At 66.5% G+C, this 226155-nt stretch carries 207 protein-coding genes (2 of these 207 running past the window's edge); 111 read left to right on the top strand and 96 right to left on the bottom strand.

Going from position 1 to position 226155, the window contains the following annotated elements; genetic code table 11:
* The 11 genes from QOL57_RS15480 to QOL57_RS15530 all read right to left on the bottom strand — a co-directional run.
* Window positions 1-126, bottom strand: partial view of a DUF3613 domain-containing protein gene (locus tag QOL57_RS15480; protein WP_089235923.1) — the beginning only. Its footprint begins 336 nt before the window's first position; the window shows 126 of its 462 coding nt (coding positions 1-126); the start codon lies at window positions 124-126; the stop codon falls past the left edge of the window.
* On the bottom strand, window positions 123-1007 hold the full coding sequence (locus QOL57_RS15485) for a tetratricopeptide repeat protein (protein ID WP_089237972.1): 885 nt from the start codon (window positions 1005-1007) through the stop codon (window positions 123-125). The genes QOL57_RS15480 and QOL57_RS15485 overlap by 4 nt, the downstream gene beginning before the upstream one ends.
* 5 nt (window positions 1008-1012) lie before the next feature.
* Window positions 1013-1942: a type II secretion system F family protein gene (locus QOL57_RS15490; RefSeq protein ID WP_089235922.1), complete on the bottom strand. Its 930-nt coding sequence runs from the start codon at window positions 1940-1942 to the stop codon at window positions 1013-1015.
* A 28-nt stretch (window positions 1943-1970) separates the two neighbouring features.
* Window positions 1971-2915 carry a type II secretion system F family protein gene (locus tag QOL57_RS15495; RefSeq protein ID WP_089235921.1) on the bottom strand — a complete coding sequence of 315 codons (945 nt, stop codon included), beginning with the start codon at window positions 2913-2915 and terminating at the stop codon, window positions 1971-1973.
* Between the two features lie 2 nt (window positions 2916-2917).
* Window positions 2918-4267: a CpaF family protein gene (locus QOL57_RS15500; protein ID WP_089235920.1), complete on the bottom strand. Its 1350-nt coding sequence runs from the start codon at window positions 4265-4267 to the stop codon at window positions 2918-2920.
* Entirely contained in the window at window positions 4252-5508 is a 1257-nt protein-coding gene (locus tag QOL57_RS15505) for a fimbrial protein (RefSeq protein WP_089235919.1), read from the bottom strand. Before QOL57_RS15505 ends, QOL57_RS15500 begins: the two co-directional genes overlap by 16 nt.
* Before the next feature lie 28 nt (window positions 5509-5536).
* Entirely contained in the window at window positions 5537-6895 is a 1359-nt protein-coding gene (locus QOL57_RS15510) for a type II and III secretion system protein family protein (RefSeq protein ID WP_089235918.1), read from the bottom strand.
* An 18-nt stretch (window positions 6896-6913) separates the two neighbouring features.
* Complete coding sequence (gene cpaB, locus QOL57_RS15515; RefSeq protein ID WP_089235917.1) at window positions 6914-7963, bottom strand: Flp pilus assembly protein CpaB; 1050 nt, start codon at window positions 7961-7963, stop codon at window positions 6914-6916.
* A gap of 24 nt (window positions 7964-7987) precedes the next feature.
* Window positions 7988-8461: a TadE/TadG family type IV pilus assembly protein gene (locus QOL57_RS15520; protein WP_089235916.1), complete on the bottom strand. Its 474-nt coding sequence runs from the start codon at window positions 8459-8461 to the stop codon at window positions 7988-7990.
* Complete coding sequence (locus QOL57_RS15525; protein WP_089235915.1) at window positions 8458-9003, bottom strand: prepilin peptidase; 546 nt, start codon at window positions 9001-9003, stop codon at window positions 8458-8460. The genes QOL57_RS15520 and QOL57_RS15525 overlap by 4 nt, the downstream gene beginning before the upstream one ends.
* A 101-nt stretch (window positions 9004-9104) precedes the next feature.
* Window positions 9105-9287 carry a Flp family type IVb pilin gene (locus tag QOL57_RS15530; RefSeq protein WP_025878547.1) on the bottom strand — a complete coding sequence of 61 codons (183 nt, stop codon included), beginning with the start codon at window positions 9285-9287 and terminating at the stop codon, window positions 9105-9107.
* Between the two features lie 691 nt (window positions 9288-9978).
* Here QOL57_RS15530 and QOL57_RS15535 point away from each other — a divergent pair.
* From QOL57_RS15535 to QOL57_RS15550, 4 genes are all read left to right on the top strand, one after another.
* Window positions 9979-10959, top strand: a complete 981-nt coding sequence (locus QOL57_RS15535; RefSeq protein WP_089235914.1) for a helix-turn-helix domain-containing protein — start codon at window positions 9979-9981, stop codon at window positions 10957-10959.
* An 801-nt stretch (window positions 10960-11760) separates the two neighbouring features.
* On the top strand, window positions 11761-16332 hold the full coding sequence (locus QOL57_RS15540; RefSeq protein ID WP_089235913.1) for a YadA-like family protein: 4572 nt from the start codon (window positions 11761-11763) through the stop codon (window positions 16330-16332).
* A gap of 61 nt (window positions 16333-16393) precedes the next feature.
* The gene (locus QOL57_RS15545) at window positions 16394-17230 is read left to right on the top strand and encodes an OmpA family protein (protein ID WP_089235912.1); all 837 of its coding nucleotides are present in this window, start codon (window positions 16394-16396) and stop codon (window positions 17228-17230) included.
* Window positions 17231-17350: 120 nt separating this feature from the next.
* Window positions 17351-17641, top strand: coding sequence for a hypothetical protein (locus QOL57_RS15550; RefSeq protein ID WP_170929478.1), 291 nt, complete (start codon window positions 17351-17353; stop codon window positions 17639-17641).
* Window positions 17642-17725: 84 nt separating this feature from the next.
* Here the strand turns inward: QOL57_RS15550 and QOL57_RS15555 are convergent, their stop codons facing one another.
* Window positions 17726-18553, bottom strand: coding sequence for a class I SAM-dependent methyltransferase (locus QOL57_RS15555; RefSeq protein WP_089235911.1), 828 nt, complete (start codon window positions 18551-18553; stop codon window positions 17726-17728).
* Window positions 18554-18617: 64 nt separating this feature from the next.
* Between QOL57_RS15555 and QOL57_RS15560 the strand changes: the two genes are divergently transcribed.
* The gene (locus QOL57_RS15560; RefSeq protein WP_089235910.1) at window positions 18618-19022 is read left to right on the top strand and encodes a MerR family transcriptional regulator; all 405 of its coding nucleotides are present in this window, start codon (window positions 18618-18620) and stop codon (window positions 19020-19022) included.
* Between the two features lie 42 nt (window positions 19023-19064).
* On the opposite strand, the gene QOL57_RS15565 is transcribed toward QOL57_RS15560, so the two are convergent.
* The 3 genes from QOL57_RS15565 to QOL57_RS15575 form a co-directional block, all read right to left on the bottom strand.
* Window positions 19065-19781: an MgtC/SapB family protein gene (locus QOL57_RS15565; RefSeq protein ID WP_089235909.1), complete on the bottom strand. Its 717-nt coding sequence runs from the start codon at window positions 19779-19781 to the stop codon at window positions 19065-19067.
* A 192-nt stretch (window positions 19782-19973) separates the two neighbouring features.
* On the bottom strand, window positions 19974-21740 hold the full coding sequence (locus QOL57_RS15570) for a chloride channel protein (protein ID WP_244900618.1): 1767 nt from the start codon (window positions 21738-21740) through the stop codon (window positions 19974-19976).
* A gap of 63 nt (window positions 21741-21803) precedes the next feature.
* Window positions 21804-23885 (bottom strand): TonB-dependent siderophore receptor, encoded by a 2082-nt coding sequence (locus QOL57_RS15575; RefSeq protein ID WP_089235907.1) that lies wholly within the window; start codon window positions 23883-23885, stop codon window positions 21804-21806.
* 131 nt (window positions 23886-24016) lie between these two features.
* Here QOL57_RS15575 and QOL57_RS15580 point away from each other — a divergent pair, with 131 nt between their 5' ends.
* On the top strand, window positions 24017-24937 hold the full coding sequence (locus tag QOL57_RS15580; protein ID WP_089235906.1) for a M14 family metallocarboxypeptidase: 921 nt from the start codon (window positions 24017-24019) through the stop codon (window positions 24935-24937).
* A gap of 130 nt (window positions 24938-25067) precedes the next feature.
* On the opposite strand, the gene QOL57_RS15585 is transcribed toward QOL57_RS15580, so the two are convergent.
* Window positions 25068-25919: a LysR family transcriptional regulator gene (locus tag QOL57_RS15585; protein ID WP_089235905.1), complete on the bottom strand. Its 852-nt coding sequence runs from the start codon at window positions 25917-25919 to the stop codon at window positions 25068-25070.
* 161 nt (window positions 25920-26080) lie between these two features.
* Here QOL57_RS15585 and QOL57_RS15590 point away from each other — a divergent pair, with 161 nt between their 5' ends.
* Complete coding sequence (locus QOL57_RS15590; protein WP_089235904.1) at window positions 26081-26434, top strand: SMR family transporter; 354 nt, start codon at window positions 26081-26083, stop codon at window positions 26432-26434.
* On the top strand, window positions 26434-26754 hold the full coding sequence (locus QOL57_RS15595; protein ID WP_089235903.1) for a multidrug efflux SMR transporter: 321 nt from the start codon (window positions 26434-26436) through the stop codon (window positions 26752-26754). Before QOL57_RS15590 ends, QOL57_RS15595 begins: the two co-directional genes overlap by 1 nt.
* A 67-nt stretch (window positions 26755-26821) precedes the next feature.
* On the opposite strand, the gene QOL57_RS15600 is transcribed toward QOL57_RS15595, so the two are convergent.
* Window positions 26822-28492 carry an ATP-binding protein gene (locus QOL57_RS15600; RefSeq protein ID WP_089235902.1) on the bottom strand — a complete coding sequence of 557 codons (1671 nt, stop codon included), beginning with the start codon at window positions 28490-28492 and terminating at the stop codon, window positions 26822-26824.
* 158 nt (window positions 28493-28650) lie between these two features.
* Between QOL57_RS15600 and QOL57_RS15605 the strand changes: the two genes are divergently transcribed.
* Both QOL57_RS15605 and betT read left to right on the top strand, forming a co-directional pair.
* A complete protein-coding gene (locus QOL57_RS15605; protein ID WP_089235901.1) occupies window positions 28651-29031 on the top strand; it encodes a VOC family protein in 381 nt (126 codons plus the stop codon).
* 161 nt (window positions 29032-29192) lie between these two features.
* Entirely contained in the window at window positions 29193-31172 is a 1980-nt protein-coding gene (betT, locus tag QOL57_RS15610; protein ID WP_089235900.1) for a choline BCCT transporter BetT, read from the top strand.
* A 129-nt stretch (window positions 31173-31301) separates the two neighbouring features.
* On the opposite strand, the gene QOL57_RS15615 is transcribed toward betT, so the two are convergent.
* Window positions 31302-33923, bottom strand: coding sequence for a TonB-dependent receptor (locus tag QOL57_RS15615; RefSeq protein WP_089235899.1), 2622 nt, complete (start codon window positions 33921-33923; stop codon window positions 31302-31304).
* Window positions 33924-34145: 222 nt separating this feature from the next.
* Complete coding sequence (locus tag QOL57_RS15620; protein ID WP_089235898.1) at window positions 34146-35123, bottom strand: zinc-binding dehydrogenase; 978 nt, start codon at window positions 35121-35123, stop codon at window positions 34146-34148.
* 481 nt (window positions 35124-35604) lie between these two features.
* Between QOL57_RS15620 and QOL57_RS15625 the strand changes: the two genes are divergently transcribed.
* The 4 genes from QOL57_RS15625 (at window position 35605) to QOL57_RS15640 (ending at window position 39872) form a co-directional block, all read left to right on the top strand.
* Window positions 35605-37932 (top strand): ribonucleoside-diphosphate reductase subunit alpha, encoded by a 2328-nt coding sequence (locus QOL57_RS15625; protein ID WP_244900703.1) that lies wholly within the window; start codon window positions 35605-35607, stop codon window positions 37930-37932.
* A 108-nt stretch (window positions 37933-38040) separates the two neighbouring features.
* Complete coding sequence (locus tag QOL57_RS15630) at window positions 38041-39081, top strand: ribonucleotide-diphosphate reductase subunit beta (protein WP_025878567.1); 1041 nt, start codon at window positions 38041-38043, stop codon at window positions 39079-39081.
* A gap of 13 nt (window positions 39082-39094) precedes the next feature.
* Window positions 39095-39574 (top strand): flavodoxin, encoded by a 480-nt coding sequence (locus QOL57_RS15635; RefSeq protein ID WP_244900701.1) that lies wholly within the window; start codon window positions 39095-39097, stop codon window positions 39572-39574.
* A complete protein-coding gene (locus QOL57_RS15640; protein ID WP_089235895.1) occupies window positions 39546-39872 on the top strand; it encodes a thioredoxin family protein in 327 nt (108 codons plus the stop codon). The genes QOL57_RS15635 and QOL57_RS15640 overlap by 29 nt, the downstream gene beginning before the upstream one ends.
* Before the next feature lie 59 nt (window positions 39873-39931).
* Here QOL57_RS15640 and QOL57_RS15645 read toward each other — a convergent pair whose 3' ends face one another.
* Window positions 39932-41263, bottom strand: a complete 1332-nt coding sequence (locus QOL57_RS15645; protein ID WP_089235894.1) for an Nramp family divalent metal transporter — start codon at window positions 41261-41263, stop codon at window positions 39932-39934.
* A gap of 116 nt (window positions 41264-41379) precedes the next feature.
* Between QOL57_RS15645 and mntR the strand changes: the two genes are divergently transcribed.
* Window positions 41380-41844: a manganese-binding transcriptional regulator MntR gene (gene mntR / locus QOL57_RS15650; RefSeq protein ID WP_089235893.1), complete on the top strand. Its 465-nt coding sequence runs from the start codon at window positions 41380-41382 to the stop codon at window positions 41842-41844.
* 150 nt (window positions 41845-41994) lie between these two features.
* On the opposite strand, the gene QOL57_RS15655 is transcribed toward mntR, so the two are convergent.
* From QOL57_RS15655 to fabR, 3 genes are all read right to left on the bottom strand, one after another.
* On the bottom strand, window positions 41995-42531 hold the full coding sequence (locus QOL57_RS15655; protein ID WP_089235892.1) for a thioredoxin-like domain-containing protein: 537 nt from the start codon (window positions 42529-42531) through the stop codon (window positions 41995-41997).
* Window positions 42521-44680, bottom strand: coding sequence for a TonB-dependent receptor (locus tag QOL57_RS15660; RefSeq protein ID WP_089235891.1), 2160 nt, complete (start codon window positions 44678-44680; stop codon window positions 42521-42523). Before QOL57_RS15660 ends, QOL57_RS15655 begins: the two co-directional genes overlap by 11 nt.
* 196 nt (window positions 44681-44876) lie before the next feature.
* On the bottom strand, window positions 44877-45533 hold the full coding sequence (fabR, locus tag QOL57_RS15665; protein ID WP_033831321.1) for an HTH-type transcriptional repressor FabR: 657 nt from the start codon (window positions 45531-45533) through the stop codon (window positions 44877-44879).
* Between the two features lie 53 nt (window positions 45534-45586).
* Between fabR and QOL57_RS15670 the strand changes: the two genes are divergently transcribed.
* Both QOL57_RS15670 and QOL57_RS15675 read left to right on the top strand, forming a co-directional pair.
* Complete coding sequence (locus tag QOL57_RS15670) at window positions 45587-46696, top strand: ferredoxin reductase (protein WP_089235890.1); 1110 nt, start codon at window positions 45587-45589, stop codon at window positions 46694-46696.
* Window positions 46697-46709: 13 nt separating this feature from the next.
* Window positions 46710-47858: an acyl-CoA desaturase gene (locus QOL57_RS15675; RefSeq protein WP_089235889.1), complete on the top strand. Its 1149-nt coding sequence runs from the start codon at window positions 46710-46712 to the stop codon at window positions 47856-47858.
* 4 nt (window positions 47859-47862) lie between these two features.
* On the opposite strand, the gene QOL57_RS15680 is transcribed toward QOL57_RS15675, so the two are convergent.
* The 5 genes from QOL57_RS15680 to QOL57_RS15700 all read right to left on the bottom strand — a co-directional run bounded on the left by QOL57_RS15680 (window position 47863) and on the right by QOL57_RS15700 (window position 51787).
* Window positions 47863-48201 carry a tetratricopeptide repeat protein gene (locus QOL57_RS15680; protein ID WP_089235888.1) on the bottom strand — a complete coding sequence of 113 codons (339 nt, stop codon included), beginning with the start codon at window positions 48199-48201 and terminating at the stop codon, window positions 47863-47865.
* Window positions 48201-48776, bottom strand: a complete 576-nt coding sequence (locus QOL57_RS15685; protein WP_089235887.1) for a flavin reductase family protein — start codon at window positions 48774-48776, stop codon at window positions 48201-48203. The genes QOL57_RS15680 and QOL57_RS15685 overlap by 1 nt, the downstream gene beginning before the upstream one ends.
* Entirely contained in the window at window positions 48773-49402 is a 630-nt protein-coding gene (locus tag QOL57_RS15690; RefSeq protein ID WP_089235886.1) for a superoxide dismutase, read from the bottom strand. The genes QOL57_RS15685 and QOL57_RS15690 overlap by 4 nt, the downstream gene beginning before the upstream one ends.
* Before the next feature lie 282 nt (window positions 49403-49684).
* Entirely contained in the window at window positions 49685-51208 is a 1524-nt protein-coding gene (locus QOL57_RS15695; RefSeq protein ID WP_089235885.1) for a thioredoxin family protein, read from the bottom strand.
* A gap of 99 nt (window positions 51209-51307) precedes the next feature.
* A complete protein-coding gene (locus QOL57_RS15700; protein WP_089235884.1) occupies window positions 51308-51787 on the bottom strand; it encodes a GNAT family N-acetyltransferase in 480 nt (159 codons plus the stop codon).
* A gap of 54 nt (window positions 51788-51841) precedes the next feature.
* On the opposite strand from QOL57_RS15700, the gene QOL57_RS15705 reads away from it, so the two are divergent.
* The 9 genes from QOL57_RS15705 to QOL57_RS15745 all read left to right on the top strand — a co-directional run bounded on the left by QOL57_RS15705 (window position 51842) and on the right by QOL57_RS15745 (window position 62948).
* The gene (locus QOL57_RS15705; RefSeq protein ID WP_089235883.1) at window positions 51842-52777 is read left to right on the top strand and encodes a TIGR03571 family LLM class oxidoreductase; all 936 of its coding nucleotides are present in this window, start codon (window positions 51842-51844) and stop codon (window positions 52775-52777) included.
* Between the two features lie 134 nt (window positions 52778-52911).
* The gene (locus QOL57_RS15710) at window positions 52912-53241 is read left to right on the top strand and encodes a DUF3817 domain-containing protein (protein ID WP_230109969.1); all 330 of its coding nucleotides are present in this window, start codon (window positions 52912-52914) and stop codon (window positions 53239-53241) included.
* A 152-nt stretch (window positions 53242-53393) separates the two neighbouring features.
* Window positions 53394-54590, top strand: a complete 1197-nt coding sequence (locus QOL57_RS15715; protein WP_089235882.1) for an MFS transporter — start codon at window positions 53394-53396, stop codon at window positions 54588-54590.
* Entirely contained in the window at window positions 54587-55780 is a 1194-nt protein-coding gene (locus QOL57_RS15720; protein ID WP_089235881.1) for an isochorismate synthase, read from the top strand. The genes QOL57_RS15715 and QOL57_RS15720 overlap by 4 nt, the downstream gene beginning before the upstream one ends.
* Window positions 55777-57429 (top strand): AMP-binding protein, encoded by a 1653-nt coding sequence (locus QOL57_RS15725; protein WP_089235880.1) that lies wholly within the window; start codon window positions 55777-55779, stop codon window positions 57427-57429. The genes QOL57_RS15720 and QOL57_RS15725 overlap by 4 nt, the downstream gene beginning before the upstream one ends.
* Window positions 57429-58061 carry an isochorismatase family protein gene (locus QOL57_RS15730; protein WP_089235879.1) on the top strand — a complete coding sequence of 211 codons (633 nt, stop codon included), beginning with the start codon at window positions 57429-57431 and terminating at the stop codon, window positions 58059-58061. The genes QOL57_RS15725 and QOL57_RS15730 overlap by 1 nt, the downstream gene beginning before the upstream one ends.
* Window positions 58061-58318: a phosphopantetheine-binding protein gene (locus tag QOL57_RS15735; protein WP_089235878.1), complete on the top strand. Its 258-nt coding sequence runs from the start codon at window positions 58061-58063 to the stop codon at window positions 58316-58318. The genes QOL57_RS15730 and QOL57_RS15735 overlap by 1 nt, the downstream gene beginning before the upstream one ends.
* Entirely contained in the window at window positions 58315-62193 is a 3879-nt protein-coding gene (locus tag QOL57_RS15740) for a non-ribosomal peptide synthetase (RefSeq protein WP_089235877.1), read from the top strand. The genes QOL57_RS15735 and QOL57_RS15740 overlap by 4 nt, the downstream gene beginning before the upstream one ends.
* Window positions 62184-62948, top strand: coding sequence for a 2,3-dihydro-2,3-dihydroxybenzoate dehydrogenase (locus QOL57_RS15745; RefSeq protein ID WP_089235876.1), 765 nt, complete (start codon window positions 62184-62186; stop codon window positions 62946-62948). The genes QOL57_RS15740 and QOL57_RS15745 overlap by 10 nt, the downstream gene beginning before the upstream one ends.
* Before the next feature lie 97 nt (window positions 62949-63045).
* On the opposite strand, the gene QOL57_RS15750 is transcribed toward QOL57_RS15745, so the two are convergent.
* The 8 genes from QOL57_RS15750 to QOL57_RS15785 all read right to left on the bottom strand — a co-directional run bounded on the left by QOL57_RS15750 (window position 63046) and on the right by QOL57_RS15785 (window position 71800).
* Complete coding sequence (locus QOL57_RS15750; protein WP_244900614.1) at window positions 63046-63237, bottom strand: hypothetical protein; 192 nt, start codon at window positions 63235-63237, stop codon at window positions 63046-63048.
* Window positions 63215-64516, bottom strand: coding sequence for an esterase-like activity of phytase family protein (locus QOL57_RS15755; protein ID WP_244900612.1), 1302 nt, complete (start codon window positions 64514-64516; stop codon window positions 63215-63217). Before QOL57_RS15755 ends, QOL57_RS15750 begins: the two co-directional genes overlap by 23 nt.
* A gap of 21 nt (window positions 64517-64537) precedes the next feature.
* Window positions 64538-66838 carry a TonB-dependent receptor gene (locus tag QOL57_RS15760; RefSeq protein ID WP_089235875.1) on the bottom strand — a complete coding sequence of 767 codons (2301 nt, stop codon included), beginning with the start codon at window positions 66836-66838 and terminating at the stop codon, window positions 64538-64540.
* Window positions 66839-67103: 265 nt separating this feature from the next.
* Window positions 67104-67631 carry a YrhA family protein gene (locus QOL57_RS15765; RefSeq protein WP_244900610.1) on the bottom strand — a complete coding sequence of 176 codons (528 nt, stop codon included), beginning with the start codon at window positions 67629-67631 and terminating at the stop codon, window positions 67104-67106.
* A 217-nt stretch (window positions 67632-67848) separates the two neighbouring features.
* Complete coding sequence (locus tag QOL57_RS15770) at window positions 67849-68226, bottom strand: DUF2894 domain-containing protein (RefSeq protein ID WP_089235874.1); 378 nt, start codon at window positions 68224-68226, stop codon at window positions 67849-67851.
* Complete coding sequence (locus QOL57_RS15775; protein WP_089235873.1) at window positions 68216-68875, bottom strand: OmpA family protein; 660 nt, start codon at window positions 68873-68875, stop codon at window positions 68216-68218. Before QOL57_RS15775 ends, QOL57_RS15770 begins: the two co-directional genes overlap by 11 nt.
* A complete protein-coding gene (locus tag QOL57_RS15780; RefSeq protein ID WP_089235872.1) occupies window positions 68872-71136 on the bottom strand; it encodes a DUF802 domain-containing protein in 2265 nt (754 codons plus the stop codon). Before QOL57_RS15780 ends, QOL57_RS15775 begins: the two co-directional genes overlap by 4 nt.
* Window positions 71137-71146: 10 nt before the next feature.
* Window positions 71147-71800: a DUF3348 family protein gene (locus QOL57_RS15785; protein WP_089235871.1), complete on the bottom strand. Its 654-nt coding sequence runs from the start codon at window positions 71798-71800 to the stop codon at window positions 71147-71149.
* Between the two features lie 144 nt (window positions 71801-71944).
* Between QOL57_RS15785 and QOL57_RS15790 the strand changes: the two genes are divergently transcribed.
* From QOL57_RS15790 to QOL57_RS15820, 7 genes are all read left to right on the top strand, one after another.
* Window positions 71945-72862 carry a M14 family metallocarboxypeptidase gene (locus QOL57_RS15790; protein WP_089235870.1) on the top strand — a complete coding sequence of 306 codons (918 nt, stop codon included), beginning with the start codon at window positions 71945-71947 and terminating at the stop codon, window positions 72860-72862.
* Between the two features lie 93 nt (window positions 72863-72955).
* Window positions 72956-73783, top strand: coding sequence for a hypothetical protein (locus QOL57_RS15795; RefSeq protein WP_089235869.1), 828 nt, complete (start codon window positions 72956-72958; stop codon window positions 73781-73783).
* Between the two features lie 198 nt (window positions 73784-73981).
* Window positions 73982-74233: a hypothetical protein gene (locus QOL57_RS15800; protein ID WP_198512170.1), complete on the top strand. Its 252-nt coding sequence runs from the start codon at window positions 73982-73984 to the stop codon at window positions 74231-74233.
* 169 nt (window positions 74234-74402) lie between these two features.
* Window positions 74403-74771, top strand: a complete 369-nt coding sequence (locus QOL57_RS15805; RefSeq protein WP_089235867.1) for a hypothetical protein — start codon at window positions 74403-74405, stop codon at window positions 74769-74771.
* A gap of 86 nt (window positions 74772-74857) precedes the next feature.
* Window positions 74858-75247 carry an Imm10 family immunity protein gene (locus QOL57_RS15810; RefSeq protein ID WP_089235866.1) on the top strand — a complete coding sequence of 130 codons (390 nt, stop codon included), beginning with the start codon at window positions 74858-74860 and terminating at the stop codon, window positions 75245-75247.
* A 106-nt stretch (window positions 75248-75353) separates the two neighbouring features.
* The gene (locus tag QOL57_RS15815; protein ID WP_089235865.1) at window positions 75354-75614 is read left to right on the top strand and encodes a hypothetical protein; all 261 of its coding nucleotides are present in this window, start codon (window positions 75354-75356) and stop codon (window positions 75612-75614) included.
* Window positions 75615-75704: 90 nt separating this feature from the next.
* Window positions 75705-76370 carry a hypothetical protein gene (locus tag QOL57_RS15820; protein ID WP_089235864.1) on the top strand — a complete coding sequence of 222 codons (666 nt, stop codon included), beginning with the start codon at window positions 75705-75707 and terminating at the stop codon, window positions 76368-76370.
* A gap of 82 nt (window positions 76371-76452) precedes the next feature.
* Here QOL57_RS15820 and QOL57_RS15825 read toward each other — a convergent pair whose 3' ends face one another.
* The 4 genes from QOL57_RS15825 to QOL57_RS15840 are packed head-to-tail and all read right to left on the bottom strand — an operon-like array spanning window position 76453 to window position 80945.
* Window positions 76453-77907, bottom strand: a complete 1455-nt coding sequence (locus QOL57_RS15825; RefSeq protein WP_244900608.1) for an efflux transporter outer membrane subunit — start codon at window positions 77905-77907, stop codon at window positions 76453-76455.
* Entirely contained in the window at window positions 77904-78788 is an 885-nt protein-coding gene (locus QOL57_RS15830; RefSeq protein ID WP_089235863.1) for a biotin/lipoyl-binding protein, read from the bottom strand. Before QOL57_RS15830 ends, QOL57_RS15825 begins: the two co-directional genes overlap by 4 nt.
* Window positions 78785-79000: a DUF1656 domain-containing protein gene (locus tag QOL57_RS15835; protein WP_025874327.1), complete on the bottom strand. Its 216-nt coding sequence runs from the start codon at window positions 78998-79000 to the stop codon at window positions 78785-78787. The genes QOL57_RS15830 and QOL57_RS15835 overlap by 4 nt, the downstream gene beginning before the upstream one ends.
* 4 nt (window positions 79001-79004) lie before the next feature.
* Complete coding sequence (locus tag QOL57_RS15840; RefSeq protein WP_089235862.1) at window positions 79005-80945, bottom strand: FUSC family protein; 1941 nt, start codon at window positions 80943-80945, stop codon at window positions 79005-79007.
* Between the two features lie 137 nt (window positions 80946-81082).
* On the opposite strand from QOL57_RS15840, the gene QOL57_RS15845 reads away from it, so the two are divergent.
* Window positions 81083-81838 carry a helix-turn-helix transcriptional regulator gene (locus QOL57_RS15845; protein WP_280521846.1) on the top strand — a complete coding sequence of 252 codons (756 nt, stop codon included), beginning with the start codon at window positions 81083-81085 and terminating at the stop codon, window positions 81836-81838.
* Between the two features lie 23 nt (window positions 81839-81861).
* Here the strand turns inward: QOL57_RS15845 and QOL57_RS15850 are convergent, their stop codons facing one another.
* Both QOL57_RS15850 and QOL57_RS15855 read right to left on the bottom strand, forming a co-directional pair.
* Window positions 81862-82392 (bottom strand): hypothetical protein, encoded by a 531-nt coding sequence (locus tag QOL57_RS15850; RefSeq protein WP_089235860.1) that lies wholly within the window; start codon window positions 82390-82392, stop codon window positions 81862-81864.
* Between the two features lie 38 nt (window positions 82393-82430).
* A complete protein-coding gene (locus QOL57_RS15855; RefSeq protein ID WP_244900606.1) occupies window positions 82431-82799 on the bottom strand; it encodes a hypothetical protein in 369 nt (122 codons plus the stop codon).
* Between the two features lie 391 nt (window positions 82800-83190).
* On the opposite strand from QOL57_RS15855, the gene QOL57_RS15860 reads away from it, so the two are divergent.
* Window positions 83191-83775, top strand: a complete 585-nt coding sequence (locus tag QOL57_RS15860; RefSeq protein ID WP_089235858.1) for a hypothetical protein — start codon at window positions 83191-83193, stop codon at window positions 83773-83775.
* A gap of 179 nt (window positions 83776-83954) precedes the next feature.
* A complete protein-coding gene (locus QOL57_RS15865; protein WP_089235857.1) occupies window positions 83955-84266 on the top strand; it encodes a hypothetical protein in 312 nt (103 codons plus the stop codon).
* A gap of 126 nt (window positions 84267-84392) precedes the next feature.
* On the opposite strand, the gene QOL57_RS15870 is transcribed toward QOL57_RS15865, so the two are convergent.
* Window positions 84393-84767, bottom strand: coding sequence for a hypothetical protein (locus tag QOL57_RS15870; RefSeq protein WP_089235856.1), 375 nt, complete (start codon window positions 84765-84767; stop codon window positions 84393-84395).
* A 559-nt stretch (window positions 84768-85326) separates the two neighbouring features.
* Here QOL57_RS15870 and QOL57_RS15875 point away from each other — a divergent pair.
* On the top strand, window positions 85327-85656 hold the full coding sequence (locus QOL57_RS15875; RefSeq protein WP_089235855.1) for a hypothetical protein: 330 nt from the start codon (window positions 85327-85329) through the stop codon (window positions 85654-85656).
* Here QOL57_RS15875 and QOL57_RS15880 read toward each other — a convergent pair.
* Window positions 85650-86054 (bottom strand): ribonucleotide reductase subunit alpha, encoded by a 405-nt coding sequence (locus QOL57_RS15880; RefSeq protein ID WP_089235854.1) that lies wholly within the window; start codon window positions 86052-86054, stop codon window positions 85650-85652. The two genes, QOL57_RS15875 and QOL57_RS15880, sit on opposite strands and share 7 nt — an antisense overlap.
* 194 nt (window positions 86055-86248) lie before the next feature.
* Between QOL57_RS15880 and moaA the strand changes: the two genes are divergently transcribed.
* From moaA to QOL57_RS15975, 19 genes are all read left to right on the top strand, one after another.
* The gene (moaA, locus tag QOL57_RS15885) at window positions 86249-87229 is read left to right on the top strand and encodes a GTP 3',8-cyclase MoaA (RefSeq protein WP_089235853.1); all 981 of its coding nucleotides are present in this window, start codon (window positions 86249-86251) and stop codon (window positions 87227-87229) included.
* Between the two features lie 8 nt (window positions 87230-87237).
* A complete protein-coding gene (moaCB, locus tag QOL57_RS15890; RefSeq protein WP_089235852.1) occupies window positions 87238-88236 on the top strand; it encodes a bifunctional molybdenum cofactor biosynthesis protein MoaC/MoaB in 999 nt (332 codons plus the stop codon).
* Window positions 88233-89486, top strand: coding sequence for a gephyrin-like molybdotransferase Glp (gene glp, locus QOL57_RS15895; protein WP_089235851.1), 1254 nt, complete (start codon window positions 88233-88235; stop codon window positions 89484-89486). The genes moaCB and glp overlap by 4 nt, the downstream gene beginning before the upstream one ends.
* Entirely contained in the window at window positions 89486-89746 is a 261-nt protein-coding gene (locus tag QOL57_RS15900) for a MoaD/ThiS family protein (RefSeq protein ID WP_049463966.1), read from the top strand. Before glp ends, QOL57_RS15900 begins: the two co-directional genes overlap by 1 nt.
* A 3-nt stretch (window positions 89747-89749) precedes the next feature.
* Window positions 89750-90229 carry a molybdenum cofactor biosynthesis protein MoaE gene (locus tag QOL57_RS15905; RefSeq protein WP_089235850.1) on the top strand — a complete coding sequence of 160 codons (480 nt, stop codon included), beginning with the start codon at window positions 89750-89752 and terminating at the stop codon, window positions 90227-90229.
* 39 nt (window positions 90230-90268) lie between these two features.
* The gene (locus QOL57_RS15910; RefSeq protein ID WP_089235849.1) at window positions 90269-90811 is read left to right on the top strand and encodes a molybdenum cofactor guanylyltransferase; all 543 of its coding nucleotides are present in this window, start codon (window positions 90269-90271) and stop codon (window positions 90809-90811) included.
* Window positions 90808-91173: a hypothetical protein gene (locus QOL57_RS15915; RefSeq protein ID WP_089235848.1), complete on the top strand. Its 366-nt coding sequence runs from the start codon at window positions 90808-90810 to the stop codon at window positions 91171-91173. The genes QOL57_RS15910 and QOL57_RS15915 overlap by 4 nt, the downstream gene beginning before the upstream one ends.
* Window positions 91174-91317: 144 nt before the next feature.
* Window positions 91318-92736, top strand: coding sequence for a NarK family nitrate/nitrite MFS transporter (locus QOL57_RS15920; RefSeq protein ID WP_033831277.1), 1419 nt, complete (start codon window positions 91318-91320; stop codon window positions 92734-92736).
* A gap of 69 nt (window positions 92737-92805) precedes the next feature.
* Window positions 92806-96549 carry a nitrate reductase subunit alpha gene (locus QOL57_RS15925; RefSeq protein ID WP_089235847.1) on the top strand — a complete coding sequence of 1248 codons (3744 nt, stop codon included), beginning with the start codon at window positions 92806-92808 and terminating at the stop codon, window positions 96547-96549.
* Entirely contained in the window at window positions 96549-98093 is a 1545-nt protein-coding gene (gene narH, locus QOL57_RS15930) for a nitrate reductase subunit beta (RefSeq protein ID WP_089235846.1), read from the top strand. Before QOL57_RS15925 ends, narH begins: the two co-directional genes overlap by 1 nt.
* Window positions 98093-98773 carry a nitrate reductase molybdenum cofactor assembly chaperone gene (gene narJ / locus QOL57_RS15935; RefSeq protein ID WP_089235845.1) on the top strand — a complete coding sequence of 227 codons (681 nt, stop codon included), beginning with the start codon at window positions 98093-98095 and terminating at the stop codon, window positions 98771-98773. The genes narH and narJ overlap by 1 nt, the downstream gene beginning before the upstream one ends.
* Window positions 98770-99477, top strand: coding sequence for a respiratory nitrate reductase subunit gamma (narI, locus tag QOL57_RS15940; RefSeq protein ID WP_089235844.1), 708 nt, complete (start codon window positions 98770-98772; stop codon window positions 99475-99477). The genes narJ and narI overlap by 4 nt, the downstream gene beginning before the upstream one ends.
* Before the next feature lie 3 nt (window positions 99478-99480).
* Window positions 99481-100380: a peptidylprolyl isomerase gene (locus QOL57_RS15945; protein ID WP_089235843.1), complete on the top strand. Its 900-nt coding sequence runs from the start codon at window positions 99481-99483 to the stop codon at window positions 100378-100380.
* Between the two features lie 24 nt (window positions 100381-100404).
* On the top strand, window positions 100405-101736 hold the full coding sequence (locus QOL57_RS15950) for a nitrate/nitrite transporter (RefSeq protein ID WP_089235842.1): 1332 nt from the start codon (window positions 100405-100407) through the stop codon (window positions 101734-101736).
* Window positions 101737-101833: 97 nt separating this feature from the next.
* Complete coding sequence (locus tag QOL57_RS15955) at window positions 101834-103048, top strand: coproporphyrinogen III oxidase (RefSeq protein ID WP_089237964.1); 1215 nt, start codon at window positions 101834-101836, stop codon at window positions 103046-103048.
* Window positions 103049-103059: 11 nt separating this feature from the next.
* On the top strand, window positions 103060-103836 hold the full coding sequence (locus tag QOL57_RS15960) for a helix-turn-helix domain-containing protein (protein WP_089235841.1): 777 nt from the start codon (window positions 103060-103062) through the stop codon (window positions 103834-103836).
* 20 nt (window positions 103837-103856) lie between these two features.
* Window positions 103857-104600 (top strand): molybdate ABC transporter substrate-binding protein, encoded by a 744-nt coding sequence (gene modA, locus QOL57_RS15965; protein WP_089235840.1) that lies wholly within the window; start codon window positions 103857-103859, stop codon window positions 104598-104600.
* Between the two features lie 3 nt (window positions 104601-104603).
* Entirely contained in the window at window positions 104604-105287 is a 684-nt protein-coding gene (modB, locus tag QOL57_RS15970) for a molybdate ABC transporter permease subunit (RefSeq protein WP_089235839.1), read from the top strand.
* Window positions 105277-105945, top strand: a complete 669-nt coding sequence (locus QOL57_RS15975) for an ATP-binding cassette domain-containing protein (RefSeq protein ID WP_089235838.1) — start codon at window positions 105277-105279, stop codon at window positions 105943-105945. The genes modB and QOL57_RS15975 overlap by 11 nt, the downstream gene beginning before the upstream one ends.
* 90 nt (window positions 105946-106035) lie before the next feature.
* Here QOL57_RS15975 and QOL57_RS15980 read toward each other — a convergent pair whose 3' ends face one another.
* The 4 genes from QOL57_RS15980 to QOL57_RS15995 form a co-directional block, all read right to left on the bottom strand.
* Window positions 106036-107571 (bottom strand): sulfite reductase flavoprotein subunit alpha, encoded by a 1536-nt coding sequence (locus QOL57_RS15980; protein WP_089235837.1) that lies wholly within the window; start codon window positions 107569-107571, stop codon window positions 106036-106038.
* Window positions 107568-107996, bottom strand: a complete 429-nt coding sequence (locus QOL57_RS15985) for a PAS sensor domain-containing protein (protein WP_005409905.1) — start codon at window positions 107994-107996, stop codon at window positions 107568-107570. Before QOL57_RS15985 ends, QOL57_RS15980 begins: the two co-directional genes overlap by 4 nt.
* Before the next feature lie 186 nt (window positions 107997-108182).
* Window positions 108183-108497, bottom strand: a complete 315-nt coding sequence (locus tag QOL57_RS15990; protein ID WP_089235836.1) for an AzlD family protein — start codon at window positions 108495-108497, stop codon at window positions 108183-108185.
* On the bottom strand, window positions 108494-109228 hold the full coding sequence (locus tag QOL57_RS15995) for an AzlC family ABC transporter permease (RefSeq protein WP_089235835.1): 735 nt from the start codon (window positions 109226-109228) through the stop codon (window positions 108494-108496). Before QOL57_RS15995 ends, QOL57_RS15990 begins: the two co-directional genes overlap by 4 nt.
* Before the next feature lie 124 nt (window positions 109229-109352).
* On the opposite strand from QOL57_RS15995, the gene QOL57_RS16000 reads away from it, so the two are divergent.
* From QOL57_RS16000 to QOL57_RS16070, 15 genes are all read left to right on the top strand, one after another.
* On the top strand, window positions 109353-109817 hold the full coding sequence (locus QOL57_RS16000) for an Lrp/AsnC family transcriptional regulator (protein ID WP_025874361.1): 465 nt from the start codon (window positions 109353-109355) through the stop codon (window positions 109815-109817).
* A gap of 149 nt (window positions 109818-109966) precedes the next feature.
* On the top strand, window positions 109967-110647 hold the full coding sequence (locus QOL57_RS16005) for an STN domain-containing protein (RefSeq protein WP_089237962.1): 681 nt from the start codon (window positions 109967-109969) through the stop codon (window positions 110645-110647).
* A gap of 16 nt (window positions 110648-110663) precedes the next feature.
* Complete coding sequence (locus QOL57_RS16010) at window positions 110664-111194, top strand: sigma-70 family RNA polymerase sigma factor (RefSeq protein WP_089237960.1); 531 nt, start codon at window positions 110664-110666, stop codon at window positions 111192-111194.
* Between the two features lie 69 nt (window positions 111195-111263).
* Complete coding sequence (locus QOL57_RS16015; RefSeq protein ID WP_089235834.1) at window positions 111264-112244, top strand: DUF4880 domain-containing protein; 981 nt, start codon at window positions 111264-111266, stop codon at window positions 112242-112244.
* A gap of 53 nt (window positions 112245-112297) precedes the next feature.
* Window positions 112298-112849, top strand: a complete 552-nt coding sequence (locus QOL57_RS16020) for a hypothetical protein (RefSeq protein WP_089235833.1) — start codon at window positions 112298-112300, stop codon at window positions 112847-112849.
* 119 nt (window positions 112850-112968) lie between these two features.
* The gene (locus tag QOL57_RS16025) at window positions 112969-113553 is read left to right on the top strand and encodes a hypothetical protein (protein ID WP_089235832.1); all 585 of its coding nucleotides are present in this window, start codon (window positions 112969-112971) and stop codon (window positions 113551-113553) included.
* A gap of 57 nt (window positions 113554-113610) precedes the next feature.
* Window positions 113611-114048 carry a type II secretion system major pseudopilin GspG gene (gene gspG / locus QOL57_RS16030; RefSeq protein WP_089235831.1) on the top strand — a complete coding sequence of 146 codons (438 nt, stop codon included), beginning with the start codon at window positions 113611-113613 and terminating at the stop codon, window positions 114046-114048.
* Between the two features lie 9 nt (window positions 114049-114057).
* On the top strand, window positions 114058-114963 hold the full coding sequence (gene gspK / locus QOL57_RS16035) for a type II secretion system minor pseudopilin GspK (RefSeq protein WP_244900602.1): 906 nt from the start codon (window positions 114058-114060) through the stop codon (window positions 114961-114963).
* Complete coding sequence (gene gspL / locus QOL57_RS16040; RefSeq protein ID WP_089235829.1) at window positions 114960-116126, top strand: type II secretion system protein GspL; 1167 nt, start codon at window positions 114960-114962, stop codon at window positions 116124-116126. Before gspK ends, gspL begins: the two co-directional genes overlap by 4 nt.
* Entirely contained in the window at window positions 116123-116650 is a 528-nt protein-coding gene (gene gspM, locus QOL57_RS16045) for a type II secretion system protein GspM (RefSeq protein WP_244900600.1), read from the top strand. Before gspL ends, gspM begins: the two co-directional genes overlap by 4 nt.
* A complete protein-coding gene (gene gspD, locus QOL57_RS16050) occupies window positions 116647-119022 on the top strand; it encodes a type II secretion system secretin GspD (RefSeq protein ID WP_089235828.1) in 2376 nt (791 codons plus the stop codon). The genes gspM and gspD overlap by 4 nt, the downstream gene beginning before the upstream one ends.
* A gap of 2 nt (window positions 119023-119024) precedes the next feature.
* Window positions 119025-120461 (top strand): type II secretion system ATPase GspE, encoded by a 1437-nt coding sequence (gene gspE, locus QOL57_RS16055; protein ID WP_089235827.1) that lies wholly within the window; start codon window positions 119025-119027, stop codon window positions 120459-120461.
* 7 nt (window positions 120462-120468) lie between these two features.
* Window positions 120469-121668 carry a type II secretion system inner membrane protein GspF gene (gene gspF, locus QOL57_RS16060; protein WP_089235826.1) on the top strand — a complete coding sequence of 400 codons (1200 nt, stop codon included), beginning with the start codon at window positions 120469-120471 and terminating at the stop codon, window positions 121666-121668.
* Between the two features lie 227 nt (window positions 121669-121895).
* Window positions 121896-123086: a substrate-binding domain-containing protein gene (locus QOL57_RS16065; RefSeq protein WP_089235825.1), complete on the top strand. Its 1191-nt coding sequence runs from the start codon at window positions 121896-121898 to the stop codon at window positions 123084-123086.
* 201 nt (window positions 123087-123287) lie between these two features.
* Window positions 123288-135680, top strand: a complete 12393-nt coding sequence (locus QOL57_RS16070) for a filamentous haemagglutinin family protein (protein WP_089235824.1) — start codon at window positions 123288-123290, stop codon at window positions 135678-135680.
* A 322-nt stretch (window positions 135681-136002) separates the two neighbouring features.
* Here the strand turns inward: QOL57_RS16070 and QOL57_RS16075 are convergent, their stop codons facing one another.
* From QOL57_RS16075 to gspH, 3 genes are read right to left on the bottom strand one after another with little or no spacing between them, the layout of a single operon-like run.
* Entirely contained in the window at window positions 136003-136617 is a 615-nt protein-coding gene (locus QOL57_RS16075) for a prepilin-type N-terminal cleavage/methylation domain-containing protein (protein ID WP_089237956.1), read from the bottom strand.
* A complete protein-coding gene (gene gspI / locus QOL57_RS16080) occupies window positions 136614-136976 on the bottom strand; it encodes a type II secretion system minor pseudopilin GspI (protein WP_089235823.1) in 363 nt (120 codons plus the stop codon). Before gspI ends, QOL57_RS16075 begins: the two co-directional genes overlap by 4 nt.
* On the bottom strand, window positions 136973-137419 hold the full coding sequence (gspH, locus tag QOL57_RS16085) for a type II secretion system minor pseudopilin GspH (protein ID WP_089235822.1): 447 nt from the start codon (window positions 137417-137419) through the stop codon (window positions 136973-136975). The genes gspI and gspH overlap by 4 nt, the downstream gene beginning before the upstream one ends.
* A 116-nt stretch (window positions 137420-137535) precedes the next feature.
* Between gspH and QOL57_RS16090 the strand changes: the two genes are divergently transcribed.
* Window positions 137536-137994 carry a general secretion pathway protein gene (locus tag QOL57_RS16090; RefSeq protein WP_089237954.1) on the top strand — a complete coding sequence of 153 codons (459 nt, stop codon included), beginning with the start codon at window positions 137536-137538 and terminating at the stop codon, window positions 137992-137994.
* A 7-nt stretch (window positions 137995-138001) separates the two neighbouring features.
* Here the strand turns inward: QOL57_RS16090 and QOL57_RS16095 are convergent, their stop codons facing one another.
* Window positions 138002-138343 (bottom strand): hypothetical protein, encoded by a 342-nt coding sequence (locus QOL57_RS16095; protein ID WP_089235821.1) that lies wholly within the window; start codon window positions 138341-138343, stop codon window positions 138002-138004.
* A gap of 201 nt (window positions 138344-138544) precedes the next feature.
* Here QOL57_RS16095 and QOL57_RS16100 point away from each other — a divergent pair, with 201 nt between their 5' ends.
* The 6 genes from QOL57_RS16100 (at window position 138545) to QOL57_RS16125 (ending at window position 145318) form a co-directional block, all read left to right on the top strand.
* The gene (locus QOL57_RS16100; RefSeq protein ID WP_089235820.1) at window positions 138545-140161 is read left to right on the top strand and encodes a ShlB/FhaC/HecB family hemolysin secretion/activation protein; all 1617 of its coding nucleotides are present in this window, start codon (window positions 138545-138547) and stop codon (window positions 140159-140161) included.
* A gap of 37 nt (window positions 140162-140198) precedes the next feature.
* Complete coding sequence (locus QOL57_RS16105; protein ID WP_089235819.1) at window positions 140199-141983, top strand: MotA/TolQ/ExbB proton channel family protein; 1785 nt, start codon at window positions 140199-140201, stop codon at window positions 141981-141983.
* Window positions 141984-141993: 10 nt separating this feature from the next.
* Window positions 141994-142407, top strand: coding sequence for a biopolymer transporter ExbD (locus QOL57_RS16110; RefSeq protein ID WP_089235818.1), 414 nt, complete (start codon window positions 141994-141996; stop codon window positions 142405-142407).
* Between the two features lie 3 nt (window positions 142408-142410).
* Window positions 142411-143109, top strand: a complete 699-nt coding sequence (locus tag QOL57_RS16115; RefSeq protein ID WP_089235817.1) for a TonB family protein — start codon at window positions 142411-142413, stop codon at window positions 143107-143109.
* A gap of 42 nt (window positions 143110-143151) precedes the next feature.
* Window positions 143152-144891: a putative porin gene (locus QOL57_RS16120; protein WP_089235816.1), complete on the top strand. Its 1740-nt coding sequence runs from the start codon at window positions 143152-143154 to the stop codon at window positions 144889-144891.
* A gap of 97 nt (window positions 144892-144988) precedes the next feature.
* On the top strand, window positions 144989-145318 hold the full coding sequence (locus tag QOL57_RS16125; RefSeq protein WP_089235815.1) for a hypothetical protein: 330 nt from the start codon (window positions 144989-144991) through the stop codon (window positions 145316-145318).
* A 34-nt stretch (window positions 145319-145352) separates the two neighbouring features.
* Here the strand turns inward: QOL57_RS16125 and QOL57_RS16130 are convergent, their stop codons facing one another.
* The 4 genes from QOL57_RS16130 to QOL57_RS16145 form a co-directional block, all read right to left on the bottom strand.
* Window positions 145353-145751 (bottom strand): OsmC family protein, encoded by a 399-nt coding sequence (locus QOL57_RS16130; protein WP_025874386.1) that lies wholly within the window; start codon window positions 145749-145751, stop codon window positions 145353-145355.
* A gap of 80 nt (window positions 145752-145831) precedes the next feature.
* Complete coding sequence (locus tag QOL57_RS16135; RefSeq protein WP_089235814.1) at window positions 145832-146473, bottom strand: hydrolase; 642 nt, start codon at window positions 146471-146473, stop codon at window positions 145832-145834.
* 80 nt (window positions 146474-146553) lie between these two features.
* Window positions 146554-147234 carry a hydrolase gene (locus QOL57_RS16140; protein WP_089235813.1) on the bottom strand — a complete coding sequence of 227 codons (681 nt, stop codon included), beginning with the start codon at window positions 147232-147234 and terminating at the stop codon, window positions 146554-146556.
* Window positions 147235-147303: 69 nt separating this feature from the next.
* Window positions 147304-148170 carry a pirin family protein gene (locus QOL57_RS16145; protein WP_089235812.1) on the bottom strand — a complete coding sequence of 289 codons (867 nt, stop codon included), beginning with the start codon at window positions 148168-148170 and terminating at the stop codon, window positions 147304-147306.
* Window positions 148171-148321: 151 nt separating this feature from the next.
* Here QOL57_RS16145 and QOL57_RS16150 point away from each other — a divergent pair, with 151 nt between their 5' ends.
* Window positions 148322-149248, top strand: coding sequence for a LysR family transcriptional regulator (locus QOL57_RS16150; RefSeq protein WP_089235811.1), 927 nt, complete (start codon window positions 148322-148324; stop codon window positions 149246-149248).
* A 123-nt stretch (window positions 149249-149371) separates the two neighbouring features.
* On the opposite strand, the gene QOL57_RS16155 is transcribed toward QOL57_RS16150, so the two are convergent.
* Genes QOL57_RS16155 through QOL57_RS16175 form a run of 5 tightly spaced genes read right to left on the bottom strand, consistent with a single transcriptional unit; the run spans window position 149372 to window position 156011 of the window.
* Window positions 149372-149689: a DUF2149 domain-containing protein gene (locus QOL57_RS16155; RefSeq protein ID WP_089235810.1), complete on the bottom strand. Its 318-nt coding sequence runs from the start codon at window positions 149687-149689 to the stop codon at window positions 149372-149374.
* Window positions 149689-150165, bottom strand: coding sequence for a MotA/TolQ/ExbB proton channel family protein (locus QOL57_RS16160; protein ID WP_089235809.1), 477 nt, complete (start codon window positions 150163-150165; stop codon window positions 149689-149691). The genes QOL57_RS16155 and QOL57_RS16160 overlap by 1 nt, the downstream gene beginning before the upstream one ends.
* On the bottom strand, window positions 150162-151679 hold the full coding sequence (locus QOL57_RS16165) for a cobaltochelatase subunit CobN (protein WP_280521845.1): 1518 nt from the start codon (window positions 151677-151679) through the stop codon (window positions 150162-150164). The genes QOL57_RS16160 and QOL57_RS16165 overlap by 4 nt, the downstream gene beginning before the upstream one ends.
* On the bottom strand, window positions 151573-154065 hold the full coding sequence (locus tag QOL57_RS16170) for a cobaltochelatase subunit CobN (protein WP_280521844.1): 2493 nt from the start codon (window positions 154063-154065) through the stop codon (window positions 151573-151575). Before QOL57_RS16170 ends, QOL57_RS16165 begins: the two co-directional genes overlap by 107 nt.
* 2 nt (window positions 154066-154067) lie before the next feature.
* Window positions 154068-156011 carry a TonB-dependent receptor gene (locus QOL57_RS16175; RefSeq protein WP_089235808.1) on the bottom strand — a complete coding sequence of 648 codons (1944 nt, stop codon included), beginning with the start codon at window positions 156009-156011 and terminating at the stop codon, window positions 154068-154070.
* Window positions 156012-156188: 177 nt separating this feature from the next.
* On the opposite strand from QOL57_RS16175, the gene QOL57_RS16180 reads away from it, so the two are divergent.
* The 9 genes from QOL57_RS16180 to QOL57_RS16220 all read left to right on the top strand — a co-directional run bounded on the left by QOL57_RS16180 (window position 156189) and on the right by QOL57_RS16220 (window position 165872).
* The gene (locus QOL57_RS16180) at window positions 156189-156692 is read left to right on the top strand and encodes an RNA polymerase sigma factor (RefSeq protein ID WP_089235807.1); all 504 of its coding nucleotides are present in this window, start codon (window positions 156189-156191) and stop codon (window positions 156690-156692) included.
* Window positions 156693-156774: 82 nt separating this feature from the next.
* Entirely contained in the window at window positions 156775-157728 is a 954-nt protein-coding gene (locus QOL57_RS16185; protein ID WP_089237952.1) for a FecR domain-containing protein, read from the top strand.
* 273 nt (window positions 157729-158001) lie between these two features.
* Window positions 158002-161112, top strand: coding sequence for a TonB-dependent receptor (locus QOL57_RS16190; RefSeq protein WP_089235806.1), 3111 nt, complete (start codon window positions 158002-158004; stop codon window positions 161110-161112).
* A 55-nt stretch (window positions 161113-161167) separates the two neighbouring features.
* Complete coding sequence (locus QOL57_RS16195) at window positions 161168-161932, top strand: Slam-dependent surface lipoprotein (protein ID WP_089235805.1); 765 nt, start codon at window positions 161168-161170, stop codon at window positions 161930-161932.
* Between the two features lie 90 nt (window positions 161933-162022).
* Window positions 162023-163483 carry a porin family protein gene (locus QOL57_RS16200; RefSeq protein ID WP_089235804.1) on the top strand — a complete coding sequence of 487 codons (1461 nt, stop codon included), beginning with the start codon at window positions 162023-162025 and terminating at the stop codon, window positions 163481-163483.
* 96 nt (window positions 163484-163579) lie between these two features.
* Window positions 163580-163921 carry a type II toxin-antitoxin system prevent-host-death family antitoxin gene (locus QOL57_RS16205; protein WP_089235803.1) on the top strand — a complete coding sequence of 114 codons (342 nt, stop codon included), beginning with the start codon at window positions 163580-163582 and terminating at the stop codon, window positions 163919-163921.
* Window positions 163922-163924: 3 nt separating this feature from the next.
* On the top strand, window positions 163925-164578 hold the full coding sequence (locus QOL57_RS16210) for a hypothetical protein (protein ID WP_089235802.1): 654 nt from the start codon (window positions 163925-163927) through the stop codon (window positions 164576-164578).
* A gap of 35 nt (window positions 164579-164613) precedes the next feature.
* Complete coding sequence (locus QOL57_RS16215) at window positions 164614-165234, top strand: hypothetical protein (protein WP_089235801.1); 621 nt, start codon at window positions 164614-164616, stop codon at window positions 165232-165234.
* 38 nt (window positions 165235-165272) lie between these two features.
* Window positions 165273-165872, top strand: a complete 600-nt coding sequence (locus QOL57_RS16220; RefSeq protein ID WP_089235800.1) for a hypothetical protein — start codon at window positions 165273-165275, stop codon at window positions 165870-165872.
* A 49-nt stretch (window positions 165873-165921) separates the two neighbouring features.
* Here QOL57_RS16220 and proP read toward each other — a convergent pair whose 3' ends face one another.
* A complete protein-coding gene (proP, locus tag QOL57_RS16225; RefSeq protein ID WP_089235799.1) occupies window positions 165922-167409 on the bottom strand; it encodes a glycine betaine/L-proline transporter ProP in 1488 nt (495 codons plus the stop codon).
* Window positions 167410-167993: 584 nt separating this feature from the next.
* Between proP and QOL57_RS16230 the strand changes: the two genes are divergently transcribed.
* Both QOL57_RS16230 and QOL57_RS16235 read left to right on the top strand, forming a co-directional pair.
* Window positions 167994-168410, top strand: coding sequence for a host attachment family protein (locus QOL57_RS16230; protein ID WP_089235798.1), 417 nt, complete (start codon window positions 167994-167996; stop codon window positions 168408-168410).
* 5 nt (window positions 168411-168415) lie between these two features.
* Window positions 168416-168739 carry a thioredoxin family protein gene (locus QOL57_RS16235; RefSeq protein ID WP_089235797.1) on the top strand — a complete coding sequence of 108 codons (324 nt, stop codon included), beginning with the start codon at window positions 168416-168418 and terminating at the stop codon, window positions 168737-168739.
* Window positions 168740-168837: 98 nt separating this feature from the next.
* Here the strand turns inward: QOL57_RS16235 and QOL57_RS16240 are convergent, their stop codons facing one another.
* Together QOL57_RS16240 and QOL57_RS16245 are read right to left on the bottom strand one after the other, a co-directional pair.
* Entirely contained in the window at window positions 168838-169086 is a 249-nt protein-coding gene (locus QOL57_RS16240) for a hypothetical protein (RefSeq protein WP_089235796.1), read from the bottom strand.
* A 421-nt stretch (window positions 169087-169507) separates the two neighbouring features.
* Window positions 169508-171796: an autotransporter outer membrane beta-barrel domain-containing protein gene (locus tag QOL57_RS16245; RefSeq protein ID WP_089235795.1), complete on the bottom strand. Its 2289-nt coding sequence runs from the start codon at window positions 171794-171796 to the stop codon at window positions 169508-169510.
* A gap of 343 nt (window positions 171797-172139) precedes the next feature.
* On the opposite strand from QOL57_RS16245, the gene QOL57_RS16250 reads away from it, so the two are divergent.
* Window positions 172140-174491 carry a GH92 family glycosyl hydrolase gene (locus tag QOL57_RS16250; RefSeq protein WP_089235794.1) on the top strand — a complete coding sequence of 784 codons (2352 nt, stop codon included), beginning with the start codon at window positions 172140-172142 and terminating at the stop codon, window positions 174489-174491.
* A 74-nt stretch (window positions 174492-174565) separates the two neighbouring features.
* On the opposite strand, the gene QOL57_RS16255 is transcribed toward QOL57_RS16250, so the two are convergent.
* Window positions 174566-175309: an SDR family oxidoreductase gene (locus tag QOL57_RS16255; RefSeq protein WP_089235793.1), complete on the bottom strand. Its 744-nt coding sequence runs from the start codon at window positions 175307-175309 to the stop codon at window positions 174566-174568.
* A gap of 106 nt (window positions 175310-175415) precedes the next feature.
* Here QOL57_RS16255 and QOL57_RS16260 point away from each other — a divergent pair, with 106 nt between their 5' ends.
* The gene (locus QOL57_RS16260) at window positions 175416-176306 is read left to right on the top strand and encodes a LysR family transcriptional regulator (protein ID WP_089235792.1); all 891 of its coding nucleotides are present in this window, start codon (window positions 175416-175418) and stop codon (window positions 176304-176306) included.
* Here QOL57_RS16260 and QOL57_RS16265 read toward each other — a convergent pair.
* The 5 genes from QOL57_RS16265 to QOL57_RS16285 all read right to left on the bottom strand — a co-directional run bounded on the left by QOL57_RS16265 (window position 176303) and on the right by QOL57_RS16285 (window position 180747).
* Entirely contained in the window at window positions 176303-177685 is a 1383-nt protein-coding gene (locus QOL57_RS16265; protein ID WP_089235791.1) for a heavy metal sensor histidine kinase, read from the bottom strand. The genes QOL57_RS16260 and QOL57_RS16265 overlap by 4 nt on opposite strands.
* Window positions 177682-178380, bottom strand: coding sequence for a heavy metal response regulator transcription factor (locus QOL57_RS16270; RefSeq protein WP_089235790.1), 699 nt, complete (start codon window positions 178378-178380; stop codon window positions 177682-177684). Before QOL57_RS16270 ends, QOL57_RS16265 begins: the two co-directional genes overlap by 4 nt.
* 43 nt (window positions 178381-178423) lie before the next feature.
* Window positions 178424-179308, bottom strand: a complete 885-nt coding sequence (gene copD, locus QOL57_RS16275; protein WP_089237950.1) for a copper homeostasis membrane protein CopD — start codon at window positions 179306-179308, stop codon at window positions 178424-178426.
* A gap of 8 nt (window positions 179309-179316) precedes the next feature.
* Window positions 179317-179694: a copper homeostasis periplasmic binding protein CopC gene (gene copC / locus QOL57_RS16280; protein WP_089235789.1), complete on the bottom strand. Its 378-nt coding sequence runs from the start codon at window positions 179692-179694 to the stop codon at window positions 179317-179319.
* A 135-nt stretch (window positions 179695-179829) separates the two neighbouring features.
* Window positions 179830-180747: an AraC family transcriptional regulator gene (locus QOL57_RS16285; RefSeq protein ID WP_089235788.1), complete on the bottom strand. Its 918-nt coding sequence runs from the start codon at window positions 180745-180747 to the stop codon at window positions 179830-179832.
* 123 nt (window positions 180748-180870) lie between these two features.
* Here QOL57_RS16285 and QOL57_RS16290 point away from each other — a divergent pair, with 123 nt between their 5' ends.
* Entirely contained in the window at window positions 180871-183060 is a 2190-nt protein-coding gene (locus QOL57_RS16290) for a TonB-dependent receptor (RefSeq protein WP_089235787.1), read from the top strand.
* Window positions 183061-183067: 7 nt separating this feature from the next.
* On the opposite strand, the gene QOL57_RS16295 is transcribed toward QOL57_RS16290, so the two are convergent.
* The gene (locus tag QOL57_RS16295; RefSeq protein ID WP_089235786.1) at window positions 183068-183544 is read right to left on the bottom strand and encodes a MerC domain-containing protein; all 477 of its coding nucleotides are present in this window, start codon (window positions 183542-183544) and stop codon (window positions 183068-183070) included.
* A gap of 32 nt (window positions 183545-183576) precedes the next feature.
* On the opposite strand from QOL57_RS16295, the gene QOL57_RS16300 reads away from it, so the two are divergent.
* The 8 genes from QOL57_RS16300 (at window position 183577) to QOL57_RS16335 (ending at window position 190210) form a co-directional block, all read left to right on the top strand.
* Window positions 183577-184110, top strand: coding sequence for a DUF2796 domain-containing protein (locus tag QOL57_RS16300; protein ID WP_089235785.1), 534 nt, complete (start codon window positions 183577-183579; stop codon window positions 184108-184110).
* Window positions 184107-184802, top strand: a complete 696-nt coding sequence (locus tag QOL57_RS16305) for an ATP-binding cassette domain-containing protein (RefSeq protein WP_089235784.1) — start codon at window positions 184107-184109, stop codon at window positions 184800-184802. Before QOL57_RS16300 ends, QOL57_RS16305 begins: the two co-directional genes overlap by 4 nt.
* A complete protein-coding gene (locus QOL57_RS16310; RefSeq protein WP_089235783.1) occupies window positions 184795-186048 on the top strand; it encodes an ABC transporter permease in 1254 nt (417 codons plus the stop codon). Before QOL57_RS16305 ends, QOL57_RS16310 begins: the two co-directional genes overlap by 8 nt.
* Window positions 186045-186599 (top strand): DUF3299 domain-containing protein, encoded by a 555-nt coding sequence (locus QOL57_RS16315; protein WP_089235782.1) that lies wholly within the window; start codon window positions 186045-186047, stop codon window positions 186597-186599. The genes QOL57_RS16310 and QOL57_RS16315 overlap by 4 nt, the downstream gene beginning before the upstream one ends.
* Complete coding sequence (locus QOL57_RS16320) at window positions 186589-187218, top strand: DUF3299 domain-containing protein (protein WP_089235781.1); 630 nt, start codon at window positions 186589-186591, stop codon at window positions 187216-187218. Before QOL57_RS16315 ends, QOL57_RS16320 begins: the two co-directional genes overlap by 11 nt.
* 46 nt (window positions 187219-187264) lie before the next feature.
* The gene (locus QOL57_RS16325) at window positions 187265-187987 is read left to right on the top strand and encodes a hypothetical protein (protein WP_089237948.1); all 723 of its coding nucleotides are present in this window, start codon (window positions 187265-187267) and stop codon (window positions 187985-187987) included.
* A 124-nt stretch (window positions 187988-188111) separates the two neighbouring features.
* On the top strand, window positions 188112-189644 hold the full coding sequence (locus QOL57_RS16330; RefSeq protein ID WP_089235780.1) for an MFS transporter: 1533 nt from the start codon (window positions 188112-188114) through the stop codon (window positions 189642-189644).
* A 5-nt stretch (window positions 189645-189649) separates the two neighbouring features.
* Complete coding sequence (locus QOL57_RS16335) at window positions 189650-190210, top strand: TetR family transcriptional regulator (RefSeq protein WP_089235779.1); 561 nt, start codon at window positions 189650-189652, stop codon at window positions 190208-190210.
* A 7-nt stretch (window positions 190211-190217) separates the two neighbouring features.
* Here QOL57_RS16335 and QOL57_RS16340 read toward each other — a convergent pair whose 3' ends face one another.
* The gene (locus QOL57_RS16340) at window positions 190218-191060 is read right to left on the bottom strand and encodes an AraC family transcriptional regulator (RefSeq protein ID WP_089235778.1); all 843 of its coding nucleotides are present in this window, start codon (window positions 191058-191060) and stop codon (window positions 190218-190220) included.
* A 145-nt stretch (window positions 191061-191205) separates the two neighbouring features.
* On the opposite strand from QOL57_RS16340, the gene QOL57_RS16345 reads away from it, so the two are divergent.
* Window positions 191206-191742 carry a peroxidase-related enzyme gene (locus QOL57_RS16345; protein ID WP_089235777.1) on the top strand — a complete coding sequence of 179 codons (537 nt, stop codon included), beginning with the start codon at window positions 191206-191208 and terminating at the stop codon, window positions 191740-191742.
* A 10-nt stretch (window positions 191743-191752) separates the two neighbouring features.
* Here the strand turns inward: QOL57_RS16345 and fdhD are convergent, their stop codons facing one another.
* Entirely contained in the window at window positions 191753-192610 is an 858-nt protein-coding gene (gene fdhD / locus QOL57_RS16350) for a formate dehydrogenase accessory sulfurtransferase FdhD (RefSeq protein WP_089235776.1), read from the bottom strand.
* A 212-nt stretch (window positions 192611-192822) separates the two neighbouring features.
* Here fdhD and QOL57_RS16355 point away from each other — a divergent pair, with 212 nt between their 5' ends.
* On the top strand, window positions 192823-195108 hold the full coding sequence (locus tag QOL57_RS16355; RefSeq protein WP_089235775.1) for an FdhF/YdeP family oxidoreductase: 2286 nt from the start codon (window positions 192823-192825) through the stop codon (window positions 195106-195108).
* Window positions 195109-195118: 10 nt separating this feature from the next.
* Here the strand turns inward: QOL57_RS16355 and QOL57_RS16360 are convergent, their stop codons facing one another.
* The gene (locus tag QOL57_RS16360) at window positions 195119-195553 is read right to left on the bottom strand and encodes a hypothetical protein (protein ID WP_089235774.1); all 435 of its coding nucleotides are present in this window, start codon (window positions 195551-195553) and stop codon (window positions 195119-195121) included.
* Between the two features lie 80 nt (window positions 195554-195633).
* On the opposite strand from QOL57_RS16360, the gene QOL57_RS16365 reads away from it, so the two are divergent.
* Window positions 195634-195987 (top strand): CopL family metal-binding regulatory protein, encoded by a 354-nt coding sequence (locus tag QOL57_RS16365; protein ID WP_089235773.1) that lies wholly within the window; start codon window positions 195634-195636, stop codon window positions 195985-195987.
* 120 nt (window positions 195988-196107) lie between these two features.
* The gene (locus QOL57_RS16370; protein ID WP_089235772.1) at window positions 196108-196644 is read left to right on the top strand and encodes a DUF411 domain-containing protein; all 537 of its coding nucleotides are present in this window, start codon (window positions 196108-196110) and stop codon (window positions 196642-196644) included.
* Between the two features lie 118 nt (window positions 196645-196762).
* Here QOL57_RS16370 and blaL1 read toward each other — a convergent pair whose 3' ends face one another.
* The 4 genes from blaL1 to QOL57_RS16390 all read right to left on the bottom strand — a co-directional run bounded on the left by blaL1 (window position 196763) and on the right by QOL57_RS16390 (window position 201614).
* Complete coding sequence (gene blaL1 / locus QOL57_RS16375) at window positions 196763-197632, bottom strand: L1 family subclass B3 metallo-beta-lactamase (RefSeq protein ID WP_089235771.1); 870 nt, start codon at window positions 197630-197632, stop codon at window positions 196763-196765.
* A gap of 94 nt (window positions 197633-197726) precedes the next feature.
* Window positions 197727-200153 carry a TonB-dependent receptor gene (locus QOL57_RS16380; protein ID WP_089235770.1) on the bottom strand — a complete coding sequence of 809 codons (2427 nt, stop codon included), beginning with the start codon at window positions 200151-200153 and terminating at the stop codon, window positions 197727-197729.
* Window positions 200154-200223: 70 nt separating this feature from the next.
* Window positions 200224-201084 carry a FecR domain-containing protein gene (locus QOL57_RS16385; RefSeq protein WP_089235769.1) on the bottom strand — a complete coding sequence of 287 codons (861 nt, stop codon included), beginning with the start codon at window positions 201082-201084 and terminating at the stop codon, window positions 200224-200226.
* The gene (locus QOL57_RS16390) at window positions 201081-201614 is read right to left on the bottom strand and encodes an RNA polymerase sigma factor (protein ID WP_089235768.1); all 534 of its coding nucleotides are present in this window, start codon (window positions 201612-201614) and stop codon (window positions 201081-201083) included. The genes QOL57_RS16385 and QOL57_RS16390 overlap by 4 nt, the downstream gene beginning before the upstream one ends.
* 209 nt (window positions 201615-201823) lie before the next feature.
* Between QOL57_RS16390 and QOL57_RS16395 the strand changes: the two genes are divergently transcribed.
* Window positions 201824-202090, top strand: a complete 267-nt coding sequence (locus QOL57_RS16395) for a hypothetical protein (protein WP_089235767.1) — start codon at window positions 201824-201826, stop codon at window positions 202088-202090.
* Window positions 202091-202104: 14 nt separating this feature from the next.
* Window positions 202105-203283 carry a low temperature requirement protein A gene (locus QOL57_RS16400; RefSeq protein WP_089235766.1) on the top strand — a complete coding sequence of 393 codons (1179 nt, stop codon included), beginning with the start codon at window positions 202105-202107 and terminating at the stop codon, window positions 203281-203283.
* A gap of 25 nt (window positions 203284-203308) precedes the next feature.
* On the opposite strand, the gene QOL57_RS16405 is transcribed toward QOL57_RS16400, so the two are convergent.
* From QOL57_RS16405 to pip, 7 genes are all read right to left on the bottom strand, one after another.
* The gene (locus tag QOL57_RS16405; RefSeq protein ID WP_089235765.1) at window positions 203309-203824 is read right to left on the bottom strand and encodes a DUF1697 domain-containing protein; all 516 of its coding nucleotides are present in this window, start codon (window positions 203822-203824) and stop codon (window positions 203309-203311) included.
* Window positions 203821-204462, bottom strand: coding sequence for a response regulator transcription factor (locus QOL57_RS16410; RefSeq protein ID WP_089235764.1), 642 nt, complete (start codon window positions 204460-204462; stop codon window positions 203821-203823). The genes QOL57_RS16405 and QOL57_RS16410 overlap by 4 nt, the downstream gene beginning before the upstream one ends.
* Window positions 204455-205513, bottom strand: coding sequence for an ATP-binding protein (locus QOL57_RS16415; RefSeq protein WP_089235763.1), 1059 nt, complete (start codon window positions 205511-205513; stop codon window positions 204455-204457). Before QOL57_RS16415 ends, QOL57_RS16410 begins: the two co-directional genes overlap by 8 nt.
* Before the next feature lie 189 nt (window positions 205514-205702).
* Complete coding sequence (locus QOL57_RS16420; RefSeq protein ID WP_089235762.1) at window positions 205703-206440, bottom strand: MgtC/SapB family protein; 738 nt, start codon at window positions 206438-206440, stop codon at window positions 205703-205705.
* Window positions 206441-206465: 25 nt separating this feature from the next.
* Window positions 206466-209225: a magnesium-translocating P-type ATPase gene (gene mgtA / locus QOL57_RS16425; protein WP_089235761.1), complete on the bottom strand. Its 2760-nt coding sequence runs from the start codon at window positions 209223-209225 to the stop codon at window positions 206466-206468.
* Between the two features lie 62 nt (window positions 209226-209287).
* Window positions 209288-209587, bottom strand: coding sequence for a hypothetical protein (locus QOL57_RS16430; RefSeq protein WP_025874438.1), 300 nt, complete (start codon window positions 209585-209587; stop codon window positions 209288-209290).
* Between the two features lie 265 nt (window positions 209588-209852).
* Window positions 209853-210800, bottom strand: coding sequence for a prolyl aminopeptidase (gene pip, locus QOL57_RS16435; RefSeq protein WP_089235760.1), 948 nt, complete (start codon window positions 210798-210800; stop codon window positions 209853-209855).
* Window positions 210801-210939: 139 nt separating this feature from the next.
* Here pip and QOL57_RS16440 point away from each other — a divergent pair, with 139 nt between their 5' ends.
* The 4 genes from QOL57_RS16440 to QOL57_RS16455 all read left to right on the top strand — a co-directional run bounded on the left by QOL57_RS16440 (window position 210940) and on the right by QOL57_RS16455 (window position 213963).
* The gene (locus QOL57_RS16440) at window positions 210940-211620 is read left to right on the top strand and encodes a TraX family protein (protein WP_089235759.1); all 681 of its coding nucleotides are present in this window, start codon (window positions 210940-210942) and stop codon (window positions 211618-211620) included.
* A gap of 222 nt (window positions 211621-211842) precedes the next feature.
* Window positions 211843-212343, top strand: coding sequence for a hypothetical protein (locus QOL57_RS16445; RefSeq protein WP_141134205.1), 501 nt, complete (start codon window positions 211843-211845; stop codon window positions 212341-212343).
* 1 nt (window position 212344) lies between these two features.
* Window positions 212345-212821: a hypothetical protein gene (locus tag QOL57_RS16450; protein WP_089235757.1), complete on the top strand. Its 477-nt coding sequence runs from the start codon at window positions 212345-212347 to the stop codon at window positions 212819-212821.
* Window positions 212822-212868: 47 nt separating this feature from the next.
* Window positions 212869-213963, top strand: a complete 1095-nt coding sequence (locus QOL57_RS16455) for a crosslink repair DNA glycosylase YcaQ family protein (RefSeq protein ID WP_089235756.1) — start codon at window positions 212869-212871, stop codon at window positions 213961-213963.
* A gap of 33 nt (window positions 213964-213996) precedes the next feature.
* Here QOL57_RS16455 and QOL57_RS16460 read toward each other — a convergent pair whose 3' ends face one another.
* The 11 genes from QOL57_RS16460 to QOL57_RS16510 all read right to left on the bottom strand — a co-directional run.
* Entirely contained in the window at window positions 213997-215703 is a 1707-nt protein-coding gene (locus QOL57_RS16460) for a PAS domain S-box protein (protein ID WP_089235755.1), read from the bottom strand.
* A 119-nt stretch (window positions 215704-215822) separates the two neighbouring features.
* Window positions 215823-216485 (bottom strand): DNA-3-methyladenine glycosylase, encoded by a 663-nt coding sequence (locus QOL57_RS16465; protein WP_089235754.1) that lies wholly within the window; start codon window positions 216483-216485, stop codon window positions 215823-215825.
* 46 nt (window positions 216486-216531) lie between these two features.
* The gene (locus tag QOL57_RS16470) at window positions 216532-217491 is read right to left on the bottom strand and encodes a cation diffusion facilitator family transporter (protein WP_089235753.1); all 960 of its coding nucleotides are present in this window, start codon (window positions 217489-217491) and stop codon (window positions 216532-216534) included.
* A gap of 97 nt (window positions 217492-217588) precedes the next feature.
* Window positions 217589-218821 carry a hypothetical protein gene (locus QOL57_RS16475; RefSeq protein ID WP_089235752.1) on the bottom strand — a complete coding sequence of 411 codons (1233 nt, stop codon included), beginning with the start codon at window positions 218819-218821 and terminating at the stop codon, window positions 217589-217591.
* A 179-nt stretch (window positions 218822-219000) separates the two neighbouring features.
* A complete protein-coding gene (locus QOL57_RS16480) occupies window positions 219001-220659 on the bottom strand; it encodes a tyrosinase family protein (RefSeq protein ID WP_089235751.1) in 1659 nt (552 codons plus the stop codon).
* A 220-nt stretch (window positions 220660-220879) separates the two neighbouring features.
* Entirely contained in the window at window positions 220880-221140 is a 261-nt protein-coding gene (locus tag QOL57_RS16485) for a hypothetical protein (protein ID WP_089235750.1), read from the bottom strand.
* The gene (locus tag QOL57_RS16490) at window positions 221137-222486 is read right to left on the bottom strand and encodes a hypothetical protein (protein WP_089235749.1); all 1350 of its coding nucleotides are present in this window, start codon (window positions 222484-222486) and stop codon (window positions 221137-221139) included. Before QOL57_RS16490 ends, QOL57_RS16485 begins: the two co-directional genes overlap by 4 nt.
* 24 nt (window positions 222487-222510) lie before the next feature.
* Entirely contained in the window at window positions 222511-223659 is a 1149-nt protein-coding gene (locus tag QOL57_RS16495) for an SPFH domain-containing protein (RefSeq protein WP_089235748.1), read from the bottom strand.
* A 168-nt stretch (window positions 223660-223827) separates the two neighbouring features.
* Window positions 223828-224361 carry a lipocalin family protein gene (locus QOL57_RS16500; RefSeq protein ID WP_089235747.1) on the bottom strand — a complete coding sequence of 178 codons (534 nt, stop codon included), beginning with the start codon at window positions 224359-224361 and terminating at the stop codon, window positions 223828-223830.
* Between the two features lie 14 nt (window positions 224362-224375).
* Window positions 224376-225452, bottom strand: coding sequence for a class I SAM-dependent methyltransferase (locus QOL57_RS16505; protein WP_089235746.1), 1077 nt, complete (start codon window positions 225450-225452; stop codon window positions 224376-224378).
* Window positions 225453-225457: 5 nt separating this feature from the next.
* On the bottom strand, window positions 225458-226155 hold the 3' portion of the coding sequence (locus tag QOL57_RS16510; protein ID WP_089235745.1) for a DUF1295 domain-containing protein. It continues 79 nt past the right edge of the window; the window shows 698 of its 777 coding nt (coding positions 80-777); the start codon falls outside the window, past its right edge — the gene reads right to left on this strand; it ends in the stop codon at window positions 225458-225460.

A 226155-nucleotide genomic window follows, 5' to 3' on the forward strand; every position in this document is an offset into this window, starting at 1 on the left:
GGGCGCAGCGCCGCCCAGCATCTGCCCGGTCAACGGTTGCTGCGGCGTCTGCGCCTGCACAGCCGCAGCGAAAGACAAGCCGGCAAGCATCGGCAGCAGGCAGCGGATCAGCGGCGTCGAGGTCATGGCGTGTTCCCGTTGGGATGATCGGTGGTGCCGAAGCGTTCCAGCATCGAGGGCGGCAGTCGTGACGGGTCGCGTTGGTCACGGCCATCGCGGCGGGGTTCGGCGGCCAGGCGCTGGCCTGCGTTGGCGGGGCTGGCGGTCGCCGAGGCAACCGGCCGCGTCGCTGCCGCCGCTGCAGCAGTGGCGGCTGCCTGGCGTTGCTGCAGCCGCGTACGGATCTGCTGTGCCTGCTGTTCGACGCTGCGGCGCGTCTCCTCGCTGAAGCTGGCCTGCTGGGCCAGTCGTTCGACGGTGGCCGTGTCGCCACGCAGCAGCGCCCACAAGGCCAGGTTGGCGGTGGCCTTGACGTTGCCCGGCGACAGTTCCAGCGCCTTGGCCAGTGGCTCGCGTGCCTGTTCGAAGCGACCGGCGCGCAGCCGTGCATAGCCGAGGTCGCCCAGGTAATCGGTGTTCAGGGGGTTCAGCTGGGTGGCACGTGCGAGTGCCTGTTCGCCGCCGTCGTCATCATCACGGAGGGCGGCGATCAGGCCGATGCCATGCGCGGCGGCTGCGGCCTGCGGGCCGTTGCCGAGTTCGCGGTACAACGCCAGCGCCGCATCGATCTGGCCGGTCTGGCGCAGTGCGTCGGCCTGCAGCAGGCGCAGTGCCGGGGTATCGCCGTAGCGCTGGCGGAACGCATCCACGTGCGCCAGCGAGGCGTACCAGGCGCCCTGCAGCTGCATGCGCTGGATCAGCTCCAGATAGGCGTTGCGGCTATCCTGCGGGGCCGGCGTCGGCTCGGCCAGGCTCGGCGCACGCAGGTACTTCGGCGTGGTGGAGCTGCAGCCGGCAACGGCGGCAACCAGGGCAAGCAACAGGCAGGCGGGGCGCAGGACAGGCATGAAGGTCATCCCATTTTCGACAAGGTAGTGGCCAGCGCGACCAGCGCCGGTCCGGCCAGCACCAGCATCAGTGCCGGCAGCAGGGTCAGCATCATCACCACGGTCATCTTCACCGAGAGCTTGCCGACCTTTTCCTTCAGCGCGTTGCGGCGTTGCTCGCGCAGGCGGATGCTGAACTGGCGCAGCGGCTCCTGCACGGCACCGCCATGCGCGTGCACCTGCAGGATCAACTGCACGAGGCTGGACAGGTCGTCGTCACCGTACACATCGCTCAGCCGCCGCAGCGACTGCGCGCGCGTGCGTCCGTGGGTGTAGGAGACATTTGCTTCCTGGATTTCCCCGCCCAGTACCGGCAGTGCGTCGCGCAGCTTGTCGCCCAGTGTCTGCAGGCTCTGATCCATGCTGAAGCCCACGCCCTGCAGCAGCCGCAGCAGGTCGATCAACAGCGGTAGCTCATTGTTCACGGCACGCCGCCGCCGCTTGACCCACGCACTGAGCGCGAACTTCGGCAGCAGCAGGCCGGCAGCGAGCGCGCCGATCACCACCATGATCCTGGACAACCCCGTGGCATCGCTGATCGCCAACGCAATACCCAGCACCAGCACCGCCAGCAGCAGGCGCAGGCCCAGGTAGATGGCGGTGCCGCGGCGGGTGTTCCAACCAGCCAGGTCCAACAGCAGGCGATCTTCACCGGCCAGCAGCGCCGTTTCCAGGCGGCCGCCGCTCAGTCCACGACCGAGCTGCTCCAGCCAGCCGAGTGAATCCTTTCGTGCATCGGCAGCGGCATCTTCGCTTTCGCGTGGACGCAGCGCCGTTTTCAATGTTGCCGCGCTGCGGTCCTCGCGATGGCCGCGCACCCAGCTGCCAAGCCCCAGCAGGGCCACACCGGCGGCCAGCACCAGCAGGGCGGCCACGAACCAGATGCTGGCGCTCATTGGATGCCTCCTGTGTGGACGTGAAGGTTCATAGCGATTTGGCCAGGCGATACAGCAGGAAGGCGCCGGTCAGTTCCATGCACAGAGCGATCAACAGGATCTTGTGGCCCAGCGGATCGTGCAGCACCGGCTGGAAGAACTCGGGGCTGGAGATCGCCATCAACACCGCGCTGGCCGGTGGCAGCAGGCCCAGTACCCAGGCCGACATGCGGGTTTCAGACGTGGTCGCGGCCAGCTCCTGCTGGGCCTGTTCCAGGTCACGCATGAAGTCGCCCATGCGCTGCAGGATCTGGTCGGCACGGCCACCGATGCGCACGCTCACGCCCATCACCACCGCCAGTACCTTCAGCACGTCCATGCGGTAGGGCTGTGCAGCGAGGTTGAGCGCGCGGTCCAGGTCCATGCCGCCACGGGCATAGCGCACGGTGGTGTCGAGCAGGCCACGCAGTGGTGCGTTGGTCTGCATCGAGGCGACCTGGAAGGCGGCCTGCAGGCTGTTGCCGAGTGCGGTCAGGCGTACCAGGTTGTCGAGGAAGTCCGGAAGCTGGTGCAGCAGCTGTGCCTGCAGCTTGCCGGTGCGGCGCATCAGCCACAGCCAGCAGCCCAGCAGGTACAGCAGCAGGGTAAGCGGGAACATCCAAACAGTGCCCAGGCGCAGCACCGCGAATGCGGACAGGGCGATGCCCGGCAGCAGCATCAGCAGTGGCAGCTTCCAGCCCGGCGTCAGGCCGGCACGTTGCAGCTGTCCGTCCCAGGGCAGGATACGGCGACCCGGCGCAGGCAGCGGTGCCTGCCGTGCCGCGTCGGTGGCGTTGCTGGCGCCAGGGCCGGTGCCGCGCGCCAGCTGCTGCTCGGCATGCTGCAGGGAGGCCTGGCGCTGTTCGCGGGTGCTGGCGGTGCCCCACAACCACACGGCCAGCGCCAGCAGCACCGACACGATGCTCAGCACACCCAGCAGCAGGCCGGTACTCATGCTCAGAAGTCTCCGTAGAGGGATTCGCGCAGCAACTGCCGGAACGGCTCCAGCTTGTGCGAATGCGGCTGGAAGCCCAGGCCGATCCAACGGTCGGTTTCCTTGCCGCTGCCATCGATCTGCACTTCGTGGCGGAACATCTCCTGGGTGGTGATCAGGTTGTCGCTGACACCGGTGATTTCGGTGATCGACACCAGCACGCGGCGGCCGCTGCCCAGGCGCGAGATCTGCACGATGAAGTCGATGGCACTGGCGATCTGCCGACGCAGGCTGTCCTCGCTGCCCTGGAAGCCGGCAAAACCGGCCAGCATCTCGATGCGGTACAGACAGTCGCGCGGCGAGTTGGCGTGGATGGTGGCCATCGATCCGTCATGGCCGGTGTTCATCGCCTGCAGCATTTCCAGTACTTCGGCGCCACGCACCTCGCCGACCACGATGCGGTCGGGACGCATGCGCAGGCTGTTGCGCACCAGGTCGCGGATGCTGACCGCACCCTGGCCCTCGGCGCCACCGATGCGGCTCTCCAGGCGCACCACGTGCGGGTGGTTGAGCGAGAGCTCGGCGGTGTCTTCCACGGTGATGACGCGTTCGTTGGCCGGCACATAACTGGCCAGCGCATTGAGCAGCGAGGTCTTGCCCGAGCTGGTGCCGCCGGAAACCAGGATGTTGCAGCGGCCCAGCACCATCGCCTTCAGCAGCGCCTGCATCGGTGCATCGAAGGTGCCCTTGGCCAGCAGCTCGTCAGGGGTGAAGGGGTCCTTGCGGAACTTGCGGATGGACACCATGGGCCCGTCCACCGCCAACGGCGAGATGATCGCGTTGAGGCGGCCGCCATTGGGCAGGCGCGCATCGACCATCGGATTGGAGTCATCCAGGCGGCGGCCGAGAGGCGCGATGATGCGGCGCAGGATGCGCAGCAGGTGGGTGTCGTCGGTGAAGCGCTGTGGCGCGCGTTTGAGTTGCCCGCCCTGGGAGACATGCACATCCTTGAAGCCATTGATCAGGATGTCTTCGATGGTGGGGTCATGCAGCAGGTCATCGAGCGGGCCGAACCCGGTCAGCTCCTTGACGAGGCCTTCGGCCACCACCTGCATTTCTTCTTCGTTGATGGGAATGCGCCATTCCTGGATGAAACTGACCGTCTGCACCTCCACCCAGCGGGCGATGGTGTCAGGGGCCCAGGAATCGATGTCGATGCGCTCGTCTTCGATGCTGTTGAGCAGGTGCTCGTGCGCGGCCGACAGCACCTTCTGGTACTGCTCGGTCTGTGCGAACGGCAGGCTGCCCGGTGCGTGTTCCGGCACCGAGTTGCGGGCGACAACGTGCGGGAACGGGGTCACTTTGTCTTCCATTGCGATCCACCCAGGGCAAGGGCAAGTCTTTCCCGCAGGCCATGCGCCTGGACCGGGCAGGCAGCCGGATCCAGGCGTTGCACCAGCGGGGCGAGGGCACGCAGGTACGGGTCGCGCGGCGCATCCTGCAGCAGCAGATGACCATGGCTGGCGGCCGTGCGCACCCGTGGCCGTTCGGGCAGGGTGGCCAGCAGCGGCAGCTCGAAGCGGCGCGCGATCTGTTCGGGGCTCATGCCACTGTTGTCGTCGTGGCGGTTGATCAGCAGCTGCAGCCGCTTCTCGCGATCGCGCTGGCCGGAAAGGTGCTTCAGGGCGTGGTCCAGCGACACCAGCGTGGCGATCGATGCATCGGCCACCAGCCAGATTTCATCAGCCTGGTCCAGCAGCAGCGGTGGCAACTGCCGTAGCGGACAGCCGCCGGCATCGCACAGCACGCTGGCGAACACGCTGCGCAGGCGCTGCAGCAGCGCGCCAGGGTCGGACGGCGGCAGCGCGTCGCTGCCACTGGCGCGATCAAGCAGGACCAGGCCGCTGGGATGCCGGGCCATCGCGGTGCGCGCCAGGGTGGCATCGATGCGGCTGGCATTGCGCAGCGCATCTTCGTAGTGGAAGCGGCTGTCCAGGTTGAGGTACAGGGCGAGATCGCCGGCCGGCTGCGCCAGCTCCATCAGCAGCCCGTCCTGCACGGCTGCATCGCCCTGGGCCAGGGTATGGGTCTGTTGTGCGAGCACCGACAGATGTGCTGCCAGGGTGCTGGTGCCGACGCCGGCGCGCACGCCCAGCAGCACGATCAGCCGCGCCTTGTGCGCCTGCTGTGCGCTTGCGGCGGGCCGCGGTGACAGGGCGCGACGCAGGGCGGCTTCGATGCCGGTGTTGTCACTGTCCAGATCCAGTACATCGCGCAGGCCGGCGCGCAGCGCCATCACCACGCCTTCAACCTGGCCGGCGCTGGTGGCGCCCACCGCCACCAGGGTCAGTTCCGGTTGGGTCTGCTGCAGCTGCTGCGCCAGCACCGTCGATGCCGATGCATGCTCGGGGCGGAAGTCGAGCAGCACCAGGTTCTGCGGGCCACGCTGCAGGTCCTGTGCCGAGGTCGGCTCGCCGCTGTCCTGCCAATGCAATGCCGTGGCCGGCGGCAGCTTGGCAGCCAGGCGCGGCAGCAGTTCGCGGTCGATCCCGTACAGGACCAGGTTCATCGGTGGTCCTTGCGGGTGCAGCGGCAGGGCAGTGGCGTAGGGCATGGGCGTGGTACCGGAGACGTCATGTGGGTCAGCGCGAGAAACCGGGCACCGGGTCGCGGCTGATCGGGCCAAGCAGCCACGCGCCCCATTCGGGCATGTTCGGCTTGGCTTCGCGATCGCCGGGCAGCGGCAGTTCGGTATTGCGGGCAATCGGCTGTACCAACCGCGGCGTGACGATGATCACCAGTTCCTTGTCCTGGCGCTTGTAGTCGAAGTTGCGGAAGAACGTACCGATGATCGGCAGGTCACCGAGCAGGGGAATCTTGTTGACCGTCGACGCCACGGTGGAGCTGACCAGGCCGCCGATGACGAAACTCTCGCCATCGCCAAGCTCGACGGTGGTATCGGCACGGCGGGTGGTGATCGAGGGGATCTGCACGCCGTTCAGCGCGATCGAATTGGTGTAGTCCAGGTCGCTGGCTTCCGGCGCGACCTTCAATGCAATGCGGTTGGGTGAGAGCACGGTGGGGGTGACGGTCAGGCCGATGCCGAAGGGCTTGTAGGTGACCGTGGTCGTGCCGAGCCCCTGCGGCTCCAGGATCGGCAGTTCGCCACCGGCCAGGAAGCTGGCGCTCTGCCCGGACAGCGCAACCAGGGTCGGCTCGGCCAGCACGCGCGCCATGCCGTTGGCCTGCAGCAGGTCGACGTCCGCGTTCCACAGGCCCTTGGTCGAACCAAACACCAGCCGGAACGCCGAGGAGATCGGCGATTCGCTTTCGTTGCTGGACTCGCCTTCCTTCATGCCCGGGAGGATGCCGGTGTTGCCTGGCAGCTGCCCACCCGGTCGGGCGAATCCATAGGCGAAACCACCGTTGCGGTTCTGGAAGTTGATGCCGATCTGTTTCAGCGCGGTCTTGTTGAATTCGACCACCTTAACCTCGACCTGCACCACGCCGCCGCTGCTGATGGTGGAGGCGTCGGCCAGGCTGCCGTCCTTGCCCAGCGCCATCACTGCGGTCTTCTGTTCCTGCATGTGCGCCAGCACGCTGTCGCTGCTTCCCTGCAGGAGCCCTTGATGGTCCTGTTGGGTGAACACCAGCCCGTTGGATCCGGTATCGGCAGCGCCCTGCACTGCACTCTGCACGCGCACCTGCACACGCTGCGGTTCGCCCTGCTTGCGGTGCCACAGCAGCAGGGTGGTGGTGCCCGGTGCCTTGCCGACCAGCAGTGCCTGGCGCGCGCCGCGCAGCATCACGATGTCAGCCACGCCGGGGTCGGCGATGGCAACCCGTTCCAGGTCGGCCGGCAGCGTCCACGGCCGCTGTTCGCGGGTCTGCAGCAGCAGATCGTCGGCAGCCACGCTCGCACCCGGTGCCAGCAGCACCAGCAGCAGGGCCAGCCAGCGCTGGCGGACAGTGGGGCGTAGGCAGTAGCGACGCTCAGTCATGTGTGCTCTCGGCATGGGTCAAAGGGAGCCACGGGGAGCCGCGGTGTCGCCGCGGATGATTTCGATACCCGCCGGTCGCGGTGTCGAGCGACGCTGCACCGGTGCGCGCGCTGGCGGTTCGTGGGCGTTGCGCTGCACGCTGCTGCCGCGGCCCGCCAGTGCGTCGCCATCCAGTCCAGCGTAGGCGTGGTTCTCCGGTCGCTGCAGGGCCAGCTGCTGTTCGTTGTCCAGACCGCGCACCGGGTCCAGCACGCCGCGCGCCTGCGGGAACAGTGCCAGGTCCGGCAGGCCGGTATCGGCGGGATTGCGCAGGGCGAGGAACAGCTTGCCCTGCTGCGCGCCGAGCAGCAGGCGGTTGGCGTCGGCCACCGGTACCGCCAGCACCGCGGTGCGTGCCGGCTGCGTGGCATCGCTGCCGCTTCCATTGCTGTGGGTGCTGCTGGAACCATTGGTGATATCGGCCGCGCGTGAGTCGTTGTGCGCCGTGGCCGGTGCTTCGCCCTGACTGCTCGTGGGCGCTGCCGCGATGTCCTGCTGGCCGTAGCTGAGCACGCGCAGGCGTGACAGCAGCAACCGCGTCTGTGCGATGTCCTGCTGGCCGTTGTAGCTGGTAGCGGCGCTGCGCAGGTTGAGGAACACGTCGACGAAATCGCCGGGCAGGATGCGGTTGCCTGCCGCGACCAGCTCATCGACCGGCACCGCCAGTGCCCGTTCACCCGGCCGCAGCTGCAGCGAGAAGCCCTGCGCGAGCAGGCTGGCGCCAATCGCGCTGCCCTCGCTGATGTCCTGTACCGGCACCTTGCCGACCACCGTTGCCAGGTCGGCCACCGCCCCCGGCACTTCTGCGGTGCGTTGCGTCAGCCGCACGCCATTGGCGCTGATCGGCTCGCCGGCAGGTAGCCGCGCGGTGGCTTCAACGACACTGAAGGTCTGCGCATCGGCCTTTACGACCGTGCTCGGATTGTCCGCCGAGGCCGCCGGCTTGCGGCCGATCACGAAGGCGACCACGGCGAGCAGCACCGCGAGTGCAATCAGGGCGATGGCGGCGATGCGGGTCAACTTGAGCATGAAGAACGTCTCCTGTACCGATCGTCAGTTGCTGCCAAGGTCCAGCTGGGCGACCGCGACGCTGCGAATGGGGGCGCCCATCACCCAGCCATAGAGCGTGGCGGTGCCGGGCAGGAAGGGGTGGGCGTTGTAGTCGTAGCTCACGGTCACGGTCATGCATTGCACCGTCGCCAGGCCGGCGCAGGGCGCCTGCGGCGAAACCACGATGGCACCGGCGCCGCCAGCGCTGCAGTCCGGGTTCTGCCTGGAAAACTGCAACAGCCATTGCATGGAGCGGCGGGCCGCCAGGCAGGCTGCGGTGCGCCGCTCGCCGGCGCTGCCATAGCGCAGCGAAGCCCGCGCGCCCTCGGCCGAGGCCGTGGCCAGGGTCTGCTGCGCGGCCATGATCAGCACGCCGGAAAAGGTGAACAGCAACAGCGGCACCAGGCCGAGAAGCAGCATCAGTGCGAATTCGATGCTGGCCACGCCGCGTTGGCGGCGACGTGCGAACGCTTTCATGCCACGCCTCCATAAGTGGTTGCCAATACCCAGCCAATCGCAGCGAAGGCCAGGTAGGCCGCGTAAGGAATGCCCTGGCGCCCCGCGCGCGCAGCGTGCAGTTCGCGCAGTGCAGGGTGGCCATTCCAGTGCGTGCTGGCGCGATTTACCTGCATCTGCAGGCGCAGCGGCAGGTGACCGGCCAACTGCCGTCCGACGATCACCAGCATGGCGTGGGCGCCTGCGGCCAGGCTGGCAAGCACCCATACCGGCAGCAATGCCTTCCAGCCCAGCAGCAGGCCGAGCACGGCGAAGAACTTCACATCGCCGGCGCCCATCCAGCGCACCGCGTAGAACGGCAGCAGAGCCAGCAGGCCAAGTGCCGCGCCCAGCAGGTGTGGCGCCCAGGTCGTGCGCGTTGCATTGAACTGGTTGGCGATGATCAGTGGCACGGCGATCGCGCACGCGGCCAGCAGCCAGGTGTTGGGCACGCGGCGGGCGTACAGATCGCTGATCGCGATCCGCAGGCACACTCCCATGGCCAGCAATCCCAGCAGTGTCATCGCACACCCTCTTCGTCCGTCATTGGACAGTTGCAGACCCCCTTCATCGGCCACCGCGGTCGCCATCGAAGCGACCGCAGGTGCTGCACCCCGCGCGACGGCTAGGTGGTGGTGGCGTCGGTGGCGATGGCCTGCAGGCGGGTGAACAACGTGGTGAAGAATGCGGTGATCTGGGTTCTGCCCACCACGATCAGGATGCCGGCGATCACGGCGGCCAGCAGCCCGTATTCGAGCGCGGTCACGCCATCTTCTTCTTTCAGGAACTTGCGGATCGATGCGTTCATGACGGTTGTCTCCCTCTACCTGTCAGTTGCTGCAGGAAACCTGCATGGGCGGTGGCCCGGCTCCGCCGGGACCGTCCGTAGGCCTCTGCCATCCTGGCGGAGGAGGCACGGCGGGCAATCCCGCTGTGCTCAAGCAGGGTGATCATTCCCGGGCAGGGCAGCGGCCGCGCAACCGCGACCGCGCGGCACCAGGCCGGTGGTCGAAACGGTTTGTCGTACGTGCATGGTCATGCTGTCCCCCTGGGTGTGGCCGCTATCTGCGTGCCCGATCACCGTGTATTCGACTTTGCCTGAATGGCGGTTCCCTGCAACCGGAACCTATATGCAAATTCGGCAGATTCGTTGGATTCCTGAATATTCCGATCACGATCTGTGACGTAAATCCGTTCCTGCGCAAAACGATTCATGCTCGTGCAGATAATGTGAGGTCGATCTGCGCGCATGCGAAAACCATGCCACTCGCACACACACTTTCTTCACGCAGCCGATAATCCGGAAGCCTTGAAACATCCTGTTTACGGCCGCGGATTATCGGGCATACTCGCATTCAAGGTTTTGCATTTTCATGGATGGACGCGCGTGCTGCGCAGCGACCATCACGGCAACGGACGATGCTCTTGGAAACGGCGTGCGCCCTGTCAGGCAGTGGGGGCGGGGTCGTGCAGCAGACCAAACGGGGGACGACACTGTCATGGTCGATGGTGGGGTGGAAGACAACGACGACGGCGATCTCAGGTCGATCGACCTGGCCACGCTGAGCGGCGTGCTTCGCGTGTGCGATGTGGAACTGTTGCTGCTTGATGGCAATGGTCCGCGCGCGGCATTCGCTTCGCGCGTTCACGAAGAAGCCCTGTTCTGCAGCATCAGCTGCGGTTTCCATTGCCGCGGCCGTTTCATGCTGCCCCCCGACTGGGCGATGCTCGGTTACCTGCACACCACCGATGATGCGCTGAGCTGGTGCCATGGCGTGCCGCTGACACCGGGCATGGCGCTGACCGTGATGCCTGAAGGCATCAGTGAATTCACGCTCAGCCCCGGCACGCAGATGACGCTGATGCTGGTGCCGGTCGCACGCGTGCAGCGCAAGCTGACCGAACTGAGCCTGCGCAGCACGCCGCCAGCGGGGCAGGCACTTTCGTTGTTCAACCTCGGCGATGAGGCAATGCCCCTGGTACGCCATTACCAGCAGCTGCATGCACAGCTGGGGCAGGGCGGTGCGCTGCAGCCGGAAGAAACCGAGCGCCTGCTGCATGAGCATATCCAGGCGCTGCTCGGTGCAGGCCCGGCCGACCGGCCCAGCTGCAGTCGCGCCCGCCGCACGCATTACCTGATCGCGCAGCGGGCGGAGAACTTCATGCGCCTCAACCTGCGGCGCAATATCTACATGAATGAAATCTGCGACGCCGCCGGCGTCAGCGAGCGCGGCCTGCGCTATGCGTTCGAGGATCTGTTCGGCACCTCGCCCAATCGCTACCTGTCGATGCTGCGGTTGTGCGCGGCCTGCCGCAGCCTGTCGATGGCCGATTCCAACCGGCGCTCGGTCAAGGCCATCGCCCTCAGCTGCGGGCTGTGGGATCTGTCGCGCTTCGCCGACAACTATCGGAAAGTCTTTGGCGAACTGCCGCGCGACACCCTGATGCGCGCGCCCGCTCAGCTAGGCCAACCCGCCTGAGGGTATCGGCCGGGCTGCCGCCCGGCACCCGCCAAATCCTAAAGCCAACGCCTAAAGCCAAAGCAACAGCCGGCTCTGGGTTTTCTGTGGGTTGGCGGGGCGGTGTGGGCTTGCAGGACACGCCGTAAACCCATCCATGGGGGCTCGATGGCGCCTTGCTCGCGTGCGCTGTCCTGCGCACACGGCAAGACCGGGGCAGGGCATCCTGCCCAGCCCGTCCGGCGCATGCTCCGAACCCATGGCGCCAACGGTCCTGCAAGCCCACACCGCCCCACCCCTGACAGTTTCCCGATGACGGTTGGATTGGCCATCGCGCATTCGAAAGCGTGAGTGAATCTTCGATTCTGATTGATTATTTCGATCTAAATGAAAAATGGTGATCCGACTTTCTCCTCAGCCGGGCATGGCCCGGCCCTGCTACAACGCGTGCAGGAAACTGTCGAAGGCGGGGTGGGTCCGGTTGCGGGGGCGTGAGCGCCATGGATGGCGCGACCGAGCTTACATGGACGTACTTGCAGCGTCCCCCGCAACCGGACCCACCCCGCCATCTCCCAGGAACCCAGCTTTTGCCGTTGCTGCTGTCTTTGACTTGGCCTCTGCAGGTGCCGGGCGCAGCCCGGCCAGCCCTCCCTGCCGGATTTGCATATGCGGCTGCCGAATCCGGCCGTGGATTTGCCGGAATGCGCGATTGCCCTGCCGGAATGAAGTGCTCAGCCCCCGCTGAAAGGCGCGAAATGTCAGTCACCTGCCTAACGGCAAGTCCACTGACATTCAAGTTGTCCGCCTACGGGGGAAATGCTCATGAACCGCATCTACCGGCGTGTATGGAACCGCCAGCTCAATGCTCTGGTTGTGGCCTCGGAACTGGCCACCGGCGATAGCGGTGGTACCGCACCGCGCGACCGCCGTGCCAGCCTTCTGGTGCCCAGCACCCTGGCCCTGGCACTGCTGTGCGTGCTGGCCAGCGGGCCTGCGGCGGCAACAGAGTCCAGCCAATCGCTGCGCGATCTGCAGGCATTGGCAGCCAAGTACACCCAGCCGATGCCGGTGAAGGTCGATGCCGAAGTGGCGCTGGCAGCGGCCGCACGACAGGCCCAGGCGAACCCGGCGATCAGTGCGAACGCACGCGTCGGCCTGCAGCTGAGCACGACCTCGCTGCCGGTGGTGCGCGACGTCCTGCCGGCCACAGTGCAGGTCAAGCTGGCCGCCGGCGCCACGCCGCGCCAGGTGACCGCACCGGCGCTCGGCGCCGACGTCCGCGCCAACATCGGCATCGGCAACGTCGCCGCCACCCGTGTTGATGCCGCGGTCGCCGCGAACGTCGCACCGGCCGCGCAGGCACCGTTGGGCCTGTCTGCCAATGCGGCAGCAAAGGCCAACGTCGGCATCGCCGGCACGCCGGTTGCCAGCGTCGATGCCGGTACCCACGTTGCCGCCGCAGCAAGTGCAACGCCGTCCGGATTGAAAGCGGCCGTCGATGGCAAGGTCGATTCGCAGCTGGTCGTGGCCGGCAACCACATCGAAGGGCAAGGCCAGGTCGGTGCCAGCGCCGCGGTCGCACTGCCGGCCAAGGAAGAGCTGCCGGGCGACACCGATGACCGCGCGATCACCGCCGCGTTCGATGCCGGCGTGGCGGGCAAGGTGCGCGTACAGGGCAAGGACGGCGAAGAACTCGTCGCTGATCGCAACCTCAAGCTGGCCGGCACCGCAACCGCCGCCGCACAGAACAGCGCGCTCGGCCTGGGCGGCCTGCTCAATGGTGTCGGCACTGCGCTGAATGGTGTTGGCAATGCAGTGGGCAGCCTGCTCAACGGCGATCTGTCCGGCACCGTCAACAACCTCGGCGGGGCCGTCGGCGGTCTGGTCGGCAATACCCTGGGCAGCCTCGGCCTGACCTCGCCGTCGGCCATTCCGCCAACCAGCCCGAAGGCGCCCGCAGCCGCCGACCCGAATGCGGGCCTGGTGATCGGCACTGGTGGCCTGGTGGGCGGTGTCACCGAACTGCTCGGCCCGACCACCGCCAGCCTGTTCGGCGGCACTGGCTACCTGTCCAACGGCAACCTCAAGCTCAGCACGGCCAACGTCATGCAGACCTACTCCACGGTCAACGTGCTTGGTCTGCCGGTGGTCAACGCCACGCCGGTCGGTACCACGCTCAATGGATTGGGCGGCGCGGTCACCGGTGGCAGCTCGCACCTGACCCTGATCGGCGGCGTCACCTCCGACAGCTACATCTACAACATCAACAATGGCAATCCCGGTGGCCTGCTGGGCCTGCTGTTGCCCAAGGACTCGCCGGCCTGGGCGGCCAAGTGCCTGGACATCGCCTTGGCCGACATCTCCTGCTGGGCGGTCAACGCCGCACAGGACTACCAGGTGCTGATGGGCGATGGCGCCTATGCCAACGGTTCGAAGGAAGTGGTGATCGGCGCCAATGCCCGCCATGAGCTGCCGAAGGTCGATGCCAGCGTGGCCTTCCCCGGCGCGGGCGCCAATGATCCGACCGATCCGACCGGCGTTCCCACTGCCGACTACGCTGCACGCATGGGCCACTCGGTGGTGGTCGGTGACAGCGCCAGCGGCACCGCCAACGGGCAGACCCTGCTCGGCGCGGAGAGCACCTCCAACCAGGCCAATTCGGTGGCATTGGGTTACCGCTCGGCTGCACTGCGCGGCGCCCAGGCCAGCTACAGCGCCTACGGCCTGACCACCGCACAGGTGTCCGCTGGCGAGGTGTCGGTAGGCACCGCCGGTGGCGGCGAGCGGCAGATCACCAACCTCGCGGCCGGCAGCGCCAACACCGATGCGGTCAACGTGGCCCAGCTGAAGGGCGCGATCAGCCAGATCGATGCGGTTGGGGCAGCGGCGGTCACCTATGACCTGGATGGTGCAGGCGATCCCAACTACCGCCGTGTCACCCTCGGCAATGGCACCGGCACCACCACCATCGGCAACCTGGCCGCCGGCGCGGTCAACGCCACCAGCAGCGAAGCGGTCAACGGTGCGCAGCTGTTCGCCAGCAACGACACCATGGCGAAGTTCTTTGGCGGACGTGCAGCATTCGATCCGCTCACCAGCACATTCACTGCACCGCTGTTCGAGATCAGCACCATCTCTACCGGTGGCGCCGTGGCCTCGGGGCTGTATGACAACGTAACCGACGCCTTCGATGCGGTGGACGGCTCGCTGGTCAACCTCAACACGCAGATCAACGACATCCGCAACACCGGCACCAAGTACCTGCGGGTGAATTCGACCGGAGCTGAAGCCGTGGCCAGCGGCGCCGAATCGATCGCCGTCGGTGCCGGCGCCAGCGCAACTGCAGCCAACAGCATCGCTGTCGGTGCCGGCAGCTTGGCCGATCGTGCCAACAGCGTGTCGATCGGTGCCGCAGGCGCCGAACGCCAGGTCACCAACGTCGCCGCTGGTACCGCCAGCACCGATGCAGTCAACCTGGGGCAGTTGCAGGCCTCGGAAGAGGGCGCACTGCGCTACGACGTCAACGGCGACGGCAGCGTCAACTACGGCAGCGCCACGCTCGGCCAGTCCGGCACGGCCACCACGCTGCGCAACCTCGGCCCGGGCCAGATCAGCGCGGCCAGCAGCGAAGCGATCAACGGTGCGCAGCTGTTCGCGGCCAACCAGACCGTGGCCACCCATCTCGGCGGCGGCGCTGCGGTGGATGCCAATGGCGTGGTGACCGCACCGACCTACACGCTCAACAACGTCGCCGCCAATGGTACCGTCAGCCAGGGCAGCTACAACGACGTCGGCACGGCCTTCGATGCGGTCAGCAATTCGCTGGCCAACGTTGCCGACCAGACCGATGACCTGGACAAGCGCGCCGTGAAGTACGACGTGGATGGGAGCGGCAACGTGGTCGATACCGTGACCCTCAGTGGTACCGGCGGTGCACCGGTGAAAGTCACCAACGTGGCTGCCGGCAGCATCCTGGCGGGCAGCAGCGATGCCATCACCGGCGACCAGCTGTTCAGCACCCACCAGACCGTGGCCAGCTACTTCGGTGGCAGCACCGTGTACAACGGCAGCACCGGGCTGTGGACCGCGCCGACCTTCAACATCTCCACCATCGCCACCGATGGCACCATCACCGGCAACGACTACAGCAACGTCACCGCAGCGTTCTCCGCAGTGGATGGCTCGCTGCGGGTGCTCAACCAGCGCATCAGCAACGGCGGTGGCAGCCCGTACCTGGCGGTCAACTCCACTGCCGCAGCGGCGACGGCCACCGGTGCTGAAGCACTGGCGGTCGGCCCGCAGGCCAGTGCAGCGGGCGCGGGCAGCGTAGCGGTCGGCAACGGCGCCAATGCCAGTGCAGGTAACAGTGTTGCGCTGGGTGCCGGCTCGGTGGCCAGCGTCGGCGCGCAGACCGGCTATACCGGTGCCTACGGCCAGACCGGTGCCAGCAACTCGTCCGGTGAAGTGGCGGTGGGCAGCAGCGGCAGCGAGCGCAAGGTCACCCACGTGGCCGATGGCTCCGACGACCACGACGCGACCAACGTCGGCCAGCTGAAGAATGGCGTGAACTACGCCATCGATCAGTCCAAGTCCTACACCGACCAGAAGATCCAGAACATCACCAACGTCGCCGGCAGCTTCCGGGCCAACAACAGCAACAACCTGGCCGATCCGTCTGCCAGCGGTGCCAACTCCGCCGCAGGCGGTGCCGGCTCCACCGCTGCCGGGGCGAACTCGACCGCACTGGGCAACGGTTCGCAGGCACAGGCCGACAACTCGGTGGCGCTGGGTGCAGGCTCGGTCGCCAACCGCGCCAATACGGTGTCGGTGGGGGCAGCCGGTGCCGAACGCCAGGTGGTCAACGTGGCCGATGGTTCGCAGGCAACGGATGCGGTCAACGTGCGTCAGCTGCAGGCTTCGCAGCAGGGCACGATCCGCTATGACACCACCACCAACGGCACTACCAACTACAACAGCGTCACCCTGGGCAGCACCAGCAGCGGCCCGACCACGGTGCGCAACGTCGCCGCCGGCACCGCCGGTACCGACGCGGTCAATGTCGACCAGCTGAAGTCGGGCATGGCGCAGACGCTGGACTGGTCGAAGGCCTACACCGATGAGCGCATGGGCGGCTTCGAACGCGACCTGCGCAAGACCGACAACCGCGCCTCGGCCGGTATCGCATCGGCGATGGCAACCGCGTCGCTGCCGCAGCCCAGCGAAGCCGGCCGCAACATGGCCTCGATCGCTGCCGGCAGCTACAACGGCGAATCCGGTGTGGCCCTGGGCATCTCCGGTGTTTCCGAGGGTGGCCGCTGGATCTACAAGTTCAGTGGTTCCACCAACAGCCGTGGCGAGGCCGGTGTGGCCGTCGGTGCCGGCATCCAGTGGTGATCGCCCGCGCCGGGTCGCACTTGCGGCCCGGCGCAGCGGGCAACGTCTACAGGGGAATGACATGAAACCGCATTGCATCGCTCGCAGTGGTCGCGTCGCCGCCACGCTGTGCCTGATCCTGGCTGCAGGGCTGCTGGTTGCCTGCCGCAGCCACGCACCGGCCGCCGACGGTCCCGCCGGCAGCACTGCCGTCACCTTCCCGGAGGCCAGCAAGGCCTCGCTGAAGGAAGGCATCTATCCCGATATCGCCGATCTTCGCCGCTTCGCGCCGGGTATGAGCAAGCGCCAGCTCTATTCGCTGCTGGGTACGCCGCATTTCAATGAAGGCATGTGGGGCGTGCGCGAGTGGAACTACCTGTTCAACTTCCGCACCGCACAGGGCGCCGAATACTTCACCTGCCAGTTCCAGGTGCGCTTCGACAACAAGGGCATCGCCCAAGGCGGCTACTGGAAGCCTGAATCGTGCGCTGCCGTACTGGACCCGCCGCGTCCGCCCGCACCGCCACCGCCGGCGCCCTTGCCGGAGCAGCCGCTGCGACTGGCTGCCGATGCGCTGTTCGGTTTCGACAGTGCGGTGCTCAGTGCCACCGGCCAGCAGGCAGTGCAGGGCGTGTTGGCGCAGGTGCGTGAGGCCAGCCAGGTGCAGTCGATCCAGGTGGTCGGCTACACCGACCGGATCGGCAGCGCTGCCTACAACCAGACGCTGTCGCAGCGGCGTGCCGAGGCGGTCCGCATGGCGCTGGTGCAGGGCGGCGTATCAGCGGCGAGCATCAGTGCCGAAGGTCGGGGCGCGGCGGAACCGCTGGTGCAGTGCGACCAGCGCAACCGGCGCGAACTGATCGCTTGCCTGGCGCCCAATCGCCGGGTGCAGATCGCTGGCGTGGCCCGAGCGCACTGAATCCCCGTGCCCGGGCCCGCCCCGGCATCCCGAGTCCCCCCTGTTCTGCCGGCAGGACGTGGAAACGTCTCCCCCGTTTTCCACGCCTGCCGGTGGGCAGGTTTCTCCCTGGTGCACCTGATGAATGCCCAATTCCTGCCCTTGTCCATGAAGACGGAAGCCACTCTCAGCGTGTACGGCCAGCTCGGCAACCATGCGGTGGTGCGCATTCCCGGGCGCCGGCTGCCGGGCCTGATCCTGCAGGCCGACACCGTTGCAGGCTTCCTCACCCAGCTGCAGGAAGCGCAGGCCTGCCTGCGCAGCGGCCGCGCGCAGCGGGCCGACGCCGAGCTGGACATGCTGGTCGACATGCTCGAGCAGTGGTACGCGCTGATCGAATCGCGGCTGGCCGACGCCGGCGAGGCGCTGTAGAGAAGAGGGGACGGAGGGGATCAAGTCGTTTCCCGCACAGCCGGGGCATGAACGACTTGATCCCCTCCGTCCCCTTTCCTGTTGCTAGGCGCGGGCGCGGATCATCCAGCAGGCGGCTTCCACCCGCACGCGATCACCGTCGATGAACGATGCGAACTCAGCCAGCGCGTGTTGCAGCAGCGCATCGGCGCGTACGGCCGGCAGCGCACGCAGGGCCAGGCCCACGGGCCCAAGCTGGCCGACGTAGCTGGCCAGCGCATCACGGGTGAGGAAACAGGTCAGGTCCAGCGGCGATACGTCCACGTCCTGCCATCCGGCACTCTGCAGCAGCCGACGCACCAGCTCGCCATCGGCGAAGGCGAACTGTCCTGGTGCACCCGGTGCTCGCGCTGGCAGCGCCAGCTGGTCTGCAAGGGCGCGTTCGGCGGTGGTCATGAACGGATTGTCCTGTGCGCTGCGCCAGGCGATGAAGCGCAGGCCCCCGCCGGCTCGGGCGGCACGATGCAGGTTGGCGAAGGCGGCCTGCGTGTCCTCGAAGAACATCACCCCGAACCGCGACTGGATCCAGTCGTAGCGCGCTGCTGCGAAGTCATGGCGCTGCGCATCGGCCACGATGAAGTCGATGTCGCGCCCGATCGCGGCGGCACGCTGGCGGGCGAGGGCGAGCATCGATGCGGAGATGTCGACGCCGGTGCAATGCGCACCGGGACGCGCCGTGGCGGCGGTCAGCGTACTGGCGCCGGTGCCACAGCCGATGTCCAGCAGTTCCGTGACGGCAGCCGGCAGCTCGTCGCGCAGCGCATCGGCCATCGGTTGGAACAAGCCGTCCAGCAGGGTCTGCTGCGCGACCCAGTTCTCGCCAGCAGGGCCGTTCCAGAGCGTGTTCTGATCGAGCGGGAGTGAATCGGCCATGGGCTTGCCTTGCGCGGGGAGTACGACCATGGTGGCGCTTGAAGCCCACTTGAGGTCAAGCACGATGCGGGAACTGGATATCGGTGAAGTGGTGCGCCGCAGCGGTGTACCGGCCTCGACCCTGCGCTACTACGAGCAGCTGGGCCTGTTGCAGGTGCTGGGGCGGCGCGGCCTGCGCCGGCAGTACCACGAACAGGTGCTGGAACGGCTGGCGTTGATCGGCCTGGGGCAGTCAGCCGGTCTGTCGCTGCAGCAGATCGGCACGGCGATGCCGCAGGGGGCAGGGCTTTCTTTGGACCGCAAGGCATTGCTGGCCCAGGCCGATGCCCTGCAGCGGCAGATCCGCGAGCTGCAGCGGGCGCAGGATCGGCTGCGGCGGGCTGCGGCCTGCCCGCACGCCGAGGATGCGCGGCGCTGCGCCTCGTTCCGCAGACTGCTGCGTGCGCAGCAGCGCCTGGCGCATGCATGAGCAGTAGAGCCACGCCATGCGTGATGAACTACCGACACCCGTTCAATCGCGGGTGCTGACTTCCCACGTGGCGTGCAGCACGCCCGGCACCTGCTCCATCCGCGCCAGCACCACGTCCAGTTCGTCGGCGCTGACCGCCGTGCTGACCAGGACTGCGATCACATCGGTGGGTGCATCGGCGTGCTCGACCAGCTGTACATCGCCGACGGGATACTGTGCCGCTTCCAGTGCATCGACCAGACGCTCGCGCACGCGCGGCACCGCGTCGGCATCCACGCTCAGGCGCACTTCGTAGGTCGCTTCGCTGGCGGCTTCGTTGATCGGGATGCGGTTGATTGCGTTCACCAGTGGCCGCAGCAGGGTGTTGCCAGCGATGATTAGTATGGTCAGCAGCACGCCTTCGGCCAGCATGTCCGCACCGGTACAGCTGCCCACGGCAGCCGAGCACCACAGCGTCGCGGCGGTGTTCAGGCCGCGCACGTTCATGCCTTCCTTCATGATCACGCCGGCGCCGAGGAAGCCGACACCCGAGACCACGTACGAGATCACCCGCACGGCCTCGGCGCTGCCGGCGATACGCATGCCCAGATCAACGAAGGCGGCGGCGCCAACGGCTACCAGCACGTTGGTACGCAGGCCGGCGGTGCGCTGCCGGTATTGGCGTTCGGCCCCGATCAGGGTGCCGAGCACGAACGCCGCCAGCAGGCTGACCACGGTGTCGGCGAAGGGGCCGGACTGGAAGGTTTCAATGAAGCGCATGGCCGCAGTCTACCTCCCGCAGGTGACAGTAGATCCACGCATGCGTGGATGGGTGGGGGTGCCGGGAACATCATCCACGCATGGCGTGGATCTACCAGTCGACGCGCAGCCGGGGGCCTGGCTGTGCAGTAGATCCACGCCATGCGTGGATGGGTGGGGGCTGCCGGGACATCATCCACGCATGGCGTGGATCTACTCGTCGACGCGCTCGCCCATCATTTCGCGCTGGCGCTTGTCCAGCTCCTCCGCATAGCGCTTGCGCACGAATGCTTCGGACACCACGCCCAGTACCTGGCCATCGTCGGCCACCACCGCCAGCTCGTCGGCCTGGGTCTGGTCGAACCGCTGCATCACGCTGACCACGTCCGCGCTGGCGGCAAGTGCTACGTCGCGGTTCTCGGCGAACGTACCCACCACATCCTCGGGCTTTACGCCGTCGCCGAACAGGCGCGGAATCTGCACGATGCCGGCATAGTGGCCTTCACTGTCGATCAGGATCACCCGGCTGCCCGAGCCCAGCGGGAAGCGCTGGCGGAAGGCAGCGGCATCCAGGTCGGCCGGGGCAGTGGCTACGCCCTTGCGCATCATCCGCCCGGCATTGAGGTTGTGCACCCAGCCGATGTCACGCGCGCTCTTGATGGTTTCCCCGCGCAGATGCATGCGCCAGGTCGAGAACGAGTAGCCGAACCACTGGCGCACCAGGGTGCTGGACACCAGCACGGCGCTCATCACCACGCTGGTCAGCAGGAAATCGTGGGTGCCTTCCAGCACCAGCATGGCCATGGTCATCGGCGCGCCAACCACCGCCGCGGCCAGTGCGGCCATGCCCGCCAGCGCCGCCGACGTGGCGTCGACCACCGGCACGCCGGTGGCCATCGCCAGCAACCCGGCAAACAGCGTGCCGACCAGGGTGCCCATGAACAGCGAGGCGAAGAACAAGCCGCCGCGGAAGCCGAAACCCAGCGAGATGCCCGAGGCCAGGCATTTGAGGGTCAGCAGTCCGCCGATCCAGATCAGCGGCAGATGGGTGGTCAGGTCCAGGTGCAGCGCTCCGTGGCCGGACGACAGTACCTGTGGGCTGGCCAGTGCCAGCGGAATCAGCAGCAGGCCGCCCACTACCGGGCGCCCCCACAGCGGCAACGGGCTGCGCTTGACCGTGCCCTCGATGGAGGCGATCAGGCGCATCACCGCGATGCCGACCATCGCACAGCAGCAGCCGAGCAGGCCGTAGATCGCATAGTCGGCTGCGCGCACGTCGATGGTGGATGCCGCCGGCAGCAGATAGGCTTCCACGCCGGCCTGGTCGGCAACGAAGGCGCCGGCCAGCGCCGCAACCGCCACCGGCGCCAGTGCGGCCGGGGTGTAGGCACCGATGACGATCTCAAAGGCATAGAACGCCCCCGCAAGCGGTGCGCCGAAGGCTGCGGCGATCGCACCGGCCGCGCCGGCCCCGACCAGGATGCGCACGTCGTTGCGGCGCAGGCGCATCACACGCCCTAGTTGCGAGCCGCTGCCCGCACCCATCTGCGTGTACGACGCTTCCAGTCCGACCGACGCGCCGCAGCCATTGGAGACCAGGGTCTGGGTCAGCACGATCAGGTTGTCGCGCATCGACATGCGGCCGCCGTGCAGCGCGTTGGCTTCCACGGCATCCAGCAGGGGGCGTTTGAGGCGCGTTGCAGCGAGGCTGACCAGGCCCACCACCAGGCCGCCCAGCGGCAGTACCAGCAGCGCGGTCCAGGTCAGCGCGGGCAGTGAGCTCAGGCGCATGCCCTCGTCCAGGCCATACAGCGCCGTCTGCAGGGTGCGTGCCAGCCCAGCCTGCAGCAGGGTCAGGCCACCGGCGATCAGCCCGACCAGCAGGGCCAGGGCGATGAACCACAGGTCGCTTCCGCGCAGGCGCAGACGCAGGCCCTGGAAGGCCAGATGCAGGCGCGATGGCGAAGCGGCGGACGACATGGTGGCGGCATGATACGCCGCCACCGTGAGCGCCACCGTCACCGCATCAGGCGACTTCCGCGCTTAGAAGCGGTAGCGGCCCTGCACGTAGAACGTGCGCGGTGCGGCCACCATGCGGCCGGCGTTGCCATCCACGTTGCGGGTGTACCAGCGCTTGTCGGCCAGGTTGTTCACGCCCACCGCAACCTCGCTGTCGGCCAGCCACGGCAGCTGCCAGGCGGCCTGCGCGTTCCACAGGCGTACGCCCGGCACACGGCCCACGCGGGCATCGGCGGTTTCGTTCCAGGTGTTGGCGGCATCGGAGAACTGGCCGCTCTGGTGGGTGCTGGACACGTTGAAGGTCCAGCCGGCCAGCGCATAGCGGGCGCCGATGCTGTCGGTATCGCGCGAATAGAAGGGCACATCCAGGCCACGATTGTCGCCGGACTGCTGGATGGCCTTGGTCCAGGTGTAGTTCGCGTACAGCTCCAGCCCCGCCAGCGCGCTGCTCTCGGCGAAGCGGTACTCGACCGCGCTTTCCACACCCTTGTGGTCGGTGGCGCCAATGTTCTGGAAGGTCGGGGGGGTGATGCCTGGAATCTGCAGGATCTGGTTGTCGAAGCGCATCTTGAACACGGTCACTTCCGCGCGCAGCGCACCATCCTGCCAGCGCGCACCCAGCTCGGTGGTCCTGGCGATTTCCGGGTTCAGCGGATTGGTCGCGCTCTGCGAGTTGAGCTGGATGTTCTGCACCGGCCCGAACGAGGTGGTGTAGTTGCCGAACACGGTCAGCTGCGGGGTCAGCAGGTAGGCGACGTTGAGCGAGGGCAGGGCCTTGTCGTTGCGGCTGCTGAAGGTCGCGCCGCCACCGGCCTGCTGGCGGTCCATGTCGATCCACTCCATGCGCACGCCGGGCGTGATCCGCCACTGGCCGATGGCGATGCGGTCATCAACGTAGAACGAGTGGGCATCGGTGGCGTTGTCGAAGCGGGTGGTCGCGCCGGCCGCACCGGTACGGCGGGTCACGGTGTAGCTGCGGTCATTGCCGCGCTCGCGCAGGAAGCGGTAGCCAGCGGTGATGTCGTGCACGCTGCTGCCCCAGTGCAGGCGCTGGGTGTAGCGCGGTTCGATGCCGAGCACGCGGTAGTCGCGCGGCTGCACGGTGATCTGCGTGTTGGCGGCGTTGATCAGCGAGCTGGCGCGGTTGCTTTCGTTGTAATACGCCAGCACCTCGAACTCGCTGTTCTGCGACAGCGTGTTGGTGTAGCCCAGGTCGATGCCGGTGCGATGGCCCTTCCAGAAGTCGGTCGGCCGGGTGTTCTGGAACGGATCGGTCTCGTACTGGGCGCGGGTCAGGCCACCGGGAGTCAGCGAGCGCACGTCGTAGTACGAGAGTTTGGCGCGCAGCTCTTGTTGCGCATCGATGGCATAGGCGAACTTCAGTGCCAGGTCGTCGAAACGGTCATCGCTGCCCTGGCGCCAGCCGCGGCCGTCCTGCCTGGAATACAGCAGGGCCATGCCCAGGCCGTTGTCGGCGGTGCCGCCGAGGAAGGCGTTGTACTGCGTGCTGTCGCCGCCGCCGTGGTCGTAGGCGCTGTAGCGCACGCCGGCCTCGCCGTGCAGCCCAGCCGCGGTCGGAATGGCACGGGTACTGAAGTTGATGATGCCGCCGACATTCTGCGGGCCGTAGCGCACCGCGCCGCCGCCACGCACCACGTCGATCGACTCGATGTTGGCCAGGCTGGCCGGGGCAAACGACAACTGCGGCTGGCCGTACGGCGCAACCGCCAGCGGCACGCCGTCCAGCAGGACGGTCGAGCGCGGCGAGTAGCGACCGGTCAGGCCACGCACGCCGATGTTGAGTGACACCGAGCTGCCGGCGGTGCCGGAGTTGTCGGTGACCTGCACGCCGGGAATGCGGCGCATGGCATCGCCCAGGCTGGCGGCGCCGCTGGCCTCGATGCGCTGGCGATCAACCACGGTACGTGCGCCGGCGAAGCTCTTGACGCTGTCGTGCAGGCCGGTGCCCAGCCAGCTGCCCGATACCTGGATGCTGTCGAGGGTTGTGGCACTGTCCTGCGCGAAGACGCTGGCGGCCGGGAGCAGGCACAGGGCGAGGGCGGCGGCCAGGGGCAGGCGGGCCGGTTGCAGGGCGGGGATGGGCATCGTTGCGGGCAGTGGAAGGGCGTAAATGAGAATTATTGCTGATTCCATTCGCCATTGGAATCGACGTGCGGTTCAGCGCTTTGGCCGGGTGGTAAAGTGATCGATTGCCTCCTGACCCGCTGAGATCTGCCATGTCCACTGCTGCTTTCTACCCCGTCGGTACCCCTGGCCAGCCGTGGGGCGTGGCGGAACGGGAGCAGTGGCGTGCGCGCCAGCAGCGCCTGCGCCGTTACGACGAGGAGGTGCTGCCGCGCGTCGATGCACTGGCCGAGCGCTTCGACAAGGTGGCCTACGGCCAGCTCGACTATGCAGGCGAGACCTACACCCTGTTCGCCCTGCGCAGTCGCGACTGGAACCCGGCATTGCCGGCCGCGCTGGTGACCGGCGGTGTGCACGGCTATGAGACCAGTGGCGTGCTGGGCGCGCTGGAATTCCTCGAAGAGCATGCCGCCAGCTATGCCGGCAAGGCCAACCTGCTGGTCGCGCCGTGCGTGAATCCGTGGGGCTTCGAGCGCATCAACCGTTGGAACTTCGATGCGATCGACCCGAACCGCAACTTCCGCGCAGACGGCCCGGCCCGCGAATCGACGGCGCTCATCGAACTGATTGCACCGTTGAAGGGCCAGTTCGTGCTGCACATCGACCTGCACGAGACCACCGACAGCGACGAGAGCGAGTTCCGTCCCGCACTTGCCGCGCGCGACGGCAAGCCGTTCGAACCGGGCCTGATTCCCGATGGCTTCTACCTAGTGGACGACAGCGAGAATCCGCAGCCGACGTTCCAGCAGGCCGTGGTCGCCGAAGTGGAGAAGGTCACCCATATAGCACCGGCCGACGACAAGGGCGAGATCATCGGTTCGCCGGTGGTCGCGCATGGCGTGATCGAGTACGCGCTGGTGCCGCTGGGCCTGTGCGCCGGTATCACCGGGGCGAAGTACACCACCACCACCGAGGTCTACCCGGACAGCCCGCGCGCGACGCCGCAGCAGTGCAACGACGCGCAGGTGGCGGCGGTGTGCTCGGCGCTGGATTACGCGCTCGCCACCCCGTGATCTGCTGACATCCTGTGCATCCACGCATGGCGTGGATCTACTTCAGCGTGTAGATCCACGCCATGCGTGGATGCGGCAATTCAGGGTGCAGTAGATCCACGCCATGCGTGGATGGGGTGCCGTTGAAGCATCACCCCAACGCCTCGGCCCACCACAATGCCGCCGGCCCCGGCGGCGTATCGCGCCGCCACACCAGGTCGCTGTGGATGCGGCGCGGCCAGCCAGGCACGCGCAGCTCCAGCAGGCGGCCACGGTCGTAGCGCTGCACCAGCGCACGCGGCAGCTCGGCCCAGCCGATGCCGTCCTCGGCCATCTCCATCACCATCAGGTAGTCCGACGCAGTCCATGCCAGCCCGCTGATCGGCGGCGCGTGGTCGACCTGCGCGCTCAGCCGCACCTGCCGGTGCCGGGCCAGTTGCGCCGCCGCGCGCACGCCGGCCTGCGCCAGCGGATGGTCGCTGGCCACGTACACCGCCAGTTCGCTGTGGTGGGCCAGGGGCTGGGCCACCAGCGCATCGGGGTACTGCGCCTGGCGCGGCAGCAGTCCCAGCCCGGCGCGGCCAGCATCAACCAGTTCCAGCACGTCCCGTCCTTCGGCATCCAGCCATTCCAGTTCAATCTCCGGAAATGCCTCGGCAAACCGCTGCAGCACACGTTGCGCCGGATCGAGCTGGTAGACATCGGAGAACACCACGGTCAGGCGTGGCTCCACGGGTGCGGCCAGGCGCACGCTCAGCTGCTGCAGGCGCGCGTCGGCGGCGAGGATTTCCTGCGCGTGACCCAGCACCTGCCGGCCGGCGTCGGTCAGCTGCGGGTAGCGGCCACTGCGATCGAACAGGACCATGCCCAGGTCGGCTTCCAGGTGGGCGATGGCGGTACTGACCGTGGACTGGGTCTTGCGCAGCCGGCGCGCGGCCGCCGAGAACGAGCCCAGCGCGGCGGCCTCGACGAAGGCCTGCAGGGATTCGGGAGAATAGGGCATTGATCCATCGCTCCTGTAGATGGAATCCATTTTGATACCACCGTAAAAGGCGATGATACTGGCCACCGTCGCCCCTGTCTGCGGGGGCGTTCCGGATCATCCACGCACGGCGTGGATCTATTGATGACGGGGCGCGGTCCCTGTCCCGCAAGGAGCTTCACATGTCCCGTACTGTTCCCGCCCGTGGCGCCTTCGTCGCCTGGGCCTGCCTGACCGTGGCGATCGTCGCCGAAGTGGTCGGCACGTCCTTCATGGCCCATGCCGCCCGCGATGGCGGCTGGACCGGTTATCTGATCATGGCCGGTGCGCTGGCGCTGTCCTATTACTTCCTGGCGCTGTCGGTGCGCCGTATCGCCGTCGGCGTGGCCTATGCGGTGTGGGAAGGTCTCGGCCTGACCCTGCTGACCGTGGTCGGCATCAGCGTGTTCGGCGAGAGTCTGTCGCTGCAGCAGCTGGCCGGTCTGGTGCTGGCGGTAGTCGGCATCGTCTGTGTCACTCTCGGGGAGGCGCACTGATGAACATGATGGCCCTGTTTTTCGTGATCTGCTCTGCGCTGATCGATGTGGCCGCCAACATGATGGTGGCCAAGTCCGATGGCTTCCGTCGCTGGCGCTGGGGTGTCGGCGCCATCGTGCTGGTCTGGATCGCCTTCGCCCTGCTGGGCCAGGCCGTGCGCTACATGGACCTGGCCACCGCCTATGCGATGTGGGGCGCGATCGGCGTGATCGGCACGGCCACCTGCGGTCGCCTGTTGTTTGGCAATCGCCTGCGCCCGATTGGTTGGGTTGGCATTGGCTTGGTCACTGTGGCGGTGTTGCTGCTGAGTACCGCGTGATTTCGTTCTGGTGCTGCTGTCCGTTTCAGTTCCATGGCGCAGTTGCGGTGGAATTGATCCGCCCACTTCAGTCAACGTTACGGGCGGACTCCGATTGCCCTGCAGGATAATCGCCCCTCATCGCGGCATTGATCAGGCGCGCCCGTTTTGACTGGGGATTGTCACGGACGTATTGAGTGCACGCGCCCTGGAAAGCCTGCGCTGCCTCCAGATCTGGATGTTCGCGACTGGAGATGATATTCCCGCACCTGTTCAGCATCGCAGGTACGACATAGCGCATATCCGCAGCGTCCATGGATCCAAGTTGTTCAAGGAAAGACGCTTGGGTGGTCGAGAGGTTCAGGACTGAGGCGTATGCGAACCCTCCGGCAGCAAGGCCGTGCATCCTGTCGTCTTTCACTTCTGGCGGTGTTGCGGCCCCTGCCGGGGTCGGGGGCTGCAGGGACTTCAGGATGCCCAGGACCGCCGGGTGGTAGTTCTGCGGGGTGAATTCGCGGGGTTGCCGTTCCAGCGTTGATCTGAAAGTTGACAGGGCCGACGAAGCTGATTGCAGCGCTTCCTGGCCTCCGATCAGTTCCAGCGTCTGCAATATGTGGCTGAGAAGGTGCGGATCACCGCAACTGGCCGATTCCATGCACAATTCCAAGCAATACTCCAGTGCTTTATCGTCGCTCCAGTCGATATCCCAGAAGTAATCGTTTCGAACCGCGATGGATTCGAATTGCAGGTCGCTGACGCGCTCGGTCTTGAGCCTTCTGTCCAGCACCGATGCTATGTGCTCGCTGGGCATGACGCCAGTGCGAAGGAAAAGATCAATGCTCTCGATGAATTCGTTGTCTGGGTCGATGAGCAGTGTGCTGCATGCGCTTCTGAATTGATCATGCCGCTTGATGCTGCCGGTCCGGTCGGGATCGATCTTGGCCATTACTCCTTGCTGCCCCAATGCGTGAAGATTGGCGCCCATCATGAGTACGAATGACGCAAGGAATTCCCGAAGCGGCTTGCCCTCTGGATACTTCTTCTCGCCCAGCCAATCAATTTCCAGTGCTATCCGCCTGATCGCCCTGATATTGGTGATGCCGCAACCAGTGATTAGTGGTGTAATAACCTCAGCCAGAAGATGGCCGGAAAGTGCGATGGCCGTGGACTCCTGCGGGGTTGGAGAGTAGAACAACTCCCGGTCAATTATCTTCTCGCGGATCTTCATCCACTTGGAGTGATCTGTCAGCCGCTCGCTGTTCATTATCAGAATGACGCGGCAGGCGCTGAGTTCCATCAGCTCGTCGATGAAGCCAGCGACTTCGTCGATATCCAGATCAGGATGCTTTCGTTCAAGGTCATCGAGAACGATCACTTTTCCGCGGACGGCGCTCCTGAAGGCGATCAACGCAAGATCATTGGCAATGGCCGCTCCGGAATAGAGCTTTTCAATGGCTGCGCCATAGACATCGCGATCCGCCTTCGTCCTTCTCGCCAGCCATCCGCGGATCCCTCCCTGTTCGGCGACGATGTTGTCGAGCAGGGTCAGTTTCAGGTTGCTGATGCTCTTGACGCTGAAGAGCGAGGCAAACGCCGCTTCCCGCCTGTTCGCCTTGAGCGTCGACCGAACGCAGTGTGTCTTCCCCGTCCCCCATGGTCCGGACACAGACATCGCACGAACAGATTTGCTGAGCAGAGCCGCTCTCAGTTGATCGGCCAGCTGTGAATGCGCCTCGGTGCTGATCAATACGCTATCCACTTGGGCCTCCTTGCCGCTTGTCTGTCATTTGTCGATGGTTTGTAAAGTCCAAGATTATCAGCATTTGTCGGGCCGGCTATGCTTGGTCATGCCCGCGTGCCGTTGCGAGCGACGGCAGACTGGCCGACACTTGGGCTTTCCCGCAACGGGGTGCCCGCATGTTCAGTCACATCACCGTCGGAACCAACGACATGGAGATCTCCCGTCGCTTCTACGATGCGCTGTTCACCGCCGTCGGCGGCCGTACAGGCGTGTTCGATGACGAGGGCAAGCTGGTCTACATCAAGGATGGACGCATGTTCATGGTCATTCCGCCCATCGATGGCCAGGCGGCATGCCACGCCAACGGCGGCACCATTGGCTTTGCGCTGGCCGACCCACAGGCGGTGCATTCCTGGCAGGAAGCGGGCGTGGCCCATGGCGGTACTGCGGTGGAAGACCCGGCTGGCGTGCGGCAGAAGGCAGGGCGCCAGTTGTACCTGGCCTACCTGCGTGATCCGGACGGCAACAAGCTGTGCGCCGTGCATGTGATGCAGTAAGGCCGGAGCGGCCGGAGCGGCGCGCGCGACGTGCAGGCGCGCGAGTAACACGGATGGGGGCAGGATCATGCCTGCGCGGTGCCACGACTTCATCCTGTGTCCACTGCTGTTCATCCAGAATCCGCCGGCTTACTTTCTGATCGATCCGGAGATGGCTGCCCATGGAAGCACTGGAGCCTCAACATCAGCCGGTGCGAACCCTGCGGCCCGTCTTCGCCTTCGCGGCGATCGTCGTCGTTGCCTTCGCACTGTTCGTCAGCCTGTTCCCACTCGGCGCCGGTCGCCTGCTGGTCAAGGCGCAGGACTGGGCCGCGCTCAACGTCGGCTGGTACTACCTGTTGGCGATGACCCTGTACCTGGTGTTCGTGGTCGGCGTGGCGTTGTCCAAGTACGGTGGCATCAAGCTCGGCGCCGATCATGACGAACCGGAGTTCAGCTACCTCTCCTGGGCCGGCATGCTGTTCGCTGCAGGCATCAGCATCACCCTGTTCTTCTTCTGCGTTTCCGAACCGCTGACCCACTACCTGCAGCCGCCACAGGGCGATGGCGCAGCGGGTGAGGCCGGTGCACGCCAGGCCATGCAGCTGCTGTTCCTGCACTGGGGCCTGCATGGCTGGGGCGTGTTCGCGCTGGCGGCGATGGCGATGGCCTATTTCGCCTACCGGCACAACCTGCCATTGGCCTTGCGCTCGGCGCTGTATCCTCTGATCGGCAAGCGCATCAACGGCCCGATCGGTTACACCGTCGATGCCTTGGGCATCGTCGCCACGGTGTTCGGCATCGGTGCGGACATGGGCTTCGGCGTGCTGCATCTCAACGCCGGCCTGTCGCACCTGTTCAATGTGCCGCACTCCAACCTGGTGCAGATCCTGCTGGTGGTGGCGATGATGGGCGCGGCCGTCGCAGTGGCGGTGTCCGGGGTGGAGAAGGGCGTGCGCTGGATGGCCAACATCAACATGCTGCTGGCGATCGCGCTGGTGCTGTTCATGCTGTGCGCCGGCCCCACCCAGTACCTGCTCAGCACGCTGATGCAGAATCTGGGCGATTACCTGGGCAGCGTGGTAGGCAAGAGTTTCGACGTGTACGCCTATGGTGGCCGTCCGGAATGGCTGGGCGGCTGGACGGTGTTCTACTGGGCCTGGTGGATCGGCTGGGCGCCGTTCGTCGGCCTGTTCATCGCGCGCATCTCGCGCGGCCGCACCATCCGCGAATTCGTGTTCGGCGTGCTGCTGATTCCGCTGGGTTTCACCCTGGCGTGGCTGTCGATCTTCGGCAACAGCGCGCTGGACCAGGTGCTGCATCATGGCCAGCAGCAGTTGGCGCAGCTGGCGGTGGATGATCCACCGACGGTGCTGTATGCGCTGCTGGATGGCTACCCGTGGAGCAAGGCGGTGATCGGGGTGACCGTGCTGGTCAGCTTCATCTTCTTCGTGACGTCGGCCGATTCCGGGGCGGTGGTGCTGTCCACACTGTCCTCGCACGGCGGTGCGCCAGAGGACGATGGCCCGCGCTGGCTGCGCGTGTTCTGGGGCACGGTGATCGCGGTGCTGACCGCCGGCCTGTTGCTGGCCGGCAGCATCGATGCGCTGAAATCCGCGGTGGTGCTGGCATCGTTGCCGTTCTCTGCGGTGCTGCTGTTGATGATGTGGGGCCTGACCCGTGCCTTCAGTGACGAGTCGCACCGCAAGCGCGCGCAGCAGTTCAGGCCATCGCCGCTGATCGGCGATGATCGCCACCACCAGGGCTGGCGCCAGCGCCTGACCCAGGCCATGCACTTCCCGGTGCGCGACCAGGTGTACCGCTTCATGGACGACACGGTGAAGCCGGCGATGGAGGCGGTGGCCGAGCAGCTGGGTGAGCAGGGCTGGGACGTGCAGACGCGCTTCGAAGCGGGCGACATGGAACTGTCGGTCAACCACGGCGAGCAGCAGGACTTCCTGTACCGGGTGATCCTCAGTGGCTACCTGACCCCGTCCTTCGCCGCGCAGCAGCTGCGCAACCAGCGCTACTACCGCGCCGAAGTACATCTGTACGAGGGCAGCCAGGACTACGACCTGGTCGGCTACAATCGCAAGCAGATCATCAACGACATCATCAGCCAGTACGAACGGCACCTGCAGTTCCTGCACCTGAGCCGTTGATGCAGCAACGCCGGGCATGGCCCTTGCCTTTGGTGGGTGCGGACCGTTGGTCCGCACATCCCTGTAGAGCCGAGCCCACGCTCGGCTCCGACGGAAGAGCCGAGCGTGGGCTCGGCTCTACAGCGGCAATCAGAACCGGTAGCGCGCGCCCAGCGAAACGAACTGACCGCGCAGGTTGTACTGGCTGATGTCGAAGCCGCTGGAGCCGCCGGCCGGATCGAACGGCGGGTCCTTGTCGGTCAGGTTCAGCACCGACAGTGACAGCGTGGTCTTCGGAATGCCCTCGTAGGCCACGTACAGGTCCAGCTGATGGTAGGGCTTGACCTTGTCGCGCAGGCCCGGATTGCTGGTGGCGGTGGCCACGCGCTGGTCATAGCCGCTCACGTACTGCAGGCTCAGCGTGCTGCTCCAGTCACCTACTGCCCAGTTCAACGAGGTGGTACCGCGCGTGCGTGGAAGGGCGCCATGGCGGTTGTTGCCGGCGCCGTCATACGGCGCCTGTCCAGCCACCAGCGGCTGCTTGAAGCTGAGCAGGTGGGTCCAGCTGCCGGCCACGGTGAAGTTGCCCCAGCCATCGGTGCGGAAGGTGCGGTTGGCTTCCAGGTCGATGCCCGAGGTGGTCAGTTCGCCCTGGTTGGCGTACTGGTTGGTGATGATCTGGATGCGGCCCTGTGCATCGCGCTGCACGCGGCCGGGGAACAGGTCCGGGTTGTTGACGATGAACTGCGCGCTGTCCGGCTTGACCAGGTTGTCCTGTTCGATGCGGTACCAGTCCAGGCCGATGCTGGAATCGGCATCCGGTGACCACACCGCGCCGACATTGAGGTTGCGCGAGCGTTCGGCTTTCAGGTCCGGATTGCCGGTGCGCAGGTTGGTCACACCACGGCTGCCGCCGGGCTGCAGTGGATCGAACGGATCGACCACCGAGCCGTAGCTGATGGTCTGCCCCGGTGCGATCTCCGGCAGCGACGGTGCACGGAAGCCACGCGAGAACGAGCCGCGCAGCAGCAGGCTGTCCAGCGGCTGCCAGCGCAGCGCGAACTTCGGCGAGAACGCCTTGCCGAAGTCATCGTAGTGATCACCGCGGCCGGCAACCTGCAGCTCCAGCGTGCGATGCAGCGGCACGCTGAACTCGGCATAGGCGGCACTGACCTGGCGTTCGCCGTCGACGATGTTGATCGCCGGGCGCAGCTCGGTACCAGACAGCACCTGCGCACTGGTGCGCGCGTCCAGCGATTCCTTGCGGAATTCCGCGCCCCAGGCGAAGCCGATCGCACCGGCCGGCAGTTCCCACAACGAGGTCGATGCCTTGATGTTGAGCGAGTGCAGCTTGTACCAGCCCGAACGCTTGGTCTGCAGGCGCAGGTCATCCAGTGCGCCCGGCGTGCTGGACGGGTCGAGGAAGTTGTAGCTGCCATCGCGCAGGATCTGCTGGAAGGCGTAGCGATCCACGAAGTTGTCCACGTACTCGCGCTGCGCGCTCTGCGAGGTCAGTGCGGCCACTTCCCAGTCCCAGCGTTCACCGGTGCCACGCACGCCGGCCAGGGCGCGGTAGAACACCTGGGTGTTGTCCTTCAGGCGCGGGCCGAGATCGAAGAAGGTGTATTCGAACGGCAGCGGCGCGCTGCCCGGATTGTTCGGATGGCCGACCGGCAGCACGGCGGCGATATCGGTCAACGTGCCGGTGGCGGGATTGTAGGCACGCAGGCCGGGGCCGACCGTCAGCGGCGCGCTGAAGATCTGGTCGGCCTTGTTGTGGCTGTACAGCACATCAGCGAAGGCTTCGACGCTGTCATTGAAGCGGTAGGTCGCGCTCAACGATGCCTGCAGGCGCTCGGCGCCGGGCTGCAAGGTCTTGAACGGCTGCGCGTTGAAGGCGCAGGCCTGGCCGGGCAGGGTGCTGCCGAAGTCACTGTAGGGACGCAGCTCGCTGCCATCGGGGCAGGACGAGAACGGCTGCGGCGCGCGCGGGTTGGCCAGCGTGTTGCCGCCAGCGGTGGACCAGCCGGCCAGGCGGCCACCGGGCTTGTCGCGGAAATCGCCGTCGCGGGTGTACGCGCGCTGGTCAGCATCGAGGCGGTCGCGCTTGAGCAGATCCAGCCCGAACAGCACGTTCCAGCCCTGCTGTTCGAGGTCACCGAAGCCGGCCAGCAGGTTGGCCTTGCGCTCGTTCAGGCCGCCCTGGGTGGCGGTGCCGAAGCCGCCGCCGACCTCCACGCCCTGGAAATCACGACGCAGGATGATGTTGATGACGCCGGCGATGGCGTCCGAGCCGTACACCGCCGAGGCACCATCCTTCAGCACTTCGATGCGCTCGACCGCACTGATCGGCAGCGCGTTGAGGTCGACGAAGGTGTCCTGGGTGTTGAGCGCGAAGCCGAAGTTGGCCACGCGGTAGCCATTGACCAGCACCAGCGTGTTCTTCGGCGACAGGCCGCGCAGGCCGATCGACGCCGAGCCCGCAGCGAAGCTGCCGGTGTACTGCTCGTCGAAGCTGTTGCCGGCGTTGGCCGACAGGTTGCGCAGCACGTCGGTAAGGGTGGAGCGGCCGGTCTGCAGGATCTGCTCGCGTGTGACGATCTGCACCGGGTTGGGGCCGGCGGTGTCGCTGCGCTTGATGTTCGAGCCGGTCACCAGCACGGTGCCGAGGGTGGTGCTGTCCTTGCCGGTATCGGCGGTTTCAGCGGCGCCGGCAGTGCCGGTGACGATGGCCAGCGCGACCGCGCTGGAAAGCAGGGTGGTGCGATACATGGAAGCGACTACGCCAAACGGGGGAGGAGCCGTCAGTACCGCACGCGGGCCTGTGCGCCTTCCAATGACGAAAGCGCATTCAGTTATACATCACAGGTTCTTAACGAAAGTCAGCGCCCTTGGTGGAGTGGCCTGTGCTCCGGTGGGTGCGGACCGTTGGTCCGCACGCTCCTGACGGGTCAGAGCCCTTTCCTTGTGGAAAGGGATCCGACCCGGAGACCATCAAGGCCGCAGCAGCACCTTGCCATTGCGACCCGAGCCAGCGCCGGCCTTTGCGGCCTGGGCGATGTCGTCCAGGGCGAAGATCCGCTCCACCGGCAGGGTCAGTTCACCGCCGGCCGCACGCTTCAGCAACTCGCCAACCAGCCTGCGCTTGTCTTCCACCGCCATCGCCTGGCTGACCTTGCTGCCCCAGAAGCCCTTCACCGTGGCTTCCTTGTAGATCAGGCCACCGGCGGGAATGCGCATCGGCTCGCCGCTCATCACGCCGAACGAGACCAGGGTGCCGTGGTGACCGAGCAGGTCGACCAGGTCGCCGCTGGCATCGCCACCGATGGAATCGACTGCAGCCGCCGCCTGTTCTTCGCCGGTGGCTTCGCGCACGCGGTCCTTCCAGCCGTCCACCGAGGTATCGAACACGTGATCGATGCCGAGTGCCTGCAGCTGCGCCACAGCATCCGCGTTGCGCACCAGGTTGGCCACATGTACACCGCGTCCCTTTGCCAGCATCGCCAGCGATTTGCCGACGGCACCGTTGGCGGTGTTCTGCACGACCCACTGGCCCCGCTCGACGCGCAGGAACTCCAGCAGCATCAGCGCGCTCAGCGGCATGGCGATCAGCTGTGCGGCCATCTCGTCGGGGATCGACTCCGGCATCGGGATCACCATCCGCGCCGGCGCGATGAAGGCTTCTGCCCAGGTGCCATGCACCGAGGCAGCGGCAACACGCTGGCCGATCTGCAGGCCATCGACGCCCTCGCCGAGCGCATCGACCACGCCCAGTGCTTCGCTGCCACCGATCGCCGGCAACGTCGGCTTGTAGCCGTACAGGCCACGCACGGTCAGCAGGTCGTGATTGTGGATCGAGGCCAGCACAGTGCGGATGCGCACCTCGCCGGGGCCGGGTTCGGGCAGTGCGGCGTCGGCAACGGCAAGGACGTCGGCCGGGTCGCCGAAGGAGGAGTACTGGGCAGCGCGCATGAGCGGTGTTCCGGAAAAGTTGATGTGCTACCGAACTGGGGACGTGTGCGGCGTCAACAAGGTGATGGAGGTGCAACACGGCATCCTGCGACCGATGGTCGCGACATGACGTGATTACTGCATCTTGTGTTGACGGTTCGGAACATCCCCACTATGTTGTGGCTGTCACTCCCGGTCAGCCGCCGCCGCCGGACATGCAGCAAACGTCCCGCGGCCCGCCCCTGAAGGCTTGCCGTGTCGACGCGGCCGCCATCGTGCGGACGCAGGTCGCCCCCACGGCCCGGATACCGGCCGCAGGCGCAGGCAGATGCCGACGACCTACGTTCCTGCACCCTGGCGCTTCACCCGTTCGCTCCGCGCGCCGGTATCGCGTGCAGGGCCGCCATGGCATCGGGCGCCGACGCGCGTACGAGCCTGGAGTTCCACCACCATGACCGACAGTACCTTCCGCGTGGCCGACCTGGCCGGCGCCGGCGACGCCATGCGCGCCAGCGGCGAGCGCGTGCCGACCTGGATCACCAAGGAAGCCGGCAACCGACGCCTGCCGTACGATGCGGCACGCCTGTTGCGCAGCATCGATACCATCCACGCCGAGCTGCCGCAGCTGGATGTGGCCGACTACCGCCGCGTGGTGCTGGCGATGGTCGAGCGCAAGCCCAGCATCAGTGCCGATGATCTGGTGGATCTGCTGATCCGCGAAGCGGAATCGCGGGTCGATCTTGTCGCACCCGAATGGGAGCAGTTCGCCGCACGCCTGTACCTGCGCCGGCTGTACAAGCGCGCCAGCCGCAACCGCTTCTACGACGTCAGCCTGAAGTACGGCTCCTTCGTGGGCCTGCAGGAAAGCCTGGCCGACCGCGGCGTCTACAGCAACGACATCCTGCGCTGCTATTCGAAGGAAGAGCTGCAGCAGGCCGGCGAGATGATCGACCCCGAGCGCGATCGTCTGTTCGCCTACAACGGCCTGTACCTGCTGGCCACACGCTATCTGGCCACCGACCGCAGCCGCGAGGTGTATGAGCTGCCGCAGGAACGCTGGCTGACCATCGCCCTGTACCTGATGCAGAACGAGGGCGGGCCGGGTGAGAGCGGCCGTGTGCGCCGCATGCAGCTGGTGGGCGAGGCCTACTGGGCACTGTCCAACCTGTACATGACGGTGGCCACGCCAACCTTGGCCAACGCTGGCAAGGTCGGTGGCCAGCTGTCGAGCTGCTTCATCGATACCGTCGATGACAGCCTGCAGGGCATCTATGACTCCAACACCGATATCGCCCGCGTGTCCAAGCACGGCGGCGGTGTGGGTGCGTACCTGGGGTACGTGCGCAGCAGTGGCGCGCCGATCCGCGGCGTACCCAACTCGTCCGGCGGTGTCGTGCCATGGATCAAGCAGCTCAACAACACCGCGGTGTCGGTCGACCAGCTCGGCCAGCGCAAGGGCGCGGTGGCGGTGTACCTGGACATCTGGCATCGCGACATCGAAGCCTTCATGGACCTGCGCCTGAACAACGGCGACCAGCGCCTGCGCGCGCACGATGTGTTCACCGCGATCTGCGTGCCCGATCTGTTCATGGAGGCGGTCGAGCGCCGTGCCGACTGGTACCTGTTCGATCCGCACGAGGTGAAGCAGGCCAAGGGCTGGTACCTGCAGGACTTCTACGACGAGAAGCGCGGGCAGGGCAGCTTCCGCGACCGCTACGCCGAACTGGTGGCCGACGAACGCATCAGCCGCCGCACGGTGAAGGCGATCGACCTGTTCAAGCGGATCATGCTCAGCCAGCTGGAAACCGGCAATCCGTTCCTGTTCTACCGCGACGAAGTGAACCGGAAGAACCCGAACAAGCACGCGGGCATGGTCTATTCCAGCAACCTGTGCACCGAGATCCTGCAGAACATGAGCCCGACGCGGATGATCCAGGAGATCGTCAGCGGCGATCAGATCGTCACCACCCGCCGTGCCGGTGACTTCGTGGTCTGCAACCTGTCATCGATCAACCTGGGCCGTGCCATCACCGCCCCAGAGGATCTGCTGGCCACGGATGTGCTGGAGCGGTTGATTCCGATCCAGGTGCGCATGCTCGACAACGTGATCGATCTCAATGCGCTGCCGGTGCCGCAGGCCACCATCACCAACCGCAAGTACCGCGCCATCGGCCTGGGCACGTTCGGCTGGCATCACCTGCTGGCACAGCAGGCGATCCACTGGGAATCGCCCGAGGCCGAGGAACTGTCCGATCGCCTGTTCGAACGCATCAACTTCCTGACCATCCAGGCCAGCGCGCAGTTGGCCAGGGAGAAGGGCAGCTACCCGATGTTCGCCGGCAGCGACTGGCACAACGGCAACTATTTCCGTGACCGCGATTACAGCGGCGCTGCCTGGGACAGTCTTGCACGCGAGGTGGGGACGAACGGCCTGCGCAACGGCTGGCTGCTGGCAGTGGCGCCGAACATGAGCACCGCACAGATCGCCGGTTCCACCGCGTCGATCGATCCGATCTACAGCGCGTTCTACTACGAGGAAAAGAAGGACTTCCGGCGGCCGGTGGCTGCGCCCGGGCTGTCGCTGGAAACCTGGCCGTACTACGAGAAGGGCGCCTACAAGGTCGACCAGTTCGCCAGCGTGCGGCAGAACGCGCGCCGCCAGCGCCATGTCGACCAGTCGATCAGCTTCAATCTCTACGTGCCGAGCACGATCCGCGCCAGCACGTTGCTGGAGCTGCACCTGAGTGCCTGGCGGGAAGGGCTGAAGACCACCTACTACGTGCGCTCCAACGACATCGACATCAGCGAATGCGAGTGGTGCTCGAGCTGATCGCTGCGCCCCAGCCGCGGTAGCGCCGGGCCATGCCCGGCGAGCGCACCGCGCGGCCACCGTACATTCCGCCGGGCATGGCCCGGCGCTACCTCTGCAGGAACGACCATGGCAACACCCCTCGACCGCATCAAGATCCTCGAACCGCGCCACCCCAACCGCAGCACCGGCATCATCAACGGCCGCACCAGCGGCATCCTGAACTGGAACGACATTCCCTACCCGTCGTTCTATCGCGCCTACAAGGAGCTGTCGACCAACTTCTGGATCCCCGACGAGGTGGACATGAAGGTGGATGCACGCCAGTACGGCGAGCTCAACGCGCGCGAGAAGAACGCCTACGATTCCATCATCGGCCTGCTGGCTACTCTTGATTCGCCGCAGACGCGTTTCATCTACAACGTCGCCGAGTACATCACCGACCCGGCCGCGCACGCCAATGCAGCGATCATCGGCCAGCAGGAGGTGATCCACAACGAGAGCTACAGCTACGTGCTGGCTTCGATCACCGACCTGCCGAACCAGAACCGCATCTTCGAGATCGCCCGTACCCACCCGACCATCATCAAGCGCAACGCGCCGATCATGGGGGCCTACGATGACTTCATGCGCGAGAAGACCGCCGAAACTCTGCTGAAGTCGTTGATCCAGTCCTCGATCCTGGAAGGCATCAACTTCTATTCCGGTTTCGCGTACTTCTACAACATGGTGCGGCAGAACCGCATGAACGGCACCGGCAAGATCATCAGCTTCATCAACCGTGACGAACTGGCCCACACCAAGTTCATCAGCGAGCTGATCCGCGCCATCATCGGCGAGAATCCGGAGCTGCAGACCAACGAGCTGACCGCTTACGTGCACCAGTCGTTCGAACATGCCATTGAACTGGAAACCCAATGGTCGGCGGAGGTGCTGGACGGCATCGACGGCATCGACGTGGACGAGATGGTGCGCTACGTGAAGTACCGCGCCAACAAGATGGCCGGCATGCTCGGCATCGAGCGCCTGTACAGCGACACCACCGACAACGTGATGCCGTGGATCAAGGCCTACGCCGACAACTTCACCGAGACCAAGACCGACTTCTTCGAGATGCGCAATGCAAGTTACAAGAAGACCAACGTCGACAACGGCTTCGACGACCTCTGAACGCGGCCCGGCGCTGCGCATCCTGATCGTGGTGGCATCGCTCAGTGGCAACACCCGCGAGCTCGGCCGCCACATCGCCGAGCGTTGCCGGGCCGCAGGCCACGCCGTGCACTGGCAGGACGCCGACGACCTGCGCCAGTGTCCGTCGCTGCCGGTGGACGAGGCCGACCTGGTGCTGCTGGGTTGTTGGACCGACAACGCCGGACGCACACCGTCGGAGATGAAGGCCTGGGTGGCAGGCATCGCCGAACGCGGCCAGCGGCCGCGTCAGGTGGCGGTGTTCGGCACCGGCGAAACGCAGTGGGGGCAGGAGTACTACTGCGGTGCGGTGCACCGGCTGATCCGCTATTTCCACAGCGGCTACCCGCCGCTGGAGATCGAACAGATGCCCCATGGCCAGCGGCATGCCGCGGCCATCAACCGCTGGACCGACGCGGTCCTGGATCATTACTGGAGTACCACCGATGCAGATCATCGACGCCACCACGCCTGAGCAGTTCCAGCAGTTGCTGGCCGACCATCCGCGCGTGCTGGTGGACTTCCACAAGGACCAGTGCCCGGGTTGCCGGATGCTGGACATGTCGCTGCAGCGGGTGGCCAGCGGCACTGCAGGGCAGGGCACGACCCTGCTGCGGGTGCAGCTGGAAGTGGTGGGCGAGGCGTTCTTCCGCGAGCTGGGCCTGCGGCAGACCCCCACGCTGTCGCTGTTCCGTGATGGCGACGAATGCATGCGCATGCCGGGCTTCCAGTCGCCGCAGCAGATCGAAGCGGCGATCGCGGAGTTCCTGTAGCCCAGGATCAGGGTCGGATCCCTAGCCTGTGGCAAGGGATCCGACCCCGGGCGCGCGGATCAACCGCCAGCGAACGTATCCACCAGCAGCTTCACGTTCAGCACCACGATCACCAGCGCGATCACCCAGGCGATGCTGCCCAGCCAGCGCGGCGCCACCAGCGCACCCATCGTCATCTTGTCGGTGACGATCCGTACCAGCGGAATGATCGCGAACGGCAGCTGCATCGACAGCACCACCTGGCTCAGCACCAGCAGCTTCACTGCGCCCTGGTCGCCGAACAGCATGATCACCACCACCACCGGGATGATGGCCAGCGCGCGGGTGATCAAGCGCCGCAGCCACGGCGGCAGGTGCAGGCGCAGGAACCCTTCCATCACGATCTGCCCGGCCAATGTCGCCGTCACGGTGGAGTTCAGGCCGGAAGCGAGCAGCGCCACGGCGAACAATGTCGAGGCCAGGCCCACGCCCAGCATCGGCGCCAGCAACTGGTGCGCCTGCTCGATGTCTTCCACATCGAAGCGGCCATTGGCATGGAACACCGACGCCGCCAGGATCAGGATGCTGGCGTTGATGAACAGCGCCAGGGTCAAGGCAACGGTGCTGTCGGTGACTGCCCAGCGCAGCGCGCTGCGACGGCCTTCATCGGTGCGTGGATAGGCACGGGTCTGCACGATGGAAGAGTGCAGGTACAGGTTGTGCGGCATCACCGTGGCACCGATGATGCCGATGGCGATGTACAGCGCATGCGGATCAGTGACCACCTGCGCGCGCGGAATGAAACCGCCCAGCACCTGCATCACCGGCGGCGCGGCCAGCGCGATCTGCACCATGAAGCAGCCGAAGATCACCAGCAGCAGCGCGATCACGAAGGCTTCCAGCGCGCGGAAACCACGGTTCATCAGCAGCAGCACCAGCAGCGTGTCCAGCGCGGTGATCACCGCGCCCCACAGCAATGGCAGGTCGAACAACAGTTTCAAGGCAATGGCCGTGCCGATCACTTCGGCCAGGTCGCAGGCGATGATCGCCGCTTCGCACAGCGCCCACAGCGCCAGGTTCACCGGCTTGGGGTAGCGCGCACGGCAGGCCTGCGCCAGGTCCATGCCGGTGGCGATGCCCAGCCGTGCCGACAACGCCTGCAGGATCACCGCCATCAGGTTGGAGATCAGGATGACCGACAGCAGCAGGTAGCCGAAGCGCGAGCCGCCTGCCAGATCGGTGGCCCAGTTGCCCGGGTCCATGTAACCGACCGACACCATGTAGCCCGGGCCAAGGAAGGCCAGCAGCCGGAACCACCAATGGCCTTTGTCGGGTACGGCAATCGAAGCGTTGAGCGCACCCAGGCTGGCCGGAGTGGAGGCGGCAGAATCGGTGGGTGCGACGGTGTTCATGGCTGCCAATATAGCCACTGCTATATCGCATAGCAATGTGAAACAATCGTCTTTACTGCGTCACTGGTCCAGAATTCAGGTTCGCACCCGATGACAACTGCAGGACAGGCACACGCGTGGGCAAGACGGACGATTCGACATCGCTGAAAAGCACCCCCTTGATCGAGGCCGAACGCCAGGTCGAGAGCTTCCGGCAAGTGCGCGAGGCACACCGGATGGAACTGGTGGAGGACTATGTCGAGCTGATCTCGGACCTGCTGGCCGACGGCGGCGAGGCCCGCCAGGTCGACATCGCCACCCGCCTGGGCGTGGCCCAGCCGACGGTGGCGAAGATGCTGCGCCGGCTGGCCCGTGACGGCTGGGTGGTGCAGCGCCCGTACCGCGGCGTGTTCCTGACCCCCGAGGGCGAGGCGTTGGCCCATGCCAGCCGCCAGCGCCACCAGACCGTGGAACGCTTCCTGCTGGCGCTGGGCGTGGACCCGGATACCGCGCGACGTGATGCCGAAGGCATCGAGCACCATGTCAGTGAACAGACACTGGCTCTGTTCGACGAATTCGTGCGCAAGGCCGAGGGCGGCTGAGTCGCGGTTTCTATACTGCTGTTCGCGCGGTATGGAATGAGTGCATCCACGCATGGCGTGGATCTACTCGCGGAATCTGCTTTCTGTAGAGCCGAGCCATGCTCGGCTGCTGTTCGCGCGGTGATGAAATGAGTCGAGCATGGCTCGACTCTACAATTCAGGAGGGCAGCGCGCCTGTTCCTGAGCACACGCCCGTTTCGTCCATTCCTGCAATACCGGCTGAAGGCCTCCGTAGCGCCGTCCCTGCCAGCCATTGGCCAGCACCGTGCCCTGCGCATCGATCAGCACCAGGTTGGGCGGGGCCGGGCCCGCCAATGCCTGCAGTGCCGGCATGCGCTTCGCGCGACGCGGGTCCAGCACCGGCCACGGCATGTCCTGCAGCTGCATGTAGCGCCGCAACGCCGCCTCGCTTTCATCCAGGCTGACATACACCACTTCGGTATCGGCGCCGGCCTCGCGCAGCGCGTCGCGCACGCCGCGCAGGGTCGGCACGAAGGCGTGGCAGGGTGCGCACCAGTCGGCACCGAAGTACAGCGCGATCAGCTTCGGCGGTGGCGACCACTGCAGCGGCCGCAGGGCACGTGGCTCGGGCCGCATCAGCGACGCGGAGACCTGCGCGTGCAGGTCGGCCGCCGTGGCCGGCCATGCCAGTGCCAGCAGCAGTGCGGGCAGCCACCTAGAACGCATAACGCAGGTTCACGTACCACGAGCGGGCGAAGCGAGGACCGTACACGTAGTCGCTGTCGCGCAGCGCGCCGCTTTCCAGATCCTTCTGCCGTTGGTCGAACACGTTCTTGACCCCGGCCGCCACCGACACTTCCTGCTGTGCCTGCGCGCCCAGGTGGCGATGCCAGCGCGCGCCGAGATCGGTGACCAGGAACGCGCGGGTGCGGTGCAGTTCGCCCAGCCGGTTGTTGAGCACCGGCATCGATCCGGTGTGGCGCAGCGCCAGGAACGTCTCCCAGGGTTCGGCGGGCATCCAGCTGAGCTGGGCCACGCCGGTCCAGCGCGGCGTCTTCAGGTAGTCGCGGCTGTCGATCACCGTATCGCCGCCGTCGCCGGTGTCATCGAAGATGCGTTGCGGCTCGCGGAACTGCGAGCGGTACCACGACGCGCCGGCCGTCAGCCGCCATTGCGGTGAGGGCTGCCAGCCGACGTTGGTTTCCATGCCCAGTACGTTCGAGCCGGACGCGTTGTAGCGCAGCTGTGTCAGCTGGCCATCATCGCCGCGCTGGATCTCGCCCAGCGCAAAGGTGTCACGGATGCGTGCGTAGGACGCGGTGGCGTCCCAGCTCCATACCGGGTCGGCCGGGTCGGAGCGCCAGTCAAATCCGAACAGGGTGGTCAGCGCGCGCTCCTCCTTCAGGCCACGGGTGTTGCGCACGCGCACCTGTTCGCCACCGAGGGTATCGACGTGGACATCCTCGACGAAGATTTCCGGCGCACGGAAGCCGGTGGCGACGCCCGCACGCCATTTCAGCCGGGGAGTCGCCTGCCAGGCGAGGGCGATACGCGGTGAGAACACGGCGCTGTCCAGTTCCGAACTCTTGTCGACGCGCGCACCCAGCACCAGGTCGACGTCATCGCGTACGCTCCATTCGTCCTGCACGAACGCGCCGAGGTTGTGGAACGTCGCATCCTCGAGCACGGCCAGGCGCTGGCCGGCGCCATCGCGGTTGTCGTCACGCAGGCCCTCATGCTTGTACTGCACGCCGAACGCAAGCGTGTGTGCACCCAACCGCCAGTTCAACTGGCTGTCGATGTAGTGCAGCGGGTTGTGGGTGCGCCCGTACTGGCGCCACGAGCGTGATGCGGCACTGCCGGGCACGTTCGGGTCCAGCTGCGAAGGGTCGTAGCCGGGCGCCGATGGATCGGTGACCACATCGCCAAGACCGCCATAGAAGCTGTCGCGGTCGATGTCAGCGAAGGCGTAGGCCAGACGGAAGTTGACGTCGCTGTTCACTTCCTGGTCCCATGACAGGCTGCCGCGACGGTAGTTCGTATCCAGCGATTCGGCGATGTTGGCCAGGTGTTCGGGCTGGTCGAGGCGATTGCCACCGCGACGGCTCTCATCGGTCACCTGCAGGTCCAGCCGCAGGCGCGTGCCCGGATTCGGTGCATACCAGGCCTGCAGGCCACCGACCTTGAGGTTCTTGCGGGTGATCTCGGTATAGCCGTCGCCGTTGTAGTCGATGCCGCTGTTCCAGTTGCGCTGGGCGATCACCGACAGTCCCGCGTCGGCTTCGCTGGCGACCAGATCCAGACGGACGTCCGCGTTTTTCTGCGGCGTGCCCTTCAGCACATCCACGCCGGCCTGCACATGGCCACCGCTGCGTGCAGGCAGCGGCGGAATCAGATTGATGACACCGGCCACCGCGCCCGGCCCGTACAGCGACGAACCACCGCCTTTGACCACTTCGATGCGGTCGACGAAGCCGGCGGGAATCTGTTCCAGCCCGTACACGCTGCCCAGCGTGGACAGCAGTGGAATGCCATCGAACAGCAGCTGGTTGTAGGCACCGGGAAGGCCCAGCAGCTGCACCTCGCTGGTGTTGCAGTTCTGGCAGTTGCTTTCCACCCGCAGGCCGTTGATCAGCTCGACCGCGCGGGAGAAATCGGTGGCCGCGCGCAGGGCGATGTCTTCCTTGCGCAGTACTTCGGTGCGGATCGGCACGTCCGACAGCAGGCGTTCGCTGCGCGTGGCGGTGCTGACTTTCACCTGCACCCGGTCCAGCTCGGTGGGTGAGGGCGGTGCAGCGACTGCGGCCAGTGGCAGGGCGGCGGCGATACCGGCAGCCAGCGGCAGCCGGCGAAGAAGGGAGGCAGCAATGCGCATGAGGGCGTCGTCCTTGGGGAGGGAGGGCGGCGAGGGTGACCTGGCTGGCGCACATGAAAGCAGAAGCTCATCAACATAGCAATTGCTATATTGTCGTTTCAGCTTGCGGCGGGACCGTAGTCTTTACTCGAATTCGAGTGTTATAACATTACACAATGCGCACGGAAGCGTGCCGGTGGTCATGCACCGGAAGGGGTCAGCCGCGACGGAAGGCGGCGGGAGTGCGCGCGCCGACGATGATCATGCGGATCATCGTGGAGATCTGTTCGACCAGTTCCGGGTCGTTCTCCGGAGGCTGGTCCATGGCCGAAGCGCCCATCGCAAACACCAGCCGGGTGATCGCCATCGACACCAGTTCCGGCTTGTACAGCACCGCGCCATCCAGTGCGGCCAGGCGCACCAGGTCGTGCTGCAGCTCTTCTTCGAAGTAGTGCAGTTCGCGTTCGACCGCGTGCTTGAAATCGTCCGAGCCGACCGCGCCTTCGCGCAACAGCACGTGCAGCAGCTTGTCGTCGGCGCGCAGCTGTTCCATGAAGGTTTCCACCGACACGCGCACCACGCTGGTGGCGCTGGACGTAGCGCGCTGGCGGGCTTCGCCGATGATGGTGCGCAGTGAGCGCCCGGCCACGTCGATCAGGGCAACGGCCAGTTCGTCCATGTCGCGGAACTGTCGATAGAAGCTGTTGGGTGCGATGCCGGCCTCACGCGCGACTTCGCGCAGGCTGAGGGTGGACAGGCTGCGATGCGGGCCGATCAGTTTCAACGCGGCGGCCAACAGATCCTCGCGGCTCACCGTACGGCGGGCCGGGCTGTTGGCATCTTCAGGCGGAGACAGAACGGTGGCGGCGGCCATGGCACTTCCGGTGGGGCAAGGCTGAATCATACCCAATCCGGTGCAATATACACATGTATACACAGCTGTGTGTGCGGCCGTATAGTGCGCCCATGAGCGCTGTCGTCCGACCTTCCCTGCTTTCCCCGTACCGCTGGCTGTCGCCGTCGCTGTTCGACTTCTGGGCGGGCCAGCTGAATCCGTTGTGGACCCTGCGTGAGCCGATGGCCCGCCTGGTACGGCGCGAGCCGGCCGGCGAGGGCGCCGCGACCCTGGTCCTGCGCTGCAACCGGCACTGGGCCGGGATGCGCGCCGGCCAGCACGTCACCCTCGGCGTTGAGCTTGAGGGGCGTGTATTGCGCCGCAGCTACAGCCCGACTCGCCTGGGTCGCCGCGAGCTGGCCATTACCGTCAAGGCGGTGGAAGGCGGCAAGGTCAGCCAGTATCTGGTCGCACATGCCAAGCCGGGCGACCTGTTCCGGCTGGACGCGGCCTTCGGTGATTTCCACATGCCTGCCGCCGCGCCGGTATTGCTGCTGGCAGCCGGTAGCGGCATCACGCCCATGCGCAGCCTGCTGCGCGACGCCTGCCAGCGGCCGCTGGCTGCGCCGGTCGACCTTTTCTACTGGGAGCGCAGCACTGCGGCGTTCCAGTTCCGCGATGAACTGCTGGCGCTGGCAGCGGCGCATCCGAACCTGCGCGTGCACCTGCTGGCCACCCGCGAAGGCGACGTGCCGGCTTCGCGTATCGACAGCCACACGCTGGCCGTGGCCGGTGACGACACCCCGCTGGCGCAGCGCCATGTACTGGCCTGCGGCCCGGACGGTTTCGTTGCCGCTGCGCGCACGCGACTGGCCCAGCAGGTGGCCGGTTTCCAGGCGGAAGCCTTTACCCCACCGGCCGCACTCAGTGATGCCGACAGTCTGGGCGAGGTCGCATTGACCCTGGCCCGCAGCGGCCGGCGGCTGATCGTGCCGCGCGGCCGCTCGCTGCTGGAAAGCCTGGAGGCGCAGGGCATCGCGCCCAAGCACGGCTGCCGCATGGGCATCTGCAACAGCTGCACCTGTGAACGCGTCAGTGGCACCACCCGCCACCTGCGCACCGGCGACACCCAGTCCGAAACGGCCGTGCCGGTGCGGATCTGCGTGAGCGCGCCGACCACCGACCTGACCCTGGATCTCTGAGGACCCCGCTGCCATGACCCGCGCTACCGACCGTGCCCTGAGCCCTGCCGAGATGCAGACGTTTGGTGAGGAACTCGATGCGATCCGCGACCGTGTGATCGGCAGCCTCGGCGCGTCCGACACCCGCTACATCCGCCGCGTCGCAGCGGCTGTGCGCTGGTCCGGCGTGCTTGGCCGCAGCCTGCTGTTCCTTGGCGCGTTCTCGCCGTTGTTCTGGACGCCGCTGCTGTGGCCGGCATGCATCGCCGGCACCCTGCTGCTGGCGCTGGCCAAGATCCTGGAAAACATGGAGCTGGGCCACAACGTCATGCACGGCCAGTACGACTGGACCGGCGACCCCAAGCTCAACGGCAACACCTACGAATGGGACATCGTTGCCACCGCCGACAACTGGCGCAAGACCCATAATTTCCGCCACCACACCTACACCAACGTGCGTGGCATGGACGATGACATCGGCTATGGCCTGCTGCGCATCTTCCCGGAACAGCGCTGGAAGCCGTTCTACCTGCTGCAGCCGATCATCGCGCCGATCTTCGCGCTGCTGTTCCAGTGGGGGGTGGCTGCGCAGGATCTGCGCCTGGGTCGCTGGTTCAAGGGCCGCATCAGCAGCCGCGCGATGTGGCTGCAGACCCGTCCGGTGGCACGCAAGATGATCCGCCAGGTGCTGAAGGACTACGTGTTCTTCCCGCTGCTGGCCGGTCCGTTCTTCCTGCCGGTGATGCTGGGCAACATGGTGGCCAACGGCCTGCGCAACATCTGGACCTACGTGATCATCTTCTGTGGGCACTTCACCGCCGAATCGGAAACGTTCCCGAAGGAATGCCTGCGCAATGAATCGCGCGGCCACTGGTACCTGCGCCAGCTGCGCGGTTCGTCCAACATCAGCGGTGGTTTCGTGATCAACGTGCTGTCGGGCAACCTCAGCCACCAGATCGAGCACCACTTCTATCCGGATCTGCCGGCCAACCGCTACGCGGCGATCGCCAAGGAAGTGAAGGACATCTGCCGTCGTTACGGCCAGCACTACAACAACGGCTCGCTGCCGCGGCAGTTCACCCAGGTGGTCTGGCGCATCCTGCGCCACGCGTTCCCGAGCAAGCCGCGCCGCCTGCCGATGCCGGACATCATGCCGGCACCGGCATCGGCCAACGCCGGCTGATTGTTCAGCCGGCCTTCGCCAACAGCGCAGGCGACTCGCGGTCCAGCCTGCGCAGGAACACCTGCATCTCCTTGCGGGCCTGCTGGTCGCCCTTGCTGCCAGCCACGCTGAGCCCGCGCTGCCACGCTTCGCGCGCCGCCTGTGGCTGGCCACCGGCCAGCCATGCCTTGCCCAGCAATTTCCACGCTGCCGAATAATCCGGGTCCAACACCACGCAGCGCCCCAGATGGGTGGCTGCGCGCACCGGATCGCCGGCGTCCAGCCAGCTTTTGCCCAGGCCGAAGCGCAGCAGCGCGCTGTCCTTGCCGGCGGCGAGCATCTTTTCCAGCGTGTTGATGTCCATCAGCGCACCTCCACCAGGGTTTCCACCGGACCGGCCTGGAAGCGCCCGCGATGGAACAGCAGCGGTGCGCCGCCTTCTTCCTGCACATCGACGATGCGCCCGGCCAGCAACAGGTGATCGCCGACCGGCCACTGCGCGTGGCGGGTGCAGGTGAGGTGGACGACGGCACCGGCGATCCGCGGTGGTGCGTCCTCGCCGTCGTCCAGCAAGGGCACGTCGGCGAATCGATGGCGCACCTGCGGGTCGGCGAAACGGCGCGCCAGGGCTTCCTGTCCGGCGCCGAGCACGCTGATCGCGAACCGGGTGGCCCGCTGGAACGTGGATAGGCTCTGCGCATGCAGGGCCAGGTTCCACAGCACCAGTGGCGGCTGCAGCGAGATCGGCACGAACGAGTTGATGGTCAGGCCCTGCGGCTTTCCCTGTGCATCACGCGCGCAGACGATCGCCACACCGGTAGGGAAATGGCCGAGCAACCGCCGCAGCGCACGTGGCGGCAGGCTGACCGACGGCACCGGTGCCGGAGCGGGGAAGACCCCTGCCCACGGCCCGGCGTAGGCACCGGAGTCCGCGTTCATGCGGCCCTGGCCTGGCGGTAGCGCCGGCCGACTTCGGCCCAGTTGATGAGGTTGAAGAACGCGCCGATGTAGTCCGGGCGGCGGTTCTGGTAATGCAGGTAGTAGGCGTGCTCCCACACATCCAGGGCAAGGATCGGGGTATTGCCGGAGGCGCCAGCCGCTGCGCCCATCAGGGGGCTGTCCTGGTTGGCGCTGCTTTCGACCTGCAGGCGGCCGTCGCGATCGACGGTCAACCACGCCCAGCCACTGCCGAAGCGGGTCTGCGCGGCCTTGCTGAATGTCTCTTTGAAGGCGTCGTAACCGCCGAGGTCGCGATCGATGGCGGCGGCAAGCTCGTCATCGGCCGTGCCGCCGTTGGCACTGAGGACGGTCCAGAACAGGCTGTGGTTGGCGTGGCCGCCGCCGTTGTTGCGCACGGCGCCGCGGATCGATTCGGGCAGCGCATCCAGATCGGCGATCAGGGCTTCCACCGGCTGCGCCGGCAGGCCCGCCTGTTCCAGCGCGGCATTGAGGTTGTTGACGTAGGTCTGGTGGTGCTTGCCGTGGTGGATTTCCATCGTGCGCGCATCGAAGTGCGGTTCGAGGGCGTCGTAGGCATAGGGGAGGGCGGGAAGCGAGTACGACATCGAGACAGTCTCCGTGGGGAAGGCCAGGGGTGTGGCCGTGGGGAGACTGTTATCGCACCTCAACATTGGTTGAGGTCAAGCGGCAACGAAGCTTCAGTAGTGCCAGCCCATGGCTGGCAACTTCATACACTCCGAGCTGCCAGCCATGGGCTGGCACTACTGAACCCGCTTTTGGAACCCTCACCGGCGGGTAGTGCCGGCCGCTGGCCGGCAGCTGGTGATGGTCGGGGCTGCCGGCCAGCGGCCGGCACTACCGGTATCCGTCGAGTTCTGCGTCTGGCGTCAGCTCAACCAATCCTTGCACGCGCTATCAACCTGATCACCACAGGCGGTCTGCATCCGCTGCTGCAACCGTGCCAGCGTCTCCGCACCCTTGTGCTTCGCGCTCCACGCCTGCAGTTGTCCGGCCAGCCGTTCGAAGCGCTGACGCGTGCGCTGGTGGTAGCCGGAGGGCTGCTTGTCCAGTTCGGCGATCAACGCCTCGGTGGCCTGCTCGATGCGCGCTGCATCATCCGGCGCCAGCCGCAGCAGGCCTTCCACGTACAGCACGCCCCACTGCACGCGCGTGGCAGGTCCCTGCGCGCCTTCGTAGGCACGCTTCAACCATTCCAGGGCGCCGGCGGTATCACCGCGCTGCTCGGCCAGTTCGGCCAGCTCCGGCATGTAGTAGTAAGGCTGCTCGCTGCGCTTCAGCTCGGCCAGCAGCAAGGCCTCGGCGCCCGCATCGTCATCGACCTGACGCAGCGCGTAGACGGCACTGCTGATGGTGGCCTGGCGCGCATGCGCGTCCGTCGCGGCGGCATCGGCGGCGGCCACGCGCTGCTTTACCCGCTCAACCAGGGCTGCCGGCAGCGCGCCTTCGGGCTGCTGCTGGCGGGCCAGTCCCAGCTCGGTCAGTGCGCGTGACAAGGCGTCGTCAGCGCGATCACCGCGCGCGGCATCGGCACGTTCCAGCGCGACCAGCAGCTGCTGGCCGAGGGCATTGCTGCTGGCCGGACCGGCGGTGGCCTGCTTGACCAGCCCGGCGCCGGCATACCCCAGCAGCTCGCGGTTGCGACGTACTTCCGCCGGTTGCGCCAGCACGGCCTGCAACAGCTCGCGTACCTGGGTGGGCGCTGTCGTCGGTTTTTCGGCTGTAGCCAAGGCCAGCAGCACGAAGCGGCGCTGCAGCGCAGGTTCGGGCGCGGCCTTGGCCAGCTGCTGCAGCACGTCCTGGGTGCTGCGCTTGCCGGCCAGGCGGTTGGCATCGACCTCCCAGCCGTAGTCGCCCAGCACCTGCCAGTCTTCGGCGCCAAGCGTGGCCGGCGTCGCCAGTGCGGTGGCCAGAGTCTCGGCGACAGCGCTGCGGCGGCTGGCGGCGACGGTCAGTGCCCGGGTCAGTTCGGCCACGTCGTTGCCGCCGGCCACGCGGGTGATTTCGTTGCGCTGCGGGTCGAGCACGATCAGGGTCGGATAGCCGCGCACGCCGAAGCGTTCGCCCCACGCCTGCGCACCTTCCTCGTCGCCGTCCAGGTACACCGGCACGAATTTGCCGGTCAGGGCGATGAAGGCCGGATCCTTGAACAGCCCGGCCTTGAGCTGGTTGCACGGTGGGCACCACACCGCGCCCCAGTACAGCAGCACCGGCTTGCCACTCTCGGCGGCTTCGTTGAAGGCATCATCCACATCGCCCTGGCGCCAGGCGATGGCGGAGGCCGGGGCGGTGGCTGCCGCCTGCGCCGTCGGCACCGGAGCGGAAGCGGGTGAGCAGGCGCTCAGGGCCGAGGCCAGCAGCAACATGGAAAGCGCGACGCGCATCGGCAGCATCTCGAAGGACAGGGTGATGGGCCATTGTAGGAACGGTCGGGGTGCTGGCTGATGCAGTTTGCTTATGTCGCACGCGCAGCACGGCATGTGGGCTGGAGATCAGTGCGGACCAAGGTTCGCATCCGCCGAAGCGGGCACCGTCAACACCAGCGGTTGGTAGATCAGGCCGTTGAACTGGCCGACGTCACCATCCAGCACGAATCCATAGTGTTCGTAGGCGGGCACCGCGTTGAGCGAGGCGCGCACGGTCATCTGCGGGCCTCGCACCTGCGGCAGCACCGCCTGCAGCAGGGCACGACCAATGCCTTGCCCCTGCAGTTCGGGCGCGACGAACAGCATCGCCAGGTGCTGGCCTGCCTTCAGTTCCACCACGCCGACCACCTGGCCTTCCTGTTCGGCCACGAGGATGTGGTTGTCGCCCTGCAGCCGCTCGGCGAACGCGGAGGCTGCGGCCACCGTGCCGAACGTGGCGATGCCCTCGGCGGTGAGCATGGGCGCAACGGCTGCAGTGAACGCCGCCATGCACACCGCGCTGATCGCGGGCAGGTCATCGACGTGGGCGGGGCGGATCCTGGGCATGCGCTGTACTTCCTGTGGCGGGACGACATCAATGCCCCACGCTAAGCTGGCGGCATGACTGATTTCAATCCCGCCCATGCACGCCTGTTTCCAACGCAGGGCCTCAGCCTCGGCCTGATGACGCCGGTGGCCGCACACGGCCTGGCCGATCCACATGAGGCACGACGCATCGCGCGGCTGGCCGATGATCTGGGTTTCGCCGCGCTGTGGACCCGCGATGTGCCCTTGATGGTGCCGCAGGGGCCGGATGCGACTGCCAGTGCGCTGGATGATCCGTTCCTGTGGTTGGGCATGCTGGCCGCGGCGACCGAACGCATCGTGATCGGCACTGCGGCCATCGTGCTGCCGTTGCGGCAACCGCTGCAGGTGGCGAAGTCGGCGCTGACGCTGGACCGGATCAGCGGTGGACGCTTCGTGCTGGGCCTTGGGTCGGGTGATCGGCCTGAGGAGTTCGCGGCATTCGGCGAGGATCTGGAAAGCAGGGCAGCGACCTTCCGCGAACGCTGGTCGCTGCTGCGTGCAGCGCTGTCGCCCGAACCGTCCGAGCGTGCGCCGGTGTTGCAGACAACCGGTGGATACGACGTACTTCCCGCGCCGGCCAAGCGCATTCCGATGCTGGTGGTCGGCACTGCACGGCAGAGCCTGCAGTGGATCGCGCGCGAAGCCGAAGGCTGGGCCACCTATCACCGCGAAGAGACCGCGCAGGAAGGGCGCATCGGTCTTTGGCAGCAGGCCCTGGCCCAGCGCGGCGGCGCGTCCAAGCCGTTCGTGCAGTCGATGCTGCTGGACCTGCAGGCCGACCCGGCTGCGCCGGCAGAGCCGCTGCCGCTGGGCCTGAAGGTGGGCCGCGATGGCCTGCGCGACTACCTGTTGCGGGTGCACGCGCAAGGCGTGGCCCATGTGATGTTCAACCTGGTCGATAACGGCCGGGCGATGGACGAGGTGCTGCGTGAGATCGGCGAGCAGATCCTGCCGGACACGCTTCGGTAGGTGTCCACCTTGGTGGACACAGCTCTAACGTTCGCCTCTACCGTTCGCCGGGCATGGCCCGGCGCTACCCTCGGTGTTCGGATCGTTCGCATCTGCGTATCATTCGCATTTGATATCCACTGTTGGAGCCTTGCGTGACCCACCGCAACCCGCTGCATCCGACCGGACGCCTGTTCGCGATCGTCGCCTTCATCGAGGCCATCACCTGGGCCGGTCTGCTGGCTGGCATGTGGCTCAAGTACGGCCCGCAGGCCAACGTCGCGCTGGTGAAGCTGTTCGGGCCGCTGCATGGCGTGGCGTTCATGGTGTACGTGGCGGTGACCCTGTTTGCGGCGCTGCGCCTGCGCTGGCCGTGGTGGGCAACGGGGCTGGCCTTGCTGGCCGCGATTCCGCCGCTGGTGACCCTGCCGCTGGAGTGGTGGTTCAAGCGTCGCGGCCTGCTGTCGGTACGCGCAGGGCAGTGATGCACCTGCGGGTGCATGCCCGTTAAGCGAATGGGTATCAAATGCAAATGCGAGCCGTTATCATTTAAGGATGACGTCGCCGCCTGACAGGGCGACGTCGCGCGGGGTGCGGATGCGCCCGGCGTTCCCTCCTTGGTTACGGTTGGTGTTCCATGCATGCACGTCCCGTGGTTCCCGGCTTGCCGGCGCTGGTGTTGGCTGCCCTGATCGGCACCATGGCGATGATGTCCTTCGTCGCCGTCATCGGCCCGGTGGTCCGCCTGCTGGGCCTGTCTGAATGGCATGCCGGTCTATCGGTCACGGCTGCGGGTGTGTTGTGGATGCTGGCCGCTCGCCCCTGGGGGCAGCTCAGCGATCGCATCGGCCGCAAGCGCGTGCTGGTGCTGGCCATGAGCGCCTACACGCTGGTCTACATCGCGTTGGCGGTGTTCATCGATGTGGCGCTGCAGACGATACCGCCGGTGCTGGTCTCGGTGCTGGTGCTGGTAGGTGCGCGCGGGCTGGTGGGCTTGTTCTATGCGGCCGTGCCGCCAACCGCCGCTGCGCTGATCGCAGACCAGGCCCCGCCGGGTCAACGCACCAAGTTCCTGGCCCGGCTGGGCAGCGCCAATGCGCTGGGCATGGTGCTGGGCCCGGCTGCTGCCGGATGGCTTGCCTACAAGAACCTGCCGTTGGCGCTGTATGTGGCGGCGCTGTTGCCGCTGCTCGCGCTGGGTCTGCTGGCGTGGCGCTTGCCGGCCACGCCCCCGGTGGCTGCCGCACAGAACCGCAAGCGCATACCACTGTCGCGCCTCGACCCGCGGCTGCGCCTGCCGCAGATGGCTGCATTCGTGGCGATGGTGTCGGTCACCATCGCCCAGGTCACGGTTGGCTTCTTCGCCATCGATCGCTTCGGCCTGGATGCAGCCGAAGGCGCGCGCATGGCCGGCATCGCCCTGACTGCAGTGGGTGTGGGCCTGATCCTTGCGCAGGGGCTGGTGATGAAGCTGGATGTGCATCCCCGGCACTGGATCATCTTCGGCGCACTGATCGCCGGCATCGGCTTCGCCTCGGTGTCCGCGGTGCAGCAGACCTGGCAGTTGCCGGCGGCCTACGCGCTCGCGGCGTTCGGCATGGGCTTCGTGTTTCCCTCGTTCCAGGCGTTGGCCGCCGATGCGGTGCAGGCGCACGAACAGGGTGCGGCGGCCGGCACGGTCGCGGCGGCACAGGGGCTGGGCATGGTAGCCGGGCCGATGCTCGGCACCCTGTTGTATCGCGGCGGGGCCAGCCTGCCTTACCTGCTGGTCGGCGTGCTGCTGCTGGTGCTGTGCGTGCTGGCCGCAGCGTATCGGATGAAGGAGACGACATGAACGATTCCCTGATGCAGGGCGCGTGGCCGGAGGCTGCGTCGATGCTGCCGGAGCCCACCGCTGAAGCATCGCTGTTCCTGCTGCGGCAGGCCGATCAGCAGATGCACGCGCGGGGCTGCCGCGCACCTTTGCCGGCGGGCGCGCTGGCCACGCTGGCCGAGCGCGTGGCGACGTTCTTCGCGCAGCAGCGCGGTGGCCCGGGCCTGCTGGTCGGCGCGGTGCCGTTCGAGCCGCGTGCCGATGATGCGTTGTACCAGCCCGAGCGCCTGCTGCCGGCGTTGCCCGTGCAGTCGCAGGCAGCGCCAGCGCTGTCCGGAGCGCTGAGCGCCGAGCCGTCCGCGCAGGACTATGCGGCGTCAGTGGCCGACGCGGTCAGCGCGATGCGCGCGCCCAACCCGGTGCTGCACAAGGTGGTACTGGCGCGCAGCCTGTTGGCGCGCACGCAGCAGGCGCTGTCGCCGGAAATGCTGCTGGCCCGCCTGGGTACCGATCCTTCGGTGGCGACCTACGCCGTGCCGCTGCCGGTGGACGTCGGCCAGGCACCTGCGTGGCTGGTGGGGGCGACGCCGGAGCTGCTGCTGCGCAAGCGCGGTGCGCAGGTACTGTCGCATCCGCTTGCCGGTTCGGCGCGGCGCAGTGCCGATCCGGCGGCCGACGAGCGCGCCGCGCAGGCGTTGCTGGCATCGGCAAAGGATCACGACGAACACCGCCATGTGGTGGAAGCCATCGTCGATGGCCTGTCGCCGTGGTGCAGCCACATCGAGGCGCAGCCGCGCCCGGTGCTGCACGCTACCGCCAGCATGTGGCATCTGGGAACGCGCATCCACGCCACGTTGAAGGACGCTGCCACCCCGGCGGCGACCCTGCTGGCCGAGCTGCATCCCACACCGGCCGTCTGCGGTACCCCGCGGCTGCAAGCACTGCAGCGCATCCGTGCGCTGGAACCGGTGCCGCGCGGCTTCTATGCCGGTGCCGTGGGCTGGCTGGATGCACAGGGTGACGGCGACTGGTATGTGGCGATCCGCTGCGCGCGCCTGCAGGGCACCCAGCTGCGCCTGTATGCCGGCGCCGGCATCGTCGCCGACTCGCAGCCCGCCGCCGAGGTCGCCGAGACCGCCGCCAAGTTCGCTGCGCTGTTGAACGCACTGGGCGTGCAGGACCCGCTGCCCCTGATCGAGGTATCCGCATGACGCCGTCCGCCGTTGACTCCCGCCTGCCGCTGCAGCAGCAATGGCCTGAAGCGCTGGTCGCGCGCTATCGGGCTGCAGGTCATTGGCGTGGCGAAACCTTCCCCGGTTTCCTGCGCGAACGCGCCGAGCGTCATGCCGATGACATCGCGGTGGTGGCTGGCGATGTGCGCCTGAGCTATGCGCAGCTGTGGCATGAGGCCGGGCGCATCGGTGCCGGCCTGCTGGCGCTGGGCCTGCAACCCGGGCAGCGCGTGCTGGTGCAGCTGGGCAACAGCGCCAGTTTCATCAGCACCATCTGCGGGCTGTTCCGCGCCGGGCTGGTGCCGGTATACGCGCTGCCGGCGCATCGCATCACCGAGCTGGCCCACTTCGCCCGCAAGGCCGAGGCCAGTGCCTACATCAGTACCGATGTACATGAGGGCTTCGATCATCGGGGCCTGGCGCGCGCGCTGCAGGCGGACGTGCCGGCGGTGCGCCACGTGCTGATCGATGGCGATGCGGCCGAGTTCGTCGCGCTGGACTCGCTGCAGGGCGACCGCAGCCAGCTGCCGGCCGATCCTGATCCGCAGTCGGTGGCGTTCCTGCAGATCTCCGGCGGCAGCACCGGGCTGTCAAAGCTGATTCCGCGCACGCACGACGATTACATCTACTCGTTCCGCGCCAGCAACGAAATCTGCGGTATCGACCGCGATAGCGTGTACCTGGTCGCGCTGCCGGCGGCACACAACTTCCCGATGAGTTCGCCCGGCTTCTTCGGTGCGCTGTACGCCGGTGCCCGCGTGGTGCTCAGCCCGGGCCCCGGCCCGGACGCGGCATTCCCGTTGATCGCGCGCGAGAAGGTGACCTGCTGTGGTCTGGTACCGCCGCTGGCGCTGCTATGGGCGCAGGCGGCGGCGACCAGCAAACACGATCTGTCCAGCCTGCAGGTACTGCAGGTCGGTGGCGCGAAGCTGGTGCCGGAGGCCGCACGGCGGGTCATTGATGGCCTTGGATGCACATTGCAGCAGGTCTTCGGCATGGCCGAAGGCCTGGTCAACTACACCCGGCTGGATGATCCGCAGGAACTGATCGTTGCCTGCCAGGGGCGGCCGATCAGCGCCGATGATGAAGTGCGCGTGGTCGATGACCATGACCAGCCTGTTGCCGAAGGCGGGGTTGGCCATCTGCTCACGCGGGGCCCGTATACCATCCGCGGTTACCACAACGATGCGGCGGCGAATGCACGCTCGTTCACCGACGATGGCTTCTATCGCACCGGCGACCGCGTGCAGCAGCTGCCCGGGGGCTACCTGGTGGTGCAGGGTCGTGCCGGCGACCACATCAACCGGGCGGGCGAGAAGATCTCCGCCGAGGAGATCGAGGACCATCTGCTGGCCCATGGCAGCGTGTTCGATGCCGCGGTGGTCTCCATTCCCGATGAGTATCTCGGGGAGCGCAGCTGTGCCTTCGTGATCCAGCAGGGCGAGGCGATCAAGGCACCGGCGCTGAAGGCGTGGATGCGCGGACGTGGCCTGGCCGCGTTCAAGGTGCCCGATCAGATTGTTTTCGTGGACAGCTTCGATACCACGGCGGTTGGCAAGATCAGCCGCCGCGAACTGCGCGCGCAGCTGCGTGCGCGTCATCTGCAACAGACAGGAGGAACGCGCTGATGGCGCTGCCCCGCATTACCCCGTATTCCCTGCCGACCGCTGCGGAACTGCCGCAGGCGCGTGGTGCCTGGCGTCCCCAGCGTGATCGTGTTGCCTTGCTGGTGCACGACATGCAGCGCTATTTCCTTGCCGCCTTCGATGCTGGCAACGCGCCGCTGCGGCCGGCAGTGGACAACATCGCGCGTCTGTTGGGACATTGCCGTACGCACGGCATTCCGGTGTTCTACACCGCCCAGCACGGCGACCAGGACCGCCGTGACCGCGGCCTGCAGGCAGACCTGTGGGGCCCGGGCATGGGCCGGCGTGCCGACCACGAGCCGATCATTGACGCGTTGGCACCAGCACCGGGCGAGCATGTGCTGGTCAAGCACCGCTACAGCGCGTTCCAGCGCAGCAATCTGGAAACGCTGATGCGCGTGCGTGGCCGCGACCAGCTGCTGATCACCGGCGTGTACGCGCACATCGGATGCACGGCTACGGCGGTGGAGGCGTTCCAGCGCGACATCGAGACCTTCATCGCTGCCGATGCCGTGGCTGATTTCTCGCGTGCCGACCATGATCAGGCGCTGCACTGGATCGCCCGCACCTGCGGCGTACCGATGACCACCGACCAGCTGCTGGAGGCACTGTAATGAACGCGACGACCGAAACCTTGACCCTGGAGCGAATGCGCGCCGACGTCGCCCGCGTGCTGGATTGCCAGGCGGCTGACATCGGCGACGATGACAACCTGATCGATCTGGACCTGGATTCGATGCGCATGCTGGGGCTGGTGCTGGCCTGGGGCAACACCGGGCTGCCACTGGAATTTTCGCAGCTGGCCGAACACACCACGCTGCGCCAATGGTGGGCGGTGGTGCAGCAGCTGCAGGCCGCGCAGACGGCATGAACGGATCGCCGCTGCCGCTGACCGAGGCGCAGGCCGGGCTGTGGTTTGCCCAGCGGCTGGCACCGGAGAATCCTGCATTCAATACCGCGCATGCGGTGTGGATCGAGGGTCCGTTGGATGTGGCAGCGTTCACCGCTGCCGCCAATCAGGCCGCCGCCGAGGCCGAGGCGTTGGCCTTGCGTTTCGCCGAGGCCGAGGACGGCCAGCCCGTGCAATGGCACGAATCCATGCGGGTGCCATTGCTGCAGCTGCGCGATGTCGCTGCTGCGGTCGATCCGCAGCAGACGGCACGCGCTGCGATGCAGGCCGATCGCTCCAGCGCAGTTGATCCGACCCGCGACCGACTGAGCCAGCAGGTGCTGTTCAACCTGGGCGGCCAGCGCTGGGCCTGGTACCTGCGCGTGCATCACCTGGCCACCGATGGCTATGGCATGGCGCTGTTTACTGACCGTGTCTGCGCACTGTATGCGGGCCGCACTGGTAGCGCGTTGCCAGCGCTGGCGGGCGTGCTGGCCGACGATGCCAGCTACCGCAGCGATGCGCGCCGCGACGCCGACAGGCAGTGGTGGCTGCAGGCACTGCAGGGCGCGCCGGCCTCCACCGGCCTGGCCGGAACCGCCGCTGCCAGTGACGATGCCGTGCGTTGGGTGCAGCCGGTGGACCCTGCTTTCCGCGACCGCCTGCTGCAGGTTTCGGCATCGTGGCTGCAGCCGTGGCCGGATGTGCTCGCTGCATTGGCCGCCGAGTATGTGCGCCGCATGAGCGCGTCCGGGGAAGTCGTGCTCGGCGTGCCCTACATGGCGCGGCTGGGCAGCGTCGCGGCGCGGGTGCCGGCGATGGTGATGAACGTGTTGCCGCTGCGGGTGGCGGGCGGCGAGGACAGCGTCGAGGAATTCTGCCGGCGCATCGGGCGGCAGCTTAGCCAGGGCCGCAAGCATGGCCGCTACCGGGGCGAGCAGTTGCGTCGTGACCTCGGGCTGGTCGGCGCACAGCACCGCCTGCATGGGCCGTTGATCAACGTACAGCCCTTCTACAAGCCGCTGGCGCTGCCGGGTGTGCAGGCCTCGCTGGAGGTGCTCAGCACCGGGCCGGTGGACGATTTGACACTGGGCTTCCGTGGCGATGGGCAGACTCTGCTGGATCTGGAGATTGAAGCGAACCCCGCCCTGTACGATCTGGACGAGGTGAAGGCGCATGCCCGGCGGTTGCTGCGTTTCGTGTCGGCGGCGCTGCAGGCCGAAGACATCGCGGCGGTGCCGCTGGCCACGCCGGAAGAATCCAGGCAGGTCCTGCTTGGCTTCAATGCCACCGCGCATCCGCTGCCTGACACCACCCTGGTCGAACTGCTGCAGCAGGGCATGGACCGTGATCCGTCGGCACCGGCGCTGGTGTTCGGCGATAAGACGCTGGACCATGCCACGCTGGAGGCGCGCAGCTTCGCACTGGCCGCGCAGCTGCGTTCGCTGGGCGTGGGCCCGGGCACCATCGTCGCGGTAGCGCTGCCGCGTTCGCTGGAACTGGTGGTGGCGCTGCTGGCGGTACTGCGCGCAGGTGGCGCGTACCTGCCACTGGACCTTGCCCATCCGGCTGAGCGCCTGGCGCGCATCCTGGCGTCGGCGCAACCGGCCTGTGTACTGGCAGAGGCCAGCGCGCAATCCCCGTTGGCGGACGTGCCGGTGCTGCCGCCGGAGCAGTGGACCGATGTGAGCTTTGCCGCACCGTGGCCGGGCCCGATGGACGACGATGCGGCCTATGTGATCTATACCTCGGGTTCGACCGGCGAGCCCAAGGGCGTGGTGATCGAGCACCGCGCCATCGTCAATCGCCTGCTGTGGATGCGCGAGCACTACGGCATCGGCGCCGACGACCGGATTCTGCAGAAGACCCCGGCAACCTTCGACGTATCGGTCTGGGAATTCTTCCTGCCACTGCTGTGCGGCGCGACGCTGGTGTTGGCGGGGCCGGATGCGCACCGCGACCCGACCGAGCTGGCGCGATTGATCCGCATGCATGGCATCACCACCGCCCATTTCGTACCGTCGATGCTGGACGCGTTCCTGGCTGCACCGGCCTCACAGGACCTGCAGCTACGGCGAGTGTTCACCAGTGGCGAGGCGCTGGATGCCGCCCTGCGTGACTGCTTCCACGCGAGAATGCAATCCGAACTGCACAACCTGTACGGGCCGACCGAGGCGGCAGTAGATGTGAGCTGGTGGCCGGCGTCGGCCGATGACCGCTCGCGCCCGGTGCCGATCGGTTTCCCGGTCTGGAACACCCGTCTGTATGTGCTGGACGCACGGATGCAGCCCGTGCCGGTGGGCGTGGCGGGTGACCTCTACCTCGGCGGTGTGCAGTTGGCGCGTGGCTATCTCGGCCGCGACAACCTGACCGCTGAGCGCTTCCTGGCCGATCCGTTCCTGCCGGGTGAACGCATCTATCGTACTGGCGACGTGGCGCGCTGGCGGGCCGACGGTGCTGTCGAATACCTGGGGCGCAGCGACCACCAGGTGAAACTGCGCGGCCTGCGCATCGAGCTTGGCGAGATCGAAGCGGCATTGCGCGAGCTGCCTGGCATGGACCGGGTGGAAGTGCTGTTGCGCGATGATCTTCCCGGTGAGGCGCGGCTGCTCGCCTATGTGCCGTCGACCCAGGCGGATGCAGCGGTGCTGCGCAGTCATCTGTTGACGCGGGTGCCCGACTACATGGTGCCGTCTGCGTTCGTGGGCGTGGATCAGTGGCCGGTGACTGCCAATGGCAAGCTGGACCGGGCTGCGCTGCCGAAGCCGCCGCAGCAGGAGATCGCGGGGCAGGCACCGCGCACCCCGCTGGAGCGGGAACTGGCCGGGCTGTTCGCGCAGGCGCTGGGGCGTGAAGCGCCGGTGGCCGTCGATGTGGATTTCTTCAGTCTCGGTGGCGACTCGCTTTCGGCCGTGCACCTGCTGCTGGCCATCGAGCAGCGCTGGCGATGCGAGCTGGGACTCGGCGCGCTGTTCGCGCAACCGACCGTCGCCGCGCTGGCAACACGCATCGCCGAGCCGCCAGCACGTGCCGATCACGCGTTGGGCCCGGTGATTGCACTGTCTGCGTCCGACGAGCCAACCGTGGCGCCCTTGTTCGTGCTGCACCCGGCCGGCGGCATTGCATGGAACTACCGCGCGCTTGCGCGGGCGTTGCAGCCAACGCGCGCGGTGTATGGGCTGCAATCACCTGCACTCGATCCTGCGCAACCGCTGCCAGGCAGCATCGAGGCCATGGCCAATGACTATGTGCAGCGGGTGATCACGCTGCAGCCGCAGGGGCCGATCCATCTGCTCGGCTGGTCGGTCGGCGGCATCCTTGCGCAGGCGATGGCGGTGCGCCTCCACGACCTCGGCCGCGACGTCGGCGAACTGGTGCTGCTCGATGCCTATCCCAGCGAATGCTGGCGTGCCGAACCGGAGCCCGACCCGATCGCGGCGCTGCGGGCGCTGTTGGCCATCGCCGGGCACGATCCTGACGCGCATCCCGAGCTGGACGACCGCGCGCGCATCCTCGCCTTCCTGCGGCGTGGCGGCAGCGCGCTGGGCAGCCTGCCCGAGGTGGTGCTCGACGGTGTGGTGCGGGCGGTGACCGGAACCAATCGACTGATCCGCGAACACCAGCACCGACCCTTCGTGGGAACGCTGGCGCATGTGCGCGCCGGACGCGATCATCAGGCACGGCCGCAGTTGCAGTCCGCACTGTGGAAGGCCCATGCGCTGCAGGTGGATGCCATCGAGCTGCCGTTCCTGCACGCCGAACTGACTGGCCGCGACGCCGTGGCACAGCTGGCACCGTGGCTATCGGCGCGTCTGCAGCAGTGGGACAGGCAACAGGAGAATGCAACGTGCAGTTGACGGGTTTTGAAGGAAACGTGGCGCTGGTGACCGGCGCAGCCGGCGGTATCGGCGCGGCACTGGTGGGGCAGCTGCTGGACGCAGGATGCCGGGTGGTGGCGACCGATCGTGAGCGGCCTGCGCTGGCGACCGACGATGGGCGCGTGCAGGCCTTCGCACTGGACGTTACCGACGGTGCGGCCGTGGACGCGCTGGTCGACCAGGTGGAAGCCACGGTGGGGCCGATCATGCTCGCGGCCAGTGTGGCTGGCGTGTTGCATGTCGGCGAGGTCGTGGACACCAGCGACGCGGATTGGCGCAGGGTGTTCGCGGTCAATGCCGACGGTGTGTTCCATGTCGGTCGTGCACTGGCGCGGGTGATGTCACCGCGCAGGCAAGGCGCCATCGTGACCGTCAGCTCCAACGCGGCGGGCGTGCCACGGCATGGCATGGCCGCTTATGCCGCCTCGAAGGCGGCGGCGACGATGTTCACCCGCTGCCTGGGCCTGGAGCTGGCGCCGCTGGGCATCCGCTGCAACATCGTTGCGCCGGGCTCCACGTTGACGCCGATGCAGACCGGCATGTGGGAAGACGAGCAGGGCGCGGCGCGGGTGATCGCTGGCAATCCGGCGATTTACAAGGCGGGCATTCCGATGCGGAAGCTGGCCACGCCGGAGGACATCGCACAGGCGGTGATGTTCCTGCTGTCCGAGCAGGCCGGCCACGTAGCGATGAGTGACCTGTACGTGGATGGCGGCGCCACGCTGCGCGGGTAGGAATGCACTCTGTAGAGCCGAGCCCATGCTCGACTTATTACTCAATGCGGGAACATTCCGTGCAGAGCAGCCGAGCATGGGCTCGGCTCTACAGAATCTATCGTGGCGTGACGGGTAGTGGCTGCGGCAGGGTGAGCCGATATACCAACACCCGGTTGTCGTTGTCGTACGCGCTGTCGCAGTGCTCCCCCTGCATGCGGCAGCTGCGGGCGATGAAGTCGTTGTCGTTGCCGATCAGCAGCAGTACGTCGTTCGGGTGCTCTGGATCAAGCACCGGCAACACGTCCATCGCCTCCCATTTCTCCGACAGCAGCCCCGGGTGCGGGCCGCGCCCTCCCGGCCAGGGCCAGCTGAGTCCGGTCGAGCAGGTTCAGCACCTCTTTGACCTGGGCGGGCACGATACCGGTCTTCAACATGGCATCAGCCGGATCGGCCAGCACCGATGCCGTGCCGGTCTCATACTCGGTCTCAACCAGATTGGCGGCCTGTGCCACGTTCACCAGCAGCACCGATTTGTAGACGATCGGGTCATCGCCATCCTTGCCCAGGCCATTGCCATCGCGCGCCAGCATCAGGAAACGCTCCCTGTCCAACGCACGCAGCTCGCTCTGTGCAGCGGTACGGTCGAGCTTGCCCTTGCCGTCATGGGCATAGGCGGGCAGGATCATCACATGATGGCCGACAGGTTGCGCCGGCGTCGGGTTGGCAGATACGTCGTAGACCAGCACGCGGGTATTGATGCGGCCGGCGGCATTGCCCGCCGCGCTGTCCTGGATCAAGGCGCTCTGCAGGGCAACAAACAGCCGTGTGCCGTCGGGCGAAAGGCTCATGCCTTCCACGCCCTGGTTGTTGCGGCGCCCGGTCTGCGGCGGAGCCAACGATCCAAAGGCAGGCTTGCCATCACGCTGTGGCCGGATCGCCAGCGGCGGCACGATCACTCCCTGCAGCTGGCCCTGTGCATCGAAGTAGTAGACGTTGGCGGTGTACTCGTCGCCGATGTAGAAGTGGCCGTCGGCAGTGAACTGCAGGGATTCCGCATCGAGCGCGACCTTGCCGGCCCCCGCGCCCACGGCGGGCGAGGGCAGTACCACGCCACGCTGGTTGATCGTGTGATCACCCGGGTCGGCGCCGGTGAAGGGCTGGCCGTTGTAGTCTTTCAGTACCAGGCCCTTGTCGGGCGTCATCGTCACCACGCCGAAGCCCTTGGACGTCCCCTGCGGCCAGTCGATGCGCAGCTTCATGCGCTCCAGGCGGCCGGCGTAGTCGTAGAACAGGCCGGCCTCCGGATCGTTGCGGCCGCGGTCGGGCAGCGTCCACAGCACCCCCTGGTAGCCACGCGCGGTGCGCCGCCACGTGCCCGGCTGTATCGCCAACGACGAGAACGAGCCCAGCGTATCGCCGAGGAAGTCCACGGTGCCTGCCGGCAATCGCCCGGCGGCGACCAATCCCTTGTCCACGTAGGTGAAGCTGCCCACGTCCACCGCGCGTGGTGGCATGCCGCGGGCTTCATGCGGTGCGTTGTAGCCGCTGACCGAGAGCGCGGCCAACAGCAGGGCAGTAGCGGACATGGGTGACTCCTCGGCCGGTGATCAGAAGCGGATGTCGATGGTACCGAACACCTGGCGCGGTGCCGACGCATGGAACACATACAACTTGCCCGACGGGTCGCTGGGTGCGAACACGCTCGAATCCAGGTTGCTGGCGTAGCGCTTGTCACCCAGGTTGGTGACGTTCAGCGACAGGCGCATGCCCTTGGCGAAGCCGACCTGGCCGAAATCGTAGCCACCGGCAAGGTCGAACACGGTGAAGCCGCCGAAGCCCTGGTCGTTGGTATAGGTGTAGAAGCGCTCGCCGGTGCACTTGCCGCGCAGGCTGGCAAACCAGCCGTTGTCGCGCCAGGTGATCTCGGTGGCCAGCAGCTGCTTGGGCGTGTCGGTCTGGATCCTGCCCTTGATCTGCTGCTCGACGCCCGCCTGGATGTAGTTGGAGGCATACGTCGAGCGGTTAAGCGATGCCGAGGTGTACCAGCTGAAATGCTCGTTCGGTGTCCACAATACGGTCAGTTCGGCACCGCGGCTGTCGACGCCGCCGACGTTGTAGAAGCGGTTGCCGCAGGTCGGGCCGACAGCCTGCCGCGAGTCGCAGGGGTTGTACTGCAGCAGGCGGTTGTCGAAGCGCACGCTGTAGGCAGCGACCGATGCCTGCAGCGTGTCGGTGACGAAGCGGTAGCCCGCTTCCAGAGAGCGCGATTCTTCCGGTTTCAGGCTGCCCTGCGTGTTCCAGGTGGCCTGGCTGACCGCCTGCGGGCCCAGCTTGAAGCCGCCCTGGAACATGGCGATGTTCTCGGCGTAGCTGGCGAACACTTCGTGATGCTCGCTGAGGCGGAAATTGGCGCCAACGCTAGGCAGGAAGTTCTTGCTGGCCTTCAGCGAACCGGTGGCGAACTGGTTGTTCGAGCTTGGCGAGATCGGTGTCTTCGCATCGCCGGGCAGCGCCTGCGCGTCGGAGGTGGCATGCGGACTCTTGGCGCCGAATTCCACGGTCAGGCGGTCGTCAAGCAGGCGCCAGGTGTCCTTCAGGAAAAACTGGTGGGTTTTCCAGCGCGTACGCTGGGCGAACACGCCCACGTCGGAGGGCAGGGTGTTCATGCCGCTGAGGTCGCGTGGGCCGTCCACAGCGGTCTGGTAGCGTTCGGCGCTGCTGGTGTAGCGTTCGTACCAGATGCCACCTTCGATGCGGTGCGCACCCAGCTCCCAATCGAACGACAGCGTGCCGCCATCGCGGTCGATGGTGTAGATGGTGTTGCGGAAGATGATCGGGATTTCCTGCGCAGTGCCCTTGTTCGACCAGGCGCCGCTGTTCCAGTTGTGGCCTTCGCCGCGATCGTCGTGGTGGTAGGCCAGCGCCCGCAGGGTGAAGCCGTCGGCAAGGAAGAAGTCGCCGGCCAGGTAGTACAGGTTGTCATCGCGCAGGATCTGCCCGGCGGTGAAGGCGCCGTCGGCGTCCTTGTCCGGACCGCTGTTGTCGCACTTCTTCGCGTTGAGGCTGGCGGTGTTGCAGTAGGCCTTGGCCACGGCCCTGTTCCAGTCCGGTGCGTAGCCGCCCCAGTCCCAGCCCAGGCCGCGGGACATCTCGTCCTTGGACAGGTAGAAGTAGTCGGCCTGGCTGGTGCGCGAGGTGTCGACGAAGCCGGTGATCTGGCCGCTGCCGAAGTTCCACACGCCCTTGGCGTTGAACTGCTTGGTGGTGGATTTGTTGTACGCGGTCTGGTCGTTCCACAGGTCCGAGACCGCGTTCATGCCCGACACGTAGCCGGAGAATCCGTTGTACTCGCCGCTGTCCACGCGCACGAAGGTGCGACGGTTGGCATCGCTGCCGAAGGTCTGCACCACGCGGCCGCCCAGTTCCTGCGCCGGTCGGTCGGAGGTATAGGAAATGGTGCCGCCGAGGTTGCTGGTGGACGGCGTGCCGAGGCTGCCGATGCCCACCGCGAGTTCGGCGCCTGCCATGTTCTCGCTGATCAACGCACGGTTGATGGTCAGGCCGTTGTAGTTGTTGTACGCGCCATCGCCCAGCGGTACGCCGTCCAATGTGTAGCCCAGCCGGGTGGCGTTGAAGCCGCGCAGGCTGAGGGTCATCGACTGTTCGTTGGTACCCAGCGCATCGGCCGACTGCGCGTTGACGCCAGGCAGCAGGTTCAGCGTTTTCTGCAGGCTGGTGCCTGGCGGCAGGATGTCCAGGTTCTCGCGGGTGATGCGCTGCACCTGGCGCGCCTCGCCACTGCCGATGACTGAAACGGCATCGAGGTCGGTGGCCGACGGCGCCTGCTGCGCCCATGCGGTCGGCGCAAGGGCAAGGGACAACGCAGCAGCCAACAGGGTCTTGGTCATGGAGCAGGAACTCAGGCAGGCGCGAGCCGCCGCGTGGAAGCGGAGCTCAGGCAGATGAAAGGGGAAGGCGCGATGCGATCACAGACACCGGAGGCGTCGTTCGATCAACGTGAAAATGGTGCGCTAGTCAGATGACTGTCTGGTGACACCGCTACACGTGTGGCATACCGACGCATGCATAGGTAGATGCCAACCTTGGTTGGCATGCGCGGCGGCGAACAGACGCTGCGCTACCCGGTTGGTGGAGCTCCGGGCCGGGTTGCCATCAACAGTGTTGTTCGATCAAATCGAGTATGTGGGAGAGAAGTCTGTCGAAGGAGGTGAACGCTTCATAGACGTTATCGAACGCTACTTTGTCGCGAACCTGGTACGTGCCGGTTCCAGCCTCGAAGACATAGCAGTCCATGTCACTTTCTCCGAGCTCTACAAACCCGTCCATGAATCCCGTGTCGCGTGCGAGGAGATTCATTTCCACCAATGCAAGGGCTGTCCCACCACCGGAATAGGGGCGTGGAATGCTCGAGTAAAGGAAGACTCCCTGTGCTACCAGACCGTCGTGGCTTGAAAGGAAGTCCAGATAAGACTCTGGCAGGGTGTTGCCCAGCGTAGAAAGCGCCAAACTCTGGAGTGCTTCGATGCCAGAACGTCCAAGTGGAGGGCCAAGGTACATCTCGGCCTCATTGAGGTTCGCGCGGAGTTTAAGAAGTCTGGTTTCAGCTAAAGGCTGCATCTGCAGAAGTTGGATCTCGCGGGCGAGGGAGGCAGGCAGCCAGACATTGGCTGGATTCACCATCCGACGTCAATGCAAGTCGCTCCATATAGGGGAAAGCAGCCAATCAATGACGTGGTTGGCACTCAGCGTCGATTGCACAGCAACGCGGTTGGGAACCGAAAGGCGCCAACCAAGGTTGGCGTCTACCAAGCGCGCGGATCAGGAGCATCGTATCCAGGCGCACGGATCAGGAATGTCGTGTCCAGAAGCGCGGTTCGAGGTCGGCGTCAATGCCCGCTCAACCCGCTTTGCGTGGCTTGCGGGTGCGCTTGGGCTTTGCTGCGTCACCGCTGCTGGCGGTACCATCCTGCAACGCCTGCAGCCACGACAGCGTATCGACATAGTCGATGAAGTGGCGCAGATACCCGGGGCTGGTTGCCTGCATCGTGTCCAGCATGCGCTGCACCAGCACTGCCGAGTTCAGTGGGCCGCCGTCGGCCGGGGCCTCGGTGCGCAGCGAGCGGCGCACCTGTAGTTCGCTGCGCAGCTCGGACCACTCGCGGCGCACGTCGTCCAGCATCGGCACCTGCGGGTAGTGCGCAAGTGCATGTGAGCCGGCATCCAGATCGCGCACCAGCGCACGCAACCCGTCCAATGGCGAGGACTCAGCTGCCATCGCCGCTCTTTTCGCCCGGCGCAGCAGCCTTGGGCTTGGGAATCGGCGCGATCTCCACGCGGCGGTTGCGCGCGCGGCCATCTTCGTTGGCATTGGAGCTGACCGGCTGCTCGCTGCCGAACGCAGCGGCGAACACCGCATCGGCCGGTACGCCGTCGGCGATCAGGGTCCGGGTCACCGTCAGCGAGCGCTGCGCGGACAGCTCCCAGTTGTCGGCGAAGCGACGGTTGCCTTCGCGCACCGGCGCGTCATCGGTGAAGCCGCTGACCATCAGGATCTCCTCGCGCGAACCCAGGTACGCCGCCAGCGGCGCGGCAAGGCTGCGCAGCAGCTCCTGGCCTTCCGGCTGCAGCTGGTCGGAGTTCAGCGCGAACAACACGTTGCCGCTGATACCGATGCGGCCATCCACCAGCGTCACCCGGCCGGCGGCGAGCGGGCCGGCCAACGCTTGTTCCAGCGTCTGCAGGCGCTTGGCCTCGGCCTGGCGCTGCTTGACCTCCTGGTCCAGCCGCTGCGACAGCTCCAGCTGCACCGCAACCACGCCGACCAGGATCAGCACGAACGCGCCCAGCAGCACCGACATCAGATCGCCGAATGCCGCCCAGATCGGGGCGTGCGAGCCGCCGTCGACCTCCAGCTCGTCGCTCATGCGCTGCCGGCCTTGCCGCGGCGCGCGGCCAGCTGCTGCAGTTCTTCCATCACCTGTTTCTGCGACAGCAGGCTGAGGTCGACCACCTCGCGCGCCTGTGCCACGTAGTACGCCAGTTGCTCATCGCTGCGCGCCAGCGAGGCATCCAACGCACCACCGATCTGTTCCAGGCGTCCCGACAGCTCCGCCGAGGCGGTGCCGAACTGCTCTACGGCAGACCCGAAGGTGCCGGCCAGCTGACCCACCTCGCCAGCACTTCCGTTGAGCAGGGTGGCGATGCCATCGAGCTTGCCGGTCTCGGTGGCGATGTGGTCGGTGAAGCGGTTGCCGACGCGTTCCAGCAGTTCAGCCGAACCACCGACCAGCGCGTCCACGGCCGTGCGCTGCTCGTGCGAAGCGTGGTTGATCGCCTCCAGCAGGGTCTGCACGGTGGCCAGCAGGTGGCCACGCTCCTCCAGCATCGCGTTGTCGCGCACCAGGCTTTCGGACAGGGTGCTGCGCAGTTCGTTGATGACCTCGGCCGCGGCTTTCGGCGCCTCGGCTGCGGTCTGCAGCAAGGTGGATACTTCGGCCAGCGTGGCGCTGGCCTGGGCGCGGCCGTTCTCGCCGATCTGCTGTGCGGTCTGCGCCAGCGTGTCGCATACTTGCTGCTGCTGCGTCGACAAGCGTTCGCCATTGGCCTGCAGGCGCTCGGCCAGCTCGGTCGAAACATTCTGCAACGCATCGCTCCAGCGCTGCAGGCGCTGTTCGTCGGCGGCCACCAGCTGAGCCTGCAACGCGGCATGCGCCTGCTGCAGCTCGGTACTCACCGCGTCCCAACGAAGCTGACGCTGCTGTTCGCGTGCATCCAGGCCCGCCTGCAGTTCGGCGTGCGCCGTGGCGGTGGCGGCCTGTGCAGCCTGCCAGTCCTGCAGGCGCTGTTGTTCGTGGTCCTGCAGCAGCGACTGGCCGGCGGCGTGGCGCTCATCCAGCGCCTGCAGCAGCGTCTGCGCACGTTCGTCCAGATGGCTGCTGGCACGCTGCAGTGCCTGCTGCTGACGCTCGACCAGTTCACTGTTCAACGCATGCTGCTGTTCGGCAGCGGCACGCCAGGCGTCGGCGTTGCCGCTGGCGTCGGCCTGCAGGCGCTCGCCGATGCGCACCACCAGGGCTTCACCCTGCGCACTCTGGCCATCGCTGAAGGCCTGCAGATGCTCGCGCAGCTCAGAAACCAGTGCCTGCTGCGCGCCAGTCTGCTCGGCCACGACTTTGGCCCAGCTGGCCTCGGTGGCCACGCGGCTGCGCTCGAAGCCCTCAGCCAGGCCGTTCAACTGCTGCTGCACTGCCTGCTCGACGCGCGAATGCAGCGCCTGGCCGTGGCTGGCCAGACCGGCCAGCGTGGTTTCGGCCATCGGCTGCAGCGCGCCCCCGATGGCGGCTGCACTGGCTTCGGCACCTTCGCGCAGCGACTGCTGCAGCGAGGTGGCGAGGCGCTCCTGCAACGCCTGGCTCTGCGTCAGGAACTCGGCCTGACCGGCCAGCAGGCGCTCATTGGCGGCCGCGCTGTGCTGTTCGAAGGTGCTGGTCATCGCCTGCAGGCGATCGACCAGCGCAGGCAGCGCAGCGGACTGCGACTGCAGCAGGCGCAGCGACTCGGCGCGCTGCCAGGCTTGCGAATACGGATGCAGGTCAGTGGCGATCGCGCGGTCCAGCTGCTGCACCACCTGCAGGCGGTCGCGGCGCAGCAGCGCCGACAACAGGCCCAGCATGGCCGAACTGGCGACACCGGCGATGGACGTGCCGAACGCCACCGCCAGGCCCTGCACCGGCGAGGCCAGCGAGCCGCGGATGGCCGCCATGTCGGTAGCGCTCTGCAGGGCCAGGCCCGTGCCGCGCAGGGTGTCCATCATGCCCAACAGCGTGCCGAGCATGCCCAGCAGCACCAGCAGGCCCACCAGATAGGGGGTCAGCACCGGCGAGGGCAGGGCGGTGCGCTCGCCTTCCACGCGCAGGCGCACGGCATTGCGCAGGCCCAGCGGCACACGCTCCAGCCACGGCGCCAGGCTGTCCTGGGCCAGCGAAACGTCATTCAGCGCGGCGCGCAGGCCATTGCTGGCCTGCCGGTAGCGGTACAGCTCGACGCCACCGGCGATGTAGCAGGCCGCAATGATCGCTGCCACGGCCGCACCCAGCGGGTGCACCGAGACATAGCCGACACCGATCCAGCACACGGCCAGCAGGCCAGCAAGGAAAACAAGGACGTGGAAAACAGTTCTGGACATGGTGTTCCGGTCAGTGTGAGCGCAGGGCGGCAAGCAGCCCCTGGATCGGGTGGAAGCGCAGTTGCAGCTCGGCGAGCAGCAGCGTGCGCATGTCGTGGCGGAAGGACGCGCGCCAGCCGGGCTGGCCGTGCACGCGTTCGAATCGGGCACCCAGCACCGCTGGGGCGGTGGCAAGCAGGCTGTGCTCGCGCGGGCTCAAGGTCTGCTCCATCACCGCATCGACCTCGGCCAGCCGCGCCAGCTCCGGTGATGCCAGCACCAGCTGGTCACGCAGGCGGCCACGCAGGCGACCGGTGGCGGTCTGGATGGCCTGCTGCAGCACGCGGTAGCGCTGCCGCAGCGAAGCGAAGTTGGGTGCCGCAGCGGCCTCGGCCAGGTCCAGCAGGCGCTCGGCCTCGGCATCCTCGCTCAGCGAGGCCAACAGGCTCGCTTCGGCCTGGGCGCAGTCGGCCAGCAGATCATCCAGCGCTTCGGCGGCCTCGGCCGGCTCAGCCAGGCGGCCATCCAGCGCCCCCGCAAGGGCCACGGCACGGCTCCAGTCCACCCACTGGCCGAGGCGATCGGTCAGGGCAGGACTGGAGGTCGGCATCGCGCCGTCGCTGAGACGGGCGAGCAGACGGAGGAAGTCCGGTCCACCCAGGACCGGCTGCGCTGCGTTCGCCATCAAGGGGGTGGGGGCTAAAAACCGTTGATTTTACAACCAGATGAGGGCGGCCGTATGAAGGCGGGGCGGAGGGGCCGCAACGATCGGGCCACAGGGCTTAAAATGATCGGCTGTACCACCGCACCCCGACTTCTGGAGCTTGAGATGACCGTTGCGCAGTTCTACCCGATCGGCACCCCCGGACAGCCTTGGGGCGACGCCGAACGAGCGCAGTGGCGGGTCCGCCAGCAGCGGCAGCGCAGTTACCACGAAGACGTGGTGGCCGCGCTGGAACGGCTGGACGAGCGCTTCGACGTGGTCCAGTACGGCCAGCTTGACTACGCCCCGGACCACTACCCGCTGTTTGCGGTGGTGAACCACGACTGGAACCCGGCCCTGCCCACCGCGCTGGTCACCGGCGGCGTGCATGGCTATGAAACCAGCGGCGTGCATGGCGCCCTGCAGTTCCTGGAACAGCATGCCGAGCGTTACCTGGGCCGCTTCAACCTGATCGTGGCCCCGTGCGTGAGTCCGTGGGGCTACGAGCGCATCCAGCGCTGGAATCCCAATGCCATCGACCCCAACCGCAGCTTCCGTGACGGCGGCCTGATCGAAGAAGCCGCCTCGCTGATGCGCTGGGTGGCCGAACGCAAGGCCAACATCCGGGTCCACCTGGACCTGCACGAAACCACCGACAGTGACCTGCACGAGTTCGACCCGGCCCGTTGCGCCCGCGACGGCAAGCCGTTCGAGCGCGACACCATTCCCGATGGCTTCTATGTGATCGGCAACAGCGAAGACCCGCAGCACGAATTCCAGAAGGCGTTGATCGTCGCCGTGGCCCCGATCACCCACATTGCCCCGGCCGACGCCGAGGGCAATCTGGTGGGCATGCCGCTGCAGTCGCTGGGCGTGGTGTGGGGCGAGTCGCGTTCCATTGGTGCATGTGCCGGCTTCACCGATGCGCTGTATGCCACCACCACCGAGGTGTACCCGGACAGCCCGCGCACCAATCCGCAGGAATGCAACGACGCCCAGGTGGCAGCGGTGTGTGCGGGGTTGGATTTCGCCCTGGCGCACTGAGCGGGACGCGGTCGAGCCGAGGCAGGCCTGGCTCGCCGCCCCCTGTGCGCCCGGTTTGCTGCGCCGGTGTGCAGGATCAATGGATCGAATCACATGGCCAACATCAACCATTTGTCCGGCGAACCGCCTGCGGGCGGCTCGGCTTGCCCGCCTGAAGAAGTGGGGGCCGTGGGCCTGGTCTATGTGGCCGATGGTGAGGAAGGCCCGATGGTGGCCGATGGTGAGGAAGGCCCGATGGCGGCCGCCGCTGCCGGACAGCGCGTCGAACGCCCGGACGACCGCCCGCCGTGGATCGTTGTTGATCACCACGTGCATTCGGTGATCGTTGCGAAATGGCCGGGCAGGCTGTTGAAGGTCCGCGTACTGCGTTCGGCAGCCGAGCAGCCGCTCGTCCACGCCGGCTACACCCGTGCGACTGCAGTGGATGTTCTGGAGGCGCTGCCGTTGGCGATGCTTTTCGGTAGCAGCGGCGAAGCCGTCGTTGAATTGCTGAACGCCATTCCGGGTCTCTCGGCAACAGTGATCGCCGCCCTGGGCGAGCAGGTCGATGCGCAGGCAGCGGCTGTACACAATGCGGCCTGGGATAGATGGCTTGCCCGCGTTGACCCCGGCTCGCCGTTCATCGGCGAGGAGCATGCCGGCGTCCTCGCAATGGGGGCGCATGCGTCCCGGTCGCCGGTGGGCGCCGCGCCCTCGATCCTGCACGCCGTGTTGCGCAGGCACGCACGCGACACCGCGGGGGAGGGCGCGTTCATCGAAGACGAGGGAGAGCCCGTGTTCAACGCCAGCTGGTCACGGGCGGCCGCCTGCCTGCAGCATGCGTTGATCGGCGTCGGTGCGGAGGAGTCGCTGCTCACTGCCGCCGAGCGCGCCGTTCTTGTCCGTGCCTGGAAAGGCACAAGGCGTGCTCCCGCTCCCTAGCGCCGGCGCACGGAAGAATGCGTTGTTTGTTCAAGCGCCGGTGCGGGCGTTGCGCGATGATGGCGCTGGTTCCAGGCAAGCAGGACTGCCGTGCTCGATTCGAGACCCCCCGCCTTTCCCGCTACGCCCTCGCCGCGGCGCTGCATCATCAGTGGTGAGCGACGGCAACGCAGCGCACCACCGCAGGGGCGATCCGATGTGATCACCTTTCCTTCGCTTTCATCTCTGGCGGCGGTGCTCTGTGATGAGAATCGTGAACTTCTGCGCACCCTGCACAAGCTGCAGCCGCGCTCGCTCACCGAACTGTCCGGAATCTGTGGTCGAAAGGTGCCGAGTCTGTCGCGCACGCTCCGGCTCATGGAGGGTTACGGCCTGGTCGAGCTGCGACGGGTCGGGGCAAGGGTCAGGCCGCTGGCGCTTGTGACGACGTTTGTCGTGGTGCTGGATTGAGCCGGGGGCGGAAGCGCGATCGATGACGTTCCACTACTGCACTATAGTAGTCCTGCGCCCGTCCGGGTCCGGGAAACCAAAGGGCAACAACTGAGGCGCAGGCTTCCGATACCCGGATTCTCTGGCAGAGGCCTCGTATCGAAATGGGTACTCGCCCCTTGGAGGATGGATGCGCTATCTGATTGATCTGGACGTAACAACCAATCTGGCCGCTGGGCGCGACATTGAACAACTTCTGCCTGAGCGATATGAGATGGATCAGCTTGTGATTCGCTATGTCTCCATCGAGCGCAACAAGCCCAATTCCTGGAGGGTTTGCCTTTGCGAGGTCCTTGACAACGGAACCCCCGGGTTCATCGATATATACGAATTCGAGCCAGTGGATCCTGATCTTCCATTCGGAGACGAATGGATGTTTGATTCCATTGAGAGTGCCTTGAAGTTTGCGGAGAACGCTCTGGAAGCACGTCACGACCGCTATGTAAATCGGGGTTTGATCCAGGATGAGTTCAAGGACCGATACCATCCGGAATGGTGATCTTCCAGGTATGGAAATGGCAGGTCTCTGGCCTGGGGCCGGCGGGGCATTGGACTGCTGGTTGACAATGAAAGAGGACTCAAGCCATTTACACCTTCAATGCCAGTGTTGTTTTTATAGAAGATGACAGCCACTGCCTTGTTGTTGGGCTTGCAGATGGCGCTGATGATCCGTCCCACTACCTGATTCTGCAGAGCAGCAGGAATTTTGACGAGCAGGACATCAGGCTCGGCATGGATCGCCTCCATCTCGAGATTGGCGGGGCGCTTCAACCCTGCTACGGCGGATTGGAAAGCGTGGTTCTGCGTGAAGTGTCCCTCGAGTTGTTGATTTCTGGGGAGGCACGAAAGAAGCTTGGAATCGATGGTGCAATTGAAGTGGTGTTGACGGATGTGAGCTGCCGGGCGCGGCTTGACGTGGCGTTGGCTCAGATGTGTGCGGCGAATGGTGTGCCGTTCGTTGCGGAGAGAAAATGACTCTGTTGCGAGGTGGTGACAGGCGATGTTTTGCTGAGCAGGTTCAGGGGAGTTCTTTTACAGCAGCAGGGTCCGGCATTGACAGCAAGGATGCGACGTAAGAGCCATGATCAGAAAGTATTTCAAGCATTGGGCTGAATCGATCCTCGGGGAGGGCATCATCCTTCTTGAGGCAGTAGATGATGAGGTCACCAGGCAAGTGGAGATCTACGGCGAGACGATCATCTGGTGTGACAGGATGGGGCAAAGCGATGATCGCTTCATGCTGGCCGACCAGCCTTTGTCCAACCTTGGCCTGGGGCCGGAGGATGAAGTAGCCGAGTCGGATTTTGAGGCGGCATGGGCAACCGCAAGGGGCTCTCGGTGATGCCGGTGAGTCTTGTACGCGGTGACGTGCCTGGGGGCGAACTGCGTGCCGAGAACCTGAAAGGCTTCTTGCATTGCCAGAGGCTCTAGCGTGGAGGTTTCCGCCGTCTACGTAGATCTTGAATACTATGGTTTCCCCTTGCGAGCGCGCGTTCGCTACCAGCTCGCGTCCAACTATCTTTCCCTTTTCATCTCTGATTGGTTGAAGGAGCGAAGGCTGGATCTGGGGGCATTCAACCGATTCGTATTCGTTGAGGGGTCCCGGGTGGATATGCAGATCGTGGGAGACCGTGCGTTCGCGGTGGGTACTTCCGAGACAGTCAACGCGGCAGGGGCATCGCTCATTTCCGAAAGGTGCCTTCATTCCGACGTGGATGTTCACAGCTATTTCGTCGGTAAGTATCTGGAAGGTTTCAAGCGTGTTGATGAGTACTTCGGGCTCTCACTGTCGGCTCCACTCGCCGAAGCAATCGCGGTGAACGTCTCGCCGGGTCTGGCCTACGAGACGCCCGCAGGAGGGCACGAACTGCGTGCTGGAAGGTTGCGCCTGTTCCACCGCTATACCACTGAGCACTACCAGCTTGTCGCTGCGGAGTCTGGGCCTCAGAAGGGGGACTCGGAATCTGAATTCATACTCATGGAACTGATCCCCGATCCGTTCAAGGTGCACTACCACGTCTCAACGATTACTGTCGATGGAAGGCGCGTCACCATTGCCAACAAGACCGGCAGCGAAGTTGTTGTGAAGGAACTATAGTTGCCGGGCCGCGCAGCCTCGCGGCGCGGATTTGTAGGCCAGGCGATGTGATCGAAGGCCAAAGGTACCTGACGGGTGTTCATCAAAAGTTACCCGGCTGGTCAGTGCCGGCTTCTGGCACTGCGTCCGGCGCGGCCCAACCCCCGCCCAGCGCCAGGAACAGATCCACCTGTCGATCCACTCGCTGCGCACGCGACGCTGCGAGCGCGGATTCTGCATCGGCCAGCGCGGCTTCGGCAGACAGCACATCGAGGAAGCCGATCCTGCCGAACCGGTACAGCTGCCCGGCCTGGTCGCTCGCACGTGCCGCGTCGTCGCGGGCCAGGGCAAGGCTGCGCTCGCGATCGATCTCCTGTGCATACGCCGACAGCGCGGTTTCGGTCTGCCGCAACGCATCCAGCACCGCGCCATCGAACGATGCCAATGCAGCATCGGCGTTGGCCCCGGCAGCGTCGATCCGTGCGTGGGTTGCGCGGCGGTTCGGCCAGCGCCACGACAGCAGCGGTCCGATGGACGCGCCGATGCTGTCGCTGCCCAGCAGCTTCTTGAATGAACCTGCCATGCCAGCGGACGCGCCGATACTCACCTGTGGATACAGCGCCGCCGTTTCCACGCCGATCATTGCAGTGGCGGCCGCCAAGCTGCGCTCCGCCGCACGGATGTCGGGGCGACGCTGGATCAGCTGGCTGCCATCGCCGACAGGAATCAGCTGCTGCAGGCGCGGCGGTTGTTGGCAGTTGGCGACATCCTGCGGGTAGTCCGCTGGCAGTCGGCCCATCAGCGCTGCCAGTTCGAACAGGGCCGCCTGCCGCTCGGCAACCAGATGCGGCACCGCCGCCGCGCTGCGGTTGACCGCCGCGCGCGCCCGGCTCACGTCGAATTCGGTTCCGCGTCCGCCGGCCGCCAAGCGGGTGGTGGCGTCCAACGTGGCGCGCTGCGTATCGAGCACCCGCTGCGTCGCCGCCAGGGTGAGGTTGGTCGAACAGATGCCAACATACGCGCGGGTGACGGCAGCAGCGACAACCACCCGCACCTGGTCGCGCGCTGCAGCGACGGCCTCTGCATCCGCGCTGGCTGCTTCAATACCGCGGCGGATGCCACCGGCCAGATCCAGCGGGTAGGACAGGTGGATGCCGAGCGCGTACACCTGCGGTGGCGAGGAGGGCGAGGTGTATCCACCGGCGCGGGCCAGCGTAGCCGATGCGTCGGCGTCGGTGCCTACCGAGCCCTCGGCCCGGGCCTGCAGCACCAGCGCCGTGGCGCGGCGCAGGTTGGCGTCGGCCGCGCGCAGATCGGTGTTGGCCCGCAGCGCTTCGCTGACGTAGGCATCGAGCCGTGGATCGTCGTACAGCTGCCACCAGCGATCCGGCGGCTCTGCCTGTGTGTAGGCCGCCTCGTGGCTCGATACGAATGCGCGGCGGGCCGCCGGGGCGGCGGCGACCGCGTTGGCCGGAAGTGTGTAATCGGGGCCGGACACGCAGCCGGCCAGCGAAAGCGCACAGGCGAACACACCGGCGCGCGATGCGTTGCCGATCACTTGCAGGCCCCCGGCGCACGCGGGGTGATGGTCACGCTGGCGGTTCTGCCCACGATCAGGCGGGTGTCCGGGGCAACATCATCCAGGCGGATGCGGACCGGTATCCGCTGCGCCAGCCGCACCCAGGTATAGGTCGACGCGACCGACGGCAGCAGGTTGTGGGTGCTTGAGCGCTGGTCGTCGGCGATACCGGCAGCGATGCTCTCGACGTGCCCACGCACGTCGCGGCCATCGCCCATCAGGCGGGCGACTGCGGCATCGCCTTCGTTGATGCAGTTGAGCTTGGTTTCCTCGAAATAGCCTTCGACCCTCACGCTGCTGCTGTCGATCAGGGCCAGGGCCTGCGCGCCCGGCTGCAGGAAGTCACCCGGATGGAGATCAAGATTGGTGATGGTGCCATCGGCGCTGGCGCGCACTTCGGTGCGCTGCACGTTCAACAGTGCTACCCGCCGCTCCGCGCGGGCCTGCGCCAGACCGGCAACTTCGGTATCAACCTTGGCCGTATTGCGCTCGCGTGTCTCCGAGGCGACCAGGTTGCCCAGCGCCAGATCCCGTTTCGATTCACGGCGGGCGAGGGTGAGCGTGGCCTGCGCGCTGCTCACTGCGGCATCGGCCTTCTCCAGCGCGGCGGCGTAGCGCGGTTGGTCCAGCACCAGCAATAGCTGCCCGGCTTTCACCCGCTGGTTGTCCTGCACCAGCACCTGGGTCACCAGTCCGCCCATGTCCGATGCCACGCGGATCACATCCGCGCGTACCCGGCCATCGCGCGTCCAGGGCTGCGTTTCGTATCGGTTCCAGAGGGACAGGGCCGCGATGACGGCGACGGCGAACACGCAGAGCGTTGCGCTCCAGCGGCCAAGGACACTCAGCACGTGTTTCATTTCAGTTTCTCTAACAGGGGCGCGAGCTGGATCAACAGCTCCGCCAGGATCACGAACAGCGAAAGACCCACCAGCGGGCGATAGGCGAACAGCCGGTACAGCCCGAGGCTTGCCAGCAGCCGCGAGGCCATCATCGACAGGGCCAACGCGATGAGCGCCACCGCCAGCAGGCCGGGAACGAAGACGCCATCGATGGAGATATCGGAGAACATCGCATCAGTCCTCATGAGCGAGCAGGTCGCGGCGCAGGCCGGAAAGCAGTGCAAGAACATGCTCGGTTCCGGGCGCGCTGCCAGTGCTGACGGCGTCGCGTGTGTTCTCGAGCGATTCCAGCAGCGGCGCATTCACCAGGCGGGGAGTGGGAGTGCGGAAGTGGGCGGTGGCCCTGTACATCAGCAGCGCATGACACTCGCGGCTGCTCCGGTCCTTGAGCGTCCTGCCGATCACACGCAGTTCGGCCACAGCACTGGCCGCGCGCATGTCTGCAAACATCGTCCGCAATGTGCGGGCCGCATCCGCACGGCCGCGCAGGCGAGGAGCAAGCAGCGCAAGCCGATCCACCATGCGGCTTGTCCAGTCGTTGGCATCTCGAACGTCCCCGGCCGCCCGACGGGCGATGTCCCGCCTGATCACATCCTGCAGGCGCGCGCGGCTGCGATTGCTGTCCAGGGTCTGCAACAGCGACATGCTGCACAGCGCCGCCGCCGTGCCGACGAACAGCGCGACGCCGCTGTTGAGCGCACCCGCGATGTTGCTGGCATTGGTCGCGCCCAATCCTGCAATGAGCGGGAAGGTGAGCACTACGCCCAACGCCGCCATGATGAACGGTGGGCGGGCGAGGAACGAGCCACACACCAGCAGCGCGGGCGCCAGCGCCATGGCCAGGCCGACGAAATCGGACAGGCCCGGAAAAATCACCAGCGCGTAGAACAGCCCGATGACCACGCCGATGGTCGACCCGATCAGGTAGCGCATGACATGCCCCGCAGGTGCGTCGGCGGTCCCGAACAACACGCAGGCCGTGCCGATGATGGAGACGGCGGTTGCACCATCGGACCACGCGGTAGCGATCCACAGCGCGCAGCTCAGTACGATGCCGACGAAGGCACCCAAAGCGCTACGCAGGGCGATGCGGTGATCACGATGCAGCACATGGCCATTCGCCTTGCTGGCGAGGTGCACGGGCACACGCCGGCGCCAGTTCGGGCGGGCGTCGTGCAGCTGCTCTTCCAGCAGCCGGCAGTCGTGATGCGCAGCATCGAGTTCGGCCTGACGTGCACGGAGATCTGCAAGCAGCAGTTCCTTCCATACCGTGTCTGACTTTCCCACGGGCTGCGCACGGAGCTGGGCCATCGATTCGTCCACCGCGCTGGACAGCATCAGCACATCGAGCATCCGGTCATGCAGTGCGCGCAGGATCTGCACCTGGGCAACGCCGTGCGCGCTGTCGAATGGCAGGTGGATGGACAGCGTGTGCAGTTCGAGCAGGTCCGCGGCTACCTTGGAGCGGTCCTCCGCCAGTACCGTGTCCCTGGCGCCTGCGCGCATGTCCTGCGTCCAACGTTCCGCATCGCCGAGGATCGACGCCACACGCGCGTGCACACGCGGCGAGACCCGGCGTGGCAGCACCAGCCCGTGGACCAGCGTTGCCGCAAGAATGCCGATCGAGATCTCCTGCACGCGGGTGATGGCAATGGTGAAGACTTCACCGGGCACCATCACCGCCGGGAAACCGATCAGGCTGGTGGTGTACCCGGCCAGCAGAAAGGCATACGCACGCGGTGTGCGGTCGAGCATGGCCACGTACAGGCACAGGCCCATCCAGGCCGCCAGCACCACGCTCAGTACCAAGGGCGCGTTGGCGAACCGCGGCACCAGCAGCACCGTAGCGACCGCACCGCCGACGGTTCCCAGCAGGCGGAACAGGCCCCGACTGAGCGTTGCGCCGGACATTGGCTGCGACACCAGATAGACCGTGCCGATCACCCAGAACGGGCGGGTCAGGCCGATGCGCAGCGAGACATACAGCCCGAGGATCGCGGCGAGCAGGCACTTGAGCGAGAACAGCACCGCTTCGCGGTCGACCTTCAATGCGGGCGACGTCAGCAGTGCGCTGGGGCGCGAAAGCCAGGGGAGGGTAGCGGCGGGAATCTGCATGCCGCCATCGTATTCAGCGAGCCCCTTCGCCGAATTTCGCTAAAATGTCAGTCAATCGCTGAATCTGGTCATTGAGAATGACTCGCATTTCTCTACCTGGCTTTGATCTGGACCCGGACGCGACGGATCGACCTGCAGTGGCCAGCCGCCTGCAGGTGGCCGACCACGATGCCGAGATTCCGGTGCACGACCACCGCAAGGGACAACTGATCCTGGCGCTTCATGGCGCGGTGACCTGCGAGGTGGCCAATGCCTTGTGGATCGTGCCGCCGCAGTGCGGCGTGTGGATTCCCGGCAGCATGCCGCACAGCAATCGCGCCACGGCGAACGCGCGCCTCTGCTATCTGTTCGTCGAGCCGGGCGTCGTCGACCTGCCACTGCACTGCGTGACGCTGTCGATCTCACCGATGGTGCGCGAGATGATCCTGCACCTGGCCGATGTGCCGCAGGACTACCCGCGCGGCGGGCACGTCGAGCGGCTGGCGCGGGTGCTGCTGGACGAACTGGTGGAGATGCCGGCCGAGCGGTTGTACCTGCCGGTGAGCGATCACCCCAAGATCCGTGCGCTGGCTGCGGCGCTGTCGGCCAATCCGGCGGACCGCAGCACAATCAGGGAATGGGCCAAACGCCTGGCGCTGGGCGAGCGCACCCTGACGCGCCTGATTGATCGGGAAACCGGTCTGTCGTTTGGGCGCTGGCGACAGCAGCTGCATCTGCTGGTTGCGATTCGCGAGCTTGCCGGCGGCGCAGCGGTGCAACGGGTTTCTGAAACCCTGGGCTACGAGTCGGTGACAGCGTTCATCACGATGTTCAAGAAAGCGCTGGGGCAGTCGCCTACGCGGTATTTTGTCGCGCGGCTGCGGAATCAGGATTCTGCTGCTCGTGGCGTTTGACGTTGACTGGCTGAAACGGAGTATCAGCTCTCCACGGAACTGCGTTTGTCGCGTATCGAATAGATCACTGAAAAGATCTTCCAGCCCCGCTCGGTGCGGACCAGTTGCCACATTTCCCTGCCCCAGTTTCCTTTCACACCATTGGCGTGGAAGCTGTAGTCGAACGACACCGATGCCACATCGCCGTCTGTTTCGATCTTCGTGTTGAAGAACTTCTCCTCTCGTGGCTCTGCAGTGGCCACGGCCTCATCGATGAGCGAGATGAAGTTGTTCGATGGGATCTTTCGTGCCTTGATCGCATCGGGCTTGGCCCTGCGGATGTCCGCCAATCGTCGGTCCTCGGACACCAACTGCCAGCCAATGTCTTCCGGCTTGTCAGAGAAGAACAGCGCCATGTAGGTCGGCTTGTCTTTGTTGATCAGCGAGGTGCGGAAGGACTCGATCACCTGTTCGATCGCTTGCACATCGGCAGGCGTGCTTTGCTCTGCGTAGGCCGGAAGGCAGGGCAACAGGCAAAGGGCGAGGGTGGTGAGGACCGTTCCTGGAATGTGCATCTGTAGTGTCGGGTTGAAGGGGAGGGCGGGCATGCGCATCAGCGAGCGTACGTGCGCCAGAAGAGCACGCGATTGCCTGTGCTGCTTGTTGCGACGAAGATCGACTTGCCGAATTCGGGCTCGCAACGAAAGAAGGTATAGGAGCGCTTCAGAGCGGTCTCACTCGGCCACCAGCTTCGATTGAACGGCGCCGGCTGGGTAGCGCTGTGGTTGACGGGCCGGCAACCGGGCGGCAACAACAACTGCTTGCTGCGTGGTTTGCTGAAGGCAAGCGCGCTCACGTTTGAATCGAGGTCGTGCACCTCGCGCAGGTCGGTCGCCTCCTCGGGCACCCACGCGGGAATCCAGCCCTTGGTAATCATCTCGGCATCGACGGCTTCCTGCTTCGTGGCGTAGGAGCTGTCCATCACCAGATCGCAGGAGGTGAGTATCAAGCAGAGTGCGAAGAGGAGGAGCAGCCTCATGCGGTTTGAAAATGGAGGTAATGTCGGGGTCATAGACGATCCTGCAGCGCATCCTTGCATCACTGGCTTGACGGTGCACGCTAGCACTAATGAAGACTGGAAGCAGTTTGGGGGGGGTGCTCTGATCACCAGGGCAGGGTCGTTGCCGATATCGATAATCGTGACCGACATCCCACGGCTTGACTTGATTATGTAATGAGCTTGAAGTCGGGAGTCGCTGGTCTGACTGCAGCGGAAATTCGCAATTACCACAAGCATCTCCCTAGAGGAGCTATACTTTGCGGCGTTCTGGAAAGGTGAGTGCCCTGGCATGAAATCCATAGCACTTTGGAGAATGAAGCGCCAGGCCAAGAGTAGTGGTCTGCGCGCCGCTGGCAACTTTTTGATTGCATTTCATACGCGGGATGTTATCTCAGGCTTCACGTTGGATCCTGCTCCATCCTCTACCTATATATGGACCTTCGTAGTTCCGACCTATGATGATTTGTCCTTCCTGCACATGTCTCTAGGTCAGAGGATTGCAAGCGCGGAAGTGGATAAAGATTTTTTCTGTGGGATGCATAAGACGCACGCCAAAAAACTTGAGGCGGTGAAGACGGCGGCAGATCTGTTGATCTATGTCGACGGCCTTGACTTCACTAACGATTACTCGGAGTGGATAAAATACATATCCGCCATCCGGCTTGGCGATTTCGTTGCGGCAGATGCCACGCTGAAGAGACTTTTGAATTTGCCAATGTCCAATGCGGTTCAACGTAGATTGGATGCAGTTCTTTCTGCACTGAAGAGCGGTGGCGGATCAGGCGCACAGCATCTTCTGGAGAGCTGGTCTGTTCAGACGGCTCGATTAATCGGTGGCAGTTCTGGAGTTTGCGCTCAGCTGTCGATCCCGGAGATGACCAAGCCCCCCCAAGGCTGACAGGTTGGGCGTTCCCAGCTGCGGGGCGGCGTGCATGGGTTCATGCCAGAAGCGGAAGGGAGCATGGACCGCCGTTTGCCAGGGCGAGGCACATTAGCTTCCGCGTACCAGGGAAGGCCTGATGAAAGCCCAGCGAGCACGGGTTGCATGAGGGCGGAGAATTCCGCACGGAGGCGGTGATGACTTGGATGTTGGTTGTTTTCTATGCGGCCCTCTTGGTGCTCGCGTATTTCGCAATGGTTGGTAGAACTCCCACCAGAAGGCTCTTCTCCGCGATTGGAATCATTGCGGTCCAGATAGCTTCGCTTGTGCGGATTCAGATCATTGCCAGAGCGCTGGGCTCGCAGTCCAATCATGGTTCTTATTCCTTGGGAGTCGGTGAGCTCTACCTCGCCATACGCCCCATCCTCTTATTCAACGTGGCAGTGTGCATCGCCCTTGTTCTGATCTTCCTGGTTGCTCTATCCGGAAAGAGGGCGGCAAGCGAGTGAGCGTGGGGCAACGCTGTTGTTGAAACGGAGGAAAACGCGAGACAAAATGGGGCTGCAGTACCGGTGGGCTTTTTGCCGTTCGCTGCTGAGCCTGGAGGCACAAGGTGCATTCCAAGCGAGTCCCGTTCAACGCTCCACCTGCAACCGCCCCATAGCCTGCGCACTCAACGCCAGGCACGCCAGCATCAGCCCTTCCATCACCCGGTCGCCCACATAGTCCTCGGGCTCGCCGTTCTGCCGGGTCCGCTCTGCCGCCAGCAGCACCTCCTGCACCACCCGCAACCCGGCCAATGCGCAATCGGCATCGGCCAGCGCCATGCAGCGCCCGGGCAACTGATGCCGCTCCGGCCAGGGCTGCCCATCGGCCGCAGCGCCTTTGCCGATGCGCTTCAGGTTGGCAGTCAGGGTATTGGCATCCGCACAGGGCACAGCCTCTACCAGGTCGTCGGCGTTGGCCGGGTCACTGTAGGCGTGCAGGTGGGGCAGGTCAGATCCGTTCATGGCGAGGCTCCGTGCAAGGCAATCGGTAGCCGCCACACAGAGGTGGCGGACGGTACGTGGTTCGAATCCGGGTTGACCTCAAGCCGGCGGGCGCGAACGCCCCCACGCACCGCCCGCCATAGCCGGCAGACGGATTGCCAGCCGGCGCCACGGAATGTGGACGCCGACTGGCAAGCGCAATCACTCAAGGTCAACACGGGATTCGAAACCCGGCCACCCGTTTTCGGTGGCACCCCATCTGAGCCCGCGTCGCTGTGCAATGCCAATCAGACGAGTTGTAAATAACTCGCGATTGAAGACGCTTTCGGCATTGAACCACGCTGTTAAGTACTGGCAGCGCTGGCTGCCGCGATGGTCCACCGCGACCAGGCAATCTGCGACAGGTGTCGTGGTTGTAGGCGTGGAGAGAGCAGGGCCGCCGGGGCGAAGGCGACATCAGCGTGAACCCGGATGCATTCCGCCGGGCACGACCCGGCGCTACCGATTCCGTCGTGCCTTGACGTTCCCAGCCACCGAGCGCAGGCTTGCCCAGCACGTTTCCTAAACACCAAGGAGACTTATGACAGCCACCGCGTCTCTGCACCCCACGCCCGACACCCAAGGCCGTTCACGCCTCTGGAACGTCTTCTGGCTGCAGGGGGTCATTCCCAGCAACATTCTCTGGGCCGTTGCCCTCTGGGCCCTGGCCAACCAGCGCACCACGCTGGTGCTGGCGGTGTTCGCCGTGCTGCTGCTCTATACCGGCTGGATCATCCCCGCGGTCTGGCGGGCGGCACCGACCGCGCGCACCCCGAACCTGGGCGTTGCCGCGCGCGGGCTGACCGTGGCCTGGGGCCTGAACACGGTGCTGGTGATTTTCTTCCTGACCCTGCAGCTGGTGGCTCAATAGAACTGGATCGGCTCACCGCTGCGGTCGAAGGCGGCGAAGCGGCCGATCTGGCCGTCGTTGATGGCGTTGACCATCAGCCGCAGCGGGCGCGTGGCTTCGTCGGTGGTGGGCGCGAAGCCCGCACGGCCGTCCATCGCGGCCACGAACACCATGTCCCACTCCACGCCGGTGGTGGTGGATTCGCTGGCCAACGCCTGGAAGCTGGGCACCTCGGCCGGCAGCTTGTCCACGCACAGCACCGGCGACAGGGTGCCGCCTTCGCGGCGGTCATGCCGGTCACGCTGGTCGTCGGTGGGCGATTCGGGCAGGTCGGCGCGGGCGAATACGAACAGCAGGCGTTGCGGTTCGGCCTGTTCGCCGGCGGCCTGCAGCAATTGCTGGAAATCGTTCATCATCATGATGGCTGTCACATGCACACGGCACGGAAAGCCGCATGCTGCCACAACGCCCGCGCGGCGTGGCCGGCGGCGATTGATTTAAGTCATGCCGTTGCCAATGCCTGCCGCGTAGGCTGGCGTCAGTCTCAGCAGGCGAGGGTATCCGGGCCGCTCCGGGCACAGGCAAGACGGTGGAACAACAAGGTGGACCAGCCATGAGCCAACTCACCGACGGATTCGGGCGCAGCTTTCCCTACCTGCGCCTGTCGTTGACCGAGGCCTGCAACTTCCGTTGCAGTTACTGCCTGCCCGATGGCTACCAGGCCGATGGCCGCCCGCGCTTTCTGGCGGTGGACGAGATCGCGCGTCTGGTGCGCGCGTTTGCCATGCTGGGGATGACCAAGATCCGCCTGACCGGTGGTGAGCCCAGCCTGCGCAAGGACCTGGACGAGATCATCGCCACGGTGGCGGCCGTGCCGGGCATCCGCAAGGTGGCCATCACCACCAATGGCACGCTGCTGCCGCGCCGCCTGCCGGGCTGGCACCGCGCCGGCCTGACCGCGCTGAACGTGAGCATGGACAGCCTGCAGCGCGAGCGCTTCAGCACCATTACTGGCCACGACCGCCTGCCGGAAATCCAGCAGGGGCTGGAGATGGCGCAGGCACTGGGCCTGCCGGCCATCAAGCTCAACGCGGTGCTGCTGCGCGGCCTGAACGACGACGAGCTGCCGAAGTGGATGGACTTCCTGCGCGACCGTCCCTTCAGCGTGCGCTTCATCGAACTGATGCGTACCGGCGACAACGAAGCTTATTTCCAGCGGCACCACCTGCGTGCCGAACACGTGATCGACCAGCTGCATGCCGCCGGTTGGCATGAGCGCCCGCGCGCGGCCGATGCGGGCCCGGCGCGTGAGTTCAGCCACCCGCAGCACCGCGGCACGGTAGGCATCATCGCCCCGTACTCGCGTGATTTCTGCAAGGGCTGCAACCGCCTGCGCGTGACCGCCAAGGGCGACCTGCGGCTGTGCCTGTTCGGCGAATTCGGCGTGCCACTGCGCCCGCTGCTGCAGAGCGACAATGACCAGGACGCGCTGCTGGCACGCATCACCACACAGCTCGGCCTGAAAGCGGCCGGGCACGGATTGCATCAGGGCCAGACCGGGTTGACCCCGCACCTGGCGTCGATCGGAGGATGAGGAACACGATGAGTGGTGAATTGAACGCGGCCTTCCACATGGCCGATGTGCGCGACAAGCGCGTTACCCGCCGCCGTGCGGTGGCGGTGGGCGAGCTGCATGCCGGACCGGTGGCCTACCCGCTGATTGTCGAGCGCCGCCTGCCCAAGGGCGATGCGCTGGTGATGGCCGAGATTGCCGGCCTGCAAGGCGCGAAGATGGCCTCGATGCTGATGCCGTTGTGCCACCCGCTGCCGCTGGAGCTGGTGCAGGTGTACTGCGCGCCGGTGCCGGAACGGCAGTCGATCCGCGTGTGGTGCGAATGCGCCAGCGAGGCACGCACCGGTGTGGAGATGGAAGCACTGGCCGGAGTGAACGCGGCATTGCTGACCCTGTACGACCTGAGCAAACCGGTGGAGCCAGCACTGCGCATCGAGGGCATCCGCCTGCTGTTCAAGGAAGGCGGCAAGCGTGGTCTGTGGCTGCATCCGGATGGCATGGACGATGGTGAGCGCGAGCGCTTCAGGCCGCGCCCGCCGAAGGGCTTGAACGGTGCTGTCTGCGCAGTGATTACCCTGAGCGATCGCGCGAGCGAGGGCACGTATGCCGACGAGTCCGGCCCGAAGCTGGTGAGCGGGCTGCAGTCGCTCGGTGGCGAGGTGGTGGCTGCCGAGGTACTGCCCGATGGCGTCGAACCGCTTGCAGGTCGCCTGCGTGCGCTGGCGGGCGAGGGCGTACGCCTGTGCCTGTGCACCGGTGGCACCGGGCTTGGCCCGCGCGACCTGACCCCGGAAGCGCTGCGTTCGTTGAACGCGCGACCGGTGCACGGCCTGGCGCAGATGGTGCGCGCGTTGAGTGCGCAGCACACGCCGATGGCCTGGCTGAGCCGTGCCGAGGTGGTGCAGCTGGATGACATGCTGGTATTTGCACTGCCGGGCAGCCCTCGTGCGGCCGCGCAGTGTCTGGACATTCTGGCACCGGTGCTGGGCCACGCGCTGGCGATGGTCGATGGCGGTGGCCACGCATGATCGCCTACAGCGAAGCGCTGCAGCACCTGATGGAGGCGGCCACACCGCTGCCGGCCGAGCGCCTGACACTGCATGAGGCGGGTGGTCGCATCCTGGCCACGGACATCATCAGCGGGCAGTCGCTGCCGCCGTTCGACAATTCGGCGATGGACGGCTTCGCGCTGCGCGCCAATGGCACGCCCTTCGAAAGCGGTACCGGGTTTGCGGTGCAGGGCTGGCAGGCCGCAGGCGATGCCGGTGCCGAGGGCGGCGACGGCGCCTGGGAAATCATGACCGGCGCGCGCATGCCGGTCGGGCTGGATACGGTGGTGCCGATCGAGAACGTGGAGATCCTCGCCAGCGAGGATGGCCGGCCGACCCGCATTGCGTTGAAGAGCGTGGTGAAGCCTGGCCAGAACGTGCGCCTGCGCGGGCAGGACGTGGAAGAAGGCGAGCGCGTGCTGCAGGCCGGGCAGGCGCTGGATATCAATACGCGCACCCTGCTGCATGCGATCGGCGTGGCCGAGGTGGCGGTGGTGGCACGGCCGAAGGTCGCCGTCATTGCCACCGGCAAGGAGCTGGTGACCGAAGCGGCGCAGGCGCTGGACTCCGGACAGATCCGTGACAGCAACCGGCCCTATCTGATCGGCCGCCTGCAGGCCGCCGGTGCCGAGGTGGTGTGGCAGGGCACGGTGGGCGATGAGGTGGCTGCCTTCGATGCAGTGCTGGATGACGCGCTGGCGGCAGGGGCACAGGTGCTGGTGAGTACCGGCGCGGTGTCGGCCGGCCGCTACGACTTCATTCCCGATGCGCTGCGCGCGCGTGGCGCCCGCATTGTGTTCCACAAGGTGGCGATCCGCCCGGGCAAGCCGCTGTTGTTCGCAGTGCTGCCGGGCGGCGCGCTGTATTTTGGTTTGCCGGGCAACCCGGTGTCAGCGGCAGTGGGGCAGCGCTTCTTCGTTGAACCGGTGCTGCGTCGCCTGCTGGGCCTGGCCGACGAGCCGTTGCTGCAGCTGCCGTTGCAGGCCGACGTGCGCAAGCCGTTGGGCCTGCGCTTCCACGCGCGGGCGCGGGTGGAAGTGGACGCGCAGGGGCGCTTGAGCGCTCGCGTGCTCGCGGGCCAGGAATCGTTCCGTTTGAAATCCATGCTGCAGGCCAACGCCTGGGTGGTGCTGGAGGGCGAGGGTGACCTCGCCACGGCCGGCACACCGGTGCGCGTGCAGGGCTGGGGCCATCAGGATCCGCTGCAGCTGGCGAACCAGGAGTCATGATGAAACAGGTGAATCTGCAGTTGTTCGGTGCGTTTTCCGATCTGGATGCCAGCCGCGAGATCGCGCTGGAGGTGGCCGGTGGCACCGTAGCCGATCTGCGCCAGGCGTTGCGTGAGCTGTTGCCGGTGCGCTTTCCCGGTTTCCGCGCGGGGCTGCTGGACTATTCGGCCTTCGCCGACCAGCAGCGCGTGCTGCGTGACCACGAGGCGTTGCCCGCCGATGGCAAGGTGGCGATCCTGCCGCCGGTGAGTGGGGGCTGAGCCATGAGCAACGTGACTGCGAAAGTGGTGGACCGCGCGCAGCGCACCATCGATCCGGCCGAGGGCATCGCAGCGGTGTCCGACCCGGCATTCGGCGGCATCGATGTGTTCATCGGCAAGGTGCGCGACTTCAATGTGGGGCGGCCGGTGACCGGCATCACCTACGACCTGTTCGAACCGCTGGTACTGAACGAGATCCAGCGCTTGGCGGCGGAGATCGAGGCGACGTTCGGGCCGAAGCTGAAGTTGTACGTGGCACATGCCAAGGGCCGTCTGGGCATTGGCGATGTGGCGGTGGTGGTGGCCGCAGGCAGCCCGCACCGTGATGAAGCGTTCAGGGCCTGCCGGCAGTTGATCGAGGCGGTGAAACACCAGTGCCCGATCTGGAAACAGGAACATTACGAAGACGGCGACAGCGAGTGGAGCGAAGGCTGCACCCTGTGCCACGCCGACAGTGAACCGGCACATGAGCACCACCATTGACCCCAGTAGATCCACGCCACGCGTGGATGGCGGTCACCGATGACCATCGCCGGCATCGTGCTGGCCGGTGGCCTGTCCAGCCGCATGGGCCGCGACAAGGCGCTGCTGCCCTGGCAGGGGCGCACGCTGCTGGAGCACATGCGCGGCACGTTGCGGCTGGCCGGGGCAGACCGCGTCTGGGTGAGCGGACGCTACCCGGCCTTCGGCGGCGTGCCCGACCAGATCACACGGTGCGGGCCGCTGGGCGGCCTGTTCAGCGTGGCAATGCAGATGCCCGATGGCCCCGCCTGGGTGGTGCCGGTGGATACGCCCCGTCTGACCCCGGATCTGCTGCGGCAATTGCGTGACGGGCATCGGAGCGCTTGCACGATCTTTGACGGGCATCCGCTTCCGATGCTGTTTAATGTGGACAATGAAAGTCGCACGATCCTCGAAAACATGATCCACGATCCCCTCGGTCCGCGTTCCCTGCAGGCCCTGCAACACCGGCTGGACGCGCAGACCCTGCGCCTGGCCCACGCTGATGAAAGCGCCCTGGTCAACTGCAATACCCCCACCCAATGGGAGGACGTTGCCTCATGAAGGTGCAGTTGCAAGAACAGACAATGCGCCTTCGCCTGGACGAAGCCGAACTGGCCCAGCTGCTGGCCGGTGAAACGGTGGAGAACCTGACCCGCTTCGGCGGCAGCGGCGGCTGGGGCACGGCCGTTTCGCTGCATGGTGGCGAATCGGCCGTGCTGCTCGACAGCGGCACCGATTGCCGGCTGGTACTGCCCCGGTCTTCCGTGGAGGACCTGGCCGGGCGCCTGCCGTGCCGTGATGGCCTGGCCTTTGCGCTGTACCTGGACGACGGCACCACGCTGCAGCTGCAGTTCGATGTGGATGTGCGCGACAGCGTGCGCCAGCGCGGGGTAACCCGCCGCAGTTCCGCATCACCGGTTTGACATTTGTCAGGGGCAGGGGGGAAACCCGCGCCTGATTGATCCAGATCAACCCCGTCGTTGCTGCTGCACGGCCTAATGGCTGCATGACGACGGGTTACAACTTGAAAGCAGTACCCACGTCATTCCACAGCCCTGGAGCCATGTATGACCGTCGGTAGCGATCCTGTTGTCCGCAGCACTGCCAGTCCTGGTCGCGTCATCAGCGACTGGACGCCGGAAGATCCCGGCTATTGGGAGCGCACCGGCAAGCGGGTCGCCACCCGCAACCTGGTCATCTCCATTCCCTCGCTGCTGCTGGCCTTCTCGGTCTGGGTACTGTTCTCGGCGGTGACCATCAGCCTGCCGAAGATCGGCTTCGGTTTCAGCACCGATCAGTTGTTCTGGCTGGTGGCATTGCCCAGCCTGTCCGGCGCGACGCTGCGCATCTTCTATTCGTTCGTGATTCCGATCTTTGGCGGTCGCCGCTGGACGGCGCTGTCCACCGCATCGCTGCTGGCACCGACGATCTGGCTTGGCTTTGCGGTGCAGAACCCGGCGACGCCTTACTGGGTGTTCGTGGTGATCGCGATCCTGTGTGGCTTCGGTGGGGCGAACTTCTCCTCGTCGATGTCCAACATCTCCTTCTTCTATCCCAAGCAGAAGCAGGGCCTGGCGCTGGGCCTGAATGCCGGCCTGGGCAATGTCGGCGTGTCGGTGGCACAGGCGGTGATCCCGCTGGTAATCACGGTGGGTGTGTTCGGTGCCCTCGGTGGTGCGCCGCAGCCGGTGGTGGAGGGCGGTGCGCCGCTTTACCTGCAGAATGCCGGTTTCATCTGGGTGCCGGCCATTGCGATCTGCGCGGTGGCGGCCTGGTTCGGCATGAATGACCTGACCAGCGCCCGCTCCTCGTTTGCGGAACAGGCGGTGATCTTCCGCCGCAAGCACAACTGGCTGATGTGCTGGTTGTACATCGGCACCTTCGGTTCCTACATCGGTTTCTCGGCCGGCTTCCCGATGCTGGTGAAGAGCCAGTTCCCCGCCGTGAACCCGCTGGCCTACGCCTTCATCGGCCCGTTGCTGGGTGCGCTGATGCGCTCGGTGGGTGGCAGCATGGCCGACCGCTGGGGCGGTGCGCGGCTGACCTTCTGGGTGTTCGCGCTGATGATCGCGGCGGTGTTCGGCGTGCTGCATTTCCTGCCCAGCGATGGCCAGGGCGGCAATTTCTACGGCTTCCTCTTCAGCTTCATGGCGCTGTTCGTGCTCAGTGGCATCGGCAACGGCACCACCTTCCGCATGATCCCGGTGATCTTCCGCACGCTGCATGAGCGCCTGTCGGCAGGTGCCAATGCTGAGGGCAAGGCCGCGTCGGCGCACCAGGCCAGCATCGAGTCGGCCGCGGTGGTGGGCTTCTCCGGTGCGATTGGTGCCTACGGCGGCTTCTTCATTCCCAAGAGCTATGGCTCTTCGATCACGTTGACCGGCAGCCCCGACATGGCGCTGTACGGGTTCGTCGTTTTCTATGTCACCTGCCTGGCCGTGACCTGGTGGTGGTACTACCGGCGCGGCGCAGAGACGCCTTGCTGACATGAAAACGCACCGCAGCCAGATGACACACACAGCCACGATGCAGATGTCCGCAAAGGGAGACCCCCGATGAGCTATTTCCTTGATCGCTTGCAGTTCTTCAAGCGTGACCCCCAGCCCTTTGCCGATGGCCATGGGTTTGCCAAGAGCGAAGGCCGTGACTGGGAGAACAGTTATCGCCAGCGCTGGCAGTACGACAAGATCGTGCGCTCCACCCACGGCGTGAACTGCACCGGTTCGTGCAGCTGGAAGATCTACGTCAAGAATGGTCTGGTGACCTGGGAAACCCAGCAGACCGATTACCCGCGCACGCGCCCGGACCTGCCCAACCACGAACCGCGTGGCTGCCCGCGTGGCGCCAGCTATTCCTGGTACCTGTACAGCGCCAACCGACTGAAGTACCCGCTGATCCGCGGCACGCTGCTGCGCCTGTGGCGTGAAGCGCGCAGGACCCAGGGGCCGGTGGATGCGTGGGCCAGCATCGTGGAGGACAAGGAAAAGGCGCGCTCGTACAAGACCCGGCGCGGCATGGGTGGTTTCGTGCGGCTGAACTGGGAAGAGGCCAACGAGATCATCGCGGCCTCCAACCTGTACACGGTGAAGCAGTACGGACCGGACCGCGTGGTCGGTTTCTCGCCGATTCCGGCGATGTCGATGGTGTCCTACGCCGCCGGTGCGCGTTACCTGTCGCTGCTGGGCGGTGCCTGCCTGTCCTTCTATGACTGGTACTGCGATCTGCCGCCGGCCTCGCCGCAGGTATGGGGCGAACAGACCGACGTGCCCGAATCGGCGGACTGGTACAACAGCCGCTACATCATCGCCTGGGGCTCGAACGTTCCGCAGACGCGTACGCCCGATGCGCACTTCTTCACCGAGGCGCGCTACAACGGCACCAAGACGGTCTCGATCTGCCCGGACTATTCCGAGCTGGCCAAGCTGACCGATCATTGGCTGCACCCCAAGCAGGGCACCGACGCCGCACTGGCGTTCGCCTTCGGCCACGTGATCCTGCGCGAGTTCCATGTCGATTCGCCGTCGCAGTACTTCCAGGACTACTGCCGCCAGTACTCGGACATGCCGATGCTGGTGCGCCTGGAGCGTCGTGCCGATGGCCGCCTGGTGGCCGGGCGTTTCCTGCGCGCCAGTGAGCTGGGTGGATTGGGCGAGGCCAACAACCCGGACTGGAAGACCCTCGCTTACGACGAGACCAGTGGCCAGATCGTGGTGCCGAACGGTTCGATCGGTTTCCGCTGGGGCGAAAAGGGTCGCTGGAACATCGAGGAGAAGGCCAGCAACGGCGCGGATACGCGCCTGCGCCTGAGCCTGTCCGACGCCAACGATGGCATCGAGGCGGTCAGCTTCCCGTATTTCGGTGGCATCGAGAGTGACGGCTGGACCGCCGCCCCGGCCGAGGAAGTACTGGACCGCAACATCCCGGTGCGCCGCCTGGCCACGGCCGATGGCAGCGACACCCTGGTGGCGACGGTCTATGACCTGCTGCTGGCGCAGTACGGCGTGGACCGCGGTTTCGGCGGCGCCAATGTCGCCACGAGCTTCGATGAGAACGTGCCGGGCACGCCGGCCTGGCAGGAACGCATCACCGGCGTGCCGCGTGGCGAGGTGATCGAGATCGCCCGCGAGTTCGCGCGTACCGCCGACAAGACCCATGGCCGTTCGATGATCATCGTCGGCGCGGGCATGAACCACTGGTTCCACAACGACATGAACTACCGCGGCCTGATCAACATGCTGATCATGTGCGGTTGCGTGGGCCAGACCGGCGGTGGCTGGGCGCACTACGTGGGCCAGGAAAAGCTGCGCCCGCAGACCGGCTGGCAGCCGCTGGCGTTCGGCCTGGACTGGAGCAAGCCGCCGCGGCATATGAACGGCACGTCGTTCTTCTACTTCAACACCGGGCAGTGGCGCTACGAGAAGCTGCAGGTGGATGAGCTGCTGTCACCGCTGGCCGACGCCAGCAAGTACAGCGGCAGCCTGGCCGACCTGAACCTGCGCGCCGTGCGCATGGGCTGGTTGCCATGCGCGCCACAGCTGGACCGCAATCCGCTGCAGCTGGTGCGCGAGGCCGAAGCGGCCGGCGTGGCCCCCGCCGATTACGCACTGGGCAAGTTCAAGGACGGTTCGCTGGACTTCGCCTTTGCCGACCCGGACGCGCAGCAGAACCACCCGCGGATGATGTTCATCTGGCGCTCGAACCTGCTTGGTTCGTCGGGCAAGGGCCACGAGTACATGCTGCGGCACCTGCTGGGTACCCGCCACGGCCTGCAGGGCAAGGACCTGGGCGAGATGGGCGCGGTAAAGCCAGAGGAAGTGAAGTGGCGCGACGAGGCACCGGAAGGCAAGCTCGACCTGCTGGTGACGCTCGACTTCCGCATGTGTACCACCGCGCTGTATTCGGACATCGTGTTGCCGACGGCCACCTGGTACGAGAAGGACGATCTCAACACCTCGGACATGCATCCGTTCATCCATCCACTGTCGAAGGCGGTGGACCCGGCCTGGGAATCGCGCAGTGACTGGGACATCTTCAAGGAGGTCGCGCGCACTGTGAGCGAGATGGCGCCCGGCGTGCTGGGCGTGGAGAAGGACCTGGTGCTGGTGCCAACCCTGCACGACACTCCCAACGAGCTGGGCATGCCGTTCGGCGTGGCCGACTGGAAGAAGGGCGAGTGCGAGGCCATCCCCGGCCAGACCATGCCGTCGATGACGGTGGTGGAGCGCGATTACCCGAACCTGTATCGCAAATTCACCTCGCTGGGGCCGCTGCTGGACAAGCACGGCAATGGCGGCAAGGGCATGAACTGGGATACGAAGCACGAGGTGGAATTCCTCGGCAGGTTGAACCATACCGTGCACGAGGAGGGCGTCAGCCAGGGCCGGCCGGCCATCTCGACCGCCATCGATGCGGCCGAAGTGATCCTGCACCTGGCCCCGGAAACCAATGGTCATGTGGCGGTGAAGGCGTGGGAGTCGCTGGGCGGCTTCACCGGCCGCGAGCACACCCATCTGGCGGTGGGCAAGGAGCACGAGGCGATCCGCTTCCGTGACATCCAGGCGCAGCCGCGCAAGATCATCTCCTCGCCGATCTGGTCCGGGCTGGAAGACGACAACGTCAGCTACAACGCGGGCTACACCAATGTGCACGAGCTGATTCCGTGGCGCACGGTGACCGGCCGCCAGCAGTTCTACCAGGACCATGAGTGGATGATCGACTTCGGCGAGGCCTTCATGAGCTACCGGCCGCCGGTCAACACCCGCACCATCGAGCCGCTGCTCAACCAGCGCTCGAACGGCAACAAGGAGATCGTGCTGAACTGGATCACCCCGCACCAGAAGTGGGGTATCCACAGCACCTACAGCGACAACCTGATCATGCAGACGCTGTCGCGCGGTGGCCCTATCGTGTGGATAAGCGAGGACGACGCGCGCAGTGCCGGCATCGTCGACAACGACTGGATCGAGCTGTTCAACGTCAACGGCGCGATTGCCGCGCGAGCGGTGGTCAGCCAGCGGGTGATGCCGGGCATGGCGATGATGTACCACGCCCAGGAACGCATCATCAACGTGCCGGGTTCGGAGATTTCCGGCACCCGCGGCGGCATCCACAACTCGGTGACCCGCATCGTGCTCAAGCCGACCCACATGATCGGTGGCTACGCGCAGCTGGCCTACGGTTTCAACTACTACGGCACCTGCGGTACCAACCGCGACGAGTTCGTGATCGTGCGCAAGATGGACAAGGTGGATTGGCTGGATGGCGAGGCCGTCCCGGCCGCCGCCAAGGAGGTGGTGTGATGAAGGTCCGTGCACAGATCGCGATGGTGCTGAACCTGGACAAGTGCATCGGCTGCCACACCTGCTCGATCACCTGCAAGAACGTCTGGACCTCGCGCGAGGGTGTCGAGTACGCCTGGTTCAACAACGTTGAAACCAAGCCGGGCATCGGCTATCCGAAGGAGTGGGAGAACCAGGAGAAGTGGAACGGCGGCTGGGTGCGTACCGGCAGCGGCAAGCTGGTGCCACGCGCTGGCGGACGCTGGCGGATGCTGGCCAAGATCTTCGCCAACCCGGACCTGCCGCAGATCGACGACTACTACGAGCCGTTCGACTTCGACTACCAGAACCTGCACACCGCCAAGGACAGCCAGCACCAGCCGACCGCACGGCCGCGCTCGCTGATCAGTGGCGAGCGCATGCAGAAGATCGAGTGGGGCCCGAACTGGGAAGAGATCCTGGGTTCGGAGTTCAGCAAGCGCTCGCGCGACTACAACTTCAATGAAGTGCAGAAGGAGATCTACGGCGCCTTCGAAAAGACCTTCATGATGTACCTGCCACGCTTGTGCGAGCACTGCCTGAACCCGGCGTGCGTGTCGGCGTGCCCATCGGGCGCGATCTACAAGCGCGAGGAAGACGGCATCGTGCTGATCGACCAGGACAAGTGCCGTGGCTGGCGCATGTGCGTGTCGGCATGCCCGTACAAGAAGATCTACTACAACTGGAAGAGCGGCAAGTCGGAGAAGTGCATCTTCTGCTACCCGCGCATCGAGATGGGTGAGCCGACGGTATGTTCGGAGACCTGTGTCGGCCGCATCCGCTACCTGGGCGTGATGCTGTACGACGCCGACCGCATTGCCGAGGCCGCATCGGTGGCCGCCGAAAAGGATCTGTACCAGGCCCACCTGGACATCTTCCTGGACCCGCATGACCCGGCGGTGATTGCTGCTGCACGTGCGGAAGGCATTCCGGACAGCTGGCTGGAATCGGCCAAGCAGTCGCCGGTGTACAAGATGGCCATCGACTGGAAGCTGGCGCTGCCGCTGCACCCTGAGTACCGCACGCTGCCGATGGTCTGGTACGTGCCGCCGTTGTCGCCGATCCAGTCGGCCGCCGAACGTGGCCGCATCGGCATGAGTGGCGAGCTGCCGGACGTGGCCTCGCTGCGTATTCCGGTGCGCTACCTCGCCAACATGCTGACGGCCGGTGACGAGGCACCGGTGGTGCGGGCGCTGGAACGTCTGATGGCGATGCGCGCCTGGCGCCGGGCCAAGAACGTGGACGGCGTGGAAGACACCGCGGTGCTGGACCAGGCCGGGCTGACCGTGGCCCAGGTTGAAGAGATGTACCGCTACCTGGCCATTGCCAACTACGAGGACCGTTTCGTGATTCCCAGCGCTCACCGCGAGTACGCCAACGATGCCTTCGGCGAACGCGGCGGCTGCGGCTTCACCTTCGGCAACGGCTGCAACGGCGACAGCCCGGCCGACCTGTTCGGCCAGCGCAAGAGCACCAGCTTCGTGGTGAACAACGGGCCCAACCACCGCCGCAAGGAGGTGGTCTGATGAGCGTTCTGAAGCTGGTGGGGGTACTGCTGGATTACCCCCGCGAGGAACTGTGGCAGCACGGCGAGGAACTGCTGGCGGCCTGTGACGAGGTGGCACTGACGCCGACGCGGCGCAGGCAGCTGCGCGGCTTCGTGCAGCAGCTGCTGGACAGCGATCCGCTGGATGCGCAGGCCGCGTGGCTGGCAACCTTCGACCGCGGCCGTTCGATGAGCCTGCTGCTGTTCGAACACATCCACGGCGAATCGCGTGACCGTGGCCAGGCCATGGTCGATCTGGTGGAAACCTACCGCAAGCACGGCTTCGAGCTGGATGCACGCGAACTGCCGGACTACCTGCCGCTGCTGCTGGAGTTCCTGGCCCACCAATCTGAGAGCGAGGCACGCGAATGGCTGCACCACATCGGCCATATCGCCGGGATGCTGGCCGCGCGCGCCGCCGAGCGCGAGCTGCCGCATGTGCCGTTGCTGGAGATCCTGGTGGAGGCCGGCGACGGCAAGGTCAACCTGGAGGCGCTGCGGCAACGCGCCAGCGAAGAACCCCGCGACGATACGGCCGAGGCGATGGACAAGCTGTGGGAAGAGGAAGCCGTGCGTTTCGGCGCCGAAGCTCCTGCCGAAGACTGCAAGCCACCGACACGCTCACCGGCCCGCCCTGTGCATCGAGAGGTCCAGCCATGAACTACTACCTGCATCAATTCGCTTTCCAGTACTACCCGTACATCGCCGTGGCGGTGCTGCTGATCGGCAGCTGGGCGCGCTATGACAAGGCCATGTACACCTGGCGCACCGGTTCCAGCCAGATGCTGTCGGACAAGGGCATGCGGATCGGCAGCAACTGCTTCCACATCGGCATCCTGGCCATCCTGGGTGGTCATCTGGTGGGCCTGCTGACCCCACACGCGGTATACGAGCACTTCATCACCTCCTCGCAGAAGCAGATGCTGGCGATGGTCGTGGGCGGCGTGTTCGGTGCACTGTGCTTCATCGGCATCAGCATCCTGCTGGTGCGCCGCCTGACCAATGCTCGCGTGCGCGCCACCGGCAGCTTCGGTGACACCCTGGTGCTGGTGCTGCTGTTCGCCCAGCTCTGTCTTGGCCTGTACAGCATCCGCGTGTCGGCTGGACATCTGGACGGCGGGGTGATGGTGCAGCTGGCCGAGTGGGCGCAGCACATCGTGACCTTCCGTGCCGGTGCCGCCGACTACATCCAGGGCGTCAGCTGGGTCTACAAGATGCACATCTTCCTGGGCCTGACCCTGTTCCTGATCGCGCCGTTCACCCGGCTGGTGCACGTGTGGAGCATTCCGGTCAGCTATCTGTGGCGGCCGTACCAGGTGGTGCGCCGTCGCCAGGCGGCGCTGCGTTACGGGCCGCGGGAGTAAGCCATGGGCGGCCTGCCGAAGTTCCTGCCGATCACCGTGATCGATTCCACCCAGCCTGTTCCGGCCGAGGCCCACCAGCACCAGCATGACGGGGCAGAGCAGGGGCCGCGCTCGCTTGGGCAACCGGCACCGTGCCGGTTGTTCGTGGAGGACACGGCGATCAGTGAGGCCGACATCGCCCGCGAGATGCAGCACCATCGGGCCCTGCGCCCGGAACAGTCGCGTGCCGAGGCGGCACGCGCACTGGTGGTGCGCGAACTGCTGCGATTGGAAGCACAGCGCCTGGGCCTGCTGGCGCCAGCCGGCGGCCGGGTCAGCGATGAGGAGGTGCTGATCCAGCAACTGCTGGAAGACGCGATTGAAGACCGGGTGCCGACCGACGAGGACTGCCAACGCTATTTCGAACAGAACCCGGAGCGATTCCGCTCGCCGGACCGCGTGCGCCTGCGCCATATCCTGCTGGCCGCGCCGGCCGATGATGTGGCTGGGCGCTTGGAGGCGCGTACCGAGGGCGAACGTCTGGCCAATGAACTGAAGGAAGCGCCGCACCTGTTCGCCGACTTCGCCCTGCGCCATTCGCGTTGCCCGTCCAGCAGCGAGGGCGGTGACCTGGGTTGGCTGCAGCGTGGGCAGACCACACCTGAGTTCGATCGCCAGGTGTTCCGCCTTCGCGAGGGCCTGGCCGGCTTCCCGGTGGAATCACGCTGGGGCTACCACGTGGTCAGCATCGATGGGCGCGAGGAAGGGCAGCCGCTGCCGTTCGACGCAGTGCTGCCGCAGATCCGTGACTACCTGGAACTGCAGGTGCGCCAACGCGAAGTGCAGGCCTACCTGCTGCAGCTGCAGGAGCGCTACCCGGTACGCGGGCTGGATGAGATCGAAGCCGAAGCCGAAATCGGCTGACCCACTCTTGAGGAAGGAGGTTGCATGAACCAGGCCCTTGCCCCCGCCAGTGCCGGGCAGCAGCAGCGTGCGCTGTGGCTGAGCACGTTCGCGTTCACCGTGTGCTTTGCGGTGTGGATGATCTTTTCCATCATCGGTATCCAGATCAGCGAGCAGCTGGGCCTGACCGACACCCAGTTCGGCCTGTTGATCGCCACCCCAGTGCTGACCGGGTCGGTCAGCCGCGTGTTCCTGGGCATCTGGTCCGACCAGTTCGGTGGCCGCAAGGTCATGGCCTTGGTGATGCTGTGTGGCGCGGTCGCCACGTGGATGCTGACCTACGCGCACACCTACCCGCAGTTCCTGTTCGCCGCGCTGTGCGTGGGCATCGCCGGTGGCAATTTCTCGGTGGGCGTGGCCTACGTGTCCAAGTTCTTCCCGGCCAGCAAGCAGGGCACGGCGCTGGGTATCTTCGGTGCCGGCAACATCGGTGCGGCGGTCACCAAGCTGCTGGCGCCGATGGTGATGGTGGCGGCGGGCTGGATGATGGTGGCCAAGGTGTGGGCAGTGGCGCTGGCGATCACGGCGGTGCTGTTTTTCCTGTTCAGCAAGGAAGACCCCTCGCTGGAGCAACGCCGCCGTGATGGGGTGAAGCCGGTGCCGTTCGCCGAGCAGATGGCACCGTTGAAGAATCTGCAGGTGTGGCGGTTCTCGTTGTATTACTTCTTCGTGTTCGGTGGCTTCGTGGCACTGGCCCTGTGGCTGCCGCATTACCTGGTGGGCGCGTACGGCATGGACGTCGGCACCGCGGGCATGCTGGCCGCGTGCTATTCGATCCCGGCCAGCCTGTTCCGCGTGGTGGGCGGCTGGATGTCGGACCGGATGGGGGCGCGCCGGGTGATGTACTGGACCTTCGGTGTGTCGGCCATCTGCACCTTCCTGCTGGCCTACCCCGATACCGAGTATGTGGTGAAGGGCATCCATGGTCCGATCCACTTCCACCTGGCCATCGGCGTGGTGATGTTCACCGTGCTGGTGTTCGTGCTGGGCTTCTTCATGTCGCTGGGCAAGGCTGCGGTCTACAAGCACATCCCGGTGTATTACCCCAGGCACGTGGGGGCGGTGGGTGGCGTGGTGGGCATGATCGGTGGCTTGGGTGGCTTCATCCTGCCGATCGTGTTCGGTGCGTTGAACGATGCGCTGGGTATCTGGAGCAGCTGTTTCATGCTGCTGTTCGTGGTGGTGTCCGCCGCGCTGGCGTGGATGCACTTCGCCATCCGCCGGATGGAGCGTCGACACTTCCCGCAGATCGATCGGGAGACCGACCTGCCGGAGGCCATCGATGCGGCGGCGGTCGATCGTGCGCGCGGCACCTGAACGGTGGTGCCGGCCGCTGGCCGGCACCAGCAACGCAATGCGCCACGCTTGATTTCAATCAGGGCTGTGCGAAGAGGAACGCGCGAGGATGACCGTCATGAGCTTCCATGTTGATGCGAGCGAGAACACGGCGCTGCAGGCGGCATTGCTGCGGCAACCCCGCCACGTGCTGTTTCCGCCGCCCGACCAGTTCAGTGCCGGCTTCGGTGAAAGCGGCTGGCGTGCCGCCGTGCGCGCCAGCAACGAGCACCTGATTCCGCGTGGGCTGACGCTGGGTTTCCAGACCGGCCGCATGGGCCGCGACGTGCCGGCCGAACGCTATCTGGACACGTTGCTGGCCGCGTTGCGCCTGCAGGCTGATGCTCTGGCCGAGGACCGTGAGGTGGTGGCGATGGTGCTGCAGCTGGGCCTTGCCGAAGCACTGCCGCCGTCGCTGCTGGGGCAGTTGCTGGATGCAGTGCCGCGGCACCTGCGCACCGTGGCCCGGCCGCAGGTGGAGGTGCGGCTGGATGCCGGCAGTGCCGTGGCGCCGGCAGAACTGCGCGCGGTGGGCTGCACCCGGCTGAACGTGATCGATCGAGCCGATGCACCTGGCCCGGCAGTGCTGGCGCAGGCGCGCGACGCGGGCTTTACCGCGCGCTACTACCAGTTGCGGGTGCCTGCGGCGGAGGATGCGGGATTCATCGGGCGATTGCAGGCTGTGCTGGCAGATGCGCCCGAGCGCGTGCTGCTGCCGGCGCCATGCGCGCTGCCTGAGCATCCCTCATCGGAACGCTGGCTGCAGGCGTGGCGATTGCTGCGCGAGGCGGGCTATGTGGGTATCGGTGGCGACCATCATCAGCGCGGCGACCTGCCGGATCCGAACGGCCCGGGTGACGGTCAGCGTCATTGCGATCTGGCCGGCGTGCCGCGCCGCGATCGCAGCGATTTCATCGGCATCGGCCTGGCGGCGTGCAGCCAGATCGGTGAGGTGTTCTACCGGACGGAGGATGACCTTGAGTGCTGGCAGGCCCGCCTGCAGGCGGGGCATGTGGGCGTTGCCGCGGGCCTGATCCTGTCCGAGGGGGAACGCCTGGCTGCCGAGGTCGCGCAGAGCATCGCCTGCGACCATGCGCTGGATGCTGCCGCCTTCGAGTGGCGCAATGATGTTCCGTTCGATGAATGCTTCGCCGAGACCCTGCCCGCACTCGCACCGCTGCTCGCGCGTGGCTGGGCGCGCTGGGACGGCCGCGTGCTTCGCCTGGCCGAGGAAGGGCGGTTGCTGTGGCGTATGATGGCCGCATGCTTCCGGCCGGCGGCCGCCATCGCTTGAGTGCTGTCCCGATGTCTTCGACTCCGCCTTCCCAGGCCAGACCCGGCCGCACCACGCCGAATCCCGCCGCCGCCGATGATGGCGATGCGCTGCATTTCTGCAGCACCTGTGCCTTCTCCGATGCGTGCATGTCGCAGGGCTATGACAAGACGGCGCTGGGCGAGCTGCATGTGCTGGTTGACCATGTAGGGCCGTTCCATGCGGGCGACTACATTTTCCGCGCGGGAGAGGCTTTCGATTCCATCGCGGCGGTGCGCGCAGGCATGGTCAAGACCTTCGTCGATGACAGCCAGGGCAACGAGCAGGTGCTGGGCTTTGCGCTGCCGGGCGAGGTGATCGGGCTCAACGCGATTCATGGCTCGCGCTTCCCCTGCAATGCGGTGGCTCTGGATACGGTGCACCTGTGCCGTATTTCGTTCCCCAAGCTGAGCCTGCTGGCGACCCGCATGCCGGGGCTGCAGGCAAAGCTGTTCAGCCTGCTCAGTGCGGAGATCGGCAAGGTTGCCACGCTGGCGGCCAACCACCGCACCGAAGAGCGGATGGCCGCGTTCCTGCTGGACATGTCGGCCCGTTATGCACGGCGTGGTTTTTCCGCGACCCGTTTCAACCTGACCATGGCCCGCACCGAGATCGCCAACTATCTGCGGATGGCACCGGAGACGGCCAGTCGTGTGCTGCGGCGGCTGAGCGATGACGGCGTGATTGCGGTGAAGCAGCGCGAGATCCTGCTGTTGCAACCCGATCGGCTGGCGGCGCTGGCCGTGGCCGATGAGAACGACCCCGATTGAGCCTGACCAGGGAGCCGACGATGAAGCGATGCGCAATGGTGTTTCTGGGTCTGCTGTTCACGCTGCCTGCGTGGGCTGGCAACCTTACCGTGTCGGCGGCATCCAGCCTGACCGAGAGTTTCCGCGAGCTGGGCGCTGCCTATGAGAAGGCGAACCCGGGCAGCAAGGTCGACTTCAATTTTGCTGCGTCCGGCGTGCTGCTGCAGCAGATCGCGCGGGGCGCACCGGTGGATGTGTTCGCCTCGGCCGATGAAACAACGATGGACCAGGCTGCGCAGCAGAAGCTGCTGGCAGCGGGTACGCGTGCGGTCTTCGCAGTGAATGCGCTGTGGGTGGTGGTGCTGCCGCAGGCGAAGGCGCCGCCGCGCGCACTGGCCGACCTGGCGGGCGCCGGTGTGCAGCGCATCGCACTGGGCAACCCGGACAGCGTGCCGGTGGGCCGCTATGCAAAGGGTGCGCTGCTGGCCGCAAAGCTGTGGCCGGCAGTGCAGGGCAAGGTGATCAGTACCCAGAACGTGCGGCAGTCGCTGGATTACGTGGCACGGGGCGAGGTGGATGCGGGCTTTGTCTACGCCACGGACGCGCAGGCAATGCCGGATCGCGTGCGGCGCGCGTTCGACGTTCCGGTTGACGGACGCATCGCCTATCCGCTCGCGGTGGTGCAGGCCAGCACGCAGCCGGTGGAAGCCAAGCGCTTCGCGGCGTTCGTGCGCTCGGCGCAGGGCCAGGCGATCCTGCAGAAGCACGGGTTCGGCAAGCCCTGACGGATGGACCTGGACTGGAGCGCATTGGGGTTGTCGTTGAAGGTGGCCGGCTGGGCTACCGCAATCAATCTCGTTGCAGGCGTGGCACTTGGCGCGCTGCTGGCGCGACGGCGCTTTCCCGGTCGGGAACTGCTGGATTCGATACTGACCCTGCCGATGGTGCTGCCGCCGACAGTGCTGGGCTACTACCTGCTGGTGCTGATTGGGCGCAATGGCCCGATCGGTGCCTGGCTGCAGTCGTGGTTCGGCATCAACCTGGTATTTACCTGGCAGGCGGCGGTGATCGCTGCCGCGGTAGCGTCACTGCCGCTGGTGTTCAAGCCGGCACGCGCCGCATTCGAAGAAGTGGATGGTCAGTTGGAGCAGGCCGCGCGCACGCTGGGTGTTTCCGAAGCCGCGGTGTTCTTCCGCATCACCCTGCCGCTGGCCTGGCGCGGGATTCTGGCTGGCCTGCTGCTGGCGTTCGCGCGGGCGATGGGTGAGTTCGGCGCCACGCTGATGGTGGCCGGCAGCATTCCCGGCCGCACGCAGACGCTGTCGATCGCCATCTATGAAGCCGTGCAGGCGGGGCAGGATGGCAAGGCCAATGCGCTGGTGATCCTGACGTCGGTGGTATGCATCGTGATCCTGCTGCTGGCCGCACGGCTGGTGGGCGGGCGCCGCCGGGAGCTGCGCGATGTGGCTTGACCTGCAGGTACAGCGGCGATTGCAGGCATCCGGCCAGACCTTTGAACTGGACGTGGCACTGCAGTGCACGCAGCGGCAGGTGGTGCTGTTCGGGCCCTCGGGTGCCGGCAAGAGCCTGACGCTGAAAGCGGTGGCCGGCCTGTTGCGCCCGGAGCACGGACATGTGCGCCTGCACGGGCAGACGCTGTTCGATGCAGGTGCTGGGATTGATCTGCCACCGCAGCGTCGTCGCCTGGGATATGTGTTCCAGGATTACGCGCTGTTCCCGCATCTGAGCGTGCGCCAGAACGTGGCGTTCGGGCTTGAGCGGGGTTGGTTGAATCCGCGGCGCGGGACCCGTATCGAGGCAGTTGAGCAGTGGTTGCAGGCGTTCCGTATCGAGCATGTGGCGGATCTGCTGCCGTCACAGGTATCCGGTGGCCAGCGCCAGCGTACGGCGTTGGCACGAGCGCTGGTGACCCGGCCGCAGGCCTTGCTGCTGGACGAGCCGTTCGCAGCGCTCGATCACGACCTGCGCCAGCACCTGCGGCAGGAGCTGGAAGCCGTGCTGGATGAAACCGGTATTCCGCTGCTGCTGATCAGCCACGATCCGCAGGATGTGGCAGTGTTCGGCCAGCAGGTGGCGCGGGTGGTGGAAGGGCGTATCGTCGGCGATTGACCTGTGATGGTAGTGCCGGCCGCTGGCCGGCAGCTTGGTAGTGCGGAGAGCAGCCGGCCAGCGGCCGGCTCTACCCCTGGGCGAGGCGCCTCAATACAGCTCGCAGTGGGTGCGGCCCTCGCCGCGCAGGGCATCCCAATGGCCGTCACCGCCGATCGCGTCGATGGCTGCACGCACCGCACCTTCCAAGTGGCTCTTGTTGCCACACAGGTAGATGTGGCCGCCACGGGCCAGCACATCCTGCATCTGCGCGGCCTGCTGCTGCAGCACATGCTGCACATAGACCTTCTGCGCGGCATCGCGCGAGAACGCGGTGTGCAGGCCAGCCAGTACGCCACGCGCCTGCCAGTCCTGAAGCCGCTCGCGGTACAGGAAGTCGTGCTCGCGATGCTTCTCGCCGAACACCAGATGGACCTCCCGTGCGTCGCCGGTTGCCTGCAGTTCCTGCATCAGGCCCATCAGCGGCGCGATGCCGGTACCGGTGCCGACCAGCAGCAGGGGCGCGTTGCCGCTGTCCGGCAGGTGGAAGCCCGGATTGGAGCGGCAGTACACGCGGGCGGTGTCGTCGCCGTGCAGCAGGCTGCCGGTGGCGGTGCCGAAGCGTTCGCGGCCACGCAGGGTGTAGCGCACTTCGCGCACGCACAGGCTCAGCTGATCATCGTGCGGATGCGAGGCGATGGAATAGGCACGGGGCAGGCGTGGCGACAGGATGTCACGCAGGCGGGCCAGTGGCACGCTGCCCGGGGTGGCGTGGTCCTGCAGCACGTCCAGCAGGTCCAGGCCATGCAGGTAGGCGTCCAGCTCGCGCTTCTGGCTGATCTTCAGCAGGCCCTTCAGTACGTCGCTGCCGCCCAGCTTTGCCAGCTCGCGCAGCACGCCCTTGCTGAGCAGGCGCAGCTCGCGATCTCGCAGGGCGTCGACGGCGCTGGAATCACCCAACCAGGAGGCCAGTGCCTGCAGCAATGCCGGATCGTTTTCCGGAACCAGATGCAAGGTGTCGCCGGCCCGGTAGACCATGCCGCTGCCGGCGATGTCCAGCTGCAGGTGCCAGGCCGCAGGGTCACCATGGCTCAGGCGTCGCCGTTCGACGACGCGGGCGTTGAAGGCATTGTCTTCACCGTAGGCCGTCACCTGCAGGCGCAGATCCTGGCCCGCGGTTGCATCACCCTCCAGTACCTGGCCCAGCACCGGCCGCCACTGCTGGAAGAACTGCTCGTAGCCGAGGTCAGCGTCGACACGGTGCAGCAGTGGCTGCGCCTGACGCTCGCTCAGCGCCGCATCCAGCGCCTTGGTGAAACCGCAGAAGCTGGGGTAGCCGGTATCCCCAAGGCCGAACACCGCATAGCGCAGCCCGGTCAGGGCGGGCGCTTGGCGCAGCGACTCGAAGAAGCTCTCGCCATTGGCCGGCGGCTCGCCGTCGCCGAACGAGCTGGAGATGGCCAGCAGCACATCGCCGTGGCCGAGGCTGGCCACATCGATGTCATTGAACGGCAGAACCTGCGGCCCATGCGGCTGCAGGTCCGGGTCCGCGCCCAGGCGCTGGGCCAGGGCGCGGGCGTTACCCGACTCGGAGGCAAAACCCACCAGCAGCCGGCTGATGGGCATGCGTGTGGGGATGGCGTTCACGCAGCCTCGTAGAAGTCGTCGAACTTTTCCTTGCTGAACTCGACCAGGTCGTAGTTCTGCATCAGGTCGTTCACCACGCGGCGGATGCTGATGTACGAGGTGATGTTGCCATCGGCATCGAACAGCGGCTGCACGGTGGTGTCGACCACGTAGAGCACGCCGCCCTTGCCCAGGTTCGGCACGATGCCGGTCCAGGTCTTGCCGGCCTTGATGGTGTCCCACATGTCCTTGTAGACGGCCTTGGGCACGTCCGGATGACGGACGATGCTGTGCGGCTGGCCGATCAGTTCCTCGCGCGCGAACCCGGTGAGCGTGCAGAACAGGTCGTTGGCATAGGTGATGTTGCCCTGCAGGTCGGTGGTGGAGATCACCATCACGTTCTGCATGGCGTTGAGCAGCTGGGCGTTGTCGGGGGTGTAGCTCATCGCAGGTCCTTTGGATGCCGGTAACGCCGGCGTATTGGGTTCCTGCATAGAGATACGCGCCCGTGGCGGTGGGCGGATTGACATAGGTCAAGCGTGCGCCGGGAGGGGGCTGCGACCGGCTGTCGCAGGCCGGGCGTTGATGGCCTGCAAAGCCGAACATGGGCTCGGCTTTACAGGCAATCCTGCTCAGCCCATCAGATACCGCAGCACACCCGCCGACACCACGCCGATCAGCACCGTCGGCAGCATCGACAGCCGAGTGGCCGCAATCAGGGTGATTGCCAGCGCGGCCAGATCGGCCGGTTTGTCGGCCACGAAATCCGGGGCGATCACCGAGATCAGCACGCAGCCCGGGGCGGCTTCCATCACCGTCACCGCGCGCTTGCTCAGGGTGCGGTTGCGCAGTGCGAGAAAACCGATGATGCGGGTGAGATAGGTGGCGGCGGCCATCAGGATGATGGTCAGCACCGAGGTCCAGTGGATCAGGCCGTTGAAGATCATGCCGCGTCCTCCGCCAGCAGCCAGGCCGCGGCGAGACCCGCCAGCGCGCCGCTGGCCACGTACCACGCGCCGGGCACCAGCAGGTAAGTGCCCGCTGCCACCACCAGGCTGACCAGCCATGGCCGGGCGGCGCGCATGCCTTGCCACATGCCACGCAGCAGCACCAGGAACACGGCGGGGAAGGCCATGTCGAAGCCGTAGGCATGGATGTCGCCAAGCAGCGGGCCGACGATCGCGCCCAGTGCGGTGCACAGCACCCACACGGTGTACAGGCCGGCCGATACGCCGAGGTAGTAGGCCAGGCTGAAGCCCAGTGCGCGGCGGCGCGCATCGGCCACGCCCAGTGCCCAGCTTTCATCGCACATGAAGAACAGCGCCGGCAGCACGCGACGGCGCGGCAGGTGCTGCAGCATCGGTGCCAGGCTGGCGCCCATCAACAGGTGGCGGCTGTTGACCAGCGCGGTGATCGCCACGATCAGCGCGATGTGCGGCGGCGAGGTCCACAGCTCGACCGCGGCGAATTCAGACCCGCCAGCGAAGTTGAGGCCGGTCATCAGCGGCACTTCCAGCGCCGACAGGCCCTTCTGGGCCGCCTGGGCGCCGAGCACCAGGGCAAAGGGAATGAAGCCGATCATCACCGGTACGGCGGCGCGCAGGCCGCGCAGGAACTCGGCGCGTGGTGCGGTGTCGCAGGCGGGATCAGGCAGGGGCAGACTGGTTCGGGCGTCCATGGATCAACAACGAGCGGGGGTGACCCATGCTAACGGTCCGATCACGAAATCGGGTTGCGTTGATGCCATTGGTTTGGCGGAATGTGCAATATCATGCGGTGATCTGGTCAAGGAGTGGAATTCCATGCAGTACCAGCTTGACAACCTGGATCGTCGCATCCTGGACGCCCTGCAGCGCGATGGTCGCCTGCAGAACCTGGAGCTGTCCCGCCAGGTGGGGCTCTCGCCGTCGGCCTGCCTGCGCCGGGTCCGCCTGCTGGAAGAAGGCGGTTATATCGATCGCTACGTGGCCCTGCTGAATGCGGCCAGGATAGGACGGGGGTTCACCGTGTTCGTGCGTGTCTGGCTGCGCGGCCAGGACGAAGACACCACCAATCACTTCATCAACAGCATCAAGTCCTTCCCGGAAGTGCTTGAATGCCATCTGATGGCTGGCGACTGTGACTTCCTGCTGCGGGTGGCAGTGGCCGACCTCGACGCGTACCGGCAGTTCCAGATCCAGCACCTGAACCGGATCGCCGGTGTGCAGAACACCAAGACCGAAATCCCCATGCAGCGGATCAAGCAGACCACTGAACTGCCGGTCTGAACTGGCCCGGCGCGTCCCCTGCGCGCCGCCGTCATCGCAATGACACGTGACGCCGCTACGGTTTGACCCGCTTGCCGGCCGTGTGCAGGTCGACCCACCTGGTCGCGCCGCGCTCCGCCGCTGCAGCTGATGTCGCTGCCGAGGGTCATGTGTTCTACGTCAGGGGGCTGAATGGACAGCATGCGATCAGACGTTGGAGGGTGGCCGCCGCCGCCGGGTTGCTGTTCGCCTTCGCTGCTGCCGCACAGGACGACATCCGATCCTATGACATTCCCGCGCAACCGCTGGAACAGGCGGTCGAGCGCTTCAGTGTCGTCAGCGGGTGGTCGGTGATGTATCCCGGCGATCTCGGTACCGGCCGCAGCAGCCATCCGCTGCAGGCCAGCCTGCCGCCACTGCAGGCGCTGCAGGTGGTGCTGCAGGACACGGGTGTCGAGGCCGAGCTGATCGGTGCACAACGCGTGGTGCTGCGCCGCGGTGCACACGCAGCCGCCGGATCCTCCCCGACCGATGTGGCCGCCGACCTGGGGCAGCGTCGCCGCTTCGGCGACCTGCAGCAACGGCTGCGCACCGCATTCTGTGGCGACCCTGACCTTGCGCCGGGCGCCTATGCGGCGACGCTGCGCTTCCGCATTGCCAACGATGGCCAGGTGCAGGAACCCGAACTGCTCGCCGGCAGCGGCAGCGCACGCCGCGATGCGCGCCTTCTGCAGGCGATGCAGGCCCTGCGGCTGGGCGCCGATGCTGCCGCGCTGCCGCAGCCGGTGACCCTGCAGATCCGTCCTTCCAGCGCGGGCCACGACTGTGGCCGGCGCGCGCCCCAACCATGACGTCAAGGAATCGAACATGAGCAACAGCACGGCTGGGGCGGTGGACCTGATGGACCATCTGCTGGGCGCCTACGACGAACTGAAGCGCCGGCTGGTGCGCAAGCTGGGCTCGGAAGAGCTGGCCGGCGACGCGCTGCAGGACACCTGGATGCGCCTGAGCACGCGTCGACACCGCCTGGACCCGGTGCAGAACCCTGCGGCGTATCTGCTGCGCATGGCGATGAACACCGTGATCGACCGCCAGCGCGCCGACCATCGCCTGCTGAGCCTGGAAGAAGTGGATACGTTGATGGACATGGCCGATCCCGGCCCGGGGCCGGCGCAGGCGGCCGAGCAGGAAATGGCACTGGAAGACATGGTCGGCCTGCTGCAGCGGATGCCTGAGCGCCGCCGCCGGATATTGCTGGCGATCCGCGTGGACGGCCTGCAGCAGCGCGATGTGGCCGAGCACCTGGGCGTGTCGCTGCGGCTGGTGCAGCGTGAGCTGAAAGCCGCACAGGATTACCTGGCCGAACGCAGTGGGCAGGGGCGGCAGGTGCGGTTCTGAGGCACGGCATCCGTCTACACTTTGACGCCGAGCAGAACCCCGCAGCGTGCGGGGACGGCAAGAGCCCTCATGGACGCTGACGATCAACCGCACCGCCCGCTCGACGCCGTGGAGCGCCAGGCCCACGCGTGGGTGGTGCGGTTGACCTCGGGCGAGGCCACGGCGGCCGATGGCAGGAAATTCCGCCAATGGTGCGAGGCCGATCCCGGCCATCGGCAGGCCTTTGCCCGCGCGAAGCGGCAATGGGAACAGGTACGCCTGGCCGGCGAGCAGCTGCCTGCCGCCGCACGCCAGCCGCAGGCGGCAACCCCGGCGCAACGCTGGAGCCGGCGCGCATTCCTGGGGGCGGCGGTGGCGGCACCTGCGAGCCTGGCCGTGGTGGCTGCGCTGCACCCGCCGTTGGGCCTGTGGCCTTCGGTGACGGCGATGACGGCCGATTTCTATACCGGTACCGGCGAGCGGCTGCTGCTTGCGCCGACGCCGCATCTGAAGATCGAACTGGATACGCAGAGCAGCCTGCGCCGGCGCAGCGACGCGCAGGGTGAGGGCTTCGAGCTTGTGCAGGGACAGGCTGCGATCGACGCCGCAGCGGGGACACGCCTGGCACTGTTCGCCGGGCCGGGCTGCCTTGTAGCCGACGAAGGCGCAGCACGCTTGGATGTGCGCAACACCGACGGCCAGGTGCGTGTGACCTGCCTGCGCGGCAGCGTTCGCATCGAGCATCCGCAAGGTCGCCTGCTACTGCAGGCCGGCCAGCAGACGGTGTATGACGAGCGCCTCAGCGGCGTGGTGGCCGAAGCCGTGGCGGCCGAAGTCAGCGCGTGGACCGAAGGCATGCTGGTGTTCCGCCGCGCGCCGCTGCGTGAGGTGGTGGCCGAGATCAACCGCTACCGGCGCGGCAAGGTGCTGCTGGGCGAATCGGCACTGGCGCGCGCCCCGGTCAGCGGCCGCTTCCGCATCGATGATCCGGATGCTGCGCTGGAGCAGCTCGGGCAGACGATGTCGCTCGGCCTGCGTCGCTTTCCCGGTGGAATTGCCGTCTTGGGGTAAGACCCTGGCTGCGCGCGACGCGCACGGCCGCTGCATGCATGGAGAGGCCAAGGATGCGCAACGAGACCATCGGTGTGTTGGATCTGCGCCGCAATCTGTCGGCGCTGCTGGAAACCACCCAGCGGCGGCCACTGATGGTGCACCGCTATGGCGCGCCGTGGGTATGCGTGGTGTCCGACCCGCAGTGGCGACAGCAGGCGGTGCTGCTGGAATTCGAGCCGCAGGACCATCCGTTGGCGATGCTGTTGCGGTTGCAGCGGCAGGTGCTGCCGCTGTCCGAATCGGGGGCGCTGCCTGCAGCTGCACTGGCGCGCGCGCTGCTGCTGATGGCGATGCATGGCATCGAGGGGCTTGCGGCGCTTCACGATCACGTGCGCTACCACCGCTTGTGGCACTGGTTCGTGGCCGCCACCGATGCGCAGATGGAGGGATGGCAGCTGCCGCTGCTGCAGGCGTCGATGGCGGCACTGTTGGATGACCCGGATGCGATGCACGCACTGGCCGCATTCGCACAGCGCAGCGACGTTGCCGTGCTGGCCCGGCGCTGTGGCGGCGCTGCTCCGCGCCTGGACCTGGAAGCCTGCAGGCGGATGACGCTGCGGTGACATTCCCGCGATGCTGCCACGCACTGCTCAACATCGCGTTCGTGCTGTCGCTTCGGTTGCCTTGCTGACGTCTTCTGCAGAGTACGACGCTCCCGCGTCGCGGAGCGCAGGCGACGCCGATGAACGACAGTCGCAGGATCAGCATGCTGGAGCTTGATCGCCACCTGAGCCAGTCGCTGGAGCAGGCACGGCATGCACCCGTGAATGTGCAGCGCTACGGACAGCCGTGGGTGTGGATGCTGTCCAGCGATGCCTGGGCCGACGCCGCAAGGTGGTCAGCGCTGGATGCCAGCGGGCATCCGTTGATGCTGCTGCGGCAGGCGCTGGACGCGCGCCTGCAGCCGTGGCCGGAATCGGCATTGGACACGCTGGCACAGGAGTGCGGGGAGATGCGCATGGTGCAGCGTGCGGTGCTGCTGGTCGCGCTGCGCGCGCCTGCGAGCGTGCAACGCCTGCACGACGATCTTCGCTATCACCAGGTGTATCGGCAGTTCATCGGCTTCGACCATGGCATGGCCTGGTCGCCCCTGCAGTGCATGCGCCTGCTGCAGGCATGCGCCACGCCACTGCTGCAGCGCTGCGTGGACGACACGCTTGCGCGTATTCCGTCGTCGCTGCTGGACGCTGCCTGCGTGGCCAATGCACGCCGCGTGGGTGATCGGCTGCAGGAACAGCGGATTTCCGCAGGATGTTTATCGTACTGACACATGCGCCGCTGACCATGGGGCAGCGGTCTCTTCCAGGATGATGAGGGCGGAACAATGGCAACGCAGATGGGTGGTCGCAGGGCTCGGCAGCAGGGCTTCAGCCTGATCGAGATCATGGTGGTGGTGGTCATCATCGGCATTCTGGCCGCACTGATCGTGCCCCGGTTGATGGATCGCCCCGACCAGGCCCGCGTGGTGGCTGCACGCCAGGACATCGCCGCGCTGATGCAGGCGATGAAGCTGTATCGGCTGGACAATGGTCGTTACCCCAGTGCCGAGCAGGGGCTGCAGGCGTTGGTGAAGCCACCGCAGGGCAGTGCTGCGATGCCGGTAACGCCCTACCTCGACCGCCTGCCGGATGACCCGTGGGGGCACCCGTACCAGTACCAGAACCCCGGCACGCACGGCGATATCGATGTGTTCTCACTGGGGGCCGACAGCAAGCCCGGCGGTGAGGCCGGCAACGCGGACATCGGCTCCTGGCAGTTGTGAGGCCAGACAATGGCACGCCGTAAAATCCCAGGTGCGTTTGCCCGCCAGCAGGGCATGGCGGTGATCGTGGCAATGCTGGTGGTGGCACTGGTGGCGGTGATCGCCACGGCGCTGCTGACGCGTCAGGCGGCGCAGTTGCGTGCGGTACGCAGTGATCAGCTGCGCATGCAGGTGCGTATGACCGTGGATGCCACCCTGGAGCGCGCGGCGCAGCAGTTGCGTGACGACGCGCGCGAGCAGTTGACCACCGTTGGCAGCGGGCGCTGGGCGCGTCCGCTGCAGCTGCAGGTGCCACTGCCGGTGCACCTGCAGCTTGTGGACGCGCAGTCGAAGTTCAACCTGCGCACGCTGCTGGCCGATGGCCAACCTGCAGCGGAGGCACTGCGTGCGTTCATCACCCTTTGTGCCGGGCAGGAGCTGCCTCGCGCCGGCTGTGCCAGTGCCGCAACGCAGATCCAGTCGCGCTTGCGCGATGGCGAGCGGCAGGCGCGCGCACCGCTGCCGCGCGAGTCGTTGATCGAACAGGTGCTGGCCGGCGCCGATCCGGTGGCGGTACAGGCACTGGCACGGCGCACGGTGGTGCTGCCTGCGCAGACCCTGGTCAACGCCAATACAAGTGATATCGCCGTGCTGCAGGCGATTGCACCCGGGGTGGATGCCGGGCGCCTGCAGGCGCTGCTGGGCGAGCGCGATCGTGGCCACTGGCTGCTCAATCGCGGTGACATCGCCAACCGGCTGCAGCTGAGCAACGAACAGATGGCGCTGATGCCGCTGGGTATCCACAGCGAGTGGTTCCTGGCGGTTGGCCAGGTACAGGCAGACGGCGCATCGGTGGATTTCCGCGCATTGATCTGGCGCGAGTACCGCGACGACAGCGTGCGTGTGCAACGGGTATGGACAAGGATCGGTGCATGAGCACGCAGCTGAGAATGCGCCTGCCGGCGCTGGATCGATTGGATGGGGACAGCGCGGTCGAATGGGCGCAGCTGCACAAGGACCGTGTACTGGCAACGGGCAGCGACCGTCTGTCGACGCTGGGCCAGCGCTTTCCGCAGGCGATGGTGCATGCGAGCCTGGACCCGCAGGACCTGATCCTGCTGGAGCTGCAGCTGCCGCCGCTGTCCGGGCGCCGCCTGCAGGCGGCCCTGCAGGGCGAAGTGGAAGCGATGCTGCTGGATGATCTGCAGGAGGTAGCGCTGGGCCATGGCACGCAGGCGGCCGATGGCACGGTGGCGGTGGCGTGGCTTGGCCTGCACGCCATTGCGCGGGTACAACAGCAGTTGCAGGACGGCGGGCTGCAGCTGCAGGCGCTGCATCCGACCCCCTTGCTGCTGCCGTGGTCGACCGGGCAGGCCACCTTGCAGGTGTGTGGCGAGCATGTACTGGTTCGCTGCGGCCGTGATCGTGGCTTCGTCCAGTGGTGCAGCGGGCGCGACCTGGCCTCGGTGATGCAGATGCTTGCCGTACGCTTGCAGCAGACCGGGGTGCAGGCGGTGCAGTGGATCGATGCCGTACCGCCTGCCTGGGCCGAGCGCTTGCCATCCAGCGTGTTGGCGCAGGCGGCGCAATCCAGCGGTCCGCTGCCTGGCTGGTCGCTGCCGTTGCCGGCCACGGGTGCAGGCGCGCCGCGGCTGGCCATCGGTCTTGCGTTGGCGGCGGCGGTGCTGGCTGCGCTGGGTCTGCAACTGCAGGTATCGCGCTGGCAGGGCGAGGGTGAAGCCTTGCGGCAGGACATGGCGCGGCAGTTCAGCACGCACTTCCCGGAGATCCACGATGTGGTCGACCCGGTGTTGCAGGCACGGCGGGCACTGGCGGTGCCGGCAGCGCCACGGGAACTTCCTGCCGTGCAGCAGCAGGTTGCCAGCGTGCTGCAGGCCATCCCCGAGTTGGCTGGCCAGGTTCGCAGCCTGCACTATCAGCCGGGCCAGTTGGAAATGGAACTTGACGCCGACGCGCAGGCGCTGGCCGAGGACGCGCAACGGCTGGAGCGCTGGCAACAGGCGACGCAGGCACAGGGGCTGCAGCTTGCGCGCGAAGCCGGTGGCCGGCTGCGGATCAGCAGCGGGGCTGCGCCGTGACCGCAGCCAGGTTGCGCCCAGCGGTCTCCCTGCATGGATTGCAGCAGCGTTGGCAGCGGCTGGCGGTGCGCGAGCGCGCGATGCTGCTGGTGATGGCTGCAGCGATAGTGGCGTCCGCGCTGTGGCTGGGCTGGCTGCAGCCGCTGCTGAAACAGCGCAGCCATTGGCAGGCTGAACTTCCACGGCTGCAGGCGCAGTCGGCGGCACTTGCACCGCTGCTGCGTGCCCGTGAACAACAGCAGCAGGCGCAGGGCCAGCACCCGACGCTTGCCGGGCTGCGCCAGCAGATCACCGCTGCCGGCCTGGCCGATAGCCTGCATATCGAAACGCGTGACGGGCGCTGGCACCTGCAGGTGCGCAGTGTGCCCGCCGATGCGCTCTGGAACTGGCTGCTGCCCTTGCTGGCCGACCCGGCCATCGAACTGCAGCAACTGCAACTGCAACGCACAGGGGACGCGAACATGCCGGCGGCACGGATTTCCGGAAACATCGTGATGGCCGCCAATGGCGGTGGCCATCCATGAAGTCGATGCGCAGCCTGGGCTGCAGCGTGGTACTGGCACTGGTGGTGGGCCTGGCCCATCTTCCGGAGGCAGTGCAGGCGCAGGACGCCAGTGGCGAACCGGTGCAGCTGAACCTGGTGGACACCGACATCGGTGGGGTGCTGCGCATGGCGGCGCGCTTCACCGGCCGCCAGTTCCTGGTCGACCCACGGGTGACCGGCAAGATGACCGTTGTCTCCGATGGGCCGGTCAGCCGTGTGCAGGCTTACCAGCTGCTGCTGGGTGCATTGCGCATGCGCGGCTTTGCCGTGGTCGAAAGTGGAGGCGTCAGCCGGGTGGTGCCACAGGCCGATGCCAAGCTGCTGGGCGGTCGTGTTGGTGCTGGCGGCGCGGGAGGCGAGATAACCACACGCACGTTTGCCCTGCGCTACGAAAGCGCGGCGGCGCTGGTGGCGGTGCTGCGGCCGATGATTACTCCGGATAATCCGATCACCGCGAACCCGGGCAACAACACGCTGGTCATCACCGACTACGCCGACAACCTGGAGCGCATCGCGCGGGTCATCACCAGCGTGGATACGCCGGCCGGCATGGACACCGACGTGGTCAAGCTGCAGCAGGGCATTGCCGTGGACGTGGCGGCGATGGTCGCACCGTTGCTGGACGCGCAGGGCGCGGAGCCGGCGCAGAAGGTGGTGGTGATGGCCGACCCGCGCAGCAACAGCGTGCTGCTGCGCTCCAGCAGCCCGGGCCGCACGCGCCTGGCGCGGCAGCTGGTGGAGAAGCTGGACAAGGCCCAGGACGAGTCCGGCAACCTGCATGTGGTGTACCTGCGCAATGCCCAGGCCACCCAGCTGGCCGGGGTGCTGCGTGGCGTGGTAGCAGGGCAGAGCGACGCGCCGGCGATGGGCAGCAGCGACGGCATCACCGCATTGCCGGGCGAGACCAGCCGCAACGCCAGCACGCCGGCGCAACCCGCACAGGGCAAGAGCAAGGGCAATGCGCTGGAATCTCCACGGCTTGACCCGGGTCGTCGTGATCCGATCGATGCCGGCAGCAGCGGGTTCAGCCAGAACGGCATCTCGGTGCAGGCTGACATCGCCACCAACACCTTGCTGATTTCCGCCCCGGAGCCGGTGTACCGCAACCTGCGGCGGGTGATCGACCAGCTCGACCAGCGTCGGGCACAGGTGCTGGTGGAGAGCCTGATCGTAGAGGTCAACCAGACCGATGCCGCTGAACTGGGCGTGCAATGGATGCTGGGCAACGGCCGCACGTTCGGTGGCACTCATTTCGGCGGCACCACCGGTGGTAGTGGCATCAGCACCACTGCGCGCACCACGCTGGATGTACTGCCGAAGGACGGCCTGAACATCGGCGTGATCGACGGCACGATCAACCTGCCGGGCGTCGGCCAGATCCTCAACATGAAGGCGCTGGCCAACGCCCTGCAGAGCAAAGGCGGCGCCAACATCCTCTCCACGCCGAACCTGATGACGCTGGACAACGAGGCGGCCAGCATTATGGTCGGGCAGACCGTGCCCTTCGTCAGTGGCCGCTATGTGACCGACGGTGGCGGTGGCAGCAACAACCCGTTCCAGACCATCGAACGCGAGGACGTGGGCCTTAAGCTGCGGGTGCGCCCGCAGATTTCCGAGGGCGGCACGGTGAAGCTGGACATCTATCAGGAAGTCAGCAGCATCGATGCGCAGAGCTCGGGCAGCGCCGGAATCATCACCAACAAGCGGGCGCTGGATACCAGCGTGCTGCTCGATGACGGCCAGATCATGGTGCTGGGTGGCCTGCTGGAAGACAGCGTCAGCCACGGCCGCGATGCCGTGCCGGGGCTGGGGAAGATTCCGGTGCTGGGCGCGCTGTTCCGCAGCGATACGCGCAAGCGGGCCAAGACCAACCTGATGGTGTTCCTGCGCCCGCACGTGGTGCGCGATCCGGCCGCCGGACAGCGCCTGACCCGCGACCGCTATGACTACATGCGCAATGCACAGGCCGCTGCGCAGCCGGTGCAGAGCTGGGCGTTGCCGGCGCTGTCGGCACCGCAGCTGCCGCCGCAGGACCTGTCGGTGCTTGGCCAGGGCAATGCGCGTGATGGCCAGGGCCAGCCGTTGCAGAACGGCAGCCTCGCGGCGTTGTATCCGGCCAGCGAGGGCAATGTGCAGGTGGTGCAGTACGCGCAGGGGCTGGATGCGGCGCGTGCGACCCAGGCCGTGGCACAGGTGCGCGCGCTTGGCCTGCAGGCCTATGCCGAGACCACGCCGGGTGAAACCGGACAGCGTCTGCGGGTGCGGGTGGCGCGCGACCCGGCCACGCTCGACCCGGCGCTGCAGCAGCTGCGCGGGCTGGGCTACACCCCGGAACTGGTCATCGGGCCATGAGCATGCCCGTGCCGTTGCCACTGCTGCCATATGCCTGGGTGCGCAGCCACGGGGTGATGCTGGCCGAAGCAGGCGGCGCGCCGGTACTTCTGGGGACCGCCGAGACCGCCGCCTGGGCAGTGGCCGAGCTGCGCCGCCGGCACGGGCCGCTGCCGTTCCAGGTACTGGAAGGGGCGGCCTGGCAGCAGCGCTTGGGCGAGCAGTATCGTGACGGTGGCGATGCCGCCGCGGTGGTCGGTGCGGCCGAAAGTGAAGTCGATCTCGACCGGCTGATGCAGGACATGCCCGAGGTGACCGATCTACTGGACGCGCAGGATGACGCGCCGGTGATCCGCATGATCAACGCGCTGTTGGCGCAGGCCGCGCGTGATGGCGCCAGCGACCTGCACATCGAACCTTTCGAAACGCATTCGGTGGTGCGCTACCGCGTCGATGGCACCCTGCGTGACATGGTGCAGCCACGGCGTGCGCTGCATGCGGCGCTGGTCTCGCGCATCAAGATCATGGCCCACCTGGATATCGCCGAGAAGCGTCTGCCGCAGGATGGGCGCATCGCCATCCGCGTGGGTGGCAGACCGCTCGACATCCGTGTGTCCACGGTGCCGACCGGACATGGCGAGCGCGCTGTGCTGCGCCTGCTGGAAAAAGACGCCGGGCGACTGCAGCTGCAGCGGTTGGGCATGGCCGACGATACGCTGGCCACCTTCACCGGGTTGATCCGCCAGCCGCATGGCATCGTGCTGGTGACCGGGCCGACCGGTAGCGGCAAGACCACCTCGCTGTATGCGGCGCTGGGGCAGCTTGACAGCAGCACCAGCAACATCCTCACCGTGGAGGACCCGGTGGAGTACGACTTCGCCGGCATCGGCCAGATCCAGGTCAACGCGCGCATCGGCATGAGCTTCGGTACGGCATTGCGCGCGATCCTGCGCCAGGATCCGGACACCATCATGATCGGTGAGATCCGTGACCTGGAAACGGCGCAGATCGCGGTGCAGTCGTCGCTGACCGGTCACGGCGTGCTGGCATCGCTGCATACCAATGATGCGATCTCGGCGGTGACTCGCCTCGCTGACATGGGCGTGGAGCCATTCCTGCTGGCCTCGTCGTTGCGCGGCGTGCTGGCGCAGCGACTGGTGCGCAGGCTGTGCCTGCAGTGTAGGCGTGCCGAGACCGATACCGATGGCCGCACGGTGTGGCGGGCGGTAGGCTGCCCGGCCTGCGCGAACAGTGGCTACCGCGGGCGCACCGGCATCCATGAACTGTTTGTGGTGGATGAGCGCGTGCGCGCGTTGATCCATGAAGGGCAGGGCGAACCCGCGCTGCGCGAGGCCGCGCGCCGTGCCGGCATGCGCAGCCTGCGCCAGGACGGGCAGCGCTGGGTCGACAGCGGGGTGACCACGCTGGAGGAGATCCTGCGCGTGACCGGCGACGACTGAGGCGCGCATGGCACTGTTCGATTACCAGGCCGCCAACGCACAGGGGCGCATAGAGAAGGGACAGCTGGACGCCGACAACGCGCGCGGCGTGCGCCAGCAACTGCGCGGGCGCGGGCTGACACCGGTACAGGTATCAGCCGCACGCAATGCCGGCAGTGGCTGGGGCACGCGCAGACTATCGGCCAGCGAACTGGCCTGGGCCACGCGGCAACTGGCCAGCCTGCTGGCCGCCAGCCTGCCGCTGGAAAGCGCATTGAGTGCGGTGATCGAACAGGCCGAACGTCCGCACGTTGCGCAGGCGCTCACCGCAGTGCGTGCCGATGTGCGCGCTGGCCAGCGCTTGACCGCGGCGCTGGCGGCGCGGCCGCGCGATTTCCCTGGGATCTATCGTGCCCTGGTGGGCGCCGGTGAGGATTCCGGCGATCTGGCGCGGGTGATGGAACGTCTGGCCGACTACATCGAAGAGCGCAACGCGCTGCAGGCGAAGGTACTGACGGCATTCATCTACCCGGCAGCGATCAGCCTGGTGTCGGTGGCGATCGTGATCTTCCTGCTCAGCTACGTGGTGCCCCAGGTGGTGACGGCGTTCGTGCAGGCACGGCAGACGCTGCCGATGCTGACCCAGGCGATGCTGACGGCCAGTGCCTTCGTACGCGCGTGGGGTGTATGGACGGGAATGGGCATCGGCGCGCTGGTGGTGGGCTGGCGGCTGGCACTGCGGCGGCCGGATCTGCGCCTGCGCTGGGACAGCCTGCTGTTGCGCGTACCGATGGTGGGCCGTTTCGTGCTGGGCGTGAACAGCGCTCGCTTCGCATCGACACTGGCGATCCTGCTGGATGCCGGCGTGCCCCTGCTGCGCGCACTGGACGCCGCACGACAGACACTGGGCAACGCGCTGCTGGCGCGCTGTGCCGATGATGTGGCCGCTCGCGTGCGCGAAGGTACTTCGCTGGGCGCTGCGCTGAAGGTGCAGAAAGTGTATCCGCCGATCCTGGTGCATCTGGTGGCCAGTGGCGAGAAGACCGGTTCATTGGCCCCGTTGCTCGACCGCGCTGCACAGACCATCTCGCGCGAGATCGAACGCCGCGCGATGGCACTTACTGCATTGCTGGAGCCCACGATGATCCTGGTGATGGGGGGCGTGGTGCTGACCATCGTGCTGGCCGTGCTGATGCCGATCATGGAAATGAACCAGCTGGTGCAATGACGTGCATCCACGCATGGCGTGGATCTACTGATGCCCGGTTTCTCCACACAATCCTCCACACCTTTTTTCGATCTTCCACAGGTTTCTTAAGCGGCCTGTCATCGGCGACGACCAGCATGTCCCTGTCGCCGCAGAGTGGGCTGGGAGGCCCTCGGCGGCAGCAGGCGTGTAGTGACCGTTCCTCCCTTGGTGTTTCACCTTCGCAGTAAACCCTTCAGGAGAAGATCATGAACAAGTACAAGACCCTGGCCGCGCTGGTTGCTACCGCGCTGCTCGCCACTGCCGGTGCCGCGTCGGCGCAGACCGTTACCGGTGGCGGCGCTTCGTTGCCGGCCGACCTCTACAAGGGTCAGGCCGACAGCATCCTGCCGAGCAACTTCAGCTACGCCGTGACCGGTTCGGGCACCGGCAAGAAGGCCTTCCTGCAGAATGATTCGCAGCTGTTCTCGACCACCGGCACCGTGCACTTCGCCGGCAGCGATTCGGTGCTGAGCTCGACCGAACTGAGCACCTACACCGCCACCTACAACCAGGCCAGCAATGCCAATCGCTATGGCAACCTGATCCAGGTGCCGTCGGTGGCTACCTCGGTGACCATTCCGTTCAACAAGGCCGGTTCGGCGGTTGACCTGAGCGTGGCACAGATCTGTGGCGTGTTCTCCGGTGCGATCACTGACTGGTCGACCATCGATGCCAACCGCAGTGGCCCGATCCAGGTGGTCTACCGTCCGGAAAGCAGCGGCACCAGCGAAATGTTCACCCGCTTCCTGACCGCCGCCTGTGCGCCGGAATTGGCCGCCACCTCGAACCTGGTCGATGGCAAGTTCGCCATCAAGTCGACCTTCGCCGATCTGTACAAGCGTGATGCCAACAACAACCTGCCGGCCTTCCTGGTGGCCGCGCCGGCCGCCGGCGGCACCTCGCTGTACAACGCCGTGTACGCGCAGGCCGGCCGCATCGGCTATGTGGGTCCGGACGTGATCCCGAGCCTGACCGATGCCACCAAGGTTGCCAAGGTCAAGGGCTTCTCGCCGGACCAGGTGAGCGTGCAGGCCACCCTGGAAACCGTCGCTCCGCCGACCGGCACTGCTGCCGAAAATCCGGCCAACTGGGTGCCGGTGTTCGGCAATCCGTCGGCTGGCTATCCGATCGCCGGCTACACCAACCTGATCATCGGCCAGTGCTACAAGGATTCGACCGTCGCCAACAGCCTGCGTGGCTTCCTGATGCGCCACTACGCCACTGACTACACCGCCACCCCGGCGCTGGTGGCCCATGCCAAGGCGATCACCGACCACGGTTTCATCCCGCTGACCAAGGTGTGGCGCGACGCGATCCGCAACCGCTTCGTGCTCGCCGGCAACGCCGCTGGCCTGAACAACCCGAGCACCTGCGCCGGCATCGGCCGTCCGCTGTAATCGCGTCTGGTAGTTGAAATCTGCGTTGCCCGACGCCGGCCCTTTGGGCCGGCGTCTCCTTTTCCGGCGGCGGTGCGGGCCAGTGCAGTGCATTGCTGTCGGCTTCATGTCACGTGAACCGTCTATCAGTGGCAGGGCATGCGTTGCGCGTGCCTCCCGATCGCTGCCGCAGCTGCGGCCCACCAGGTTGATGAGGTTCCGATGTCGCTCCCGCACACGTCCGCTGTTCATTCGGCTGCGCCGATGCGCCGCAACCACCCGATGGCCTGGGCCATCGCGGTGGCGTTGGGAACCCTGGCTGCCCCCGCCAGCCATGCGCAACAGGCGTTCAGTCCGGGCTGGTTCGCCGACCGCGGCGCGGCGCAGGGTGCGGCCGCACAGAGCGGGCGCATGCCCAATGGCGTGCCCATCCAGTTCCAGTTGCCCGCGCAGCAGCAGGACGCCGCGCGGCAGAAGCTGCAGCAGTCGATCGATAACCTTGGTACCGCGGCGCAGGCGATAGCTCTGCAGCAACGCATGCAGGAACAGGCCCGGCAGTCGCGTCGCGAGGCCGGCTTCGTGGTGGCCGATGGGTTGGGCAAGGATGGACTGAAGGTCGATGAGAACCCCCTGACGCGCGGCTGGGTGAATGCGCGCGAGGCGATCCAGTCGCAGGGCAGCGATGGCCGCATACAGGTCAGCATCGAGCAGACTGCTGACCAGGCGATCCTGAATTGGGAATCCTTCAACATCGGTGGCAACACCACCCTCAACTTCCTGCAGAACCCCGACTGGGCGGTGCTGAACCGGGTGAATGATCCGGACGCGCGGCCCAGCCAGATCCTTGGCCAGCTGAAGGCCAACGGCACGGTGTTCGTCGCCAATCGCAACGGCGTGGTGTTCGGCAACAACAGCCAGGTCAACGTCCGCAATCTTGTTGCTGCTGCAGCACGCATCAGCGACGCGCAGTTCCGTGACAACGGCCTGTACAGTGCCGACACGAACACCTCGGCCCTCACCGATGCCGTGGGCAAGGTCATGGTTGAACGGGGCGCGCGCATCACCACGCATGAACCCACCAGCGCAACGCGTGGCGGCGGCTATGTACTGCTGGCTGGCCACAGTGTGGAGAACGCGGGCCAGATCGAGACGCGCAAGGGCCAGGCCCAGCTGGCGGCCGGCGACAGTTTCGTGATCCGCCGCGGCGTGGGTACGGCGGCCAATACCGCTTCGACCACACGCGGCAACGAGATCGCGCCGCGCCTGGTCACCGACAGTAGCGCCGGCAGCGTCCGCAATACCGGCCTGCTGCTGGCCCGCGAGGGCGACATCACCCTGGCCGGACGCAGCGTCGAGCAGGCCGGTGTAGCGGTTGCCACCACGACGTTGAACCAGCGCGGTACCGTGCATCTGCTGAGTTCGTCCTCCGACAGCAAGGGCAGCGTGACCCTGGCCACGGGTTCGACCACGGCGGTGCTGATCGAAGACGATGGCAAGGCCAGCGCACTGGATACCCAGCGCGATGCACTGCTGAAGGAGTCGGCCGAACAGGATGCGCTTCGTGCATCGTCGCGGACGACGACCTTCGACAATCTGTCCCTGCACAGCGATCGACGCGACCAGTCGCGGGTGGAGATCGTTTCCGGGGGCGACATCCATTTCCAGGGCAACTCGCTGACGGTGGCCACCGGCGGCCAGGTGATTGCCGATGCCGGTCGCCGCAGCCAGCTGGACAACGCCGCGCGTGTTGATGTCTCCGGCGCGGTGGGTGTAAAGGTGGCGATGGAAAGCAACAACGTACAGCTCAAGGTGCAGGGCAATGAACTGCGCGATTCACCCGACAACCGCGACAGCGGCAAGCTGACCAGCAGCGAAGTCTGGATCGACCGTCGGCAGCTGATCCACGTGCCGGCCGGCACTGGCGGCTACGAGGGTGATCGCTGGTATGCCGCCGGCGGGTTGCTGGAAGTGGGCGGCTATCTGGACAACCAGGGCCACTCGATCAGCGAATGGGCGGCGCAGGGCGGCACGGTGCTGCTGGGCGGCAGCGAGGTGGTCACCGGCGCAGGCTCGCGGATCAATCTGGCGGGCGGCAGCCTGGACGTGCAGAGCGGGGCGATACAGCAGAGCTGGTTGCGCGGCGTCGATGGGCAGGTATACCGGCTGGACGACGCGCCGGCGGAGATGCTGTTCGATGGTCTGTACAAGGGCTACGAGGTAAAGCAGGAGCGCTGGGGTGTCACCGAGGCGTTCCGCAATCCCATCGTTTTCGCTGCGCAGCGGACTGACAACGGCTACACCGTCGGCCGCGATGCCGGGCGCCTTGTAGTGTCCGCGCCGACCGCAGTGCTGGACGGCCAGGTGGAGACCACCACCTTCCAGGGCGCGCAGCAGGGGCGACGGCCCGATGCTGCGTTGGAAGGCTATGCGCAGGCGCAGACGGCGGCGGCGCGGAACGCCGGGCTGTATCTGGGGCGCTATGACGGCCTGGGCCGCAATGGCGCGTTCGATACAGATGTGCGCGTGCAGGGCGGTACAGCGATCCCCGGCCTGACGCTGCAGTCGCCGATCGGCAGCGAGCGGCGCGACACCGTGTGGCTTGATGCCGGGCTGCTCAACGCGCAGCAGTGGGGTGCCATCGACCTGGCTACCGCCGGCCGCGCCTCCGTCGATGCGCCGCTGACGCTGCAGGCTGGCGGCGCACTCAACCTGATCGGCAGCACCGTCAACCTGGCCGGTGACATCCACATCGTGGGTGGCCGGCTGCAGGCGGGCAATCTGCTGGATGTGCTGGGCCGGCCGACGGCGCTGCTGCGCAACGGCCGCGCCGACGTTGCCATTGCCGACGGTACCCGGATTGATCTGGCCGGTGGCTGGAGCAATGCGGCGCTTGGCATCGGGCTGGACAGCGGCGCGGCGTGGACCGAGGGTGGCAGCCTGCGCCTGCAGAGCAGCCATGATGTGACGGTGGGCCGCCAGGTGGCTGTCGATGTCGACGCCGGTGCTGCGCTGGACATGCAGGGCAAGGGCCGCATCGGCAAGGGCGGCAGCGTAAACCTGCAGGCCAACACTGCCGAGGTGGCGACAGATGGCAGTGGTCGCGTGCGATTGGGCGAAAGCAGCTATTTCAGCGGCCGTGGCGAGGGCGGTGGCACGTTCGCGATGGGCACCGGCGGCAAGGTTGCGGTCGGCACAGCCCTGCAGGACGCGAGCGCACTGCAGCTGGACACGGCGCTGTTCGGCAGTGGCTTCGCGCAGTACGACATCAATGCCCATCAGGGCCTGGATATCGCCGACGGCACCGAGCTGATCGTGCAGACGCCGGGTCTGCGCCTGGCCGAAGACGCGCGCACGGCGCAGGATCGGACGAGTGCGCTGCAGGCATGGTCGGCGCCGTTGTACGCGGCTGATCCGCAGAACGGGCGCATCCGCCAGCGCAGCGGCGCCAGCATCACCCTGCGTTCGGACCGCAACAGCGTGGGCGGCGACCTGCGCGTGGGACGCGACGCGCGTATCGCCGTGGATCCGGGCCAGGCGATCTCGCTGCTGGGTGCGGGCAACATCGACGTGGAGGGCACGCTGCAGGCACGCGGCGGCCGTATCAGCATCGACGATGTGCGCCCGGACACGGCGCTGTACGCCGGCCAGCGCAGCGAGCGCACCTGGCGGATCGGTGACGGTGCGGTACTGGACGCCAGCGCTGATTCGGTTTCGATGGTCGATGCTGCTGGCCGCCTGCGCGGCCAGGTGCAGACGGGTGGGCGCATCGAGATCGGTGGCGCGCTCGACTGGGAGACGTCGGCCTTCGTCGACAACCGGCCGCCGGAAGCCTTCGTCGTAGTCGAACGCGGTGCACGCCTGGACGCGCGCGGTGCGTCGGCCGAGCTGGATATTGATGGACAGGGCCGGACCCGGGTCGACAGCGACGGCGGCCAGATAGTGCTGCGTTCGGCCAATGCGCTGTACCTGCAAGGGGCGATGGATGCGGCGGCCGGTGGCAGTGGGGCGCGTGGTGGCACCCTGGGCCTCGCCTTTGGCGGCAGCGTGCATGCACGCGGAGCAACCGAGGAGGTGCTGCGCGAACGGGCGATCACGCTCAGCCAGCAGACTGCGGCCGAGACGTCGCTGCCAGCGCGGCTGGACTATGGGCATGCCGCACTGTCGGTGCAGCAGATCCAGGCCGGCGGATTCGACAATCTCTCGGTCTTCGGCGACATCCGCACGCTCGGCAATGTCGACCTGCGTATGGCCGAGTCCCTGCGCATCTATGGGCAGGGGCAGTCCAGCCTGGGCGTGGCCGCAGGCGCAAGCGCAGGCGCAAGCACGCCCAGCGCGATCTCGCTGTCGGCCCCGTATGTGCGTCTTGCGCAGGCGCGCTGGAAGCAGTTGTCGGGCGAGAGCCTGCAGTTCACCCAGGGTGCGGTGTCAGCGACTGCGGGCGATCATGCGCTGGCGGTCAATGGCGATCTCATCGATCTTCGCGATGTTACCTGGCTGCCCAGTTTCGACCATCTCTCGTTGAACAGCCGCAGTGATGTGCGCCTTCTTTCCAGCATCGCCAGCAACGCGGCGGTCAGTTCGCTGCAGGCACCGGGCTCGATCGACCTGACCGCAGCGCGCCTGTATCCGACGTCCGGGGCGGTGGGCCGGGTGGTGGCGGGTGCATCGGCGCAGACCGTGGATACCGTCGACTACTGGGCGAACCCGGATGCAGTGCTGCGCATCCAGGGTAACGGCACGGCAGCGAGTGTCCCTGCATCGGCGTTCGGCTCGTTGCGCCTGGTGGCCGCTACGGTGCAGCAGGGCGGCGCGGTGTGGGCGCCGATGGGAACCCTGCAGCTGGGCGGTCTGGCCGTGGGCGGTACGGCCGGCGGCCGGGTGGAACTGCTGCCCGGCAGCATCACCTCCACCAGCGGTGCCGGCCTCGCGCTGCCCTATGGCGGTACCGCCGATGGGGTCAACTGGCGCATCGGCAGCCGCAGCGTGGATTCTTTGACCGCCGGTGGCATCACCTCGATGGGCGTCACCCTCAAAGCCAACCAGGTGAACGTGAGCCCGGGCGCGCTGCTGGACATGTCCGGTGGCGGCGACCTGGCCGGCGCAGCATTCATCTCCGGTCGGGGTGGTTCGGTGGACGTGCTGCGCACCGCGTTGGCCGATGCCAACCCCCGCTACGCGTTCAGTGCCTCGGGCAACCCGGTGTATGCCATCGTGCCCGGCTATACGGGCGCGTTCGCGCCCACCAGCACCGACGGCTTCGCCGCGCCCGGCATCGGTCAGCAGATCACCGTGCCGGCGGGTGTTCCCGGGTTGCCGGCGGGCACCTACACGCTGCTGCCGGCCAACTTCGCGCTGCAGCCCGGTGCGTTCCGTGTCGAGCTTGGCGCGACCGGTGCGTCCGGCGTTTCCCAGCCGCTGCCGACCGGCACCGGCACCTGGCGCGTGTCCGGCCACCAGCGTGGCGGTCTGGGCGGTATGCAATCGCCGCTGCTGACCGACGTGCTGCTGACACCGGCGGCGGTGGTGCGGCGACATTCGGGTTACAACGAAACCAGCTACAACGCCTTCGTGCAGGCAACGGCCGACCGCCGCGGCGAATCGCGCGGCTGGCAGACCATCGATGCGCTGGGCCTGACCCTGGCGCTGGGTGAGGGCGCCGGACGCCAGGGCGCGGCGGCAATCGACTTCGCCGGTACCGCGCGGTTTGCCGCGGCCAACGACAAGGGGCGGGGCGGCACCCTGGTGGCTTCGATGGCCAATCCGGCCATCGGCACGCTGGAGGTCATCGCTGCCGACGGCGTTGCGCAAACGCGCGACCGAGGCGTGACCTTTACCGACCAGGCCCTCAATGCATTCCAGCCGGCGCGCATGGTGATCGGTGGTCAGATCAACCAGGTAGCGTCGCAGGTGACGGTGACCGGCCAGGCCCGCAGCGTGGCGATCCGTTCCGGGGCCACGCTGCAGGCACCGGAAATTCTGGTGGCGGCAGCCGCCGGTGGCGCTGGCATTCTGGTCGAAGCCGGGGCGACCGTGAACACCTTGCCCTACGCACGCGCCGGTGGCGACGCCGTCGACACGCTGCCCTACCAGGTCACGGGCGGCCTGCTGGCGGTGTCCAACCAGCGCCTGAACCTGATCACCGGCACCACCGGCGTTGCCGCCGGCCCGGTGGCGATCGATATCGGCGGCTGCCAGGACGCGTGCGAGGGACAAGCGCGGCTGGTGTCCGACGGCAGCATCGCTGTCGCCACCGATGGCACCCTGCAACTGCGCGATTCGGCCAGCTACGGCACGCGCCAGCTGGGCGTCAGCATGGCTGCATTGAACCTGGGCAGCGCCGAAGCCATCGCACAGGCGGCGGCAGCGGGTGCACTGCCCGCCGGCATGACCATGAACCAGACGGTGCTGCAGCAGCTGCTGCGTGGCAACGTGGCTACCGGCGCACCTGCGCTGGACACGCTGAGCCTGGTGGCGCGCGATTCGGTGAATGTGTTCGGCAGCGTCGACCTGGATGCGCGCGACAGCGCCACCGGCGTTGGCAGCCTGCGCACCCTGGTGCTGGGCGCGCAGGCGATCCACGGCTATGGCAACGCCAGCGACCGTGCGCGCATCCTGGTGGATACGCTGGTGTGGGATGGTGCGCTGGCGGCCACGCAGGCCGCGGGCAGCAACGCGGCCGTGCCGCCGGCAGAGCCGATGGTGGATCGCCTGGGCGATGGCCAGCTGGATATCGTCACGCGCACCCTGACGCTGGGGCGTGCGCCGTACAGCAGGCCCAGCTCCGAGGTCGCGGCCAACCGTCAGGTACTTGGCTTCAGCGCGTTGAACCTCGGGGCGTCGGAACAGATGGTGTTCTCGGCGAAGGGAACGCTGGATGCGTACCAGCAGCGCGGCGAGTACCTGGCCGACAAGGGCTGGCAGTACAGCGGTGGCAGCGTGGCCATCAGCACGCCCCTGCTGACCGCAGACCCGGGCGCGCAGCTCGCCCTGCGCACCGGCGGCAGTTTCGCCCTGCACGGGGGCAACGGCAGGGCTGGCGGTGATGCGCTGGGCAGTGAGCTCAGCATCGACGCTGATCGCATCCTGCTGGACAGCACGATCGCGCTGGCCTCCGGCCGCCTGTCGGCCAGTGCGCGCCAGGGCATCGGCGTGGGTGCGCATGCGGCGCTCGATCTGGCGGGTCGCAAGGTCAGCCTGTTCGACGTGGACAAGTACAGCTGGGGCGGTGATGTGCTGCTGTCCAGCGACAGGGGCGAGGTGACCACCGATACCGCCTCGCGCATCGATGTGTCGGCGCGCAACAACCGCGGTGGGCGATTGACGGTCAATGCCCTGGCCGGTCGCGCGGATCTGGCCGGGCGTGTGGACGGTGCGGCCAGCGGCCGCTACGACGCCGGTGGCACCGTGGTGCCCTACGACGCGGGCGAACTGGTGGTGCGTGCACGCCAGCTGCAGGATTTCGCAGGGTTGAACCAGCGGCTGAACAGCAGCGGCGTGACCGGCGCGCGCACCTTCCAGATCGGCGAGGGGGATCTGCAGATCGGCGACGAGGTGAAGGCGCGACGGGTCGACATCAGCGTGGACAAGGGCAGCCTGACCGTGGCCGGGCGCATCGACGCCAGCGGCGAGCAGGTCGGCAGCATCCGCCTGTACGCCCGCGACGCGCTGCAGGTGAACGGCACGCTCGACGCGCATGGCAGTGGCCTGCGCGTGGACAGCTACGGCAAGATCATCGACAGCCCCAACCGGGCGACGGTCGAACTGGGCAGCGCCGCGGGCCAGGTCAGCATCGGCGCCGGCGCCGCCATCGACCTGCGTGCCGGCAGCGGCGTCGCCGTGGGCAGCCAGCCCGGGCAGAGCGACGGCGCTGCGCGAGGCACGCTGAAGATCGACGTGCCGCGGATCGGTACTGATGATGCGGCCATTGCCGTTGCCAACGGTATGCGCATCACCGGTGCGGCCGACATCCAGCTCAACGGCGTGCGCCGCTATGACGATGCTCCGCTGGCCTCCAGCGTGGATGTACATGGCAACCGGCCGCAGGTGGTCACCCAGCAGTGGCTGGACCAGATTGTCGATCCGGACAACCGCACGTGGATGGACGGGGCGCTGGCCAATGCCGATCTGCAGCAGCGCACCGCAGCGCTGGGCAGCCACCGCCTGCGTCCGGGTGTGCAGGTGGTGGCGCGCCGTAGTGCGGACAACCCCGGCGGCGACCTGACAGTTTCCGGTGACATCGACCTGTCCGGTTATCGCTACGGTCCCGACGCCGACCGTCTCGACGCGGCGCGGCGCGGGTTTGGCGAATCGGCCTCGCTGGTGCTTCGGGCCGAAGGCAACATCAACATCCATGGCAGCATCAACGATGGCTTCGCGCCACCGCCCGCCAACCCGGATGAAGCAGGCTGGGAACTGATCGAGGGTCGCAGCAGCGGCGGCGCCAACACACCGTTCGGTGGCGGCCTGGTGGTGCCGGTGGATGGCGTGCAGCTGCAGCCGGGTACCGAATTCCCGGCGGGCACCACGCTGAACTATGCGGTGCCGGTGGAATCGGCCGTGCTGCCAGCCGGTACCGTGCTGCCCGCAGCGATGACACTGGCCGACAGCCTGCGACTGCCTGCCGGCACCGTACTCGGTGCGGCGGTTACCACCCGTGATGGGCAGACCTTCGCCGCCGGCACCCTGCTTGACCAGCCGTTGCAGCTGGAGGCAGGCGCGCGCCTGGGCGGCGGCTTCCGTCTTCGCAGCAGCGTGCAGATGGCCGCACAGGAGTGGCCCGCCGGTGCCGTGCTGCCGATCGCGTTGCGCCTGGCACGCGCGGTAGACCTGAAAGCAGGCGCATACATTCCCTCCATGACCAAGGTGGAGCTGGCCGGCGATGCACCGGTGAAGCTGCGACCTGCCGATGCCAATGGCAACCAGGGCCGCAACTGGGCGCTGGCGCCGATGCTGGCGGAAGGCACGACGTCGTGGGACCTGACCGCCGTGGCCGGCGCGGACAGCGACGCCGCCGATCCGCGCACGCGTCGCTGGGGCAGTGACGGCAGCGTGGTGCTGGCCGATACCCATCAGGGATCGGTGGGCACGGTGAAGACCGAGATCATTTTCGTGGGCGACCGCGTGCTGACCGAGCAGGCCTCGCTGGACTGGATGGGCGATACCTCCTATGCCGGTCGACCGATCGCCGAACTGGCCGATATCTTCGGCTACACCGAAGAGGAGTTCTGTGCGCTGGCAGACGGCTACTGCGGCCCCGCACCGCGCCAGGTGGCCGCACAGGGCTCGCTGGATTTCTGGGGCGATGAATCCTACGTCGGCACGTCGGCCAAGGACTTTGCGGCGATCTTCGGCATGACCGAAGACGAGTTCTGCGGCTCGGCGCCCACCTATTGCTTTGGCGGAGGCACGCAGACCGAGGTGACCACCTATGGCCAACGCCCCGGCACACCCGCGTGGAGCGTGCTGCGCACCGGCAAGGGCGACCTGGAACTGCTTGCGGCCGGCGACGTGGTGATGAAATCCGGATTCGGCGTCTACACCGCCGGCACACCCACCTCGCTTGGCAACGGGCGTGATGCGGCCTTCAATTCGCCGCGTGCGCCGGCGCCCTGGAACAGCGCTCTGCTCGGCAAGGACGTGGTGCCCGGCAGCTACGACGCTGCACTGGCGGGCTACCAGGCGTGGTATCCGGACCATGGTGGCAATCTGCGCGTTGAGGCCGGGCGGGACATCGTCGGCGATGTGTGGACCGCGCGCGCCGAATCGGGCAGCGCCGACCGGGACATGGCCCTGCATGCCAGTGCCGCCGTGGGTAACTGGCTCTGGCGGCAGGGCACGGGCAGCACCACCGGGGTGACGCCGGTACCGACCAGCTGGTGGGTGAACTTCGGTACCTACACCAACGTCTCGGCCACCGCAGACAGCACGCCGCGGATGGTGGGTTTCACCGGTTTCGGTACGCTCGGTGGCGGCAATCTCACGCTCGACGCCGGCCGCAACGCCGGTGTGCGCGAGGCGATGGGCGACGCCTTGGGGTTCATGACCGCGCCGCACTCGGGTGCGATCGTCGCCGCGGTCGGCTCGACCGGCCGGGTCAGCGATGGCCAGCTGCACCTGACCGGCGGCGGCGATCTGCGCCTGCGCACCGGCGGTGTGCTGAATCCGCAACTGACCGCCACGTTCTCCAGTCTCAACACGGCCAGGGCCGCGCAGGACCTTGACCTCAACGGCACCTTCAGCAACCTGCGGGGCAGCCTGCTTCTGGAGGCCGGCCGCATCGGTGGCATGGGCGTGACGCTGGAGAACTACGGCACGCTCGGCCGCCAGCGTGCGGCCGACCTGTTCGCCGCCGACAGCGCACGTGCGATGGGCGGTCCGGTACTGGTGCTGGGCGATGCCACGGCATCGCTGCAGGCGCGCGGTGACGTAGTGCTGGGTGGTGTTGGCGATGCCGGCCGGGTAGCGGTGGCGAACTTCAGCAGCGTGACCCAGGACAACGGCAGCCGTGCCGCGGGTACCACTTGGTTCTCGCTGTGGACCGCATCGACCGCGGTCGATCTGTTCAGTGCCGGCGGTGATCTCGCAGCAGGCGTGGCCGGTCCGCTGAACCTTGGCGGCAGCAACCTCGCGCCTGAGCAGGTGCAGCTGCAGGCCGGCGGGCGCGATCTGCTGCAGTACTGGCTCTATCCTTCGCGGTTCAGCGCGGTTGCCGCGCAGGGCAACATCACCTTCGACCGCCTGAGCATGCAGGACAACACCCAGGACGTACTGCTGCTGGCACCCTCGGCCAGTGGCCGCCTGGATGTACTGGCCGGCGGCGGCATCTTCGCCCAGCCGGGTGCTACCCAGATCGCACGTTCGGCCGCGGATACACGCGTGCCGGGGCCGTTCGATCCGGCCTTCATGGTCCAGGTGGGCGATGGCAGCGGCAGCCTTACGCGGCCGCACCACAACCTGTCGGTGGATGGCCATTCGGCGACGCCGGAGGCGGCATTGCCGCTGTTCGCGTTCGGTCCCAATACACCGTTGTCGAATCTGCCGGGTGCGCTATCGCCCAGCCGCTTCTATGCCGTGGGCGGCGACATCATCGGCCTGCAATCGGGCGCGCAGCGTACCTTGGATCGCTTCGGCAGCCAGCGCACGCAGTTTGCTCTGTTCGAGGCGGCCGGTGCGGTGCAGATGCGCGCCGGGCGCGACATCCTGGGTGTTTCGCTGACCGCCCTGAACAGTACGGCCACCGATATTTCGGTGGTGGAGGCAGGGCGCGACATCGTGCACCTGGATGCCGTGGTGGCCGGTCCCGGCAATCTGGAGGTCAGTGCAGGTCGTCAGTTGCGGCAGGAGGACGTGGGCAGCATCGTGACGCTGGGCGGTATCGTGCAGGGCGATACCCGCCCCGGGGCGAGTGTCGCCCTGACCGCCGGCAACCAGCAGATCGACTTCGCCGCGCTGCGTGCGCGCTATCTCGACCCGGCCAACCTGACCGACCCGGCGCAGTCGCTGGCATCGCAGACGGGCAAGGCGGTGAAGATCTACGACAAGGAACTGAAACAGTGGCTGCAGCAGCGCTTCGGCAGGGCTGCCGACGGTGCCGAGGCGCTGGCCCTGTTCGATGCATTGCCGAAGGAGCAGCAGCGCATCTTCCTGCGCCAGGTCTACTACGCTGAACTGCGCGAAGGTGGTCGTGAGTACACCAATGCAGAAGGGCCGCGGTTCGGTTCCTACCTGCGCGGGCGCGAAGCGATCGCCACGCTGATGCCGGACAAGGATGCCAATGGCGCAACGATCAACCGTACTGGCGATATCCTGATGTACGGCGGTTCCGGAGTGCGCACCGAAGCGGGCGGCAACATCGAGCTGATGGCGCCGGGCGGGCAGATCGTGGTGGGCGTGCAGGGCGTGGTGCCTCCGGCCAGCGCGGGCCTGGTCACCCAGGGCCAGGGCGACATCCGTCTGTTCAGCCAGGACAGCGTGCTGCTGGGCCTGTCGCGGGTGATGACCACCTTTGGTGGCGACATCCTGGCGTGGTCCGAGCAGGGCGACATCAATGCCGGCCGCGGTTCGCAGACCACGCTGCTGTACACCCCGCCGCGTCGCGTCTACGACACCTGGGGCAACGTGATTCTGTCGCCGCAGGCCCCCGCCAGCGGTGCAGGCATCGCAACGTTGAACCCGATCGCCGAAGTGGCGCCGGGTGATGTCGACCTGATCGCGCCGCTGGGCACCATCGACGCGGGCGAGGCAGGTATCCGCGTGTCGGGCAACATCAACCTGGCGGCACTGCAGGTGCTCAACGCCGCCAACATCCAGGTGCAGGGCGACAGCAAGGGCCTGCCGGTACTGGCCTCGGTGAACGTCAACGCGCTGGCGTCGGCCAGCGCTGCGGCCAACAGTGCCAGCCAGGCCGCACAGGACGTGATGCGCAAGAGCCAGGACGATGCGCGGCGCAACCAGCCGTCGGTGATCAGCGTGCAGATTCTCGGCTTCGGCAGTGCCAGCAGCAGCATCGACCCGCCAGCACGCGGAAACACGGCAGCCGCCACGGGCTACGACGTCAACAGCGCCTTCCAGTTCCCGCAGGCCCGGGAAAACGCAGGCGAGCAGCCGACCCAGTAGATCCACGCAATGCGTGGATGAGCAACGGTGCGGACCAAGGTCCGCACCCACCACGCGCAGAACAGAGGATCGGGCCAGCTGCCAGGGAACGGTGGCGGCCCCAGCCAGGACGGCACGGAGGGCAGGGAGCAGCCATCAGCGGTGAGGACCACCGACACGGCGGCGCCGGGCGCGGGACAGCGCCCGGCGACCGGGGGGCAGTAGATCCACGCCATGCGTGGATGCAGCCCAGTAGATCCACGCCATGCGTGGATGCAGTTCAGTAGATCCACGCCATGCGTGGATGCAGTTCAGTAGATCCACGCCATGCGTGGATGCTCCTTCAGAGCGCCAACACCCGCCGGTAACTCAACGGCCCGCGTCCATCACGCAACCCCAACCGCAATTCCAGACCCGTCGCCGGCAATACCTCCCCCTGGCTCGGCAGCATCGCCCAACCCACCCCCGGCTGCCACGCCCGCACCTCGAAGCGCTGCACATCACGCGCCACCAGCAGCCCGCGCGCCGGCTCGGGCGCAGGCAGCGGATAGTGATCCGACGGCGCACCGCTGGCGCGCCACAACGTGCTGCCTTGCCGCCACCAGCGAACGCGCTGCCACTGCAGCCCGTCACTGCCGACGCTGCGGGTGATCTCCAAGGTGAAGCCGCCATCGGTGTGGCGCTCACTGGTCAACGACGGCGGCAGCAGCCGCGCAGGCTGATCGGCTGGTCGCACCGCGCCGTTCATCAGCGCGTCGTCGGCGCGCATCTCGATATCGCGCTGGAACTGCTGCAACACCCGCATCGCCGTGCTGGTTTCGGCATCGGCCTGGCGCAGGCGTTGGTCAGTGCTGGCAACGCTGTCCAGGGCGCGCCAGCAGATCACTGCCAGCACGCCCATGATGGTGATGGCGATCATCACTTCGATCAGGGTGAAGCCACCCGCAGCGCGTTTCATGGCGCCGCCGTCCATGGCAGCTGCAGCCGCGCCAGCGACTGCTTCGGTGCATCTTCGGCCACCACGCTCAGCTCCAGCTGCGGTTGCCCGTCGGCGCCGCTGCCCAGGTGCTGCTGCACCAGGAAACGGGTGCGCCCCTGCAGGCACAGCAGATGTGCATCGCCGGGTGGCTGTGCGGCCAGGCGCAGCTCCTGCCAGCGGTCCTGCGCACACAGCAGGGCCAGCCGACGGTCACGCAGACGCGACTGGTCATCGGTCGCCACCGCCACCGAGCGCATCACCGCCGCCAAGGCGATGGCCACGATGGCCAACGCGATCAGCACCTCGATCAGCGTGAATCCGCGTTGCTTCCGCTTCACTGCATGACCTGCAATTGTCCACTGCCATCATCACGAAGACGCAGTCGACGGCCGTCCAGCGACAACGCCAGCTCCCACGGCACGCCGATCCATTCAGGACTCAGCTCGATGGCGGCCGCCGGTTGCACTTCAATGCCGTGGGTCTGCCACTGCTGGGGGCGCAGCAGGTCATCGCGCCGCAGCTCGACCCAGCCTTCGCTGTCGCGGCGGCTGAAGCGATAGCCTTCTGCGCTGGCCTGCCAGCGGATCGGCCGACCATCGATGCGTGCTTCATCGCGCGCGACCTGCAGGCGCTGCGCCAACCGCTCCGATTCCTGGCGCAGCTGCCGCGCAGGGTCGAGCAGGCTGCCAAGGCCAAGACCGATGCCCGCCGTGCAGATGCCGATGATGACCAGTACCACCATCAGTTCAATCAGGGTGAAGCCGCGTGGTCTGCGTTGCATCGGACATCGCCTCCCGTCCTTGCCGATACCTGCCAGCGTAGGTGCGGATGATGAAACAAAAGCGTCAGCGGCAGCTGCTAGCGTGGCCGCACAGGAACATGGCGAAGGTGCGGAACATGGACGGCAGGCGTTGGGATCGCAATCGCATGTTGACCCTGCTGGCGGCCATGCTGCTGCTGGCCGTGGCGGGATATTGGGGCATGGCCTTGTTCATGGCGCCGGTTCGCGTTGCCGCCGCCCCGGTGCAGGTCGCCGTAGTCGCCGCCCCGGCCCTCGACGACGCTGCGAGCGCACCGCTGGTGCGGCTGCTCTCGCCCGGCGCGGTGCAGACCGACGTGGCCGTGCTGGGCGTAATGGCCGGGCAACAGGCGCCACTGGCGCTGCTGTCGGTGGATGGCGCACCTGCCCAGGCCTATGCACCGGGCCAACGTCTGGGTCCATCTACCGTACTGGCAGCGATCAGCGCGAACGCGGTTGAACTGCAGCAGGCAGGACAGCCGCGCTCGCTGCCCGTGCCCGAACTGCCGCCGCTGCCCACCGATGGCATCGTTCCCGCCGCGCTGGGGCGGCACTGAACACGGCTCAGCGCGCTGGGCGCTGTGGCACCACCGAACGCCCGAACGCGTCGCCCATGCGTTGGCGGGTGCCTTCCAGGTTGTACTGCAGCAACTGGTTGCCTGGCTTGCGCATCAAGCGTTCGGCCTCGGGAAGATTGGGACGGAGGGCTGTGTTTTCTGCCGGCGCCAACTTGCGTTGCAGGCAGTCCCAGGCGGGGATGCGCTCGCCATTGACCTGTACTTCGATGCATGGCGCTGCATCTGCCTGTTTGGCAGCCTGGTCGGCCCGCACCCAGGGTGAGGCCAGTGCCAGAACCAACGCCACACAGAGGGCAGGGCGGTCTGGCGTAAGCAGGGTGGCGTGCATCTTGAATCTCCCGAGGCAGCAAGCGCTTTGCAATGAAGACGTATGCCAGACGAAGTGTCCGCCTGCGCCTGTTTCAGCATCGTCAAAAGATGACAGTGCTGTCACAAAACTGTTGGCGGTTTTGACGCGGCCTGCACGTCCTGTTGGTAGACCCACGCGCCGCTCCCTGGCCATTCCCTTCGATACGACGCGATGCCTTCGATGACTCCCGTTCCGTGCCGTGCCGCTCGCCTTCCGCTGCGTCTGCATCCTCTGATGCTGGCCCTGGCGTCGCTGCCATTTCCAGTGCTCGCGCAGGACGCCGCGCCAGCGCCCACGGTGAACATCAACGAGTACATCGTGCGCGGCAACACCGTGCTCGATGCGCGCCAGATCGAACGTGCGGTCGAGCCGTTCCTCGGCCCCGGTAAAACGCTCGCCGATGTCGAGAAGGCACGTGATGCAGTCAACGCGCTGTATCAGCAGGCCGGCTACCAATCGGTCTATGTGGAGCTGCCCGAACAGCAGGTCAACGCGGGCGTGGTGCTGCTGAAGGTGCAGCAGACGCCCATTGGCCAGCTGCGCGTGGTCGGTGCCCGCCATGACTCACCCGAACGCATCCGCGAGCGGGTACCGGCGTTGGCTGAGGGGCGGGTACCGGACTTCGACCAGGCGCAGAAGGAACTGACTGCGCTGAACGAGGGTGGTCGTCGCCAGGTGCTTCCGCTGGTGCGCGAAGGCCAGGTGCCGGGCACCATGGATGTGGACCTGCAGGTGGAAGAGAAGTCGCCGTGGCGCGCGAGCGCGGCACTCAACAACGACCACAGTGCCGACACCGAGAAGCTGCGGCTGAGTGCATCGCTGGCCCACGACAACCTGTGGAAGCGCGGGCACAGCGTCAACATCGGTGTGTACCTTTCACCGGAAGATACCAAACAGGCGAAGGTGTTTTCGGCCTCGTACACGATGCCCTTTGAAGGCACACCGTGGAGCCTGGAAGCGTCCGGTTACAAGTCCGACAGCCGCGTACTGAATGCGGGCGGGCAGGTCGGTACCGGCACCGGCACCAACGTGATCGGCAACGGTCATTCCATTGGTCTCAAGCTCAACTACCGCCTGACCGGCAGCAGCCACTGGTGGCGCCAGCTCAGCCTCGGCGTGGACTTCAAGGACACCGAAGAAGACACGCAGATGGGCAAGGACAGCCTGAAGACGCCGTTGAAGTACGCGCCGGTCACGCTGGCGTTCGTCGGCGTGCGCCAGGGCGAGAGCGATCAGCTGAGCATCAACACGCAGCTGGTGGCGGGAACCCGGCGTCTGTTCGGCTATGGCAGCAACGCCACCGATTTCGGTCAGAAGCGCTACTGGGCCGACCCGAGCTTCGTAGCGTTCAAGGCGGATGTCTCCAATACGCACACATTCGGCAACGACTGGCAGTGGTATGCGCGTGGCTCGCTGCAGGCAACCGATGCGCCGCTGGTCTCGGCCGAACAGTTCGCCGCCGGCGGCATGTACACCGTGCGTGGCTACCTCTCGGCCGAAGCGATCGGCGACTACGGTGGCCTGGCCAACCTGGAATGGCGCACCCCGGCGTGGTCGCTGTGGAGTGGTACCGACCTGCGCCTGTACAGCTTCGCCGACGCGGCCTACCTGCGCCTGCGTCAGCCGCTGCCGGAACAGCGCGACAAGTACAACCTGGCCTCGGTCGGGCTGGGCGCGCAGCTGCGCCTGGGCGAACACCTGCAGCTGCGCCTGGACTACGCCTGGCCTTACGCCGACGGCCCGGTCACGCGCAAGGACGACCCGCGCCTGCATTTCAACATCAGCACCAGCTACTGACCCTTCCCTTGAGATGCGTTCTCCGGAGACCTTTTGCATGGACCGTCTGCTTTCGCGAATGTTGCTGCTGCTGGCTGCGCTGATCGCGCTGCCCGCCGCCGCGGCCGAAGCCAACTGGTGGCAGGCCGAATGGAAGTACCGCAAGCCGATCACCGTCGACGCCGGCCCACAGGGCGCGGGGTTGGCCGGCAATCCCGGGCGTACACCGCTGCTGCTGCGCCTGCATACCGGCAATTTCGGTTTTGATGGCACCCAGGACAGTGGCAACGACCTGCGCTTCGTTTCAGCTGATGGGCGCACCGTGCTGGCCCATCAGATCGAGCAGTTCGACCCGAACCTGGGCCTGGCCCTGGTATGGGTGGACGTTCCGGCGCTGACCGCCAGCGCGCCGCAGACGATCTGGATGTACTACGGCAACGCGAAGGCACCGGCCAGCGGCAATGGCCAGCAGGTGTTCGATCCGGACTACACGCTGGTCTACCACTTCGCCGAAGCCAATGCGCCGGCGCGTGATACCACGGCCTACGGCAACACGGCCGGTGCGGTAGTGCCTGCGGCGGAAAGCACGGTGATCGGGCGTGGCGTGCAGCTGGGTGCTGGCCCGCTGCCGTTGCCGGCCAGTGCGTCGCTGGCACAGGAAGCGGGTGCGCCGCTCACCGTTTCGGCCTGGATCAAGCCGGGCGCGCTGACCACCGCGCAGGCGATCTATGCCCGGCGCGATGGCAGCGCCGAGCTGGTGCTGGGCATCGACAACCGCGTGCCGTTCGTGCAGCTCAACGGTCAACGCAGCACGCCGGCACAACCGATCCCGGAAGGACAGTGGGCGCATCTCGCGCTTACCGCCGAGAAGGGGTCGCTGCAGCTGTATCTGAACGGTCGCGTGGTGGCCCAGCTCAGTGGTGAATTGCCGGCACTGAGCACCGCTGCGGTGGTAGGTACCGATGCACCGGGTGCGACGCAGCCGCTGGCCAACTTCGATGGTGCGCTGGATGAACTGCGGATCTCACGCGTGGCGCGCCCGGCGGCGCTGCTGCTGGCCGACGCCACCGCGCAGGGAGCCGATTCGCGCCTGATCAGCTACGGTGCTGACGAGCAATCGGCCGGACAGAGCCACTTCGCCTTCATCCTCAAGGCGATGCCGTTCGACGCCTGGGTGGTGGTCGCCATCCTCGGCCTGATGATGCTGTTGTCATGGGCGATCATGATCGCCAAGAGTCGCCATTTCGGTCGCACCAGCAAGGCCAATGCAGTGTTCACCGAGAGCTTCAGCAAGCTCTCCGGCGTGCCGCTGCGCACCTTGTCCGAGATGGACCGGCAGGGCAAGGTGCCGACGGCGATGCACGACGGCTCGCTGTGGCGCATCTACCAGGTGGCCATCGATGAAATGCAGCAGCGCCATCAGCGCGATGGCAATTCCGGCTATCTGAGCGCGGCCACCATCGCCGCCATCCGCGCGTCGATGGACGCGGTGATGGTGCGCGAACAGGAGGCGATGGCGCGGCGCATGAACTGGCTGTCGACCACCATCGAGGGTGCACCGTATGTGGGTCTGTTCGGCACCGTGATCGGCATCATGCTGGTGTTCGTGGTGGCGGCGATGGCCGGTGCGGTGGACATCAACTCGGTGGCCCCGGGCATGGCGGCAGCGCTGCTGTGTACCGCCGCCGGCCTCGGCGTCGCGATCCCGGCACTGTTCGGCTACAACTGGCTGGGCGCACGCGCCGAAGCGATCGGCGCCGACATGGCGGTGTTCATCGACGAGTTCGCCGCCCGCCTGGCCGAAGAGCAGGACGGACGCGGCCCGGCCGCGGTCCAGGGCTGAGGGACCGGCCATGGCCTACAAGGCGAAGTTCGGCATCAAGAAACGCGAGAAGGGCATCAACGTGACGCCCTTCGTCGACGTGCTGCTGGTGGTGCTGGTGATCTTCATCCTGACCAGCAACGCCTCCATTCCCGGTATCGAGGTCAACCTGCCGAAAGCCAGCAACAGCACCGCACTGGAGAAGCCCAAGACCAAGGCGATCACCATCGACCCCAGCGGCCAGGTATTCCTGGATGCCTACCCGGTGACGATGGCCGAGCTGGAGGACCGCCTGCGTACCGAACGCGCGACGTCGCCGGATTTCCCGGTGATCGTGCGCGGTGATGCGCAGGTGCAGTACGCGCGCGTGGTCGAGGTGCTGGATCTGCTGCGGCGGCTGGAGCTGGCCCAGGTCGGCCTGGTCACCGGCAAGGCGCAGGGCTGAGGCATGGCCGGCCATCGACCACCCCTGCAGGAGCCTGGTACGCGCGGACGCCAGTTGCTGGTGACGATCGCGCTGGTGCTGGCGGCGCTGCTGGTACTGGGTGTTGCCCTGTGGTGGCTGCTTTTCAAGGACACCGCCAGCACCCGCCGGCCGGTGGTGCAGCCGCCGATGCTGGCGTTGCCACCACCGCCACCACCACCGCCGCCACCGGAAAAACCGCCCGAGCCGGAGACGCCGCCGGAAGATACCGTGCCTGAGCCGGAACCGTTGGACCAGCCAACGCCGGCCGAAGAGCCGACGCCGACGCCGGACAACGCCGACCCGGTAACCATGGACGCCGATGCGCAGGCCGGCGGCGACAGCTTCGGCATCCAGTCGGGCAGCGGCGGTGGTTCGTCGGGTGTGGGCCGCGGCGGTGCCGGCAATGCCAGCTATGGCCGCTACCTGGGCTATCTGATGCAACAGGCGATCTCGCGCGATGCGCGGGTCAAGCGCCTGGCCTTCCAGCTGCAGGTGAATGTGTGGCTGGCACCGGATGGCCGGCTGGAGAAGGTCGAGCTGGTGCGTGGCAGCGGTAACGAGGAGGCCGACGTGGCCGTGCTCGATGCGCTGCGGCAGATCGGCAAAGTCGACCAGATGCCACCGGCGTCGCTGGATTTCCCCGCGCGCGTGCTGATCCAGGGGCGCCGCCCCGGCGCTTGACCGATGACCTCCGTGATTTCCCTTCTTTCGATGAGAACCGTGATGAACGACCACGACCGCGCTCGAACCGCATCCCGCCGCCCGCGGCCGGCCCGACGGGCGCTGCTGTGCTGCGCCGTATTGCTAAGCCTGGCCGTGCCGGCCAGCGCAATGGCTGCCGAAACCACCATGGTCAAGCTGATCAAGGGGCTGATCGCCAGTGGCGCGCTCAAGCCCGAAGACGGCCAGGCCCTGCTGGTCCAGGCCGAGGCGGAGGCGGCGGCCGCGCAAGGCGGCACTGCGGGCAGCGCAGCCAGCAGCGGCGGCGTGGCGCTGGAAGCAGGCGACGTGCGTGTGCCGTACGTGCCGCAGAGCGTGCGTGATGGCATCCGCGATGAAGTACGCCAGGACGTGATGGCGCAGGCCAAAGCCGAGGGCTGGGCCGCGCCGAACGAAGTGGCCGAGTGGACCAAGCGCATCAAGGTGACCGGTGACATGCGCGTGCGCAGTGAGTCGCGCTTCTACTCCGAACGCAACAGCGACATCGAAACCAACTGGGCCTCGGTGAATGCGGGCAGCGGTTTCGATACCAACAACAACACCAACCTGCAGCTGCCGCCGCTGCTCAACACCCGCCAGGACCGCCGCAACCTGTGGCGCATCCGTGCACGGCTGGGCATCGAAGCGATGATCGGCGAGCACACCACCGCAGGCGTGCGCCTGGCCAGCGGCAGCAGCAACGGGCCGGTGTCCACCACCGAACAGCTTGGCGGCGGCCTGGGCAAGAAGGATGTGTGGCTGGACCAGGCATGGCTGGCCTACAGCCCGGCCGACTGGGTGACGGTGCGCGGCGGACGCTTCGGCAATCCGTTCTGGACCAGCGACACGCTGTTCTCCAACGACCTGAACTTCGATGGCCTGGCGGCCAATCTCAGGTACGACATCGCTGACGACGTCGGCCTGTTCGGCAACCTGGCGGTGGTGCCGTTGGAGTACACCTCCGACAGCGCTCCCAGCCAGAGCCGGGTGAAGACGCCCAACGAGAACAAGTGGCTGTCCGGTGCACAGGTGGGGGTGAACTGGCGCTTCAACGATGACAACAGCCTGCGTGCAGCGCTGGGCTACTACGATTTCAAGAACATCAGTGGGCGCCTGTCGTCGCCGTGCGCGCTGTACGCAGGTGCGGTCGGGTGCGATACCGACTGGTCGCGGCCGGCGTTCATGCAGAAGGGCAATACCCTGATGCTCATCCGCGATATCGCCCGCAATCCGCTGGATCCGGCCAATACGCCCACGCCGCAGTACGTGGGCCTGGCCTCGGCATTCCGCCTGGCGACCTTCAACCTGCGCTGGGATACACAGCTTGCGCAGGACATCGGCATGCGCCTGGACGCGGACTACATCCGCAACCTCGCCTATGACAAGCAGGCCATGTTCGCCCGGGCCAACAATGGCATCGTCAACAACTATGGCGCCGGTGGCACTGCCAGCATCGACACCTTCCGCAGCGGCGACACCGCCTGGATGCTGCAGGCGACCTTCGGCGCCACCGAGCTGAAGGAGAAGGGCCAGTGGCAGGCCCTGCTGGGCTACAAGCGGATCGAGGCCGATGCGCTGCCTGATGCTTACAACGATCCGAACTTCCACCTCGGCGGTACCAATGCGCGCGGCTACTACGTCGGCGGCGCCTATGCGCTGGATGCGCGCAGCTGGATCAGCGGCAAGTGGATGGCGGCCAAGGAAGTGTCGGGCCCGCCGTTGTCGATCGACGTGTTCCAGCTGGAGTTCAACACCGGTTTCTGATCGGACAGCGTGATCGCAGTCACGACACGTGTGGCGGGGGCGCGGCGACGCGCCCGTCTAAGGAAGGAAGACCACGCGTTGCACAAAGGAGGAGTGGATGAGCCGTCGCAAGCTGTTCGAGAGTTCCGAGCCCGCTGCACAGACACTGGGCATCGGGCCGGCCTATGTCTCGGTGGAGGGGTTGCGCCAGCACCTGGCCGAATTCCTGCTGTATGCAGGGCGCCCGGTCGTCATCATGCGCGGGCGCAGCGAGGTCGGCTATTTCCTGCCGGCACGCTGCTGGCGCCAGCGCGAGGATGATCCGCTGGCTGCCGCGGCCGCCGATCAGCTGCTCGATGCCGCCGGCTTCCAGGCCGAAGACATCCAGCAGGTCGAACAGGAATTCAACGCCATGCGCCAGCGCACCGTGCTGCATTCACGGCGTTGAAGGGGCAGTAGATCCACGCCATGCGTGGATGCGCTTATGCTGCCGCCCCGCGCTCGCTGGTGATTCGTGCACCCTCGCGCATCACCAGCGTCACCGGGGTCTTTTCCACCACCTCCAGCAGGCGCTGCCACTGCGCATCACTCAGCTCGGCGGTGGCATGCAGCACGCGGTGCACGTGGAAGCGCCCGTCCGCATCACGTTCGGAACGCAGCTCGGCGTGGAACTCGCCCAGCTCCCAGCCCTTGCGCTGGGCATACATGCGCAGGGTGATGGCGGTACACGCGGCCAGCGAGGCCAGGTACAGGTCGAACGGGGCAAAGCCCTTGCCCTGGCCACCGAGCGAGGCGGGCTCATCGGCCGCGACATCGAAATGGCCGTTGCTGATGTGGTGCAGGTAGTTGTCGGCGGTCGAAACAATGCGTGCGTAGGCCATGGGAATCCCCAGTTATAGCGCCGAACCATGCCCGGCTGCAGGAAAAGGCGGCGCCAGCCGGAGCCGGAGCCGCCACGGAATCACTCCGTACGATCGTACGAGAACTGGATGCCGGCCGTACCACCGGTTTCGATGAAGAGGTTCATGAAGGCCGGCACCGTCTCCGCCCGTACCCAGTCGCGCTGCAGTTCGCAGAACAGCTGCGTCACGCTGATCAACTGGCCACCGGCCTGTTCGATGCGGCGCAGCGCGGCATCATGCGCGGCCAGCGAGGTGCCGCCCACCGCATCGACCACCACGTAGACTTCATAGCCTTCCTTCAGCGCATCCAGGGCGGGGAAGGTAAGGCAGGCTTCGGTCCACAGCGCGGTCATGATCAGTTTCCTGCGACCGGTCGCTGCCACCGCCTTGCGGAACTCGACGTCTTCCCAGGAATTGATGGTGGTGCGGTCGTAGGTCGGGTGGTCGCCCAGCACCTTGCGCAGCTGCGGGATCGGCGGCTTGTTCAGGCCGGTCTGCACGTTCACGGTCGAATGCACGATCGGCAGGCCGTAGGCGACCGCCGCCTTGGCGGTGCCGACAATGTTGTTGACCAGCAGCTGGCGGTCCATCGAGGCGATGGAGTTCACCTGTACCGGCTGGTAGTCGATGATGATGAAGGCGGAATTCTGCGGGGTCAGCAGGTGGTCGCTGACGGGGTCACGGATCGGTTCACTGGCCATGAGGGTGTCCTGGTCGGGGTTGGCTTGCGGTGGAGCCGGCGGTGTGCCGGCAGGCGGGAATTGCCGTGGATGCAGTGGGCTCAGCTGCGCTGCGAATCCAGCTGCTCGTGGTTCTTCTGCACGTCCTGCGCCTTCTGGTAGCTCTCGATCAGCAGCTGGTAGTTGGGGAAGATCTGCGTGTAGATCGCCGCCCACTGCTGGGCGTCCTCGCGGTTCCAGGTGCGCTGGATTTCCGAGGCGACCGCAGCGGTATCCATCGGCACCACGCCGGCCTGCACCACGCGCGCCAAGGTGATTTCCTCGGCCATCTTCGAATAGGTGCCGGAGGCATCGACCACCGCGAACACCTGGTAGCCGTCGGCGACGGCGGCAATCGAGGGGAAGGCCATGCATACGCTGGTGATGGTGCCGGCGATGATCAGCTGCTTGCGGCCGGTGGCCTTCACCGCGGCGACGAACTCGGGGTTGTCCCACGCATTGATCTCGCCGCGGCGTGCCACGTACTGCGCATGGGGTGCGGAGTCGTGGATCTCCGGGATCAGCGGGCCGTTCGGACCCTGCGGTACCGACGCGGTGGTGATCACCGGCATCTTTGCCAGCGTGGCCATCTTCGCCAGGGCGGTGGCGTGCGCCCGTACGGAGGTGAACGGCATGTCACCGATGGTCTGGAACAGACCACTCTGGTGGTCGATCAGCAGCATCGCGGCGTTGTCCGGGTCGATCACCGGGCGGGCGCCGTTGAAGTTGGCGGGGGTACTCATGGTCAGTTTCCTGGGTAGGGGGCGAAGGCCCGGAAGGCGGCGGGCGGTTGCCCGCCGCAATGCAGTGGATCAGTGCGCGATCTGGCCGAAACGGCCGCCGTTGAAATCGTTGACGGCCTGGCTGATCTCAGCCTGGGTGTTCATCACGAACGGGCCATAGCCCACCACCGGTTCGTCGATCGGTTCGCCGCTGAGCAGCAGCACGGTGGCGTCGCTGTCGGCGTCGAGGAACACGTCTTCGCCGTTGCGGTCGAAGGTCACCAGCTGTGCTTCACCCACCGGCTGGCCGCCGTTGATCCGCACCGTGCCCTTCAGCACCACCAACGCCAGGGTGCGGCCATCGGCCACCGGCAGTTCAGCGTGCTGGCCCTGCAGCAGGCGGATGTCCCACACGTCCATGGGGGTATGGGTACGTGCCGGTCCAGCATGGCCATTGAATGCCCCGGCGATGACGCGTACGCGGCCGGCACCGTCAGGCAAGGCCACCGAAGGAATCTGCGCATCGAGCAGGGTCTGGTAACCCGGCGCACCCATCTTGTCCTTGGCGGGCAGGTTCACCCACAGCTGCACCATGTCCAGGGTGCCGCCGCGCTTGCTGAATTCCGGCGTGTGGAATTCTTCATGGAGGATGCCGGAGGCAGCCGTCATCCACTGCACGTCACCCGGGCCGATGGTGCCGCCGGCGCCGGTCGAGTCACGATGGGCGACTTCGCCTTCGTAGACGATGGTGACGGTCTCGAAGCCGCGATGCGGATGCTGGCCGACCCCGCGCGGGGTTTCGCTGGGCGGGAAGCTGTACGGCCCGGCGTAGTCCAGCAACAGGAATGGGCTCAGGTGCTGGCCATGGGTGTTGTAGGAAAACATCGAACGGGCGGGGAAGCCATCGCCCACCCAGTGCGGGCGGGGGGCGCTGTAAGTACCGGTGACACGCTTCATGGCGATCTCCTGACCGGGGTAACCGGTCGCTGTTTTTTCGTTGCGGAGACGATATCCCCGTGACAATGAGCCCGGTAGTTGGCAGAATTTGCCGTCATAGTCCTATTTCGTGAACGATGAAGGCCCGGCAAGGGCCGCAGGAGATCGCCCCGTGTTCATCGCCGACATCCGCCGCTGCGACCTCAACGACCTGTTCTACTTCGCCATGGTGGTCGAGCATGGTGGTTTTTCGCAGGCCGGGCGCGCACTGGCGATGCCCAAGTCCAAGCTCAGCCGCCGCATCGCCCTGCTGGAGGAACGGCTGGGTGTCCGCCTGATCCAACGTTCCACCCGCCGCTTTTCGGTCACCGAGATCGGCCAGGACTACTACCGCCACTGCAAGGCGATGCTGGTGGAGGCCGAAGCAGCCGAGGAAGCCATCGCCCTGTCGCGTGCCGAACCACGGGGCACCCTGCGCCTGGCCTGTCCGATCGCACTGCTGCACGCGCGCATTGGCGGCATGCTGGCTGACTTCCTGGCCCTGCATCCGCAGGTGACCCTGCAGCTGGATGCCACCAACCGCCGCGTGGACGTGGTGGGCGAGGGCGTGGACGTGGCCATCCGCGTGCGCCCGCCACCGCTCGAGGACAGCGATCTGGTGGTGCGCGTGCTGGCCCGTCGCATCTGGTGTACCGCCGCCAGCCCGGCCCTGCTCAAGCAGATGGGCACGCCGAAAGTGCCTGCCGATCTGGCGATGATGCCCACCGTGGACCTGGCATCGCCGGCGCAGGTGCACGCCTGGGAGTACGCCGGTCCCGAGGAGGTCCAGGCCAGCGTGCACCACCGCCCGCGGCTGGTCAGCGATGACATGATCGCGCTGCGCAGTGCGGCGGTGGCCGGTGTCGGGGTGCTGATGCTGCCGCGGATGATGATCACCGACGAACTGGCCAGCGGCGCGCTGGTGCCGATCCTGCCGCAGTGGCAGCCCAGGCACGGCATCGTGCATGCCGTGTTCCCCTCGCGGCGCGGCCTGCTGCCGGCGGTGCGCGCGTTGATCGACTACCTGGCCGAGCGCTTCGATGCGCTGCAGGAGCCGTAGATGCACGCCCTGCGTGGATGGGGCGCGCGATTCTCCGTCGGGCCGGCGGTGCTCGGTTGGAGCGGCAGGTACTGGCAGGTGGTGGCAGGTGGTTCATCCACGCAGGGCGTGGATCTACGCGGCTCACGGCGCGGCGCCCTCCGGTACATACACCATGCGCCCATCGGGCAACCGGTAGGTAACGCCTGCTTTCACTCCGCCGCCTTCGCCGATCTCGCCGGTGGATTCGTAACGGGTCAGCTCCTCGCCCTGCTTGACCGTGATGCGCATGTCGGCCTGGCCGGGATTCTCGATCACGGTCACGTTCTGGCTGGCGAACGGATTGAGCGGATTGCGCACGATCACGATCATCAGGATGCCGGCCACGACCAGGAACAGGTCGATCAGGTTGACCACCGACAGGATCGGATCATCGGCGTCGTCGTCATCGAGAAAGCGCATCAGCGCACCTCCTGCAGGCGTTCGAACTGGCGCAGTTCCTGCAGCAGCCAGCGCCGGCGCACGGTCAGCACCAGGAACGTCAGGCTGGCCGCAACCAGGGCCAGGATGACCGACGAAAAGGCGACCACCATGTTCTCGCCCACGCCCTGTGCATCGCTGCGGGTCAGCGCCAGCAGCGCCGGGCCCATCGGGATCATGGTTGCAACCAGGCCCAGCATCGGCGCGGTCCGCGACACGATGCGCAGACCCTCCAGCCGTTTCAGGATGCGCAGTTCAAGATCCTCGCTGCTGCCGCCGTGGCGGGCCTGCCAGGCCAGCAGCTCGGGGCGGTAATGGCCGCGCCGCCGCTGCAGCGCTTCCCACGCGAACGCACCGAAGCTGAGGAAGGCATAGGCCAGTGCCAGCAGGATCAGCAGCAGTACCGGTGCCAGGAACAGATGGGACAGATCGTAGAGGGTGGATTCAAGGGCGTTCATGCGTTGGCCGTGTTGGAAGGGGAGGGGGAGGGCGCCCGTCGCGCATTGCGCCAGGCCTGCAGGGCCGCGCCTGCGCCGAGCAGGCCGAGCAGCGCGACCAGGGCAAGCCACAGCGAGGGCGCGTGCGGCGAGGGCGGCGACACCTGCTGCATCACTCGTCCTCGCACACTGGCCGCTGGCGTCGGCGCAGCATCGGCAGGGAGGGTCTCGATGGTGGCCGCCGCCGCACTGGCCGCTGACGCAGGTGCCGGGCCACGTGCGAGTCCGTAGCCACTGGCGCGTGCTGGCAACGCGGCCGTGGCAGATGCCTGCAGCTGATTCAAACGCGCCTGCAGCTCGCTGCGGGTGCGATCGTCGGCCTGCCAGTAGCCCCGCGCGATGGCTTCCTGCAGGCGCTCGATCATCTGCACCTGCGCATCGGCATTGTGGCTCTCGAACCAGCGCGCCATTCCCAGCTGGCGACTGTCGCGGACGAAGGTGTCATGCACGGCCTGCCACTGGTCGGCGCGCACCGTATCCGGCGCCGTTACCTGCCAGCCGAAGAGATTGTCGACGTTCTTCAGCACTTCCAGCGTGCCGGCATAGCCTTCGCCCTGCATCGCGCTGATCCACTGTGGGTTGAGTGTCTGCGCACGCAGCTCATCGGCAAGGAAGCGCGCCGCACTGCGCGTGCGCGGCGTCGGTTCGCGCAGGTCCGAGATGTAAAGGGACGGACTGGCGCCGTCGAGGTGACGCACGGCCAGGGCCAGACCACCGAGGTATTCGAACGGATGGTCGGTACTGAGCAGGCCGTGGGTATTGGACGACCGTGACAGCACCGCTGCCTGCACCCCGCGCAGCTGTTCGGCGAACAGGTTGCTGCCGGGCAGGGTGGTGGCCTGGCCATCACTGCCATAGCCGTGCTGCAGGCGATCAAGGAAGCCGCTGGCCAGTGCAGCATCGTCCTTGCCGGCAGCGGTGCCGCGCTCCAGCACGGCATGATTCAGGCCACTGCCATACGTGCCGGGCGCGTTGCTGAAGATGCGCAGGCGCGACAGGGCGGCGGCTCGTTCAGCGGGCACACCGCGCTGCTGCAGGCGTTGTTGCATGTCCTGTGCGTGTCGCGCAATGGGGTTGCTGGCGGTGGCCGGCATCGCCGCAAGCTGTTCGATCGCTGCAGCCAGCATGCGCAGGAAAGGATCGAACTGGTCGCGGTAGACGCTGGTGGCCTGTACCACGACATCGATGCGTGGCCGTTTCAGGTCGGTGTCCGCCACGATGTCCAGCGCCACCACCTTGCCGCCGCTGTCCCAGCGCGGGCGCAGGCCGAGGGCATGCAGCACCTGCGCTTCCAGCACGCCAAGGTGGCGGATGGCCTCGCTGGACCACAGGCTGATGGCGAGCTTCTGCGGCAGCTGTCCACCATGTTCATCGGCATAGGCCTGCAGTAGTTGCTGCAGCGCTGTCTCGCCGGTGTCGAAGGCAGCGCGGGGGGGGAATACGGTCCGGTTCGAAGGCGAACAGGTTGCGGCCACTGCGCAGCTCCGGTGTGCGGATCGGGTCGCCGCCGGCACCGGGCAGCACGAAGCCACCGGCCAGGCCGTGCAGCAATGCCTCTGCTTCCTGCGGATCGGCCAACGATGCGTCCAGCTGCGCGGCGCGCTGCAGTTCGCGGCGCAGTTCCGTGTCGGCAACGCTGTCGATCGGCACGCCGTCGCGCAGGTGGCGCGCCAGCGTGCGATAGGCGATGCCCTGCTGGATCTGCCGGTAGTCCACGGCGCTGGCCTCCGCTGCGTCCTCGCCCAGTGCCTGCAGATAGGCCGGGCCCAGCTGCTGCATCACCATCAGCAGCCGGTGATCGGCCGACGCCGGTTGGCCAAAGGTGTGCAGGCCCAGGGGCAGGTTGCGCCGGGCCAGCTCATGCAGGTGGTCGTGCAGCAGCGGCAGGAAGCTGGCGAAGCGGGCCTGCATGTCCAGTGCGCTCCAGCCAAGGTCGGCAGCGATGCCGCTGTCGGTGGCCAGCGTGCGCAGGCGCGCGGCGGTGGCGTCGCGTACCGGGCCTTCATCCAGCTGTTGCAGTTCGTGCACCACGGCGTGCAGGTCACGCAGTTCGTCGTACAGGCCGGATGGGGCGAAGGCGGGTGTCTGGTGGCTGACCACCACCGCGCGGCCACGGCGCTTGGCCTGGATGGCCTCCCCGACATTGTCCTGGATGTACGGGTAGAAGACCGGCAGGTCGCCCACCGCCAGCCAGGGATAGTCGCCGGCCCACAGGCCACGGTCCTTGCCCGGCGTCCACTCCTGCGTTCCGTGGGTACCGAAGTGGATCAGCGCATCGGCCTTCCACTGTGTGCGCAGGTAAAGGTAGGCCGCCAGGTAGTAGTGGCTGGGCACCGAGGCCACATCGTGGGTGGCCTGGCCGACCTCGCCTGCGCGTGGTGGCTGCGGCATCAGCAGCAGATTGCCCATGCGCAGGCGTGGCAGCACGAACACCGCTTTCCCCTGTATGCGGCGCACTGCTGGATGATCGGCCGGGTCGCCCCATTGGCGGCGCAGTTCGTCGCGGCGGTTGGCGGGCAGGGTAGCCAGCCAACGTGTGTAGTCGGCCACCGGCACGGTGTCGGCCAGGCCCTGAGCCAACAGCGCGTCCAGGCGTTCGGGATGGTAGTAGCCGCTGAGCAGCGCCTGCAGCCGGTCAATCAGGGTTTTTTCGTCGGCCGCGTCCACCGTATAGCCCGACTGTGCAAGGCGTGGCAGCAGCGTTTCGATGCTGCGCGGTACGTTCAGGTGTGAAGCCGACAGGTTCTTCTCGCCATCGGGCGCGTTCCAGAACAGCAGCGCCAGCCGTTTGTCGGCGGCCGCGGTATGCCGCAGCGCGGCCAACCGCTGCAGTTTTTCGGCCAGCGCATCCACCTGCTCGGCAATCGGCAGCAGTTCGCCGCGCGTGTTGGCCGAGACCACCATCGGGTCGCTCGCTCCCCATGCCTCCGGCACCGCCATGAACGTGGCCAGCATCGACATCGGTACGCCGCTGGCTGCATCGCGCCAGGCATCGGCATCGCCCTGGCGGTAGTTCAGGGCCTGCAGCACAGGCACATCCAGCGCCGCGAACTCAGCGGCGCGTGCAGTGCCGTTCTGCAGATGGGTCAGGTTGACCACGGCATCCACCGCGATCCCGCGCAGCGCCTGCTGCAGGGCATCGTCGGCGGCCGCATCGAACCACAGCCCGAACAGTGCCACCTTGCGTGCACGGCCGGCCTCGATCAACGCGTCCAGTACCTCGGTCTGCATGGTGCCGACCATGCTGCTCGAGATCAGCACCGCCACCTTCGGCCAGGCGGCTTGACCCTCCTGCCGCCACTGCGCCTGCAGCGCTGCCGCGTCATCCAGCCACTGTCCGCCCCGGGTGCTGTAGCCGGTGGCCGGAATCACCTGTGGCGGCGGCACCGCGATCGCCTCCGCAGCGTCGTGCCAGCCGCGCAGGAACTGCGTCAGATGCTGGATGTTGGCTTCGCCACCGTTGCCGTAATAGCCGGCAATCTGACGGGCGACGTCGGCGGGCAGGCCATGGGAAACCGGCGCACCACCGCCCACGCGCAACCAGGGCACCTGGGCGTCGCGCAGTGCTGCGTCCACCGCCGAGGTGACCAGCTCGACGTCATTGGGGCGCGGCGTGTCCAGCAGCACCAGATCGATGCCACGTGGCCAGTCGGCTGGCAGCGATGTTGCGGCGTCGACCACGCGGTGCTGGAAGCGCACGCCCTGCGGGCTGCCGAGTGCATCAAGGCGGGCGATCCTGCCCGGCAGTACGAAGCTGCTGCTGACCACCTCCACCCGCAGTGCAGGCGCTGCTGCCGCAGCGTGGGCCATCGGCGCGGCCACGCACAGCACCAGCGCCAGCCACCGTCGCCATCCGCGCATGCTCAGAAGCCCAGCTCGATGCCAGCGTGCACGTAGCGACCGGTTTCCGGGTACGGATACAGCGCGCCGGATTCATCCAGCCGCTTGTTGGCCAGGTTGTCCACGCCCGCAAGCACGCTCACCGTGTCGGTGATGCGCCAGCGCGCATCCAGCGACCACAGCCAGTAGCCGGGCAGGGTGGTCTGCGCAGCTCCGGCGGCCTGCTGCTGTGGACCGATGTATTCCCCACGCACGGCCGCCTGCAACGGTCCGCGCTGCCAGTTCAGGGCGGTGGCGCCGCTGCGGCGGGGCCGCTCCAGCAGCCACCGGTCAGTCTGGCGGTCGCGCGGGTCCAGCCAGCTCCAGTTCGCTTCGGCGGTCAGGTGCTCGCTGATCGGCGCGGTAGCTGCCAGCTCGACGCCACGGATCCGCGCACGCGCCACATTGGTGTAGTTGCGCAGCTCGCGGCCACGCACGCCGCAGGCGCGCACGCAGGTGGTCTGGATCAGCTCCTTGAGATCGTTCTGGAACGCGGTGGCCTGCAGCGACCAGCGGTCACGCTGCCACGCCGCCGACAGTTCGGCGCTGCTGTTCTGTTCCGGCTTCAGCTGTGGATTGCCGACAATGGTGAAGCGCCCACCACCGCCCACCGCCGAGTACTCAGGCGACAGCTGTTTCAGGCTGGGCGCCTTGAATCCGCTGCCGATACCTCCCTTGATCGTGAATGCCTCATTGGCATGCCACACCGCGTACGCGCGCGGGCTGTGGTGCCAGCCGAATTCGGGATGGCGATCGCTGCGGTTGCCAACGACCAGCGACAGGCTGTCGTTGAGCTGGATCTCGTCCTGTACGAACACAGCGGTCTGGTCGGCCTGCAGATGGCCACTGCGTGCGCCCGAGGCGTCGTCCAGTTCCTGGCGCCGCCATTCGCCACCCACGCTGACGCGGTGGTGTGTGCCGAGCGAGACGGTTGCACGTGCATCGACAATCTGATCGGTCAGCTGCTGCGGGCGCGTCGCCTCGCCGCGATCGCGGCGGTTGTCCCGGTCCAGCTGTGCACGATAGGCGCTGACCCGGGTCTGCCCCCAGGCCCAGTCGCCCTGGTGCGACAGTGTCGTCTGCCGACGCTGGATGTCATCCACGGTTTCATACACATACGGTGTGGTGCCGGCCTGCAGCGCATGGCGGCGGCGTTGTTCGCTGCCCTGCAGGTGCGACAGATCGATGCGCTGGCGCGCGTCCGGGGTCCACGTGAGCACCGCGCGGCCGGTGTTGGCGCGGCGGGCTTCCTGCTCGTCCAAGCGCTCGTCGGTGGGGTCGCGTGTGGCGTCCTTCTGCCGGTGCTCGGCGAACACACTCAGGCCCAGCACGCCGGGCACCAGTGCGCCGCCTGCGTAGAGGCCAGCCTGGGTGCTGTTGCCGCCGCGATCGCCAGCCACCACGCCGCCGTTGTAGATCAGGTTGCCCTGCCAGTCATCGGTGGCGCGACGGCTGATGACATTGACCACGCCGCCCAGCGCCTCCGATCCGTACAGCGACGACATCGGCCCGCGCACCACTTCGATGCGTTCGATCGCCGCGGCCGGCAGCCAGCCCAGGTCGAAATCGGAATGGGCAATCGCGTCGGCCGAGGCACTCACGCGCTGGCCATCCAGCAGCACCAGGGTGTAGCCCGGGTCCATACCGCGGATGCGGATGCCGCGTCGGCCGAAGCCGACCCCGGCCACGGTCACGCCCGGGCTGCCACGCAGGGCATCGGCCAGGTCCAGCACCGGCCGCAGCTGGATCTGCTCGCGGGTGATCACGCTGATCGAGGCCGGCGCATCGCTGGCCAGGCGGTCGGTGGCGGTGGCGGTCACCACCACCGGGTCCAGCTGGGAGGGTGCCGCAGCGGCCACGGCCAGCGGCGGCGCCAAGGCGAGAAGCACGGCGCAGGACAGGCGGCCCGCATCGGGGAATCGGATCATGGGAAGGGGGTTTCAATAGTGACGATATAACATAACATCATTTTCACGCAGCCTTCATAGGCCGAAGGTCCTGCCTGCCGTCATGACCGGGGGTGCAGGATCGGCGGTTGCCGCCTACACTCCCGGTCCGGACCGTCGCCATCACGCCCATCATTCCCCGGTCCGGCCTTGGCACTTATGTCTCCCAATGCCCTGGCGCTGATCGAGCTGTTGATCCGCGAGCGCCGTGCGTTGTCCCGCTTCATTGCCCGCTACCTCGACCCGGCCAGTACCGAGGACACCCTGCAGAACCTTTATCTGAAGGCCAGCAGCGTGCCCGGCGACCCGCCGATCCTGGAACCGCGCGGGTATCTGTACCGCATGGCCTACCACCACGCGCTCAACCGCAGCCAGGCCGACGCGCGCGAACGGCGGGCGATGGCGGAGTACGCCAGCGACCTGGCCGATGCCAGCAATGACGGTGAGGCGCAGGCGTTGGACCAGGCCCAGCTGCGCGAGATCAGCCAGACCATCCTGGCGCTGCCGCCACAGGTGCGCGAGTGCTTCGTGCTCAACCGCTACCTGGGCCTGAGCGAGCGCGAGATCGCCGTGCGCCTGGGTATTTCCAAGAGTGTGGTGGGCAAGTACGTGCTGCGCGCGGCCCTGCTCATCCAGCAGCACCAGCGGGGAAGCCACGCATGACCTGCATGTGCCGTGGGCAGATGCCGCTCGCCGTTGTCTCAACTGTAAGGCGCACCCGTTGGTGGTGCCGCAGGCCACAATCATGACTACGTCCATACCCTCGCCGCGTCAGGCCAGGCAGGCGTTGCGCTGGGTGATACGGTGCAATGCGGGCCGGTTGCCGGAGCGCCAGCAACGCGCCCTGCAACGCTGGCTGCAGGCCGATCCCCGGCATGCCGATGCCTGGTGCCAGCAGCAGGCCTTCTGGCAAGGCCTGGATGCCGCCGGCCCGGATGTCCTGGCTGCGCTCCCGGAATTGACCGCCGAACCCGCGCTGCGGCCGCTGCAGCCACGTCGTCGACTGCCTTGGCTGCTGGCCAGTGCGGCGGTGCTGCTGCTTTCGGTGACGGTGGCGCCGCACGCGTGGCTGCTGGTCCGCAGCGATGTGCGCAGCGGCAGCGCGCCGCGCACGGTGCAGTTGCAGGATGGCAGCACTGCCATATTGGATGCAGGCAGCGCGCTGGCGCTTGATTTCAGCGCCGGCCAGCGCCGCCTGCAGTTGCTGCGTGGCAGCGCCTGGTTCCAGGTCGCGCACGAAGCACGACCGTTCCGGGTGGAGGCCGGCGGCGGCGAGATCCGTGACATCGGCACGGCATTCAGCGTTGCGTTGCAGGATGCCGTGGTGACCACCGAAGTCAGCCAGGGCGAAGTCGAAATCCGGCCGGGTCATGTCGCCGCGCAGCGGCTGCAGGCCGGGCAGGCACGCGCGTTCCGTGATGGCCGCTGGCTGCAACCGCTGCAGCTGACCGATGTGGAGGCCATCGCACCGCGGCGACGCAGCGAGATCGTCATTGATGATCTGCCTGCGCAACAGGCGATCGAGCGCCTTGCCCGCTATCGGCGTGCGCCGGTCTGGGTTCTGCGCGGGCAGGGCGCGCAGGTGGCGGTGAGCGGCTTGTTCCACCTGCAGCAGCCGGATGCGGCGATTGCCGCCGTGGCCCAGCAGGCCGGCCTGCGCAGCCAGCGCCTGCCGGGCGGCGCGTTGTTGTTGTGGTGATGTCGAGGGGTGGCGGGTGGGCCCATCCACGCATGGCGTGGATCTACTGCGTGAATCGGGCCCATCCACGCATGGCGTGGATCTACCAAGAGCCCGGGTAGATCCACGCCATGCGTGGATGATCTGCCGATCAACCAAAAAAACCGTGGGCAGATCCGGCCCCACCTTGTCTCTAGTGGTATAGCCAGAGCGAAACCGCGTTTCTTCTCAAGCCAACCGAGCCGCGTGCACCCGATGTGCGCACGGTACCGCCACCTTGAGGAGTCACCGTTCATGCCGTTCCCGGCATCCGCCCGTCATCGCCGCGCCACCGTCCTCGCCCTGGCCATCGCCACGGCACTGGTTCCCTTCGCTTGGGCACCGGCCGCCCGCGCCCAGGCCGCTACTGCCTCCGTGCGCACGTATGCCATTCCCGAACAGGCCTTGGCCGACGCAGTGCGCAGCTTCGGCCGCCAGTCGCAGGTGCAGGTGGTGTTCCGCAGCGATCTGGTGGAAGGGCGGCGCTCGCGTGCAGTGCAGGGCCAGTACAGCCCCACCGAGGCGCTGGACCAGTTGCTGCAGGGCAGTGGCCTGCGCGCGCAGCAGGAGCCGGGCGGCACCTGGACCCTGCAGGCCGCGGCCGCTGACGGCGGGGTGGTGGTCACCGACACCCTGAAAGTGGGCGGGCGCCTGCAGGCCGACGGCGGCGAAACACGTGATCGTTGGGGATACGACGACGTGTTCGCGCTCGACCTGAGCACGGCCTATTCCGGTCGCGACCGCGTGGAGCGCTATCGCGGCGCCAACCCGGCCGATGTGGTCAAGGACCTGGTCGGCGTGTTCAGCGGCGACGCCCGCAACAGCGGCGCGCTGGACCTCAACATCCGCGGCATCCAGGGGCCGGGGCGGGTGCCGGTCAGCATCGACGGTGGCGAGCAGGCGCTGACCGTATGGCGGGGCTACAACGGCGTCAGCAACCGCAACTACATCGATCCCAATCTGATTGGTGGCATCCAGGTCATCAAGGGGCCAGCGTTGGTACGTGATGTACACAGCGGTATCGGCGGAGCGATGGTCATCAAGACCCTCGACGTCGACGACATCGTGCCGGCTGGTGAGCGCTTCGGCGGGGAGCTGAAGATCGAAGGCAGCAGCAATGCGGTGTCACCGCGCCTGCCACGGCTGCACACCGGCGAGGACTACCGCACGGTGGATGGCTTCCCGCAGCAGTCGCCGAACTCGCCCTATGCTGACCGCACCCTGGTGGTGCCGGTGAAATCGCGCAGCGGTGACAACCCGTTCGATGGCGATGACCAGGCCTGGCGGCTGGCGCTGGGCTGGCGCGGTGAGCGGGTGGACGTGATGGCGGCCTACGCGTGGCGCAAGCGCGGCAACTATTTCTCGGGCAGCAAGGGCAGTGCCTACTACGACCAGGACCCGCGCGAGCAGTACGAATACCAGGGCATCGATTACATCACCACGCTGGCGCGCTACTTCAAGCCGGGTGATGAAGTCCCCAACACGTCCAGCGAACAGGAGTCGTGGCTGCTGAAGGCCACCTGGCAGATCAGCGATGACCAGCAGCTCAAGGCCACCTGGCGGCACACGCTTTCGCACTACGGCGAGATCATGCCTTCGCGCATCCTGTCCGCGCCGGATTACGGGCGCATCCAGTGGCCGCTCAGCCGGGTCGATTCGGATGCCTGGAACCTGGAGTACCGCTGGCAGCCGGCCGGCAGCCGTTGGCTCGACCTGCGCGCCAACCTGTGGCGGACCGAAACCAACAGCGATACCTACACCGCCGGTGGTTTCCCCAACTTCGCCTCGGGCAACCCCGATTGGGACCCCAGCCGCAGCCCGATCCTGCGCAACACCGCACTGGCCAATGCCCGCAACGACCGTACCGGGTTGACCCTGAGCAACCGCTTCGGCCTGCATTCCACGCTTGACCTGACCGTGGGGGGCAACTGGCAGTATGAAAAACTGGGGTCGGGAGACCCGTACTTCGGCGTCAGTGATGGCTGGCGCATGTACCCGCGCGCGGGCCGTCGCCAGGAAGGCGAGGGCTACCTCACGCTGGAGTGGCGGCCGGTCGATTTCCTCACCCTCAATGCCGGCGTGCGCTACAGCCGCTACTGGGCCTTTGATGACTTCCTCGGCGAGCATCCCGAACTGCTGACCCGCGGGGTGGGCGGCAAGCAGGCGAGCTACCGGGTCAACGAGCTGCCGGAGCGCCCAGCCAGCGTGCAGGCGCAGGTGGATTCGCTCGAAGCCGAGCGCGCCTTCTGGGAGAGCATCGGCATGGGCTGGTTCGTCGACGATGCGATCCGTGGCCTGCTGCAGAGTTACCAGACGCCACAGCCGGTGGAGCACACCATCGCCTGGCTGCCCGATGCCGACGGCAACTACTCCCGTGCCACCAATCCGTGCCTCAATGGCGAAGTGGCTGCCATCCCCGGCGCGCTGCCGCTGTTCCCCGGCAGCGACCTGGTCTGCAGCATCCGCAACACAGTGCAGTCGCGGCCGGTGGATGGACGCAATACCCGCCGTCGCGACCATGCCTGGCTGCCCACCTTCTCGGCAACGGTGAACCTGTCGCCGGCCGCGCGCATCTACCTGCGCTACAGCGAGGCGGTGCGCTTCCCTAGCATGTTCGAGAGCACCATTGCCTTCTCCAGCAGCCTCAATCCGCTGTACGCGCTCAAGCCCGAGCACGCCTACAACTACGAGCTGGGCTATGTACACAATCTGTCCGCGCTGTTCGGCGGCACCGCCGATGCCGACGTCAAGTTGGCCTACTACGTGCACAAGACGCGCGATGTGATCGAGCGCGACGCCTACTTCCTGTTCGACAACATCGACAAGCAGACCATCCGTGGCATCGAACTGCAGGCGCGCTTCGACAATCGACGCTTTTTCAGCGACCTGGGCATCGCGCGCACGCTGGAAAACGAGGTGTGCGACGAGAGCAGCGCGGTGCTGCTCGACGCCAACCGCGGGCTGGTGCCGAACTGCGTACAGGATGGTTTCGTGGGTGGCTACCTGCTGACCCAGGCGATTCCCAAGCTGTCGGTGAATCTGTCACTGGGCACGCGCCTGTTCGATGAGCGGCTGGAACTGGGCAGCCGCATCGTGCACTACCGGCGCCACGACAACCCCGACCTGCAGGTCTACCGCGACCGTCTGCTGGCAGGTGGCAGCAGCCTGCTCTGGCAGAACGTGCCGTTCACCTGGGGAAACATCACCACCGTGGATGCCTATGCGCGCTGGCGCTTCAACGACCACGCCAGCGTTGAACTGGTCGGCAGCAATCTCGGCAACCGCTATTACGTCGACCCGGCCACGCGCTCCACGCTGCCGGCGCCGGGTCGCACCGTCAAGCTTGCGCTCACTGCGCGCTTCTGAGTTCCACCGTTGCAAGCGTTGTACCTGTAGTTCCCTCAATCCAAGGAGTTTTTCCATGAAAATGATCTCCCGTTCCCTGCTTGCCGTCGCCGCCAGCCTGGCCCTGGCCGGCGCCGCCCACGCTGCCGATATCGTCGGTGCGGCCAGCGCCGTCACCGATCCGCAGTTGAACGTCAACGTCGGCGAATCGCAGGTCAATGGTGGCCCGCACTCGGCAGGCAAGGCCGGTATTGGCGTCGGCACCGTCTCGGGTGGCACGCGTGTGGACTTCCAGGGCTTGAGCGCCTACTCCGCACCCACCGTCATCAACGGCACCACCGTGCGCACCCTGGCCATGCCGATCACCGGCACCCCGGGCAACCATGCCGGCATGGGCCACTTCAACTTCGTCAAGGTCGGTAGCGGCGATGTCTGGTTCGGTGAATGGTCCAAGGATGGCGCGGCTGGCGGCTTCAACAACCGTCAGGTCTACTTCGTCGGTGACCGCACCGGCACCACGCTGCCGGCAGGCGTGGCCACCTACGCCGTCGCAGGCCTCAACAAGTTCAACGGCAGCAACCTGCTCAGCGGTACCTTCCGCGCTGACTTCGGCACCGGCCGCCTCAACGGCGCGCTGGCCGGCTCGGGCCTGACCGTGGCCGTGGCTGCATCGATCAACAGCGCCAACGCGTCGTTCGCCGGTTCGGCCACGGCCAACGGTACAGTTGCCGGCACCAGTCAGGGCCAGTTCTTCGGTGCCAACGCCGCCACCCTGGCCGGCATCGCCACCTTCGCCGGCAACAGCCAGTACGACACCGCCTTCGGCGGCAGCAAGAACTGATCGCCACGCCCCTGACGGGGCAGGGCAGGGACAAGCCGCGATCCGCCAGTCCCTGCTTCGGCCCGCGATAGTGCTTCAACCGGATCGAACATGCGCCACCTTCTCTTTCTTGTCGTCCTGCTGCTGGCATGGCCGGTCAATGATGCCCGCGCCCAGCAGGATGACCTGCGCCGCGTGCTCGAACAGGGCAGCGAGCTGCGCCATCAGCAGCAGGACCAGCAACGCCTGCGCCAGGCCGAGCACGAGCGGCCGACCATCACCCTCGACGGCCAGCAGTACCGCGTGGAGCGCACTGTCGACGATCTCGGCCAGGCGCTTTATCTCTCGCTGCAGCATCAGCAATGGCAGGCCGTGGCCGCCTTCCTGGCGGAGTACATTGAACTGCCCGGCCACGATCCGCTGCTGCGCCACTACGCGCAGGGCGCGCTGGCGCGGGTGGCTGGCCAGCACCGCAGGGCCGCCGCCGAATACGAGGCCGTGCTCGCCGCGCAGCCGGACTTCCTGCCAGCGCGGCTGGAACTGGCACGTGTCTACGCCGAAGACCAGCGCGACCGCGATGCCATCGCCCTGTTCGAGACGATCGCAGCCGGCATCGATGGCGACGATCCGACAACGGCAGGCGTGCGTACGCGGGTGGACGGCTACCTGCAGGCCCTGCAGGCGCGCCAGCGCTGGAAGGGTGGGATCGCCGCTGGCCCGGCCTGGAGCGACAACATCAACCGCAGCTCGGCCAGCCGCACCTGCCTGTTCGGTGACGGCACCACCTGTTTCATCGAACGCCGGTTGCCCGATGCACAGGCAGCATTCGGCCTGGACTACGACGCCAGCCTGGAACGGCGCCTGCCGTTGGCCGGCCACCATGGGCTGTACCTGCGCGGGCTGGCGTTCGGCCAGGCGTGGCGCGGGCACAGCGACTACAACGAGCTCAATGCCAGCGTGCAGGCGGGTTACAGCTGGCGCAGCGCACGGCATACCGTGCTGCTGGCGCCCAGCTACGATTACCAGGGGCTGGGCAACCACGCGCTGCAGGGCGGTGCCGGCGTGCATGGCGAATGGCAGTTGGCCGCCGATGCGCGCAGCCTGCTGAAGCTGGAAGCCGACTGGAAACGCCAGCGCTATCGACAGCCGGGGGTGGCCAGCAACTACGACGGTGAACTGGCAGCGATCTATGCCACCTGGTTCCGTGCGCTCAACCCGCGCTGGACGGTGTTTGCCGGGGTCGACCTGAGTGACAGCAGTGCCGCCGATCCGGCCAATGGCTACCGGCAACGCGGCCTGCGCCTGGGCGCAGCACGCCAGTGGAGCGGCACCACGGCCACCGTGTTCGTGTCGCTGCGTGAGCGTGACTACGATGCCTGGAGCCCGTTGCTGGAAGCGCGTCGGGAGGACAGCGAGCAGAACCTGATCGCCATCGTGCGCAGCGAGCGCCTGGCCGTCGCCGGGCTGGTGCCCAGCCTGAGCCTTCGGTACGCCCGCATCGACAGCAACGTGGACTGGCTGTACAGCCACGACCGCAGCCTGCTGAGCCTGAAATGGGAGCGGGCGTTCTGAGCCGTCGGCCGGGTCCGGAGAACGGGAGGGTCCATTTATCCCCAATTTGGCCAAATTGGGTATAGTGGCCTCATATCCTTCCGCTGGAGCCGTGCCATGACCCTCCCGCTCGACCTGCCCGGCCTCGACAAGGCCCCGGCATCCTCGGTCAAGACCCGTGGCTGGCCCAGCCTGATGCGTACCGTGCGCGAGAAGCAGGCACTGGTCATCACCAACCACAACCACCCTGAAGCGGTGATCGTGGACATCAAAACCTACCAGGAGCTGCTGGCCAGGGCCAGTGGCAGCGACACCGAAGAGCGCAGTGACGTGCTCTCGCGCCTGCGTACCGAGTTCGACCAGGCGCTGGCCGGGCTGCAGCAGGGTGAGGGGCTGGGCAAGGTGATGGGCAAGCCGATCCGCCGCGGCCACAAGGTCGCGCTCGGCCGTCCGCTCTGACTCATGGGGCGGATCCTGGCGTTGGCCGGCGTCAACGGCGCCGGCAAGAGTTCGCTGCTCGGTACCTGGCTGGAGGCCGACGGCCTGGGCTGGTACAACCCGGACAGCTTCACCCGACGGCTGGTGGAGGCGGGCTGGCCGTTGGCCGAAGCCAACGCTGAAGCGTGGCAGGAAGGTGCACGACGGCTGCGCCAGGCGATCGCCGACGGCAGCGATTTTGCCTTTGAAACCACCTTGGGCGGCAACACCATTCCGCGCTTGTTGCGCGAGGCCTGCAGCCAGCACGACGTGGCGATCTGGTTCTGCGGCTTGGCAACCGTCGAACTGCATGTTGCCCGCGTGGCCGCCCGCGTTGCTGGCGGTGGCCACGACATCCCGCAGGACAAGATCCGCGCACGCTTCGATTCCGCGCGCGAGAACCTGCTGGCGCTGATGCCGCACCTGGCCGAACTGCATGTGTATGACAACAGCGCGCCGGCCGATCGCTACGGACGTGTTGCCCCCTTGCCGGTGCTGGCGCTGGATCGCCAGGGCCTGCAGTATCCGGTGTCGGTGGTGGAGCTGCTGCACACCCCGGACTGGGCCAAGCCCATCGTCATGCGCGCGATGGACCTGCATGCCGACAGCACGCCGCTTGCCGGCCCGCCTGTGCGATGATCCGACTCCGCAGATTCAGTGATCGAGGAACAGGGATGTACGAGCGGAAGCAATGGCAGGCCATCGGCCTGCGCGCGCTGGTGGCGGCCATGGCATTGACGGTAGCGATGCCGCTGCTGGCACAGGATGCAGTGCCGGCCGACGCCAAGGACGAGGCGAAGAACGAGCCGATGAGCTACGACAAGGCGCGTCGTGCAGCCGAGGCGTCCCTGCGCCTGCACCCCGGCACCGCCAGCCAGTACGACTACCGTCCGCTGTGGGCCGGCAATGCCGACCTCGATGGTGATGGCCGCCCGGAAATCGTTTATCTCTACACCGCGACCCAGACCGGCAGCGCGATGCAGCTCAACGAACTGGTGGTGATGACCCCGCTGGCCGAGGGTGATGCACGGGGCCAGACCGCGTCACCGGGCAAATCCGCCTATGACGACGAAACCTACGCGTTGATCCGCGCGTCCGGCTACGCCGATGACGCTGCGGTGCACATTCCCGGCGAGATGGAAACGATCACCATGGACGGCGACCGTATCCGCGTCACCTTCAACAGCACCCGCAACTCGAAGCTGTGCGTGCGTGGCAAGGTGACCTGCCCAGCGGAAGGCCAGCATGCCTGGGTGTACCGCTGGACCCCGGGCAAGCTTACCCGCGCCGAGTAATCGCATTACCGGCTGCGCCATTCACCAAGGAGAACACCATGCACGGACCTGCATTTTCCCGTTCCATCCTGCTGCCTTCCGCATTCGCATTTTGCGCGCTGGTCGGTTGTGACCCGGTGTTTGCGGCATCGAAGGCATCGCCACCAAGCCTGGTACAGGCGTTCCACGCAGCCGAAGCGTCGCTGCGCCTGATCCCTGGCGATGACATCGAAAGTGATTTCCGCCCCGTGTGGACCGCCGTTGCCGACCTGGACGGTGATGGTCGTGCAGAGGTCATCCATCTCTATACATCGACCTATACCGGTGGCTCGTTCGCACAGAGCAATGTGATTGCGGTGATGACTGCGCTGGCAGCGGATGATCCACGCGGCAAGGAAAACCCCAAGAGCCTGTCGCCTGTGGAGGCAGAGGACTTCGCCGCCATCCGCGCGTCAGGTTACGGCGATGATGCGGGCGAGCAGATTCCGGGTGCCGTGCATTCCATCAAGATCGAAGGTGACCGCATCATCGTCGCGTTCAAGGTCGTTGCCGGTGCGAGCACCTGCGATGTCGTGGGCTACAAGCATGTCTGCCCGCCGGATGGCGACTATGTCTGGACCCTGCGCTGGACGCCGGGCAAGCTGGCCCGCGCCGACTAGCGCTGCGCAGCCGGCAGCGCCAGGCACTGCCCGGCGCTGCCTTCCGCACTCAGGCCGGGGTCACCTGTTCCGGTTCGGCTACGTCCGGCAGCGGCGGCAGGGCGCGGTCCACCGTCACCGGTGCATCGCTCTTCAGCAGCGCGGCCGCCTCCTTGTCGCAGCCCACGGCCGGCGGCGAACCGCGCAGTGGCAGGCCGGCGGTTTCCTTCACGAAGATCATCGTGATCAGGCCGATCACCGCCGCGCCCATCAGGTAGTAGGCCGGTACCAGCGGATCGCCGGTGCGCTCCACCAGCCACGCGGTCACCAGCGGTGTGGTGCCGCCGAACAGCGATACCGACACATTGAACGCAATGGACAGCGCGCTGTAGCGCACCGGCGTATAGAACAGTGCCGGCAGCGTGGATGGCATCGAACTGGTGAAGCACACCAGCGCCAGGCCCAGCAGCATCAGCCCAAGGAAGATCAGCCAGTCGTTGCCGCTGCCCACCAGCAGCAGGCTCGGCACCGCCAGCACCAGCAGCGCGATGCAGGCGCCGATGATCATCGGGCGCCGGCCCAGCTTGTCGCTGAAAAGGCCACCGACGATGTTCAACGGCATCATCACCAGCATCACGATGATGATCAGCAGCAGACCCTTGCTCTCTGCATACCCCATGGTCACGCTCAGGTAGCTGGGCATGTAGGTCAGCAGCATGTAGTCGGTCACATTGAACACCAGCACCAGGCCCATGCACACGATCAGCTGGCGACCGTGCACTCGCAGCAGCTCACCCAGGCCCGGACGTTCGTGGTCACGCTTTTCCGCTTCCTCTGCATAGGCACGGAACGCCGGCGTTTCCTCCAGCCGCATGCGCATGTACAGGCCCAGCAGGCCGAGTGGGCCGGCCACCAGGAACGGAATGCGCCAGCCCCAGTCCAGCATCTGTTCGCTGCTCAGCAGCATGTGCAGGGCGGTGACCGTACCGGCACCGGCGATATAGCCGCCCAACGTGCCGAACTCCAGCCAGCTGCCCATCAGGCCGCGGTTGCGGTCGGTGGAGTACTCGGCGATGAACGTTGCCGCGCCGCCATACTCGCCACCGGTGGAGAAGCCCTGCACCACGCGCGCGAGCAGCAGCAGCACCGGCGCCCAGATGCCGATGCGTTCGTAAGAGGGAATCAGGCCGATGGCGAAGGTGCCCAGTGCCATCATGATCATGGTGAAGGCCAGTACCTTCTGGCGCCCATAGCGGTCGCCCAGGGGCCCGAAGACCATGCCGCCCAGCGGGCGCACCAGGAAGGCCACGGTGAACGTGGCGAACGCGGCGATCACCTGCGCGGTGGGGTTGCTGGACGGGAAGAACACCTGGCCGATGGTGACGGCAAGATAGCCATAGACACCGAAGTCGAACCATTCCATCGCATTGCCCAGTGCAGCGGCGCCCACGGCGCGCTTGAGCATGGGCTTGTCGACAACGGTGATCTCGTCGACCTTCAGATGGCGGCGGCGTTTGAACCAGCCGAAATGGGCGTGGGCATCGGAGTTGTCCTGCATGGGGACTCCCTTGGAAGAATGGAAATGGAGTGGAATGGGCGGTACGGATGTCCCGAAAGTCGGAAACGGCGATGCTGGCGCAGCAGGCGCAGGGGCATCGAATGGAAGGCCCGGAACGGGGCGAAAGGTGTGTGCGATCAAACGCCGCGCACGCGACAAGCATTGCCCGCTGCCAGAACGCGGGACAATCGGATGGGTCCGATTACGTGTCAGACCGCGTCAGTGCACGTGGGGTGGTGGCAGGCGCGGGGAACAGGCGGGGCAGGGCCCGCAGGCGTCATCCGCCGGGATCCAGCGCGAGGCGATGGAAAGGCGAGGGGGATGCAATGATGGAAAGCGTAGCGCCGGTCGGCAGTGCTTCCCGCATGCCAGCAACAGGTGCTGACGCGCAGTGGGTCGTGTCGATCATGCGTTCATGATAACGGTTACAGTGTGAGCGTGCCGAGAATCGCGCTCGCACGAACGCAGCGTTCCAATTTGCCTGTTCATGCAGATGACCCACGCACATCGAATGAACATGTTGTGCTCGCCTCGCTCACGCCACAGCTTCTACGGTGGTTACGAACCAACGCAAGGAGTAACGCATGACCCGTCGCATTCCCGAAGGCACCTTGGTTATCGTCGCCGATGGTGGCTCGGCCCGCGTGTTCACCAACGTCGGCAGCGAGCAGAAGCTCACCTTGAAGCAGGAGGGCGAGCTGCGCCTGCAGGACATCAGCGAGCAGGGTGTGTCAGGGCAGGGGCCGTCCGGCGCGGTACCCAAGGACATGTCGATCTCGCAGCTCAACGAAGCGACCTTCGCCAAGCAGGTGGCCGAGCAGCTCAACGAAGATGCACTCAACAACCGCTACGCGCATCTGGTGCTGATCGCCGATCCCACCACGTTGGGTCGCATCCGTCCGTTGTTGCACAAGGAGACGCAGGCGCGGTTGCTGGTCGACATCGCCAAGGATCTGACCAACGCGCCGCTGGAAGACATCCAGCGCACGCTGCAGGCGTAACCGGCATGCCCTTCATGCGTGATCATGTTGCAGCCGAGCCGGCCCGCGCGCAGGTGGATGCGCAGGCCGGTTGGCTGCTGCTGGAATTCGGCGCCCCTTGGTGCGGCCATTGCCAGGCCGCGCAACCGGCGCTGCAGGCCTTCGTGGATGCGCATGATCTGCCGCACTGGAAGATCGAAGACGGCAAGGGCAAGCCGCTGGGCCGCTCGTTCCAGGTGAAACTGTGGCCAACGGTGATCCTGTTGCGTGACGGTAGGGAAGTGGCGCGCGTGGTGCGGCCGGTGGCTGCGGCAGATCTCGCCACACTGCAGAGCGCACTGCCGGATTGACCGGCTCCTGTAGAGCCGAGCCCATGCTCGGCTTGCTCCGTCGCCAACCGTAGTGCTCGATCACACTCGAGTCGAGCATGGGCTCGGCTCTACACGCTTCAATGCAGCGTAACCCGCACATGCTGCTCGCGCAGTTCATGCAACAACCGCCGGCCATGTTGGCTCAGCGCCATCATCGCAACACTGATCTTCTGCACGCTGTAACCCGGGCGTAGATGCGCCTGCGGGTCGGCCGGCTCGTTCTCGCCGATCATCATCGCCATGCCCTCGGCGGTGTTCAGGGCGTGCTCGATGCGGAAGAACAGGGATTCCATTTCCGGGGTCAGGATGGGCGGTTCATGCGACATGCGGTGGCTCCTTGAGGGACGTGGCCACCGGAAGGGTGGCGGGCGATGCGGGTTGGAACCCCGGCGCAACTGAAGAAAACCGGATGGCCTTGCGGCCACACGCATCGCCCACCGTAGTTACGACAGGCGAATCTTCAATTGAATTTCGGGGGTTCCAATCCCGGCAGCGATGTTCGCGCTGCGCGGACATCCTGCACACGCCAGCCAGCGCAGTTCCAATAGATTTTTCATGCGGAAATTTCTCCACCTGAAGCGCGAGCATCTGCATGTCGCGCGCAGCCCAGCAGGCGACCTGATAGCGACATGATGCGGCGCGATGCGCTCGTTCCGCAGCGACGAGCGCGCTCGCCGGCGCGACCCGAAAAATAAAAATGCAGCCCGGCACGCAAGCCCGGGCTGCCCTGACAAGGCCAGAAACGCCTTACCAGCTGTAGCTCACACCCACCTGTGCACTGGTCTGGTGGAAACTGCTGGCCTTCTGCAGCGACAGCCCGCCCCACGCACCCACACCGTTGCCGAACTTCAGCGACGCACCGGCACTGAACTCGCCACGGCTGCGCGGAATGCGTGCGTCCACGACTTCATCGTCCATGCGGATCTGCGACTCGGCACGGGTGTGCAGCCAGTGGGCCGCGATGTACGGCTGCACGTCGGTCGTTCCGTTGCCCCAGCGGGTCACGCCGGACAGGCGCAGGCCGGCGCGGCCGAACAGGCCATCGGCATCTTCGGTGGTCACCACCGTACCGTTGGCTTCGGTGTGGCGGTTGCTGTCCCAGCGGTTGTAGCCCAGCTGCAGCTGCGGCTCCAGATAGATGCCGCCGTTGCTGGCGCCACCCACGCGGAAGGCGTAGCCGGTTTCCACCGCACCCTGCCATGCACGGCTGTCATAGCGCTCGTCGGCCAGGCCGATGCCTTCAACGCGGTTGCGGAACTGGGCGCGCTGCACTGATCCATCCACGTAGAAACCCGCATACGGGTCGGCGCCGTTACTGCCACGCCAGGTGCCGTAGAGGCCCAGCGCTTCACCCTTTACCTTGCCGCGGGCGTAGTAGCCGCTCAGCGCATTGGTGGAGGTGCTGGTGGAATTACCCGTGGACAGCATCACGCCCACGCTGCTGCCCGAATCGTGACGCCACACATCGGCGCCGACGGTCAGTGCCTGGCTGTTGCCGCGGATGTCGAGCTGGCGGCTGACCGCATCGAAACCGTTGCGCGAGCCGTCCACGCGCGCCCACGCACGGCCACCGTTCTGGCCGGCCTGGCGATCGTGGTAGCCCAGGCGGAACATCGTCTGCGCGGCCTGCAGGTTGGCCAGGTAGGCGCCGGGCTCGGGGCGCAGCACTGGGTCCGGATCCGGGCCCGGCAGCACCGGGTTGCATTCCGGCAGGCTCGGGTCGACCACGCACGGGTCCGGCTGGGTCGGCAGCTGCGAACGCAGGTACCAGTTGCCATCGGCGCCGGTGCCCTTGTGCAGGAAGTACTCGTACTGGCCTCCGACGGCACGGCCGGCCAGATTGAACTGGGCGTTGGACGCCCCGCCAACCTGGATCAGCGCGATGCCCTGGCTGGTCTGCGCACCGGCGCCGCCGACATTGTTGACACGCACGTTGGCGCTGCCGCTGGTATCGCCGCCAATGATCAGCTTGTCGGTGGCGGCGGTGTCGCCAGCCAGCACGGTGTTGAAGGCGAGGGTGCCGCCGTTGCCGGTGAAGTTGCCGGCCACGTTGAGGGTGTTGAAGGTTGCGCCGTTGCCAAGGGATATCGTGCCATTGCCGAGGTTGAGCTGGCCAATGGTGGAGTTGCCGGTCATGTTCCAGGTGGCCGCGTCGAGTGTGACGCGCGTTACATTCGTCATCGCTCCCGAAAGCTGGGCGTTGTTGTCCAACAGCACATTCGTGATCGCACCTGGACCATTGCGGACATCACCGACGAGCGTGCTGTTGCTGGCGGTGAAATTCACGTCCACTACGCCATTGGTTTCCAGCAGGACCCCATTGCCGCCCTTGGAGGTCGCTCCGTTGCGGAAAACGATATCGGTGCCGAATGGAGTGGCGCTACTGCCCAGGAACTCGGTGACGTAGACGGCTGCGTCTGTACCACCCTCGATGTGGGAGTTGTCCACGATCAGCTGGTTGCGTCCATTGAATACGTTCCCGCCGCGAGGGTCGTAGGTCAGGCCTGCGCCGTATTTCGCACCGACAATGCGGGATCCCTGCGTGACCGTGGCACTGGCGGATCCGCCATAGAGCAGCCCGCTTCCGCTAAGGAAAGAGCCTCCAGCCGTGCTGGACACCCTCGTGTTGGCCAAGGTGACCGTCGCGTCACTCGATAATTGAATTCCGAGATCTCCTGCGACGATGGAGGCATCGTTCACCGTGACATTCGAACCACGGGTTGCACGCAGGCCGATCGCTCCTCCGCTGAGCGTTGTTCCGTCAAGCGTCGCGCTCGATCGGGCGACGCTCAACGTTCCGTTGATGGAGCCTGCGGCAAGCGACAGCGTGGAGGCATTGTCCGCCGTTATTCCAAGCGAGGACGCACCTGGGCGAAGAATCAGCGTGGCAGCGTCGAGCGTCCACGCTTCGGCTGGATCGCCGGGTTGCACGGTTGCGGAGTCACCAGGGTTCAGCGTCGCTGCGTTGGCGCTCAGTATCGACGGCAGCGCGGCTGCCAAGGCGAGTGCGAGGGTGCGACGAACGGCGATCTTCATGCATTACTCCTGTGGAAAGAAAACTCCGAAAAGGACCGCATTCACTTCGCTGGCGTGAATCAAGCGCGTAGACGAGGTGACGATGGTGTGATTTTTCTGGATATTTCGGGGAGCGAGAACGGGAGTGCAAACCAGGTCTCGATCGACGCGCAACGTCGTTCTCTATTCTGTTGCGCTGCAATAGGAAGGTGCTCACTCTGCTCTGCCGGCATGGATCGATCCATGCAATTAGTTGCATTCGATAGCGTCGGCAGTTGACGCTTCGGAAGCCATTCAGCCGCAGCGCAGCATGCGGTGCTGCAGGGCCGGTGCTAGGATCTGACCACCACCTGAATCGATCCAAATGCCGATGCCCACGCTGGACCGTCGTCTCCTGATCGCTGTCGCCGCTACGGCGATGTTCGCCTCCGGCCTGGTTGCGGCCACCCCGGCCAAGACCGCCGCCGACAAGGCCTATGCTTCGGTCGATCCGTTCATCGGTACCGGCGGCGAGGGTCACACGTACCCTGGTGCGACGGTGCCGTTCGGCATGGTCCAGCTCAGCCCGGATACGCGCATTCAGCCCCGCGAGAAGGCCTACGGTTGGGCAGCGGGCTATCGCTATGACGACAGCAGCATCGTCGGCTTCTCGCACACGCATTTTTCTGGCACCGGCCATTCAGACCTGGGCGACATCCTGCTGATGCCGTTCACCGGCAGCCCGGGCCTGGAGCGTGGCGACCCCGAAAAACCTCGCAGCGGTTACGCCTCGCGCTTCCGCCACGACGACGAGAAGGCCGAGCCGGGCTACTACGCGGTCACACTGGACGACTACAAGGTGCGCGCCGAGCTGACCACCAGCGCCCGCGTGGGCGTGCATCGCTATGCGTTCCCCAAGGGCACCGAGGCGAAGGTACTGCTGGACATGCGCACCAGCATGTATGACTACCCGGGCAAGATCCTGTGGTCGCGGGTGCGCGTGCGCGCCGATGGCACCATCACCGGTTTCCGCGAGACCCGCGGTTGGGCGGCCGGCCGCCAGCTGTACTTCGCGATGCGTTTCTCGCGGCCGCTGGCCAGTCACGAACTGCACAACACCGAACAGGACATCGTCTACAAGGGCTTTGCGCCCCCGGGTGAGAAAGACCCGAAGCAGCGCGCGCAGATCGAAGGGCGGCAGCTGGTGGGCACGTTCGATTTCGGCAATCTGGAGGCGCCGCTGGTGGTGAAGGTGGCGATCTCGCCGGTCAGCGAGGCCGGTGCCATCGCCAATCTTGATGCCGAAGTGGCCGACTTCGATTTCGACCGCGTGCGTGCGCAGGCAAAGCAGGAGTGGACGCAGGCGTTGTCGGTGCTGGATATCGACGCGCCGGAGCACGCACGTCGCAGCGCCTACACCGCGCTGTACCACACGCTGCTGGGGCCGACGCTGTTCATGGATGCCGACGGCCAGTACCGCGGCTCCGACAATGCCGTACACCAGGCCAAGGGCTATACGAACTATTCGACGTTCTCGCTGTGGGATACCTACCGTGCCCTGCACCCCTTGTTGACCCTGGTGCAGCCGGAGAAGCGCAACAGCGATTTCGTCAATTCCATGCTGGCCCATCACGAGCACAGCCCTTACGGCATGTTGCCGGTGTGGTCGTTCCACGGCCTGGAAGACTGGTGCATGATCGGCTACCACGCGGTGCCGGTGATCGCCGATGCCTACGTGAAGGGCATCCGTGGTTTCGACGCGGACAAGGCGCTGAAGGCGATGGTGGAGACCGCCAACTACGGCCCGTACGATGGCATCGCGCAGTACCGTGAGCTGGGCTACGTGCCGATCGACGAAGAAGGTGAAGCGGCCAGCAAGACGCTGGAATACGCCTTCGATGACTGGACCATCGCGCGCATGGCGCAGGTGATGGGCAAGACCGATGTGGCAGCAACCTTCGACAAGCGTGCCGGCAACTGGCGCAATGCCTTCGACAAGGACACCGGCTTCATGCGTGCGCGCAAGCGCGATGGCAGCTTCCGCACGCCGTTCGACCCCAGCGCCAGTGGCTACGGCACCGACTACACCGAAGGCAATGCCTGGCAGTACTCGTGGTACGTGCCACAGGATGTGGCAGGCCTTGCCGCCGCGCATGGTGGCAGCGACGCGCTGCTGGCGCGCCTGGATGAAGTGTTCACCGCCAAGGTGGATCCGGCCATCTTCGAACACATGGAAGACATCACCGGCCTGATCGGCTGGTATGCGCATGGCAACGAGCCCAGCCATCACGTGGCCTACCTGTATTCGCATGCCGGCCAGCCGTGGCGCACGCAGGCACGCCTGAAGCAGATCATGGACACCCAGTACGCCGACCGCCCCGATGGCCTGGCCGGCAACGATGACGTGGGCCAGATGTCGGCGTGGTATGTGTTCACCGCGCTGGGTTTCTACCCGGTGGCGCCGGGCTCGGGCGAGTACATCCTCGGCCGGCCGTTCCTGCCGAAGACCGCAATGCGCCTGCCCAACGGCAAGACCTTCACCATCGTGGCCGAAGGCCTGGACGACAAACACACCTATGTGGGCAGCGTGACCCTCAACGGCAAGCCGTTGCAGCGCACGTTCCTGCGCCACGATGAGATCCTGGCCGGTGGTGAGCTGCATTTCACCATGCAGGCCGAACCGAACAAGGGCTGGCCGGGGCAGGGCGCGCAGGCACCGTATTCGATGAGCCCGTGACGCAGCGCCCACCAAGGTGGGCGACTACCGATGTGGCGTGATCTGGTAGATGCCAACCTTGGTTGGCATGCGACCTACACCATCCCACCATTCGCCCGCAGCACCTGGCCATTGATCCAGCCACCATCGGCACCGGCCAGGAACGCCACCGCACCGGCGATGTCTTCCGGCGTACCCAGCCGCTCCAAAGGATTCATCTTCGCCAGCCGATCAATCAGCTCCGGCGACTTCCCGTCCAGGAACAGATCGGTGGCGGTCGGCCCGGGTGCCACGGCGTTCACGGTGATGCCGCGCCCACGCAGCTCCTTGCTGAGGATCGCCCCCATCGTCTCCACGGCGGCCTTGCTGGCGGCATACACGCTGTAGTTCTCCAGCTTGATGCCGACCACGCTGGTGGACAGGGTGACGATGCGGCCACCATCGCGCACGCGCCGCGCGGCCTCGCGCAGCACATTGAATGCGCCCTTGAGGTTGATGCCGATCACGCGGTCGAACAGGGCATCATCGCTGTCGGCCAGTGCGGCCAACTGCAGCACGCCGGCACTGTTGACCACCACGTCGATGCCACCGAAGCGCGCCTCGATCGCGTCGAACAGGGCATGCACGGCCCGCGGGTCGGCCACATCGGCCTGCAGGGCCACGGCGTGGCCGCCATTGGCGGTCAGTTCGGCAGCCAGTGCTTCGGCCTCGTCGCGGCGGCCGGCGTAGTTGATCACCACGGCGTGGCCGTCGGCGGCCAGGCGGCGCGAGATGGCAGCGCCGATGCCACGGGAGCCGCCGGTGACCAGGGCGACAGAGCGGGAAGCGGGGGAGGTCATGGCACATTCCAGAAGGTCACGCCGGGATGGCGCAGGGCCATCTTCGTCTCTCCGCCGTCGCGGATAATCATGGATAATCCGGAAACATCATCCGGCCAGCCGAACAATGGATCGATTCACCGCCCTGCGTGCCTTCGTCCGGATCGTCGAGCGCCGCAGCTTCAGCCGTGCCGCCGAAGACCTGGGTCTGCCGCGGGCCACGGTGACCGACGCGATCAAGGCATTGGAGCAGCGCCTGGGTGTGCGCCTGCTGCACCGGACCACGCGCGTGGTGGTGCCGACGTTGGAAGGCGAGGCTTTCTATGGCCGCTGCCTGCGCCTGATCGCGGACATGGACGATGCTGAAGCCGCGTTCCGTGACGTGCCACCGCGCGGGCCGCTGCGCATCGAAGTGCACGGTACGCTGGGGCGTCACCTGCTGTTTCCGCACCTGCCGGACTTCCTGCAGCGCTACCCGGACATCGAACTGGAGGTCAGCGAGGGCGACCGCTATGTCGACCTGCTGCGCGAGGGCGTGGATGCGGCCATCCGCGTGGGTACCCTGGCCGACAGCGATCTGGCCGCGCGGCGCCTGGCGTTGCTGCGCGAGGTCACGGTGGCGTCGCCTGCCTACGTGCAGGCGCACGGGCAGCCGGAAAGCATCGCGTCGCTGGCAGCGGGACACCAGATGGTCGGCTACCGTTCCAGCGCCACCGGCCAGCTGATTCCGCTGGAGTTCCAGCAGGGCGGCCAGGTGCGCCATATGCCGTTGCCGGCACGCGTGCGGGTGTCCGGTGCCGACGCCTTCCTCGGTGCCGCGCTGGCCGGGTTGGGCATCATCCAGGCGCCGCGCTATCGGATGGACCCGTACATCGCGCGCGGGCAGCTGCTGGAGCTGCTGCCCGAGATGCCGCCCACGCCGAGCCCGGTCAGCCTGGTCTATCCGCGCAACCGCACGCCATCGCCACGGCTGCGGGTGTTCATCGACTGGGTGGCGGCTGTGTTCGAGGCGATCTAGGCCGGGGATGTTGCTGGCCGCGAGGGCAGCAGCAGTTCGAACGTCGTACCCGTTGCGCCGGAGGTCACGGTGGCCGAACCGCCATGCGCCTGCACGATGGCGCGGGTGATCGCCAGGCCCAGGCCTGCGCCATCACTGCGCGTGTGTCCGCGCTCGCCGCGATGGAAGCGATCGAACAGCCGCGGCAGGATGTCGGCGCTGATCGGCGTGCCGCTGTTGTGTACGGTGATCCGGCATTGCCCGGCGGCCTCTTCCAGCGTTACCACCACCGGCGTACCCGCAGTGGCGTGCTGCAGCGCGTTGGACAGCAGGTTGGCGATTGCCCGGTGCAGCATCAGCCGATTGCCCTGCACGCTGGCGCGACCTTCGCGGCGCAGCTGCAGCTGCCGATCCTCGGCCAGCAGGCTGTAGAACTCCAGCAGGGAGTCCACCACATCTTCCAGCGCCACGTGCTCGCGCGAGGGCAGGGCACCCGGTGCCTCGGCCTGCGCCAGATAGAGCAGGTCACTGACCGTCTGGGCCAGCCGCTGCAGTTCTTCAGCACAGGAGGCCAGGGTTTCGCGGTAAGCGTCGTTGCTGCGTGGGTGCGCCAGTACCACCTGCACCTGGGTCAACATGTTGGTGATCGGCGTACGCAGTTCGTGGGCCAGATCGCCGGAGAATTCGGTGAGGCGGGCGAAATCCTGCTGCAGGCGGGCCAGCATGCCGTTGAGTGTCTGCGCCAGCTGCTCCAGTTCTGCTGGCGCGGCATCGGCAGAAAGACGCCGTTGCAGACGTCCCGCGGTGATCTGCCGGGCTTCGTCGGACAGGGCCCGCAGGGGGCGCAGCGTGCGCCGTACCACATAGCCCCCCAGCAGGCTGCTGGCCAGTGCGGCGGTCACGATGGCGATTGCCAGCAGGTGGCGGAAGCGCTGCAGGAACGCCGCATGGCGTGCGTCGTCGATGGCCAGCAGGGTGGTCAACGTGCTGCCGTCCGCCAGTGGCTGGCGCAGATGCAGCACGTGCAGGCAGCTGCCATCGGCCAAGGTCCAGTCGTGGCGACGTACCGCCAGATCGGCCGGCTGCGTCCGAGCATGCTTGCGGAGAAGGGGCGATGCCGTGGAAAACAGTGGCGTGCCGTGTTCGTCGACGATGTGGAATTCGATATCGGGATGATGGCCGAGGGCCTCGGCCAAACGCTGCGCACGTTGCCCGGCATCGCCGCCTGCGGCCAGGTCGGTGATCAACGCGACCTTGTTCTCGAGCTCGGTGAAGTCCTGTGCGACCAGGTCGTGGCGTGCACTGAGGTAGATCGCCACGCCCAGCGCAGCGAGCACCACGGTGGCTACCGTGGCGAACAGCACGGTCAGCCGGGTGGCGATGGAAAGGCGCGGTCTCATGCGTTGCGCGCCGTGGCGTCCTCGGGTGCCTCCAGCACGTAGCCCATGCCGCGCACCGTCACGATCAGCTTGTCGACGAAGTCGTCGTCGATCTTCGCGCGCAGGCGGCGGATCGCCACGTCGATGACGTTGGTATCACTGTCGAAATTCATGTCCCAGACCTGCGAGGCGATCAACGAACGTGGCAGCACTTCGCCACGACGACGTGCAAGCAGCTCCAGCAGGGTGTATTCCTTCGGGCTGAGCGTGATGCGCTGGCCGTTGCGTTCCACCCGCCGGCGCAGGGTGTCGACCACCAGGTCGGCGACCACGATCCGTTCGGCCAGTGGCGTTGCCTGGCCACGCCGCAGCAGGGTACGCACACGGGCCAGCAGCTCGGCGAAGGCGAACGGCTTGGCCAGGTAGTCATCGGCCCCCAGCTCCAGCCCCTGGACCCGATCGGCGATGCTGCTGCGCGCGGACAGGAACAGTACCGGCACCTGGTTGCCGCCGGCACGCAACCGCGAAAGCACGTTCCAGCCGTCCAGCCTGGGCAGCATCACGTCGAGGATGACCAGGTGGTACTCACCGCTCTGGGCCAGATGCAGTCCATCCAGGCCGTCGCAGGCCAGATCCACCACGTAGCCGGCTTCAACGAGGCCTTGACGCAGGTAGCTGCCGGTTTTCGGCTCATCTTCAACGATCAGCAGCTTCATGATTCACCAGGAGAGATGCAGGCGCAGGCTAGCAGAGCGCTGTTCATGCCAACGGGTCCAGGGTGCCGAGCACGGCCACGCAGGCCAGTACCAGCAGCGCCAATGTGGCCTCGCAGGCCAGGCTGCGGCGCAGCGAGCGCAGGGGGCGGGGTTGCCAGCCTGCGTGGATCGCCACGGCCAGTGCAGGTACCAGACGCCACCGGTGCAGGGCCGCGAGCAGCAGCATCGCGGCAACCAGGCCCAGCTTGAACAGCAGCCAGCGCCCGTGGGCGGTGCCGGTCAGGGTATGCAGCGAGCCACCCAGGTCGACGTAGCTGTAGGTACCGGTCATCGCCAGCAATGCGACGATGGCGGTGCCTGGCAGGGCGAAGCGGTGCGCGGCCTTCCACAGCTGGTGCGTGCGATGACGCAGGCCCGGCCCCTGGCGACGTAGCGCCAACTGCAGGAACGCGGCGATCGCTCCCACCCACGCGCCCGCCGCCAGCAGGTGCACGATGCCGGCGCCGAGCCGCAGATCGCCAGCGAGCCCGTCGCCCGCGACGGCGTGGCCATTCCAGGCCAGGCTGCCCAAGGCCGCTGCGGCAAGTACCAGCAGTGCCCGCCGACGCGCGCCCCGCACCGTTGCGGTCGGCAGCAGCAGGACGAAAGCCAGCAGCAACGCCAACGCGCGCAGCGTCGTGGCGATGCCCACCGGCGTGCCAGTGGCGAACCAGATCGCGGTGGCACGGTCGATGTCGGCCGCTGGCAGACCCAGCACGCTGGACACGCGCGCCAGCGCATCAACCACCACCAGGGCGAGGGCACCGGCGGTCAATAGAAGAAAGATGCCGCGCGGCAGCGCCGGGCGCACGAACAGCAGCCTCCCGAACAGCAGCATCGACAACAGGTACAGGGCCAGCCGCAGGCCGTAGGGAGAGAGCTCGTCCACCACTGCTCTTATTTCACAGTGAAGCGGTAATCGCCAGTGATCGGGTGGCTGTCCTGGCCGACTGCTCGCCACTGCAGATGGTATTCGCCGGCGGACAGGGGCGCCTCGAAGCCGGCACGGAGCGTGTGTCCGTCGGCGGAGACCTGCTGCGAGGCCGTGGGTATGGCCATCTGCAGGCGGCCATGGGCCATGCGCAGTTCGATGCGGGTGGCACGCGGCAGCACCCGTTCGCTGAACTGCAGTTCGATCTGGTTGGCGGGAGCCACGGTGGCACCCGCGGCCGGGGAGGAGCGCACCAGGCTGGGATGGGCCAGCGCCCACGGTGCTGCGGCCAGGCCGAACATCAGCACGGCCAGCGAAGCAGGGCGGAACAGGGAGTGCGACATCGAGGTTCACCGAGGGAAGAAAGTGAACGACAGCCTGCGGGGCGCTGCCTGTCATCACCCTGACCCGGACATTACCGAACCGTCAGGTCTGCTCATGCCCTTCCGGCGCCCTGGACACCGCGCTGGCCGCGCGCATCACCTGTTTCGTCGACCACGTGACGCAGTCGCAGGGCCAACACCCGTTCGACGGATAGGGCCTTGGTGGGTGGTGCCTTGCGCGGCCCACGCGCTGGGCGTGCAACCGGCCACACGTCGGAAGGCCGCGGCGAACTTGCTGGGATTGGCGTAGCCGCAGGCAAGCGCAACATCGGTGACGCTCTGCCCTGCGGACAATGCGCACTGCGCCCACTGCATGCGGCGCTGGGTCAGGTAGGCATACGGCGGCATGCCGGTGGCGGCGCGCAGCGCGCGGCTGAAGGTGGTCGGTTCCATGCCGAGTACGCCGGCCAGTGCTGCGACATCCAGCGGCTGGGAACGGTGTTCATCGATGAAGTCCTGCAGCTGGCGCAGTTGCCGCGATGACAGCGATGCGGCCATCGGCGGCCGGGCGTGTGGTTGGCCGGCAAGCTGGGCCAATCGCCGCACCACCACTTCTGCACCGTGCTGCAGGAAGCCGGGCACGCAGGCGTCAGCCTGTGCGCTGGACCATAGCGCGTGCAGTACGGAGGCGATGACCGGGTCGCGATGCAGTCGCAGGGAAAGGGAAGGAATGTCCGGGAAGCCGCCAGGCGCATCACGCCACTGCGCGGTATCGACGGCCATTCCCAGCAGCTCCACCGCTGGGCTGGCGTAGTGCCCATGATCGCCGGGCAGTACCACGTTGAACTGGCCTGGATTCCACGCCGCCTGCAGAAGCCCGGCGCTGGTGCGTTGGTACAGGTTGCCGCCACCGGCCAGCAGCAGGCCCAGCCGCAGCTGGTGCGGGTGCCCCATGGGGCCTTCGCTGGCCTGGAAGCCATGGTGCAGCAGAACGACCGAGCCATCCTCGCTGGTCACGGTTCCGGCCATGGGCTGGGCGGCTTCCCGGTGCAACTGGTCGGCGAGGGCGGGCATGGCGGGTCCAGGAATGGAGCAGCGCTGACTGCAATGGAGTGGCGGCGAGCGTCGAATGTTACAGGATAACAGTTTGCGTCAGCCGGCCCGCCAGGCGCGTTTCCGTTCCTCATGAGGTTGCCCTTGAAAGCCCCCGTTTCCTCCGTTGCCCTCGTCGCAGCGTCGTTGCTCGTTCCTGTTCTTCCCGCCCACGCGCAGTCCGCCGATGCCACCACCCTTGATGGCGTGGTGGTCACCGGCTCCAAGCGCGATACGCCCTACCTGAAGAGTGACCTGTCGGTGACCGTGCTTGACCGGCAGGCGCTGAAAGAAGCCGGTGTCACCGAGTTCCGTGACCTGGACAAACTGGCCCCCAACGTGAAGTTCAACGTGATGGGCCAGCTGAGCAACATGTTCATTTCCATCCGCGGCATCGAATCCAATCCTTTCCTGGTCAACCGCGCGTCGGTCTACATCGATGGCATTCCGTTCCGCGAGCTGAGCAACGCGGTACTCAACCAGGTGGAATCGGTCGAGGTGCTGCGGGGTCCGCAGGGAACCCTGTACGGCGCCAACAGCGAATCGGGGCTGGTGCTGGTGCGCACGCGCGGCCCGGCCGATACCCGTGAGGGTGAGGTGAACGTGCGCAGCACCTGGTTCGGCAACGGCAACGGTACGGCGGTAGATGGCTTCCTGGCGGGCCCGCTGAGCAAGGACGGCACGCTGTCGGGCTCGGTGGCGTTCATGGGCTCCGAAGAGGATGCCCACCTGAAGAACCTGACCCCGTACGGTGCGCGCGGCGAAGTGAAAGAGGGCTACCTGCAGGGCAAGCTGCGCTGGCGGCCCAGCGATTACGTGACCGTCAACGCCTTGGCCTATCACCTGCGCACGCGCGCGCCGGGCATGTTCGAGTACGAGTACTTGCCGCTGGATACTGGCTTGTACAACCGCACCTATGGCGACCGCCTCAATGGTGGCCGTCACGCGGGTGACTTCACCTACATCAACGATGCGCCCAAGCGCACCGAAAAGGACGAGACCGTTGCCGGCCTGAGCGCGCAGTGGCAACTGCAGTCCGGCACCCTGGATGTCGCCGCCTCGTACCGCAGCGAGGAAACCACCTCGGCTGGCTATGACTTCGACATGACCGCCAGCTCCGCGCTGGCCGGTTACATATACGACAAGAAGAATGCATGGAATGCCGAGGCGCGCTTCAGCTCGCCCAGCGACCAGGCGCTGACCTGGATGGCCGGTGTATCGACCTACCGCATCGACAAGGATTCGATCCAGGGCACCTTCGTCGGCCCGGCGCTGCGCGGGCTGGACAGTTACAACCTGGCGCCGCGGCAGACCTCCAAAGGTGAGGACTACAGTGTTTTCGCGACCGCCAGCTACACGCTGCCGGCATTGCCGAAGCTGACCGCCAGCCTCGGCATTCGCCACGAGCAGGCCCGCCGTTCCACTGAGCAGCGCGCCGGATTCCTCGACCTGGGTGCGGGGGGGCTGGTGCGCTACCGCGACGCTGCCCTGGCGCATACGTTCTCAGCCACGTTGCCGCGCGTCTCGTTGCGCTATGACGCCAGCGATGATCTGTCGTTCTATGCGGCCTCGGCCAAGGGCTATATCCCCGGTGGCTTCAACCTGGCCGCCGCGCAGAGCGATGTGGTCAACGACAAGGTGCTGCGCTACGAATCCGAACGCATGTGGAGCCATGAAGTAGGCTTCAAGATGAATCTGGCAGGTGGCCGTGGCCATATCGGCGGCGCCCTGTTCCATATCAGCTCGGACAACTGGCAGGAAATCCAAGTGGCCACCGATGCCAACGGCCGGCCCATCTCTTCCGACTACGTGGGCTCGGATGCCTCGATACGGTCGCGCGGTGCGGAACTGGAAGGCGTATTTGAAGTCGCGCCGGGGTTCACGGTGATGGCCAATGTCGGCTATGTCGATGCTACGTACACCAAGCTGTGGGTCAGCCCGCAGGAGAACCTGCACGGCAAGCGGGTCAAGCTGACGCCGCACTACACCGGCTACCTGGCGGCGCGGTATCAGTTCGATTCCGGCATCTATGCCCGGGTGGAATCGCAGTTCACCGGTTCCAGCGCGCTGGACGAGCGCAACCGCGCGTTCCAGCCGGCCGTGGCGGTGCTGGGCGTGCAGCTGGGTTACGAGCGGGGCCCGTGGAGCACGCGCGTGTTCGTGCAGAACCTGACCGACAAGCGCCGCATCAACGGCCTGATCTTCGACAACCTGGCCTTCGGCCGCGATGGCAACTACTACGGGCCGGTGGACAGCCCGCGCATTGTTGGCGCCGAGGTCGGCTACCGGTTCTGAAGGGTCATCAGCCGGCGGACCGCAGGGCCCGCCGGTTGCGCAGATGTGCGACGGCCAGCATCACCCCTCCGCAGGCGGTGGCAGCGCCATGCCAGAGCAGCGATTCCTTCAACGGCAGGTACAGCGAGGCGGACAGCAGCAGGATCGCGCCTGCAAGGGCCACGCACAGCGGCAGTGCCCGCTGATGGCGGCGCTGGCCGGCGGCCGTGCTGAGCAGGGCGATCGTCGAGGCCAGCAGCGCGAACAGCCATTCCCAGCGCGACATCACCAGCAGCGCGGTCATCGCCGCGTGGCCAGGGTGCTGGAACGAGCGCAGCGCCATCATCGCTGCAGGCGTGAAGGCCAGCAGCAAGGGCAGGGCCACGCAATGCGCGGCACAGGCCAGCGACAGCCAGGCGCCTGCCAGATCGAAGCGGGGATGCCAGCGTGCCGAAGCTGGCGGCTGGGTGCGGGCCCTTGCGGGCGAGGTTGGGATGTGGTCCATAATGTTACATAGTAACAATACGGAGCTCCCCCATGAAACGTTCTGCCGCCCTTCTACTGCTGCTTGCTGCCCATTCTGCGAAGGCCCACGACGTGCGCCATCACGATGCACATGTCCATGGCCAGGCCGATGTCGATCTGGCCGTGGACCAGGGAACGCTGGAGCTGGCACTGCGTGCGCCGGGCATCGGCATCCTCGATTTCGAACGACCACCTGCCGACAGCCGCGAACAGGCCGCATTGGCGCGGGCGCGGTCGATCCTGCAGAGCGGCAGCTGGGTCACCTTGCCGAGCGCTGCGCAGTGCCGGCTGGACCATGCCGAGGCGACTGCGGAGGGCTTTGCGCCAGTGGCGGTGGCAACGCAGCCCGGCCAGCACACGCACGCCGGATTCACCGCAGCACTGCGCTACCACTGCGCCAACCCGGCGGCATTGCGTGGGCTGGCATTGCCGCTGCCGACGCTGTTTCCGGGCCTGCATGAGGTGATCGTCAATACCGCAACGTCGACCGGGCAAGGCCGCAGCGTGGTGACTGCCGACAGCCTGCGGGTGCCGCTGGCGCCATGAACGAAGCGACCATCATCGACCTGCAGTGCGTGCAGTTCGGCTACGCAGACCGAGCAGTGCTGGATATCGCACAGCTGCAGGTGAGCGCGGGCAGCAGCGTGCTGCTGCGCGGCACCAGCGGCTCGGGCAAGAGCACGCTGCTGGGCCTGCTGGCAGGCATCCTGCTGCCGGGCCGCGGCAGTATCCGTGTCGCCGGCCACGCGGTGAACACGCTCGGTGCCGCCGCGCGCGATCGTTTCCGCGCCGACCAGCTGGGCGTGATCTTCCAGCAGTTCAACCTGCTGCCTTTCCTGAGCGTGCGCAACAACATCGCCCTTGGCGTGCGCTTCTCGCCGTTGCGCAATGCGCGTATCGAAGGCGGGCTGGATGCCGAGATCGCGCGCCTGCTGCGCGCGCTGCAGCTGGACCCGGCACTGATGCCGCGTGCGGCGGGCACGCTCAGCGTTGGCCAGCAGCAGCGCGTTGCCGCTGCCCGTGCCTTGATCGGCCGCCCAGCGGTACTGCTGGCCGACGAACCGACTTCGGCGCTGGACCCCGACGCGGCCACGGCCTTCCTGCAGCTGATGTCCGCGCAGTGCCGCGCCGCCGGTACCACCGCGCTGGTGGTCAGCCACGATGACCGCCTGCAGCCGTTGTTCGACCAGGTGCTGTCGCTGGGCGATCTGAACCGGGCAGGGGGCGCACATGTTTGAGTTGGCCTGGGCCAGCCTGCGCAGCCGCGCCTTGAGCGTGAGCCTGACCGTGCTGGTCATCACCCTGAGCGTGGTCCTGCTGCTGGGCGTGGAACGCATCCGCACGCAGGCCCACGAGGGCTTTGCCAGCACCGTCTCGGGCACGGATCTGATCGTCGGCGCGCGCTCGGGGCCGGTGAACCTGCTGCTGTACTCGGTGTTCCATATCGGCGACCCGACCAACAACGTGTCCTGGCAGTCCTACCAGGAACTGTCCGCGCTGCCGCAGGTGAAGTGGGCAGTGCCGCTGTCATTGGGCGATTCCTGGCGTGGCTATCGGGTGATCGGCACCACTGCCGGCTACTTCGAACACTACCGGCATGGCGCAGGGCATCCGCTGGCATTCGCACAGGGCAAGCCGTTCGACGACCTGTATGACGCGGTGGTTGGTGCTGAAGTGGCACAGGCGGCGCACATCGGCGTGGGCGCTGACATCGTGCTGGCCCATGGCACTGGTGCGGTAACGCTGGCCACGCATGCCGACAAGCCGTTCCGTGTGGTCGGCATCCTGCAGCGGACCGGCACGCCGGTGGATTCTTCCGTGCTGGTGTCACTGCCGGCGATCGAGGCGATCCATGTCGACTGGCGTTCCGGCGTGCAGCTTCGCAGCCAGCATGTCAGCGCCGAACAGGCACGCCAGCTCGACCTGACCCCGACCAGCATCACCGCCTTCATGCTGGGCCTGAACTCGCGCATTGCCACGTTCGGCGTGCAGCGCAGCATCAACGAGTATCCAGACGAAGCGTTGCAGGCGATCCTGCCCGGCGTGACCCTGCAGCAGCTGTGGCAGTCGCTGGGTACCGCCGAGCGCGCGCTGCAGTTGATCAGTGCGATGGTGGTGCTGCTGGGCATGGTTTCGCTGATGGCGCTGCTGGTATCGACGCTGCAGGAGCGCCGCCGTGAGATGGCGGTGCTGCGCGCTACCGGTGCGCGTCCGGCCTACGTCGCCTGCCTGCTGGTGGTTGAAGCCGTGGCCACCGCAACGATGGCCTGTGCGCTGGCGCTGGCGGTGCTGACCTGCGCCAGCGTGGTGGGGCGCAGCTGGGCGCTGGCCAATTTCGGTCTGTCGATCACCCACGTCTGGCCGGACGCGCGCGAACTGGCCTGGGTGGGTGGTGTGCTGCTGATCAGCGCGGTCGCAGGCCTGCTGCCTGCGCTGCTGGCCTACCGGCGCACCCTGGCCGATGGCCTGGCGCCTGCGTCATGAGCACGGGCGTCCGCGGGTTGCTGCTGGCTGCGGCCATGCTGCTGGTCGCCTGCACGCGGCCGACCGATACCGGTGTGCAGGCACTGCCGCCGTCGCCGGTGCAAGACAGTGCCCGCACCGAAAGCGAACAGGAGCTGGACTGGTTGCAGATGCTGCCGGGCGATGAACTGGCAGCACTGGAGCGCGGCGAGGGGCCGGAGGTGCAGCACAGCGGCAACCGGCGCATGGCCCAGTTCGGTACCTTCCGTACCGTGGACGCGGTACTGGATCGCGCGGTGCGGTTGCCGGGCTATGTCGTGCCCTTGGCCAATGCGGCAGATGGTCGACTGCTCGAATTCCTGTTCGTGCCGTACTACGGCGCGTGCATCCACGTGCCACCGCCGCCACCGAACCAGATCGTGCACGTGGTGCTGCCGCGGCCGATCGCCATGCCCGACATGTACTCGCCGTTCTTCCTGGCCGGCGTGCTGCGTGCCGAGCGGGTGGACGATGATCTTGCCGGCTCGGCCTACAGCATGGCCGACGCCGAATTGAGGGCTTATGAACCGTAGCGCGAAGGTGCTTGCCGGTGTGCTTGCGGGTGTACTGCTGACCAGCTGTGGCCGGCCCGCCGTGGAGGCCCCGCGACCAGAGGCCAGCAGCGCTGCCGCTTCACCGGCGGCGCCGTCTGCAGTGATCGACCGCTGGGACGCGCTGATGCCCGGGGAGGACAGCTTCCAGCGTCCACCGCCGCAGATCGGGCTGTCGCGTGGCAACGGCATGGATGGGGTGGGCGGATTGATCGACGACACCGGTTCGGGCTCGCTGCCCGGGCAGGCCATCGATCATTCCAGCCCTCTGCGCGCGCAGCAGTTCGGCTCCTCGGCGGTGGTCGATGGCGTTGATGGACGGGCGCTGGACCTGGATGGCTATGTGGTGCCGCTGGCGATGAACGACGCGGGGCAGGTGGACGAACTGCTGTTCGTGCCGTTCTATGGCGCGTGCATCCACGTACCGCCGCCACCGCCGAACCAGATCATCCATGTGACCCTGGCCACCCCGATCACGATGGGCGCGTTGTGGGACCCCTACCGGCTGTCAGGGCACCTGCAGGTGAAGCACTTCGAGGCGGATATCGCCAGCGCGTCGTATGACGCAGCCGCGGCGACGCTTTCCGCGATCACCCGATGACGATCACCCGATGACGAGGCTCCGCGCACGCACCGTCGCCCTGCTGATGGTGGTGCTGCTGCTGGCAGGGACCGGCGTGGCGCTGCTGTGGAACGCAACGCATGCGCCCTCGCCACCGGCAGTGGCATTTCCCGCACCGGCGGCGGAAGCGCAGGCACGCATCGAACATCACATGGCTGCCGACAAGGCCTTTCGTGATGACCTGCTGTTCCTGCTGGTGGCGACGCTGCGCGACCGCTGCGAACCGGCGCAGGCAGGAGTGCTGGCACGCATGGCCAACCGTGCGTCGCTGCCGGTGCTGGCGGCGGTGAGCACCGTGACCACGCAGGATGCGAGCCTGGACCGACCGATCTACCAGTACATCCAGCGCCGCGCCGACGCCACCGGCTGCGGCCAGCCACTGCGCCTGCCGGCAGGCGATGGCAGCAGTATCGAGGTGGATATCGAACAATACGCACGCACCTTCCCGGACAGCTACTTCGACCCGCAGCGCAGCAGTGCGCCGCGTGACTTCGGCGGGCGCCCGCTGCCAGAACGCGCCGGCAACGCCTGCAACAGCGTGGTCTATTCGGTGCTGCCGCTGGGAGGGGGAGATTGGCGTTGCAGCACGCTGCGCAGCAACGCCCGTGCGCGGGTGCGTGCGCTGTGCGAAGACGCGATGCAGCGGCAGCACGGCCATCTGCGTGGCGAGTTGGATGCCGCGGTGGGACAAGCCATGCAGGACCCGATAGTGCAGGCGGTCGCTGCATTGCCCGCGGAGTGCAGGTAGGCCCCGGCCTTGCGGCAGCGGGCAGTGCGCCTCCCGGAAGCTGAATGGCGTTCGCTGGGAGATCCATAACTATACAGTACGTCCTGTATAGTTATGAGCATACCCCCTTCCCCTCCAGGTTCCCATGGCTCTCTCCCAGCCCTTGGACGGCGCTCCGTCCCTGTCGCGCGCCCGTCGCTGGTCGCTGCTGTTCACCGTCGCCGCCGGCCTGCTGCTGGTCACGTTGGACAACTCGGTGCTGTATACGGCGCTGCCGACCCTGACCGAGGAGCTCTCGGCCAGTGCCGGGCAGGCGCTGTGGATCATCAACGCCTATCCGCTGGTGATGGCCGGCCTGCTGCTGGGTGCTGGCACCCTGGGTGACCGCATCGGCCACCGGCGGATGTTCCTGATCGGCCTGGTGGTGTTCGGCATCGCCTCGTTGGCGGCCGCGTTCTCTGCGTCCGCCGCGCAGCTGATTGCAGCGCGTGCCTTCCTCGCCGTGGGTGCGGCGGCGATGATGCCGGCCACGCTGGCATTGATCGGGCTCAGCTTCCATGAAGAGCGCGAGCGCAACATCGCCATTGCGATCTGGGGCTCGGTGGCCATCGTCGGTGCGGCACTGGGGCCGATCATCGGTGGCTGGCTGCTGCAGCACTTCTGGTGGGGCTCGGTGTTCCTGATCAACGTGCCGGTGGTGGTGGTCGCCTTCATCGCGACCCTGGTACTGGCGCCGGAAGGGCAGCGCGACAGCACGCGGCCGTGGGACCTGCTGTCCTCGTTGCTGGCGCTGGCCGCGCTGTCGGGCCTGGTATTGGCGATCAAGTCGCTGATCGCCACGCCGCCCTCGTACGGGGTAGGCGCTGTCTCGCTGCTGCTGGCGCTCATCGCCGGCTTCGCCTTCAGCCGCCGTCAGCAGCAGTTGCCCTATCCGCTGCTGGATTTCGCCATCTTCCGTAACCCGGCCTTCCTTGCCGGCACCCTCTCGGCAGTGTTCACCCTGTTTGCTATGGCCGGGCTGCAGCTGCTCACCACCCAGCGTTTCCAGCTGGTGGCCGGCCTCAGCCCGTTGCAGGCGGGCCTGTTGGTATCGGTGGCGGCGCTGGGCAGCCTGCCCAGCGCGTTGCTGGGCGGCAGCGTGCTGCATCGGGTCGGCCTGCGTCCGTTGATATGTGGCGGCCTTGCGGCTGGCGCGGCAGGTGTGGGCGTGGTGGCGCTGGGCTTCCCGCACGGCCTGGGCTGGGTGGTGGCCGGCATGGCGATCACCGGCTTCGGCATGGGTGCTGCGATCTCGGTGGCGTCCACCGCCATCCTCAACAACGTACCGCCGCATCGTGCGGGCATGGCCTCATCGGTCGAAGAGGTGTCCTACGAGTTCGGTGGCCTGCTGGCGGTCGCGCTGCTGGGCAGCCTGAGTGCTGCGATGTACGGCGCGTTCCTGCCGGAATCGGCGGACATTCCGGCCGCCGCGCGCGAGGGGTTCACCCAGGCATTGCACGTGGCGCGTGACACGGGGCAGGGGGAGTGGTTCGCCCTTGCAACCGCGGCCTACGATCGCGGTTACCAGATCGTGCTGCTGGTGATCAGCGCTGTGCTGGCGGCCGGCGCGGTGATCATCGCGCGCCTGCTGCGTGGACGTGCCGGTGGCCGCGACGGCGCTGCCGATCGCGTAAAATAGCGGCAATGAGAACCAGCAAGCGCGAGCGCATCCTCGACGCCGCCGTCAGCGTGATCAACCGCGACGGCGTGCGTGCGGTCACCTTTGAATCGGTGGCGGCCGAGGCGCAGTTGACCCGTGGCGGCCTGCTGTACCACTTCCCGTCGCGCGAGGCGTTGCTGCGCGGCATCGACGAGCACCTGGTGCAGAGCTGGGAAGCATCGATGGAGGCGCTGCTGGGCAAGTCGGCTGGCGAGGCTACTGCGCTGGAGCGCTACCAGACCTTCGTGCGCGTTTCGGCACAGAGCGCCACCCGCGCCGAGCTGATGTTCATGCTGGACTCGGTGGACCCCGAGTTCCCCAGCGACCGGCCGTGGGCACCGGTAGTGCAGCGCTGGGCACCTTCGCCACCGGCCGCCGGCAGCAACGACCCTGCGGCGCTGGACAATTTCGTGGCGCGGTTGGCCGCCGACGGCCTGTGGATCTACGAGGCCATGTACGAAGGCCAGCTGGACGAGAAGGTGCGCGCACAGTTGACCGAGCGGATCGGCGGGCTGCTGTCTCCCGAGCAGTCCCCGAAGGACTAGCCGCGGGCTACAGCGCCGCCAGCCACGCGCGGGGCGAGAGCCCCAGGCGTTTGCGGAACGCCTTGGACAGCGAGGCGGTATCAGCAAAGCCGACGTCGGTCGCAACCTGGTTGGCCGCTGCTCCCGCGCGCAGCTGCGTGCAGGCCAGGCTCAAGCGCCAATCCAGCAGGTAGCTGGCTGGCGTGGTCTGCATCACGTCCTTGAACACCGCCGCGAACGCGCTGCGCGACAGCCCGGCGATGGACGCCATCTTCGGCAGGGTCCAGGCCTGCTGCGGCGACTGGTGCAGGGCCACCAGCGTGCGTGCCAGGCGCGCATCGGACAGCCCACGCATCAACCCGTGGCTTACCCCTGCAGCATCGGGGTGATCGATCACCCAACGCAGTACCTGGATCAGGGCAACCTCGAACAGCCGGTTGGTCAGCAGGCGCGAGCCGCAGCGCTGGCGGTCGGCTTCCGTGAACAGCAGGTGCAGGGTGCCGTCCAGTTCACCGATGGCTGACAGCGGCACCACCATCACCGGCGGCAGCGACTGGACGACCGGATTGCGTGCACCGCCGTCGAAATCGAGCATGGCGCAGGTGAAATCAGGGCCGTCGAGAGGCGCGTTGAGGAACACATGCCGCAGTGGCCGCGGGTACAGCAGCAGGCTGGGGGCGGTGACCTTCAGCTGGCGCGTGATGCAGTCCGCGTCCGGGTGTTGTACCTGCATCTCGCCCTTGCGCAGGATGTGCAGGAAGGCGCGCCCCGGCTGCGGTTCGAACACGTGCCGTCCGCACAGCGGGCCGGAATGGAACAGCGCTGCCTGTACCCGGAACCGTTCGAGCAGGGTCGACAGCCGGTCGGGCATATCGTCGGACGGTGGAAATGGGGGGAGTGTGGCGATCATGGATGAATGGACAACATATCTGGAGATAAATGCTCTATTCGTCCGGCGAGTCTACCTAGGATGAGCGCATCGTCCAATCCCGGGCGCTATCGCAAGGAGTACTCCCATGTCCCGCATTCCCCTGATCGACCCGACCTCGACCACGCCCGACCGTCAGGCCCTGCTGGGCCAGGTCCACGCCGCCTTCGGCGCGACACCGGCGATGTTCCGTGCCGTGGCCAACTCGCCCGCTGCACTGCAGAGCATGTGGGGCGCATTTGGCGCGCTGGGTGGCGGCCGTCTGTCGCCGCTGCTGGGTGAACAGATCGCCGTGGCCATCGCCAACCGCAACGCGTGCGAATACTGCCTGGCCGCGCACACGGCGCTGGGGCGCAAGGCCGGCGCCAGTGGCGAACAGATGGCCGCTGCAGAGATCGGCCAGTCCAGCGATCCGGCCACCGCCGCCGCCCTGGAGTTCGCGCTGAAGGTGGTCGAGCAGCGTGCGCAGATCGGCGACGGCGACGTGCAGGCGCTGCGCGCGGCTGGTTTCGATGACGAGCAGATCGTCGAGATCCTGGCCCACGTAGCGCTCAATCTGTTCACCAACTACGTCAACGTGGCCTTTGACGTGCCGGTGGACTTCCCGAAGGTGGCGCTGCGCTGAGGACGCGCCGTCAGGCGGGCGGATGGCCGTGCAGGCCATCCCCCTGCAACCGGTCCGGGTGGGTGTACACGTTGAAGCCCCCTTCGCGGGCGAAGCCCACCAGGCACAGACCGGCACTGCGGGCCAGATCGATGGCCAGCGCGGTGGGCGCCGAGACGGCCGCCAGTACGCTGGCACCGGCGCGAGCTGCCTTGCTGACCATTTCATAGCTGGCACGGCTGGACACCACCAGCAGACCTCCATCAATGCTGTGTTCGTTGTGGTGCAGCGCACCGATCAGCTTGTCCAGCGCGTTGTGACGACCGACGTCTTCGCGCACCCAGCCGATGCGGCCACTGGCGTCTGCCCAGGCCGCTGCATGGGTCGAACCACTGGCAGCATTCATCGGCTGGTGCGGTGCCAACCCGGCCAGCGCCCGCTGCAGTGCAGCCGTCTGATACGTGCGGCGGTCTTTTACCGGGGGCAGCGGACGCAGCACATCTTCCAGCTGACGCGCACCACACAATCCGCAACCGCCACGACCAGGCAGCAGGCGGCCATTGTCGGGGTCCAGCGCTGCGCCAGGGGCGTTGGCGGACACGGTCATCTTCAGCTCGATGCCTTCCAGTTGTGGCTGCACCTCGGCGGACAGCAGCTGATCGGGGCGCTCGATCAATCCTTCGCTGAGCGAGAAACCCAGGGCGAAATCCTGCAGGTCGCACGGCGTGGCCATCATCACCGCGAAGGCGGCACCGTTGTAGCGCATCACCACCGGCACTTCTTCGGCGATCACGTCCACCTGTTGCTCCTGCCCTGTGCTGCGCCAGCGTTGCAACGTGCGCAGTGCCGTGCCGGCGGGCGGAGGGGAAGGCGGCGTCGATCCGGGCATGCGGCACATCCTGGGCAAAGCAGAAGGGCAGGCTACGCCCGCAGAATAGCGCAGCCATCCAGTGAAGACGCGGCGGTAACCGTTGCCATGGCAGCCTGCGTTACCACAGCCGGGCTATGGCGCCGCGGTTGCCGGCGTGCTTGACTGGCGACGCCAGCTGGGCGCAGGCCCGGCACTGCAGGCAGGCACTCCACCAACGCAGGTTCCCGACCATGTCCGAACAGAAGCCGCCGCGTTACAAGCCCTACAACCAACCGGCAGGCGGCTGGGGGGCCGCCGGTGCGACCGCCAAGGTGCTGCTGCAGCAGAGCGTGATCGGCAAGGGATCCAAGGCACTGCTGGCGATGAACCAGCCGGGCGGCTTCAAGTGCCCCAGCTGCGCGTTCCCCGATGCCGACCACCGCAAGAAGCTGGAATTCTGCGAGAACGGCGCCAAGGCCCTGGCCTGGGAAGCGACCCAGCACCGGGTGACCCGCGAGCTGTTTGCCCAGCACACCGTCACCGAGCTGATGGCGCAGACCGACTATTGGCTGGAACTACAGGGCCGGCTGACCGAGCCGATGCGCTACGACGCTGCCACCGACCACTATGTTCCCTGCGAATGGGACGAGGCGTTCGCACTGATCGGCCGCCATCTGCAGGCTTTGGACCACCCCGACCAGGCCGAGTTCTACACCTCCGGCCGCACGCCCAACGAGGCGGCGTTCCTGTATTCGATCTTCGTGCGCGAGTTCGGCACCAACAACTTCCCGGACTGTTCGAACATGTGCCACGAGCCGACCAGCCGGGGCCTGCCGCCGGTGATAGGCGTGGGCAAGGGCACCATCGTGCTGGACGACTTCGAACACGCCGAGGCGATCTTCGTGATGGGCCAGAACACCGGCACCAACTCGCCGCGGATGATGAGCAACCTGGTGGAAGCGCGCAAACGCGGCGTGCCGATCGTGGCGGTCAACCCGATGCCGGAGCGCGCCCTGATCCGCTTCACCGAACCGCAGGACGTGGTGCAGATGGCCACGTTCGGGTCCACCGAGATCACCAGCGAGTTCGTGCATGTCCGAATCGGCGGCGACCTGGCGCTGATCAAGGGCATGATGAAGGTGATGTTCGAGCGTGAAGCGCAGGGCGAGCAGGTGCTGGATCATGCCTTCCTGGCCGAGCACACCGTTGGCCTGGAGGCCCTGCGCGAGGATGTTCTGGCGCAGGACTGGGATGAGATCGTGCGGGTATCGGGCATCGCGCAGGAGCAGATACGGCGCTGCGCGGAGATCTACATCCGTTCGCGCGCGACGGTCATCTGCTATGGAATGGGCCTGACCCAGCACCAGCAGGGTTCGCGGCTGCTGCAGCAGGTGGCCAACCTGTTGTTGCTGCGCGGCAACTTCGGCAAGCCGGGCGCGGGCATCGGCCCGATCCGCGGGCATTCCAACGTGCAGGGCGACCGCACGGTCGGCATCGATGAAAAGCCCACGGCACGCTACCTGGATCGCGTGCAGCAGGTATTCGGTTTTGATCCGCCGCGCGAACATGGTCACCACGTGGTCGAGTCGATCGCGGCGATGCTGGATGGCAGCGCCAAGGTGTTCATCGGCATGGGCGGCAACTTCATCCATGCCGTGCCAGATACCGAGCGCGCCTACGAAGCCATGCGCAAGCTGGAACTGACCGTGGGCATCGCCACCAAGCTCAATCGAGGTCATCTTGTGCATGGCCGCGACGCGCTGATTCTTCCGGTGGTGGCGCGCTCGGAGTGGATCCGCACGCCACTGGGGGAGCAGTTCGTCACCATCGAAGATGCGATGTCCAACGTGACGGCGTCGCGCGGCGTGCTGGAGCCGGCCAGCGACAATGTGCTGCCGGAGGTGGAGATCGTCTGCCGCATGGCGATGGCGGCGTTGCCGGACAGCAAGGTGGACTGGGCCGCGTACATGCATGATTACGGCCCGATCCGCGACCTGATCGCCGCCGTCTACCCAGACATCTACGCAGGCTTCAACGAGCGCATCCAGGCACTGCACGGCTTCCACCTGGATATTCCACCGCGCCGGCGCGTGTGGCCGACGCCGAACGGCAAGGCCAACATCCTCGTCATGCCGGGCCTGGAAGTGAACACGGTGGTCGATGACCCGGAGATGCTGCGGTTGGCCACGGTGCGTTCGCACGACCAGTACAACACCACCATCTACAGCTACAACGACCGCTACCGGGGCGTGTACAACGACCGCATGGTGGTGTTCATGAACATCGAGGACCGTCTGGCACGCGGGCTCGGCAAGGAAGCCCTGGTGAGCCTGGAAACGATCAGCGACGATGGCGTGACGCGGCGCATCGACGGCCTGACCGTGCTTGACTACCCGATGCCGCGCGGCGCGTTGGCGGGCTACTACCCAGAGCTGAACCCGCTGCTGCCGCTGGACTACTACGATCGGATCAGCGGTACGCCAGCGGCGAAATCCATTCCGGTACGGATGCGCGCGCAGGTCGAGGTGCCAGCGTAGAGCCCCGTCCCTACGGTTCCTCGCTGTTGCTAAGCACGATGCTGCCATCCAGCAACACCGGCACCATCTGGGTCCAGCCCTTGGCGTTGTAGTCGAGGCTGACCAGGTACACCCAGCCGCGCGCTGCATCTTCGGTATGCGCTGCCGCGCCGGCGGTGAAGCGCTGCAGGCTGACCTCGGAGACCACGAAGTCATCGCTGGGATAACGCTGGCGCGCGTGGGCCAGCGCTGCCGCCGTCGCTTGATGCACCGACAGTGGCGGCTCGGCGCGCGCCGGGTCGAAGGCGGGCAGCGTATGCAACCGCGTCGCGCTCACCTGCCAGCGCTCATGGGTGTCGTCACCATCGCCGCTGGACAGCACGGTCCATTGGCGTTCGCCTGCCATGGCCGGAAGGCTCAGCAACGCAGACAGCAGGAGGGCAGCACAGGCGCAGCGGGCAGGCATGGAAAAGCTCCAATGAACGTCATCCATGATGACACCAGGCAGCGGCGACGGGCGCGTCGTGCGTCGGCTATCATCAGCCCGTGGATATATCCGGCCTGCTGCTGCGACTGATGCTGCTCCTGACCCTGGTGCTGAATGCACCGGCGCTGGCGCTTGCCTCGGGCGGCATCAACGGTCAGGCCGGCGATGGTCATTGCGGTGCGCCCCACGAGAGCACCAACACTGCAATCTCTGCCGCGCCCGCCTGCTGCGATGAACGGGACGCAGGCGCGTGCAGCAGCGAGGGTTGCGAATGCGTGCCAGCCAGTGTGGCCATGCTGCCGTCGGCGCGAAGCCTTGCCGCATGGCCGCTGCGTGCAGTGCCCGGTAATGCGCTGCATATGGGTCATCCCGCGCCTGCGCTGCCGCACCTGATCCGTCCGCCGATCGCCTGATCGCACGCAGGCATTGCGTGCCTGCCGCCCTGCAGTACCCCTTCATCTACCTGGCCCACGCGAATCCGTCGTGTGGGTGGCAGGCGCTTGCGCCTGCGATTGCAAAGGACAACCTGACATATGAACCGCACTCTTTCCCTGAGCCTGCTGCTTACCACCGTTCTGCTTGGCACCGCCTGCGCGCGCGCCTCCGAAGAGGTCGTGTCCTCGCCCGCAACCGCAACCACCTCGGCAGTCGCGGTGACGGCCGAGGCGACGATCGATCCGGAACTACCGCTGGCCATCGTGCACAAGACGGCCAGTTGTGGTTGCTGTGGCGTGTGGGCCGACCACCTGAAAGCCGCAGGCTTCCCGGTTGAGATACGCGACACCGATGACATGCATCCGGTCAAGCAGCGCCTCGGCGTACCGGCCGGCAAGGCGTCCTGTCATACCGCCGAAATCGGTGGCTACGTGGTGGAAGGCCATATTCCGGCCAGCGACATCAAGCGCCTGCTGAAGGAACGGCCGACGGCGCGTGGCCTGGTGCTGCCGGGCATGCCGGCCGGATCTCCGGGCATGGAAATGCCTGATGGCTATGTGCAGCCGTATACCGTCGAGCTGGTGCGCACCGACGGCAGCACCGAGCCCTTCGCGCAGCACGGGCAGGGAGGCTGACAGTCAGTGGCGGTGCCGGTCGGTCTGACCGGCACCCTTCCACGCGGTCTGTGTAGAGCCGAGCCCACGCTCGGCTGCTTTCGGCCGGCAAGCCGAGCATCGGCTCGGCTCTACAGAATCATCGGGCCCCGGCCGCTTCCTTGGCCAGCTGCGCGTCGAACTTCTTCTCGGCCTCATCCGCATAGGCCTTGCAGGTCAGGGCCTTGGCACCGGCCTTGGCACCAGCGCTGTAGTTCCAGTTGCTGGCACCAGGATGCGGGGTCAGCAATTCGTCGCAGGGCAGCGCCCGCACCGTCGCGAAACTGCGCTTGTAGTCCTCGATCAGGCGCGGATAGCGAGGGTTGTCTCTCAACTGGTAACCCGGTGCGCTCAGGCTGTCGGCGTAGACGATGCGCACCGGTTTTCCTTCACGGGTATCGGTCCAGGTCCAGGCGGTGCTGCCCGGGGTGTGGCCGGGCACGAAGTGCGCGGTGAAGTCGATGCCACCGAGCGAGACCACCTCGCCGTCCATGATGATCCTGTCCGCGGTTGCCGGCGGATAGGTGATGCCGTCGCCGAAGTGCAGGTCGTTGCTGCCCCCGCGCGCCAGCAGCACCGCCGATTCTGCATTGGCCACGATCTGCGCACCGGTGCCGCGCTTGAGCGCAGCAACCGGGCCGGCGTGGTCGGCATGGGCATGGCTGAGCAGGATCAGGCGCAGATCCTGCGGCGCAACACCGCGCGCTTTCATGTTGCGCAGCAGGTGGTCGGCCATCTGCGGCATGCCGCCATCGAGCAGCACCGCGCCCTGCGGCGTCTGCACCAGCAGCGCGGTCAGGTCTTCGGTGCCGATCTGCCAGGTGTGGTCGGCAATCTGCAGAGGCGCCATGGGCTGCAGCCAGGATGCATCCACGGTGTAGGCACGCAGCTGCGGCAGCGTCGGTTCGGCGGCAGAAGCCGCAGCGGGAAGCAGGGCAGCGAGCGTGATGGCGAGGGTCTGCAGGCGCATGGGAGGACACCGATGAAGGAGGCCCAGAAACTAGCATGGGCCTCCTTCGTCGCGTCACGCATAGATTTCATGGCACCCATAAGGGCGCCATCTCTCAGTAGCGGTACTGCCACCCCAGCGTCAGCACACGTCCGCGGCCGGCAAAATAGCTCGGGTTGGATGGCGTGGTCTGCGAGTAGTAGGTGATGTACTGCTTGTTGGCGAGGTTCTGCACGCCCAGGGTGAAACTGCTCTTGTCCAGCGCATAGCGGGCGACCAGATCGAACGTGGTGTAGCCCTTGAAACTGGCCACCGGCACGCCGCGCAGGTCGAAGTCGCGATCGAAGGCATGGCTGGCCTGCAGGCGGGTGCTGAGCTGCGAGGTCCAGCTCTGTTCCCAGAACGCGGTCAGCCGGTTCGGGGCGATGTTGACGCCCGCCAGGTCGCTTTCCAGTTGACCATCCAGATTGGCGTCGTAGCGGCCATTGGCGCGGGCGTAGCCCAGGCCGAGGCGGCTGTCACCCAGGCGCAGGCGCAGGTTGGTCTCGAAGCCTTCCACCCGCGTAGCCTGGCGCTGCACGTTGTAGGCATCAATGCCGGCGTCATAGACCAGTACCGAACCCAGCTTGGATTCGGACGTGTAGTACGCGATATCGCCGCTGAAGCGACCATCGTCATATTCCAGTCCGATCTCGCGGTTGTCCGACACCACCGGCGACAGGTCCACCAGGTTGTCCACGCGCTGGCCATCGCGGTTGATCGCGCGCAGCACGCGGCCAACGTCGGCCACGGTGTAGCCCTCCGAGTACGACGCGTAGGCGTTGAGGCGATCGTTGATGTACCAGACCGCGCCGAAATTGGGCAGCGTCTCGCTCATCGTCGGTTTGCCACCGGCCACCTTGCGTGCGCCGTAGCGGGGCAGGGTGGTGTAGTCGCCCACTTCCAGTTCGCCCTTTTCGTAACGCAGGCCAGCGGACAGCATGACGTGGTCGGTGGGCCACCACTGCAGCTGCAACAGCGGCGACAGGCTCTGGTAGGTGGTCAGCGGCACCCAGTTCAGGCCGCTGGCCAACAATACCTGGTGGGTGCGGTCACGCAGGCCATCCAGGCCCAGGGTGACGTCCAGCGAGGTGTCGCCGATGCGGCGCCAGCTCTGGGTCAGCTTGAAGCCGCGCTTGTCCGATTCATTCTGGGTCTGGTCCCAGGCAGCGTTGGCACCCGTATTGCCCCACGGGTCCCACTGGCTGGCGCCGTAACGGCCTTCGAAATCGACCGCAAAGGCCTGCGCCAGGAACTGTCCGCCGAACAGATCGGCGTTGCTGTAGTCCAGGGTCAGCGAGCTTGAGCGGTTCATCGGCGGATCGAGCGGCGTATCGCCGGGCACCGACGTGGCCGGGCGACCGGTACGGAAGTTGCCATCCACGGGCAGGTAATTGTCCAAGCCACGCAGTTCGTAGCGATTGGCCATCAACTGCAGGCGCTGGCCTTCGGCGATGTTCCAGCCAAGCTTGGCGAAGATGTTGGTCGAGGTCGAATCCATCAGTTCGCCCTGCGCATTGGTGCCGATCGCACGGCCGTCGCCGTCGTAGTACAGGCCCTGCCGCTCATGTGCCAGGCCGGCAACGAGGTCGAACTGTTCGCCGCGGATACCCACCAGTGCCGAAGCACGCTGGCCATCATCGTCGCGGCGGCCCGGCGAGGCAGCGGTAAGCGAGAGGTTGCTGTCCAGCAGGAAAGCACCCGGTTCGCTCGGCGCGCTGCGGGTGATGATGTTGACGATGCCGCCGGTGCCGCCGATACCCTGCAGCGCGTTGGCACCGTGGATCACTTCGATGCGTTCGATCATCGCCGGATCGATGGTATGTGAATCACGCGAACCGTCGCGCAGCGGCGTGGACTGTGGCACGCCGTCGACCATGTACAGGATGCCGCGCCCGCGCATGCTTTCGCCATAGTTGGACATCTTCTCGCGCGCCGGGGCGAAGGCCGGGATCTGCGAGGACAGCACGCGCGACACATCCGAGCCCAGTGCCAGCTGTTGCTGGATGTCCTCACGGGTGAGCACGGTGATGGTGTTGGGCATGGCGGTCTCGCCCTGCGGCATGCGCGCAGTCGACGCCGACACGGTCACTCTGCCGAGTGAGGTCGCGGCTGCCAGCGTTGCTGCCGTGCGCGGGCTGTCCGCTTTTGCCGCCGGCTTCGCGGTTGCGACCGCACTGCGGATCACGAACACACCCGGCGAGCGTTCCTCGACGTCCAGGCCTTGGCCGGCAATCAGCCTTTGCAGCGCATCGCGCGGGGCATGGCGGCCGTCCAGCGCTGGTGCCTGGCGGCCGGCAACGCTGTCTGCAGCGAACAGCAGCTGGATGCCGCTCTGCCTGGCTACCGCATTGAGTGACTGCTGCAGCGGGGCTGCCGGAAGATGGACGTCCACCGTCGTGGGGGTGGACTGCGCCGCCACCGGAAGGGCGGCGCACAGGCTGACGGCCAGCAGGGCAGGCGTCAGGCGGCGCAGGGCGGCGGGCAGGGCAGTGCGGGTCATGCGGGGTCCTTCAGAGGGGTTCAAGCAGCAGCCGGATGAGCAGGGCCACAACCCACCCTCGGTGCAGAATTCAGTGGTGCGCGGAGATGTGGACGCTGCCATCGTCGCGGGGGTGGACGGCGACCGGCAGGATCTCCGGCAGCAGCGCCAGCCCGGTGGCGGCATGGTCGCCATCAAACACGCCCGAAACCTGCAGCGTGGCCAGACCGGGTTCGTCCAGTACGATCGCGCCGCGGTGATAGCGCTGCAGGCTGCGTATCACTTCGCCCAGCGGGGTCTGCGCGAACTGCAGCCGGCCCTCGGTCCATTCTCCGCTGCCGGCTGCGATTGGCTGCGGTTGCTGGACCGGGCCTGTCCCTGCCAGCAGTTGCTGGCCAGGGTGGAGGCGCTGCTCGCCATCGCGGCCAGCCACGCGCACGCCGACCTTGCCGCGCCACAGGCGGACTTCACTGCGGTCACCGCGTCGATCCACATCGAACACGGTGCCGTAGTTGCGCACCTGCACCGGTCCGGCATCGACCTGGAACCGACGCCAGCGCGACGGCGCCACGTCGAAGCGGGCGCGTCCGGAGACCAGCACCGTGCGGCGCGAACGCAGATGGCTGCGCACCTGCAGATGGCTGTCTGCATCCAGTTCGATGCGGCTGCCATCGGCCAGCAGCACGCTGCGACGCTCGCCGATGGCTGTCTGGTATTCATCCTTTTGCCAGCCGGGATCGAATGCGTAAAGCCCGCCCAGTCCAGTCACCAACAGCAGGCCGAGCACGGCGCCGCCGATCTGCCGGCTGCGCTGAGGCCGATACAGCTGCACCGGGTCGGGCACCGGAAACAGTGCCTTGAGGGTGTCCCGATGTTGATCCAGCACACGATCAGGCGAAGGCGCGCCGGTCTTGTCCGGGCGTGGGGTGCGCGGGCGGCGTGGTGCTGTCACGTCAACGCCCGCACATCCAGCGTCTGCCGGCAATCGACCATCGCCAAGCGCAGATGCCGCTCGACGGCCTTCAGGCCGATGCCCATGCGCCGCGCAACCGCCGCCTGCGGAACGTCATGGATCTTGTGCAGGATGAACACCTGGCGGCGTCGACAGGGCATCGCACGGATGACGTCGACCAGCCGTGCCAGTTCCTGCGTGGCGGCGGCCTGCCTGGCAGGACCGGCGCCTTCGCAGGCGGTATCGGGCAGTTCGGCACGGGGTTCCACCCACTGGCGGCGCAGGTCTTCGGCGCGGCAACGATCAACCGCGGCGTCATGCGCCATCCGCCGCAGCAGCGCCATTGGCTGCCGCACATCTGCCGGGGCGGGGCGCTCCAGCAGGCGGATGCAGACATCATGCACCACCTCGCGGGCCAGCCCGGGAGAGGCGAAGCGACGGCGCAGGTAATCCACCAGATCCTCGTAGTGGCGCACCAGCGAGGACACCAGTGGCAGCGCGGGTGGTGGGGAGTGCGGTGGCGTGGACATCCGGGAAAGCGGCGCAGGCGGGAAGGGGTGGGGCCACGCAAGGCCAGCCCTGCGCGGTGCCACGATAGTAATGGGAATGGTTCGCATTTGCCATCGGGTATGCCACAGCGGGATTGTTCGTGGCCGCCGGAAAGTGAATCCACGATCACCCTCTGCAGCGCACACTCGGCCGCAGATAGGCTGCAGGGCAGCCATCGGGGAGAGTGACCATGCACGTGCTTCTGGTGATCGTCGGCGGGTTGCTGTTGCTGGGCGTCTTCGTCCTGTTCGGCAGGCTCTGGAGCACAGGCAGCTCACAGCTGCCAACGGCGCTGTTGGCCTTCATCGGCACCTGGCTGCTGGTGTCGGTGGCCAATCTGTGGGTGGGGGTCAGCCGGGCGGGCTATACGGTGCGCGAGGAGCTGCCGATCCTGCTGCTGGTGTTTGCCGTTCCGGCGCTGGTAGCCGGTGTCATTTTCTGGCGGCTGGGCCGCTGAACGAAGGATCCGTGATGCCGGCAACACCCCGTCTTCCTGCCCTGCGTCGTCGCGATGGCCATCATGCGCGGGTGACCTACGAAGAACTGTTCTTCGACCTGGTCTATGTGTTCGCGGTTACCCAGCTCAGCCACCACCTGCTGCACCACCTCGGCCTGCTGGGTGTGCTGCAGACGCTGGTGCTGTGGTTTGCGGTCTGGCTTGGCTGGCAGTACGCGTGCTGGGTCAGCAACTGGTTCGACCCGGAGGCGCCGCGCATCCGCGGCCTGCTGTTCGTCACGATGCTGCTGGCGTTGCTGATGTCTTCGTCCATCCCCGAAGCCTTTACCGGACGCGCATGGATATTCGCCGGTGCCTACGCCACGATGCAGGTGGGCCGGACGCTATTCGTCCTGCTGGAAGTAGGGCGCGCGCACCCGCTGGCCGCCAATTTCAAGCGCATGCTGGCCTGGGTCAGCGTTTCGGCCTGTTTCTGGCTGGCCGGTGCAGCGGTCGAGGGCAATGCGCGGCTGGCACTGTGGGCGCTGGCCGTCGCCTGCGAATACATCTCGCCGATGTTCGGCTTTGCGTTTCCCGGCCTCGGCCGCTCGCGTACCCGCGAGTGGACCATCGAAGGCGGGCACCTGGCCGAGCGCTGCCAGCTTTTCGTGATCGTCGCACTGGGTGAGACGCTGCTGGCAACCGGCGGCGTGCTGAGTGAGGTGGAGCACTGGAGTGGAGCGGTGGTTTCGGCGGTGCTGGCGACCTTTGCCGGTACGATCGCGATGTGGTGGCTGTACTTCGGCATCTCCAGCCGGGACGCCACCGACACCATCAGCCGTTCCGATGACCCGGGTCGCATCGGCGCCTATTTCCACTACGTGCACGCACTGCTGATCGCCGGCATCATCGCCACCGCCGTCGGCAATGATCTGGTGATGGACGAACCGGAGGCGGCAGTGACCCTGCCGTATGCCGCGATGCTGGCGGCGGGACCGTTGATCTACCTACTGGGCAGTGCACTGTACAAGCGGGCGGTCTACGGCCGCGTACCGCGCTCGCACCTCGCGGGGGCGGCGGCGCTGGTCGTGCTCGGTTTCGTGCTGCCATGGATGCACCTGCTGGCCGCAGGGTGGCTGACCAGCATCGTGCTGCTGGCGGTGGGGCTGGCCAATACACGGTTGAAGCGAAGCATTGCAGCGACGCGCAGTTAGGGGGGGCTGCCCGGCAGGCCCGACCTCAGTCCAGCTCCGCTGCCATCGCCGCCAGTCGGGCCACGGTGTTGATGTTGCGGCCGGTTCCTTGTGCTGCGAAGGGGACGCGCAGGCGCGAAACGGCCATGCCATCGCCGTAGTGGATGAACAGCTCGCGCTTGCCGAGGGCAAGCTGTTCTTCGCCGATACCGGTGACGCCCTGCAGCGGGTCCTTGGGCAGCGCTTCATCAACGAACAGCGCGACGACACGGTTGCCGGCAGCGCCCTTGAAGGGGTTGCGGACGATCACTGCGGCCATCTCGGCAGCGGTACGCACCAGCACGCCTACCGGCTTGCCTGCATAGGCATGCAGGCATTGCGCCAAACTGTCGCGCACACCCGCTTCGTTGAGCGGGCTGCTGAACACGGCATTGCCGCTGGCGATATAGGTGCGGACATCGCGGAATCCTGCGCGCTGGCACATGCCCACCAGTTCGGCCATCGGCAGCTTGCCGGTGCCGCCCACATTCACTGCGCGCAGTAGGGCTACATATGCGGTCATGGCGTGCTGCCCTGCAGCCGGTCATACATGCGCACCAGATCCACCAGGGTGCGCGCGCCCATCTTGCGCATCAACTGCGCGCGACGCACCTTCACCGTGATTTCGCTGACGCCAAGATCAGCGGCGATCTGCTTGTTGAGCCGACCCCGTACCACGCCAGCGACCACCTCGCGCTCGCCGGTGTTCAAGGTGTCCCAGCGCTGCTGCAAGGCACCCAGCAGGTCGCCCTCGTGGCGTTGCAGGCGATTGATCTCGATGCCCTTGTGGATGGCATCCAGCAGTTCCTGGTCACGGAAGGGCTTGGTCAGGAATTCGATGGCGCCTTCCTTGATCGCATTCACGCCCATGGCGATGTCGCCGTGCCCGGTGATGAACACCACCGGCAGGTGCAGGCCGTGGCTGGCCATGGTGCGATGGAAGTCCAGTCCGCTCTGGCCAGGCATGCGCACGTCCAGCACCAGGCAGGCCGGGGCGTCCTCCATCGCATGGGCAAGGAATTCGCCGGTCGAGGCGAAGGCCCGTACCTGCAGGCCCATCGAGGCCAGCAGGTCTTCCAGCGCAGCACGCACCGAGGCATCGTCGTCGATCACGTAGACGATCGGTGACGGTTCCACAGGGAGTGTCGTGGGTTTACGCATGGGTAGCTTCCATGTGCGTGGGCAGCTCGAAGATGAAACAGGCGCCACCACCAGCGGGGCGCTCGGTGCGGATATGGCCGCCGTTGGCCTCGATCATCGAGCGGCTCAGGCTGAGGCCCAGGCCGAGACCGTTCGACTTGGTGGTCCAGAATGCATCGAACACCCGATCAGGCTGCTCCACGGGCAGGCCGATACCACGATCTCGCACGCTCAGGCTGACGTGGCCGTGCCCATCGTGCGTGGTCAGCAGCGACAGCCTGCGCTCGCCCGTGGGCGTACCGGCCATCGCGTCGACGGCGTTGAGGATGAGGTTGCCGATCACCTGCTGCACCTGCACGCGATCGGCATGGGCGGGGGGCAGGTCACTGCCCAGCACCAGCGCGACCGTCACACCATGCTGCTCCAGTTCGCTGTGTGACAGCGCCAGCATTTCCTCCACGGCCTGATTGAGATCGAAGGCCTGGCGCTCTGGTGCGGCCCCTTGGGTCAGGCCGCGGATGCGGGCGATCACGTCACTGGCGCGATGGGCGTCGGCGACGATGCGGGCGATGGTCTGGCGTGCTTTGTCCAGGTTGGGTGGATCCTGGGCCAACCAGCGCTGGCTGGCTTCGGCGCTGCTGGCGATGGCAGCCAACGGCTGATTCACTTCATGCGCGATGGAGGTGGTCAGCTCGCCGACGGTGGAGGCGCGGGCAACCCGCAGCAGGCGTGCCTGTGCGTCCTGCACTGCGGCCTTGGCGGCTTCCATCTTCAATGCCAGATAGGTGGTGATGCCGATCACCAGCATGCCGATTGCTGAATTGACCAGGCCGATGCGGTAGGTGCCGAAGCGGGTCAGGAAGAAACTGAGGCCGGTCAACGCGATGCAGACCGCGGCAAGCAGGATGAGGCCGCGTGCGGGCAGGCGCCGTGACGCCGCCAGGATGACGGCTGCGTAGAAGCAGGCGGCGGCAACGGCGTAGTCGGTAACCGTATCGACCAGGAAGATGGCCGCCATCACGATGATCAGGGCCAGCACGACCAGGGGGCGGCGGGGCGACAGCGATGGCATCGGGATGGCTCCCTGGCGTGGGTGGAAAGGATAGCAAAGCGCTGTTCGGTAGATGCCGACCTTGGCCGGCATGGGTTGGCCGCGGTCAAGGCGCCTGACGGATTGTGCCGACCAAGGTCGGCACCTACCACGGCGGTGCACGGTAGCGCCGGGCCATGCCCGGCGGAATGCATCCATCAGCGGCCGGCACTATTCCTCCAGGCTGGCGTTCCAGAATCCCTGCAGCACGCCCGGCGTGGCCGCCAACGTCGCCAGCACGGCATCCAGTTCGCCGCCATCGACCGTGGTGGCGTACAGCACCGCTTCGATCTCGACATCGCGCTCGCCGAACGGGCGCTGGTCGACCGCGCGTACCGGGTACTGCGCCTGTTCCAGCAACAGCAGAAGCCGGTCCAGCACCTCGGCCTGCTGCTCACGCTGGCACACCACGTTGATCGCGTAGGTCGCCTCGCTGAACGCTTCCGGCAACGGCTGCCGCTGGATGCGATTCACCACCGGCCGCAGCAGGGTGTTGGCGGCCAGCACGAACACCGCAGCCAGCATCGCCTCGGGCAGCAGCTTGATGCCGGCACAGGCGCCGACCGCCGCCGAGCCCCACAAGGTGGCGGCGGTGTTCAGGCCCGATACCTGTGCGCCATCCTTCATGATCGCGCCAGCACCGAGGAAGCCGACGCCGGAGATCACATAGGCCACCACGTGCAGCGGTGACGGCGGCCCGCCGTACAGGTCGTGGAAACGCACGGCCAGGTCGACGAACACGGCGGCGCCCACCGCCACCAGCGTGTTGGTGCGCAGGCCGGCGGTGCGCTGGCGGAACTGCCGCTCCAGGCCGATCAGCGCGCCCAGCACGAAGGCGACGGACAGGCTGATCAGCGAGCTGAGGGTGGCGCCCGCGTTGAACGCGGGCAGGTGGGGGTTGAAGTCCATGACGGTTCTCCCTGCGCCGATGCGCTTACTGCCAGCCGTAACGGCGGATGTAGAGCTTCTTCAGCGCGGTGGTCAGCACCGCATAGCCGAACAGGATCGCCACCAGGAACGGCCAGTAGCCGGCCGGCAATGCCTGCAGCTTGAAGTAGCCGGCCAGCGGGCTCATCGGCAGGATCACGCCGATCGCCATGATCGCTCCGGTCATCAGCAGCAGCGGCGGCGCGGCGATGCTCTGCAGGAACGGCACCTTGGGCGTGCGGATCATGTGCACGATCAGGGTCTGGGTCAGCAGGCCGACCACGAACCAGCCGGACTGGAACAGGCCCTGGTCGGCCGGCGTGCGTGCATCGAACACGTACCACATCAAGGCGAAGCAGCTGAGGTCGAAGATCGAGCTGATCGGCCCGAAGAACACCATGAAGCGGCCGATGTCCGCCGGGTTCCACTTCAGCGGCTTGCGCACCAGCTCCTCATCCACATTGTCGAACGGAATGGCGATCTGCGAGATGTCATACAGCAGGTTCTGCACCAGCAGCTGCAACGGCAGCATCGGCAGGAACGGCAGGAACGCCGAGGCCACCAGCACCGAGAACACGTTGCCGAAATTGGAGCTGGCGGTCATGCGGATGTACTTCAGCATGTTGCTGAAGGTGCGCCGCCCCTGGATGACGCCTTCCTCCAGCACCATCAGGTTCTTTTCCAGCAGGATGATGTCGGCGGCCTCCTTGGCGATGTCCACCGCGCTGTCCACGCTGATGCCGATATCGGCGGCGCGCAGTGCCGGAGCATCGTTGATGCCATCACCGAGGAAGCCGACCACCTTGCCCTGTGCACGCAGCTCGCGCACCAGTCGTTCCTTGTGCAGCGGCGTGAGGCGGGCGAACACGCGGTGTTCCTGCAGTGCACGTGCCACGGCCGCATCGTCCATGCGCTCGATCTGCGGGCCGGTCACGATCGTATCGGCGTCCAGGCCGACCTGGGCACAGACCCGGGCGGTGACCAGTTCGTTGTCGCCGGTGAATACCTTTACTTCCACGCCGTGCGCGGCCAGCGCCTGCAGCGCCTGCGCGGCCGATTCCTTCGGCGGATCGAGGAAGGCCACGTAGCCCACCAGGGTCAGATCGCGCTCATCGGCCTGCGAGTACACGCTCTGGCTGGCCGCGGTTTCCTTCATCGCCACGGCCACCACACGCAGGCCCTGTTCGTTCAGCTCCTCGGTGGTCTGCCGCACGCGGGCCAGGCGCTGCTCATCCAGCGGCATGTCCTGGCCGTTCTCGCGCACGGTGCTGCACACCGCCAGCATTTCCTCCACCGCACCTTTGCAGATCAATTCGTGATGGTCCTCGCGCTCGGATACCACCACCGACATGCGGCGGCGCTCGAAGTCGAACGGGATCTCATCGACCTTGCGGTAGTCCTGTGACAGGCGCAGCGAGCTCTGCAGCTCCACATGCTCCAGCACCGCACGATCGAGCAGGTTGATCAGGCCGGTCTGGAAGTGGCTGTTGAGGTAGGCGAAGGTCAGCACATCCTCCGAATCCTGCCCGAACACATCGGTGTGCCGCTCCAGCGCGATCTTGTCCTGGGTGAGGGTGCCGGTCTTGTCGGTGCACAGCACTTCCATCGCACCGAAGTTCTGGATCGCGTCCAGGCGCTTGACGATCACCTTGCGCCGCGACAGCAGCACCGCGCCCTTGGCCAGGGTGGAGGTGACGATCATCGGCAGCATTTCCGGGGTCAGGCCGACCGCTACCGACAGCGCGAACAGGAACGCTTCGGTCCAGTCGCCCTTGGTCCAGCCATTGACCAGCAGCACGAACGGCACCATCACCAATGCAAAGCGGATCAGCAGCCAACTGACACTGTTGACGCCAGCCTGGAACGCTGTCGGCGCACGATCGCTGGCACTGCTGCGCTGGGCGAGGGTGCCGAAGTAGCTGGTGTTGCCGGTCGCCAGCACCAGCGCTGTTGCCGTGCCGGACACCACATTGGTGCCCATGAACAACAGGTTGGCCTGTTCCATCAGGCCAGCCTCGGCGTTGCCCGCCTGCACGAACTTCTCCACCGGCAGTGATTCGCCAGTCATCGCGGCCTGTGCGACGAACAGGTCCTTGGCCGCAAGCACGCGGCAATCGGCCGGGATCATGTCGCCGGCCGACAGCACGATATGGTCACCCGGCACCAGGTCGCGGATCGGCAGATCCAGCAGCCGTGCCGGCCGCCGGCTGTGCAGTTGTGCGCCGAAGTACTGGTCGGCCACTTCTGCCGCTTCGGTGCCTGCAGCGCGGCGCAGGACGCGTGCGGTGTTGCCCACCAGGGCCTTCAGCCGTTCGGCAGCGCGGTTGGAGCGACCCTCCTGCACGAAGCGGATCAAGGTGGACAGCACCACCATCGCACCGATCACTACCGTCGCCTTGGCATCTTCGGTCAGCCAGGACACGGCCGCCAGCACCGTCAGCAGCAGGTTGAACGGATTGCGATAGCACTGCCACAGATGGCGCCACCACGGCAGCGGCTTCTCGTGGTCGACCTCGTTCGGGCCGAAGCGCAGCAGGCGCTCTTCGGCTTCGTGCGGGCTGAGACCGTCGACGTGCGACTGCAGGGTAGCCAGTGCATCGGCTTCGCTGCCCTGTGCAAGCGCGAGCAGTCCGGCAGTGAGCGTGGCCGGTGCGGCCTGCGTGCTGCCACGGCCGTAACCGGCTTCGGGCATCGCACGACGACCGAACAGGTTGCCCGCGCGACGGCTGCGCAGGAAGGCGTTGAACCAGGCGTTGAGCAGGCTCATGGGAAGGTCCTCTTGGAACGGCGCCGGGCGGAGCCGGCACGTGGAGCGGAAGGGGCGGGTAGTCAGGCGTGGCGCATGGCCAGCACCGATGGCGACCAGGGCTGCATGCGCAGCCGCTGGCTGCCGCCGATGCACAGCGGCTTCATCGCATCGCGCAGCGGGTAGGGCAAGTGGCGCAGCACGTTGATGCGCTCGCTGATCGGCAGCAGCGACAGTGCGTCGGCCACCACCCGTGGCGAGCCGAGGGCCAGCGAACGGGCGAACAGGACAGGGCCGTGCTGCAGCAGCAGGCTGCGCAGGGCGGAAACATCGCGCTCACCGATCAGGCGGCGGACAGTGATGTAGAGAATCTTGTAGGACATGGGATTCCTCCGGGCAGGCGCTGCCCGGGGCTCCCATCGCTTACACGGACAGGAACCGGCCGTCAGTCGCCAGCAGTGAACAAGGGGGCAGGCAGGGGCGCGCGTCGCGCCCGGCAGGGTCGGGATCCATCTGCGTCTCCGCGTGGGGCGGCCAGTCGCTGGCCAGTGGCGCTATTGTCCGCGCTCGTATTCAGCAGGCCTAGAGGCCCGTGGGTTAGCCCGGCTATACCTTGGTATAGAAAAAGGGGCCGTTGGCCCCTTTTGTTCAGCTGCGGTCGGCGAAAGCGTCGGTGGCCCGCACCAGGGCATCGGTAGTGGCCGCTTCGTTGGCGCTGTGGCCGGCGATGACCATCTCCAGGGTGGCTTCCGGCCAGGCTTTGGCCAGGTCCCAGGCACTGCGAGGTGGGCAGATGATGTCGTAGCGCCCCTGCACGATGACGCCGGGCAGGTGGCGGATGCGATCGATATCGCGCAGCAGCTGGCCGTGTTCCAGGAAGGTGTTGTGGCGGAAGTAATGCGCCTCGATGCGCGCTTTGGCCAGGGTATCAAGCGGATCGGTAGCGGAGGCCGCGTCGACGTCATGCACCAGCGTGGCGGCGTTGTCTTCCCAGCCCAGCCAGGCCTGCGCCGCTGCGATGCGGACGGCTTCGTCGGCGTGGTCCAGGCGCTTCCAGTAGGCTTCGAGCATGTTGCCGCGCTCGTCCTCAGGGATATGCGCCTCGTAGCGATCCCAACGCTCCGGGAAGATCCAGCGGGCACCGCCGTTGAGCTCGGCGAACCAGCGGTTCTCTTCCTCGCGACCGAGGAAAACGCCGCGCACGATCAGCCCGGTGGCACGGTCGGGATGGGCCTGTGCGTAGGCCAGCGACAGGGTTGAGCCCCAGGAACCGCCGTAGACCAGCCAGCGCTCGATGCCCAGGAGTTCGCGCACTTTCTCGATGTCGGCCACCAGATCCTGCGTGGTGTTGTCACGCAGCTCGCCGAACGGCGTGGAGCGGCCGCTGCCGCGCTGATCGATCAGCACGATGCGGTAGCGCTTCGGGTCGAAGAAGCGGCGATGGGTGGGCGAGATGCCGGCGCCCGGGCCACCATGCAGGTACACCACCGGAATGCCCTCAGGCGTGCCGCACTCTTCGATATGCAGGGTGTGCAGCGCGTCGACGGGAAGCGTGTGTTCGCGGTACGGGGTGATCGGCGGGTACAGCGTGCGCATGGCGATGCCTCACAAGCGGGGACTGCAAGGATAACGGGGCACATCGGCCAGCGTCATCCGCGTCAGGTTCAAGTATTCTTTGCGTTCAAGGGGCAACACCGTCGATTCCTGGCGATAGAGACCCTGCAGGACGCAGAGGATGAATGACTTGAGCGCGCAGGACGTCACCGTACAAGCCTCACCGGCGCGCGGCACCCTCAGCAGCGGCGCCCGTGAGTCGATGAAGTGGCTCGCGCTGCTGTCGATGACCGGTGACCACGTCGCCAAAGTGGTTTTCGGTGGCTATGTGCCGGTGGTCAGCGAGTTTGGGCGCATCGCCTTCCCGCTGTTCGCGCTGGTGATGGCCTGCAACCTGGCGCAGCCGGGTGCCGATCTGGGCAAGTCGATCCGGCGCCTGTCCGCCTGGGGCCTGGTTGCGCAACCCTTGCACATTCTCGCCTTCGGCCACTGGTTGCCGCTGAACATCCTGTTGACCTTCGCGCTGGCCGCCGTGGCGGTGCACGCGCTGACCAACAACCAGCAGCTGCTGCTGCTGGTGGCGGCAGGCCTGCTGCCGTTCTTCGTGGATTACCAATGGGCGGGCGTGGCATTCGTGATGCTGGGCTGGATCGCGTTCCGCCACCGGGCGTACTGGCTGCTGGCGTTCGGATTCGGCGGGCTGTGCTGGGTCAATGGCAACGGATGGGCGTTGCTGGCCGTCCCGCTGGTAGTTGCGTTGGCCAGGGTGCCCTGGGCGGTTCCGCGATCACGCTGGGCGTTCTATCTGTACTACGTGGGGCACCTGGCGGTCCTCGCCGCCTATGCACAGTGGCTGCGCTGAGCAACGGCAATTGATTGCGCAGCACGCACGGGGGAGCGGGCGCGAGGGGATTTCGAGGGGGAGTGCCCTAGGGATTTTCCTACCCAATTTCGTACAGGTTTCCGATGGTTGTGCGAGTGTTCGAGACCTAGACTGAGGTAGTCGCGACACTATTGGATGGCGTGTACTGCTGGGGAAGGCAGGCGCGCGATACGTCCTCAGCCGGGAGCTGTTCGAGTGCAGATGAAAGGATTCATGCCGGCCGTTCTTGCCGGCGCTCTGCTGGCTGCGGCCGGTGCTGCAGGCGCGCAGGCGCTGGGTGCTGCCGCCAGGGCCAGCGCCGATGGATGGGTCGGGCGTGAGGCGTCGCAGCTGCTGATGCAGCTGCGCGTGGATGGCGGCCGGGTGCAGATCGAAGAAGACGATGAAACGCTGGAAACGCGTTACACCTGGCGTACTGTCGTGCCGGCCTACACCGAGCAGGTGAAGGTGGGCGGTGGCGAGTTCCTGTACATGGAGCCCACCGGTACCAGCGGCCAGCGAGCGGTGTACGCCCCGATCATCGTCGAGGACGTCCACCACGCCGAGGAACACCGCTGCGACATTACCTACATCGCCGACCGCGATGGCGTGGTGCGCCGCTGGCAGCACCGCGGGCCGCGCTGCGACATCGATATCGTCGGGCCGGACGCACGTCGTCCGAACCGATCAACCCCGACCGCTTCCCGCGTCCAAGGATACTGACATGAGACAGCACACCCCGTTCCGCGTTGCCGCACTGCTGGCCCTCGCGCTTGGCGCATCCGTATTGGCGCCGACTGCCTGGGCCAAACCCCGGCATGGCGTGGTCGAGGACATGCAGCCAATCGAGAATCGAGGCGAGGATACCTCCGAACGGACCAAGCGCGGTCGCAGCATCGGTGAGCGGCTGGGCAAGATCGGGGGGGTTCTGGCGGGTGTCGGTCTGAGCAGTGCCGGACAGACCGAAGCCGGTTATGTGGTCACCAACGTGGCTGCTACCAATGGCGACAGGATCGGGGGATCCATCGGCGAGAAGATCGCCGGCGAAGGCCCGACTACCCGTTACATGGTGAAGGTGCGCTTGGACGAGGGCCGTGTGCTGTCAACCACGCAGCTGCGTGAACAGGTCGCAGGCCTGAAGGTCGGCAGCCGTGTCATCGTGGACGGCACGGGTGACGACGCGCGCATCGTGGCCGAGTAGGGTAGGCGCGCCTTGGGCGGTCGACTTTCCAGCCCTACAATCGACCCATGCCTGCCACGCCCACCCTCGACGATCTGCGTCGCTACGCCGTAGCCCGCACCCTGTTCACGCCCACCACGCTGCTGACCGCGATCCGTCGCCTGGGCTTCGTGCAGGCCGATCCCATCCGTGCGCCCGCGCGTGCCCAGGACCTGACCCTGCGGCACCGGGTGAAGGGCTATCAGGCCGGGGATCTTGAGCGCCGCTACAGCCGGCTGCCGATCGAGGAAGACTTCCTGGTCAACTACGGTTTCCTGCCGCGCGAACACCTGGCGTTGATGCATCCGCGGGTGTCCCGCAGGCCGTGGGACGCCAGCACGCGGCGCAAGGCGGCCGAGGTGCTGGCGTTCGTGCAGGAGCGGGGTGCGGTGCATCCACGCGAGGTCGACCAGGCGTTCGCGCATGGCCGGGTGACCAACTACTGGGGCGGCACCAGCAATGCCAGCACCCACCTGCTGGATGGCATGCACTACCGCGGCATGTTGCGCATCGCCCGTCGTGACAGTGGTACCCGCATCTACGCCGTTGCGTCACATGCACTCGCCGAGGGCGGCAAGGCCGCACGCCTGCAGCGCGCCACCGCACTGATCGACCTGGTGGTGCGCAAGTACGCGCCGTTGCCTTCGGCCAGCCTCACCTATCTGGCGCGGCTGCTGGGCTATGGCGCTCCACATCTGTCCGTTGAGATCCAGCAGGCACTGCGGCTGGCGCGCGAGCGACTGGCTGGCGGCATCATCGACGGAACACAGTGGTACTGGCCGGCCGAGGAGAATCCCCGTTCGCGGCGCTACCAGGCCGATGAGCAGGTGCGGCTGCTGGCACCGTTCGATCCCGTGGCCTGGGATCGGCGACGGTTCGAATTGTTATGGGGCTGGGCCTACAGGTTCGAGGCCTACACTCCGGCCGCCAAGCGTCGCTTCGGCTACTACGCGCTGCCGCTGTTGTGGCGCGAGCAGGTGGTCGGCTGGGCCAATGTCACCGCCAAGGATGGTGCTCTGCAGCCGGATATTGGTTTCGCCAGTGCCTCGCCCATGAAGGACGTTCTGTTCCGCAACGCGCTGGATGACGAACTGGAACGGATGACGCGATTCCTCACCGGATGAAGTCTTGCCTTGCGGTGACAGCGGGCGATGTTGCTAGTCGTCGCGCCGCTGCGTGCGCACCCGTGCACGCGCGTCATAAAGCTGGCTGTCCGCATGATGGATGGTGTCAGCCACGGACTCACCCGGCGCGCTGACCGCCGCGCCCATCGAGAACGCCGTCGGCGACTGCGCTGCGTTGGCGGCGTACCAGCCCTCCAGCAGGGCAAGGCGTTCGGACGCCGATGCGGTCAACACCACCAGGAACTCGTCTCCGCCCAGGCGGACCACGGTCTCTCCCGCACTCAGCGGCGCCTTCAGGAAGGCGGAAAACTCGACCAGGATCGCGTCGCCGCGGCGGTGGCCCTGCGCGTCATTGATCCGTTTGAAATCATCCAGATCAAATACCAGGCACGCCCACGTTCCGGCGGTCATCTCGTCGAGCCGGTGCAGGTAGCGGCGGTTGTGGCACTGGGTGAGCGGATCCTTCAGCGATAGTTCGCGCAGGCGCTGCTCCTGCAGGCGCAGCGCGGTGACATCCTGGGCGTGGCCGAGCACGAAGGGCGGCTGTCCCTCGCTGTCGAGCACATTGTTGTAGGCCCAGTAGCGGAGCGTTCCATCGGCGGCGATGAGTTCGATGACACCGGCGTCGGTGTGGTTGGCTTCGATGCGCTTTAGGTAGGCATTGAATACCTCGCGGCGCTCGGGCGGCATGTAGTCGCACAGGTTGCGGCCGATGATCTGGCGTTCCTCGTAGCCCAGGGACTGCAGCGCCGCCGGGTTCACCGAGGTCAGCGTGCCATCCAGCGTATGCGTGCAGATCAGCCCCAGGCTGTAGTGGAACAGACGCCGATAGCGCACCTCGCTCGCCTCCAGGGCGTCCAGCGCCGCGCGTTCTTCGGTGACGTCCTGGATCGCGCCCACCAGCCGCGGATGGCCCTCCACCTGCTGCCGGTTGCCCACCACGCGGGTCCAGATGCTGCGTCCATCGGCTGTGCTCATCGGCAGCTGCACCTCCCAGGGCGTGCCATCCTCCACGCAACGCTGCACGGCAGTCTGGATGATGCTGCGGCTGTCCTGGCGGTAGAACGACAAGGCCGATTCGAATGTGGGCTGGTAGCTGGAGCGCACGCCGTGGATCTGCTTGGTCTCGCGCGTCCAGCGTACCTCGCGGGTGTCCAGGTCCAGTTCCCAGCCGCCGACCTTGGCCGCGGTGTTGGTGCGCTGCAGGAAGTCCTCGCTGCGCTTCAGATCGCGATGCAGCGCCTGCGCCTGGTCGATCTGCCGCAGCAGTGCGCTGCGTTGTTCAAGCACCTGCGTGGTGACCCGGCCAAGATGGGCCATCAATTCCCGTTGCGACGGCGACAGCACGCCGGGCAGCGTGTCGAGCAGGCACAGTGTGCCGATGCGCGCGCCATGGGCGGTGGTCAGTGCTATCCCGGCGTAGTGGCGTACCCGGTGCCCTGCGGTGACCAGCGGACTGCTGGCGAACCGTGGGTCCTGCCGCGCATCCGCAATCTCCAGCAGCTCGTCCTGTTCGATGGCATGCGAACAGAACGAAATCGAGCGGGGCGTTTCGGTAATGTTGCCTAGCCCGATGCTGGACTTGAACCATTGCCGTTGCGCGGCAACGATGGATATCAGCCCGATGGGCATGCCCGTGGCAGCGAGCGCGGCGGCAACGATGGCATCGAACACGGGCTCTGGCGGCGTATCGAGCACACCCAGGCGGTCGATCTCGAGGAGTCTGGAAGCTTCATCCATGGCAGGCACTGCGTCTCCGGCAGGGAAGGGCAGGTCACAGCGGTCACGCTAGGGCGCGGCACGTTATGCCGTTGCGCGAAACAGTGAGGCTGGTGTCAATGATCCTTCAGTGATGGGTTTCATGCAGGTCTCTTTGGCGTTGCCGCGCGGGGCGCGCGTACCGAAACGTGACGGTGATCGCGCACATGCCAGCGCCAGGGAAAATCCACGGCACGGGTGATGCCGATGCGCGGCCCTACCACCGGGTCGTCCGGCGGCGGCATGCCGTCGTCCAGTATGGTGATGCCGTGGCTGGCAGTCACCAGGTCAGCGCCGTCGAAGCGCCGGTCCAGGCCAAACGCCTGCGACAGCTTGCCGGGGCCACTGGCCAGGTCATGGTCGCGACGGGCGGCAGGGCGCAGCGGGTACATCAGGTCCTGCCCGGCAACCGGCGCGGCGGCACGCAGCAGTACCGCAACACCCTCGCCGATGTCACCGCAGACGACATTGCTGCCCCAGTGCATGCCATAGGTGAAGTAGACATAGAGATGGCCCGCTTCGCCGAACATGCTGGCGTTGCGCGCGGTCATGCCGCGCCAGGAGTGTGCGGCCGGATCCTCGCTGCCGGCATAAGCCTCGACCTCGACAATGCGTGCCACGCGGCCATCGTTGCACACCAGCAGCTTGTTCAGTAGCTCCGGTGCGACCACCGTTGAAGGTCGCTGATAGAAGGCGCGCGGGAGACGGGCTCCGTCAACGGGCAGCGCGGCGAACGTGGCATCTGGATCGGTCTGCTTCGGCATGCTGGAATCATCGCCTGTCCGCGGTGAAGCTGTCGCCAGTGTGGTGTCAGTCCGCCGCGGCTGGACGATCGAGCGCGGCCCGGCGCGCGGCAAACACCTCCGGTGTCTGCGGTTTGATGAACAAGGCCACCAGTTCCGGGAACTCCTGTTTCACCGCAGACTCGATGCGGGTGATGCAGGCCTCGATCTGCGGCGTGGTGCGGTCGTCCTCGAATTCCGCACTGAGCATCGCCACCACCTGTTCCGGGCCCATCTGCAGGGTGGTCACACCGTTGGCGCGGCGCAGATCCGGGTCGGTCACGGCCACGGCCATGATCCGTTGCGCCACCGCCGGGTGGGCCGGCTCACCGATCAGCAGGCCCTTGGTCTCGCGCGCGAGCAGGAACGCGGTCAGCGCCAGCACACCGGCAATGCACAGCGAGGCGACCCCATCCAGCACCGGCATCTCCAGCAGTTGTGCGGCCAGCAGCCCGACCAGTGCGAAGCCAAGGCCGAGCAGGGCGGCACTGTCTTCCAGCAGCACGGTGAAGGTGGACGGATCCTTGCTGCGGCGGAATGCCTCGAAGTATCCCAGCGAGCCCTTGCTGCGGCGGAACTCGCGCAGCGCCACCCACCATGAAGCGCCTTCGAACAGGATGGAGATGCCCAGCACGCCGTAGCTGATGGCGTGATTGGTGGCCGGCTCCGGCTGGCGGATGTGCTGGATGCCCTCGTAGGCCGAGACGCCGGCACCGGCGGCAAATACCAGCAGGGCGACGATGAAGCTCCAGAAGTACAGCTCGCGGCCGTAGCCGAAAGGGTGCAGGGTGTCGGGGGCCTTTTCTGCGCGGCGCAGACCGTACAACAGCAACACTTCGTTGAGGGTATCGACCAGCGAGTGCACGCCCTCGCTGAGCATGGCCGAGCTGCCGGACAGGCCAGCGGCGATGAACTTGGCAATGGCGATGGCGAGGTTGCCTGCCAGTGCAGCGTAGATGACCAGACGTGAGCCGGAGGGCGAGGACATGGCAGAGACAAGGTGGCGCGGAAGACTGATGATCGCGTCCACCTTGTCCCCGGCGTGTGCAGGGCGAACGCCGTTCACACCTCCGCCCGCGTCTGGGTCAGCAGGCGGGAGCCCTTTGCCGCGGCCTTGATTTGCGCACCGCGCCGGTGGCGGCCTTCACCGGTGGTGGCGGTGTGACGGATGTTGGCGCCGGAGGTTCCGGAGGCTGCGGTGGGGGAGTTGCTTGGGGAGCTTCAGGCGTCGTGTACCATGTGAACACTTCGCTGCTGGGCACGGGGATCGACCGGGTTCGGGTCTTCGGCGTCCAGCCCGGTTCGGCGATGACGGTGTGGCTGCCAAGGCGATTGAGCAGGAAGACATCCCGGATCTCATACAGCTCCTTCCCGGGGCCGTCGATTCTGCGGCAGTTGGTTGACACCCCGGATGCCCGAACCATCCTGCAGCCCTCGCTCGATACCACCACACTCTGGTGGGGCAGCATCCCCAGCTGGAACGTGTTGGCAGCGCGGTCGAGTGATTCGAACAGGGTGCCGGCAATGAGCAGGATCGGGGCGATTACCAAGGCAAGTGCGAGTACCCGGGACCAGAGCGGGAGTGTTCTGATGCTCAAGATGACCAAGTGAAGGAGCGGCAGCCCGAGCGAGACCAGGAGCACTTCCCAGCCGCTCATCGTGGCGGCTGCGGAATGGGTGCCGAAGACCACGATCGCGATCAAGGGGAGCGTGAACAGGTAAAGGCAAGCGGACAGTGCAGTCAGCTTCAGTGCCCACCAGATCTTCTTCTTCCGCAGAACGCTGCCGACGGGCTCATCAATGGGCTTGGGCTTCATTCCCATCGGCGCGAAGGCGCCAGCGGCACCGACCAGAATGGCGCCTGCGAACAGGATGGGTGCAGCGTCGCCGAGCGGAGTGAAAAGCCAGACGTACATCCAGCCTGTTGCCAGGGCCGCTCCCAGCATGGCCATACCCATGCTGAGGCCAGCGGACGCCAACCATTGCGTCTGAGATGTGCGGACGCTGCTTCTGTCGGTGATGAATCCTGATTTCTGCCACTCGATCAGCACAGCGGCGGGGAGCATGAGCGTCAAGATGACCACGATGACCATCACGACCGAAAAGAAGACGATGGCCGCCGCCACCAGACCGATATCGGTCAGTGCAAGGCTTGGCAGGTAGTGGATCCGCCAGAAGAAGACGATCATCGCAAGGGTGCCCGCCAGCGCGAACAACGCCTTGTGGGCGTAGATGTCGGTCAGGATTTTGGACGCTGCCGGCCAAGGCGAGCCGGAAGTAGGCGAAAGGGTGTCGGGGCGGGGGTCCTGCAACGGCATCGCGCATCGTCCATGAGTCGGGCTTCACCTCCGGATATCGGCCGTTCGCGAAAGCGCTTGAATCGAAATCCAGATCCATGCAGATCCTTATCGCTGGCGTTGCCCTCCTGTGCTGTCCGCCTTGACCGGCACTCCTGGGCAGCGCCGCCCCGTGGCGACGCCACCCGGCGGGGTGCCCGCTAGTTCGGGGACACCAGGATCGCAGCGTCGAGCACCGGGAACGATTGCGGTGCCTGGCCCGACGAGGCGACCAGGCGGATCTCCAGCGTCGTCGAACCGCCGCCGGCAGCATCCGCGCGCAGCGCCCCCAGCGTCTGTGGCAATGGCACGGCGAACGTCGTTGGATGATCGTGCCCCATGGCCGCCATGCTCGGCCCGAAGAATGAGACCGTGCCGGCGTAGTACGGACTGTCCGCGCTGACCGAGGTGACGTCGGCCGGTGCATTGATCAGCACGTCGAACTCGCGCGTGTTGTGCAGTCCATGGGGGCGCTCGAGGGTCACCTCCGCAATCAGCATGCGCGGGCCGGTGGCCGCCAGATGCGCACGAACCGCTTCGTTGGGCACCGCTACACGCACGGCGCCGTCGGTCCGCTTGCCGCGCACCAGCCGCGCGGCCTTCGCGGCGTTCGGAGCCGTTGCGGCCTGCTCTGCGGCACGGACACCGCGGCCATAGACGTAGTCATAGTCGAACGCGGTGGTGGAGAAGAATTCCGCGGCCGGGCGCGTGCCGACGTAGCGGCCCTGGCCATTGACGAAGAAGCGGAACGGTTCGTCCATGAACTGCCGGCGTTCGGCAGCGTCGGTCGGCATGATCGGGCGGCCGAAGGCCTGCTGCCTGCGTGTCCACACATCCCACAGGCGATCCATGTTGGCGTGGTGCAGGTAGAAGATCGGATCCAGCGGCGACAGGAAGTTGGTCATGTTGCCGTAGGGGCCGGGATCGACGGCGCCGACACCGCCAATGCAGTTGTGCACCTTGTTGTGCGGGAAGCCTTCCAGCACCGAGAACTTGGTGGCCCCATCGGGCTGCAGCACGTGCGAGGTGGTGCGCGAGCTGGTGAAGCTGCGGCTGATGTCAGGGTTGTTGAACTCCACCGGTGACAGGCCGGCACGGATGGTGTCGGCGGACACGGCGGAGGCTGTCTTCGGGTCGAAGCCCGGATGCTCGCGCCATAGATAACGGGCGCCACAGGTAACCGCGTACGCCGCATTGCCGGAAATGTCGGTTTGTTCCTTGGCGTTGTAGCCGGTGACGTCGTTCCAGACGTCTTCGGCGCTGTTGTAACCACGCAGCGACAGCTGCTGCCGCTGCCCACTGTCCAGGGTGTTCCAGTGGCGCTGCAACGCAGGCTTCATGAACTGGGTGAACACCGCCAGGTTGCGGGTGTAGGGCGTATAGGCTTTGTCTGTCGGAGTCAACAGACCGTCGAACATCGCAACCGGAATCTGCGGAAGTTCAGTCCAGTCCCAGTACGGCATGGCGAACTGGCGATCGCCGCTGAGCTCGCGGATGGTCTGTTCGAAGTAGCCTACGTAGCCGCGGTGCCAGACATAGAACCACCAGTTGCCGTGCGGGCAATCCATCAGGTGCACGAACGCATTGCGGAACCAGTTGCGCGGGTCGTCAGCCGGCAGCGCCAGCATTACCTGGATGCCTCGGGCATAACTGGCCAGCATGCGCTGGCCTTCCGGGCTGGTGACGTTGTAGCGGTGGAAACGCGCCACTGCGGTACCGTCGGTCGTGCTCTGGCCACTGGCCAGCGCACTGGGTGCGAACAGCGATGCCAATGAGGCGGTGGCAGTGGTTGCTAGGAAATCACGGCGTGTATAACGCATAGCGTCCTCCCTGGTGATTGGTTCAACCGCGTCGGGTTACGAATCACTGCAAGGGCCCGCGGCTGCTGCCACGGGCCGGACGGGGACATCCAGCCCCGCCGCCCGGATCGACGGGCGCGAACGCGCCGCCGGACCAGGGCGGCAGCAGTATAGGCACGGCATTGCGCCCGGATCTGGGCAGTCCGCCACAGTCATGGCCGGCCCTGGCCGGCCGGGTCGACTATTCCGGGCCGGTCTTCACCCGCGCCACACGCTTTCGGTACTCATACACGTTGTCACCGCGGATCCGCTTTTCCTGCGTCCCGCTGATGCTGTCCACGCGACGATCCGAGCCGGTCACCGGCTGCGCCTCGACAGCGGTTTCGTGTTCGAACGAATGCGATTTGTCGGTGTTCCGGTAGAACCGGTACAGCGCCCAGTACAGCGCGGTTGCGCCGGCCGGGCCTGCAGCCAACAACCAAAGACCACTGTCATCACTCATGTGCTGGCCACCAGGAAGGCAATTGCGAGGGCTTCGATGATCGTGCCGGCGGTCAGCGCCGCCAGCAGCATTTTCCACTGCTGCACCGGCACGCTGCCCATGGTTTCACCGGTTCGGCCGTTCACTGCGATGTAGTGCAGCATGCCGCCGTTCTTGCCGGGCTGGTGGTACGAATACAGCCACACCGGCAGGTACATGGCCACCCAGCGGGTGCCGTGCACCTCCAGCTGCTCCTGCTCCCAGCGCACGCCTCGGTCGTAACGGCGCACCGTGCCTTCCACCTGCGCGCGGGCGATCGACAGCAGCTGGTCTTCCAGTCGCGGCCGCAGCTTTTCGACGTCCAGGTTGCGCTTTTCCGAGGTGAAGCCCGCCAGGTAGGAGGCGTTCCACTTCACTGCGTTCTTGGTGTCGAACGGCAGAATCGTGTTGATGATGTTGTTGGTGTTGGCGCGCGTGTCGAGGTTGCCGCGCTCGGCCGACGATTCCAGGGGCAGGTCGTCCACGGTGAAATCGACCTGGCGTTCCACCTGGTAGATGTCCGCGTCGTAGTAGGTCTGCTTGTTCTTTTCGCTGCCACGGGTGTATTCGCGCGTCTTGATCTCGCCCTTGCCGGCCACGGCCGCACTGACATTGCCGTCGACGATCATGTAGGGCAGGTACACACCCACCACGTTTTCCGGGGTGAACTGCTCCTTGAACGCCTTGAGCGCGAACATCCGGCGCTTGTCGACGAACTGGCGGATGCGCGCGACCGCATCCTCCTTCTTGATGTGGAACGGCAGCACGGCGTCAGGCACGGCGCCGTTGGCGATCTGTTCGTTGACGCCGAACACGTGCCGGCACCAGTGGCAGCGCGCTGTCATCGTGCTTTCGGTGTTGACCGTGACTTCGGCGCCGCAGCCGGTGCACTTGAAGGTCATCAGTGCCGAGGTGTCGGCATCGATATCGCGTGCGCCCGATGCGATGACGGTGCCACGCAGCTGGTCGATGGCTTCACCCAGCCCGAATTCCTCCTCCACCCGTGCGCCATGCCATTCGTGACGGCAGTACAGGCAGACCAGGATATCGGTGCCCAGCTTGGGCCGGATATCGGTAGCGCCGCACTTCGGGCAGCGGTTGAGGCCGTCTTTAAGTTCGGCCGCGGAGGTATCGATGGCGACCGGGTCGGGCGCCTCGATCTCATTGCGGATGGCCTCAGGCAGCTTCGACGTATCGAGCGGGAAGCTGCCGGGCAGGGGAGGGACGTCCTGCGGCGAACCCGGCCCGTCCAGCACCGCCGCCGGTAGGGGCGGCGGTGCTGAAGCGGATTGGGGCAGCGGCGGAGGCGTGTTTCTGGGATCGGACATGGTGGTTGCGCGTCCTGCGTCTTCTTACAGTCCCAGCGCCTTGGCCTTCAGCGCGTCGTAGTCGGTCTGGGTGATCAGGCCCAGATCCAGCATTTCCTTGGCCTTCTTCAGCTTGGCCACCGGGTCGTCGGCAGCCGGCGCGGCCGGGGTTGCCGGCTGCTGCAGGTTGCCCGCGCCGAACATGCCCGATGCCATGCCAACGCCGACAAGGCCGGCGGCACCGCCGTTCTCGCCTGCGGATTGGATGCCCTGGGCAACGCTGGCCTGCAGGTTGGAATTGCCCCGCGAGCCGGACAAGGCATCGGCACGCTGCACGGTCTTCAGCAGTTCACGGGTGTTGGCGTCGTACTCGATCGAGACGATGGCAGTCTTGACGATGGCCAGGCCGCGGTCGGACTTCCACTGGTAGCCCTGTTCGACGGCGGCCGACAGGCTCTGCGCAAAGCCCAGCGAATCCTGCTGCAGCTTGGTGATGCGGTTGCCCTTGCTTGGATCGTTGGTGTACAGGCTGAATGCCGGCGCCAGCGAACCCACCACTTCATTGAACAGCTGGCTGGCAGCGGCGTTGTCCAGATCGGTGAAGTCGAATACCTGGCCCGGCTGCAGGTAGCTGGCCGGAACGAAGTTCTTCACGAACAGGATCGGGTCGACGATCTTCAGCGTGTACGAGCCACGGGTGACCGCGCCGACCTGGGTGTTGAGGAAACCGTCGTCCCAGTAGATTTCCGACTGGGTGCCGAAACGGTTGTCCGGCAGTTCCTTCAGCGAAACGAAGAAGGCGGCCTGCTGCGAGCCCGGCTGGCCGCCGAACTTGAAGCGCTCCCAGCTCTGCTTGATGAAGGTGCTGACCAGGCCGTCGCCGGCGAAGATCGACTGTGAGTTCAGATCGTCCGAGCGCCACTCGTAGCCACCCGGCTCGGCGACGAAGGCGGTGATCGCGCCATCCTGGAACAGCAACAGGCCGTAGCCTTCCGGCACCACGATCTTGGAGCCGTTGCTGATGATGTTGGAGGAGCCGCTGGTGTTCGAGCCGCGCCCGGCATTGGTGCCCTGCGGCACCGCCGCGAACAGGGCTGCCGTGGACGGCAGGCCGGTCGGCACGGTGTAGAAGTCTTTCCATTGGTCAGCCAGCACGCCGCCGACTGCACCCTTCACCGCTTGTACCAGACCCATGACCCACTCCCTGTAGTTGCCGGACAGGCACCACGCCTGTCGTGCTCGGCTGACTATAGAGGAGGCAGGCTACGCCCGGCTAGCGGCCGGGCGAGCCCCCATTCATCTCGTTGTGGGGCCTTGGCCCGCCTGACGCCCCAGCTGCAGCCCGTAGCACGTGCAGGCGTCTCATCGCACCGATTGCGGCACCCGGCGCAGCTTCCCGGTGTCGTACCCCATTGCCTTGATTCGGGCCACCGCCTGCTGATACTCCGCTTCGCTCACCTGCGGCGTACGCGCCATGTACCACACGTAGTCGCGCTTGCTGCGGGCCACGATGGTCTGCGTGTAGCCCTCATCCAGCCAGGCAATGAGGTACTCGGCCTGGATGGGCCAGATGAACTGCATGCCCCAGACCGCACCATTGCCATGTTTCTCCACCCGACCTACCGGGTGTATCGACTTCTGTGGCGACTGGAAGCTGCCCTTGCGGTAAGTGAAGGTGGTCTTGATGCGCCCATCGGCCTGCAGCGCATAGCTTTCCACTGCATCGAAGGCCTCGCGCTCGGGCCGCGAAGGAATGTGGGCAATGACATACCAGTCGCCCATGAAGCGGGGCACGTCCACCTTCGGTGGCAGCGGGATGGGGCGGGTGTCGTGGCTGCTGCAGCCTGCGCCGAACAGGGCCACGGCCAGCAGCGTGAAAAGTGGGGCGATACGCATGGTGGCGGTCTCCTTCAGCGCGGGCGGAACAGATAGTGGGCGACCAGCCATTGCTGACCATCGTCGTAGCCGAACAGCTCGGCGCAGGCCATCCAGAACATGCGCCAGCGCTGCCACCAGATGCGTGCGGCGGCTTCGTGGCCATAGGTCTGCGCCAGGATCGGCAGCAGCTGCTTGCGGGCGGCATCCTGGTTGGCCAGCCAATGGTTTGCGGTGCGCTGGTAGTGGGTGCCATCCAGCAGCCAGCGCTGGTCCAGCACCAGATCACGCTGGAAGTGCAGCAGCGTGTCCGCAGCCGGCATCAAGCCACCGGTGAAGAAGTGCCGGCCCATCCAGTTGTCGTCGCCCTCGGTCTCGAACGGATACATCAGCGTGCGATGGGCGAAGATGTGCACGAACAGCGCGCCGTCCGGCTTCAACCAGCGGGCAATGCGGCCCAGCAGGCGGTCGTAGTTGCGCACATGCTCGAACATCTCCACCGACACGCAGCGGTCGAATGCCGCTGCGGGCAGCTCCAGCTGGTTGACGTCGCGGGTCAGCACCTCGATGTTGCCGAACCCGCGCGCCTTGCACTGCGCCAGGATATGGTCGCGCTGGCTGTGCGAGTTGGACACGGCAGTGATGCGCGCGTTCGGGTAGCGCTCGGCCATCCACAGCGTCAGCGAGCCCCAGCCGCAGCCCAGCTCCAGGATGTGCTGGCCGTCGGCCAGCCCGGCGCGCTGCCCGTACAGCTCCAGCATCGCGTCCTCGGCCTGGTCCAGCGTCTCGCTGCCGGTGCGGTAGTAGCAGCTGCTGTACTTCAGGCGATGCCCCAGGCAGCGCTGGAAGAAGGCGGCGGGAACCTCGTAGTGCTGGCGGTTGGCTGCATCCACGTGCAGGGCGAGCGGGCTGCTGGCCAGTGCGGCAATGCGGCGGCTGAAGCGCTGCGACTGCTCCTCCATGCTGCCGGCCGATTCTTCGGCCAGGCGTTGTGCGCACAGGCGACGGATGCCCGCGCGCAGCGCCGCATCAGGCAGCCAGCCACGCTCGGCCCAGCCGGTGAGTCCGCCCTCGGTATCGGCAACCGGAGCAAGGGACGGGGTGCTGTTCATCGGAATCACTCCTTGGGGCTGCGCGGAAACCAGGGGAAGAACATCGAGGTGCTGCGCTGGTAGTCGCGGTAGTCATCACCGCGACTGCGCAGCACCTGTTTCTCGGTGAAGGGAACGCCACTGAGGTAGCGCAGGAACACGTACATCAGCACCGGCCCGGTCCATGCCAGCCACCACAGGGGTGACCCTGCTGCCAGCAGCACATAGGTGAACCAGTGCAGCCACTCGAAGAAGTAGTTGGGGTGGCGCGTATACCGCCACAGCCCTTCGCGGCAGGTGCGGCCCTTGTTGGCCGGGTCGGCACGGAAACGAGCCAGCTGGCGGTCGGCGAGTGCTTCGCCACCTACACTGAGCAGCCACACCACGAGCGCCGCTGCGATCCAGGCAGACATGTCGCTGCGCGGGTTGTTGGTCACGGCCACGAACGGCAGCGCGAACAGCACCACCAGCGCGGCCTGTGCCATGAAGAAGCCGAAGATCTTTCCCTGGTGGCCATGCCAGTGCTCACGCAGATAACGGTAGCGGCCGTCTTCCGCTTCGCTGCGCACACGCCGCCACAGATGCAGGGCAAGGCGGCTTCCCCACAGCCCACCCAGCAGCGCCAGCGCGATGCGGGGCTGCAGCGTGCCATCGCCCAGCCATGCCAGCAACAGCGCGCCTGCCGCCACACCCTTTGCCCACAGCACATCGACGATGCCGATGT

The organism is Stenotrophomonas sp. yr243 (assembly GCF_900184195.1).
Taxonomy (GTDB): Bacteria; Pseudomonadota; Gammaproteobacteria; order Xanthomonadales; family Xanthomonadaceae; genus Stenotrophomonas; species Stenotrophomonas lactitubi.

Excerpts from the sequence above, each read along its gene's own strand:
- QOL57_RS15485 (WP_089237972.1), bottom strand. The coding sequence starts at position 1,007 with ATGCCTGTCCTGCGCCCCGCCTGCCTGTTGCTTGCCCTGGTTGCCGCC.
- QOL57_RS15490 (WP_089235922.1), bottom strand. The coding sequence starts at position 1,942 with ATGAGCGCCAGCATCTGGTTCGTGGCCGCCCTGCTGGTGCTGGCCGCC.
- QOL57_RS15495 (WP_089235921.1), bottom strand. The coding sequence starts at position 2,915 with ATGAGTACCGGCCTGCTGCTGGGTGTGCTGAGCATCGTGTCGGTGCTG.
- QOL57_RS15500 (WP_089235920.1), bottom strand. The coding sequence starts at position 4,267 with ATGGAAGACAAAGTGACCCCGTTCCCGCACGTTGTCGCCCGCAACTCG.
- QOL57_RS15505 (WP_089235919.1), bottom strand. The coding sequence starts at position 5,508 with ATGCCCTACGCCACTGCCCTGCCGCTGCACCCGCAAGGACCACCGATG.
- QOL57_RS15510 (WP_089235918.1), bottom strand. The coding sequence starts at position 6,895 with ATGACTGAGCGTCGCTACTGCCTACGCCCCACTGTCCGCCAGCGCTGG.
- cpaB (WP_089235917.1), bottom strand. The coding sequence starts at position 7,963 with ATGCTCAAGTTGACCCGCATCGCCGCCATCGCCCTGATTGCACTCGCG.
- QOL57_RS15520 (WP_089235916.1), bottom strand. The coding sequence starts at position 8,461 with ATGAAAGCGTTCGCACGTCGCCGCCAACGCGGCGTGGCCAGCATCGAA.
- QOL57_RS15525 (WP_089235915.1), bottom strand. The coding sequence starts at position 9,003 with ATGACACTGCTGGGATTGCTGGCCATGGGAGTGTGCCTGCGGATCGCG.
- QOL57_RS15530 (WP_025878547.1), bottom strand. The coding sequence starts at position 9,287 with ATGAACGCATCGATCCGCAAGTTCCTGAAAGAAGAAGATGGCGTGACC.
- QOL57_RS15535 (WP_089235914.1), top strand. The coding sequence starts at position 9,979 with ATGGTCGATGGTGGGGTGGAAGACAACGACGACGGCGATCTCAGGTCG.
- QOL57_RS15540 (WP_089235913.1), top strand. The coding sequence starts at position 11,761 with ATGAACCGCATCTACCGGCGTGTATGGAACCGCCAGCTCAATGCTCTG.
- QOL57_RS15545 (WP_089235912.1), top strand. The coding sequence starts at position 16,394 with ATGAAACCGCATTGCATCGCTCGCAGTGGTCGCGTCGCCGCCACGCTG.
- QOL57_RS15550 (WP_170929478.1), top strand. The coding sequence starts at position 17,351 with ATGAATGCCCAATTCCTGCCCTTGTCCATGAAGACGGAAGCCACTCTC.
- QOL57_RS15555 (WP_089235911.1), bottom strand. The coding sequence starts at position 18,553 with ATGGCCGATTCACTCCCGCTCGATCAGAACACGCTCTGGAACGGCCCT.
- QOL57_RS15560 (WP_089235910.1), top strand. The coding sequence starts at position 18,618 with ATGCGGGAACTGGATATCGGTGAAGTGGTGCGCCGCAGCGGTGTACCG.
- QOL57_RS15565 (WP_089235909.1), bottom strand. The coding sequence starts at position 19,781 with ATGCGCTTCATTGAAACCTTCCAGTCCGGCCCCTTCGCCGACACCGTG.
- QOL57_RS15570 (WP_244900618.1), bottom strand. The coding sequence starts at position 21,740 with ATGTCGTCCGCCGCTTCGCCATCGCGCCTGCATCTGGCCTTCCAGGGC.
- QOL57_RS15575 (WP_089235907.1), bottom strand. The coding sequence starts at position 23,885 with ATGCCCATCCCCGCCCTGCAACCGGCCCGCCTGCCCCTGGCCGCCGCC.
- QOL57_RS15580 (WP_089235906.1), top strand. The coding sequence starts at position 24,017 with ATGTCCACTGCTGCTTTCTACCCCGTCGGTACCCCTGGCCAGCCGTGG.
- QOL57_RS15585 (WP_089235905.1), bottom strand. The coding sequence starts at position 25,919 with ATGCCCTATTCTCCCGAATCCCTGCAGGCCTTCGTCGAGGCCGCCGCG.
- QOL57_RS15590 (WP_089235904.1), top strand. The coding sequence starts at position 26,081 with ATGTCCCGTACTGTTCCCGCCCGTGGCGCCTTCGTCGCCTGGGCCTGC.
- QOL57_RS15595 (WP_089235903.1), top strand. The coding sequence starts at position 26,434 with ATGAACATGATGGCCCTGTTTTTCGTGATCTGCTCTGCGCTGATCGAT.
- QOL57_RS15605 (WP_089235901.1), top strand. The coding sequence starts at position 28,651 with ATGTTCAGTCACATCACCGTCGGAACCAACGACATGGAGATCTCCCGT.
- betT (WP_089235900.1), top strand. The coding sequence starts at position 29,193 with ATGGAAGCACTGGAGCCTCAACATCAGCCGGTGCGAACCCTGCGGCCC.
- QOL57_RS15615 (WP_089235899.1), bottom strand. The coding sequence starts at position 33,923 with ATGTATCGCACCACCCTGCTTTCCAGCGCGGTCGCGCTGGCCATCGTC.
- QOL57_RS15620 (WP_089235898.1), bottom strand. The coding sequence starts at position 35,123 with ATGCGCGCTGCCCAGTACTCCTCCTTCGGCGACCCGGCCGACGTCCTT.
- QOL57_RS15625 (WP_244900703.1), top strand. The coding sequence starts at position 35,605 with ATGCGCGCCAGCGGCGAGCGCGTGCCGACCTGGATCACCAAGGAAGCC.
- QOL57_RS15630 (WP_025878567.1), top strand. The coding sequence starts at position 38,041 with ATGGCAACACCCCTCGACCGCATCAAGATCCTCGAACCGCGCCACCCC.
- QOL57_RS15640 (WP_089235895.1), top strand. The coding sequence starts at position 39,546 with ATGCAGATCATCGACGCCACCACGCCTGAGCAGTTCCAGCAGTTGCTG.
- QOL57_RS15645 (WP_089235894.1), bottom strand. The coding sequence starts at position 41,263 with ATGAACACCGTCGCACCCACCGATTCTGCCGCCTCCACTCCGGCCAGC.
- QOL57_RS15655 (WP_089235892.1), bottom strand. The coding sequence starts at position 42,531 with ATGCGTTCTAGGTGGCTGCCCGCACTGCTGCTGGCACTGGCATGGCCG.
- QOL57_RS15660 (WP_089235891.1), bottom strand. The coding sequence starts at position 44,680 with ATGCGCATTGCTGCCTCCCTTCTTCGCCGGCTGCCGCTGGCTGCCGGT.
- fabR (WP_033831321.1), bottom strand. The coding sequence starts at position 45,533 with ATGGCCGCCGCCACCGTTCTGTCTCCGCCTGAAGATGCCAACAGCCCG.
- QOL57_RS15670 (WP_089235890.1), top strand. The coding sequence starts at position 45,587 with ATGTATACACAGCTGTGTGTGCGGCCGTATAGTGCGCCCATGAGCGCT.
- QOL57_RS15675 (WP_089235889.1), top strand. The coding sequence starts at position 46,710 with ATGACCCGCGCTACCGACCGTGCCCTGAGCCCTGCCGAGATGCAGACG.
- QOL57_RS15680 (WP_089235888.1), bottom strand. The coding sequence starts at position 48,201 with ATGGACATCAACACGCTGGAAAAGATGCTCGCCGCCGGCAAGGACAGC.
- QOL57_RS15685 (WP_089235887.1), bottom strand. The coding sequence starts at position 48,776 with ATGAACGCGGACTCCGGTGCCTACGCCGGGCCGTGGGCAGGGGTCTTC.
- QOL57_RS15690 (WP_089235886.1), bottom strand. The coding sequence starts at position 49,402 with ATGTCGTACTCGCTTCCCGCCCTCCCCTATGCCTACGACGCCCTCGAA.
- QOL57_RS15695 (WP_089235885.1), bottom strand. The coding sequence starts at position 51,208 with ATGCTGCCGATGCGCGTCGCGCTTTCCATGTTGCTGCTGGCCTCGGCC.
- QOL57_RS15700 (WP_089235884.1), bottom strand. The coding sequence starts at position 51,787 with ATGCCCAGGATCCGCCCCGCCCACGTCGATGACCTGCCCGCGATCAGC.
- QOL57_RS15705 (WP_089235883.1), top strand. The coding sequence starts at position 51,842 with ATGACTGATTTCAATCCCGCCCATGCACGCCTGTTTCCAACGCAGGGC.
- QOL57_RS15715 (WP_089235882.1), top strand. The coding sequence starts at position 53,394 with ATGCATGCACGTCCCGTGGTTCCCGGCTTGCCGGCGCTGGTGTTGGCT.
- QOL57_RS15720 (WP_089235881.1), top strand. The coding sequence starts at position 54,587 with ATGAACGATTCCCTGATGCAGGGCGCGTGGCCGGAGGCTGCGTCGATG.
- QOL57_RS15725 (WP_089235880.1), top strand. The coding sequence starts at position 55,777 with ATGACGCCGTCCGCCGTTGACTCCCGCCTGCCGCTGCAGCAGCAATGG.
- QOL57_RS15730 (WP_089235879.1), top strand. The coding sequence starts at position 57,429 with ATGGCGCTGCCCCGCATTACCCCGTATTCCCTGCCGACCGCTGCGGAA.
- QOL57_RS15735 (WP_089235878.1), top strand. The coding sequence starts at position 58,061 with ATGAACGCGACGACCGAAACCTTGACCCTGGAGCGAATGCGCGCCGAC.
- QOL57_RS15740 (WP_089235877.1), top strand. The coding sequence starts at position 58,315 with ATGAACGGATCGCCGCTGCCGCTGACCGAGGCGCAGGCCGGGCTGTGG.
- QOL57_RS15750 (WP_244900614.1), bottom strand. The coding sequence starts at position 63,237 with ATGGACGTGTTGCCGGTGCTTGATCCAGAGCACCCGAACGACGTACTG.
- QOL57_RS15755 (WP_244900612.1), bottom strand. The coding sequence starts at position 64,516 with ATGTCCGCTACTGCCCTGCTGTTGGCCGCGCTCTCGGTCAGCGGCTAC.
- QOL57_RS15760 (WP_089235875.1), bottom strand. The coding sequence starts at position 66,838 with ATGACCAAGACCCTGTTGGCTGCTGCGTTGTCCCTTGCCCTTGCGCCG.
- QOL57_RS15765 (WP_244900610.1), bottom strand. The coding sequence starts at position 67,631 with ATGGTGAATCCAGCCAATGTCTGGCTGCCTGCCTCCCTCGCCCGCGAG.
- QOL57_RS15770 (WP_089235874.1), bottom strand. The coding sequence starts at position 68,226 with ATGGCAGCTGAGTCCTCGCCATTGGACGGGTTGCGTGCGCTGGTGCGC.
- QOL57_RS15775 (WP_089235873.1), bottom strand. The coding sequence starts at position 68,875 with ATGAGCGACGAGCTGGAGGTCGACGGCGGCTCGCACGCCCCGATCTGG.
- QOL57_RS15780 (WP_089235872.1), bottom strand. The coding sequence starts at position 71,136 with ATGTCCAGAACTGTTTTCCACGTCCTTGTTTTCCTTGCTGGCCTGCTG.
- QOL57_RS15785 (WP_089235871.1), bottom strand. The coding sequence starts at position 71,800 with ATGGCGAACGCAGCGCAGCCGGTCCTGGGTGGACCGGACTTCCTCCGT.
- QOL57_RS15790 (WP_089235870.1), top strand. The coding sequence starts at position 71,945 with ATGACCGTTGCGCAGTTCTACCCGATCGGCACCCCCGGACAGCCTTGG.
- QOL57_RS15795 (WP_089235869.1), top strand. The coding sequence starts at position 72,956 with ATGGCCAACATCAACCATTTGTCCGGCGAACCGCCTGCGGGCGGCTCG.
- QOL57_RS15805 (WP_089235867.1), top strand. The coding sequence starts at position 74,403 with ATGCGCTATCTGATTGATCTGGACGTAACAACCAATCTGGCCGCTGGG.
- QOL57_RS15815 (WP_089235865.1), top strand. The coding sequence starts at position 75,354 with ATGATCAGAAAGTATTTCAAGCATTGGGCTGAATCGATCCTCGGGGAG.
- QOL57_RS15830 (WP_089235863.1), bottom strand. The coding sequence starts at position 78,788 with ATGAAACACGTGCTGAGTGTCCTTGGCCGCTGGAGCGCAACGCTCTGC.
- QOL57_RS15835 (WP_025874327.1), bottom strand. The coding sequence starts at position 79,000 with ATGTTCTCCGATATCTCCATCGATGGCGTCTTCGTTCCCGGCCTGCTG.
- QOL57_RS15840 (WP_089235862.1), bottom strand. The coding sequence starts at position 80,945 with ATGCAGATTCCCGCCGCTACCCTCCCCTGGCTTTCGCGCCCCAGCGCA.
- QOL57_RS15850 (WP_089235860.1), bottom strand. The coding sequence starts at position 82,392 with ATGCACATTCCAGGAACGGTCCTCACCACCCTCGCCCTTTGCCTGTTG.
- QOL57_RS15855 (WP_244900606.1), bottom strand. The coding sequence starts at position 82,799 with ATGGACAGCTCCTACGCCACGAAGCAGGAAGCCGTCGATGCCGAGATG.
- QOL57_RS15860 (WP_089235858.1), top strand. The coding sequence starts at position 83,191 with ATGAAGCGCCAGGCCAAGAGTAGTGGTCTGCGCGCCGCTGGCAACTTT.
- QOL57_RS15865 (WP_089235857.1), top strand. The coding sequence starts at position 83,955 with ATGACTTGGATGTTGGTTGTTTTCTATGCGGCCCTCTTGGTGCTCGCG.
- QOL57_RS15870 (WP_089235856.1), bottom strand. The coding sequence starts at position 84,767 with ATGAACGGATCTGACCTGCCCCACCTGCACGCCTACAGTGACCCGGCC.
- QOL57_RS15875 (WP_089235855.1), top strand. The coding sequence starts at position 85,327 with ATGACAGCCACCGCGTCTCTGCACCCCACGCCCGACACCCAAGGCCGT.
- QOL57_RS15880 (WP_089235854.1), bottom strand. The coding sequence starts at position 86,054 with ATGATGATGAACGATTTCCAGCAATTGCTGCAGGCCGCCGGCGAACAG.
- moaA (WP_089235853.1), top strand. The coding sequence starts at position 86,249 with ATGAGCCAACTCACCGACGGATTCGGGCGCAGCTTTCCCTACCTGCGC.
- moaCB (WP_089235852.1), top strand. The coding sequence starts at position 87,238 with ATGAGTGGTGAATTGAACGCGGCCTTCCACATGGCCGATGTGCGCGAC.
- glp (WP_089235851.1), top strand. The coding sequence starts at position 88,233 with ATGATCGCCTACAGCGAAGCGCTGCAGCACCTGATGGAGGCGGCCACA.
- QOL57_RS15900 (WP_049463966.1), top strand. The coding sequence starts at position 89,486 with ATGAAACAGGTGAATCTGCAGTTGTTCGGTGCGTTTTCCGATCTGGAT.
- QOL57_RS15905 (WP_089235850.1), top strand. The coding sequence starts at position 89,750 with ATGAGCAACGTGACTGCGAAAGTGGTGGACCGCGCGCAGCGCACCATC.
- QOL57_RS15910 (WP_089235849.1), top strand. The coding sequence starts at position 90,269 with ATGACCATCGCCGGCATCGTGCTGGCCGGTGGCCTGTCCAGCCGCATG.
- QOL57_RS15915 (WP_089235848.1), top strand. The coding sequence starts at position 90,808 with ATGAAGGTGCAGTTGCAAGAACAGACAATGCGCCTTCGCCTGGACGAA.
- QOL57_RS15920 (WP_033831277.1), top strand. The coding sequence starts at position 91,318 with ATGACCGTCGGTAGCGATCCTGTTGTCCGCAGCACTGCCAGTCCTGGT.
- QOL57_RS15925 (WP_089235847.1), top strand. The coding sequence starts at position 92,806 with ATGAGCTATTTCCTTGATCGCTTGCAGTTCTTCAAGCGTGACCCCCAG.
- narH (WP_089235846.1), top strand. The coding sequence starts at position 96,549 with ATGAAGGTCCGTGCACAGATCGCGATGGTGCTGAACCTGGACAAGTGC.
- narJ (WP_089235845.1), top strand. The coding sequence starts at position 98,093 with ATGAGCGTTCTGAAGCTGGTGGGGGTACTGCTGGATTACCCCCGCGAG.
- narI (WP_089235844.1), top strand. The coding sequence starts at position 98,770 with ATGAACTACTACCTGCATCAATTCGCTTTCCAGTACTACCCGTACATC.
- QOL57_RS15945 (WP_089235843.1), top strand. The coding sequence starts at position 99,481 with ATGGGCGGCCTGCCGAAGTTCCTGCCGATCACCGTGATCGATTCCACC.
- QOL57_RS15950 (WP_089235842.1), top strand. The coding sequence starts at position 100,405 with ATGAACCAGGCCCTTGCCCCCGCCAGTGCCGGGCAGCAGCAGCGTGCG.
- QOL57_RS15955 (WP_089237964.1), top strand. The coding sequence starts at position 101,834 with ATGAGCTTCCATGTTGATGCGAGCGAGAACACGGCGCTGCAGGCGGCA.
- QOL57_RS15960 (WP_089235841.1), top strand. The coding sequence starts at position 103,060 with ATGTCTTCGACTCCGCCTTCCCAGGCCAGACCCGGCCGCACCACGCCG.
- modA (WP_089235840.1), top strand. The coding sequence starts at position 103,857 with ATGAAGCGATGCGCAATGGTGTTTCTGGGTCTGCTGTTCACGCTGCCT.
- modB (WP_089235839.1), top strand. The coding sequence starts at position 104,604 with ATGGACCTGGACTGGAGCGCATTGGGGTTGTCGTTGAAGGTGGCCGGC.
- QOL57_RS15975 (WP_089235838.1), top strand. The coding sequence starts at position 105,277 with ATGTGGCTTGACCTGCAGGTACAGCGGCGATTGCAGGCATCCGGCCAG.
- QOL57_RS15985 (WP_005409905.1), bottom strand. The coding sequence starts at position 107,996 with ATGAGCTACACCCCCGACAACGCCCAGCTGCTCAACGCCATGCAGAAC.
- QOL57_RS15990 (WP_089235836.1), bottom strand. The coding sequence starts at position 108,497 with ATGATCTTCAACGGCCTGATCCACTGGACCTCGGTGCTGACCATCATC.
- QOL57_RS15995 (WP_089235835.1), bottom strand. The coding sequence starts at position 109,228 with ATGGACGCCCGAACCAGTCTGCCCCTGCCTGATCCCGCCTGCGACACC.
- QOL57_RS16000 (WP_025874361.1), top strand. The coding sequence starts at position 109,353 with ATGCAGTACCAGCTTGACAACCTGGATCGTCGCATCCTGGACGCCCTG.
- QOL57_RS16010 (WP_089237960.1), top strand. The coding sequence starts at position 110,664 with ATGAGCAACAGCACGGCTGGGGCGGTGGACCTGATGGACCATCTGCTG.
- QOL57_RS16015 (WP_089235834.1), top strand. The coding sequence starts at position 111,264 with ATGGACGCTGACGATCAACCGCACCGCCCGCTCGACGCCGTGGAGCGC.
- QOL57_RS16020 (WP_089235833.1), top strand. The coding sequence starts at position 112,298 with ATGCGCAACGAGACCATCGGTGTGTTGGATCTGCGCCGCAATCTGTCG.
- QOL57_RS16025 (WP_089235832.1), top strand. The coding sequence starts at position 112,969 with ATGAACGACAGTCGCAGGATCAGCATGCTGGAGCTTGATCGCCACCTG.
- gspG (WP_089235831.1), top strand. The coding sequence starts at position 113,611 with ATGGCAACGCAGATGGGTGGTCGCAGGGCTCGGCAGCAGGGCTTCAGC.
- gspK (WP_244900602.1), top strand. The coding sequence starts at position 114,058 with ATGGCACGCCGTAAAATCCCAGGTGCGTTTGCCCGCCAGCAGGGCATG.
- gspL (WP_089235829.1), top strand. The coding sequence starts at position 114,960 with ATGAGCACGCAGCTGAGAATGCGCCTGCCGGCGCTGGATCGATTGGAT.
- gspD (WP_089235828.1), top strand. The coding sequence starts at position 116,647 with ATGAAGTCGATGCGCAGCCTGGGCTGCAGCGTGGTACTGGCACTGGTG.
- gspE (WP_089235827.1), top strand. The coding sequence starts at position 119,025 with ATGCCCGTGCCGTTGCCACTGCTGCCATATGCCTGGGTGCGCAGCCAC.
- gspF (WP_089235826.1), top strand. The coding sequence starts at position 120,469 with ATGGCACTGTTCGATTACCAGGCCGCCAACGCACAGGGGCGCATAGAG.
- QOL57_RS16065 (WP_089235825.1), top strand. The coding sequence starts at position 121,896 with ATGAACAAGTACAAGACCCTGGCCGCGCTGGTTGCTACCGCGCTGCTC.
- QOL57_RS16070 (WP_089235824.1), top strand. The coding sequence starts at position 123,288 with ATGTCGCTCCCGCACACGTCCGCTGTTCATTCGGCTGCGCCGATGCGC.
- QOL57_RS16075 (WP_089237956.1), bottom strand. The coding sequence starts at position 136,617 with ATGAAACGCGCTGCGGGTGGCTTCACCCTGATCGAAGTGATGATCGCC.
- gspH (WP_089235822.1), bottom strand. The coding sequence starts at position 137,419 with ATGCAACGCAGACCACGCGGCTTCACCCTGATTGAACTGATGGTGGTA.
- QOL57_RS16090 (WP_089237954.1), top strand. The coding sequence starts at position 137,536 with ATGGACGGCAGGCGTTGGGATCGCAATCGCATGTTGACCCTGCTGGCG.
- QOL57_RS16095 (WP_089235821.1), bottom strand. The coding sequence starts at position 138,343 with ATGCACGCCACCCTGCTTACGCCAGACCGCCCTGCCCTCTGTGTGGCG.
- QOL57_RS16100 (WP_089235820.1), top strand. The coding sequence starts at position 138,545 with ATGACTCCCGTTCCGTGCCGTGCCGCTCGCCTTCCGCTGCGTCTGCAT.
- QOL57_RS16105 (WP_089235819.1), top strand. The coding sequence starts at position 140,199 with ATGGACCGTCTGCTTTCGCGAATGTTGCTGCTGCTGGCTGCGCTGATC.
- QOL57_RS16110 (WP_089235818.1), top strand. The coding sequence starts at position 141,994 with ATGGCCTACAAGGCGAAGTTCGGCATCAAGAAACGCGAGAAGGGCATC.
- QOL57_RS16115 (WP_089235817.1), top strand. The coding sequence starts at position 142,411 with ATGGCCGGCCATCGACCACCCCTGCAGGAGCCTGGTACGCGCGGACGC.
- QOL57_RS16120 (WP_089235816.1), top strand. The coding sequence starts at position 143,152 with ATGAACGACCACGACCGCGCTCGAACCGCATCCCGCCGCCCGCGGCCG.
- QOL57_RS16125 (WP_089235815.1), top strand. The coding sequence starts at position 144,989 with ATGAGCCGTCGCAAGCTGTTCGAGAGTTCCGAGCCCGCTGCACAGACA.
- QOL57_RS16130 (WP_025874386.1), bottom strand. The coding sequence starts at position 145,751 with ATGGCCTACGCACGCATTGTTTCGACCGCCGACAACTACCTGCACCAC.
- QOL57_RS16135 (WP_089235814.1), bottom strand. The coding sequence starts at position 146,473 with ATGGCCAGTGAACCGATCCGTGACCCCGTCAGCGACCACCTGCTGACC.
- QOL57_RS16140 (WP_089235813.1), bottom strand. The coding sequence starts at position 147,234 with ATGAGTACCCCCGCCAACTTCAACGGCGCCCGCCCGGTGATCGACCCG.
- QOL57_RS16145 (WP_089235812.1), bottom strand. The coding sequence starts at position 148,170 with ATGAAGCGTGTCACCGGTACTTACAGCGCCCCCCGCCCGCACTGGGTG.
- QOL57_RS16155 (WP_089235810.1), bottom strand. The coding sequence starts at position 149,689 with ATGCGCTTTCTCGATGACGACGACGCCGATGATCCGATCCTGTCGGTG.
- QOL57_RS16160 (WP_089235809.1), bottom strand. The coding sequence starts at position 150,165 with ATGAACGCCCTTGAATCCACCCTCTACGATCTGTCCCATCTGTTCCTG.
- QOL57_RS16170 (WP_280521844.1), bottom strand. The coding sequence starts at position 154,065 with ATGCGCGGATGGCGACGGTGGCTGGCGCTGGTGCTGTGCGTGGCCGCG.
- QOL57_RS16175 (WP_089235808.1), bottom strand. The coding sequence starts at position 156,011 with ATGATCCGATTCCCCGATGCGGGCCGCCTGTCCTGCGCCGTGCTTCTC.
- QOL57_RS16180 (WP_089235807.1), top strand. The coding sequence starts at position 156,189 with ATGTCTCCCAATGCCCTGGCGCTGATCGAGCTGTTGATCCGCGAGCGC.
- QOL57_RS16185 (WP_089237952.1), top strand. The coding sequence starts at position 156,775 with ATGACTACGTCCATACCCTCGCCGCGTCAGGCCAGGCAGGCGTTGCGC.
- QOL57_RS16190 (WP_089235806.1), top strand. The coding sequence starts at position 158,002 with ATGCCGTTCCCGGCATCCGCCCGTCATCGCCGCGCCACCGTCCTCGCC.
- QOL57_RS16195 (WP_089235805.1), top strand. The coding sequence starts at position 161,168 with ATGAAAATGATCTCCCGTTCCCTGCTTGCCGTCGCCGCCAGCCTGGCC.
- QOL57_RS16200 (WP_089235804.1), top strand. The coding sequence starts at position 162,023 with ATGCGCCACCTTCTCTTTCTTGTCGTCCTGCTGCTGGCATGGCCGGTC.
- QOL57_RS16205 (WP_089235803.1), top strand. The coding sequence starts at position 163,580 with ATGACCCTCCCGCTCGACCTGCCCGGCCTCGACAAGGCCCCGGCATCC.
- QOL57_RS16210 (WP_089235802.1), top strand. The coding sequence starts at position 163,925 with ATGGGGCGGATCCTGGCGTTGGCCGGCGTCAACGGCGCCGGCAAGAGT.
- QOL57_RS16215 (WP_089235801.1), top strand. The coding sequence starts at position 164,614 with ATGTACGAGCGGAAGCAATGGCAGGCCATCGGCCTGCGCGCGCTGGTG.
- QOL57_RS16220 (WP_089235800.1), top strand. The coding sequence starts at position 165,273 with ATGCACGGACCTGCATTTTCCCGTTCCATCCTGCTGCCTTCCGCATTC.
- proP (WP_089235799.1), bottom strand. The coding sequence starts at position 167,409 with ATGCAGGACAACTCCGATGCCCACGCCCATTTCGGCTGGTTCAAACGC.
- QOL57_RS16230 (WP_089235798.1), top strand. The coding sequence starts at position 167,994 with ATGACCCGTCGCATTCCCGAAGGCACCTTGGTTATCGTCGCCGATGGT.
- QOL57_RS16235 (WP_089235797.1), top strand. The coding sequence starts at position 168,416 with ATGCCCTTCATGCGTGATCATGTTGCAGCCGAGCCGGCCCGCGCGCAG.
- QOL57_RS16240 (WP_089235796.1), bottom strand. The coding sequence starts at position 169,086 with ATGTCGCATGAACCGCCCATCCTGACCCCGGAAATGGAATCCCTGTTC.
- QOL57_RS16245 (WP_089235795.1), bottom strand. The coding sequence starts at position 171,796 with ATGAAGATCGCCGTTCGTCGCACCCTCGCACTCGCCTTGGCAGCCGCG.
- QOL57_RS16250 (WP_089235794.1), top strand. The coding sequence starts at position 172,140 with ATGCCGATGCCCACGCTGGACCGTCGTCTCCTGATCGCTGTCGCCGCT.
- QOL57_RS16255 (WP_089235793.1), bottom strand. The coding sequence starts at position 175,309 with ATGACCTCCCCCGCTTCCCGCTCTGTCGCCCTGGTCACCGGCGGCTCC.
- QOL57_RS16260 (WP_089235792.1), top strand. The coding sequence starts at position 175,416 with ATGGATCGATTCACCGCCCTGCGTGCCTTCGTCCGGATCGTCGAGCGC.
- QOL57_RS16265 (WP_089235791.1), bottom strand. The coding sequence starts at position 177,685 with ATGAGACCGCGCCTTTCCATCGCCACCCGGCTGACCGTGCTGTTCGCC.
- QOL57_RS16270 (WP_089235790.1), bottom strand. The coding sequence starts at position 178,380 with ATGAAGCTGCTGATCGTTGAAGATGAGCCGAAAACCGGCAGCTACCTG.
- copC (WP_089235789.1), bottom strand. The coding sequence starts at position 179,694 with ATGTCGCACTCCCTGTTCCGCCCTGCTTCGCTGGCCGTGCTGATGTTC.
- QOL57_RS16285 (WP_089235788.1), bottom strand. The coding sequence starts at position 180,747 with ATGCCCGCCCTCGCCGACCAGTTGCACCGGGAAGCCGCCCAGCCCATG.
- QOL57_RS16295 (WP_089235786.1), bottom strand. The coding sequence starts at position 183,544 with ATGGACCACATCCCAACCTCGCCCGCAAGGGCCCGCACCCAGCCGCCA.
- QOL57_RS16300 (WP_089235785.1), top strand. The coding sequence starts at position 183,577 with ATGAAACGTTCTGCCGCCCTTCTACTGCTGCTTGCTGCCCATTCTGCG.
- QOL57_RS16305 (WP_089235784.1), top strand. The coding sequence starts at position 184,107 with ATGAACGAAGCGACCATCATCGACCTGCAGTGCGTGCAGTTCGGCTAC.
- QOL57_RS16310 (WP_089235783.1), top strand. The coding sequence starts at position 184,795 with ATGTTTGAGTTGGCCTGGGCCAGCCTGCGCAGCCGCGCCTTGAGCGTG.
- QOL57_RS16315 (WP_089235782.1), top strand. The coding sequence starts at position 186,045 with ATGAGCACGGGCGTCCGCGGGTTGCTGCTGGCTGCGGCCATGCTGCTG.
- QOL57_RS16320 (WP_089235781.1), top strand. The coding sequence starts at position 186,589 with ATGAACCGTAGCGCGAAGGTGCTTGCCGGTGTGCTTGCGGGTGTACTG.
- QOL57_RS16325 (WP_089237948.1), top strand. The coding sequence starts at position 187,265 with ATGGTGGTGCTGCTGCTGGCAGGGACCGGCGTGGCGCTGCTGTGGAAC.
- QOL57_RS16330 (WP_089235780.1), top strand. The coding sequence starts at position 188,112 with ATGGCTCTCTCCCAGCCCTTGGACGGCGCTCCGTCCCTGTCGCGCGCC.
- QOL57_RS16335 (WP_089235779.1), top strand. The coding sequence starts at position 189,650 with ATGAGAACCAGCAAGCGCGAGCGCATCCTCGACGCCGCCGTCAGCGTG.
- QOL57_RS16340 (WP_089235778.1), bottom strand. The coding sequence starts at position 191,060 with ATGCCCGACCGGCTGTCGACCCTGCTCGAACGGTTCCGGGTACAGGCA.
- QOL57_RS16345 (WP_089235777.1), top strand. The coding sequence starts at position 191,206 with ATGTCCCGCATTCCCCTGATCGACCCGACCTCGACCACGCCCGACCGT.
- fdhD (WP_089235776.1), bottom strand. The coding sequence starts at position 192,610 with ATGCCCGGATCGACGCCGCCTTCCCCTCCGCCCGCCGGCACGGCACTG.
- QOL57_RS16355 (WP_089235775.1), top strand. The coding sequence starts at position 192,823 with ATGTCCGAACAGAAGCCGCCGCGTTACAAGCCCTACAACCAACCGGCA.
- QOL57_RS16360 (WP_089235774.1), bottom strand. The coding sequence starts at position 195,553 with ATGCCTGCCCGCTGCGCCTGTGCTGCCCTCCTGCTGTCTGCGTTGCTG.
- QOL57_RS16370 (WP_089235772.1), top strand. The coding sequence starts at position 196,108 with ATGAACCGCACTCTTTCCCTGAGCCTGCTGCTTACCACCGTTCTGCTT.
- blaL1 (WP_089235771.1), bottom strand. The coding sequence starts at position 197,632 with ATGCGCCTGCAGACCCTCGCCATCACGCTCGCTGCCCTGCTTCCCGCT.
- QOL57_RS16380 (WP_089235770.1), bottom strand. The coding sequence starts at position 200,153 with ATGACCCGCACTGCCCTGCCCGCCGCCCTGCGCCGCCTGACGCCTGCC.
- QOL57_RS16390 (WP_089235768.1), bottom strand. The coding sequence starts at position 201,614 with ATGTCCACGCCACCGCACTCCCCACCACCCGCGCTGCCACTGGTGTCC.
- QOL57_RS16395 (WP_089235767.1), top strand. The coding sequence starts at position 201,824 with ATGCACGTGCTTCTGGTGATCGTCGGCGGGTTGCTGTTGCTGGGCGTC.
- QOL57_RS16400 (WP_089235766.1), top strand. The coding sequence starts at position 202,105 with ATGCCGGCAACACCCCGTCTTCCTGCCCTGCGTCGTCGCGATGGCCAT.
- QOL57_RS16405 (WP_089235765.1), bottom strand. The coding sequence starts at position 203,824 with ATGACCGCATATGTAGCCCTACTGCGCGCAGTGAATGTGGGCGGCACC.
- QOL57_RS16410 (WP_089235764.1), bottom strand. The coding sequence starts at position 204,462 with ATGCGTAAACCCACGACACTCCCTGTGGAACCGTCACCGATCGTCTAC.
- QOL57_RS16415 (WP_089235763.1), bottom strand. The coding sequence starts at position 205,513 with ATGCCATCGCTGTCGCCCCGCCGCCCCCTGGTCGTGCTGGCCCTGATC.
- QOL57_RS16420 (WP_089235762.1), bottom strand. The coding sequence starts at position 206,440 with ATGGACTTCAACCCCCACCTGCCCGCGTTCAACGCGGGCGCCACCCTC.
- mgtA (WP_089235761.1), bottom strand. The coding sequence starts at position 209,225 with ATGAGCCTGCTCAACGCCTGGTTCAACGCCTTCCTGCGCAGCCGTCGC.
- QOL57_RS16430 (WP_025874438.1), bottom strand. The coding sequence starts at position 209,587 with ATGTCCTACAAGATTCTCTACATCACTGTCCGCCGCCTGATCGGTGAG.
- pip (WP_089235760.1), bottom strand. The coding sequence starts at position 210,800 with ATGCGCACGCTGTACCCGCCGATCACCCCGTACCGCGAACACACGCTT.
- QOL57_RS16440 (WP_089235759.1), top strand. The coding sequence starts at position 210,940 with ATGAATGACTTGAGCGCGCAGGACGTCACCGTACAAGCCTCACCGGCG.
- QOL57_RS16445 (WP_141134205.1), top strand. The coding sequence starts at position 211,843 with ATGAAAGGATTCATGCCGGCCGTTCTTGCCGGCGCTCTGCTGGCTGCG.
- QOL57_RS16450 (WP_089235757.1), top strand. The coding sequence starts at position 212,345 with ATGAGACAGCACACCCCGTTCCGCGTTGCCGCACTGCTGGCCCTCGCG.
- QOL57_RS16455 (WP_089235756.1), top strand. The coding sequence starts at position 212,869 with ATGCCTGCCACGCCCACCCTCGACGATCTGCGTCGCTACGCCGTAGCC.
- QOL57_RS16460 (WP_089235755.1), bottom strand. The coding sequence starts at position 215,703 with ATGGATGAAGCTTCCAGACTCCTCGAGATCGACCGCCTGGGTGTGCTC.
- QOL57_RS16465 (WP_089235754.1), bottom strand. The coding sequence starts at position 216,485 with ATGCCGAAGCAGACCGATCCAGATGCCACGTTCGCCGCGCTGCCCGTT.
- QOL57_RS16470 (WP_089235753.1), bottom strand. The coding sequence starts at position 217,491 with ATGTCCTCGCCCTCCGGCTCACGTCTGGTCATCTACGCTGCACTGGCA.
- QOL57_RS16475 (WP_089235752.1), bottom strand. The coding sequence starts at position 218,821 with ATGCCGTTGCAGGACCCCCGCCCCGACACCCTTTCGCCTACTTCCGGC.
- QOL57_RS16480 (WP_089235751.1), bottom strand. The coding sequence starts at position 220,659 with ATGCGTTATACACGCCGTGATTTCCTAGCAACCACTGCCACCGCCTCA.
- QOL57_RS16485 (WP_089235750.1), bottom strand. The coding sequence starts at position 221,140 with ATGAGTGATGACAGTGGTCTTTGGTTGTTGGCTGCAGGCCCGGCCGGC.
- QOL57_RS16490 (WP_089235749.1), bottom strand. The coding sequence starts at position 222,486 with ATGTCCGATCCCAGAAACACGCCTCCGCCGCTGCCCCAATCCGCTTCA.
- QOL57_RS16495 (WP_089235748.1), bottom strand. The coding sequence starts at position 223,659 with ATGGGTCTGGTACAAGCGGTGAAGGGTGCAGTCGGCGGCGTGCTGGCT.
- QOL57_RS16500 (WP_089235747.1), bottom strand. The coding sequence starts at position 224,361 with ATGCGTATCGCCCCACTTTTCACGCTGCTGGCCGTGGCCCTGTTCGGC.
- QOL57_RS16505 (WP_089235746.1), bottom strand. The coding sequence starts at position 225,452 with ATGAACAGCACCCCGTCCCTTGCTCCGGTTGCCGATACCGAGGGCGGA.